This is a genomic window from Brucella sp. LJL56, from assembly GCF_054871705.1.
In genome coordinates, this window is sequence record NZ_JBTXLQ010000001.1 from 113202 (window position 1) to 343887 (window position 230686).

Consider the following 230686-nt stretch of genomic DNA (forward strand, 5'->3'; position numbering starts at 1 on the left):
TGACGCCCTTCGCAGGATTCGCGGCGGCCTTGAATATCCGGGAAGGAAGCCGAAATGTGGACCAAGCAGAAGCGTAAATCGATCCGTGGGCGTTTTGTATTGCCCATTCTGACGGCCGCGTTTCTGAGCTATTTCGGTTTTCACGCCTATCATGGCGAATTCGGTCTCTATTCCCGTATCCAGCTAGAAGAGCAAAAAAGCCTTTTGGCCAAGCAGCTCGAGCAGGTAACGGCGGATCGCACTGCACTCGAAAAGCGAGTCACGCTTTTGCGTGACGGTTCCATCGAGAAGGATATGCTTGACGAGCAGGCACGCAGGGCGCTTAATCTCTCCCATCCCGATGAAGTGACAATTATCACCTCCAGGGAAGACCGATCAAATTAACTGAAATCCGGTTAATTGTCTTTTTGTGATATGTTTTTAAGGGCTTGGCGACATAGCAGCTATGCTCTGGGCGCATATTGTATCTTGTGATATGCCCGTATAACGTCACAATAGAACGACAATTTAGGGAGCGAGATATGGCACCGAGGGCTAAAAAGTCGCCTGCAAGCAAAACGCAGGCGTCTTCTGTGACTGCACCCAAGGCACCTGCACCTGTGAACTTCGACAAGAAGCAGGAGCTGGACGCTTATCGCGAAATGCTGTTGATCCGGCGTTTCGAAGAAAAGGCCGGCCAGCTTTACGGCATGGGCTTCATCGGCGGCTTCTGCCACCTTTATATCGGCCAAGAGGCCGTAGTGGTGGGTATGCAGATGGCGCTGAAGGAAGGTGATCAGGTTATCACCGCCTATCGCGATCATGGTCATATGCTTGCAGCGGGCATGAGCGCGCGTGGCGTTATGGCTGAACTGACCGGACGTCGCAGCGGCCTTTCCAAGGGCAAGGGCGGCTCCATGCACATGTTCTCCAAAGAGAAGAACTTCTACGGCGGTCACGGTATCGTCGGTGCGCAGGTTTCGCTTGGCACAGGTCTTGCGTTCGCGAATCGTTATCGCGACAACGACAATGTAACGCTGACCTATTTCGGTGACGGTGCTTCCAATCAGGGGCAGGTCTACGAAAGCTTCAACATGGCATCGCTGTGGAAGCTGCCGGTAGTCTACATCATCGAAAACAATCGCTATGCCATGGGCACATCGGTTTCGCGCTCCTCCGCTGAAACTGATTTCTCGAAGCGCGGTCTTTCTTTCAATATTCCGGGTATTCAGGTTGACGGCATGGACGTTCGTGCGGTCAAGGCTGCTGCCGATCTGGCTGTGGAATGGACGCGTTCCGGCAAGGGACCGATCATTCTCGACATGCAGACCTATCGTTACCGCGGTCACTCGATGTCGGACCCGGCAAAGTATCGCTCGAAGGAAGAAGTGCAGAAGATGCGCTCCGAACATGATCCGATCGAGCAGGTCAAGCAGCGTCTGATCGAAAAGGGTTGGGCAACCGAGGAAGAGCTGAAGGAAATCGACAAGGACGTCCGCGACATTGTCGCTGATTCTGCTGATTTCGCTCAAAACGATCCGGAGCCGGATGCATCCGAGCTCTACACGGATATTCTGCTCTAATTCCAGGAAGGTGTTGTCATGCCCGTAGAAATTCTCATGCCCGCACTTTCCCCAACCATGGAAGAGGGCAAGCTCTCGAAGTGGCTGAAGAAAGAAGGCGACAAGGTTACGTCCGGCGATGTGATCGCTGAAATTGAAACCGACAAGGCGACGATGGAAGTCGAAGCTGTCGACGAAGGCACGATCGGCAAAATCCTTGTCGATGAAGGCACCGAAGGCGTGAAGGTTAATACGCCCATTGCTGTGCTTCTCGGTGATGGTGAAAGTGCTTCCGATATTGGTTCTGCTCCGGCTGCCAAGGCTGAAGCACCAGAAGGCGAAGCCAAGGAAGAGCCAAAAGCTGAAGAAAAGAAGGCTGATGCTGTTCCGGCTGCTCCCAAGGCTCCGGCGCTCGAAGTCGTGTCCGACCCGGACATTCCGGCTGGCACCGAAATGGTTTCCACAACCGTTCGTGAAGCGCTTCGCGATGCGATGGCCGAAGAAATGCGCCGCGATCCGAACGTTTTCGTCATGGGTGAAGAAGTTGCCGAATATCAGGGCGCTTACAAGGTAACGCAGGGACTTCTCGATGAGTTCGGTTCCAAGCGCGTTGTCGATACCCCGATCACTGAGCATGGTTTTGCCGGTGTAGGTGTTGGCGCTGCTTTTGCAGGTCTGCGCCCGATCGTTGAATTCATGACTTTCAACTTCGCCATGCAGGCAATCGACCAGATCGTGAACTCTGCCGCCAAGACGCTTTATATGTCCGGCGGACAGATGGGCGCCCCGATGGTCTTCCGCGGTCCGTCCGGTGCGGCTGCACGCGTTGCTGCCCAGCATTCGCAGTGCTACGCAGCCTGGTACAGCCATATTCCAGGTCTCAAGGTCGTGATGCCGTACACGGCAGCCGACGCTAAGGGCCTGCTGAAGGCTGCAATCCGCGATCCGAATCCGGTGATCTTCCTCGAAAACGAAATTCTCTACGGTCATCATTTCGATGTGCCCAAGCTTGATGATTTCGTTCTGCCGATCGGCAAGGCCCGCATTCACAAGCAGGGCACGGACGCGACCATCGTTTCGTTCGGTATCGGCATGACCTATGCCATCAAGGCGGCCGAAGAACTGGGCCAGCAGGGTATCGATGTTGAAATCATCGATCTGCGCACGATCCGCCCGATGGATATTCCAACGGTTGTGGAATCGGTCAAGAAGACCGGTCGTCTGGTGACGGTGGAAGAAGGTTTCCCGCAGTCGTCCGTCGGTACGGAAATTGCCACCCGCGTCATGCAGCAGGCCTTCGATTATCTCGATGCGCCGATCCTGACCATTGCCGGTAAGGATGTTCCTATGCCTTATGCGGCAAATCTGGAAAAGCTGGCGCTGCCGACGGTTGCCGAAGTGGTCGAAGCGGTGAAAGCCGTTACCTATACCGCGTAACGAAAGGGTCTGGACATGCCGATCAATATCACCATGCCAGCGCTTTCTCCGACGATGGAAGAAGGCAACCTGTCGAAATGGCTGGTCAAGGAAGGCGACAAGGTCGCACCTGGCGATGTTATTGCTGAAATCGAGACCGACAAGGCCACGATGGAAGTGGAAGCTGTGGACGAAGGCACTATCGCCAAGCTCGTGGTTCCCGCAGGCTCCGAAGGCGTCAAGGTCAATGCGTTGATCGCTATCCTTGCCGAAGAAGGCGAGGACGTGGCGGCTGCGGCCAAGGGCGCAGCGTCTGCTCCGAAGGCAGAAGCAAAGGCCGAGGCTCCGAAAGAAGAGCCGAAGCCCGCTGAAGCCAAAAAGGAAGCCGCAACACCTGCAACGGCGCCCGCACCCGTCAAAGCGGAGCAGCCTGCTGCTTCGAATAAGGGCGACCGCGTATTTGCGTCGCCGCTTGCTCGTCGTATCGCCAAGGAATCCGGTGTCGATATCGCTGCCGTGAAGGGTACCGGCCCGCATGGCCGTGTCGTTCAGCGCGATGTGGAGGCCGCTCTGGCTTCCGGTGGAGCCAAGGCTGCTGCGCCGAAGGCGGAAGTGGGCTCTGCTGCCACGCCGAAGCCGATGTCGGATGATGCCGTTCTCAAGCTCTTTGAAGAAGGCACCTACGAGATCGTTCCGCACGATGGCATGCGCAAGACGATTGCCCGCCGTCTGGTGGAATCGAAGCAGACTGTTCCGCATTTCTATCTGACGATCGATTGCGAACTGGATGCGCTTCTGGCGTTGCGTTCGCAGATCAATGCCGCCGCTCCGATGATCAAGACTGAAAAGGGCGAGGTTCCGGCCTACAAGCTTTCTGTCAACGATCTGGTGATCAAGGCTGTTGCTCTTGCGTTGCGTGATATTCCTGAAGCCAACGTCTCCTGGACTGAAGGCGGCATGATCAAGCACAAGCGTGCAGATGTCGGCGTTGCCGTGTCGATCCCAGGTGGCTTGATTACGCCAATCGTGCGTCAGTCGGAATCGAAGACGCTGTCCGCCATCTCCAACGAGATGAAGGACCTTGCCAAGCGTGCGCGTGATCGCAAGCTGAAGCCTGAAGAGTATCAGGGCGGTTCGACCTCCGTGTCCAATCTCGGCATGTTCGGCGTGAAGGACTTTGCCGCGATCATCAATCCGCCCCATGCGACCATTTTCGCAATCGGTGCAGGTGAACAGCGTGCAGTGGTCAAGAACGGTGAAATCAAGGTTGCGACCGTTATGTCCGTGACCCTTTCAACCGATCACCGTGCCGTCGATGGCGCGTTGGCTGCTGAACTTGCACAGGCCTTCAAGCGTCACATCGAAAACCCGATGGGTATGCTGGTCTGATCGATCAACTTCAAGGGCGTCGTGTTCTGCTGAACTCGACGCCTGAGGTTTTTGAATGGCTGGACAACTGAACCTACGCCGGGCTGAACGCCGTGAAGCCGCTGAGATCGCCATTCTTGTCGATATCTCGTCACACGGTTTTGCGTCATGGCTCTGGTACAGTGCGGTTCTTGACGGACAAACTGAAACGGCCATGGAACGCGGTCGGCAATATATGCGTGCCGACGGCACCGAGGGCTGGCAGAGTACGACCATAGCCGAGTGGGCTGGCGACATTGCCGGGCTTTCCATCGGCTTTACCGTGGACGAAAGCATTAACGATCAGTCGGCAAAACATCCGGTTATGGATCAGCTGATCGCGATGCAGCGCAAGGTCATTGGCAACCGCTTTATAGACAGCGTTGGCGTTTATCGGGAGTTCCGCGGCAAGGGAATTGGCCGCGCTCTTGTCACCAACGAGATTGACCTGGCTTGTCGGAATGGCAATCGGGCCATCAGCCTGATAACCGAAAGCCACAACGATGTGGCGCTTTCCCTTTACGGCGCCCATGGTTTCAAGGAAATTGAGCGGCTCGAAGCGATAGAACGCATTGGGCAGGACAAAAGACACGACTGGGTGCTGCTCACCCGAGAAGTGAACTGAGCAAAGGCAGGACAATATGGCCGACATTTACGACGTTATTGTTATCGGCTCGGGCCCGGGTGGTTATGTCACCGCAATCCGCGCTGCGCAGCTTGGCCTCAAGACGGCTATCGTCGAGCGTGAACATCTGGGCGGAATCTGCCTCAACTGGGGCTGTATTCCCACCAAAGCGTTGTTGCGTTCGGCTGAGATCCTGCATTTTGGCGAACACGCCAAGGATTACGGTCTGAAGCTGGAAGGCACAATTACACCTGATGTGACGGCTGTGGTGCAGCGATCGCGCGGTGTTTCGGCCCGTCTTAACGGTGGTGTCGGCTTCCTGATGAAGAAGAACAAGATCGACGTGATCTGGGGTGAGGCGAAGCTCGTAAAGGCTGCCTCGGGCAGCAATCCGGTTGAGATTTCGGTCGGCAAGTCGTCAAAGCAGCCGATGCAACCGCAGAACCCTATCCCGAAGGGCGTTCTGGGCGAGGGGACCTACAAGGCGAAGCACGTCATTGTCGCTACTGGTGCACGTCCACGTTCTCTGCCGGGCATTGAGCCGGATGGCAAGCTGATCTGGACCTATTTCGAAGCAATGGTTCCACCGGAACTGCCGAAGTCCATGCTTGTAATGGGGTCGGGTGCGATCGGTATCGAATTCGCTTCTTTCTACAATGACATGGGCGTTGACGTGACGGTCGTGGAACTGATGCCGCAGATCATGCCGGTTGAAGACGCAGAGATTTCGGCAGTCGCGCGCAAACAGCTTGAAAAGCGCGGTCTGAAGATCATTACCGACGCCAAAGTTACCAAGGTCGAGAAGGGCGCAAACAATGTGACTGCCCATATCGAAACCAAGGATGGCAAGACTGAGAAATTGACCGTCGACCGTATGATTTCGGCGGTTGGCGTTCAGGGCAACATCGAAAATCTCGGCCTGGAAGCGCTCGGCGTCAAGACTGATCGCGGATGCATCGTCATTGATGGTTATGGCAAGACCAATGTTGCGGGCATCTATGCTATAGGTGACGTTGCCGGGCCGCCGATGCTGGCGCACAAGGCCGAGCATGAAGGCGTTATCTGCATCGAGAAGATTGCAGGTCTTCCGAACGTTCACCCGCTCGACAAGAATATGATTCCGGGCTGCACCTATTGTAACCCGCAGGTCGCTTCCGTCGGTCTGACAGAAGCAAAAGCCAAGGAAAAGGGTTACGATATCCGCGTCGGTCGTTATTCGTTTGCCGCAAATGGCAAGGCGATTGCACTTGGAGAAGATCAGGGGCTGGTCAAGACTATCTTCGACAAGAAAACGGGACAGTTGCTCGGCGCCCATATGGTCGGCGCTGAGGTGACCGAGCTCATCCAGGGCTTCGTGATCGCCATGAATCTCGAAACGACCGAGGAAGAACTGATGCATTCGGTCTTCCCACACCCGACCCTTTCGGAAATGATGAAGGAAAGCGTTCTGGATGCGTATGGTCGCGTGCTGAATGCATAAGACGGAGAGACGCTCATTCCGCTGATCGAGAACGGAGGGCCATGGCGGCGTGCCGCCTGGCCCATCATCAAATGGTGTACCGTGGGAGGGCTGGTGCTGGGGTTTGCAGCCGGCACCTTGAGCGTTCTTGGCGGCAACACCATATCGGTCAACGGAATGGCCCTAACCGGCTGGTACGGTGTCTGGGCGCTTACATTGGCGCTCGGCACTGCGGGCTTGGTGTTTGGCTTGATATGGGCATTGGTTTTCCGGGCTCTCGGACTGGCGGCGCGGCGATGAGTAGCAAATCGCTCAAGTTGACAGGGTAGGGAGCAGGGATTAGGACCGAACCGAACTTGGAAGCATTTCATGAAAATGTTTCGGATAGGCAGGGAAAAGCATGGTTACAGTTCTCGATCTGGTGAACCAAGGCAAGCGTGAACGGCATCCAGAGAAGGCGCATCGTCCGGACAATGTTGTCCTGAAGAAGCCTGACTGGATTCGCGTCAAGGCTCCTGTCTCGCGCGGCTACAGTGAAACGCGTGATATTGTTCGCTCAAACAAGCTGGTCACGGTTTGCGAAGAAGCTGGTTGCCCGAACATTGGTGAGTGCTGGGAAAAGAAGCACGCGACCTTCATGATCATGGGCGAGATCTGTACGCGCGCTTGCGCCTTCTGCAACGTCTCGACCGGTATCCCGACTGCGCTCGATCCAAACGAACCCGAGAATGTCGCTAAGGCTGTCAAGCAGATGGGCCTGACGCATGTGGTTATCACGTCGGTTGATCGCGACGACCTTGCTGATGGCGGCGCGCAGCATTTTGCCGAGGTCATTCAGGCGATTCGTGAAGCTACTCCTGCGACCACGATTGAAATCCTGACGCCGGATTTCCTGCGCAAGGAAGGTGCTCTTGAAGTCGTGGTCAAAGCCCGTCCGGACGTGTTCAACCACAATCTGGAAACCGTGCCTTCGAAATATCTCAAGGTTCGCCCCGGCGCTCGTTATTTCCATTCGATCCGCCTGCTGCAGCGCGTCAAGGAACTGGACCCGACCATTTTCACCAAGTCCGGTATCATGGTCGGTCTCGGTGAAGAGCGGAATGAAATTCTTCAGCTGATGGACGATCTGCGTTCGGCGGATGTGGATTTCATGACCATCGGTCAGTATCTCCAGCCGACCCGCAAGCATCATCCTGTCATTCGCTTTGTGACCCCTGACGAATTCAAGTCGTTCGAAACGATTGGCCGGACAAAGGGCTTCCTGCTGGTTGCGTCCAGTCCGCTGACGCGTTCATCGCATCACGCTGGCGATGATTTCGCCAAGCTGAGGGCAGCGCGCGAGGCGCAGATTGCTGCACAGGTCTAAGACAAGAAATGCCGCAATTTACGACCGTCAGGCGGGTGCATCACCGGGCAGATCAGATGTTCGGCCTTGTTGCGGATGTTGAGAAATATCCGCAGTTTCTGCCGATGTGTGAGGCTTTGTCGGTTCGCTCCCGCAAGGAGCGTGACGACAAGGCTCTTCTCATCGCCGACATGACGGTTGGTTACAAGCTCATACGCGAGACATTCACCAGCCAGGTGCTGCTGAAGCCCGAGGAAAATGTCATCGATGTGAAGTATCTCGACGGGCCGTTTCGCTATCTCGACAATCGCTGGACCTTCAAGCCGGTGGGCGATGGAAGCGAGTGCGATGTCGAGTTCTTCATCGATTATGAGTTCAAGAGCCGTACCCTTGGCCTTCTCATGGGAACGATGTTCGACCTCGCTTTCAAGAAATTTTCAGAAGCTTTCGAGAAGCGGGCCGACCAGATTTTCGGTCTGGCCTGAAAACCGTTTTACCCTTTTCAGGATGTGCTTTTACTGCGCTGTATAGCCGCCATCGACCAGTATGGATGCTCCGGTGACGAAGGAAGCTTCGTCGCTTGCCAGAAAAAGCACGACGCTGGCTACTTCTTCGGCACGACCGAGGCGGCCTATTGGATGCAAAGCCACGAGCGCCTGTTTCTTGTCGTCCGGAATATCCTTGAGAAGCGGCGTGTCGATATAGCCGGGGCAGACTGCGTTAACCCGGATGTTCTGCGCTCCGTAATCGATGGCAAGCGTCTGCGTCAGAAGCTTTACGCCGCCCTTTGCTGCCGCATAAGCGGTGACACCTGATTTACCGACGTGACTGTGAATGGATCCGCAATTCACGATCACGCCGCCGCCCTGCGAGCGCATCTGATCAATGGCGTATTTATCGCAAAGATAGACGCCGGTGAGGTTGATATCGATGGTTTTTTGCCATGCAGCTTCATCGAGCTCGTCTATCGGGCCGTCTGCGGCAATGCCTGCATTGGCGAACATGATGTCGAGGCGGCCATAGGTTTCGACGGTTTTGGCAATCAGTGCCTGCACAGCTTTCGTGTCCGTCACATCGGTTTTGACGAATAATGCCCGCTCGGTGCCGCCTGCAAGCTTGTTGGCCAGTTGCTGGCCATGCTCGGAATAATCCGCGATGACGACATTCGCTCCTTCGCGAACGAAGGCCCGAACAGTTGCTTCACCGATGCCGCTTGCTCCACCGGTTACGATTGCCACCTTACCATCGAAACGCATCGCCATGTTCTCCTTACCTGGTCAAAGACAAGGATAGGGCACCATAGATAAAAGTATACGCTCTAATTTATCGAAGGTTTTCCAGGACGAGGTCCAGTGCGGCGAGAACTGTCGCGTGGCGAATCTCAGCTCGGGTTTTGGGACCGAAACGAAATTCGCGATGAAGGGGCGGGTAGCCTTTTCGCGCCGATGCGATGTGAACAAGCCCAACGGGCTTTTCATCGGAACCGCCACCTGGCCCCGCAATGCCGGTAACTGCCACCGTTACATCGGCACGGGAGTGAGAAAGTGCCCCTTCAGCCATGGAAAGCGCGACTTCCTTCGAGACAGCACCGACGCGATTGATCAATTCCATCGGAACGCCGATCATTTCGGCTTTCGCTTCGTTGGAATAGGTGACGAAGCCGCGATCCACGACATCGGACGATCCGGCGATGTCAGTCAGAGCTCCGGCTATAAGTCCTCCCGTGCAGGATTCTGCCGTTGCAATCATTATGCCGGCCTTGCGACAGGCATCCAACACGGCAACAGCTTTTTCTTCTGCAATCAGCGCGCTCATTCGGGCACCTCACCGGGATAGATGACGGTTGCCGTTGCAATTGCAGCGATACCCTCGCGGCGCCCGACGAAGCCGAGCTTCTCATTGGTGGTCGCTTTGACGGAAACCCGGTCTGTGGTAATTCCCAGCATGTCGCAAAGCGCTTCCGTCATTGCTGCGCGGTGTGGACCGATCTTGGGTGCTTCGCTGATAAAGGTCACGTCAACATTGGCAATACGCCCACCTGCTTCACGTACGATATTGGCGGCGTGTTCGACAAAGATGCGGGAGGCTGCACCTTTCCACTGCGGGTCGGAAGGAGGGAAATGCGTACCAATATCACCCGCTCCTCGCGTCGCAAGCAGGGCGTCGGTCAGCGCATGAAGTCCGACATCGGCGTCTGAATGACCATTGAGTTTTGCTTCATGGGGGATTTTCACGCCGCACAGCATCACATGATCGCCGGGCTCAAAGGAATGGACGTCATAACCATTCCCAGTACGAATGTCGGGAAACGAGACGTGGTCTTGCCGCAGGCGCTTGTCAGCCATTTCAATATCCTTTGCCCAGGTAAGCTTTGTATTGTCTGCCGATCCTTCGATGATGCGGACGGCGATGCTTTGCCACTCGGCGATGGCGGCATCGTCCGTGAAATCAAAGCGATTGATCGCGTAGGCCTGTTCATGCGCATCAAGGATAGGCGGGTAGGGAAATGCTTGAGGTGTCTGTGCCGCGAAAAGGCCCGCGCGAGGCACCGTCGTTTTTACTGTTCCGTCTGTGGCTGACTGCTTGAGCGTGTCGGAAACGGCCAGAGCCGGTAGAACGCCTTCATCAGGTGCGAGGTTCTCGACAATACGCTTCAGCAAATCCTGACTGATGAACGGTCTCACGCCGTCGTGGATCATGACATATTGCGGCGCATAATCTCTCAACGCAAGGAGGCCAAGACGTGTTGATTCCTGCCGGGTAGCGCCGCCATTCACGACGAGAATATTACCACAGTTTTCCGGGACGGCACGTTCGTAAAGCACATGGTCATCAGGGTGAATGACGACAACGATGCTATCAACCAGTGGGCAGTCGATAAAGGCGCGTAAAGTGCGGGTAAGTACGGCTTCGCCACCGATGCGCCGGTATTGTTTCGGCCCTTCGACGTTCTGCCCGGCTCGCTCCCCGCGGCCAGCCGCCACAATGACTGCTGCTATCTTTGAAATGGTTGTTGCCTCTGCCAAAGGTTGCATCTGTTCAAATCTGCGTTTCCAAGCCGAATAATGCCTTGCGCAGATAAATGCCAGACGACAATTGATTTATCGTGATTTTGCGCGCGCTTTTCCTTGCGTTGAAAAGTGAGGCTGATTAATGTATGTGCTAATTGCGCTATGCACATCAAATAGGCACCCATCAGTGAGTTTCCTCGATCAACCTTTGAGTATAGGCGCTGTGGCGCTTGCCAACCGTGTGTTTCTTGCGCCGATGTCGGGCGTTTCGGACCTTCCATTCCGCAGGCGCGCAGCAGCGGCTGGCGCGGGCATGGTCGTGTCTGAAATGGTCGCCAGTGCTGAACTTTGTAACCGTCACAAGGAAAGCCTTCTGCGCCTCTCAGGCGAGGGGCTTGGAACGCATGTCGTGCAGCTTGCGGGACGCGAAGCGCATTGGATGGGCGAGGCAGCCAGGATCGCCGCGGGCGAAGGTGCTGATATCATCGATATCAATATGGGTTGCCCGGCCAAGAAAGTGACAGGCGGTTATTCCGGGTCTGCGCTGATGCGCGATCTCGATCACGCAATGACCCTCGTTGAGGCCACTGTCAATGCGGTCGGCATTCCCGTTACGCTCAAGATGCGGCTGGGATGGGACGAGAAAAGCATTAACGCGCCTGAACTTGCAAGACGTGCCGAAAGTGCCGGTATCGCCATGGTGACTGTCCACGGGCGTACGCGTTGTCAGTTCTATGAAGGCAAGGCGGACTGGAATGCAATTCACGCCGTCCGCGACGCGATCAGGATTCCTCTGGTTGCCAACGGAGATGTGGCGTGTCGAGGTGATGCTGAGGAAATTATGCGCCGCTCTGGAGCTGATGCCGTGATGGTCGGGCGTGCCTCTTATGGGCAACCGTGGCTGGCTGGTGCAATTGCAGGAAGTGACTTTGCCCCACAGTCTCGAAATGAAGTTCTTGATTATATTATAAAGCATTACGAAGATATGCTCGAGCATTATGGAAGCACGACGGGCATCCGTCATTCCCGCAAGCATCTAGGTTGGTATATTGATCGCCATGCTGGTGCCGCATGTATGCCTGCCGAGAAAGCGGAAGTGATGACCCTGACCGACCGGCAAGCCGTCATCGATGCTTTGCGTCGTATATTCATGCGCGAAGCTCCAGAAGCCGCGCTCAAAGAGGTTGCCTGATGCGCGAGAGAACTGAAACGAACGGCATTCCATCGGTCGTGCTCGATGCCATCAGCCAGCCGGTTATCATGGTTAGCGCCGAGAACTATATTGCCTATGCAAATCTGGATGCGGAACAGTTCTTTCGTTCCGGCTCGTCCATTCTTGCGCGCAATCGGCTGGAGTCCTTTCTGCCCTTTGGTAGTCCGCTGTTAGCGCTGGTCGATCAGGTTCGCACCAGCCAGATGCCGGTGAACGAATATCGCGTCGATGTCTCGTCACCACGTCTTGGGGCGGAGCGTATCGTTGATATTTACGTAGCACCTGTCGCGGAGCTGCCGGGTGCTGTGGTCATCCTCTTCAAGGAAAAGACGATGGCCGAAAAGATCGATCGCCAGATGACACATCGCGGCGCGGCGCGGTCCGTGACCGGGCTTGCATCGATGCTGGCTCATGAAATCAAGAACCCTCTCTCTGGTATCCGTGGTGCGGCACAATTGCTGGAACAGGTTGTCGGCGACGAGGATCGTGCGCTTGCGCGTCTTATTACCGATGAAACGGATCGGATCGTTTCACTGGTTGACCGCATGGAGGTTTTCTCGGACGAGCGCCCCATCGAGCGCTCTGCCGTCAATATTCATGCAGTTTTGGATCATGTGAAGGCGATTGCGAGGAACGGGTTCGCACGGAAGATCCGTTTTGTGGAAGATTATGATCCTTCTCTCCCACCAGTTTTCGCCAATCGAGACCAACTCGTGCAGGTGTTCCTCAATCTGCTGAAGAATGCCTCGGAAGCCATAGGCGACCGTGAAGGCGGCGAGATTGTCTTATCCACGGCGTATCGTCCGGGCATTCGTCTGCAGGTGCCGGGCGCGCGGGACAGGGTGGCGCTGCCTCTCGAATTCTGCGTGCATGATAACGGACCGGGTGTGCCGCAGGACATGCTGCCGCATCTGTTCGATCCCTTCGTGACCACGAAGACCAATGGTTCGGGACTGGGATTGGCACTCGTTGCGAAGATCATTGGTGACCATGGCGGTATTATCGAATGCGACAGCCATCCTTCGCGAACGACTTTCCGCGTCCTGATGCCCGCATGGAAAAACACGGAACTGGCAGCTGGAAATACTGGAGATAACGCATGACCGCAGGACGTCCGACAGGAACCATATTGGTGGCGGATGACGATGCAGCTATTCGGACCGTGCTGAACCAGGCATTGTCACGGGCAGGCTACGATGTGCGTGTGACTTCTAATGCTGCCTCGCTTTGGCGCTGGGTGGCTGCAGGCGACGGTGATCTGGTCATCACTGACGTCAATATGCCGGACGAGAATGCCTTCGACCTCCTGCCACGCATCAAGAAGATGCGCCCTGACCTGCCAGTTGTGGTCATGAGCGCGCAGAACACATTCATGACGGCAATCCGGGCATCCGAGGCGGGAGCCTACGAATATCTGCCGAAGCCATTCGATTTGACGGAACTCATCAATATCGTCGGTCGGGCTCTGTCTGAACCAAAACGTAAGCCCATTGCCGCTTTATCGGATGAGCAGGCCGATAACATGCCGCTGGTCGGCCGCTCGCCTGCGATGCAGGAAATCTACCGTTTGCTGGCCCGCATGATGCAGACGGATTTGACCGTCATGGTTACAGGTGAATCCGGCACAGGCAAGGAACTGGTTGCGCGTGCCCTGCACGAATACGGGCGCCGCCGAAAAGGGCCGTTTGTAGCGATCAATATGGCCGCAATCCCGCGCGACCTGATCGAGTCCGAGCTGTTCGGGCACGAGAAGGGTGCCTTTACCGGCGCGCAGAACCGCTCGAGCGGCCGCTTCGAGCAGGCGAATGGCGGAACACTGTTTCTCGACGAGATCGGCGATATGCCGATGGAAGCACAAACCCGTCTTTTGCGTGTGCTACAGCAGGGCGAGTATATGACAGTCGGCGGACGTACGCCGATCAAGACCGACGTGCGCATCGTTGCCGCGACCAACAAGGATTTGCGGCAACTGATAGCGCAAGGTTTGTTCCGTGAGGATCTTTATTACCGGTTGAATGTCGTGCCCCTGCGCTTGCCGCCGCTTCGCGAGCGCAGCGAGGATGTGGCCGATCTTGTGCGCCATTTTTTCAAACGCGCTGCCGAAGAGGGGCTGCCGGAGAAGCGTATCAGCACTGCTGGCCTGGAAATGATGCGCCGGTATCCATGGCCAGGAAATGTGCGTGAACTGGAAAATCTCGTCCGGAGGCTTTCGGCGCTTTATCCGCAAGAGGAAATATCGCCGGAAATCATCGAAACGGAATTGAAGTCTGAACTGGCCAAGCCGGATATCATTTCCGTCAGTGGCGGCGATATGGAGAATATTTCCATATCGCAGGCCGTCGAGCAGAATATGCAGCGTTACTTTGCATCATTCGGTGCCGATCTGCCGCCGCCGGGGCTTTATCACCGGGTTCTGGCGGAACTGGAATATCCCTTGATCCTCGCATGTCTTACGGCAACACGTGGAAATCAGATCAAGGCGGCAGATCTTCTGGGATTAAATCGGAACACGCTGCGCAAGAAAATTCGCGAGCTCGGGGTCAATATCTACCGCGGAAACAAGGGAAACTGAGCGGTAATCAGGCGCTAATAACGCATTAACTACATTATTTAATGAGCAATTAAGTCTGTTCGACTACTGTTGGTTGCATGGGAAGTCAGCAATCCACACGAAGCAAGAAAACTCGGCGCATTCTCGAACCGGCTGTAAGGAGCGGCATTCTTGCCGCGCCTTTGATATTGATGCTTGCAATCGTCGTTATTCTGTCAGGAGCAGAGCCAAGGCTCTCCGCGATGATCGATCAGACCTTCACCGGTTCGATAAGCCCTATCTTAAAGTAATTACCCGTTGGCCTTGAAGAAGACGCCTGCACTCCTACTCTTTTAGAATAGCTAAAGGAGGTAATCATGCGTCTTGCTATCACGACTTTATTTTTTGGTCTGTCCGTTGCTGCTGCCTATGCCGCTCCGCCACCGGAAGGCACCAAACTGTCGGAAATAATCGCGAAAATCGAACAAAATGCAGATACGGCTTTTATCGACGAAGTCGACTGGAATGATCGTGGTTACTATGAGGTCGAATATGTCACCAAGGCTGGTGCCAAGGTTGAGGTCAAGGTCGATCCGAAAACCGGAGAAAATATTCGGTAATCTCTGGCACTTTCGAGCCTTTATGCTGGAGCGGGTAGCGGGAATCGAACCCGCGCGTTCAGCTTGGGAAGCTGACAGGCTGCCATTACATCATACCCGCAAACTGTAATGTATTTCAGCTAATTAGCGACAAGTTTGATGAGGCCGCCTTAGAAAGTTTTACAGTTGGTTTTGCCAAACTATGTTCTCTTTCTGGTCTCGTCAAACTCTTTTGTCGGCAGCTCGGCCTTGCCATTGCTTTCGCTCTCATGACCTCACGAAACACTACAGTATCGTGACAAATTTTTCATGAACCGTTCCATTGATATCCAGGATTGAGAAGCCATCTGCAGATGACGCTTCCAACCAAGCAGCCAGATTTTCTGGCTGTTGCAGATGACAGGAAATCCATGGGCAAGACCACAAAGCGCCGGGCACTGCTAATCGTAAATCCTCATGCCCGAAATGGCAGGGGATACGGCGCGGATATTCGCTCTGCGCTGGAACGCGGCGGTCTCCAGCTCATCGAGCGAAATCCGCAGGACGACGAGACGATTTCAGATGTGATCCTTCGCGAAAGAGATTGTGATCTCGTTATTGTCGGTGGTGGTGATGGCTCGCTGAACGCTGCGGCCAAAGGATTGATGGAAACGGGAATGCCACTTGCAATCCTTCCGCTTGGAACTGCAAATGATTTCGCCCGAACCATCGGCATTCCTGCCGATCCTGTTGAGGCGGCGCGTCGCCTTGTTTCCTATGAGGTGCGGCCCATCGACCTGGGTGAGGTGAATGGTCATCTTTACTTCAATGTCGCGAGCATCGGCTTCAGTGCTGAACTGGCGCAGCAACTCAGCTCTGCGGCAAAGAAGAAGTGGGGAAAGCTCGGTTATGCAATGGTTGCGGCACGTATCCTCATGCGTTCGGAGCTTTTCACAGCCTATCTGGAGCACGACGGAATGACCGAGAAAATCCGTACATTGCAGGTTTCTGTCGGGAATGGAAAATTCTACGGTGGCGGTATGGCCGTCGAGAAGGATGCCACAGTGGATGACGGTAGGCTGGATTTCTATAGTCTGGAAGTCGATCACTGGTGGAAACTTTTGCGTCTTCTTCCCAGTCTGCGCCGTGGCACCCACTCCAGATGGGATGATGTGCGGGCTTTTCCGACGACTGAAGTGATTGTGCGCACCAAGAAGCCACGTGCCGTAAACACAGATGGCGAGCTATCGACCTGGACACCAGCTCATTTCCGCCTGTTGCCCAAGGCGATCAACGTCTACATGCCTGATCCGGCAATGAGGCCGTGATATTGACGAGGCAAAAAAAGACCCGCCTTGTTGGAGCGGGCCTAATCCATGACGTTAGGTGACTGGCTCGGAGGTCACTAGAGCCGTATGAGTAACGATTGAAGGGCCTGAACGTTCCACATCTAAAAGAAAAAATACCAGATAAGCAGCACGACAACGAGTGGAACGCCCATCAGCCAAAGGATCATTGCTCTCAACATTCTTTTTCTCCTTCCTGTTGAAAATTCAACGCTTTGAATGAACGATCGTTCCACGAGACTAGAGGATACAGCTCGTCGGAGTTGAGTGGAGGTCATGCAGCGCGACTCAAAATATGCGGAATTCCAAAAGCTTTAATGATCCGTCAATGAATCGGTGACATCACTAAAATCTAAAAGGGCGCAACCAGCGTTTTCGGTTGTGTTGTTGAGTAACGGGCGTGTGGCGTATGGATTCGAAACGAGGGCTGAAACATTCGGTCAACGGCAAGGCAGTGAAGCTGCGCGACAAGCGCGGTTCCGTCGCCATGTTGTCGTTCATGGCTATTGCGGTCGCCTTGGCGGGCTGTGCCTCGGCACCTCAGCCGAAATCGAAGACAAAGCGCTCAAAGGAATATTTCGCCGAATCTAAATATGGCGTGAAAGCCAGCCCGCGCGTGGCTTTTTCGAAGGGAAAGCCTCTGCCGCGTGGCGGCGGGCGCGATCAGACCGGACAGCCCTACAAGGTCAAGGGGCGTTGGTATTATCCCAAGGAAGACAAAAAATATGTCAAGGTCGGCCACGCCTCCTGGTATGGCGAAGCTTTTCACGGCCGCCTGACGGCCAACGGTGAGGTCTATGACATGGCGCATCTGACAGCTGCGCATCCAACCATGCCGTTGCCGAGTTATGCCCGTGTGACCAATCTTGCCAATGGCAGTTCGGTCATCGTACGCGTGAATGATCGTGGTCCGTATGAATTTGACCGTGTCATCGATCTCTCCCAGAAAGCTGCCGAAATGCTTGATTACCAGCATCACGGCACGGCGAATGTGAAGGTCGAATATGTCGGCAGAGCGCCATTGGATGGCAATGACGACGCATTCCTGATGGCGTCTTACCGTCCGGCGGGTGGCGATGGGATCGGCCAGCCTGCAACTGGCGTCATGATGGCGATGAATGGGCCAACGCCGACTTCGCCGAAGTCACGCGTTCCTATGCCTGTGATGGACGCTGTTCCGGTCTCTGCGCCCATACCTGAAAACTCACCTTTTGCCGTCGATCCTGCTTATAGCGATCCGTCTGGCGGACCAGCTCCGTTGTTGCCAGCGAATGTGCCTGTGCCGTCGCAGCGCCCCGGTTCAAGCTTCGGAGTGGCGAATGCTGCCGGTGTGAGCGGTCTTGCCGGCTATGCTTCGGACCGTCTTGCTGTAACCGCTTATACCGAGGAGCGCACCTATGGCAGCATCCTGACCAAGGATGCAATTTCGAGCGCCTGGAAGCGCCGCGAGGCTGAGGAGCACGGCGAATATGTCGAGCTTGGCACATTCAAGACGCTTGAAGAGGCAAGGCAGCTTCAGGCGTCGTTGCCACGTTCAACCCGATTTACGCTTACCAAGATTCCAACTGACACCAGCGAGTCTTACGAGCTGACAGCCGTGGCAGAGAAAGGCGGAAACGACGCCCTATTGCGGGCGGCCTGGAAGGCGGGCGCAGTGAATGCGTTTGTCGTTCGTCTCGATTGATTGCTCACATTACGGTGATACACGCTGGCATATTGATTTTGGTCGGATTCGTTGCGTAAGCTCTATCTCATTGCTCACGTAACGGGATTTGCATGGGGCTGATTTCAAAAACATTGGTATTTGCGCGCGCGGCCTCTGTGGGCGTTTCGCTGGCTGCATTCGTGCCGGTTTTAAGTCAGGCGGCACCTGTTGAGGCGGCATTCGTTTCAAAGGCGCCGCAGGTGTTGCTTATCGATGACCGAAGCGGAACGGTGCTTCTTTCCAAGAATGCCAATGTTCCTATTCCGCCCGCATCTCTTGCCAAGCTGATGACGGCCGAAGTGGTTTTCGAAGCCCTTGATAAAGGCGCGACGACACTCGAAACGCCTTACATTGTCAGCGAGAATGCCTGGAGAACCGGTGGCGCCCCCTCGGGAACATCAACGATGTTCGCACGCATCAAGTCGGCGCCAACGGTCGCTGATCTGCTGCAGGGGATGATTGTTCAGTCGGCGAATGACGGCGCCATCGTACTGGCAGAAGGGCTGGCGGGTAGCGAAGAGGCTTTTGCAAAGCGCATGAATGATCGTGCGCAGGAGCTTGGTTTGACCGGCTCCAAATTTGTAAACTCGACGGGTTTGCCCGCCGAAGGGCAGGCGGTCTCGTTGCAGGATCTGGTCAGATTGGCGCGACATATCCGGACAGCCCATCCCGAGTATTATAAATATTATGCTCAACCTGCCTTCACCTGGAACAACATCATGCAACGCAACCGCAACCCCTTGTTGCGGCTTGATGTCGGAGCTGACGGCATGGGAACGGGTTTTACGGAAGCATCAGGTTTTGCGCTGGTTGGGTCGGCGGAACAGAACGGTCGCAGGCTTTATTTGGCGATGAGCGGTCTTGCCAGCATCAAGGAGCGTGAAGAAGAAGCAAAGCGTCTCCTGCAATGGGGGATGACGGCCTTTGACGATGTTCAGCTTTATCCGACGGGCGAGATTGTTGGCGAGGCGCAAGTTTTCGGCGGTGCTTTCACGCATGTACCATTGAAGGTCAAGGATCGCGTCGAGCTATTGCTGCCGAAAGATGGTCGTGACAAGCTGAAAGCCCGGATTGTCTATAAGGGGCCACTCGATGCTCCTGTCGCCGACAACCAGCAGGTCGGTGTTCTTCAGTTGGAGCTTAATGGTAGCATTCTTCGTGATATCCCTGTTTTCACGGCGCAATCTATCGATGAAGGAAGTCTCTCGAAGCGCGCCTTGGGTGCGGCGATGGAGCTTTCCACCGGCTGGCTGCGGAAGTATCTTTAGCCTGCGTTGGGTGTATTCCAGGCTCGACCTGATAGCCAAAGGCCGATAATAAATTTCACAGAAGTCCGTTCGGGCATCGATTCAAACAGTTGGAAGTTGGTTTGTCGGGATTGTTCATCACATTCGAAGGCGGCGAAGGAGCGGGCAAGTCAACACAAATCGCGTTGCTGGCCAAGCACCTGCGGGCATGCGGCTTCGATCCGGTCATCACGCGAGAACCGGGCGGCTCTCCTGGTGCGGAAGCAATTCGCCATGTCATACTGAGCGGCAATGCAGAGAACTACGGCCCAGCGATGGAAGCCCTGCTGTTCGCCGCTGCAAGGGCAGACCATGTAGACCAGCTTATCCGTCCCGCCCTGAACGAGGGGCGAGTGGTGCTTTGTGACCGTTTCATCGACTCAAGCCGTGCCTATCAGGGCGTTACCGGCAATCTCGACAGCACCTATATGGCGGCGGTGGAACGCATTGCCATAGACGGCGCCATGCCTGACATGACGATCATTCTCGACATTCCCGCGGAGAAAGGTCTGTCGCGTGCTGGAAAACGGCGTGGCAGCGAAACTGCGGACCGGTTCGAGAAAGAAGATATTGCTGTCCATGAGGCGCGACGGCAGGCCTTCCTCGCGATCGCCGAAGCGGAACCTGAGCGATGCAAGGTCATCGACGCTGACCGCCCGCAAGACGCGATTGCGGGCGATATCGCAAAAGAAGTTGATCATGTTCTGACGAAAAGGGGGCTTTTGTGATCGAGGAACTCGACGTCCCTAAAGCCCACGATTCCATTGAGGGTGTGCCAGAACCGTCGGCAAGCGATTATATCGCGGGACACCGGGAGATCAGTGATTTTCTGGCGCAAGCCTATCGCGAGGGGCGTATGCATCATGCGCTTCTCTTTGAAGGTGCGCAGGGGATCGGCAAGGCAACGCTCGCTTTTCACCTGGCAGGCCATATGCTGGCCCATGGCAATAATGGCGAGGCACCGGAGCATATTGCTGCGCCGGATTTTGCGAAACCGCTCTGGCGGCAGATTGCAGGCGGCATGCATCCCGCTGTCCTGCATATCAATCGCCCATTCGATCAGAAAACGGGAAAATTCAAAACGGGTATCCCAGTGGAAGAAATCCGCCGGGTCACGCATTTTCTGACCAGAACGGCATCGGACCACGCCTGGCGCATCGTAATTGTCGACCCTGCCGATGATATGAACCGCAATGCCGCCAATGCGCTCTTGAAAACGCTGGAAGAACCTCCTGCACGGGCTCTCTTTATCCTGATTTCTCATTCGGCGGGGCGCTTGCTTCCGACAATTCGGTCGCGCTGCCAGAGCATCGGCTTCAAGCCACTTGATGATAGTGCGCTGACAGATGCCCTCGCACATGTCGGCCCCGGTGTCGGAATGGGGGCTGATGCCGTAACGAAAACGCTGCTTCAGAGATCGGAAGGCAGCGCGCGCAAGGCACTTCTGCTGGTGGCGAATGGCGGTATCGAAATCGCTGATACGGTCGATTCCCTTCTTGAAGGACAAAATTTCGATTTGCCGAAAGCACAGGCGCTCGCCGGCATATTGAATGGTCGCGAGTCGGAAGTTCAGTATGAATTGTTCCGTGACCATCTGCTGGGGCGGGTTGCGATCGAAGCTCGCCATCGTGCGGAGGCAGGGCAACTGCGTGATGCAGACCGCTGGTCGCGATTCTGGAGCGATCTGTCACGCGAAACCGCGGATGCCGAAACCTACAATCTCGACCGCCGGCAAGCTGTGGTAATTCTTTTGGAAAAAACGCATCGCGCTTTTCGTTCCGGTCAGCCTCCGCTTGCGTGACATGGCCGCCGACATGCGTTATGTCACCGCTGATAATTTTCTCCTCGTGTGTCTGCTAATCATTCAGGCGCGCTTTCAAACTTCGAAAGACCGGGTCCATAATGAGCCGCGAAAAATATTACATCACCACCGCGATTGCTTATCCGAACGGAAAGCCGCACATCGGCCACGCGTATGAACTGATCGCGACCGATGCAATGGCGCGTTTTCAGCGCCTGAACGGCAAGGATGTTTTCTTTCTGACCGGTACGGACGAACACGGTATCAAGATGCTGCAGAGCGCGCGCAAGGAAGGCATCACGCCGCGCGAGCTTGCAGATCGCAATACGGCTGCGTTCAGGCAAATGGCGGATGTACTGAACAGTTCGAATGACGATTATATTCGCACCTCGGAAGAGCGCCATTACAAGGCCAGCCAGGCCATCTGGAAAGCGATGGCCGACAATGGCGATATCTACAAGGGTGGATATGCCGGTTGGTACTCCGTGCGTGACGAAGCCTACTATGGTGAAGAGGAAACGGAAGTCCGCGAAGATGGCGTTCGTTACGGCCCACAGGGTACGCCTGTCGAATGGGTCGAGGAGGAAAGCTATTTCTTCCGTCTCTCAGCCTATCAGGACAAGCTGCTCGATCTTTACGAGAATAATCCGGGCTTCATCATGCCTGCGGAGCGCCGCAACGAGATCGTGAGCTTCGTCAAGTCGGGCCTGAAGGATCTGTCGATTTCGCGCACGACCTTCGACTGGGGCATTCCGGTGCCGGGCGACGAGAAGCATGTCATGTATGTATGGGTCGACGCCCTGACCAATTACATTACCGCTCTCGGCTATCCCGATACTACGGACGAAAAGTGGGGTTATTGGCCAGCCGATGCGCATATCATCGGCAAGGATATCTCGCGCTTTCACGCTGTCTACTGGCCCGCATTCCTGATGTCGGCTGGTATTCCGCTGCCGAAGCGGGTTTTTGCACACGGCTTCCTGTTTAACCGCGGCGAGAAAATGTCGAAGTCCCTCGGCAATGTGATTGATCCGTTTGGCCTGGTTGAGCGTTATGGGCTCGATCAGTTGCGCTATTTCCTGATGCGTGAAGTGCCGTTCGGTCAGGACGGCAGCTATAGCCACGACGCTATCGTCAACCGCACCAACGCTGACCTGGCGAACGATCTCGGCAATCTTGCCCAGCGCTCGCTGTCGATGATCGCCAAGAACTGTGAAGGCAAGGTTCCGGTTCCGGGCGAATTCTCGGACGCGGATAAAGCCATTCTCGATCAGGCCGATGCGGCGCTCGATACCGCACGCAAGGCAATGGACGATCAGGCGCTGCACCTTGCGCTTGGGGCGATTTTCGCTGTTGTTGCCGAAGCCAACCGTTATTTTGCGGGACAGGAGCCTTGGGCTTTGCGCAAGACTGATCCAGCACGCATGGGCACTGTCCTTTATGTGACGGCCGAGGTGATCCGGCGCGTTGGCATCATGGTGCAGCCGTTTATTCCGCAGTCGGCGGAAAAGCTTCTCGACATACTGGCTATTCCTGCCAACAAGCGTCAGTTCTCCGACGTTACGGCAAGCCAGCTTGTCGGCGGGACCGATCTGCCCGCTCCGCAGCCGGTATTTCCGCGCTATGTGGAAACAGAAGAGCAGAACTGAGTTCGATGATGCTTGTCGATAGTCATTGTCACCTCGACTTTGCCGACTTTGAGCCGGAGCGCGATGACATCGTTCAGCGCGCTCTGGATGCAGGCGTCAGGCGCATGGTGACCATTTCCACACGGGTCAAGAAGTTCGACACGATCCGTGCACTCGCTGAAACCTATGATTCCGTTTATTGTTCGGTCGGAACCCATCCGAATAATGCGCATGAAGAACTGGACGTGACCGCCGATGATCTCGTGCGTCTGGCCGAACACCCGAAAGTGGTGGCTATCGGCGAGGCGGGGCTCGACTATCACTATGATTATGCGCCACCGGCAGCACAGAGGCAGGGTTTTCTCGTGCACATCGAGGCGGCACGTCGTACTCAATTGCCGCTAGTCATTCATGCCCGTAGCGCAGATGAGGATATGGCCGAGATTCTGGAGCGTGAGACGGGGAAGGGCGCTTTTCCGTTCATCCTGCACTGCTTCTCTTCCGGTCGCGCTCTGGCTGAAAAGGGCATCGCGCTCGGCGGTTATGTCTCCTTCTCGGGAATTCTGACTTTCAAAAACTCAGCCGAAATCCGCGAAGTTGCTTCCATTGTTCCGCGCGACCGTTTGCTCGTCGAGACGGATGCTCCTTATCTGGCGCCGGTTCCTTATCGTGGCAAACGCAACGAGCCTTCTTTTGTACAGCATACCGCCGCCGTACTTGCCGAGACGATTGGCGTGAGTAGGGAAGAAATTGCGCAAATTACCAGCGAAAATGTCTTCCGCCTGTTCTCCAAGATGCCGATGCCAGAAGATTTGGCCGCAAAAGGAAACTGATTGTGTCAGCGCCGCGTAACTGCCTGCGTTTTACGCTTCTGGGCTGCGGATCGTCTCCCGGCGTGCCACGCATCAACGGCGACTGGGGCAGTTGCGATCCGCAGAACCCGAAAAACAGGCGCCGTCGCGCATCGCTTCTGGTTGAGCGATTTGACAATGCCGGTAACAGCACGACGGTTGTGATCGATACGGGGCCGGATTTCCGCGCCCAGATGATCGATGCTGGAGCGCACAGCCTTGATGCGGCTGTCTATACCCATCCGCATGCAGACCATATTCACGGTATCGATGATCTTCGCACATATGTGGTTGAAAACCGTCGGCTCATGGATGTCTATGCCAATCGGCTGACGCGTAACCGGCTCTTCGACGCGTTTGGCTATTGTTTCGAAACACCTGTTGGGTCGAACTATCCACCAATCCTCAGCATGCACGACATTGCTCCTGAGACGCCGTTTTCCATATCTGGAGCGGGAGGTGCAATCCGTTTCGAGCCGTTCAGCCAGGTCCATGGCGATATTGAATCGCTGGGCTTTCGTATAGGTTCTGTCGTTTATTGCACGGACGTGAGTGCTTTTCCTGAACAAAGCCTCAAGCATTTGGATGACGCCGAGGTGCTCATCATAGATGCGCTGCAATACCGCCCACATCCAAGCCATTTTTCGCTTGGCGAAGCGCTTGAATGGATTGAGAAGCTGGCGCCCAAACGCGCCATTCTCACGCATATGCATGTCCCGCTCGATTATGAAACCGTCATGCGCGAGACACCGGACAATGTCGAGGCGGGATATGATGGGCTCCGCTTCGAGATACGGCTTAAAGTTTCGAGCTAGCGATGAAAATAGCCCGCGATGAGATCATCGCGGGCTTTTCACTTGAAGTTCTGTGCTTTAGCCAATCGCGCCCTTGGACGGGAAGGGCATGACGTTACTGCCTTCAGCGGACTTCGGCTGCTTGTCTTCGAGCTTAAGACCACCGGCGCGGAGCAGATCGGTAAAGCGTCCGCCACGGGCGGCAAGTTCATCGAAGCTACCGCTTTCAACCAGATGTCCCTTATCCATGAAAAGGACCAGATCGGCTGAGCGAACCGTCGAAAGACGGTGAGCGATAATGAAGGTCGTACGGTTGTGACTGAGATCGTCAACCGCCTGCTTCACCTTCTCTTCGGTTTCGACGTCGAGCGCACTGGTCGCTTCATCGAGAACGAGGATAGGCGAGTCCTTCAGGATTGCGCGAGCGATCGCGAGGCGTTGGCGTTCGCCGCCGGAAAGTTGTGACCCGCGTTCACCGACAACCGTATCGTAGCCATCGCTCTTGGCCAGAATGAAGTCGTGGGCTGCAGCAGCACGTGCTGCTGCGTGTACTTCCTCATGCGTGGCGCTTTCACGGCCGACACGAATATTCTCTTCGACCGAGCGATTGAACAGGCCGGCATCCTGAAAGACGGTTGCAATCGCATGGCGCAACGAACGACGGCTGACGGTACGCGTATCTGTTCCGTCGATTGTGATACGGCCTGCTGCTGGATCGAAAACGCGCTGCAACAAATTGATGAGAGTGGTTTTGCCTGCGCCTGTTGGACCGACAATAGCCACCGTCTGCCCTGGCTTGATTTCGAAGGACACGTCATAGACGCCTTGGCCGGAATTCGGAAACTCAAAGGTGACATTGTCGAAAACGATGTCGCCCTTGACGTCGGTGAGATCCGAGACGTCCTGCGGTTCCTGACGATCAGCCGTAGCGTCTTCCATCTGGAAGAATTCTTCAAGCTTGGCGCGTGCTGTAACCGTCTGGTTGATGAACGCGCTGATCTGGTCGAGACGGCCGATCATCAACTGGGCAAAGCCGATAAAGGCAATCACATCGCCCACGCGCATCTGGCCCTTGGTGACGAAGTAGGCACCCAAAACAAGAACCACCACCATCGAGAAAGTTGAGGCCATGCGGTTTAAGCCGCTGGCGAGCGCCCACCAGTTGAGGACTGGAAACTGTGCCTTCTCAAGATTTTTGGCGTAATCGCGCAAAGACTGGGTTTCCGACGCAATACGGTTATAGCTCTGTACGACCGAAACGTTGCTAATCGTATCGCTCACGTGTTCGAACAGCTTGTGGTGATGCTTCTCGACAGCCACCTGGCCGTCTTTGGTCTTGCGCATCACCAGTTGACCGATCATCACATAGATGACGCCGAGCACGATCAGCACCAGCGACATGCGCATATCCATATTCATCGCAACCGGAATGAGCGTCACCAAGGCAACGATCGTCGTCAAATGCTGGCGCATGAATTCGAGCCAGAGCGTGAACAGCGAGTCTGTTGCACGGATCAGCGTATGGAGTGCGTTGGACGTACCGCGCTTCTGGTGCCAGGAAAGTGGCATTGTGATGAGGCGTTCATAAGAATCGATCATCACGCCCAGACGACGGCGATGTGCCAGGCGGTCGGCTCCGCGTGCAACAAAAACCGCAGCAACAATGTTGAAGCCACCAAGGGCAGCCCACATCGCAAGCGGCGAGAAGATATCGCCCTTGTCGGAGATGGCCTGAATGACCCGGCCGAACAGAATAGGTTCGGCAAGTGTGACCAGGGCAACCAGGACACTCGCGACACACATGGTTATCGTCGCGGTCTTCTCGACCGCAAGGTATTCCATGGCTCGCCAGTAAATTTTGAGCAATGACACTTTCGCACTCCCGCTCGTTCTATTTCACGGGACTAAATGGTATAGCCCCGTTGTTCTATCAATATCTGATGGCGGCAAGAAGTGGCGATTGGGTGTCAAGATCGACCATAAATTAAAAACGGGTGTAACCGAGTGTGAAGATTCGGTGGTCGGAATCGAATTCTATAGAGAAAGCTGAGCTAGTTGCAGCTAATGCAGCCAAATTGCAGTTTTCAGGAATTCTGCCTAGTAATCATCGGAACTCGCGTCTATTGACAGGATTAAGTGACCAGCGCGTGTGTACGTGCGGTATTAGGAAGAGTTGATCGGGTTTCTCAATGGCAGGCGTAGAACAGAAGATTGTGGATACAAGCGAAGCGGGCATGCGGCTCGATCGCTGGTTCAAAGTCCATTATCCGGGGCTCGGTTTTGGTCACCTGCAGAAACTCTTGCGGTCGGGGCAAGTTCGTATCGACGGTTCCAGGGCTAAGGCCGATACGCGTATTCAGGCCGGGCAGACTGTTCGTATCCCGCCTCTGGGTGTCGATGAAAAAGCCGCTGGGCCGATCACGGCGCGGACAATCCGCAGCCAGCAAGACGGTGACGTGCTTTCGCAGATGCTTCTCTATGAAGATCCGAAAGTGTTTGTTTTCAACAAACCGGCCGGTCTCGCCGTCCAGGGCGGATCGGGTTTGACACGGCACGTTGATGGAATGCTGGAAGCCTGGCGCAACAAGAAGGGCGAAAAGCCGCGTCTTGTCCATCGCATTGACCGCGACACATCTGGTGTACTGGTTGTGGCGCGCACACGTGGTGCAGCGCAGGCACTGACCGCCGCTTTCCGAGAACGCGACACCAAGAAGACCTATTGGGCACTGGTAAAGGGCGTTCCGCGCAAACGTGAGGACAAGATTTCCACGTGGCTCGTCCGGGATCAGACACCGGACGGTGACAAGATGCGCGTTTGCCAGCATGGCGAACCGGATTCCGATCATGCGATCTCGTATTATCGCATCATCGACAAGGCGGGAAACAACCTGACCTGGCTCGAAATGGAACCTTATACCGGTAGAACCCACCAGTTGCGCGTGCATGCAGCCTATATCGGTCATCCAATCATCGGTGATCCCAAATATTTTGAAGCCGACCAGAATTGGGAATTTCCGGGCGGGATACAAAAACGCTTGCATCTTCATGCGCGACGCATTCGTATTCCAAACCCGTCAGGCGGCGTTATCGATGTGACAGCACCATTGCCGCCACACATGGTGCAGTCATGGAACCTGCTCGGCTTCGACGAGGAAAGTGCGGAAGATTAAAAATGTCAGGCGAAGCGGGGGGATCGTCCCAAGGACGAGTTTCGTTCGATGGGCTGGCCATCATGCTGGTCATGTTCATCATGTTCAGTTGGGGACTAAATCAGGTTGCCATCAAGATCGGCAATCGAGGATTCAATCCCATGCTGATGGCGGCAGGGCGCGCAGCACTCGGTGGTGTGTGCGTTTTTCTCTGGTGTTACTGGCGCCGTATTCCGCTTTTCAATCGTGATGGTACGCTCGCGGCCGGGATAGTCGCCGGCTTGCTGTTCGGTACTGAGTTCGTTCTGATTTTTCTCGCGATGGAGCTGACAAGCGTGGGGCGTGTCACCCTCATGATGAATGTCATGCCGTTCTGGGTTGCTATCGGAAGCCATTTTCTTCTCGGTGAGCGGATGTCAGTCCGGGCTTTCCTAGGCATGTGTATTGCCTTTCTGGGGGTGTTTCTCGTCTTCTCCGACCATGTCAGCCGACCGGGACCACTTGCAATCTATGGCGATCTGCTGGCTCTGGTGTCTGGTGTGCTGTGGGGGCTTACCACGCTGGTCATCAAGAGAACGCGGCTTGCTTATACCGCGCCGGAAAAGACACTTCTTTATCAATTGGTAGTTGCAGCGCTGGTGCCGCTGCCATTCATCTCGTTGAGCGGCCCGCTGCTTCGCAGCCCTGATATACTATCCATATCAGCCTTCCTCTTTCAGGCAATATTCGTGGTGGCCTTCACCTATCCGCTCTGGTTCTGGATGGTGCGCCGATACCCTGCATCGAAGCTTTCGAATTTTGCATTCCTCACACCAGCATTTGGCGTGTTATTGAGCGGTCTCATTCTGAACGAGCCTCTGAGCTGGAAAATATTCGCAGCTCTCGCGTTGGTCGGTTGCGGACTGATGATCATCAACAAACCGGCAAAGGTCTCCAACGCCCGATGAAACTGGTACTTTTCGATTGCGACGGAACGCTGGTAGACAGCGGTGACTTCATTCACAGATGCATGGCAACGAGTTTTGCTGATGCCGGTCTGGAACCTCCAGCAATCGAGGAAACGCATTCGATCATCGGCTTGTCACTACATCTGGCTATCGCGAAGCTTCTGAAGCGCGAACCGGATGATCAGGTGCATTGGCTGACTCAGCGCTATAAGGACAACTTCGTCATGCTGCGACAAGCTCCTGATTTCGCAGAGCCGCTCTACGATGGAATTCTGCCGCTCTTGACGGAACTTGGAGCGAGGGACGACCTTCTGCTCGGTATCGTGACCGGAAAGTCCCAGCGTGGCGTTCGTTCTGTATTCGAGCGCCATGGCATAGGGCATCATTTCGTGGTGACGCGTACTGCCGACGATTGTCCGTCGAAACCGCATCCGGCCATGGTGCTTGAATCTTGCGCGGAAATGGGCATAGAACCCTACCGAACGATTGTTATCGGTGATGCTGTTTATGATATGCAGATGGCCCGCTCGGCAGGCGCTATGGCCGCGGGCGTGTCGTGGGGTTATCATAACAGGCAAGGACTGATCGAAGCGGGCGCCCATCACATTTTGGAAGCGCCATCCGAACTTCATGCACTGCTGCATGGTATGGACGAACAGGTTCTTTAGTCACTGAACCTTCCGGCCAAGCCAGCGACAAAGAACTGGACAAATCTATGCGTGATATTTTGAACGATCTTGAATCGGGAAAGCAGCTTTCGGACGAAAATCCGATCGTACGGGCACAAAAGCTGATGCCTGCGCAGATGCCTAAACGCTTCTACGAAAAAGCGGAAGTGGCCGATGTTGAAGGCGGCTTTGCCGTCCATCTGGATGGTCGTCCGGTCAAGACACCTGCGCGCAATCTTCTGCTGCTGCCGACCGAGGCGGCTGCCCAAATCGTAGCGGCTGAATTTGCCGCTCAGGAAAAGGTAATCGATCCGGGAAAGATGCCCGCTACCCGCCTCGTCAATACGGCGATTGACGGAATTGCGCAGGATCCGCAGGCGGTATTTGAGGATATTCTGCGTTTTGCGGGGACGGACATGCTTTGCTATCGCGCCGATAGTCCGCAGGAGCTTGTTTCTCGACAGACTGAGCAATGGGATCCGCTGATCGACTGGATGGAGGGCCTCGGCGCCAGGTTTTCACTCGCCGAAGGTGTGATGCACATCGAACAGCCGCGCGAAGCGATAGCAGCACTCGGCGTGCATCTGGCTGCCTTCAAGGATCCAATCGCGCTGGCATCACTGCATACAATGACGACGCTGACGGGATCGGCGATTATTGCGTTTGCCATCGCCAAGGGCGAAGTGACCGCAGAACAAGGCTGGAATCTGGCGCATATCGACGAGGATTGGACCATCGAGCAATGGGGATCAGATGCGGAAGCCGTAGAGCGACGCAAGAACCGTAAAATCGAGATGATGATGGCTGCCCGCGTTCTCGAGGCACTTTAAGTATAAGAATTATTGTACTGATTTAATAAAGAAACCCCGGCATTGCCGGGGTTTCTTTGCGCGCGCAATCATCAAGTGTTGCACGTCGTTCCCCTCGGTAAAAACACAAGAAATTGCGCGGACGGATTGGCGCCCGCGCAGTTTTCTTAAACCGAGTAGTACATGTCGTACTCGACCGGATGCGGCGTCGTTTCGTAACGCAGCACTTCGGCCATCTTGAGTTCAATGAAGCTGTCGATCTGGTCATCTTCGAATACGCCGCCAGCCTTGAGGAACTCGCGATCCTTGTCGAGCGACTGCAGCGCTTCGCGAAGCGATCCGCAAACGGTTGGGATCTTCTTGAGTTCCTTTGCAGGCAGATCGTAGAGATCCTTGTCCATGGCCTGACCAGGGTGGATCTTGTTCTTGATACCGTCAAGACCAGCCATCAGCAGCGCTGCAAAGCAGAGATATGGGTTTGCTGCCGGATCTGGAAAGCGAACTTCAAGGCGCTTCGACTTCGGCGACGAGCCGAATGGGATACGGCAGGAAGCCGAACGGTTGCGAGCCGAGTAAGCCAGCAAAACCGGAGCTTCGTAACCGGGGACCAGACGCTTGTAGGAGTTGGTCGATGGGTTGGTGAATGCGTTCACGGCCTTGGCGTGCTTGATGACGCCGCCGATGAAGTACAGGCAGTTTTCCGACAGGCCGGCATATTCGTTACCAGCGAAGGTTGGCTTGCCGTCTTTCCAGATCGAGAAGTGAACGTGCATACCCGAACCGTTGTCGCCGAAAACCGGCTTTGGCATGAAGGTTGCAGTCTTGCCGTAGGCATTGGCAACCTGATGCACAACATACTTGTAGATCTGCATCTTGTCGGCGTTGCGAACGAGCGTGTCGAACTTCACACCCAGTTCATGCTGAGCCGAAGCCACTTCGTGGTGGTGCTTTTCAACGGTTACGCCCATTTCCGTCAAAACAGTGAGCATTTCTGAACGCATATCCTGCGCACTGTCGATCGGCGGAACCGGGAAGTAACCACCCTTGACGCGTGGACGGTGGCCGAGATTGCCGGTTTCGTAATCGGTATCGTCGTTCGATGGCAGTTCGGTCGAGTCGAGCTTGAAGCCGGTGTTGAACGGATCGACCTTGTACTTGACGTCGTCGAATACGAAGAATTCAGCTTCCGGGCCAACATAAACAGTGTCGCCGATGCCGAGCGACTTCATGTAGGCTTCGGCTTTCTTTGCAGTCGTGCGAGGATCGCGGCCATAGGCTTCACCCGAAATCGGATCAAGGATATCGCAGAGAATGACCAGCGTGGACTGAGCGAAGAATGGATCGATGTGAGCTGTTTCAGGATCCGGCATGAGAACCATATCGGATTCATTGATGGCCTTCCAGCCACCGATCGAAGAACCGTCAAACATGACGCCGTCTTCGAACATTTCTTCGTCTACGAGGCCAATATCCATCGTGACGTGATGCAGCTTGCCCTTGGGATCGGTGAAGCGCAGGTCAACAAACTTGATGTCGTTGTCTTTGATCTGTTTCAGAATGTCATTGGCAGTCGTCATTTTGGTATCCTGTTTGCACGACGATGGATTGTACGCAGCTCTTATCAGATGGCATCCACGCCGGATTCACCGGTACGGATACGAATAACTTCTTCGATATTGGAGACGAAAATCTTACCATCGCCGATGCGTCCCGTCTGGGCAGCCTTGCGGATGGCTTCAATAGCACCGTCCACGGTTTCGTCAGCGACGATGACCTCAACTTTCACCTTGGGAAGAAAGTCGACGACATATTCGGCGCCGCGGTAAAGTTCGGTATGACCTTTTTGTCGCCCAAAGCCCTTGGCTTCGATGACAGTGATCCCCTGCAAGCCGACTTCCTGAAGGGCTTCCTTCACTTCATCCAGCTTGAAGGGCTTAATGATGGCTTCGATCTTTTTCATCAGAGAATGGTCTCCGCTCTTCTTCGGAAATGAGCATTGTGCTCGTTTCACCAATAGAGAAGCATGAAGTGTGCCAGTTTGAAGTGGGTGTAAGAAATTTCTTCAGTTTCCTTCATTCCAAGGCAGAGTGGCACTATTCGTGATGCTTGCGCAAGCGCCACTATGTCGGCAAGTATGAAATAGGCCATATTGACCTGGTTTTTCTGCCTAAAATTTAGTCATTTTGCATCAAAAGAGGGCGGGCTTGCATAAAGTGAAGTGCCGCGTATTTAATCACATAGACAACCCGTGTTGAAAAGGTACGCGATGTACGAGTTGCTGACTCCGCAGGAAATGGCAGAAGCGGATCGCCAGACGATCGAGACCGGTATCAAGGATGGTTTCTCGCTGATGCTCGCGGCAGGGCGAGCGGTTGCGGATGTCGCGCAGCGGATGTTTCCCCGTAATGCGCCTGTCGCTGTTCTGTGCGGACCCGGCAACAATGGCGGCGACGGTTACGTTGCCGCACAGTTTCTACTGGAAGCGGGATTGGAGGTTGTATGCTTCGCATCAACTCCCCCTCGGAAAGGTTCTGATGCCATGCGCGCATCGCTTTTCTACAAGGGACCTGCGACCAACTTCAACGAATTTTCGACCGCGAGTTTTGGAGGTGTAGTCGATGCTCTATTCGGCGCAGGATTGGCTCGAGACATTCACGGGGCCGAAGCTGTAGCAATTGATGCGGTGAATGCCTCTGATCTGCCTGTTGTGGCAGTTGATTTGCCAAGCGGCATATCTGGTGAAGGCGGTGGCATCCTCGGAACGGCGATCCGCGCGCGCGCGACAGTCACGTTCTTTCGCAAGAAGCCCGGCCACCTGCTGCAGCCGGGAAGGGCGCATTGCGGTGTTCTCCATGTCACGGATATCGGTATTCCAGATCACATACTTGCAACAATCGAACCGCGCACTTTCGAGAATGCTCCTGAGCTTTGGGAAAGCACGTTGCCGGTTCTTGGCACTGAGGCTTACAAATATAGTCGTGGCCATGTCGCGGTGTTTTCCGGCGGGGCTCATTCGACGGGCGCGGCACGCCTGTCAGCTCTTGCGGCAGCTCGTAGTGGTGCGGGTGCGGTAACGCTTTTGTCTCCGCCCGACGCCATGGCGGTGAACGCGGCTCATCTGACCAGTATCATGGTTCGTGAAACTCGTGGTTTGAGAGATGCTCGGCAGTTCCTTTCCGAACGCAAGGTTGCTGCAGCGGTGCTCGGTCCGGGTTATGGAAATCCGACTTTTGTGCGCGAACATGCCTTGTTACTCGCAAGCAGCAGGCTGGAAGGGTTTCGTGGGCTGGTTCTGGATGCCGACGGCATCACGGCCTTTGAACGGAATCCAGATGAGCTATTCGAAAAGCGGCAGGGTGCCGAGACTGCGCTCGTGCTTACACCGCACGAAGGAGAATTCCGGCGACTGTTCCCTGATATTGCAAAGAACTCGACCTCGAAGATCGGAAAGGCGCGTGAGGCTGCAAGGCGCGCCAATGCAGTCATTGTATATAAAGGGCCTGATACCGTGATCGCTGAACCGGAGGGGCTGGCTGTAGTTAATGCCAATGGAACACCGTTGCTGGCGACGGCAGGATCAGGCGACGTGCTGACGGGTATAGTCTGTGGCCTGCTTGCACAGGGCATGCCTGCATTCGTCGCTGCCTGTGCGTCGGTATGGATGCATGCAGACGCTGCGCGTCGCTTCGGTCATGGCCTTATCGCCGACGATCTGCCTGCTCAACTTCCTAAGGTTTTGTCGGCGTTAGAGCGATCTTCCCGAAATTAACGACCGGACGTTCGGCTGTTTTTTGTGCCGACGTCAACGGTGATGCTTCCAGAGACCGAAACATCTGTATTGCCGATACGAAAGTTCTTCCAGTTGCCGTTCGGCGTCTGGTTCGGTTCAGGAGCAGGAGGCGGGGCGGACACAATAGGCTTCGGCGGCTGCACACCGGGCAGGCCCGGCGATCTTTCATTCGCAGACGCAGTTGATATGATGGCTAAGAAAATAGTGCCAAATATAAGGAAACGCTGCGCAATCATTTTTCAATCTCCCTTATACGGCGGCAGTAACCGCATCGATGAGTTGCCCAGCCATTTCGAGGGTAAACTCGTTGAAATGAGAGATAACGTGGCTTGGATCGTAATGCTGTACGGGAAGATCAGTATATCCGAAATCGACGGCAACCACTGGAATGCCAGCCGCCTTCGCAGTGTCGATATCAGTTCGGCTATCCCCAACCATGATTGCCCGTTCGCGATTGCCGCCGGCCCGCGCGATGGTCTCGGTGAGATGACGCGGATCGGGCTTGCGATAGGCGAAAGTATCAGCGCCGCAAATCGCACCAAATCGCCCGGCTTCACCCATTGAAGTCAGGAGTTTGACCGATAAAGCCTCAAACTTGTTCGTGCAAACTGCCAGTTCGTAACCGTGTGCCGAGAAGCGGTCCATCGCCTCCAGAACACCTGGGAAGAAGGTCGAGTGTCCAGGCATGTTATCTGCATAATGCTCGCGAAATTCTTCAACGAGATTATCGAGCTGTGCTTCATTGGTCTGTTTCTGCTGTGCGGCAAAGGCGCGCTCGATCATGACGCGCCCGCCCTGGCCGACAAATCTCCGCAACGATTCACGATCCGCCGTTTTCAGGCCCGATATTGCGAGGCAGTGATTAAGGCTGTCGAGAAGGTCCGGTGCTGTATCGACAAGTGTTCCGTCGAGATCAAAAACGATGATGGGCTTGGGATTGGCGGCAGACATTAGCTTCTCGTGGGTAAATGGGGAATGGGGCATTCCTATCTGATTGTCGTCTTCGGCTCAACCTTGCGATCAGATTTGCTTGGAACGCGATTCGATCAGATGAAATGAGATTGGCATTCTAACGGTTTTTTGAACGCGTATCATGTCCGAAGACAGTTTCACGCCTTTCGGGATGTGCTCAAAAGCCGAAATTCTGCGTCATAGTTCGAATAGTTGCTTTGTTGTGCAGCGCCCGCATGCTAGAGGCGAACCGGACCATAATGAGAATCCGCTGGGGACTATCGGGAATTTGGGTATGGACGAAGCTCGCAAGCTGAAAATCGCAGCCGCCGCAGAAGCACTCACGCACGTCAAAGACGGAATGCGTTTGGGGATTGGTACTGGTTCGACGGCCGAGGAATTCGTGCGGCTGCTTGCCGAGAAGGTAGGTAACGGCTTCAAGATCATTGGAGTGCCCACCTCCGAACGCACCGCGAAACTTTGCGAGGAACTCGGCGTTCCGCTTACGACGCTTGATGAAACGCCTCATCTCGATCTTACCGTAGATGGCGCTGACGAAGTCGATACTAACCTCTCGCTCATCAAGGGCGGCGGTGGAGCTCTTCTTCGCGAAAAGATCGTGGCTGCCGCGTCGGATGCCATGATCGTTATTGCTGATGGTTCGAAGGTAGTCGAGACGCTAGGGCGTTTTCCCCTACCTGTGGAAGTCAATCGTTTCGGTCTCGGCGCTACCATGCGCGCGATTGAAGAGGTAGCTGCAAAGTGCGGCCTTGCAGGCCCGCTGGCGCTGCGTTTAAAAGATGGCTCACCCTTCGTAACGGATGGTGGGCATTATATCGTGGATGCATCTTTTGGCCGCATTCCCGATCCAAAGACACTATCTGACGCTCTCTTCGCAATTCCAGGCGTTGTCGAGCACGGACTTTTCATCGGACTGGCGCGTGCGGCAGTGATTGCCGGCAACGACGGCATCCGCACCATGAACCGGTCTTGAACTGATTAAACGGAGTACTGACCATATGATCCCGGCAACTGGCTTTCGCCGTCTGATTGCACCGTTTTCCGCGCTCGTACTGATGTCGGGCATTCATGCGGCATCCGCACAGGAAATCACAGAAGCTCATTTGGAAGCTGCCCGTGCTGCAATTTCTGCAATTGATGCTACCGCGCAGTTCGACGAAATTCTGCCGAATGCAGCGCGCGCCCTGAAGGGTGAGCTGATCCAGAAGGATCCGAATCTGGAAGCGCTCATCACCAAAACAGTCGATGACAAGGCTCTTGCTCTGGCGTCCCGTCGCGCGGACCTTGAAACCGAATCCGCGCGCGCCTATGCGAAAGCGTTCTCGGAAGACGAACTGAAGGCCATTGCAGCATTCTATGCGTCGTCAGCAGGCAAGAAGCTTCTGTCGGAGGGGCCGATCGTGACGCGTGAAGTCGTGAAGGCGGCCAACATCTGGCAGAACGGCATCGCCCGTGATCTGGCGACCAGTGTAGCTGAGGTTCTGGCTGCTCAGGCTGGCGCTGCAGCAGCTCCAGCACAGCCTGCACAGTAGTAATTTGTTGCGGTAACGCGGAATTTGTAAGCCCGGTCTCTTGGCCGGGCTTTTTCTTTTGCTTACATATCGGACAACGTAATGTTTTATTGGAGAAACCCATGACCGGATTCGACTTTGATCTATTTGTTGTCGGCGGCGGTTCCGGCGGTGTTCGGGCAGCACGTCTTGCCGGGGCGATGGGGAAAAAGGTCGGTCTTGCGGAAGAATACCGCATGGGAGGGACCTGCGTTATTCGCGGTTGCGTGCCAAAAAAGCTTTTCGTCTACGCTTCGCAATTTCCCGAATATTTTGAGGATGCAGCCGGTTACGGCTGGGATGTTGGTGCATCAGCATTCGATTGGAAGAAGCTGATCAATGCTAAGGATAAGGAAATCACCCGGCTTGAGGGGCTCTATACCAAGGGACTTCAGAACTCCGAAGTTGAGATTTTTGCCAGCCGCGCCGAACTTATCGATGAACATACCATAGAGTTGAAAGCAGATGGTCGACGCGTGACGGCGGACCAGATATTGATTGCGACGGGCGGTCATCCAAGCATGCCCGAAACCATGACTGGACACGAACACTGCATCAGTTCCAATGAAGCGTTTCATCTCGCTGAACTACCGAAGGCAATCGTTATTGCAGGTGGTGGATACATTGCAGTTGAGTTCGCGAACATATTCCATGGTCTCGGTGTCGAGACCACGCTTGTCTACCGAGGCAAGGAAATTCTCTCCCGTTTTGATCTGGACCTGCGCCATCTTTTGCACGAAACGATGGAAGCAAAGGGCATCCGCATTATTTGCGGAGCCGTTTTCGAAAAGGTTGAGAAGCAGTCTGACGGTAAGCTGAAAATCTCGCTGAACAACGGCGAAACACTGTTAGCCGGCCAAGCTATGATGGCTATCGGGCGCAGGGCCAACACGACCGGTCTCGGGCTGGAAAGAGCTGGTGTGCAGGTGGACGAACTTGGTGCCATCCCCGTCGATGAATATTCGCGTACCAATATCGCGAATATCTGGGCAGTGGGTGATGTTACAAACCGGGTCCAGCTAACACCGGTGGCAATCCACGAAGCCATGTGCTTCCTCGAAACTGCTTTTAAGGATAATCCGACGAAGCCGGATCATGAATTGATCGCGACCGCCGTCTTCTCGCAGCCAGAAATTGGCACGGTTGGTTTGCCCGAAGATGAGGCCGCGAAGAAGTATCCGGAAGTTGAGGTTTACAGAGCGCTATTCCGGCCGATGAAGAACACGCTTTCCGGTCGCAATGAAAAAATGCTGATGAAGCTCATCGTCGATGCAGCAAGCCGCCGTGTTGTCGGTGCTCATATAATGGGACCCGACGCGGGTGAAATGGCTCAGCTTCTGGGTATCTCGCTCAAGTCTGGTGCGACCAAAGATGACTTTGACCGGACAATGGCCGTTCACCCAACAGCAGCCGAGGAATTGGTGACCATGTACAAGCCGACCTATCGTGTTGTGAATGGTGAAAAAGTCGACGGCTAAATCTTTCGCAGCCGGTTTGTCCGGTTAACGAATATTGCTGGCATAAAGTCTCAGGCTGCATTATATCAGCGCGGTCACGCACGCCGGGTTTCCGGGGCAGGCTGTCATCTTTGTCAGATGTCGGCTGTCCGTTAAGGAATTCCGGCATTCGTGTAAGGAGGATATAATCCGAGAGAAATCGAGCGGATAGAAGCAAACAGGTGCTCAAATGACGAAGAACTGGACCCCACATTCCTGGAGAAACAAACCGATCAAGCAAGTGCCGTTTTATCCAGACGCACAGGCTCTGAACGACGTTGAGGCCCGTCTTCGCACCTATCCGCCGCTGGTTTTTGCAGGTGAAGCACGCAAACTCAAGCAGCAACTGGCTGACGTAGCGGAAGGCAAGGCATTTCTGCTTCAGGGCGGTGATTGCGCTGAAAGTTTCGCTGAACACGGCGCGGATAATATCCGCGACTTTTTCCGCGTCTTTCTTCAGATGGCTGTCGTGCTCACATTCGGCGCTTCGAAGCCTGTCGTGAAGGTCGGACGTATTGCCGGTCAGTTCGCCAAGCCACGCTCGTCGGACATGGAAACGCTGAATGGCGTGGAGCTGCCGTCCTACCGTGGTGATATCATCAACGGTATCGAATTCGACTCCGCATCGCGCATTCCAGATCCGCAGCGTCAGGATATGGCATACCGCCAGTCGGCGGCGACTCTTAACCTGTTGCGTGCATTCGCTCAGGGCGGTTACGCAAATCTGGAGAACGTTCACCAGTGGATGCTCGGCTTTGTCGGCAAGAGCCCGCAGGCAGAACGCTACGCAGCCTTGGCACAGCGTATTTCCGAAACCATGAACTTCATGCGTGCAATCGGGATTACTGCGGATAGCAATCATTCGCTGCGTGAAACTGATTTCTACACTAGCCATGAAGCGCTGCTTCTTGGATATGAAGAAGCGCTGACCCGCGTGGACTCGACTTCCGGCGACTGGTACGGCACGTCCGGCCACATGATCTGGATCGGCGACCGCACACGTCAGGCCGATCATGCGCATATTGAATACTGTCGCGGCATCAAGAACCCGCTTGGCCTCAAGTGCGGCCCGTCTTTGCAGCCGGATGATCTTATTCGCCTGATCGATCTTCTGAACCCGGAAAATGAAGCCGGGCGCCTGACGCTGATTGCACGCTTTGGCTACGACAAGGTTGGTGATCACCTGCCGCAGCTTATCCAGGCCGTCGAGAAGGAAGGCCGCAAGGTGGTGTGGTCATGCGATCCGATGCATGGCAATACGATCACCGCAGGTGGCTACAAGACGCGTCCGTTCGACCGCATCCTCAAGGAAGTGGAGTCTTTCTTCGCGATTCATCGCGCCGAAGGTACGCATCCGGGCGGTATCCATATCGAAATGACCGGCAAGAACGTGACGGAATGCACCGGCGGCGCACGTGCGATCTCTGCCGAGGATCTGCATGACCGTTACCACACGCATTGCGATCCGCGTCTGAATGCCGATCAGGCGCTGGAACTGGCGTTCCTGCTGGCTGAGCTGCTCAAGAAAGAGCGCGATGCCGGCGCTGACAAACAGGTTGCAAGTGCCTGACCTGTTTCGCATATTGTAGAGCTTGCAGGGCGGAGGTTTCGATCTCCGCCCTGTTGCTTTTCGGCAAAACTCACCTATTGATTGCCTTAGAGCGTCGTGCGTCCGGACGGATGCACGACGCTCTAACCTATTGTATCTACGCATCGTGCTTTCCGACAATCCATTCCGATTTTGGGGCCGATCCTGTAGCCAGTTTGATTGAGGGTATGATGCAGCGCATTTTTCTGGCTTTCCTTAATTCCATGCGGGCACTGAAATATCTTGCGGGACATGAGAAGGCCGTTCAGCAGGAATTGGTGCTGTTTCTTCTATCCCTGCCGGTCGCATTTTTTCTTGCGCCGACCTGGCTTGCTTTCTTCTTCATGACGGGATCGATCCTGTTTCTTATCCTCGTGGAAGTTTTGAACACCGGTATCGAGGCGACCTGCGATGCCGTCTCGCGGGATTTTCACAAGGAAATTCAGATTGCAAAAGACTGCGGCTCTCTCGCCGTTCTGATTTCCATTGTGTTCGTCGTCGCGGTTTGGGGCTACATCCTCGTCATTACCTATCTGGCCTGACAAACAGAGTGGTTGATCGATAGCATCCGTTGCATTTGCTTGCCCAAGCGCGCTAAAGCTGGGGCATGTTAGCCTCTCACGAGAATCTTGCCATGCTCCGTATTGCTGTTGCGCAGCTTAATCCCGTCATGGGCGATATCGCCGGAAACCTGGTAAAGGCACGCACCGCGCGCGCCGAAGCTGCCAGGATGAAGGCTGATCTCATTCTGTTTACAGAATTGTTCATTTCTGGCTATCCGCCGGAGGATCTGGTTCTGAAGCCGTCCTTTCTCGCTGCATGCGAAAACGCTGTTCGCGAACTAGCCGGTGACACTGCCGATGGTGGGCCGGGGGTCATCATTGGAACACCACTTAGCCGTGAAAGCGGTTTGCATAACTCAATTGCCGTGCTTGACGGTGGTGAAATCATCGCCGAACGGTTCAAGGTTGATTTGCCGAACTATGGCGAGTTCGATGAGAAGCGGGTGTTTCAGCCTGGCCCGATGCCGGGTCCGATCAATTTCCGCGGCGTTCGTATCGGGGTTCCGATCTGCGAGGATATCTGGGGCGATCTCGGTGTGGCGGAAACGCTGGCCGAGAGCGGTGCGGAAATTCTGCTCGTTCCAAATGGCTCACCCTATCATCGCGCCAAGATGGATCGGCGGCATCAGGTTGTCCTCAAGCAGGTGATCGAAACCGAGCTGCCGATGGTTTATGCCAATCAGATTGGCGGGCAGGACGAGCTGGTTTTCGATGGCGGATCGTTCGCATTCAACGCAGACCGGTCGCTCTGTCTGCAAATGCCGCAGTTCGCCGAGCAGATTACGCTGACCGTCTGGCACAGAGAGAATGGCGATTGGCGCTGTGAGGAAGGCGAGAAGACCATTCTTCCAGAAGGACTGGAGGCTGATTATTCCGCCTGTGTGCTGGGACTGCGGGATTATGTGAACAAGAACGGTTTCAAGGACGTGGTGCTCGGGCTTTCCGGCGGCATTGACTCGGCAATCTGTGCGGCTCTGGGTGTTGATGCCTTGGGTAAGGAACGTGTGCGTTGCATCATGCTGCCTTATCGCTACACATCCGAAGACTCTCTGAAAGATGCAGCCGATTGCGCCAAAGCGCTCGGCGTTCGATACGATATTGTTCCTATCGCTGCGCCAGTTGAAGGCTTTCTGGAAGCACTGCATCCACTATTCGTGGGCACCGAGAGCGGGGTTACCGAAGAAAATCTGCAGAGCCGCGCACGTGGCACCATTCTGATGGCTGTTTCGAACAAGTTTGGTTCGATGGTCGTCACCACTGGCAATAAGTCTGAAATGTCCGTGGGATATGCGACGCTTTATGGCGATATGAACGGCGGTTTCAATCCGATCAAAGACGTCTATAAGATGCAGGTCTATGCGATGTCGGAATGGCGTAACAGTCATGTGCCAAATGGGGCGCTTGGTCCCTCGGGCGAGGTGATCCCGCATAATATCATTTCCAAGGCACCGTCTGCCGAACTGCGTGAAAATCAGACCGACCAGGATAGTTTGCCACCCTATCCGCTTCTGGACGATATTCTTGAATGCCTTGTCGAAAACGAGATGAGTAACACCGAGATCGCTGCACGTGGACATTCGCTCGAAACTGTACAACGAATCGAGCATTTGCTCTATCTGGCTGAGTATAAGCGTCGGCAATCGGCACCAGGTGTCAAAATTACCAAGAAGAATTTCGGACGCGATCGCCGTTACCCTATAACGAACCGCTTCCGCGACCGTTGAAAGATAATAAAATGACCGTAACCGTTCGTTTTGCTCCGTCGCCGACGGGCTATATTCATATTGGCAATACGCGCACAGCGCTTTCAAACTGGCTTTTCGCGCAGAAGAATGGCGGCAAATTCATTTTGCGCTATGACGACACTGATGTCGAACGATCCAAGGACGAATACGCGCAGGCAATTACTGTCGATCTTGATTGGCTCGGTGTCAAACCTGATCGTGTTGAATATCAGTCAAAACGTTTCGACGTTTATGGCGAGGCCGTGGAAAAGCTCAAACAGGCCGGTTTACTATATGCCTGTTATGAGACAGCCGAGGAACTGGAGCGCCGCCGCAAGTTGCGTCTGGCTCGTCGACTGCCGCCGGTATATGGCCGTGAAGGCCTGAAGCTCACCGAAGAAGAGAAAGCCGCCTTTGAAGCCGAAGGGCGTAAACCGCATTGGCGTTTTCTCTTGCCGAATTTCGATGCTGATCCGTTCAATACCAAGCGCACGGAGGTTCACTGGGACGATCTGGTTCGTGGCCCGCAGACCGTTGATCTGGCGTCAATGTCTGATCCGGTACTGGTGCGTGAGGACGGCACTTATCTCTACACGCTGCCATCAGTGGTCGATGATATCGATCTTGGCGTTACACATATCATTCGCGGTGACGATCACGTAACCAACACCGGTGTACAAATTTCAATCTTCGAAGCACTCGGAGCCAAGGCCCCGATTTTCGGGCACCACAATTTGCTGACCACAATTTCAGGTGAGGGGCTTTCAAAACGAACGGGGGCTCTATCTGTCGGATCGTTGCGCGAGGCTGGTTTCGAGCCCATGGCGGTCGCCTCGCTTGCCATTCTGATTGGCACATCGGAAAATGTTGCGGCTGCACCCAATATGGAAAGTCTGGCCGAACGTTTTGATCTGGCCTCGATATCGAAGTCTTCAGCAAAATTCGATCCTGCAGAACTGGATACGCTCAATCGCGCCCTTCTGCACGAGATGCCGTTTTGGGAAGCCCAGCCACGTCTTGCGATGTTGGGCATTTCCGGCGACAAAGCTGAACCCTTCTGGCTGGCGGTGCGGGCAAACCTTGATCGTTTCAAGGATGCGGCGCGTTGGTGGTCTATCGTCGAAGGTGATTTACCGGAAGCTCCAGACCTGTCCGAAGAGGATCGCGCTTTCGTGAAAGAGGCATTCGCCCTTCTGCCGCCTGCTCCCTGGGATCATCAAACATGGAAAGTCTGGACTGAAACAGTGAAGGCTGCGACAGGACGCAAAGGCAAGAATCTTTTCATGCCCTTACGGCTAGCACTTACGGGGCAGGTGCATGGGCCGGAACTGGCTGAATTGCTGGTGTTGATTGGTCCTGAAAAAACTCTGACCCGACAAGCCTGACTTTTGTGTTCGTCGTATAAGAGCGCTCCATAGGTAGCGTTGGCGTGACAGGCGCCACATAGGTTGGTGTATTCACAGTTTGCACGGTCGCGGAAGATGAGAACTCCACTTTCTCCGCTTCGACAGGATTAGGAGATGCGTAGGCGGGCAATGTGATTTTGCTGGTCAATTCGGCGCTCGGCTTGGCGATCTTCCGTTGCGGCACATGTGCAGTTTTTGCTTGTGGTTTCTTATGTAATACAACCCAGGAAACCTTGCACGATTTGACATGCCTGGACGGTGACGGACGTCCAGCCAGTGCCATGTTCAGTTCATGGAGGCGTTCGCGTAATGTTTGTGTCTCAGTTGCCAGTCGGTCCGTTCTTGTCAACAATGTTGTACACTGCGAAGATTTTACAGCGGGCGTAAACACGCCTCCCAAGCAGCGATCCTCAGTAATTGTTTTTCTCAAACGAGAAAGATCCATTTCCTTGCGATCTAGAAGCGATTGAGTAACGAGGAGCTGTTTCTTAAGCTGCTTTTGTTCGGTGGGCGTGCACATTTCTGTGGGGCGTATAGTTGTACAACCAGCTAGTACACCGGATATCATAAAAAATATTGAGTAAAATAGAGATTTATTATGGCTCGATAGAAAAATAAACATGATAACCTCGTGGTGTTGCTGGCCACATCATGTTTGAAAAATATAGTAAATTAAATACTAACGGCGAGTGTATTTAAACGCACTCGCCGCTATTTGCTTATATATTAATTATATCTAATTTATTATTTTATTTCTTCTTACGAAGGGTTTCGCCTGATTTTTGCAAAGCTTCAACGACTGCGAGCGCAGTCATATTGACGACACCACGCGAAGTGACCGACGGCGTGAGAATATGTGCGGGGCGGGCCGCGCCAAGCAGAATTGGACCTACATGCAGAGCGTCCGTAACCATCTTGACCACGTTCAGCGTGATGTTAGCAGCATCGAGGTTTGGGAAGACAAGAAGATTGGCTTCACCTTTCAGGCGGGAGTTGGGGAATACGCGATCACGCAATGCCTGCGAAAGAGCAGAATCGCCATGCATTTCACCGTCGGATTCGAGTTCCGGTGCCTTCTCGGCGAGAATTGCTGCTGCTTCCCGCATCTTTTCTGCGCTGGCCGATTCTTTCGATCCGAAATTCGAATGCGATACCAACGCTGCCTTTGGCTCAATACCAAAACGGCTGATTTCCTTTGCAGCCAGAATCGCCATCTCCGCGATTTCGTTCGCACCCGGCTCGACGTTGACATAAGTGTCTGTGAGGAAGAGGGCGCCACGCTGAGAAATCAACAGGCTCAAGGCGGAATAGTCACGAATACCGGGAACTTTGCCGATGATCTGGCGTACGACGCGAAGGTGGCGTTCGAACCTGCCCTCAAGGCCGCAGATCATGGCGTCGGCTTCATCGCGCATAACGGCCAGAGCGGCAATTGCGGTCGAGTTCGTGCGTACGATGGTACGCGCAGCTTCCGGCGTCACGCCTTGTCTGCCGGTATAGGACAGATAAAGATCGACATAGTCGCGATAGCGTGGATCGTCTTCAGGATTGATGAGTTCGAAATCTGTTCCAGGGCGGATCTTGAGGCCGTAGCGACGCAAGCGTGTTTCAATAACCTGAGGGCGTCCGACGAGAATCGGAGCAGCGATGCGTTCTTCGATCACGACTTGAGCCGCACGCAGCACGCGCTCATCTTCACCATCGGCATAAATGACGCGTTTCGGCTTTTCTTGTGCGCGGGCCGCAGCAAAGACCGGCTTCATGATGAGACCGGAGCGGAAGACGAAGCGGTTCAAGCGGTCGAGATAGGCCTCCATGTCTTCGATTGGGCGCGTCGCAACACCTGTTTCCATCGCAGCTTTCGCCACTGCCGGGGCAATACGCAGGATAAGACGCTGATCGAACGGCGAAGGAATGATATAGTCAGGCCCGAACGTGGGCGTATCGCCTGAATAAGCGCGCGCCGCGACATCCGAAGGTTCCTCACGAGCAAGCGCGGCAATGGCGCGAACGGCAGCAAGCTTCATTTCTTCGTTAATTGCAGTCGCACCGACGTCAAGCGCACCACGGAAGATATAAGGGAAGCAGAGAACGTTGTTGACCTGGTTCGGATAATCCGAGCGTCCGGTACAGATCATGGCGTCAGCGCGGGCCTCACGGGCTTCTTCCGGCATGATTTCAGGCTTGGGATTGGCAAGCGCCATGATGAGCGGCTTCTCAGCCATCTGTTTCAGAAGTTCGGGCTTCAGCACACCAGCCGCCGAAAGGCCAAGGAATACGTCGGCGCCGCCAATGACGTCAGCCAGAATTCGTGCGTCGGTTTTCTGGGCGTAAACTTCCTTCCAGCGATCCATCAGCGTGTTGCGGCCTTCGTAGACAACGCCTTCGAGATCACAGACCCAGATATTCTCGCGTTTCGCACCAAGGTTGACGAGGAGATTGAGACAAGCAAGAGCCGCAGCGCCAGCACCGGAGGTAACAATCTTTGCGTCGCTGATTTTTTTGCCGGCGAGTTCCAAACCATTCAGAACCGCCGACGCAACAATGATCGCCGTGCCGTGCTGATCGTCATGGAAAACAGGGATGTTCATTTTCGCGCGAAGCTGTTCTTCAACCTCGAAGCACTCCGGTGCCTTGATATCTTCGAGATTGATACCACCGAAAGTCGGTTCCAACGCGGCAACAACATCGACAATGCGACCGATTTCATGGGCGTCGATTTCAATGTCAAACACGTCGATGTCGGCGAATTTCTTGAAAAGGACAGCCTTGCCTTCCATGACCGGTTTGGACGCAAGCGCGCCGATATTACCGAGGCCCAGTACCGCAGTTCCGTTCGATACAACAGCAACGAGATTGCCGCGGGCCGTATATTCGGCGGCCGTTGCTGGATCTTCATGGATTGCAAGGCAGGGAGCCGCTACACCGGGCGAATAGGCCAGCGCCAGATCGCGCTGGTTGCCAAGGGGCTTTGTCGCCTGAATTTCCAGCTTTCCGGGCTTCGGATAACGGTGGAAGAACAGAGCTGCTTCATCGAAATCCGAACGGGAAGTGGAAGGTGTTTTCTTGGTCATGGTCGCATCGCTTTCCAAAAATCTTTCGTGCAGGGCAGGAGCTCGTTTGCACGTGGAGGCGCGGTATTCGCATACAGATTCTGTATGCCGCTTCCGCACACCGGGCCATTATTGTTCTTAGTCTATCGGCTCAAATCTCAGTAGGCCCGTTTTCGAGAATGAGTTTTTCCAAATTTGCAGATCTATCGTTTGATGCTGTTAAAACGCACTCTGATATGCGCCGCCATCGATAACGAGATTCTGCCCGGTAATGAACCCGGAATGTTCCGAGCAAAGAAAGGCACAGGCCTGACCGAATTCCTTCGGTTGACCAATCCGTCCGGCGGGAATCGATGATGCGCGCTTCGCCGCTTCCGCGTCTGGTGTTGTGCCGTTCTTCTGGGCGGAGAATGCAAAACCGTTACGAAGGCGATCCGTGTCGAACGCACCGGGAAGGATGTTGTTGATCGTCACATTGGATGCGGCGACCGTACGGGCGACGCCAGCAAGAAATGCCGTCAGGCCTGCGCGGGCTCCTGATGAGAGATCCAGGCCGGGAATAGGAGCGTATACTGATGTCGATGTGATGTTGACGATACGGCCAAAACGGCGCTCGACCATCCCATCGATCACAGCTTTGATAAGCTCTATGGGTGTAACCATATTTTGTGTCACACCTTGAAGGATTGCGTCACGATCAAGGAGCCGGAAATCCTTGAAGGCTGGACCGCCATTATTGTTCACGAGAATGTCCGGCGCGGAACAGGCCAAAAGCAGATCTGCCTGTCCTTCAGCGGTAGATACGTCTGCAGCGACGGCCTTAACGTTTACGCCGAATGTCTTGCGAATTTTCTCCGCTGCTTCGGTGAGGGTTTCCTCATTTCGCCCGTTGAGAACCAAATCACACCCAGCTTCGGCGAGTGCCTCTGCGCAGGCCCGTCCAAGGCCCTTGCTGGAAGCGCACACAATTGCTTTTCGACCCTTCAGGCCCAAGTCCACGGCTCGATCCTCGCATTTGTTCAAGTTTTTTAAGACATGCCACCAAGCAAGCGCTCCGATCAACCGGATTCTGGTTCACGGGTGTATATGTCCACCTTTTACAGTTATAAAGCGCTATCCTAGCGAACAATATTTGGTGAACGTCTCTATTCAAGGGGCGGGGTGAATTCCGCCCTCGGTCGGATAAGTGATCCATTATCAGCTTGTTCCAGTGCATGGGCGAGCCATCCCGCGATGCGTGCGAGCGCGAACAGAAACAGTGGCGCGTCCGGCGGGAGATCATAGATTTCTGTGATAGCTGCAAGTGCGAAATCGACATTCGGTTTTTCGCCGAGGATGTCCGCAGCGCTTTGTTCCAGGTCGCGATACGGGACAGGTAGCTCCAGATATTCCAGCAATGTCAAGGCGCGAATATCCCCAGTTTCGCGATAGAGAGGATGGCCAAAGAAGTGGAATTGTATACCTTGCCTGAGCTGGTCCTTGATTGCCGCGTCCGCCCCCATTTGTCGCGTCTGCGCAACAATAGCTGTTGCCGCGGTGGCAGCGCGTCCATGTCGTGGGCCGATCAATGTTGATAATCCGGCAAGAACTGCCGCGGAAAGCGGCGCTCCTGTCGATGCAGCAACGCGCGTGGCGAATGCCGATGCATTCAATTCATGGTCTGCGAGAAGCACCAGAACACGTCGGATCACATCGCTAGCTTGCGGCTTTTTCCAGGTTAAAGCGATGCGCTCATGCATTGGAATATTGGATGAAGGAACGCCAAGAACGGTATCGTGGAATAGCTGCAATAAACCGAAAGCTTCCCGTTGCAGGACCGCTGTGGAGCGTCCAGAACTAGGCAGATCATTCGCAGCGCGAACTCCGAAAACAGTAAAAAGCCGCTCCAGTGGCGCGTTACTGGTCTGGCAGTTGTCAAGATTCACGTTGGTGTAACCGCCGCTAATACTGTCAAAATTCATCTGCCACAGCAATGCAGCCACATCTTCCAGTGTAGCTGTTTCCGACAGTTCGGCGGCGTCACAGCCGCGATAGAGCAGGCGGCCATCGATAATGGTCGAAATGCCCGAACGCATGATCGGAAGGCCCCAACGAATGGTATCGGCGGCTACAACACTGTCTCTCTTGCGACCTGGGCGTCTACCAGCCAGACCATGGACATCCTCCGATCTGTAGAGGCTGCGTCTGGGATCATCAGGCAATGGCTTGGAACGGATGCGGCCACGACTCACATTTGCGTAAAGAGTCTGGGGTTTTGTCTGAAGAACGGCAAGAGCCTCTTCCGTTGTCAGCCAGTCCATTATTGCCCCCTACATTGATCGATTTCATCAAGATTGACGTCAACTATACTTGAATTCAATGTCGTTAGGCAAACAAGGAGAATTGTCATGAATAGCGGACTTGAAGATGTGATTGCTGCCGAAACCGTGTTGTCTGACGTCGATGGTCTTGCGGGCAGACTGGTCATACGCGGTCGGTCGCTGGACGATCTGGTTCCGCAAAGCAGCGTTGAAGACGGGATTGAGCTTTTATGGGACGGGTTTTTTAAGGATTTGCCGAGAGGTGCAGAACTTCAGAAGGCGCTTGGTGAAGCACGCGTACAGGTATTCCCTCATACGGAGGCGCTTGATGACACATTGATGGAGCTGCCGCCTATAGAAGCACTTCGTGCGTTGATGGCCCGCATTCCTGATGAAAACGATCTGGCCGCGGCCTTGCATTTGATGGCAGCGCCGGCGGTCTTCACGACAGCCATTTTACGCGCGAATAAGGGACGTCCTCCCGTTCACCCTGACCCGACGCTGCCTCATAGCGCGGACATTCTTCGCATGATGAATGCGGGAATGCCTGATGAAGCGGAAGTTGCAGGGCTAAACACTTATCTCATGACGGTTTCCGACCACGGATTGAACGCTTCGACCTTCGCTGCGCGCGTCGTGGCATCGACACAGGCCGGATTGACCTCTTCTATGCTTGCCGCGATCAGTGCGTTAAAAGGACCTTTGCATGGTGGTGCCCCTGGACCGGTGCTCGATATGCTGGATGCTATTGGCAGACCAGCTAACGCCGAACGGTGGCTTGAATCAGCCGTTGCCAATGGAGAAAGGCTGATGGGGTTCGGTCACCGGGTCTACCGCGTACGTGACCCACGCGCCGATGCTTTGAAAGGTGCTTTGAGGCGCATCGAAACCCTTGGACATGAACGAGGAGAACACCGGGTTGAGTTGGCAGAAGCGGTGGAAAAGGCTGCCATCGCGGTTCTCAAACGTCACAAGCCCGATCGTTCTCTCGAAACCAATGTTGAATTCTATACCGCACTGTTGCTTGAACAATTAGGTTTTCCCCGCGAAGCGTTCACCAGTGTTTTCGCTATGGGAAGAACCATGGGCTGGGTGGCGCACTGTCGCGAACAGATGGCGACGAACAAGCTTATTCGTCCGCAATCACGCTATGTTGGCCCAAAAGCGGAGCTCGTCGCGCAAAGTGGAGGTCAATAGAGGCGCGGACACCGCTTTCCGCGCCTTAAAGCGAACCGTCATATCTCTGTGACATGAATCGGGTTTTCTGCGCTCAGATCAGGTTGCCATTGAAGGGGACAACCAAATGAGCACCGACGCTCCGCAGTCCAGAAAACTCCGAACCCTTTTCATTTCGGATGTGCATCTCGGGTCCAAGGCCGCACAGGCCGAGCTGCTTCTGGATTTTCTCCGTTATCATGAAGCCGAGACGATCTATCTGGTGGGGGATATTGTTGACGGCTGGCGTCTACGACGCAATTGGCATTGGCCTCAGGAACATAATGATGTGGTCCAGAAGCTGCTTCGCAAGAGCCGTAAGGGTGCCAACATCATCTACATCGCCGGTAACCACGACGAGTTCCTGCGGAATTTCCAAGGGACGCATTTCGGCGGCATCGAAGTGATGAATCGTGCGATTCATGAGGCTGCGGACGGTCGCAAGTTTCTCGTTATTCACGGCGATCAGTTCGATGTAGTCGTGCGCAATGCCCGCTTCATCGCTTATCTGGGCGATTGGGCGTACGATACGGCTATCTGGATAAATACGGTTATGAGCCGTGTTCGCGCCCTTTTCGGTCTGCGCTACTGGTCATTTTCAGCCTGGGCGAAATTCCGGGTCAAGAAGGCGGTCAATTTTATTGGTCAGTTCGAGAATGTGGTTTCCGAAGAAGCGCAGCGTATCGGAGTTGACGGTGTGATCTGCGGTCATATCCATCATGCCACGATCGAGAGCATGAATGGCGTCGAGTACATCAATACCGGCGACTGGGTGGAAAGCTGCACAGCCGTGATTGAACATTTTGATGGCCGGATGGAGCTTATCGAATGGACAGAACGCCGTGATCGCCGCTCAACGACAGGGAACATCAACACCGATAGCGAAGAGCACGAGGAGGGCAGGGTGATTAAGCTGCCTCGACCAGTTCGCGAACTGGCGACCTTCCGCTGATGAAGAAAATTGTCATCGTAACCGACGCCTGGCATCCGCAAGTCAACGGTGTCGTACGCACGCTGACCAAATGCTCTGATCTGATGATTGAACGCGGGTACGAGGTCAAGATCGTATCGCCGCTCGACTATCGATCTGTACCCTGTCCGACATATCCGGAAATCCGGCTCGCCTTGACGACGCCAGGCGCGCTTAAACGGCGCCTAACGGCAATGCGGCCGGATTATGTGCATATTGCAACTGAAGGGCCGCTTGGGTTCATGGCGCGGCGCGCTTGCCTGAAAATGAGATGGTCCTTCACTACAAGCTTTCACACGCGGTTTCCAGAGTATCTGCAAGAACGATTTCCTATTCCGCCACGCTGGACCTATGCATTCCTGCGGCGTTTCCACAATGCGGCTGAGCACACACTGGTGCCGACCCAATCCATTCTGGATGATCTCAAAGTCCGTGGTTTTACCCGGCTCGATCTCTGGACGCGGGGCGTGGATCGCACACTTTTTTATCCTCGTCCGGAAGTGATTGAGGACCTGGCACGACCAGTATTCATTTGTGTGGGGCGTGTCGCCACGGAAAAAAACCTGCCAGCATTTCTGGAACTTGATCTTCCCGGCACGAAGCTGATCGTTGGAGATGGTCCTTCGCTCAATGATCTGCGAACGCGGTTTCCGGGAACGGTGTTCGTTGGGAAGCGTGAAGGTGAAGCATTGGCAAAAACTTACGCAGCAGCAGATGTGTTTGTCTTTCCGAGTCGAACAGACACGTTCGGTCTCGTTTTGCTCGAAGCGATTGCCTCCGGACTGCCGGTCGCCGCCTATCCGGTGCCGGGGTCACGGGATGTCGTTGGAGCAACCGGTGCGGGTGTTCTTTCGGAAGATCTAGGGGAGGCATGTCTGGCAGCACTGGAAATGGAACCGTTTGAACCCGCGCAAGTGCTCAGACAATTCACCTGGGATGTCTGCGCGAACATTTTCGAGGAGGCTCTCGCTCCGATCTACGGAACCGCAAACGAGAGCTATCAATGCGCGCGTCAGCCCCAGACAATCGCTTCTGGCGGATAAACCAGAGCGCCTTCGTAGCGCAATCCAGGATCGCGATCATGGGCGAGGAGCAGCGGGCCGTCGAGGTCGACTACATTGGCTTTCTGGGCAAGCAGAACAGCAGGCGCCATGCCGAGCGATGTACCGACCATACAGCCGACCATGACCTGAAGGCCGAGGTCGATTGCTTTGTCCCGCATGACCAGACCTTCGGTTAGTCCACCTGCCTTATCGAGCTTAATGTTGACTGCGTCGTAGCGTTTGGCCAGTTCTTCCAGACCGATTGATGTATGAACGCTCTCGTCGGCACAGATAATAACAGGTCGTTCAATTTCGCCAAGAAGCTGATCGCTATCTGCGGGCAAGGGTTGTTCAATAAGAACGACGCCTGCATTGGCTGCTGCACGCATGTTTTCGACAATATTGTTTGCTGTCCACCCTTCATTTGCGTCGATGATAATTCGGCTGTTCGGCGCCGCTCTTGTGACAGCGTGAATTCTTTCGATATCGTTTTCGCCGCCCATCTTGACCTTGATGAGGGGATAGTGGGCGACCTTTGCTGCCGATTCCGCCATTTCGAAAGGTGTGCCGAGCGAAACGGTAATAGCGGTTTCCAGGGGGCGGGTCGGTGTGCCGAGCATGTCGGCAACACTTTTACCGGACTGTTTGGCATCCAGATCCCACAACGCACAATCGACTGCATTCCGGGCCGCACCCGCGGGCATCAATGCCTGAATATCTTGTCGCGTGGCACCATGTTCGATGGCAGAGCAAGCGGCCTTGATCTGGGCGCTCACGCTTTCGATGCTTTCCCCATAGCGCGCATAGGGAACGCATTCTCCACGTCCCTGATGGGAACCGTTGCCGATCACACACACAACCACAGCCGCTTCCGTCTTGGAGCCTCTGGAGATTGTGAATTTTCCGGCGATGGGATAGCGTTCTACGATGATATTCAAGGTATTGTGCATAGAGATAGCCTCTGGGACGCAGTATTTCGGTCGTTCAACGACTCGTATATGAGGTAGGCCATGTTGACCGACACCGCCGACAAAGCAAGAGTTACCGATAACCCTGTGCCAAAGATTGATCTGGCGGAGGAAGACGGTGCGCGCCATATCCGGTTAAGCGGCCGCTGGGTGTCGCAGAGTGTCAATCTCGTCGATGACAAGATGCGCAGCCTTGAGAAAGCGGACGAACACAAGGCAACGATAATCGATGTTTCCGGGATATCAGGTCTTGATACTGCGGGTGCCTGGTTGATTGAACGGATGCGGCAGAGGTTGGTGGCGGGAAATGCCGACGCGCAATTGCAAGGCGTTCGCCAATCCTGGCTCCCTCTGATGGAAGAGGTTGGGGGCGCCGTCGAGCGCGCGCTTGACGTACCGCATCAGAAGAAACCGTTTTTCCTTATCGCTTTTCTTGCTGCTCTTGGCGGCGGCGTTATCTCGATGGGTAACGACTTCAAAATGGCGATGCATATCCTTGGCGCGACCATCCGTGGAGCCCAACTGAAATATGGGCGCGGCAGTGGTATCCCATTTGCGGCTATTGTCACACAGATGGATCGTATGGGCGTTGGTGCAATTCCCATCATTATTCTGATGTCGACGATCGTCGGCGCTATCATTGCCCAACAGGGCGCATTTCAGTTGCGCTATTTTGGAGCGGAAATCTTCGTTGTCGATCTGGTTGGCATCTTGGTTTTGCGCGAACTCGGAGTGCTTCTGACAGCCATTATGATTGCGGGCCGTTCAGGTAGCGCGATTACGGCTGAAATCGGCTCCATGAAAATGCGTGAAGAGACTGACGCCTTGACGGTTATAGGCCTCAATCCGGTTGGAGTTCTCGTCTTTCCCCGGCTCGTCGCGCTTGTTATAGTCTTGCCATTGCTCACGATCATTGCAGATCTCGCCGCGCTGGTCGGGGCGGGTGGCGTCGCCTGGTTCTATTCCAATATTTCACCAGAAGCCTTTATCAGTCGTTTGCATGATGCGGTCGCGTTGAATACTTATTTCGCTGGGCTCATTAAGGCTCCGTTCATGGCCATGATCATCGGAGTTCTCGCATCAGTAGAAGGCATGAAGGTCGGCGGAAGCGCAGAATCACTGGGCCGTCGTGTTACGGCTTCAGTTGTGAAGGCTATTTTTGTCGTTATTGTCGTGGATGGTATGTTCGCGATGTTCTATGCGGCTATTAATTTTTAGAAACTACTTATGTTCTTTGTTTTTAATGGGTTCTTTGAGACACAGTTGCACAGAAAATTGACCCCGGAAACGTGTTCAGCGGTTCAGTCCGAAGCCAAGCTCGGTTAAAGAATGGTTATGGAGAACGGCATCGACCACCGGTCGCAACCGCAGGACGAAGACAATCGCCAAACGGCCGTACCGATGATCTCGGTGCGCGACGTAACGGTTTCGTTCGGGCGCCAGACGGTGCTCGACAAGCTGTCGCTCGATATTTACCCCGGTGAAGTGCTCGGTTTCATCGGCCCGTCGGGTTCAGGAAAATCCGTGCTGATGCGGACCATCCTCGGACTCAACAAAAAGCAGTCGGGTGGGATTGAGATTCTCGGTCGCAACATTGATCAGCTTAATGAACTGGAAAAAATGTCCATCGATATGCGTATGGGGGTTCTGTTCCAGCATGGCGCGCTGTTTTCGGCATTGAACGTGCTTGAGAATATTCAGGTTCCGATGCGCGAATATCTCGACCTTTCGCCGAAATTGATGGATGAGCTGGCGCGACTGAAAATCGATCTTGTCGGATTGAAGCCTGATACGGCTGAAAAATTCCCGTCCGAACTCTCCGGCGGTATGATCAAACGTGCCGCGCTTGCGCGTGCGCTGGCGTTGGACCCTGACATTCTCTTTCTCGACGAACCGACATCGGGTCTTGATCCCATTGGTGCGGCAGAGTTCGACGATTTGATCGCCAATCTGCGGGATACCATGGGCTTGACCGTCTACATGGTCACGCATGATCTCGATAGCCTTTTTGCAATTTGTGACCGGATAGCTGTTCTTGGAAACAAGAAGGTGCTCGTTAGTGGCACCATTGAAGACATGCTGACGGTAGACGATCCGTGGGTTAAATCCTATTTTCGGGGCAAGCGCGCGCGCCAGATTGATCCCTCGGCGCCAACGAGACGGCGGCCTGGCAGCCGCTTGCAGACTGGATAAAATATGGAAACTAAAGCCAATTACGTACTCGTAGGCGTCTTTACGCTAATCGTAAGCCTTATGGCTTTCGGGTTCGTGTACTGGATCGCCCGTTTCGGCGAGGCACGAGATTCCATACCTCTCGACGTTCGTATTCCCGGTTCCGTGACCGGGCTGACAGTCGGTAGCCAGGTTCTGTTCAACGGCATCAAGGTCGGTGACGTACGCCGCTTGCACCTCGATGAAACCAATCCCGAGATGGTTATTGTCCAGACACGTGTGAATGCGGCGACGCCAATTACCCGTTCAACTGCGGCAACTCTTGGTTTTCAGGGTTTGACGGGGCAGGCCTATATAGAACTGAAAGGCGGCCGTCTCGACGAGCCCAATCTTTTGACCGAGGCTGCGAAGGAAGACACGGTTGCGCGTATCGATGCCGATCCGTCCGCTGTTAACAATCTTCTCGCCACTGCGCAGGATATTGCTGCGCGGGCGAATTCGGTACTCGGGCAGTTGGAAGGTTTCGTGAAGGACGCCCGTGGGCCGCTTACGGATACGATCAACAATACGAAGACTTTCACGGATGCTCTGGCAAAGAACGCCAACATTATACAGGAACTGGGCGAGAACACCGGAAACATCAACCAGATCGTCACGGATGCCAAGGACATGATGGCTCGTTTGAATGCGGCTTCTGTGCGCGTTGACACCATTCTGGCGAAAACTGACAAGCTCTTGTCGAGTGACGACAAGGATGGTGTTGTTGCACAAGCAACGGCAACACTGGAATCCATCCGTCAGACGTCTGACAATCTTGACAAGCGGCTGGGGCCGATTGCCAATAATCTCGAACGTTTTTCAGGCCAGGGCCTGCGTGAAGTGCAGGGCGTGGTTCTTGATAGCCGCCGCGCCATACAGCGCATAGAACAAGCTGTTACCGAACTTGAGCGTAATCCCCAGCGCCTTATCTTCGGCGGGCCGGGTAGTGTGCCTCAATATGATGGGAGGAAGCGTCATTGATTTCCAAAGCCGGCTCCAGTGACATGAAATCACGACGCATATTCCGTCATAAAGGTTCCATTTCGATCCTGCTCGCAGCACTTCTGGCAGGGTGTGGCACCACAACGCCGCTGGACACGTTCAATCTGTCGGCACCACAACCCGGTGTGACTTCGCCAAGCCGCAAGAACACACAGTTGCTGGTTCCAACACCAACGGCACTCAAGGCACTCGACAGCGAGAACATCGTTGTTAGTTCCGCGCCTGGCTCCATCGAATATCTCAAAGGCGCTCAATGGGGTGACCGACTGACGAATATCGTGCAGTCGCGGCTGGTGCAGGCTTATGAAAATACAGGCGTGTTTGGCGGGATTGGCCGTCCGGGAGATGGGCTGGCGATCAACTATCAGATCCTGACCGACGTCCGGATGTTCGGCATTCAGGCTTATGCCTCGCCAAAGCTCGCTGTGGTCGAACTGGCCGTCCGGCTGATGAACGACAAAAGCGGCGAGGTTCGTGCGACCCGCGTATTCCGTACAGCCATCCCGGTGAGTGGCACAACAAACGCCGCCTATGTGAAGGCGCTCAACGCGGCTTTTGAACGGACTGCCAGCGAAATCGTAAGCTGGACGGTGACGGCGCTTTAAGCCGAGGCAAACCGGAATGGTAAAAAGGTCGGTGATATTCGCCGACCTTTTTTATTTCGAGCGCCTATTTGATTCAATCAGATCGAAATGTTGCCCTAACGAAAACAGCCGCGATCTATCCCGGTTGGACAAACAAAAACGCGGCCCGAAGGCCGCGTTTCCTTTGAGTTCAGCTTTTAGCGGAGACGACCGCTTGCATGAGCAAGCATGGTGTAGACCTTGCCGGTGTCTGATGTGAGGTAGGTCCGCGTTACCATGTTGTCACGGTCGTTGCGGGCTACGTCTTCGAGCAGGCGCTGGAAATCGTCCATGTAGCGATCAACAGCGCGGCGGAATTCACCATCCGTCTGATACTTGCGCTTGATGTCGTCAAAGGTTTGCTGCCCCTTCAGCGTATAGAGACGGCGGGTAAAAACGTTCCGTTCGCCGCGGCGGTAACGGTCCCACAGTTCCACTGAGGCTTCGTGGTCGATAGCGCGTGCAATGTCCACCGAAAGCGAGTTCAGCGATTCAACGACGTGGCTTGGCGAACGAGGCGTCGCGGTCGGCTGTGCCTTCGGCTGTACGGCTTCATCTTCCTCACGGGAGGCGCGGGCAAGGAGATCAGACACCCATCCACGCGGCTTTTCTGCTGGTGCAGTTGTTGGTGCTGGTTGAGCCGTCGGCGCATCATAAGCGCGCTGGCGGATTGCAACATCTGTCTGTGCTGCCGGTGCCTGAACCGGCGCTGGACGAGGGGCTGCCGGTGTCGGACGTGAAGTCGGGCGATCTGCACGGCTTTCGCCGACATCTACCAGACGGCCGGACTTGTTGACGATTTCGGCCAGTTCCTTGAGCGCGTTGATTTGCTCGCTCACGGCCTTGCGCATCGCGGTCGTCGTTTCCTTGGCCTCGGCAGGCATGTCGAGAACACCGCGCTTCAGCTCACCACGGGTCGTGTTGAGCTCGGTGCGGATTTCGTTCGCGGTACGACGGATATCGTCGGTGGCAGCGGAGAACTTCTGCGCGGCCTGTTCAACAATCTCCGAAACGCTTTCGCGCATCTTCTCGGCCGACGAGCGGGTTTGGCCTTCTGCGCGTTGGAACGCGGAGGTCACCAGCTCTTCGAAGGACTGCATCAGCTTTTCCACGCCTTCGGACTTCTCGACCAAACCGGACGCCAGTTTGTCGAGTGCCTGGTGACGATCTTCAAGCGTGCTGACAAGGCCATTCTGGGCCGTACTGATCATGTCGGAAGCTGAAGAGAGAACCTTTCCATGTTCTTCGAAGCGATCGGCGATGTCTGCAATCTGCGACAATGTGCTGTCGGAGATGGCGCGCAGCGTACCGATATTGCCGTCGATAAGGCCGGTGGAAGCCTGGAACATCTGCGCTGCGCGGTTGGTGTTCTCAACGAAGCTCGACGTCGTGTCGACAAGGCGACCGTCGATATCGGTGAGATTGCGCGTTGCGGAATCGATCAGCTTGCCCAGTTCGCCGTTCGATGTAGCAAGGCGGTCGATCAGTTCGCTGACATTGTCGGACAGACCCGTCTTGGCCTGCTGGACGGCTGCAATCGTTTCCGCCGTGCGGCTCGCAAGTGCATTGACGAGAGCGGCATTTTCCGAACGAAGCCGGTCGGTTGCGGCGTGAGTTGCTTCTTCAAGCTGCTGAGCCAGTCCACGACCACTATCAGCAAGCCGTTGTACGAGCGGTTCAGCCGTATCGTTGAGGATTTTGGTGATTTCCTGCGAACGGGCGGCGAGGACGGCATTGAGTTCGCGAGTACGTTCTTCAAGCGTAACTGCAGTTGTGTCAGTGACCTGTGCGATACGCGCCTCGACGGAACCGAGTTCCATCGTGATACGCGAGCCGATGTCACCCAGACGGGTTGCAATGGCATCTGCACGTTCTGCGAGGCGCGCCTCGGTACCGGCGAGATTGTCGGCCACGCTGGCCGAGAAGGATTCGCTGTGACCGGCAAGCGTTTCGCTTGTCTTGGAAGCCGTATCTGCGATCCGGGCTTCAATCGTGCTGAGTTCACCAGTGAGGCGGTTCTCGATTGCTTCAAGGCCGCTTGCGATCGCGCTGGCGCGTTCGTTGAGGCGTGTTTCCGTTCCAGCCAGATTGTCGGCAACACTCGCAGCAAAGGCTTCGCTGTGACCAGCAAGCGTTTCGCTCGTTCTGCTCGCCGTATTGGCGATGCGGGCTTCAATTGAGCCAAGTTCGCCGGTGAGGCGGCTTTCGATCTCGCCAAGACGGCTGGCAATCACATCGGCGCGGTCGCCGAGGCGTGCTTCCGTACCGGACAGATTGCCGATCAGACGGGCGCTGAATTCTTCGCCGAAACCGTCCAGAGCTTCGCCAGCCTTGGCTGCTTCAGCCGAAAGCGTGCTGGCGGCTTCGCTGATCTTCTCGCGCAGCGTGCCTGCAACAATGCCAGCGCTCTGCTCGAGTGCACGGCGGACATTGTCGACGCCGATGGTAAGCGCCTTTTCCATCGTTTGCGTGCGTTCTTCAATAATGCCGGTCTGGCCTTCGAATGCGCGGCTGATGGTCGAGCTGCTGTCTGCAATTGCGTTATGCAGGTTGGTTGTGCGCTGTTCCAGAATGTCACTGTGATCCTGCAGCGTTTGGCTCAGTGATGCTGTGCTTTCACCCAATGTCGAACGAATTTCAACTGCACGGTTTTCAATTGTGCGTTCGTGACCGTCCAGGATGCCGGAAAGGGCGCTGTTGTGATCGTTCAGGATGGTATGAAGGCCATTTGTGCGCTCTTCGACCTGACGAACATGCTCACCTAAGGCGGCAACAAATGCATCACGACCAGCACCAATGGATTGATTCATGCTGCTTGCGCGTTCGTCGAGAATACGTGCGAGTGTGTCCTGATTATCGACGATAAGTGCTTGAAGTGCATTCACGCGTTCATCAAAGGTGCGAGCGAGAACTTCACGATTCTCGTTAAAATTATCGCGCATTGCGGCCGCTCGCTCATCCATCAGTTGTGCAAGCATGGCCTGATTACCGGCAATGATACCGTGAAGTGCGGTGGAGCGCTCTTCCAACGAATGGGCGTGGTCCGCAAAACTTGCATCGAGTAGCGCGGAATGACTTTCCATCGTCTGACGCAGCGCATTGGTCCGCTCTTCCAGAATTGCCTTATGATTATCGGCAACGGAGTTGAGCGCAGATGCACTGACATTAACGACATTTTCGATGTCGCTTGTGCGTGCAGCAAGCGTATCGGCATGACCACGAATGACAGAGGAAACACGCTCGGTTTCGCCTTCCAGAGATGCTGCGAGAATATCACGGCTTTCGGCAAGCTTACCAGCGAAGGCATCGGCCTTTTCGCCAAGAATACTGCCGACGCTTTCACCAATCGAAGTGAGGTCTTCGCCGATCTTGGTCTTGGTTTCGTCGATCATCGTGCTGAGAGACGTGCGACCGCTGGAGAAGGTCTCTGCGATTTCACGAGTACGGGCGATGAGATTTTCGTTGATCTGGCGTGAACGAGTTTCCAGCGCCGCATTGAGCTTTTCGGTGCTGCTGTCGAGAGCATGTGCGCGGGCTTCAAATTCGGACAGAAGCGAACGGCCACGATCAGAAAGGGTGGTTTCCAGATTGGCAAGGCGAGTGTCAAATTCGCTGACCATGGACTGCGTCGCACCACCAAGCAGATTGGCAATACCGGTCGTGCGTTCGTCCAGGGCCTCGGTTAGACGGTCGGATACAGTGCGCGACTGTTCATCGAGCGTTGCGATCCGTGTGTCGAGCAGGTTTGCGAAAGCTTCGCCGGATGTAGTGATGCGCGAACCGATGTCACCCGTGCGAGTTTCAATGGCCTCGGCAATGGCGCCGCCGCTTTCATTGATACTTCCGATAAGACGTTCGCCGGATTCGCCGAGCAGGGTGCTCAACTGCTGCGAAGCGGAAAGAACATTGTCGCGGATGATGTTGGAAGCGCTCGACAGCTCTTCCTTAAGCTGTTCGTGTGCACCGGAGATAGAGGAACGTACGCGCTCCGCGTGGCTGACAACGGCTTCGCGTTCGTTGCCCAGATCACTAACGAGCGAACGGATACGAACTTCATTGTCGCTATAGGCACGTTCAAGCTGATTGACTTCCGACTGAACGAGCGTTTCGAGCTCGACAGCTCGTGCCAACGTACGTTCGATACCTTCGTTCATGGCGGCGACTTCGCGACGCACGGCTTGCCCGAGTGTCGAAACGCGATCACCAGACACGGCTTCCGGTTGGAGCAGTCGCATGGCAGCTTCCGACATGCTGCGTGCTGCCGTATGCATTTCCTGCGCTCGCTTTACGAGCTGTGCGAAGCCCCAGAACATGGCGACCGGCAATGCTACACCCGCAACAACGCCAAGACCGGCGGGCGAAGTGAAGAAATCTTTGGTGGCCTGCAGGCTTGAGAAGACATCGGGATTGATGGCTTTGCTCAGCGCAACACCGCCAGCGGCCCAAAGCACGCTGATTGCGGTTGTTGTCCAGAAAAGTTTTGACGAGTTTTCTGTCACCCGGCGTGGCGCTGCAATAATCGCTTTCTCGCTGCGGGAATCGTCGTTTGCCGGCGTGAAGGTAGACGATACAGCGCTGGCGCCGGTCGTAACAGGTGCAGCGGAAACAGGCTTGCTGACAGGCTCAGGCGCTGGCATCGCAGCTTTCGAGGTGTTGGCGGGCTTGTGCTGAACGCTGGCAGTAGTTTGCGAAACTGGCTCGGCAGCTTTGACGACTGGAGGGACCGGTGGCGCAGCAGGCGTAGCGATCACTGAGGCGGTGGTGATGGTAGCCACTTTCGCAGCAGTTTCCACAGGGGAAACAGCAGGCGTTTCGACCGACTTGGTCTTCTGTTCGGCAACCAGTTCTTCTGCGGCGCGCGAAATCTGCTCTTCCAGATCATCGACGGAGAAGCCTTCATCGAACGCACTCAAGTCCATGTCGATATCAAGATCGTCGCCGAAATCGATATCGAGCGCCTGTTCCAGTGCCTTTTCAACCTCAAGGTCGAGCTTCTGTGCCTTGGATTTGGAAGCCATTGTTCGCCTACCTCGTACTCATTACTGCGACGGCCGGACCATAAAAAGGCCGTTACAAAACTTTTTCCGCCACTTTGCATCGTATCGGCTCGCGCCTGTTAAGGAAATAGGCGTCTTTCGCCGATACCTAAAACTTTAAATACAAGGTTAACGGAAATTAGCTCAATTCATAAAAATTCGACATTTCCGGGCTTTCCGCATTTACCAGCAAGTTGTGGAAATCGATTATGGCTGTTTCTCACGCTCGAAAAAGCTTTGCGAGTTAATTAACAAAAAAGCTCTCAATGCGTGTTTGTTGGCAATTTTGTCACCTTGTGATTGCAATATCGCCAACGCAGAATTCTATTCATTGTTCTTCGCTCTCTCCCAATTCACATCATATGATGCACTTTCCGCTAACGGCAAGGACGAGTTTTCCGTTTATCGGGACAACTGTCAGGTTTGTCAGGTATGGAAACACATCGAAAGATGCACGGCATATTGGCGCAGTTGCAGGCATGGATGCGGTCATGGTTGAAACTATTTACATAACGCCGTATCTGCCATTTCGAGTTTATTTGCGTTTTTCTGCCGAGGCGGCGACAGACGCTGAAGATAGAGATCGCGCGAAATTTGCGTGTTTCAAGGAATGAAAATGACGAAGATTGTATTCGTATCATCCGACGGTGCGACCCGGACCGAAGTTGAAGCCGACAACGGATCCAGCGTGATGGAAGCTGCCATTCGCAACGGCATTCCCGGTATCGATGCGGAATGTGGCGGTGCCTGCGCCTGCGCAACCTGTCATGTTTATGTTGATGAGGACTGGATCGACACTGTTGGCAGCCCCGACGCTATGGAAGAAGACATGCTGGACTTCGCTTATGAGGTTCGCCCTACCTCGCGCCTTTCATGTCAAATCCGGGTATCCGACGATATTGATGGTCTCGTCGTGCAGGTGCCTGAACGCCAGAACTAATCCCTTGAAGAAATGGTAGTGCGATGGGCGCCGAACCGCAGAATGATATTGTCATAGTCGGTTGCGGGCCTGTCGCACTTTTTTGCGTGTTTCAGCTTGGACTGTTTGGTTTCAAATGCCATCTCATAGACGCCCGTGATCGACCGGGTGGTCAATGTACGGCGCTCTATGCCGACAAGCCTATTTATGATGTACCCGGTTTCTCTGAAATTATGGGTGAGGAGCTGATTGAACGGCTTCTCAAACAGATCGAGCCATATAATCCGGTTTTTCATTTCAATCAGGTGGTGGATGGCATCTCTGTCGATGGCGACGGGGTCGTTGTTCTTACGCGTGGTGGTAGTAGCTTCAAAGCAGGCGTGGCTGTGATTGCGTCAGGTCTCGGTGCATTTGCCGTGGACGGGCAGGTTATTCGTCCCGACCCGCTGATCGAGCTTTCATTGCTGAAGACGGGGAATATGCTGACCGTGAATCCAGAGACCTTCAGAACTTCAAGTCCGAAGGTCTACGCGATTGGAGATTCCTGCCACTATCCAGGAAAACTGAAACTGATCCTGTCGGGGTTCCATGAAGCCGCCTTGATGACGCAGGCCATACGGCGCGAATTGCGCTAGTTTTGTTGGTGCCGCGTTATTTGGAAACCTGCTGGGCACGTTCCATGCGATACGTCAGCAAACGTGAGAAACGATTTTCGAAGTTGATTGTCTCAACTCGGTCAAACCGCTGCTGCTCCTTGTCATGCGCTTCCATGAGACGCGCAGTCACTTTATCAATGTCAGCGCGAAGCACGGCACAATCCGAGCGGGTGCGTAATCCGCGTATGTCCCGTTCCATCTGGCTTGCAAAGCTGCGCGCGATGACGATGTGGCTTTCTTCGTGACGGCGAATATCCTGTAGCAATGTATCCCAGATCAACGCCAGTTCAGGCGTTGCCTTGCGACGCTGCTTCCAGCGCGGCAGGGAAACCTTTGCATGTACATTCACATAGACATCCTGAACCTTGCATGCTTTTCCGGACTCACGACCGTAACGCACTTTTGCATCAAAACGGATTTCTGCAGCACCGGGATGATGCTGACCAGTCTTCTTAAGGAAGGGGCCATTACGGGAAAGAGCTTTGTCGAGGTCGGCTGCTGTTTTGCCGCTGACATTATAGTAGCTGAACTCCCGAAAGATCGCGGCCGCCTCCGCCTGGGGAGCGACGATGGCAAGAACTGCGCCAAGAGCCAGAACCTTCTTCCTCAAATTCATGTTCTGGACCTCTTTCTAAAACCAGTAAGAAATTCGCTTTTTGCTGCCGCGAGCATGGCATGCAATCGTCAAGAGAACTATAACGCCCTTCACGAAATGACTTCAGGCGGGGTTGGTTGCATCCTCGCCGCAATAAAATGGTACGGGGAAATGGGACAAGAACATTTCGCTATGACGAAAGAATGGCATCTTGCTCACGGACGAAGCCTTCGCCTGGGAGACAAGTCCGTTATCATGGGCATATTGAACGTCACGCCGGACTCCTTCTCCGATGGCGGCCATCATAATGAGTTTGAAAGGGCTGTCGATGTGGCGGGTCAAATGCTCGCCGACGGAGCGACGATCATCGATGTGGGTGGAGAATCGACACGCCCCGGAGCTGCTACGGTCAATTCCGAAACGGAAATCGCTCGCGTCGTTCCGATAATCGAGGCTTTGGTCGAGAAATATGGTTGCATAATCTCCGTCGACACATACCGCGCAGCAACGGCGCAAGCCGCGGTCAATGCCGGGGCGCATATCGTCAATGATGTCTGGGGTTTGCAACGCGAACCGGAAATTGCCCATGTCGCTAAAAGCAGCGGCGCGGGATTGGTCATCATGCACACCAGCAGAGATCGTCCTGTTCTCGCCGATGTCATCGAAGATCAGTTCGCATTCCTGGCTGTTTCTTTGGGTATAGCCAAAAAGGCAGGTATCGGAGATTCCCGTATCGTGCTCGATCCGGGTTTCGGCTTCGGCAAGAACAAGGATGAGGATGTTGCGCTGTTGGCCAGAGCAGGGGAACTGCAGAAATTCGGATTTCCCGTGTTGGTCGGTACGTCGCGCAAGCGTTTTATCGGCGGCATGACCGGTAGAGACAATCCGCTCGACCGCGACATAGGAACAGCAGCAACGTCAGTCGCGCTGCGTTTGGCAGGCGCCGACATCTTCCGTGTTCACAATGTCGCTTTTAATAGAGATGCACTTGCCGTTGCAGATGATATTCTGCAATGCAGGCGCAGTGAAAATAGAAAGTGAAGCCGTGTACACGATTAGAATGATGAACTGCGCATTTTTTGCGCACCACGGCGTTTTCGATGAAGAGCACAAGCTCGGTCAGCGTTTTTACGTCGATGCAATTCTGGATGTCGATCCGGGGAATGCGCTGGAGAATGACGATATTGACGGCACCGTGCATTACGGTATCGCTTTCGCGGTCATTCAGGACATCATCACGGGCCGTCAGCGCTATCTGATCGAGACGCTGGCTCTCGACGTTGCCAAAACGCTATCCGCGCGGTTTCCGCAGGTGAAGCGTGCTGAAATCACTGTTCGCAAGCCGAATGCGCCTGTTCCAGGTGTGCTGGACCATGTTGAAGTAACTGTGGTTTATCCGCAGTGATGGCCGAGAAACATTATCGGGCCTGGCTGGGACTCGGCGGAAATATCGATGATCCTGTCGCCTCGATGGGTAAGGCTTTGCGCATACTGGACGAACGAGCAGACACGGATATCATCGCAGTTTCAGCGGTCTATCGCACGCCACCGTGGGGAAAGACGGATCAGGCGTGGTTTCACAATGCCTGTGCTGAAATTGAAACCGCGTTGCAACCATTGAAACTGATTGCGACCTGTCTTGATGTGGAGCGTTCCTTGAAGCGTGTCAGGCTCGAACGATGGGGTCCGCGCATCATAGATATAGATATACTTGCAATGCAGGATGAAACCGGAGGGGCTATCGTCATGACAGATGTTGCCCTGGAGCTTCCGCATCCGCGTATGCATGAGCGAGCTTTCGTTCTCGTGCCTTTGAACGATATTGCACCGTCTCTTGAAGTGGCGGGTAGAACGGTTGCGGCCTGGAATGCCGGTATCGAACAATCCGGAATAGAAAAAGCCCGCACGAATGCGGGCTGGTGGCGCGAATAAAAAATTCGTCAGTTCTTGGCGATGCTGCCGACAGCGATGTTATCGACACGCTTCAGGTTCATGCCAATGACCGGAACCAGTTCCTTATCGACGCGAACGGAAACCGTCACATTCATCGTGTTCGGATCGGATACACGTGCCAGCATGGCGCCGTTGAGCTGCTTGCGGTTCAGACCGAAAACAACTTTATTGCCACTGACGGAACCCGATGTAACATCAAGGCCTTTGCCCGCAGCACCGTCATTGAACTTGCCGGAGTAAGCGGAGCCAACACGCGTCACGGTGGCCTTCATCGGTTGTGAAAAGACGCCAACGCGGCAGGTGCCATCAAGCGTCATGCCAACATTTTCATCTGGTGTCGATCCGGCCAGATTGCAGACGAATTTCGTGCCTTTGTATTTTCCGGCAACGATTTCGCCCGGTCCTGACCATTGGCCTTCGATCATTTGAAAGAACTGCTTGTCTTTGTCAGCGGCCAAAACCGGCGTGGCAGAAAATGACACGGGCAGCAGCGTCAGGCAGGCGGCGATGCAATTCTTCATATTCAGCTCTGTCCTGGATTCACGACCTTGATCGGACGTCATTCCTAATCATTGTTTTTCAGCATGTCACGACCAAAAGCTAGTCGCGCCTCGCAAACCGTCGAAAAATCCGACGTTGCCATAAGCCGATTGAGAGGGAAGGGCACAATTCTTGGGGGCGTACCAATACACCGCATCGTTCGATTCTGGCGCAGATTTCTATCTACTCATAATCGTCGCGAATGGTTAACGCTTCGGAAACGCGTCACTCTTTTCCAGGGCGCTTTTTGTCGGGCCGTTCGCCACTTATCCTCGCAAGGTCGCCGATAAAGTCTCCGATGCCAGGTCGCTTTTCGGCGTTGAACGGAAACGGGCGCACCACGTCCATGGCAGCAATGCCGATACGCGCTGTCATGAGACCGTTGACGACACCTTCGCCGAGCTTGGCAGAAAGCCGCGATGCCAAGCCGTGGCCGACAAGCTGTTGGATAACGCTATCTCCCATAGCTAGAGTTCCTGTCACGGCCAGATGTGCAATGACCCGGCGGGCAAGCTTCAGAAAACCAAGCGTACCGGGACGACCGCCGTAGAGTTGTGAAAGCCGGCGGATTAGCCGGGCCGATTCAAAAATGACATAACCGATATCGACCAGTGCACGCGGGCTGATTGCGGTGACGATTGAAACGCGTTTTGACGCATTCAGAATGAGCGCGCGTGCTTCTCGGTCGAGAGGTCGAAGAATTTCCGTTTCGGCAAGCTGAATCAGGTTCCGCCCGTCAATAATATCGTCGGTCAGACCATCCAGAAGTTGCCGTCCACGCGCTGTCTCGGGCAGGCTCGCTGCAATAGAGCGTAGCGCGTCCACCGCTTTTCTGGCAGCGGCCATATCGTCCCGTTCCGCCGCGTCTGCGACGTCTTTGCGAAGATGCTGCACGGAAGTGAGGCGACGCAACGCTATCAGTTCGCGAACGATGATGGCAACGAAGGCTGCAAGAGCGATTATAGCGACACCCAAAGCCGTCCAGCCCAGCCAATCCGCGCGCGAGAATAATGCTCGGATAAGGTCTTCCGTCCAGATGCCGACGGCGAATGAAACAAGAATGCCGAGCGCCCCGAAAAGTATTCTGCTGAGCGACCAGCCCTTGCGTTCAGGTGCTTCAAACGACGGATCGAGTATCTCCAGCTCTGCAGCTTCTTCCTCACTTAGTGCGAAAACATCCGGCTGTGAGACAATGACATCAAGGTCGCGCACTGCGCGGGGGCGGCGCGGCGCATCGTCCACTGTTTCTGGACGGATGGACGGTTGGCCGACTGTGAATGAAGCGGGTTTACGCGGCGTCTTCTCTGTCATGCGAGGCGATCCCCAATCAGAAACTGCAAGGCGCGATCCAGCCTGATATGAGGCAGGGAAAGAGTTACGCCTTCGGCGGTACGTTCAAGCCGCGGTGGACGAAAACGGACGAAACGGATGGTGGGGTCATCATGTGCAAAAGACTTTTCAAAGATTGCATTGGGATTTTTAGGTAAGTCACCGGGAAATATAGCGGTTTCTGTATCACCGTCGAACAGTTCGCCGTCGATCTTTTCACCCTTCAGCGGTGTACCGACGATGACTGGTAGCGTTTCCTTGCCCTGCGTCACAGTCGCCTCGCGGGTAGCACGGACCGCAGCCATCGCGAGAACATCGATATCCGCGCCTGAAAAATCGGCTCGCTCAATGGCCCGCTCCACAAGACGCCGCACGATGGCTTGCAGACGGTCGTGACTTTCATGATGAAGATGATCGGCTTTCGTTGCAGCCACAAGAATGCGACCGATACGGCGCTGAATCAATCCAGTCAGCAGGTTCGAGCGTCCCGGTCTGAAGCAGGATAGAATATCGGTAAGTGCACGCTCCAGATCAGCAACGACGGCGCCACCAGCATTCATCGCCTGCATGGCATCGATCAGCACAATTTGCCGATCGAGCCGGGCGATATGCTCCCGAAAGAATGGCTTGATGACATAGGTTTTGTAGGCTTCATAACGCCGTTCCATCATTGCGCCCAGCGAGCCGGCTTTCAGATCGTCTGGTTCGAGATCAGGCAGTGGGGAAAATGTCAGTGCCGGTGAGCCCTCAAGATCGCCAGGCATCAGAAAACGCCCTGGCGGCAGTGTCGACAACGCTCGTTCATCGGCTTTTCCTGCGCGCAAATAAGCCGTAAAGCTTTTGGCCAGCCGTTGCGCGGTCAGCTCGTCGGCCTTCTCAGAGGGGTCAATAAGAGCGGATTCGGCAATCCATACCTGAGCCAGATCCTTATGTGTCGGCTCATGGGCCAGAGCAAAAGAATCCGCACTGAATTCGGCATAGGATTTGCCAAGCAAGGGCAGGTCGAGCAGCCATTCGCCGGGATAGTCGACAATATCGACCGAGAGTTTGCCTGGCGACAGCCACCGTCCCCAGGCAGAAGCCGATTCATATTCGATTGTCAGACGCAATTGCGAGATTGCACGCGTTGAGTCCGGCCAGATACGCTCATCGATCAAAGCCGATAGATGCTCTTCATATTGAAAGCGAGGGACCGCATCGTCCGGTTGCGGTTCGAGCAACGCTCGTGAAATACGTCCGGATTTATAGGCTTCAAACATCGGCAGCCTGCCGCCATGCAGCATATTATGTACGAGAGCTGTAATGAAGACTGTCTTTCCGGCGCGAGACAAACCGGTCACGCCGAGCCGCAATGACGGAGACAAAAGCCCGGTCGCACGATCTGCCAACGTATCCAGTGCGATCTTTGCTTCGTCGCCAATACTTGTCAGCTTAGCCAATTATCCCTCGCCGAATTCAATGGTCTATCAGCGATATAGATAGGGTTGCGTCAGTAGTCTTGGCAAGGAATGTTGCGGGACATCTGAAAAAACTACTGAGGAAACAGGAAGCTTTCGAGATAACCGCCGCCAGGTTCGAGTTCATCAAGCGAAGCCGGAAAGTTGATATTCGCCAGTGCGGCCGTTGGGAAGCCTGCGCGTAGTTTCAGGAGGCTGTCCTTGTTGCCATCACCACACAAGGCTAGAGCCAGATCCTCTATGCTGGGATTGTGCCCCACGAGCGTGACTGTCGGCGCATGGCCATGTTTGCGGATGGATTGCATATAGTCGGCGGCGCCGCCGCTATAGATCGTGTCATCAATGATTGTTTCGACCTCAATTTCCAGGCGCTCAATAAGGCCGAACGCGGTTTCCCTGGTTCTGCATGAACCTGAAAGGATCACCAGATCTGGATAAAGCTCCAATGATTTCATCGTCCTTGCAAGCCGGTCGAGCGAAGCTTTTCCTTCCTGGTCCAGTGGGCGGTCGAAGTCCTTCATTCCAGGCTTTGTCCACATGGCCTTGGCATGTCTTAGGAGAAGTAAACGACTCATCTGTAACGTTCCAAACTGTGTTTTTGTGGCATTTCTTGCCATAATTGGAGCGCAAATGAGCACCCTGATTGCTCATTCTCCCGATTTTTTGATGCCTGTCAGCAATATTCACAGGTGTGGCCTGCTTAATTATTGGGCGGGATTTGCCACTTGATGTGTTGCTGGCTTTGACTGAAAAATACACTTACATTGTTGGTAATTGATTGAAGTCATTCTGGAAGTCTAGAGGGAGATTTTTCGCGTGCAGTTTTGGATTGCATAATTTTAATGCATAATCATACAAAATTGATGAACTAAAAAGTAGTGAAGTACGCTTGTTTGATGTTGTGTCCTTGTTGCTATGGAACTATATAACCGCTCGCGTCTCCTAGATGTGGGGTAATTCAGAATGAGTGAATTGATTGACCTTGACTATAGGCCCACTGAAGACGAGCCGTTCATGAATGAGCGGCAGAAGTCTTACTTCCGCACGAAACTAGTTGCGTGGAAGAATGATATTCTGCGAGAAGCGCGTGAAACGCTTGAAGCGCTACAGCAGGAAAATGCCAACCATCCCGACCTGGCGGACAGGGCATCCTCCGAAACGGATCGGGCAATTGAGCTACGAGCTCGCGACAGACAGCGCAAATTGATCTCCAAAATCGACGCAGCACTGAGCCGCATTGATGAAGGAACATATGGCTTCTGCGAGGAAACAGGAGAACCTATCAGCTTGAAGCGGCTTGATGCGCGTCCGATTGCTACGCTATCCATCGAAGCGCAGGAGCGCCATGAGCGTCGTGAAAAAGTCTATCGCGACGATTAAAGCGTATACGCTCTGGTTATTGAATCTTCGCGTCGTACGATTCCATGAATCGGTCTGATTTTTGGGTCGATACGGCAAGGTTCGAGACGGTTTGAAAAATTATAGGCTGCGGTTTCCGCAGCCTATTTTCTTTGTGTCGAGATAAATTCCAACTCAAATCTCAACTTCTGCGAATTTCATCCTTGGTCAGTTCACCGAGAAGCTTTTCCATCTCGTCCTCAATATCGTCCTTGGCCTTGTCTTCAACAGAGTCATCCGTTGCGGAAATATCAAGTGAACTCAAAAGCTCATTCTCGAAAAATTCGGTATCGAATGAGGCCGCTTCCTCGACATCATCGTCAGTCGCGCTCCGCACATTGACGTCGGCAGCGATTGCGTCGTCTAAAGCACCGCTGAGCCCCGCCAACTCATCGGCCGGCGTTTCTACTGCAGCGGTATCGGGTTCTATCGGCCCGGGCTCGGTAACCGCGATTTCAGGCTCGACGCGTTTCGGTTCTGATGGAGCGCTGAATGCCGGAGCTGCTGTCGAAGAAACTGTCGGGCCGGTTACATCAAGTGTTGAAGACTTGTCTGTAGTCGTCGTTTCACGCTCTGGGACGATGCTGCCAAGATTTGCAGAAACAACCGATGCTGCTACTGCGACGCCAGCAGCGGTGGTCGCACCCGACGAAGTCGAGCTCAAAACACCGCGAGAAACCTGGCTCAATGGGTACGCCGGATGTGCACGTGTGGATTGTGGCTGAGGTTGAGCGGGACGCGGCGGCAACACTGTACGTGGCTGCGGTGGATAGTTCGGTGCCTGACGCGGCTGCTGATGAGGAGCAACCGACTGAGTGGCAGTGGCTTCAGTCCGCACAGGCGCTCGTGGTGGGATTGGCGCGGTGGGGGCTTGCGGCGGAACGCGCGCGGACGATGCAGTGGGCTGAACCCGCTCTTCACGCACTGGGTCAGGCTTACGATAAACTGGCGTTTCGATTGCGGACGTGAGCTGGATCGCTTCATCCTTCTCTTCAGCTTGCGGCATTTGCAATGAAAGAGCAGGGCGCTCTGCCTTATCGTTGGTTAGGGTTGCTTCATGCTGTTTGAAGCGCTCGATCTGTTCGGGCTCTATGCGCGAAGCCTGCACGCGCGCATGGGCGCGTGATTCCATGACGATGTTCTGTTCGACCACGACATCGGTCGGTCCGCCAATGAGCAGCAGATGTTCCACATCGTCGCGGCGAATAAGAACGAGCTTACGCCTGCTGTCGACGGCTGCGGCATCCATTACCGAAAGGCGCGGCTGCCGCGTGCGTCCGTTGGAGACGAAGGTCCCGCTGCTGAAACGGCGAATGATACTGAGAACAACGAAAATTCCGCCAAGAATGATCGCAAATATTAGGATGAAGCCGACAATATTAGCCGCGCTCTCTCCAACGATGCCGCTGAGCCATTCCTTCATGCGGATACCCTCTTAATACAATAAACTAAAAACCTGCGATGTGTGGAGACTGCGCTTCCCCCAGCAGTCCGCATCATCACATAGTTGGTACAGTAGTTGAATTTGTAAGCCTTGGGAATGTTCCTTGGAAATGCGGGAAATATATGATCCCCAGGCAAAACGGTGCAAAAAAGTCCAATTTGCACCGTTTCAGTGCAGCAATGCTTGTACTGTGCGCCGATTAACGCATTCTGCGAATCGGATATACCCTGACATATTGGCTGCGCGTTCCCTGCGCGATAGCTGAAGCGTGCAGAAAAGTGCATTCGAGAAAATCGGATATGCGGATGATTGAAATGACGTCTTGGCTGATCGAAAACACACACGGCATCTCGATGCCCGTCGATACCCAGCCACGCAACATGAAAAGGCAGATGGCTTGATGTCGCGACAGACGGACAACGCTTACCCGAAACCGCTTGTAATGCCCAAGCGCAACCGCAGTGGAGCCCTTCGACTACTGGTCGTCGGTATTCTGATTACGATCGCCGCAATTGCCTATTTTCTGTTTCGTGACCAGCTTGGAGATGGATTTGCCCTCGTTCTCATGGGCATTTTGTCAATGGTCGGCGTATTTTACCTTTTTGGTGCAGCAACCGGTCTCATTCAATTCAGTCAGAAGAACGGTGAGCAGAATCTCGCTCATTCCTTCATGGATTCGCAGCCGGAAGGCACGGTTATTTCCGATGCGCGTGGCCAGATCGTTTATGCCAATGAGGCTTATGCCGTGATGACCGGCGTTGCCAATGCCGAGGGGGTTCGCTCGCTTGATAATGTGCTGACGGCGGAACCGGCGGCATCCGATGCCATTTACCGCCTGACAAATGCTGTTCGTGACGGTTTGTCAGCACAGGAGGAAGTGCGTCTTGCTAGTGGTCTCTCCCGCGAGGGACATGGTTCGCTGGCGCCGGTCTGGTATCGTATCAAGGCACGTCCTATCGAGGCGGGGCAAGAGTTCAAAAGTCCCCTTGTTGCCTGGCAGATTGCGGATATTTCCGATGAGCGTGCTGAGCAGGAGCGGTTCTTTCAGGAACTGCAGGAAGCCATCAATCATCTCGATCACGCGCCAGCGGGTTTCTTTTCGGCCGATCCTTCGGGCCGGATCATCTATCTCAACGCTACTCTTGCCGAATGGCTCGGTGTCGATCTGACCCAGTTCACACCGGGATCCCTGGCGCTCAATGATATTGTGGCGGGTAGCGGAATGGCGCTCATCAAAGCGGTGAAAGCCGAGCCCGGCACGAGCCGCAACACCGTCATCGATCTTGACCTGATCAAGCGTAACGGTCAGAGCCTTGCAGTCCGTTTTTATCACCGTGTTCAGGCGGCGCGCGATGGAACGCGCGGTACGAGCCGTACCATCGTTCTGGATCGTGCGGAGGGTGAAGATTCATCGATGGCGCTGCGCTCCGCTGAAGTACGCTTCACGCGCTTCTTCAATTCGGCTCCGATGGCCATCGCTGCCGTTGATTCCGGCGGACATATACTGCGTACCAATGCGCGCTTCCTCGATATTTTCGCTCCCGTCGTTGATCGCGATGCGATTGACGGCAATGCGAAGCTTGAGATCGTGGTGCACGAACGCGACCGTGAGACATTTAACAGAGCGTTAGCCGCCGCCTTTGCAGGACAGGCAAGCATTTCACCCGTCGATACCGTGTTGCCTGGCAACGAGGAGCGGCACATACGCTTTTATATGAGCCCCGTAACCGACCTTGGCGGAGAAAGGGCAGAAGAAGCGGCGATCATCTCGGCTGTTGAAACGACCGAGCAAAAGGCCCTCGAAAACCAGATGGCGCAAAGCCAGAAGATGCAGGCCGTCGGTCAGCTTGCAGGTGGCATCGCACACGACTTCAACAACGTTCTGACAGCTATCATCATGTCGTCGGATTTGCTGCTGACCAATCACCGCGCATCCGATCCGTCTTTCCCTGATATCATGAACATCAAGCAGAACGCCAACCGTGCAGCCTCGCTCGTGCGCCAATTGCTGGCATTCTCGCGTCGTCAGACACTTCGTCCAGAAGTGCTTGATCTGACAGATGTTCTCGCAGACCTGCGCATGCTGCTGGCACGCCTTGTCGGCAAGGATATCGAGTTGAAGATCGATCATGGACGCGATCTCTGGCCGGTCAAGGCCGATCTTGGACAGTTCGAGCAGGTTGCCGTCAATCTGGCGGTCAATGCCCGCGATGCCATGCCGGAGGGTGGTGAAATCACGCTGCGCACCCGCAATGTGCCGGTGCAGGAGGCCGCCAGGCTTCACTATCGCGATCTGCCAGAAGCGGATTATGTGGTCTTTGAAGTTGAAGATACCGGAACTGGCATTCCAGCAGAAGTGCTTGAAAAGATTTTCGAGCCGTTCTTTACGACGAAGGAAGTGGGCAAGGGCACCGGACTCGGGTTGTCGATGGTCTATGGCATCATCAAGCAGACTGGTGGCTTTATCTACTGTGATTCCGAAGTCGGAAAAGGAACGACGTTCAAGATATTCCTGCCGCGTCTTATCGAGGAAAAGCGCGCCGACGATGCGCCAGTCGTTGTAAAAGAAAAGAAGGTCGAGAAAGCAACCGATCTTTCCGGTTCGGCAACCGTCCTTCTGGTGGAAGATGAAGATGCAGTCCGCATGGGCGGCGTGCGTGCTCTCCAGTCGCGTGGATATACAGTCCACGAAGCGGCATCCGGCGTCGAAGCACTTGAAGTCATGGCAGAGCTTGGCGGCGAGGTCGATATCGTCGTATCTGACGTGGTCATGCCCGAAATGGACGGCCCAACGCTTCTGCGTGAACTGCGCAAGACGTATCCTGACATCAAGTTCATCTTCGTTTCGGGTTATGCGGAAGATGCATTCGCACGCAATCTTCCAGCCGATGCCAAGTTCGGATTCTTGCCAAAGCCGTTTTCGCTCAAACAGTTGGCTACCACAGTTAAGGAAATGCTGGAGAAGCAGGATTAATGCTTCGTCGAGGCTTCGACCATGATGCCTAATGGCAATATCGCCATTCTCGGAGGCGGTCCAACCGGACTGATGGCCGCCGAACGACTGTCTGCGCGGGGCTACAGCGTGACAGTTTATGAGCAGATGCCTGCGGTTGGTCGCAAGCTCCTGCTTGCTGGCAAGTCCGGTTTAAACATTACGCACTCCGAGGATTTTACAGCCTTCGCGAAGCGTTTCGGTTCAAGCAGTGACCGTATATTGCCTGCCTTGACCGCTTTTGGTTCAACCGAATTACGTGCATGGGCAAATGAATTGGGTGCCGACACCTTTGTCGGCTCTTCGGGTCGTGTTTTTCCAAGAGCGATGAAGGCGTCGCCGCTTCTGCGCGCCTGGAGGAAACGACTGGAGGATCAAGGCGTTAATATTCTCACTCGACATCGCTGGCTTGGATTCGATGGGAATAGTCTGCGTATCGAGAGCCCGGATGGCGTTCAGACGATTGCATGCGACGCTGCTCTGTTTGCATTTGGCGGTGGAAGCTGGCCGAAACTCGGTTCCAATGGTCTCTGGATCGATGAATTTCGACAGAAATCAATCGATATAGCGCCGTTTCAATCCGCCAATTGTGGCTTTGATGTTGCTTGGAGCGATTTCTTTGCTGAGCGTTTTGCCGGCGAACCGGTTAAATCTGTCGCTGCAACGTCCGGTGCAGGCACGACGCAGGGCGAATTTGTCATTACACGCGGCGGAATTGAGGGAAGCCTCGTCTATGCGCATTCCGCGGCGCTACGCGACAGCTTACAGGAATGTGGTGAAGCGTTTCTGACGCTCGATCTTGTGCCGGGTCGAACTCTCGAACGGCTGGAGAACGATATTGCGAGGCAGGATACAAAGCTGAGCTTTGGCAATCTTTTGCGCAAAGCTGCCGGTCTGACGGGTGTCAAAGCTGCTCTGGTGACGGAGTACACGCGTGACAGAAGCCCGAAAGCGCTGGCCGCTACGATCAAGGCTTTCTCCATTCCACTCCTTCGCCCACGCCCGCTTGGCGAAGCGATTTCTTCAGCAGGCGGTATTCGTTGGCACGAAATCGATGAAAACTACATGTTACCGAAGCTTCCCGGCATTTTCGTTGCTGGGGAAATGATCGATTGGGAAGCTCCGACCGGCGGTTATCTTCTTACTGCCTGTTTCGCGATGGGCTGTGCTGCGGCCGATGGAATCGGTGCATGGATCAAAGCTGGGAACACGCGCAGCGCGAAATGATCCACACCTGACTTCCACAAGTGGAAATCAGTACATTCGGATATACGGTTAGCCGACTGCAAGCTAAACTGCCGGAGAGTGGCATTGAATCCCTGCCGTTTGAGGGGAAGGTAATTCGCATGAATACAGCTTCTGCCGTCACCGCGCATCCGCTTTTGAGACAACGAGACGGGCACCACGCCCGGGTTACATTCGAAGAATTATTCTTCGATCTGGTTTATGTGTTCGCGGTTACGCAGCTTAGCCACGAGCTTTTGCATAATCTGACGCTGACCGGTATTATCGAAACGCTGATCCTGTGGTTCGCGGTATGGCTGGGCTGGCAATATACCTGTTGGGTGACCAATTGGTTCAATCCTGAAACACCACAGATACGCAGCCTTTTGTTCTGCGTCATGTTGCTGGGCCTCGTTATAGCCTCTTCAATTCCCGGAGCCTTTGCGGACAAAGGCTGGATATTCGCACTGGCATATGTGGCAATGCAGGTTGGCCGGACCACCTATGTGGTGTTTGTGCTTGGTCGAAAACATCCCCTTGGTGCCAATTATCGGCGAATGCTCGGTTGGCTCACTATTGCTGCGGTCTTCTGGATAGCCGGATGTTTCGTCCAACATGAAGCTCGTATGGTGTTTTGGCTTATTGCTGTGCTTTGCGAATATTTATCGCCGATGTTCGGTTTTGCACTGCCGGGTCTTGGACGTTCCCATACCAGTGACTGGACCATCGAGGGTGAGCATCTGGCGGAACGTTGCCAGTTGTTCGTGATCGTGGCGCTCGGCGAAACGGTTTTGGCTACCGGTGCCACGCTTGCAAATGCTGAGACCTGGAATTTGACCCTCATGTCGGCTCTGCTGGCCACATTTCTGGGCACGCTTGCGATGTGGTGGCTCTACTTTGGTACTTCCAGCAAGGATGCAACAGACACGATCACCCATTCGGCTGATCCAGGGCGCATCGGTGCTTATTTTCATTATGTCCACGCTCTTCTGGTTGCGGGGATCATTGCGACCGCAGTTGGAAATGATCTTGTAATGGCCCACCCGCACGATCCGTTGAAAACGGCATATGTTCTTGTTCTTGTGGCCGGGCCTGCGATCTATCTGATCGGTAGCGCCATCTATAAGAAGGTCGTGTACGGCGTCATTCCGGTATCACATATCTTCGGTGTTCTGGCACTACTGGCAGCAATTCCGGTCGGCTACGCGGCGGATTTACTGGAAATGGGCGTATTAACGACGGTTATCATGCTGGTCGTGAGTATATGGGAAGGGCGCAACAAGCGACTACGTAGCGTCACGATCTAGCAGACGGACTTTTAGCGATGTCGTCCAGTACATATCTACGGACACGGATCATATTTCGAAAGCTTATCGTGCATCATGTCAGATATACAGCCCGCTGATCAGCAACCAACTGACAATGTCCATGTCAAGATCGCTCGCAAGGTTGACATTGTGATCATCGGAGCAGGGCAGGCGGGGCTCTCATCAGCCTATCATTTGAGCAAGCTCGGCCTCGTCGGCGAACGGCAATTCGTGGTTCTCGACAAGGCCGCAGGACCAGGCGGAGCATGGCAATTCCGTTGGCCTTCTCTGACGCTCAGAACTGCCAACGCCATTCACGATCTCCCTGGTATGAAATTCGAGGATATTGTCGAAACGACGAATGGCGAAGTGCGCGCGTCGGTTGCCGTACCGCAATATTACCGCGCATATGAAGAGGCATTCAACCTTCCCGTGCATCGTCCTGTGACTGTGAAAGTTGTTTGCGACCGCGGTGAGCGGCTTCGTGTGGAGACGGATCACGGAGATTATTCCGCGCGCGGGATCATCAATGCGACGGGCACGTGGGAATCACCTTATATCCCACCCTGTCCGGGTGCGGAACTATTCAAGGGCCAACAGTTACACACGCGTGATTATCAGACGGCGGAAGCCTTCAGGGGCAAACGCGTTCTGGTCGTCGGTGCAGGCATTTCGGCTGTACAGCTTCTGGATGAAATATCACGCGTGACGGAAACCGTATGGGTCACGCGCAAAGAACCTGCTTTTCGGGAAGGGACGTTTTCGCCAGAGTTGGGCCGTGCCGCCGTAGCTTTGGTTGAGGAGCGAGTACGCCGGGGCTTGCCGCCGGGATCGGTTGTTTCGGTGACGGGCCTGCCGTTGACCCCTGCAATCGAAGCGGCGCGTGCTCGGGGTGTGCTCAACCGTTTACCAATGTTCAGCGAAATCACCGAAACAGGTGTTCGCTGGGACGACGGAATCGAACAATCCTTCGATGTGATTTTGTGGTGTACCGGATTTCGCAGTTCGCTCGATCATCTTGCACCGCTGCAATTGCGCAATGCGGAAGGTGGCATCCTCATAACCGGTCGTCTGGCAACACAAGTGGCGGCCAATCCTCGGATACATCTGGTTGGTTATGGCCCGTCGGCGTCAACTATTGGTGCAAACAGGGCAGGCGGGGCCGCTGCCCGGGAGTTGGCAAACTATCTTGGCTTGGTATGATCCGGCTTAGCGATTATTTGCGAGGGGCAGCATGAAGCGCATTCTGAAGTTTGTCGTTGGTATTCTGCTTGCCATCGTGCTGGGAGTAATTCTCTGGTTGGCGATCAGGCCGCCCGAACTATTGCGTGTCGGCACCGGTTATGCCGCCAAGATCGTCTGCTCGAACGTTTTCATTGCAAATCGAGACGCTGATACTGTCCTTGCAGATGATGTTCAGGCACCGGGCAATCCGCTGCTACGATTTCTGAATGTTTCCATAGACAAGAACAGCAGCAGCGTGACAGTGCGGATTTTCGGTTTCTTCGCACCAGGTACCGCGGCTTATCGGCCAGCACTCGGATGTGCGAATATTCACAGGGATGATTTGCGACCGGATCTACCGACCAGTCCACAGGTACCGGCAGAGCCGATCCAGATTGAGACCGATCCGAAAGTACAGGCTGTAATCGAGGATCAGGCTTTGGCCGGTCCGGGTATGCGGGCGATTACCGTTATCCGCGACGGCAAACTGATTGCCGAGAATTACGCTTCGGGCTTCAACGCGGATACGCCTTTGCTGGGCTGGTCCATGACCAAGTCCGTCATCGCGACGCTGATCGGCATGCGCATTGCCGAGGGGCGGATGACGATGGAGAGCACCGGGCTATTGCCGGAATGGAAGAACGATGAGCGGGTGAAGATTTCCCTCGCAAACCTGATGGCGATGAATAGCGGACTGCGATTTGATGAAGACTATGGCGCCGTGGCTGATGTCACGCGCATGCTTTATCTGGAGACCGATATGGCCAGGTTTGCTGCATCATTGCCACTGGAAACGGCGCCGGGCACGAAGTTCAATTATTCCAGTGGAACTGCCAGCATCTTGTCAAAGCTCTTCATGGATAGCTTCAACAGCCGTGAAGAGGCTCTCGCCTACCCTCGACTTGCACTTTTCGGCCCGCTAGGCATGCGTAGCACCATTCTGGAGACGGATGCGTCAGGCGTCTTTGCCGGCTCATCCTATATGTACGCGACCGCCCGCGATTGGGTGCGCCTTGGTGCATTTCTCGCTGATGGCGGGAGCCTTTATGGAACGCCCGTCCTGCCACCAGACTTCATTTCATTTATGCGCAAACCTACACCAGAATCCGAAGGGCGCTACGGCTCGGCACAAGTCTGGCTGCAGATTGCCGGTGTGAAAGCCGGTCAGGACGGCATTCCGGAAGATGCATTCTGGATGTCAGGGCATGACGGGCAAAGCGTAATGATCGTGCCATCGTTGCATCTTGCCGTAGTCCGTCTGGGCCTGACACCTTCACACACGCGCTACAATGTTCAACGCCTCAACGCCAAAGTTATTGAAGCTCTCCGACAGGCGCGCTGACCCTAAGCTTGCGAAAATCGTTGCCGCTCGGGTTCTGGAAGGTGCTGAGGCCAAATTCTGGCAAAACTGCATAAAGGTGATCGAAAATATCCGACTGGATCTGTTCGAAGGATGCCCAGACGGTTGTGTTCGTGAAACAGTAGATTTCAAGCGGCAGGCCTTCAGGCGTAGGATCCATCTGGCGCACCAGCAACGTCATGCCTTTATGCACACCGGGATGGTTGCGCAGATAATTGTCCACATAGGCACGAAACGTACCGATGTTGGTGAACTGGCGCCTGTTGACCGGATTGTTGGCGCGGTCGCCTAACTTCTGGTTCCACTCGCCGATTTCCTTGGCCTTCTTCGGCAGATAATCCGCCAGCCAATTAACCGTGCCAAGTCTGGCCCGTTCGTCATCCGACAGGAATCGAATTGTGTTCTGATCGATGTAAAGCGCGCGTTTGATCCGTCGCCCACCGGATTCCTGCATACCGCGATAGTTCTTCATCGGCTCTGTGATGAGCTTACGGATCGGAATTGTGGTGATCGTCTTGTCGAAGTTCTGGACTTTAACCGTATAGAGAGCGATCTCCGTGACATCGCCGTTGGCGTCAAGGTTCTTCATTTCGATCCAGTCGCCAACACGGACCATGTTTGACGAAGCGATCTGCATACTGGCGACCAGTGAAAGCAGCGTATCCTGAAAGACGAGGATCAGCACAGCGGCCATGGCACCGACACCCGAAAGAAGGATAACCGGTGATTTGTCCAGCAATGTCGCGATAATGAGAACTATCGCGATGATATAGACCGCCAGCTTGGTGACCTGAATATAGCCCTTTATGGGGCGGAAGCGCGCCTCCGGGCGGCGGTGATAGAGCGTATCGACAAGCCCGAACACCGAGTTAACCGCCAAGGCCAGCGTTAGAATGATGAAGGCTATCGCAACATTTCGAATGACGGTGATCGCGCCCTCTGGCAAGCCGGGCACAGCCATGATCCCGGAGGAAATGATCAAGGCCGGAACGATATTGGCAAGGCGGCTGATGACGCCGTGCTTCTTGAGCTCTTCATCCTGTCCGAATGAGGTCTTCTGAACAATACGATCAAGCAGTTTGAGCAGAATCGCCTTGATCAGAAAATTTGCAATGAAAGCTGAAAGAAATAATCCCCCGAGCGCCACAAGCGTTTCCGCCCATGGATGAGCAATAAAAAATTCCGACAATAGACTTTTCCGAGATTAACCTGATGAGAGATGAGCGCTGTGCTGCGATGCCTTTATTGTGTTCTACCAGTAATTAAGGCAGCCATATGAAGATTTCAATCATGATTGATGATTGATTGTATCAAAACCCCGGCCAAGAGGCCGGGGTGACTTACCTTATCGAATATTGAGACGATATTACTGGGCCGGCGGCGGCGATGCGGGAGCCATATCGCTGGCCGGAGCATCAGCCGCCGGGGCATTCGTCTCCTTTGCCGCAGCGGGATCGGCAACACCGTCTGCAAAAAGCTTCGAACGGTCAAATGCCGGCGCATCGGTCAGTTGCTGCTTGGTTGCCTTGATGACGAGCCATTTTTTACCATCGCTGCGCGTAGCAAGCTGTAGCTGATCCGGACTTACGGCAACGTCCTTTTCACCGATTCCCAGAAAGCCGCCCACGCCGATCACTGCGGCTTCGATTTCGCCTTCTGGGCTGGCGATGAGGTCGTTCAGCTTACCGACAGTCTTGGCGTCGGCTGCATCACTTTCATAGACGCTTTGTCCGATGAAGGAGGAGACAAGAAGCTGGCCGTCTTTCGGCTCAAGAAAACCTACCTTGTCGGTCTCGCCTGACGTGGGGTTGCCAAACATGTCCTTGGACGACACCGGCATTTCCTCTGCTGCCGCGGGTGGCTCTGCTGGAGCAGGTGCAGGCGCCGTTGTCTGAGCATAAGCTGCTCCGCCAATCAGCAATGCACACGTCGTCGTCAGAAGTGTAGTTCTGAACATAACTATCTCCTTTATACGTTCGGTTGCTTAAGCAGAACGCAGAAATATAAATTTCGTTCCGGATTTTCTTGAATTATTATGCCTCGTTAAGCAATTAGTATTTCTGCAATTACTATTCTGTATAGGCAATCCAAATGAAGAAAAGCCCGCATGATGCGGGCTTTTCTTATTTGTTTTACCGAAATTTAATCTTAGCTACAGCCGCTCGTCGCACCGCAAGTGTCGCACTTGAGGCAGGTGCCGTTGCGAACCATAGTGAAGTTCTGGCACTCGGTGCAGCTATCGCCCGTATAACCCTGCATCATCGATTTAATGCGGCGATCAGCTTCCAGCTTCTTCGCAGCATTTACGCTTTCCGCACGGGCGGAGGCAGCATCAGCAGCAGCTTTATCCGAGAAAAGTTCGGTTGCCGATGTGCTTTCCTGCTGCTGCGCCGGGGCAGGCTGCTCCTCGAACTCCCGCTTGAAGGCCGTTGCACCATCCGTCACCAGACCAATGGTTGCCGGACGGTTGCCCGCCGGTGCCGATGACTTCAAGGTTGTGATGTTGGATGCCTGTGGTGCTGAACCTGCCGATCCCTTGGCTTCGTTAGTCGGATTCGAGTTCGTCACCAGCGTAGGCTTGTAACCGCGCGTCCAGCCGGTCGAAACCAGATTGGTCTTGCCTTCCTTGATGCCCTTTCCGAGCGCCGTATTGCCGAAATCGCTTGTGTCGACATGGGCGAGGTCATTGCGACCCAGATAGGACACGGCCAGCTCACGGAAGACATAGTCGATGATCGACGTTGCTGTCTTGATGGCATCGTTGCCGATGACCATGCCAGCCGGTTCGAATTTCGTGAAAGTGAAGGCTTCCACATATTCTTCGAGCGGCACGCCATATTGCAGGCCGAGCGACACTGCGATGGCGAAGTTGTTCATCATTGCGCGGAAAGCAGCGCCTTCCTTGTGCATATCGATGAAGATTTCGCCAAGGCGTCCGTCACCGAATTCGCCGGTACGCAGATAGACCTTGTGTCCGCCTACAACCGCCTTCTGTGTATAGCCCTGACGACGGTTCGGAAGCTTATCGCGCTCATGTACGATCTTTTCGACAACCTTCTCGACGATTCGCTCGGTCACCTGAACGGCGCGAGCTGCCGCCGGTGCTTCGATCAGCGCTTCGATCGCATCGTCTTCATCCTCATCGTCGGCGATCAGGGCGGCGTTTAGCGGCTGCGATAGCTTGGAACCGTCGCGATAAAGCGCATTGGCCTTCAGAGCCAGCTTCCAGGACAGCATATAGGCGTTCTTGCAGTCCTCGACGGTGGCATCGTTCGGCATGTTGATCGTCTTGGAAATCGCACCCGAAATGAACGGCTGCGCGGCAGCCATCATGCGGATGTGGCTATCCACTGACAAATAGCGCTTGCCGATCTTGCCGCACGGATTGGCGCAATCGAACACGGCGTAATGCTCTTCCTTGAGGAAAGGTGCGCCTTCGAGGGTCATCGCGCCGCAAACATGGATGTTGGCCGCTTCGATGTCCTTCTTGGCGAAGCCCAGTGCCGGAAGCATCTCGAACGAGAAATCGTTGAGCTGTTCGTCGGTGAGCTTCAGCACGTCCTTGCAGAAATCTTCGCCCAGCGTCCACTTGTTGAAAGCGAACTTGATGTCGAAGGCGCTCTTGAGAGCGGCGTTCAGGGCCTCGATTTTATCATCGGTGAAGCCCTTGGACTTCAGGGAAGACGGATTGACGCCGGGAGCCTGATTGATGTTGCCGTGACCGACAGCATAAGCTTCAATTTCAGCGACCTGGCTTTCCGAATAGCCGAGTGTGCGGAGTGCTTCCGGCACAGCGCGGTTGATGATCTTGAAATAACCGCCACCCGCAAGCTTCTTGAACTTCACCAGCGCGAAGTCCGGTTCGATGCCGGTCGTATCGCAGTCCATGACGAGGCCGATTGTGCCGGTGGGCGCGATGACGGTGGCTTGCGCATTGCGATAGCCGTGCTTTTCACCGAGCTCCAGCGCCTTGTCCCAAGCAGCGCGAGCATGGGTGATCATATCCTGATCCGGGCAATCCTCGGCAATCAGTGCTACTGGATTGACAGCGAGACCTTCATAACCCTCTGTCTTGCCATGGGCAGCCAGACGATGATTACGAATGACGCGCAGCATGTGCCCGGCGTTCGGCTCATAACTCGGGAAGGTACCGAGCTCCTTGGCCATTTCAGCCGAAGTCGCATAGGCAACGCCAGTCATGATCGCCGTCAGCGCACCGCAGATCGCACGGCCTTCGTCGGAGTCATAAGGAATACCGGAGGTCATCAACAGACCACCAATATTGGCATAGCCGAGGCCGAGCGTACGGTACTCATAGGAGAGGCGGGCGATTTCCTTGGAAGGGAACTGCGCCATCATCACCGAGATTTCCAGAACGATGGTCCACAGGCGTGCCGTGTGCTCGTAAGCCGCAATATCGAACGAACCGTCCTTGTTGCGATAGGTGAGCAGGTTGATCGACGCCAGATTGCAGGCCGTGTCGTCAAGGAACATATATTCCGAGCACGGATTGGAAGCACGGATCGGACCAGCCGTCGGGCAGGTGTGCCAGTCGTTCATGGTTGTGTTGTAGTGCAGGCCCGGATCGGCGGATGCCCATGCGGCGTAACCGATCTTTTCCCAAAGGTCGCGTGCCTTCAGCGTCTTCATGACCTTGCCGTCCTTGCGGGCGGTCAGGTTCCAGTCGCTGTCGTTTTCCACGGCGCGCAGGAATTCGTCCTTGAGCGAGACGGAATTGTTGGAGTTCTGGCCCGAAACAGTCAGATAGGCTTCCGAATCCCAGTCCGTGTCATAGGTCTTGAACTGAATATCGGTATAACCCTGACGTACGAACTGGATCACGCGCTTGACGTAGTTTTCCGGAACCAGGTTCTTTTTGGCAGCCTTGATTTCGCGCTTCAGGGCAGGGTTCTTCGCAGGATCGAAGCAATCATCATTGTCAGCTTCGCAATTGACGCAAGCCTTCATGATGGCAGTCAGATGCTGCTTGACGATCTTGGAGCCGGTTACAAGCGAAGCGACCTTCTGCTCTTCCTTGACCTTCCAGTCGATGTATTCCTCAATATCTGGATGGTCGATGTCGACAACGACCATCTTGGCGGCGCGACGCGTCGTGCCGCCCGACTTGATAGCGCCAGCAGCACGATCACCGATCTTGAGGAAGCTCATCAGGCCCGAAGACTTGCCGCCGCCGGAAAGCTTTTCGCCTTCGCCGCGCAGATGGCTGAAGTTGGAACCTGTGCCGGAACCATATTTGAACAGGCGGGCTTCGCGAACCCACAGGTCCATAATGCCGCCTTCGTTGACCAGATCGTCGGCGACGGACTGGATGAAGCAGGCATGCGGCTGCGGATGTTCGTAGGACGACTTGGATTTGGTCAGCTTGCCGGTCTGCCAGTCGACGTAGAAATGACCCTGGCCGGGACCGTCGATACCGTAGGCCCAATGCAGACCCGTATTGAACCATTGCGGGCTGTTCGGCGCCACACGCTGGGTGGCGAGCATGTAGGCCAGCTCATCGCGGAAGGTGAGTGCATCGTCTTCAGACGCAAAATAGCCGCCTTTCCAGCCCCAGTAAGTCCAGGTGCCGGCAAGACGATCGAACACCTGGCAGGCGTCCATCTCGGAGCCATAACGCTCGTTCTGCGGCAGTGACGCCAACGCATCCTCATCAGCAACCGAGCGCCAGAGCCATGAGGGAACGTCGTTCTCCTCAACCTTCTTCAGGCGGGCGGGCACGCCAGCCTTGCGGAAATATTTCTGCGCAAGAATGTCTGCGGCAACCTGGCTGAACTGCGCGGGCACATTGATGTTCTCAAGACGGAATACGATGGATCCATCGGGATTCTTGATCTCGCTGGTCGCAGTACGGAACGCGATGTCCGCATAGGCCGACTGATTCTCTTTCGTGAAACGGCGTTCGATCTTCATCTGTCCCATCCAAACGTTCTATATATAGTAGCTCTAGTGACGGTTTTCAGCCACGGTCTGTCTGTATCGCGTCTCTGTCAAAACAGCTCTTCTGCGGGGAGGAGCGTGTTGTTGGGAAGAAAACTCCCGGAAATCCATTTCTGCCTCTTCCAAGCCCACAAGAAAACGCCTCAAGGGAGCTCAATTGCAACCTTGTTGGCACCGTCGTAGTCAAAAATCAGCAGAACGAAAAATACTTTATCTTGTACGAAGTATGAGCGCAAATACTAAATCTAGTGTTAACGCTATTTCTGCTCGATGCTGCATCTGCTTCTCCAGTGGCGTGCACACCCAAATTCTGGGCGCAAGAAAGCGCCGAGCGAAAACCGCACTTTCAAAGTGCAACGCCCATCCGATACTCAACTTGACCGAAAAAAGACCGGCAGATTACAACATCCGATCCCGCTACTTACGCAACGATAGCCTTATAAAAAACGACTCGGCTGCAAGCGTCAAGCGATGGTTTGCTGCAACGCTCCAGCATCTAGATATTGTGCGTAACCGCTTGGGGCAAATGTGGATAACGGGGAGAAGCAACACTTTTGTGAAGCAAGCCGACTATATGATTTTGGGAGATAGTGCGGCTGCATTCATTAGCAATTAACGGAATAAGCCTGGCCACATGCACTATGGAAAGAGGAAATTGCTGCGAAGGAGCATAATCCAGGGCATACCACGCAACGGACGGCGTGCAACCTGCTTACTCCGCAGCCGCAGCAATTCCCGAATCACCAAACTGATTCAATATCTGCTTCAGCTCAGTCTCTTCGACGCGATTTGCCGCTTCCTGCGGCGATACCCATTCGCAAATGCGTTGATCGCGCTCAGGCCAGTCTTTTTCCTGGCCGTTGAACTGCACGGCGAAGACTGCTGCCGTGAACTGGTTTATGCGTTCAGGTGGAAGATCTGTCTTGCAGTAACAGAAACTGCCGATCGGCGTTGGGAAGACTTCACCACGAATGCCAGCTTCTTCATATGCTTCACGAAGTGCTGTTTCCGCCAGCGTGCGCCCAACTTGTGGCCAGCCCTTGGGAATGATCCAGCGGCCCGTGCCACGGCTCGTGATGACGAGAACCTTGAGAGAACCCATATCGCGACGATAAACAAGCGCCGCAACCTGTTGCAAACGACCGGAAGGCGTCAAAATACGCTTCTCGGTTGCAATCGGTTGTTTTGCGTGCGCCTTCACCGCGAAATCCCCTTTTTTCTTTATAACATGATCCGATTCGCCAAAATAACAACTGATTAGTTGGGCAACAGACCTTTGAAATATCGGAAAAAAGCTTTTATTTTAAAGGTATTACTAAAATCTCGGGGTGAGATAGCAGTTCAGGGAAGTCGACCTGCCCCTATTAGGTGTTATTTCGATCGGCTTTCCATAAATTGCGATTGCGGCAGAAATATCACCGCAATCGCGTTCATATGTTTTCGTTTCGCAGCGTTTTGATCTGACAGATATTGAAGTCGCGAGTTTTATCGGAGATGCAATCCTGATGGATTGACCACTCCAATTCGAACGGGTTTTAGCCGCGCTTGTCACCTGCAATCGGTTCCTGGTAGGTGAAGCCCATATCCCAAGGGAAGTAGATCCAAGTGTCCTGCGATACTTCTGTTACGAAGGTATCGATCAGCGGACGACCTTTCGGTTTTGCATAGACCGTTGCAAAATGGGCCTTCGGCATCATTTCGCGCACGATGGCTGCGGTCTTGCCCGTATCAGTCAGATCGTCAACGACGATGACGCCTTCTCCGCCATTTTCCAAAAGCTTTTCGCTCACGCCCTTGAGGATCTGCATATCGCCTTGCGACGTGTAATCATGATAGGACGCGATACAAACGGTTTCGATGAGGCGGATGCCGAGTTCGCGGCAAACGATGGCTGCGGGGACCAGACCGCCACGCGTAATGGCGACAATTGCATGCCATTCGCGATTCATGCCGGCGATCCGCCAGGCGAGGGCGCGAGCATCGCGGTGAAACTGATCCCAGGAAACGGGAAAGGCTTTATCTGGCAAGGACATCGAAACGCTCCGTGGAACGATCCGGAGCTCGTTCTCCGGACCTGTAAAAACCAAAAACGCGCTATGACGGTCTGCCAAGCGCTGTAACTGTCAGGATCTGCAGCTTCTCTTCATCCGCGCCCATTTCAGGCGGGCGGCGGGAGAGGAAAAGGCTCTCCACCCGGCACAGTCAGCGCCGGGTGATGCTGATAACCGCAAAAATGGTGTTCTTGCAAGCCTATCGTGTCATCATATGCCAGTTGTTGGATCAAACCGGGTTTAACGATCGCTTCTAACGCGAGAAAAGCGTGAGAATAGGCAACTCGTTCAGCATCGAACGCGTCACTCCGCCAAAGACCAGTTCCCGCAGTCGCGAATGACTGTAAGCGCCCATCACAAGAAGATCAGAACGTTCAGCAACGATATGTTCCCGTAGCGCATCCTGGGCATAGCGTCCATTGGATGCGATTGCAGCAGGGGTCACATTAACACCATGCCGTAACAATGCCTCGGCGATGTCGTGGCTCGCCAAAGCCTGACCTTCCCCTTCAATTTCCGGCGGATCGATCCATACGATCTCCGTTCTGTCCGCATGCTTCATCAAAGGCAGGGCGTCGAAAGCCGCTCGGGCCGCTTCCCGTTTGCCGTTAAAAGCAACAACAATACGATCCAGCGAAACCATCGGCAGCACCGGCGCATAAGGAACGAGCAAAACCGGGCAACTGGAGTTGAAAACGATCGTATCGGCGGTTTCGTCGTTGGTGGCCGGGTCGTCCGGGTCGGGTTGGCCCGCGACCAGCAATTCCGCTCCAAGACATGCCGTCAGCACGCCGTCGGCGGCTGTGCCTGTTTCCGAACGCGTAATGCGATACTCGTAATTGGTGCCCTGACGACGCATCTCTTCCTCGAAGACATGTTTCAGTCTTTCGGAAAGCTCTTTATGCTGCTTGTCATGCAGCTCGAACATTCCCGGATCGATGAAGCCGTTCGGGTCGGCATAGACGATGGGTGAAGGGATGGAGTAAAGCCCGATGACGTGAATATCGGGCACCTTCTGCTTTAGAAGCCCAACGGCGGACACAACCCGTTTCAACTCGGATTCGCTGCGAGAATAGGCAACCACCGTCTTGTAGGACATGACCGAACTCCTTCCGGCTGTGTTTCTATTTTAGCATATAGTGCAACGAGTTGCGCTGGCAAAAGGTTGCAGAGGATTAAGCGGCGCCTTCTGTTTCGAGCGACGAGATCATTTTTTCGATTGCATGGATTGCCGTATCGATTTTTTCGGGATCGCTCCCGCGTACGACGAGTTCCGTACTGAAGCGCCCATTCTCGAATTTCGGATAGGAACCGATGATCGTATCGGGGTTTTCCTTCTGGATTTCCGTCAAGGGAGCGCCAATCACGCCTTCGCCAAAGGGACAAAGCACAGATCTGGACAGGAGCTTGCGACCGGTCTTCAACGTGGGTAGCACATTGTCGAGCATCGCCTGAAAGACGGACGGCACACCCGCCATCACATAGACATTGCCGATATGAAAACCCGGCGCAGCAGAGATTGGGTTGGCGATATGCTCCGAACCTTGCGGCATGCGCGCCATGCGCTTGCGTGAGTCGGTGAATTCCAGTCCGCGCTTTGCATAATTGTCGCCGAGCAGCTTCATGGCTTTTTCGTCATAGATACACGGCACGCCAAAGGCTGCGGAAACGGCATCAGCGGTAATGTCGTCATGGGTAGGACCTATCCCGCCTGACGTAAAGATATAATCAAAATGCGGTCGCAACGCATTGAGAGCCGCTACGATGGCTATTTCTTCGTCCGGAACAATCCGTACTTCCTTGAGATCAATGCCCGCCGCTGTCAGGACATCGGCAAGATGTCCGATATTCTTGTCCTTGGTGCGGCCTGAGAGAAGCTCGTCGCCAATTGCCAGCATGGCGGCTTTGACGGCTTGCTGCGGATTGTTCGTCATATCCAGACTCCATTTCTAGCATCAGTTAAGCGCCAGCAGGACATGGCTGCAACTGCTTTATTTGAGCATTTTATTCGTTTGCAAGAAGTTGCGCCTTTCCAAAGAAGACCGCTCCCCTAATTGAACCTGTCGAGGTCGGGGCCTCGCAAATCGGGATATGGAGACGTCACATGGTTAAAGTGCTGGTGCTGTATTATTCGGCCTATGGTCACATGGAGAAAATGGCCAAGGCTGCTGCGGAAGGGGCGCGGGAAGGTGGTGCGGATGTCACGGTTAAACGTGTTCCGGAACTGGTTCCGCCTGATGTCGCGAAAGCCTCGCATTATAAGGTTGACCAGGACGCACCCATTGCAACGCCGGGCGAGCTTGCGGATTATGACGCCATCATCATCGGTACTGCTACTCGTTACGGTATGATGGCGGCCCAGATGAAGAATTTTCTCGACCAGACCGGCGGACTTTGGGCGAAGGGCGCTCTCATCAATAAGGTGGGATCGGCGATGGTTTCTACAGCCACACAGCATGGTGGCGCTGAACTGGCGCTGATTTCCACACAATGGCAGATGCAGCATCATGGCATGATTATCGTCCCGCTTTCCTATGCTTATCAGGGGCAGATGGGTAATGACGTGGTGCGTGGCGGTGCTCCGTATGGCATGACCACCACTGCCGATGGTGACGGTTCACGCCAGCCATCGGAACAGGAATTGGACGGTGCCCGTTTCCAGGGTAAACGCGTTGCAGAAATCACCGCCAAGCTGCATGGTTAAGCGCATATGAGGTTAGAAAAGCCGCAGATTCAGCCTGCGGCTTTTTCATGTGATATACTAGATAATTTACTTAGTGCTTTCTATTTTATTATCTTTTTCAACAATGTGATAAGTCATTTGCGGATAGGGGATATTGATCCCGGCTTTGTCGAACTCGATCTTCACCGCTTTGATCGTATGGCGTGATACCAGCACATAATTCGCGCTGTTTACCCAATAGTTCGCGCTGAGAACGACGGCATTATCACCCAGTTGCGATACGAAGTAGGCAGGCATCGGTGTTGAAAGGACGCCCTGCTGGTCTTCAATGACTTTCTTCATAATAACGAAGGCTTGATCGATATCGTCTTCGTAGCCGATCCCCACCTTGAAATCGTGCATGCGGGTTTTCATGCGGCTGTAATTGGTAACGGGCGTATTCCAGAGTGAGGAGTTGGGTGCCAGAACGTAAAGACCATCGCCGGTTTTAAGCTCCGTCGCGAACAATCCGACGTCTTGTACTGTGCCAACAATGGTGCCTGCACTGATGTATTCACCAACGCGAAACGGCCTGAGAACCAGAAGCATAATACCTGCTGCAATGTTCTGCAGCGTACCTTGTAGGGCAAGACCAATAGCCAAACCGATTGCGCCCAGTGCCGCAAGAATGGAAGCGGTCTGGATGCCAAACTGCCCGAGAACCATGACCAGAATGATGACGAGTATCCCGTATCGGACGACAGCACCGAAAAATCCGATCAGTGTTGGGTCGAAGCCGCGAATTTTTGAAAGCGACTGTGTGGTCCATTTCTGAAGGAGCCCGGCCAATATCCAGCCGACACAAAGGATAATCAGCGCGCCGAGAGTGGAAACCGAATATCGTATGAGAAGGTCGTAAATCTGGAGAACGAACGCGTTTGTATTTGCGATAATCTGTGTGGCTTGCTCTTCCATTGTTCCGTCTGAACCTGTTTCAATTAGGGGGAGCAAAGGAGGATAGGGCAGCAAACCGCCAAGGCGAGGTTGCCCTTTACGGATAAGGGAAAAACGGAGGACAAAAGGGGACGTGGTGCGGTCGGCGGGACTTGAACCCGCAAGTCTAAAAGACGACGGATTTTAAGTCCGTTGCGTATACCAATTTCGCCACGACCGCAGCGATTACCATCGTCTATGTCATGATTTGTATCATGAATTCAAGCCACAAAGCCTGTTAATATCAACAGTTAGCATTGCCGAATATATGCTTACTCCAAATTGATGATTTAGCGGTCTGGCAAGCTTCAACCTTGTCTGCATTGTCAAACCCATGTAGCCATGAGCGAAAATCCGCAGGAAATCCAGAAAGTCGAATAATGACCGCCTTCGTCAAATCCGTATCCGAAGCCGAAAAGGCAATGCGCGCGCTGTTTCCCGAAACGCCGCTGCAGCTCAACGATTACCTGTCGCGGAAGTACGGTGCGGAAATTTGGCTCAAGCGCGAAGACCTCACTCCGGTCCGATCCTACAAGATTCGTGGCGCCTTCAATTTCATTTCCAAAGCGGTCGAAACGACTGACAAGAATGTGGTGTTCGTTTGCGCTTCTGCAGGCAATCACGCGCAGGGTTTTGCATTTGTCTGCCGCCATTTTGGCCGCAAGGGCGTGGTTTTCATGCCGGTTACGACACCGCAGCAGAAAATCGACAAGACGCGCGCTTTTGGCGCTGAGTTCATCGAAATCAAGCTGGTGGGCGATATTTTTGATGTTTGTTACGCTGCTTCACAGGAGTTTGCCGCAAGCAATAAGGGCGTGATGGTACCGCCCTTCGATCATCCCCGCATCGTCGAGGGGCAGGCAACGGTAGCGCTTGAGATCGAGCGGCAATTGCCGGAAGGAAAGCAGCCTGATTTCATTCTGCTGCCTGTCGGCGGCGGTGGGTTGTCCGGCGGCGTCACGCAATATGTTTCGGATTTGGGTTGGAAGACGAGTTTCCGCTTTGTCGAACCGCAAGGGGCGGCGAGCCTGAAGGGAAGTCTTGAGGCAGGCAAGCGCATCAAGCTCTCGCATGTCGACACTTTTGTCGACGGGGCGGCGGTGGCTGAGATCGGCAAGGAAAACTTCAAGCTTCTCAAAGAGTTTGATCCTAAAACTGTCATAACAGTGCCGGAAAATCGGCTCTGCGCGACAATCATCGAAATGCTCAATATCGAGGGCGTCGTGCTTGAGCCTGCGGGTGCACTCGGCATCGATGCACTGAAGGATTTCAAGAAGAGCGACATCAAGGGCAAGCGCATTGTCATTGTTGTTTCGGGCGGCAATTTCGATTTCGAACGTTTACCGGATGTTCGCGAACGCGCGCTTCGTTTTGAAGGCTTGAAGAAATATTTCATCTTCCGCTTCCCGCAGAGGCCGGGCGCGCTTCGCTCATTCCTCGATCTTCTGGGACCGGAAGATGATATTGCGCGTTTTGAGTATCTCAAGAAATCGGCACGCAATTTCGGCTCCGTGCTGATCGGCATTGAAACGAAGAACGCGTCGAACTTCAAGCTTCTGGAAAAGAAATTCGGAGAAGCAGGCTGGGCTTATCAGGACATTACCGACAATCAGGTGCTCGCCGATTTCATCATCTGATTTCGCGGGTTTAAGCGAAATAGGTTGCTTTTTCGACGAAAATATACCATATGCCGCGTCAGGCGCATGGGCCGACGTGTTCGTCGGCTTTCCCGGCATTGGACTTGTTGCGTCTCGCCTCTGTCTTCTGGAATGGTCTGGAAGCGGGGAGACCCGAGAAAATGTTCGGGCACGGCAGCGCAAGTCGCCAGGAGTTTACAAGCTTCGGCGTCCCGTCGTTATCCTTGAATAGATAGAGTTCGGCAAGTTGCGCTTGACCGGCATTTGGATGCGGACCATGAGATCATGGTGCCGCCGAAAGAGATTGAATTGACAAAAGAAATTACGGGCGGCTTTGCCGCTCTTGGCGTTACCGGCGTTTTGCTCAAGGGCGTCGAAGCCGCTGGCATGACCGAGCCGAAGCCGATCCAGTTGCAGGCTATCCCGCACCAGCTTGAAGGCCGTGACATCCTGGGCATCGCGCAGACTGGCTCTGGCAAGACGGCTGCTTTCAGCCTGCCAATCCTGCAGAAGATCATGGGGCTCGGTGACAAGCGCCGTCCGAAGACCGCGCGCGCACTGATCCTGGCACCGACGCGTGAACTCGCAGTGCAGATTGAACAGACGATTCGCAATGTTTCCAAACAGGCCCATATCTCGACGGCGCTTGTTCTGGGCGGTGTTTCCAAGCTGTCGCAGATCAAGCGTATCGCTCCTGGTATCGACGTTTTGATTGCCACGCCCGGTCGCCTGACCGACCTGATGCGTGACGGTCTGGTCGATCTTTCGCAGACGCGCTGGCTCGTTCTCGATGAGGCTGACCGTATGCTGGATATGGGCTTCATCAACGACGTGAAGCGCATCGCAAAGGCAACCCATTCCGACCGTCAGACCGCGCTGTTTTCGGCAACAATGCCAAAGGAAATCGCATCGCTGGCCGGAAGCCTGCTGCGTGATCCGGTGCGCGTGGAAGTCGCCCCGCAGGGAACGACGGCTGCCGAAATCACGCAGGTCGTGCATCCCGTGCATACCAAGGAAAAGCGTCGTCTTCTTTCCGCACTGCTGGGTGACAAGGCCATGCGTTCGGTCATCGTCTTCACTCGTACGAAGCATGGTGCCGATGCGGTGGTCCGGCATCTGGAACGCGATGGATATGAAGTCGCCGCCATTCACGGCAACAAGTCGCAGAACGCACGTCAGCGCGCGCTGAACGGATTTCGTGACGGATCGCTGCGGATTTTGATCGCAACCGACATTGCTGCGCGCGGCATTGATGTGCCGGGTATCAGCCATGTTGTGAACTATGATCTGCCGGATGAGCCGGAAACCTATGTGCACCGTATTGGCCGCACCGGCCGCAACGGCGCCAGCGGCGCATCGATCACGCTCTACGATCCAGCAGCAGAAGAAGCCAAGCTGCGAGCGGTCGAGCGTGTGACGCGCAGCAAGCTTCCGATCAAGGATGCACCTGTGGAGCTTGCACCGGCTCCGGCCCCGCGAGCCGCCGCTCCGGGCGAACGCCCGCAAAAGACCGGGCATCGCAAAGGCGGAACCCCTCAGAAGCCGCGCCGTGCAGCGCCGAAGTCCAGCGAACACCGCACAGGCGCTCATGCAGCAGGTGACGCCGCTCCGAAAGCGAAGCGCCCATTCCGGCGCAAGCGTCGCAATGCCAATGGCAATGGCGGGCAGCGTGCTGCTTAAGCTGACCTTAAACATTTTTCCAAAAAGCCGCCCATTTCGGGCGGCTTTTCTATTTGTAGCCATTGTCTGGGTTTTGATTTGCGCAACATACAGGAAAAATATTCCATGCTTGCTTGAAGGGCAGGGCGCTTCCTCATAACGTCCTCTGCGAAACAGGAAGGACGGAAGCCATGTTCCAATCAGTGCTAGACGCAATCGGCAATACGCCATTGATCCATTTGAAGAAGGCTTCCGAACTGACCGGCTGTGCAATTTACGGCAAGGCCGAATTCCTCAATCCCGGCCAGTCAGTGAAGGATCGGGCAGCGCTCTATATTATTCGCGAAGCCGAAAAGCGTGGACTTCTGAAACCCGGCGGTGTCATCGTTGAGGGTACGGCTGGCAATACCGGCATTGGCCTCACGATGGTCGCGAAAGCGCTTGGCTATCGCACTGTTATTGTTATTCCCGAAACGCAGAGCCAGGAAAAAAAAGACGCGTTGCGCCTGCTTGGCGCCGAACTGATCGAAGTTCCTGCCGCGCCCTATCGAAACCCGAACAATTATGTGCGCCTGTCCGGACGATTGGCCGAACAACTTGCCAAAAGTGAGCCGAACGGCGCGATATGGGCCAACCAGTTCGACAATCCGATCAACCGGCAGGCCCATATCGAAACCACAGCACAGGAAATCTGGCGCGATACCGACGGCAAGGTCGATGGATTTGTCGCCGCTGTCGGATCGGGTGGAACGCTTGTCGGCACTGCATTCGGCCTGAAAGATCACGACACCGATATCAAGATCGCACTTGCCGATCCCTATGGAGCCGCACTCCATTCCTTCTATACGACCGGTGAGCTGAAGGCCGAGGGCGACTCGATTACCGAGGGCATCGGGCAGGGACGTATCACTGCCAATCTTGAAGGGTTCAGCCCCGATTTCTCCTACCGCCTTTCCGACGCGGAAGCGCTCGATATCGTATTCGATCTCGTGGAAAATGAAGGACTTTGCCTTGGGGGCTCTTCGGGTATCAATATTGCAGGCGCAATCCGGCTTGCAAAAGATCTCGGGCCGGGCCACACAATTGTGACGGTGCTTTGCGACTATGGTAATCGTTACCAGTCCAAGCTGTTCAATCCTGCTTTCCTGCGCGGCAAGAACTTGCCTGTACCGCAGTGGCTGGAGAAAAAGACCGAGATAGACATACCGTTCGAGGGATAATCATGGCATACGAGACCGAAGCGCTTTTCCGCGAAGATTCCTATCTTTCAACGGCGGAGGGCACGGTACTTGCCATTACCGACACCGGTGGAATCATTCTCGACCAGACGAATTTCTATGCGACGTCAGGTGGCCAGCCGGGCGATATCGGTGTTTTTGAGCGCGCAGATGGTTCCCGCATCGAGATAACGGCAACCGTTACCGGCGAAAACAAGAACGAAATCATTCACGTTCCGGCAGAAGGGCAGGCTTCGCCCGCAATCGGTGAGAAGCTCGTCCTGCATGTCGACTGGCCACGCCGCTACAAGCTGATGCGCATGCACACGGCCTGCCACCTGCTTTCCGTTGTATGCCCGTTCCCCATTACCGGAGCTGCGGTGGGCGAGGATGAAAGTCGCGTTGATTTCGACCTTCCCGACGCAAGCTACACCAAGGAATTCGTGACGGAAAAGCTCATGGAGCGGGTGAACGCCAATGACTCGGTTGCCATTCGCTGGATCAGCGATGAAGAGTTCCTTGCAAATCCTGATATCGTGAAGTCGAAGAATGTGCGCCCACCGGTCGGGCTCGGTCGCATACGCCTTGTTCTCATCGGCGAAAACGGTGTGGTGGATTCGCAACCTTGCGGCGGTACGCACGTTTCCGAGACGCAGGAAGTGGGTGAAATCCACATCGGCAAGATCGAAAAGAAGGGCAAGGAAAATCGCCGGTTCCGCATTCGCTTCGGCGGTTTGCCAGAAGCATAGTTCTATCGTTTTTCGCATGTTCCTGCCTTTGGGGAGGCATGCCGCAGGAGTGACCCATGGTTGAGAAAAGCGCTTTCGTCGTTTCGCGGGATTGGTTGAAAGAACGGCTCGGCAAACCGGGCATCGCAATTGTCGATGCGTCCTGGTATCTTCCCGCCGCTGGACGCAACGGGCAGGAAGAATACAACGCCGTGCATATTCCTGGTGCTGTTTTCTTCGATCAGGACAAGATCGCCGACAAGGAGTCCGGTCTGCCACACACCCTGCCGTCGCCTGAGCTTTTCGCGCAGCATGTGGGTGCCATGGGCATCACCGCTGACGAGACTGTTGTGGTCTATGATGGACCGGGAATGTTTTCCGCGCCGCGCGTCTGGTGGATGTTCCGCGTCATGGGCGTGAAGGATGTCTATGTGCTCGATGGCGGCTTCGACGGCTGGAAAAACGCTGGTTATCCGGTTACCGATGAAACCACCAAGATTGCACCGACACTGTTCACGCCATCCTTCAACGAAGCAGCAGTCGTCAATTTTGCGCAGATGCATGATATCGTGAACGAACGGCGCTTGCAGATTGCCGATGCGCGTGCAGCCGGGCGCTTCACGGGACGCGATGCGGAGCCGCGGGCCGGTATGCGCTCGGGCCACATGCCCGGCGCACGTAACGTTCCCGTCGGAACCTTGTCCGAAAACGGTGAGCTGAAGGATCTGGCGAATCTCCGCAAGATTTTTGATGAGGCTGGTGTCGATCTTTCCAAGCCGGTCGTTACGAGTTGTGGCTCCGGCGTAACCGCCGCCGTCATCACTCTGGCTCTGACGTCACTCGGTCACAAAGACAACCGTCTTTACGATGGTTCCTGGAGTGAATGGGGCAGCAGGCAGGACACACCGGTTGTCACCGGTGAAGCCGAATAAGCATGTCTGAAAAGCTGACTGCCCGCATCACACATCTGGAGATGTCCACCCGTCAGGCCGTTGCGATGCCGGTGCCGTCAGGTATCCGCTTGGCAATCATGCGGGCAAGCGATATGCCGGTCCATTATTACCGCTATCTGTATGAACAGATCGGGCGCAAGCATCACTGGATGATGCGGCGGGTTCAGACAGATTCTGAAGTCGCAGCTATAATTCATGCAGGCACAACAGAAATCAACATCCTCTACGCGGATGGCTGCCCGGCAGGATTTGTCGAGCTAGACCTGTCGGCTTTGCCGGACGCTGCGGAAATTGTCTATTTCGGTCTCATCGATGATTTTCAGGGGCGGGGAATCGGCAAGTTTTTTCTGAGTGAAGCGATTTCCGCTGCCTGGGCGCATGGGCCGCAAAAGGTGACGATCCATACCAATACGCTCGACAGCCCGCGCGCATTGCAGCTCTATCAGAAGATGGGTTTCGTGCCGATTGGATGGTCGGAAGAGATAATCGAGCCCTGGAAATGAGGCTGGCGCTATCCGCGCGCCACTTCACGAGCACTTGCGATCGATATGACAGACGTGCTGGCAAGTCGCCCGCTTTCCTCATCGAACACCACGCAATTGCGTCCACGCTGCTTGGCCATATAGAGGCATCGATCAGCGCGACTGAGTACCTGTGAGTTCGTCTCGTTCTTTGGTGCGGAGGCGACGCCGATACTGATGGTCAACGGATAGACCTGATACTCAGTCGTATGAAAAGGCGTGTTTTCCACTTCCGCGCGTATGCGCTGCGCAACACGCATGCCGGTTTCTCCGCTTGCACCTGGCAGAAAAACGCAAAACTCTTCTCCGCCGATGCGCCCGACAAGATCACCTTTTCGGGTTACATTCTGGAGTGCGAAAGCAATCAGTTTCAAAGCGCGGTCGCCGACGCCGTGGCCGAACGTATCGTTGATTGCCTTGAAGTGGTCAGCGTCAACGACGAGCAAAGTGCCGGTCTCGATACGGGACCGGCTGATCTTCATTGCTTCAAACAGCGCCTCGCGGTTGAGGAGGCCTGTCATGTGATCGATCCGCGAACGTGCCTGCAGTTCGACATGCGCTTTTTCGAGCTGGAGATAGGCATCCCTCAGCTTGCTGTGCTGATGAAAAATATAGGCAAGGGAAGGGAAGGCCGTAGCTGCGGGAATACCCGCACTAAGGCTAAGCGCAACCACGCCGGGGCTTACGCCAGCAGAATACGCCACTATTGACGTTGCTCCCAGCGAGAACAATACGACAGACAGCGTTATCAATGCTGCTTTTAAAAGAGCAGTCTTCTTCATTCCCTCGCACTCCCAACCCTGAGTGAGGATGATCAACGACCCCGCCTGAACCCTATATGAACGGGCTTTATTTTGCGGGCCTTATAAAAGGAACGCCTGAGAGGGGAAAGATATAACCATGCGCCTCTTGCAATTTTTTGTTTATGAGTGCCATTAATGACACAATCATAGGTAGCATAGTGGTTATATATTACGAGGAAATGTAATTAAGCACAACTATGTTTAAAAGAACTGTCTCCATAAGACATAAATCGTAAGTAGCTAATATAAGCCGAGACATACCGTGAGCGTAGCACTGTAAAAAATCCCGGAACGCCCAAAAGTCGTGACGCTCCGGGATTATGGCTGTTGCTGGTTGAAATCAGAAGACCGCCAGATATTTCAGAAGTGAAATTATGCCAATGATGATCACGATAACTTGAGCGATCTGTTTGACCTTGGCGTCCAGAGGCAGCATGTTGATGAGATAAAGCACGAGGAAGATAACAAGGATTGTTATCAGAAGGCTGATGAGGATGGACATGGGCGGTCTGATCCTTCCCGGAACTTGGGGTTGCATTGCTCACACCCGACGACCGTTCCTCCACGTCGTCCGATTGAGCCGTTGTAACCGGAAGAAAGAGCAGGGCTCCTGCTGCCGGCACATCGTCTCCAATCCAAAAACGATGTGCCAGTTAACGTTCCAAGGAAAAGAAGGTTCCGCTTTATAAGCAAGAACTTAAACCAAACGAGCACCGAATGGCACCGGATAGTTCCGGTATTCAGCTCCGCATGCTGCCCGTCTCGCGACGACGCTGATGCCAGCTAAAGACTTCTTCGATCAGGTGAGGCGTATGCCCCCCGCGTGCGCACGCCCGGTCGAAGTAATCGCTGAGCTGGTCGCGGTAATCGGGGTGTGCGCAATTATCAATGATGGCACGCGCGCGCTCGCGCGGAGCAAGACCACGCAAGTCGGCGAGACCCTGTTCGGTTACCAGAATATCCACATCGTGCTCGGTGTGATCGACATGCGTAACCATGGGTACGACGGATGATATCGCGCCGCTTTTGGCTTCGGATTTGGTGACGAAGATCGAGATGAATGCGTTGCGGGCAAAATCGCCGGAACCGCCGATCCCGTTCATCATATGTGTGCCGTCGACATGCGTGGAGTTCACATTGCCATAAATGTCGAATTCCAACGCGGTGTTTATGCCGATAATGCCGAGACGGCGGATGACTTCGGGATGGTTGCTGATTTCCTGCGGGCGCAGAATGAGTTTATCGCGGTAACGGTCGATATTGTTGAAGACCCGTTCTCCGCAGGCCGGGCTGAGCGTGATCGATGATCCCGATGCAAAATCGAGTTTTCCGGCATCGAAGAGGTCGAAGGTGCTGTCCTGCAGCACTTCGCTATACATGCGCAGATTGTGGAACGGGCTATCGGCGAAACCATTCAACACGGCATTGGCAATGGTTCCGATGCCAGCCTGTAGAGGATTGAGCGTCAGGTCAAGACGCCCGGTTGCCACTTCATGCATCAGAAACTCGATCAGATGGCTCGCGATGGCAATCGTTTCGCCGTCGGCAGGCTCTACGGTCGATGCGCTGTCGTTCTCCTGCGTGATGACAATGCCTGCGATTTTTTCCGGCGGGATCGGAATATAGGGCAGGCCGACACGGCTGTCGCATGCCGTAACCGGTATGGGGTCGCGGGAAGGGCGCTTCGTTGGAATATAGATATCGTGCAAGCCTTCAAGCGCCATAGGCTGGTTGAGGTTCACTTCAACGATGACCTTGTCGGCCAGAATGGCAAAGCTTGCCGAATTGCCGATGGATGTCGTGGGAATGATCCCGCCGCTTTCGGTAATCGCCAGGGCCTCAACGACTGCATAGTCGATAGGGCCGATCTGGTTCGAACGCAATTGTTCGACAGTTTCGGAAAGATGCTGGTCGATGAACATCACCTCGCCGCGATTGATTGCGGAACGCAGGGTTCGGTCAACCTGAAATGGCATGCGTCGCGCGAGTACGTGTGCTTCGGTGAGAATTTTGTCGACGTCGTGACCGAGCGATGCGCCGGTAATCAGCGTGATCTTGAAGGGATCTGTTGCGGCACGGGCGGCCATGGCGATTGGCACAGCCTTGGCGTCACCGGCGCGGGTGAATCCGCTCATACCAACAATCATACCGTCTTTGATAAGGCTTGCGGCCTGTTCTGCGGTTATGATCTTATCGCGAAGCGAAGTGTTTCTGATACGTGCTTCCAACATCTTTAAGTCTACCTTTTTTCCCATCCGGCGTTGAGCCGGAGATGGCGCTTGCCGTCTCGAAAGCAAGATGCTGCTGCCGACCATTTGCGAATTACAGCGCCGTCCGGGTAATAGCGCATATGGACCACCAGTACACGCATGCTTTGGTCTTAGATGCCAAGACAGTTGGCTGTGATGCGGATCGTATTTCCCACGTCATGCGATTCTTCGAAATGATTGAAATCAAAGACGTGGGACGAGTTGCTGCATGTCCGATCAGCATGAAGGGCGCAACATGAGCAGCTAAGGTTCAAGGGCTTGTGTGGGTTGCATAAGATAGATTATGGAACTTTCAGATGTCGGCCACACAGGAGAACATTGGGATAGTTGTCAAACTGTCGTCGTGAACCACGCTTCTTGCGCACTCAATTGGAGTTCGGATTATCATTTACGCCGAGCGACATAGAGATGTCCTGGAACTGGCGATCCTTGTTCGCTACGCACGACAATATCGTCGCAACGTAAGCAATCCATTCCGTGGTTGTCGAGCATTGCCCGCACATAGGACTGTGCGTGGGCAAAACGCTGATAGTCGCCGACCATGAATGCACGACCCGCAAGTCTTGCATCATCGAGCGTCTCGCTGGAAAATCCGAAATGTCCGCCTGATGACAGATGCGCAGCAACGCCGGTGAAGAATTTGTCCAGTTCGCCCATATAAGGCAGAACATCGGTGGCGACGATCAGATCCCATTGTGGTTCGCCGGTGGTTTCGAGAAAACGTACGGCTTCTCCGACAAACAGCGCCTGATAGTCGCCTTTCTCGTAAGCGACTTCGATCATGTTCTCAGAAATATCGACTCCGGTTTTATGCCCGGCCATATCATCGAGTGCGTCAGCAGACAGACCGGTGCCGCAGCCCAGATCCAACATGCGTTCTGCGAAAAACTCGTCATTCATCTCGAGGAACATTTCCCGCAGTTGCAGCGGAACGTCGTAGCCAAGCTGATCGACAAGGATCGTATCGAACATTTCTGCATGCTGATCGAAAAGCGTCGACACATAGGCATCCGGAGCCTTGAGCGGAACAGCGCCGCGCCCCATGCTTGCGAGCCGCACAGTAGCGCCGCCATGATCCTCGGGATCGATCCGCAAAACATCTTCATAGGCCTTGGCAGCGGCATCGAAATCACCGGCCTTTTCCAGCGCGAGCGCGCGGTTATAGGCTTCTGCAAGAGCTTCCTGATCAAAAGCCTGGCTATCATCTTCAGCCATTGATTTCTGCCTTTCCTGTCTTGCACAGATGAACGAGCCAAGACAGCGCAACAACTGCGCAAATCTCGTTAGAACATATTTCGATCTGAGGACCAGAAACCTGCAATCGCGGGAGTTGGACCCCTGCCCGCTCTCCTACGCCGATCCAGGTGTTCTCGCAAGCGCTGCATGAGATGATTATTTCTTTCAATGCTTAAATAGATAAAGCTAATAATATTCTTATAATTGTGAATAATTGAAGTATTCAATAGAAAATAACCATAATAATGATAGCGTGATAATGATCTTCTGATTTTTATATTCGTATATTATTTGGTTGTCATGGGACTCAGATGCACGGTTTAACTTTGAAACCATTCGTATTTTTGGTGGCTGTTGCGGCTGGTGTTAGCAATGCGCGTGCCGATGCAGACCAGGAACTGGCCAAAAAGCTCGCCAATCCCATCTCCAGTCTTATCAGTGTCCCATTTCAGAGCAATTATGACTGTTGCTTGGGCCCCAAGGACTCCTACCGATACACACTCAACATTCAGCCTGTTATTCCGTTGTCGCTAAACGAGGATTGGAACCTTATTGTCCGCACGATTGTTCCAGTCGTTTATCAACAGGCTCCAGCGGCTGGCTTCGACAACCGTTTTGGACTGAGCGACGCGGAACAGAGCTTTTTCTTTTCACCTGCCCAGTCTGTAGACGGCATAACCTGGGGCCTCGGTCCGGTATTCCTGTGGCCAACTGCTACCAATAGTGAGCTTGGCACAGGGAAATGGGGCGTTGGCACTACCGGTGTCGTCCTTAAACAACATGGCGGCTGGACCTATGGCGCGTTGGCCAACCATATATGGTCCTATGCCGGACATAGCGACCGCGATGCTGTCAGCCAGAGCTTTATCCAGCCATTTCTCACCTATACGTTTCCCGATACGACAGCACTGAATTTATCATCGGAAACCTCCTATGACTGGACTTCCGAGCAATGGACCGTACCAATCAATGCGGGCATATCGAAGGTCTTCAGGTTTGGAGAACAACGGGTCAGCATTGGTGCGTCGGCGCGATATTATGCTGAAGCACCGTCAGACGGTCCCAAATGGGGAGCCCGATTCGTGACGACATTCCTGTTTCCTGAAAAATAGGGCATTGCGATTCCTGCCGAGCGCCCTACTCCGCAGCAGCGGTGATACGTTCTTCGTGGCCCTTATGATCCGCCAGTTTTCGTGCAATCACAGCACAGGCCATAAGCTGAATCTGGTGAAAAAGCATCAAGGGCAAAACGATACTGCCGACATTCGCGCCGACGAAAATAGCACTCGCCATTGGCGCACCGCTGGCAAGGCTCTTCTTTGATCCGCAGAACATGATCGTGATGCGGTCGGGACGGTTGAAACCGAGCCATTTGCTACCATACCAGGTGGCGAGCAGCACAGCGACGAGCAGAATGATGTTTACGCCGACCATCATGCCGAGATCGTTCCACGACACTGTGTGCCACAGACCTTCAACCACCGCTTCGCTGAAAGCCAGATAAACGACCATCAGGATCGAGCCTCGGTCAACGAAGCCAAGCGCTTTGCTGTGGCGCCGCATGAACTTGCCGATCAATGGCTGCAGGATCTGCCCAAGCACAAACGGAGCAAGCAATTGCAGCAGGATGGATTCCAGCGCGTCGATCGATATTCCGCCGCCGCCTTTTACTGCGAACAATAGGCCAACCAGCAGCGGAGTGAGGAACATGCCGAAGATATTCGACGCGGAAGCCGATACGATCGCCGCCGAAACATTGCCGCCTGCAATTGAGGTGAAGGCGATGGATGACTGAACCGTCGAAGGCAGGACACAGAGAAAGAGGATACCGGTGTAGAAGGCTGACTGCGACAAACCAGGAACCGTCCAGCCTGCCATCAGGCCAAGAATCGGGAAAAGGATGAATGTCGAAGACAATACTGCCAGATGCAGTCTCCAGTGCGTTATGCCCGCAACCACGGCCTCGCGCGAGAGCCTGGCACCATGCAGAAAGAACAGCAGCCCGACGGCGAATTTTGTAGCGAGCGCAAACCAGTCTGCAAAGTCACCGCGCACGGGAAGCACGGACGCAACAAGAATGGTCACGATCAGCATGCTGGTGAATTTGTCAGGCAGGAAACGCATCATATCGTCCAATCTGGCGGGCATCGCGAAGGGCGGCGCCCACTTCAGGTATAAGGCAGCCAAGCTTGTATTCGTTCATAAACCTCTCGGGAGGAGTTTCAATCCTCCCGGTGTCGAGAAATGGCTCAAAGTTTCGAGATACAACCTGGAACTGTCAGTCATTTTGACCATATCTGGTCATTCATAGCCGTTGGGGTTTTTCGATTGCCAGTGCCATATATCCTGACACATCTCGCGCAGATTCTTCTCCGCTGACCAGCCGAGGAAATTCTGGGCAAAACTAGGATCGGCATAGCACTCTGCCACGTCGCCCGGACGGCGTGGCGCAATCTCGTATTTGATCTCGCGGTTCGAAACATGCTCGAATGCCTTGACCACATCGAGAACGCTATAGCCCTGCCCCGTGCCAAGATTGACCGAGAAGCATTGCGGCTCATCAAGTTTCTTGAGTGCCTTCAGATGGCCCGCAGCCAGATCCACCACATGGATATAGTCGCGAATCCCGGTGCCATCGGGCGTTGGATAGTCGTTGCCCCAGACATTCAGTTTTTCGCGACGACCAGTGGCGACCTGAGCAATGATGGGCATCAGATTGTTCGGAATACCCTTTGGATCTTCGCCGATAAGGCCGCTCTCATGTGCGCCAACCGGATTGAAATAACGCAGGATAGCGATCTTCCAGCTATTGTCGCCATTGTAGAGATCGCGAAGCATGTCTTCGATGACGAGCTTCGTTCGACCATAGGGGTTCGTTGCCGACAGTGGCTGGTCCTCGGTGATCGGCAATTTCTGCGGATCACCGTAAACCGTGGCCGATGAGCTGAAAACCAGCGTCTTGACGCCGGTTGCTTCCATGGCTTGCAGCAGCCGCAGCGTGCCCACTACATTGCAATCATAATAGAGCATCGGCTTTTCGCTCGATTCTCCAACGGCCTTCAGACCGGCAAAGTGAATGACGGCAGTGCATTTGTGATGCCTGATCACTTGCTCCAGAAAGGCGCGATCACGGATATCACCGGATTCGCGCCGCGGCGCGCGCCCTGTAATCTGTTCGATGCGATGCAGGGCTTCCGGGTGGCTGTTGTCAAAATTGTCGACCACAACAACGTCGTGGCCTGCCTCGATGAGCTGAACACAGGTGTGCGAGCCAATATAGCCAGCGCCGCCAGTCACAAGAATTGTCATCGTTTATGTATCCACTTGTTGAACATACCGCCCCGATGTGCGATCCCCGGCTGACTATGCAAAATCAGTAACAGACTTCAAGCCATCCGGCGCGATTCTCTCGAATTGACAGTCACGGATTAGCCAAGTTTGATGGAGCGAAGATGAAACCATCGCGCAATATCGATCGCTTGCTGGAAATCATGGCAGCGCTCCGCGATCCTGAAACCGGCTGTCCATGGGATGTGGAACAAAACTTCCAATCCATCATGCCCTACACGCTTGAGGAAACATATGAAGTGCTCGACGCAATCGAGCGCAACGATATGGACGATCTGCGCGAAGAGCTTGGCGATCTTTTGTTGCAGGTGGTGTTTCATGCGCGCATGGCTGAAGAACAAGGCAGCTTTGCATTCGGTGATGTTGTCGAAGCCATCACGCACAAGATGATACGACGCCATCCGCATGTCTTCGGCGATGTTGAAGCAAGAAGCGCTGGCATGGCCAAAGGCTCGTGGAACCGCATCAAGGCCGAAGAAAAGGCCGAGCGAGCTGAACGGCGGGCAAAGCTCGGGCTTGAAGCGACTGACAAGAACGGTTTTCTGGATGATATTCCGCAAGCCTTCCCTGCTCTGCTTCGAGCCCTGAAACTCCAGCAGAAAGCTGCGAAAGTCGGCTTTGACTGGTCTGAAGCTGCACCGATCCTCGACAAGATTGCGGAGGAAACCGCAGAGCTGAAAGAAGCAATGGCCGCGCAGGAACCAGCGGATATAGAAGAGGAATATGGCGACCTGCTGTTTGCCATGGTCAATCTGGGCCGTCATCTCGAAATCGACGCGGAAACCGCGCTCGTCGCCGCCAATGAGAAGTTCAAGCGGCGTTTTCATTTCATTGAAAGGACGCTCGGTGAAACCGGAAGCGACCTGGATGCCGCGACCCTTGATGAGATGGAAGCAATCTGGGGCCAAGCCAAGAAAAAAGGGCTGTAGTTAGAGCGGTTCCCGCTTTGATAGAATAGTCAGAACCTCTCGACCTATTTTTTTAAGCATTTCCGAACGCAAATCCGTTTCACGCTTTTGCTGGAAATGCTTTATCAGCCTTTATTTCTCATCTTCCCATTTCGGCCGGAACATCTGGTAGACGCTTTCCGTTGTGCCAAAATCCATATAACCAAGCCGGCTGACAGGCCTGGCTTTCGAGATGTCGACAAGACCGTCGGTCAGCACCTGCTCGTCGATATGAACACCGACGACCTCGCCAATCACCATATAATTGTCGGTCAGCCTACTCTCTTTGTCCCGCAGCCGCTTGACTTCTACCGCAACACATTCAAGAGCGGCATAGGCTTCCTTGACCCGCGGAGCTGCAATGAGCCTGCTCGGTGCTTTCGTAAGCCCGGCATATTCGAACTCGCTGATCCCACGAGGCGCGTTGATAGATGATGCATTCATCTGCGTTTTCAAATGATCACTCACGAGATTTGCAGTGAACTCGCCGGTTTCTTCGATGAATGAAACGCTGTCCTTCTCGCCGCTTGATGAAAACATGACCATAGGCGGTGTGTCGCAGATCGCGTTGAAGAAGGAATAAGGCGCGAGATTGATTGCGCCATCCTTCGATCGAGTTCCGATCCAGCCAATGGGCCGTGGTGCGACGATTGCCTTGAACGGATTGTGGGGCAGCGGGTGCCCTTCCCTCGGTTCGTAAAACATATGTTTTTCCGTTAATTAGCAAACGTTGTTGCAGTCATCCCTAAGCTTGAACCCAAGGCCCCGAATATTCCGTCACGATATTATCCATATTGGCTCTCGGGCGTTCTGGCATCTTGTTTTCTGCCGTTCCGATATGGACAAACCCGGCTACGCGCTCATTGGGAGCCAGCCCAAGAAAGGCACGGGCGGTCGCATCGTCGGAGTACCAGTTGGTAATCCAGTTGCTGGCATATCCAAGCGCGTTGGCAGCCGTGCAAAGGTTCATCGCTACGGCTCCGGCGGAAAGGAATTGCTCCCATTCCGGGATGCGTTCATGTGTGACTGGCGATGACACAACGCCGACGACCAGCGGTGCGCGCGAAAAGCGTGTCAGCTCTTTTTCCTTGCGTCCTTCAGGCATAGGGCCTTCGATTTCTTCGGCACGCCGGGCCAGATATTCTCCGACTTTGAGTCGTGCGTCGCCGCGATAAAGGATGAAGCGCCAGGGTGTCAGGCGTCCATGGTCAGGCACACGCGCTGCAACTTTCAGTAGAGCTGCAAGTTCCTCGCCCTCAGGGGCTGGCCCGGAAATAGCTGAAATCGGGGTAGAACTGCGCTGCGCCAGAAAATCGAACACCGGATGGGTCACGGGTAACCTCGTTATTAGAGCATTTCCCATTCGCCTGAATCATTGGAAATGCTTGATTCATTTGTTTTTACGCGCTTCCTGTACTGAAAACCGTTTCACACTTTTCGGTATGCGCTCTAAAATGCTGCTTATATTGCTCCACTTTTTCGGGAGCTGCTTCTTCTCGCTTGTCGCATCCGAACTGTAAAGTCAAAACTCTGAAAACGATTAATCAACAGAAGTTGGAAAAATGCGGGCGGTCGTATCGATTTGGCCTTGAATTCGCCACCCGCATGGGATCAAAAATACAGTATGTCGGATCGCTTGAACCTGTTTTACCCAAAGAGAAAAATTGCCTTGCAAGGCGGATCGCTTTTTACGGCGATTGCGCTTTCCGTAAGTGCGATGCCGTCGGTAGCTCAGGGGCTTGATCCGCAGACGAACATTCCGCTGCTGCAAAGCACGACGACCGGCTTGCCGGACTTGCCGCAGCCGACGCTCGATCTCCCTACGCTGAACACTTATGCCTCCCCCTCCAGCCCAGAGAACAACCCGCTCGTTCAGACACGCGAACTTGATCTCAAGGCGCGACTGAATGAAAACGGCAGCGACATCCCTACAGGGCTTGTCTGGCGTGTATTCTCGCCCGATGTCGGGCCTGACGGTCAGTTGCCACTCATCGCCAGCGCAAAGGGTGGTAGTGCTATTTTCAACCTGCCCGAGGGTAGCTATCTGGTGCATGTCGCCTACGGGCGTGCGGGCGCTACCAAGCGGATCACAGTTAGCAATGCGACCCGCCATGAAGTGATGATGCTCGATGCGGGTGGAATGAAGCTGAGCGCCATTCTGCCGGATGGTGGCAAGATCAACGACGACCTCCTGCGTTTCTCTATCTATGCCGACGAAGACAATAATGACCGTTCGCTGATCGTGCCCGACGTCAAGCCGAGTACGATCATTCGCCTCAATAGTGGCACCTATCATGTTGTTTCCAACTACGGTTCAGCCAACGCCATCATTCGTGCCGATATTCGCGTGGAAGCCGGAAAGCTGACTGAGGCGACCGTTCAGCACCGCGCCGCAGAAGTGACATTGAAACTTGTGCGTGAGCGTGGCGGCGAAGCGCTTGCCGATACGTCGTGGTCTATCCTCAACGCTTCCGGCGATGTGGTGCGTGAAAGTGCTGGCGCTTATTCGTCGATGGTCCTTATCGAAGGTGATTATGTCGCCGTCGCGAAGAACAAGGACCGCATCTATCAGCGGGATTTCAAAGTTTCATCCGGCAAGAACGAGGAAGTCGAAGTCGTCGCCAATGGCGAATCCGAGTCCGTTCAAGACAGCATGGATTGAGTTTAAGCTATCTGCAAAAGCAAAAGGCCGCGCAATGCGCGGCCTTTTTATTGTTAGCCACCATTCTTGAGCCGGAGCAGATCGGGCGGGGTCGCCTCGTCCACCAGCCGTGCGATGGCTTCATCGAGCGTCATGGATTCCTGATCCCGCGAACCGAGACGGCGCATATTGACCGTATTTTCTTCGGCTTCGCGCTTTCCGCAGACGAGGATCACCGGAACTTTCTGCAACGAATGTTCACGGACCTTGTAGTTGATCTTCTCGTTGCGCAGATCGGTTGTGACCTGTAACCCGGCCGCTTTCAGCTTGGCTGCCGCCTGCGCCGCATATTCGTCGGCGTCCGAAGTGATCGTGGCAACGACAACCTGCACCGGCGCAAACCACAACGGCATGTGACCGGCGAAGTTCTCGATCAGGATGCCGAGGAAGCGTTCCATCGAGCCGCAGATCGCGCGGTGGATCATCACCGGCTGGCGCTTTTCCGAATCCTTGTCGATATAGAAGGCGCCAAAGCGTTCCGGCAGATTGAAGTCCACCTGCGTGGTGCCGCACTGCCATTCACGGCCGATGGCATCCTTCAGCGTATATTCGAATTTCGGACCGTAGAAGGCGCCCTCGCCCGGCAAAATACCGGTCTTGATGTTGTTGGACTGCTGCTGAATCTTTTCCAGCACCGACATCATCACGCTTTCGGCACGATCCCAAAGTTCATCCGAACCGACGCGCTTGTCAGGACGGGTCGATAGCTTGATGGTGATCTCTTCGAAACCGAAATCCTTGTAGACCGACAGGATCAGGTCGTTGATACGAAGGCATTCCGCAGCCATCTGCTCTTCGGTGCAGAAGATGTGCGCATCGTCCTGCGTAAAACCGCGCACGCGCATCAGACCATGCAATGCTCCGGACGGCTCATAGCGATGCACATTGCCGAATTCAGCAAGCTTGATCGGCAAATCGCGGTAGGACTTGAGGCCATGCTTGAAGATCATCACGTGGCCGGGGCAGTTCATCGGCTTCAGCGCAAACACGCGATCATCGTCGGTTTCATCACCGGCGACAGTCACCTTGAACATATTGTCGCGATACCAGCCCCAGTGCCCCGAGGTTTCCCAAAGCGACTTGTCGAGTACCTGCGGCGCGTTGACTTCCTGATAGCCGTGGCTGTCGAGGCGGCGACGCATATAGCTCACCAGATTCTGGAACATTTTCCAGCCCTTGGCGTGCCAGAAGACGACGCCCGGTCCTTCTTCCTGGAAATGGAACAGGTCCATTTCACGGCCGAGACGACGGTGATCGCGCTTTTCAGCCTCTTCAAGCATATGGAGATAGGCCTGAAGATCGTTGTCGTTGGCAAAGGCAGTGCCGTAGATGCGGGTCAGCATCGGATTGTTGGAATCACCGCGCCAATAGGCTCCGGCAACCTTCATCAGCTTGAAGGAATTACCAATCTGACCGGTTGACGCCATGTGCGGGCCGCGGCAGAGATCGAACCATTCACCCTGAGAGTAAATCTTGAGGTCCTGCCCGGCTGGAATGGCATCCACCAGCTCGACCTTGTAGGCTTCGCCCTTGTCGGCAAATACCTGCTTGGCCTTTTCGCGCGACCAGATTTCCTTGGTGAAAGGCTTGTTGCGCTGGATGATCTCGCGCATCTTCTTTTCGATCACAGGCAGATCGTCGGGCGTGAATGGTTCATTGCGCGCAAAGTCGTAGTAGAAGCCGTTTTCGATGACAGGACCAATGGTAACCTGCGTGCCCGGAAAGAGCTCCTGCACGGCTTCTGCCAGTACGTGCGCCGTATCGTGACGAATGAGTTCGAGCGCGCGCGGGTCTTCGCGGGTTAAAATCTCAATCTTGCCGGAAGCGCCGAGAGGATCGGAGAGATCGCGCACGGTGCCATCGACGGCATAGGCAACAGCTTTTTTGGCAAGAGATTTGGAAATCGATTCCGCGAGGCCCGCGCCGGTCATCGACGCATCGTATTCACGCACAGAGCCATCGGGAAATTGCATGGAAACGGTATTCGACATTCTATTCATCCTTATCCAGTCCCGCCAACGATTGCGGGTGGGTTCATGCGTATGAAAAATGAAGATTGGCTTCTAATCCCTTTTGTCCAACCAGTAAAGCGCGACAAGCTGACAGCGTCAGGTTGCCCGCCTGTCGGGAGGGAAACAATCAGTTCCGGATTGGAAGGCAGTCGATCTTCTGTTGTTTCAACTGCGTACACGCCTTCTCGGCGGATGCCGAATCCTTGAAACCGGAAAAACGCGCGCGATAAACCTTGCGGCGCTTTTCGGCAGGCGAAATTTCAGCCTTCAGTCCCGGCGCGACCTTGTCGACTGCGGGACGGTATTTGGCCAGCAGCTCCTTGGCACCGGCAAGTGTCGGAGGAGCGCCAAGCTGGATCGTCCAGGCCGATGCACCGGCGGCGGCAGAAGCAATCAGGAAGCCGCCATCGCCCTGCTCGATACGGGAATCGTCGATCAGGTCGGCGACTGCATCAGCCTTTGGCTGAGCCGGAGCGACCGGCTGCGGTTTTGCCATTGCAACGAGCTGCCCCTTGGCATCGGCACCTTCAGTACCGAAGCGCGTCAGTAGCTTCGCCATCTGGTCGTCGCGCTGCCGCGCCGATCCGGCACCCAGCACAACGCCGACGAGATGCTTGTCGTTGATGATGGCAGATGAAACGAGGTTATAACCGGATACATCCGTATAGCCCGTCTTGATGCCGTCAACGCCGCCATAGCGGTACATCAGATTGTTGTGGCCGTTGCGAACCCGGTCACGGAAGGTGAAGGAGCGTTGCGAAAACAGTGCATATTGATCCGGAAAATCCCGGCGGAGTGACATACCGAGAACCGCCATGTCACGCGCAGTCGTAAGCTGTGTTGACTTTGCCGTCAGCCCTGATGGATTGACAAAGAAAGTGCTCTTCATGCCAATCTGGCGCGCACGCTGCGTCATCAACCGGCCAAATGCCGCTTCCGATCCGGCTATATACTCGCCCATTACCGTCGCTGCGTCATTGGCTGACACGATAATCATGCCATTGATCGCATCGCGGACTGTGATCGTTTCCCCGGGCTTCAGCCAGAGCTTCATGCGAACTTTCGCAGACGCATTTTTCGACACAGGCATTGCATCGTCCCAATGCAATGTGCCTGTCTTGAGACCTTCAAAGGCGAGATAAAGCGTCATCATCTTGGCGAGCGAAGCAGGTGCACGCTGCACATTGGCATCGTCCTGTCCAAGGATTCGCCCGCTATCAGCATCGAAGACAACCCAGGACGTGTTCGCCATCGCCGCCGACGTACAAAGCACACTCGCACTGAGCGCTAAGGATGCAATGAGACGAGAAAGGCGGGACGATGATTTCAGCATAACAGCTCACAGGAATAAGGACGCCGAGGGACATGCAGGCAAATTGCGGCCCGAAAAAGACCACAGCACTGCCTTAAATTCCAATTCTCAATGAAACGTTGATATCGTTAATGAATTATAATCAGCTAACAAAAAACTGTCAGAATTTACGGCTGGGCGATGAACACCGCCAATATCGCCAGGGCAGATACCATTTGAGATCGCCGGAGAGTGTCCGAGGCACCGGATCGAAACCGTGGGTACCGAAGGGTCCGCAACGCATGACGCGGAAAAGCCCCATCCAGCCGCCGCTCCACAGTCCGTGGCGGGCAATCGCTTCATAAGTATATTCGGAACAGGTGGGCAGATGTCGGCAGGAATTGCCGATAAGGGATGACAATGTCACCTGATAGAATCGTACGAATGTCGTACCGATCAGCCTGCCCGGCGTCTTGCGCCAGGGATCGGTGAAATTGCGGCTATAGCGTTTCGGTGCGCCCTCGCCTTTTTGGTTCTCACTACAGGCACACATCAGGCAGCTTTGGCCTTTTCCTCGATCTGCCGGATGCAATCGACCACCGCGTCGAAAGTAAGCAGCGTGGAAGCATGCCGCGCCCTGTATTCGCGGACGGGCTCGAAATATTTCAGGTCGGCGAAACGCCCTTCCGGCGCCGGGCCCTCTTCCTTCAGCATCTTGTACATTTCATCGCGGACGGCTTTCAGCTCATCCGCCGAAGCGCCGATGATATTGCGCGCCATCACGGAGGAGGATGCCTGTCCGAGCGCGCAGGCTTTCACCTCATGCGTGAAATCTGTCACGATGCCATCGGTCATTTTCAGATAGACGGTAACGGTCGATCCGCACAGCTTGGAGTGCACCTTGGCGACTGCGTCGGGCTCTGGAAGGCGTCCCAGACGCTCCATGTTTCCGGCGAATTCCAGGATACGTTTGTTATAAATATCATCGATCATGGCGGCGAACCTTCCGCTCTGCCGGAGAAAAACATAATTTTGTCGCCCGGCTGCGGTTTGAAGTTGCAATTTAATGTCTATATAATAGGCAGGTAGCGTCTGCGCCATGGGTAACATTAGCACAGACCCGGGGGCAGTCGCACGAAAACCTGTCCGGTGACCTTAAGCGCCGGATCAATACATCGCCCGCTCGCAAAGCGCATCGTTGTATTGTCCGTTTAACTCGTCTCCTCCTTGAAGGAGACTACTGGAGAATACTGATGGACGCTCGCATCCTCAAAGAAGATGACGAATCCGGCCTGCCGAACAAGCAGGCAGATGTAACTCTTTTGCATGGCAAGCCGACGCAGGCCGATGCAGAAGCAGCCGTACGCACGCTTTTGCTTTGGGCCGGAGACGACCCGGAGCGTGAAGGTCTTCTGGAAACGCCGAAGCGCGTCGCCAAGGCCTATAAGGAACTGTTCGCAGGCTATACGGAAAGCCCGGAAGAAGTCCTCGGCACGGTGTTCGAGGAAGTCGGCGGCTATAATGATCTCGTCCTGGTGAAAGACATTTCGTTCCATTCGCATTGCGAGCACCATATGGTGCCGATCATTGGCAAGGCGCATGTTGCCTATCTGCCTGATCACAAAGTGGTGGGCCTTTCCAAGATTGCCCGCGTCGTGGATATTTTTGCGCGCCGCCTGCAGACGCAGGAAAGCATCACCGCGCAAATCGCCGACAGCATCCAGCGCATTTTGAAGCCACGTGGCGTCGCCGTCATGATCGAGGCCGAACATATGTGCATGGCCATGCGCGGTATTCGTAAGCAGGGTTCGACGACTATCACCACCACGTTTACCGGCGAAATGCAGGTGAATGCGGAGGAGCAGGTTCGCTTCATGACCCTGACCCGCAGATAAACGGCAGACAATGAGCTTCTTTCCGGCACAGCCTTCCGACAAGAAGGCCATTGAAGAAGGCGCGGCATTCATGCCGCGCTTCGATGCATCGGGTCTCATCACCGCCGTCGTCACTGATGCGCGTGACGGCGAATTGCTGATGGTTGCCCATATGAACGAGGAAGCGCTGCGCCTTACCCTCGAAACGGGAATTGCGCATTACTGGTCACGCTCGCGGTCCACGCTCTGGAAGAAGGGCGAGACGTCGGGCAATCTGCAAAGTGTTGTCGAGTTGCGCACGGATTGCGATCAGGATGCGCTTTGGCTGAAAGTGCGTGTCGCAGGCGATGGGCCGACCTGTCATACCGGTCGCCGCTCCTGCTTTTATCGGCAGGTATTGTCGGACGACGGAAAAACATCATTAACGATGGAAACGGCCTGCGATCACGAGCATTAACTGCGGTCAAAAGGATGTGATGGCGTGAATAAGAGTCGCGCCATCAATTTGCAGCATTTATTCTTTGGATACTATGTTTCGCTAATCTGAAGCGGTTCCTGTCAAACGGAACTGTCGGAATCGCTTTAGCTATTTGTTCTACGCATTTCCTGACGCAAACCGCTTCGCCTTTTGCAGGAAATGCTCCAAGTCGAGACGAAGAGGTTTCCATCGTGATGCTTGCATGGGGGCAGAGGCGGAAGGCTGCGAATAACGACCTCGCGCCGCCGACAGAAGAAATCATCGAAAAGCCTGAAATCAAGCGTGAGCCGCGCCGGATAGCACTGGCGCTGGGTGGTGGAGCTGCGCGCGGTTGGGCACATATCGGCGTTCTGCGTGCGCTGGACGAAGCCAATATCGATATCGAGATGATTGCCGGGACTTCGATCGGCGCGCTCGTGGGCGGCTGTTATCTGGCCGGAAAGCTCGATGAACTGGAAGAGTTCGCCCGCAGTCTCACCCGGCGACGCATGTTCAACCTTCTCGACATTACGTTTCGAGGCAGCGGGCTGTTCGGCGGCATGAAGCTCGATGGCCGCTTGCGCGAACATCTGGACGGACTGCGCATCGAGGAACTGGATCGCCCCTTCGTTGCCATCTGCACGGAATTGCGCACCGGTCATGAAATCTGGCTGTCTTCCGGCCCGCTTATCGATGCCATGCGCGCCTCCTATGCCCTGCCCGGCGTTTTCGAGCCTGTGCGCTGGCAGGAGCGTGTTCTGGTCGATGGCGCACTCGTCAATCCCGTCCCCGTATCCGTGTGCCGTGCTTATGAGCAACGCCTGGTTCTGGCCGTGAACCTGCATTACGACCAGTATGGTCGCGCTGCGGTCATCAAACATGCGCAAACGCGCCAGGAAGGGCTTGCGGACGCGATTCATGGGGAGAAAGAAGCACGCCTCGGCATTACCGGTGTGATGATGGAAGCCTTCAACATCATCCAGGACCGAATCTCGCGCGCCCGCATGGCTGGCGATCCGCCGGATGTTACGCTCATGCCGATTGTGGGACAGATCGGGCTTGCCGATTTCCATCGCGCATCCGAGGCAATCGATGCTGGTTACGCAGAAACATTGAAGCGCCTTGAGGATATCAAGCGCCTGCAAGGCATCGCCGGCTGATTTTTTTGTCGTTGGAAGCGAATCCGAATGAATCGGATTCGTCGGATTAGCGCTTTATTGCCCCTCACAGTGCTCTCTTCCCTCGCAACGCTCTCGCTCGATGACGTTTTTCGGAATTTTTTTCGATTTGTGGAAGTCTTTGAAAAAGCCCGGAAAATCGCGGTTTTGACCATGTCATCGATGATTGAGCGCCAGCTTTTTCACATTCTTTTTCAAAAAGATTGCCGGAAGATGCAGATGGGGCTTGTGCACCCCAAAGTGATTTGCTAAATGCCCACTCGCCGACGGAGTTCGGCTCCTACCACGGGCGGTCGTGGCGGAATTGGTAGACGCGCAGCGTTGAGGTCGCTGTGGGGCAACCCGTGGAAGTTCGAGTCTTCTCGACCGCACCATCTTCTCTCAAGAACAATTTAAAATGCTTTCCCCGCAAGGGGTTAAGGTTGTTTCTTGATTAGAGACTTTCACTTTTCATCGTTGCATTACAAACAAAAACGCGCCCTTCGATGAAGAGCGCGTCTGGTTGATGACACTATTCCCGATCAGTTTTTGCCGATTTCCGAACGGATCGCATTGCTATGTTCTCCAAGCTTCGGCGAACGCTTGTCGAGCTTCAGTTCGGCATCGGAGAAGCGAATAGGCGTCCGTAGGCCTGGAACCCCTTGCGGGTCGATTTTCATCGCTCTCGCCTCGAATTGCGGGTCTGCAAACACATCGGCCACCGTATTGATCGGTCCGGCGGGCACGCCGATTCTGGCAAGTTCGGCCAGAAGATCGTCACGCTTCCACGCCTTAGTCTTTTCTTCCAGAAGTGCCGTCAGGGCAGCTCGATTGGCCACGCGCGCCGAATTGCTGACGAAACGCTCGTTAGCGGCGATGTCACCAATGCCAAGCAACGAGGTTAGCTTCCCAAACTGTCCGTCATTGCCGCAGGCGATGATGAAATAGCCGTCGGAAACGGGGAGCGTCTGATATGGCGCGATATTGGGATGCGCATTGCCCATGCGCTTCGGCGATACGCCTGACGCCAGAAAATTCATGGCCTGATTGGCAAGGACCGCAGACATGCAGTCGAAAAGTGCCATATCGATGTGCTGGCCGGTGCCGGTGCGCTCGCGCATGATGAGCGCGGACTGGATCGCGATCACGCTGTAAAGCCCGGTGAAGATATCCGCAAAAGCCACGCCGATCTTCTGCGGCTCGCCTTCAGGATCGCCGGTGAGATCCATGATGCCGCCCATGCCCTGAATCATGAAATCATAGCCTGCGCGCTCCGCATATGGCCCGGTATGGCCGAAACCGGTGATCGAGCAATAGATCAGGCGTGGATTGATGGCCTTCAGGCTCTCATAGTCGAGGCCATATTTGTCGAGACCGCCCAGCTTGAAATTCTCGATGACCACATCGGCGTCAGCCACAAGCTGGCGTACCAGCTCCCGGCCCTCGTCGGTGCGAAAATCCGCCGTAATCGAGCGCTTGCCACGATTGCAGGCATGGAAATAGGCGGCGGATCGCTCACCTTCCACATCAATGAATGGCGGGCCCCATTTGCGCGTATCGTCACCTTCAGGGCTTTCCACCTTGATGACATCGGCTCCAAGATCGGAGAGCGTCTGCCCTACCCATGGCCCGGCAAGAATGCGCGCCAGTTCTACCACCTTGAGACCGTCAAGCGGCATGTTCTGCATTTTCAGCAATCCTGTATAAAAATAAAGAGGCCCGCCCGCGAACTGCGAGCGGGCCCGAATGGAAGGCTTGGCGATACAGCGATCAGAAGAAAGCCTGAATGCCGGTCTGGGCACGGCCCAGGATCAGCGCATGAACGTCATGCGTACCTTCATAGGTGTTCACCGTTTCCAGATTCTGCGCGTGGCGCATGACGTGATACTCGATCTGGATGCCGTTACCGCCGTGCATATCGCGCGCCTGACGGGCAATATCGAGCGCCTTGCCGCAATTGTTGCGCTTGACGATGGAAATCATCTCCGGTGCCATTTTGCCGTCATCGAACAGACGACCGACACGAAGCGAAGCCTGAAGCCCCAGAGCGATTTCGGTCTGCATGTCGGCGAGCTTCTTCTGGTAAAGCTGCGTACCGGCCAGCGGCTTGTCGAACTGCTTGCGGTCAAGGCCATACTGACGGGCACGGAACCAGCAATCTTCGGCAGCGCCGAGCACACCCCAGGAAATGCCGTAACGGGCGCGATTGAGGCAGCCGAACGGGCCCTTGAGGCCGGAGACGTTCGGCAGAAGTGCATCTTCCGAAACCTCGACGCCATCCATGACGATTTCGCCCGTGATCGATGCGCGCAGCGAAAGTTTGCCGCCGATCTTCGGCGCGGAAAGACCCTTCATGCCCTTTTCGAGAATGAAGCCGCGAATGGCGTTGTCGTGCGCGGCTGACTTTGCCCAGACGACGAACACATCGGCGATTGGCGAATTCGAAATCCACATCTTGGAGCCGCTGAGACGATAGCCGCCGTCGATCTTTTCGGCGCGGGTCTTCATGCCTGCCGGATCGGAGCCAGCATCGGGCTCGGTCAGGCCGAAGCAGCCGATCAATTCGCCGGAAACAAGGCCCGGAAGATATTTCTTGCGCTGTTCGTCGGAGCCATAGGCGTAGATCGGATACATCACGAGCGACGACTGCACGCTCATCATCGAACGATAACCGGAATCGACGCGCTCGACTTCACGCGCCACCAAACCGTAGGCAACATAGCCCGCATTGGCCGCGCCATATTCTTCGGGAAGCGTCACGCCCAAGAGACCGGCCTGCCCCATCAGGCGGAACAGTTCCGGATCGGTCGTCTCATCCAGATAAGCCTTTTCAACGCGTGGCAGCAGAACGTCCGTTGCAAAAGCCTTGGCCGAGTCGCGGATCATACGCTCTTCTTCGGTCAACTGTTCATCCAACAGAAACGGGTCTTCCCAGCTAAAAGCCGCACGTGACATCAGTGTATTCTCCTCAATGAAAATCCGCAGGAAATATGAACCGTGTGGATGTTTGGTGCAATCGACGTTTACTCATCGATCTATTCCATTTAGTAATGGATCATGACCTCGATATCACGTCGCCTGCTTCCCTCCACGAGCGCGCTCGCCGCCTTTGATGCGGTTGCGCGGCACGAGAGTTTTTCTGCTGCTGCCGAGGAATTATCGCTGACACAAGGCGCAGTGAGCCGGCAGATTGCAACACTTGAAGAACAGCTCGGGACCGCGCTTTTTGATCGCACCAGCCGTCACGTGGTTCTATCCGATGCGGGGCGCGTCTATCTGAAGGCTGTAGGGCCAGCGCTTGCGTCCATCCGTGCCGCTTCGCTGCAGGTCATGTCGCAGATGCGCGGCACCACGCTCAATCTGGCTTTCCTGCCGACATTCGGGACACGTTGGCTGATACCGCGCATACCGCGCTTCGTGGCGAAATACCCGGATATCATCCTCAATTTTGCGACACGCATCGGGCAATTCGATTTTGATCGCGAGGGCCTGGATGCTGCGATCCACATCGGCCAGTCGGACTGGCCCAACGCCGACAGCATTTTTCTAATGGATGAAACCGTCGCACCGGTCTGCAGCCCTGTTTTTCTTCAACAGAATCCGGTTCGCGCGCCGGTCGATCTTCTACCGCTTCCCTTGTTCAATATGGCCTCCCGTCCCGGCGCATGGGATCATTGGTTCAAAAGCCTCGACATGGCAGCGCCCGCTTCTCCAGGCATGCGCTTCGAGCAGTTTTCAAATGTCTCGCAGGCCTGCGTTGCCGGTCTCGGTGTTGCTTTGATGCCCTTGTTCCTCATCCGCGCCGAGATCGAGAGCGGCCAGCTTGTCGTCGCCTGTCCGCATACGGTCAAAAGCCCGAGCAGCTATTATTTTGTGACGCCGAAGGCTCGTTCGCACACTCCGGCGGTCTCGGCCTTCCGTGATTGGCTGCTGACTGAGATCAAATATGAAAGCGAAGGTCAACCGGCCACGAAACCAGCATAACCATCGTCCAGTGTCTTGCTCAGGATCGCCGAATAGTCGGCAAAGGATCGGTCACCGGACCGGACACGCCCGAATGATGGATCGGCAAACAGCTTCATCGGAACGAGCGCAAGCGGCGTCGCGACGGGGGTTAGATGGGCACCCTGCCCGGCCCGCAATGTCGTCAGGATGCCGAACATTTCGCCTGTGATGCTTGGGCGGGAAAGCACGGCCATGCGGTACTGGCCGGATGTATTCGTCACCAGATAGATGTGCCCCGAAAGATGTGGGACGGAAACCGCACCCTGTTGCGAGAACGAGACGTCGGAACGTTCCCGTTCGCGAAAACTGAGATGGCCGGTATCGAAATCCCAGCCAATTTCCGTGATGTAAGTGAAGATAGCTTTGTCCTCGCCAAAGGATGGGCGCAAGGTCAGGTAATTGCCTTCAAGCCATGATACCGAGGCGCGTGAATAGGCTCCCAGCCCCTCCGCTGCATGACCGTTGCCATTGTTGGTGGGATGGCCGGGCGCTTCATTCTCCTGCTCTCGCAACGCGACACCCATAGCCTGTTCGAGCCGGATGATCGTCGCCAGCGTGAACGGCCTGTGTCCCGACAGCGCCTTTTCCAAGGTTGAAAGGCTGATCCGGGCCTCATCGGCCAGAAGCTGGCGTGAAATACGTCGCCGGGCGATTTCCTCACGAACCCGTATCGCGACACGGGTATTGATCTGGTCGGGCAAATGGGAGTCCTGATCGGACATGGTTCATCCTGAATTGCGTACTTTTCTTCACAATTCCACACATATGCGTAACCGGCAAGGTGGATTGCGGAAAGTGGCGGCTGAAACTTGGCAAAGCTTACGCTGGAGTGGAAACACCGCATCCAGCGACAATGTCTCCAGTTCTTCGAGGTGAACAAGGAGCATGTCATGTCACCCGCGATAAGCCTTTCAAATCAGCGTATTAAAGGCAGGGCTCTCTCTCGCTTCTGCTCATTCGTCTGGTTCTGCAACATGGCGCTACTGCCTGCGCTGGCCGTCATCTTCTGTCTCTTGCAGATCGCTCATGCCCGTGCCGAAGTGCCCGCTTTGGTCACTCCGAACGAGGTTCAGTCCGGCAGTCTTCTTCTTGAGACAAACGATGCCGGGCGTTATGTCGAAGCACCCCGGCTTGCAACCGATGTCAATCTCGACGTGAGCGGCCCGACGGCGCGAGCCCGGCTGACGCAGGCATTCGAGAACCCGACGGACGGTTTCGTTGAAGCCTTGTATGTTTTCCCATTACCGGAAGACAGCGCTGTCTATTCGCTGAAAATGGTCATCGGTGATCGCGTGATCATCGCTGACGTCAAGGAGAAACAGGCGGCGCGCGAGATATATGAACAGGCGAAAAGCGAAGGGAAAAAGGCCACGCTGATCGAACAGCAGCGACCAAATGTGTTTACCAATGCGATCGCCAATATCGGTCCGCACGAGAAAGTCGTCATTCAGATCGAGTATCAGCAGGCCGTGCGTCTTTCCGATGGCCGTTTCTCGCTGCGTGTGCCTTTGGTCGTCGCGCCGCGTTACAATCCCGACAATGCCTCCCCCGTTGTCCAGGATGTCGAAATGAAAAACGGTTGGGGCAAGTCGAACGATACTGGCAATCCTGATACTTACAATGCGCCGCTTGTGACGCCTTTGACGCCACCGGCTGCCCTGCGAACCAATCCCGTGACCATCTCAGTCGATCTGAAGGCCGGCTTCCCTCTTGGAAAGGTTGAAAGCCTTTACCACAAGGTCAGGATTGATACGACGAACGACACGACACGAGAAATCACGCTGGATGGAACGGCGGCTGCAGATCGCGACTTCGTTCTGGAATGGAGCGCTGTCGCAACCGATACGCCGCAAGTCGGCCTGTTCCGTGAGCATATCGGTAAAGACGATTATGTGCTTGCCTATGTCACCCCGCCAACGCTTGCGACCACCCGAAATGCGAAGCGCGAGATCATTTTCGTGATCGACAATTCAGGATCAATGGGCGGCACCTCCATTGAACAGGCGAAGGCCAGTCTGGACTATGCCTTGTCACGTCTTCAGCCCGGTGATCGCTTCAACGTGATCCGCTTTGACGACACATTGACCAAGTTCTTCGAGGACACAGTCGATGCCAATCAGCAGAATATCGCGTCCGCCCGCGGTTTCGTAACGAGCCTTGAAGCACAAGGCGGAACGGAAATGCTGCCTGCCCTTCACGCTGCACTTGATGACAGCAATCAGGGCAATGGGTTGCGCCAGATCGTATTCCTGACTGATGGTGAAATCAGCAATGAGCAGCAATTGTTCGATGCCATCGCAGCCCGCCGTGGACGTTCGCGTATTTTCATGGTCGGCATCGGCTCTGCCCCGAATTCCTATCTGATGAACCGTGCAGCGGAACTCGGACGTGGAACCTTCACGCATATCGGATCGGCGGCTGAAGTGGATGAACGTATGCGGGCACTTTTCGACAAGCTTGAAAACCCGGCTGTTACCGATCTGAAGGCCAATTTCTCGGAAAAGAATGTAAGCATGACGCCTTCCCTTCTGCCCGATCTCTATCGTGGCGAACCGCTTGTCATCGCAGCGCGAATGGGCAAGGCGACTGGAAACCTTGTTATTGAAGGCCAGATTGATGGCCGTCCCTGGACAGTCAATCTGCCGCTCGAGCAGGCAATGAATGCTGAAGGCATTTCAAAATTGTGGGCACGTCGCAAGATTGACGATGCGGAAGTGGAACTTACCCTTGGCAAGATTACTCAGGACGCAGCCGATGCGCGCATTCTTCGCCTCGCACTGGAACATCATCTGGTCAGTCGGCTGACGAGCCTCGTGGCTGTTGAAAAAACACCGTCGCGACCGGCAAATGCGCCACTGACCCGCGCCGATATTCCACTGCAACTGCCTGCCGGTTGGGATTATGACGCACTTTTCGGCATTCGCGCGGATCGCAACGTGAACGATCACGCCAGCATGAAATCGGACGAGCAGAGCGATAATGTTCGCGTCCGCAAAAGCCCTGCCTCGCCGTCGTCCCCGACGCCATCCATCCCTTTGCCGCAAACGGCAACGCCAGCGACACTGCTGCTCATGCAGGGCTTGGGTTTGATGCTGGTTGGCTTGTTCGTCTTCTGGTTCTTCCGCCGCAAGGAGAATGTGTGATGTTCACCAATCCAGTTGTAACCGGGAGCGCGCTGAGGCGCTCCCTTCTTCCAGGGGTAGGCATTGCCTTGATCGTGTTCGGTCTGGCAATTGCAGGTCAGGGCATTTGGATACATGCCAAGGCGTTTGCAGCGCAAATTCTGCTTGAAAGGGCATTTGCGGAAAGTGTCGAAACTGGTGTTCCGGTCAAGCCCTGGATCTGGGCCGATACATGGCCGGTTGCCCGTATCGAGGCCCCTCGCCTCGGTGAATCGGCTGTCGCTCTGAAAGGTGTCAGCGGACAGGCACTGGCTTTTGGCCCCGGTCATCTCGAAAATACGGCGATGGCTGGCGAACGGGGAACAGCCGTATATGCCGCGCATCGCGATACGCATTTCGCATTTCTGAAAAATATCGAAAAGAACGACCAGATCGTCGTCACCCGGAGTGACGGGAAGAGCGTTTCCTATCGCGTCAGCCATATGGCTGTCGCACGTTGGGACGACGCGAGCATCGTTCCAGATAGCGAGGGCCGCCACCTCGTGCTGGCGACTTGCTACCCATTCGACGCCATTACAACGGGGCCGCTTCGCTATCTGGTCTATGCAGATATGGAGATCGGTCGGTCAGGCGACTGACTGGCCGATTGATCGACTTGCGATTTCATATGAATGTAGGCGTTTTTTGTGGTCATGGATCATGCCGGTCAGCATCAATTCATCAGCGCCAGTGCTCTCCGCAAAGGCTTTGATGCCCTTGGCCACAGTGTCAGGTCCACCAACCACACGGCATGACAGCATCTGGCGAACGAGCGCCTGAGCAGATGGGTCGAGCCGCTCCATATAGCCTTCGACAGGAGCCGGCAGCTTGCCCGGTCGACCGCTGCGAAGATTGACGAAGGCCTGCAATTGTGACGTGAAAAGATAGTTGGCCTCTTCGTCCGTATCAGCCGCAATTACGTTGAGGCCCAGCATCACATAAGGCTTCTGCATATATTCCGATGGTTCGAACCGTTCGCGATAAAGGGCGATGGCGCGTTCCATTTCCGCAGGCGCGAAATGCGAGGCAAATGCGTAGGGCAGCCCCAGCATGGCGGCAAGTTGCGCGCCGAACAGGCTGGAACCAAGAATCCAGACAGGCACATTCAACCCCTCGCCCGGCACTGCACGCACGCGCTGGCCGGGTTCCGCCGGTTTGAAATAATTCAGCAACTCGACCACATCCTGCGGAAAGGCATTGGCATCGCTGTCGAGATTGCGGCGAAGCGCATGAGCGGTAATCTGGTCGGTACCCGGAGCCCGCCCAAGACCGAGATCAATGCGGCCCGGAAACAGGGAAGCAAGCGTGCCGAACTGTTCGGCAATGACCAGAGGTGAATGATTGGGCAGCATGACGCCGCCCGCGCCGACGCGGATTGTCGAGGTTCCGTTGGCAACATAGCCGATCACCACAGATGTGGCAGCGCTGGCGATGCCTGGCATATTGTGGTGTTCGGCAAGCCAGTAACGGTGGAAGCCGAGCCGTTCGGCTAGTTGCGCAAGTTCCAGCGTGTTGTGCAGCGACTGTGCTGCATCATTACCTTCGGGAACGGGCGAAAGATCGAGAACGGATAAGGGTATCATACTGGCTCATATGGGTTGGAACGCGGCATTCGCAACGTTAGAAAGTAAAAAAGGGCGACCTATTTCTAGGCCGCCCTTTGTCATTGGTTCAACGCAAGTTTCAGTGATGTTGCGTCGAAACCGCTCCGGTCGGTTTGCTGCCCTCTTCCGGCGACGCAACATATTCGCCTTCCACATCCTTCTTGGCGATGAAGGTATAGAACATCGGCACCACGAACAGCGTGAAGATCGTGCCGATCACGATGCCGGTGAAGATCACCAGACCCATGGAATAGCGAGCCGCCGCACCGGCCCCGGTCGCGATGATCAGGGGTACGACACCAAGCGCCATCGCCGCCGTGGTCATCAAGATCGGGCGCAGGCGGGTTTCAGCCGCGACGATGATCGCGTCCCGGCGGGAAAGACCATGTAGACGGCGTTGCTGATTGGCGAATTCCACCATCAGAATACCGTGCTTGGTAATCAGCCCGACAAGGGTGATGAGGCCAACCTGTGTATAGATGTTGAGCGTGCCAAGACCGATATTCAGCGGCACAATGGCGCCAAAGATCGACAGCGGAACCGACATCATGATGATGAACGGATCGCGGAAGCTTTCGAACTGTGCCGCAAGCACGAGATAGATCACGATAACGGCGAGGCCGAAGGCGATCAGGATCGTGTTGCCTTGCTCTACTTCCAGACGCGACTGGCCGGAATAATCCAGGAAGAAGCCTTCCGGCATCTTGGATTTGGCCAGATCGACCAGAGTTTGCAGGCCCTGCCCGGTCGTAACACCCGGCAGAGGCAGAGCCGAAATCGTCGCGGAGTTTAGCTGGTTGAACTGCTCGATTGCCGCAGGCGATGCGTTCTGGTTGATCGTGATGACCGAAGATAGCGGGATCATCGAGCCGGAAACACTGCGTACATAGAAGTCACCGAGCTTTTCCGGGTTCGAACGATAGCTATCTGGCACCTGCGTGATGATGTCATAGCTGTTCGAATCGCGGTCGAACTTGGCGACAGATGCGCCGCCGGTCAGAAGACCAAGTGTCGAACCGATATCGCTGATCTGCACGCCCAGCGTCGCCGCGCGGTCGCGATCGATAGTGATCGTGATCTGCGGTGCGTTGAAGGAGAGCGAGTTCTGCACAATGATGTACTGGCCGGAAGCCTGTGCTTCGTTCTTGATTTCTTCAGCCAGTGCGAAGACCTGATCGGCCGGGCCGGTCGATTGCAGCGCAATCGAGATCGGCAGACCGCCGCCCGTGCCCGGCAGGGACGGAGGCGCGAAGATGAATGCCTGCACACCTGCGACCTTGGAAATACGCGCAGTCAGGTCTTCCTGAATCTGCTTCTGCGAGCGGCTACGCTCGTTCCAGTCCTTCAGAACCCACAGCGCGATACCCGATGTCGTGCCACCGTCCATACCGACGATCTGGAAGCGGGTCTTCAGTTCCGGAAGATCCTTGGTCAGTTCGTCGATCTGTTCGGCATAGAGATTGGTATAGGCCGAGGTTGCATATTGCGGAGCCTGGAACATCGAGAACAGCGCGCCGGAATCTTCTTCCGGTGCCAGTTCGCTCGACGTGTTCATGAACAGGAATCCCGTCAGTCCCATCAACGCTATAACGATCATCAGCGTGATGCCGCGATAGTTGAGCGAGTTGGACACGCGACGGTGATACCACTTCTCGAAACGGGAGAAGGTCCGGTCGATGAACTTCTGGAACCGCGTCTGATCGCCATGCTTGAGCATGCGCGCGCACATCATCGGCGAAACCGTCAATGCGGCAATACCAGAAATGATAACGGCACCGGCCAGCGTGAAGGCGAATTCGCGGAACAGCGCGCCCGTCAGGCCGCCTGTGAAACCGAGCGGCGCGAACACCGCCGCCAGCGTGATCGTCATGGCGATGATCGAGCCGGTGATTTCCTTCATGCCCTTGAACGCGGCATCCATGGGCTTGAGGCCCTCTTCGATATGCCGGTGAATGTTCTCCAGAACCACGATGGCGTCATCGACCACAAGGCCGATGGCGAGAACCATAGCAAGCAGCGACAACAGATTGATCGAGAATCCGAGCACATAAAGAAAGAAACACACGCCGATCAACGAGATCGGAATTGTGACAATCGGAATCAGCACCGACCGGAACGAGCCGAGGAAGACGATGATAACCAGAATGACGATGGCGACGGCTTCGCCGATGGTCGTGAAGACTTCCTTGATCGACGAGCTGATCTGCTCGGTCGCGTCGTAAACGAGAACGAGCGACATGCCTTCCGGCAACGACGCCTGGATCGACGGCAGTTCCTTGCGAACCGCAGCCGCCATATCGATGGGGTTTGCTGCCGGAGTCGGGAAGACGCCGAGGAACGTACCCGCCGAGCCGTTGAAGGAAACGATGGTGTCCGTGCTTTTCGCCGCCAGTTCTACCCGTGCGACGTCACGCAGACGAACCACGTCGTCACCCGATGCCTTGATCGGCATGGCGCCGAAGGCTTCCGGGGTCTGCAAGGTCGACTTCAGAGTGATCGAAGACGCCACATATTCGTTCTTCGTCGTGCCGGGTGCCGACAGGAAGTTGGAGGCCTTGATTGCCGCCAGAACTTCCGGCGCCGTGATCTGGCGGGCCGCGAGCTGGATCGGATCGAGCCAAACGCGCATAGAATAGACCTGACCGCCCAGAATTTCAGCCTTTGCAACACCCTGGATGGTGGACATGCGCGGCTGGATAACGCGCTCCAGATATTCGGTGATCTGTTCGCTCGTCATATTCGGGTTCTGCGCTGCCAGATACATGGTAGCGAAGTTCTGGCCCGTTCCCTTGACGATGACTGGATCGTCGGATTCGTCCGGCAAGTCGCCGCGAACCTGATTGACCTTGGCGATGACTTCCGTCAGCGCCGCATCAGGGTTTGCACCGAGTTTCATCTGTACGGTCACTGTGCTCGACGATGGACGGCTTGAGGACGTCACATAGTCGATGTTTTCGGTGGTGGCGACCGCTTCGGCGATCGGCGCGGTAATAAAGCCCTGAATGAGATCAGCGCTCGCACCTGCATAGTTCGTCGTGACTGTGATGACGGTTTCATCGACCTTCGGATATTCGCGCACCGTAAGCTGCGCGATCCCCTGAAGGCCCAACAGGATGATCATCAGGGCGACCACCGTGGCAAGCACGGGGCGCCGGATGAAAATATCGGAAAAGCTCATCGTGATCGCCTATTGCTTGTCAGCCGGCTGGCCGGCTGGAATCGGATTGACGGTGTTGTCGATTTTCACCGGTACGCCAGGCGAAAGCCGGTTCTGACCTGCCGTAATGATGATGTCGCCAGCCTTGAGGCCGCTTGTAATCTCGACGATGCCGGAATAACGGCGCCCAAGCTTGATGAAGACCTGCTGTGCGACCTGCTTCTCGCCCTCTTCCGGCTTTGCATCGGCGGCTGGGGCCTTGGCGGCATTTGCGCCTTCCTGCTTCTGTTCCGGGCGGACCGCATAGACATAATCACCATAAAGACTGGAAATGATCGTGGTCTGCGGAAGAGCGATGACGTTGTCTTCTTCCGGCAGCTCCACACGAACCTGCACAAACTGGCCCGGTGTCAGTTCGTGATCCGGGTTCTGCACTTCCGCACGTACCGAGACGAGACGGGTCGTCGGGTCGATCTTCGGGTCGATACCGATGATCGTGCCAGTGAAGTCCAGCGCTTCTGCAGTCGAGCCGACCTTCACGGTCTGTCCGAGCTTGATGGATGACAGCGACTGTTCCGGGACGGTGAAGTCGATACGCATCACATCGGTGCTCTGCAACGTGGCAATGACCGTACCCGGTGTCAGATACTGACCTATATCAACCTTGGAAATGCCAATGACGCCGGAGAATGGAGCCTTGACGGACTTCTGGGCCAGCGTTGCACGCATTTTTTCAACGCGCGCGCTTGCGGCATCGGCGACTGAAGCTGTTGTATCGACATTCGACACAGCACCAACACCGCGCGTGCGCAACGTATCGGCGCGCTTCAGGTTCTGCTGGGCAAGAACGGCTTCAGCTTCAGCGGCTGCGAGGTCCGCCTTCTGAATGCTATCTTCCATCTGAAGCAGCAGGTCGCCTTCCTTGACTTCCTGATTGGCCTTGAAGTTGATCGTCTTCACAAGGCCGTCAAGCTGCACGGTCAGGTCAACGCCATTGAGCGCATTGGCCGTGCCGATGGCTTCCACGCCGGGCTTCCAGACGCCAGGTTCCACCGTGACGGTCGAAACCGTCTGGGCGGGCTGCTGCATGTTGGCGAAAAAGTCTTTGATGGCCTGTGATCGGAACAGGTTAAAGCCAACGAGGCCTCCAACGACGATCACCAGGAATATTATTGCCAGAATAAGGCGCTTGATCATTGCGGATGCACTCCAGATGGCTCCCTGATCGATCAGGGTTGGGGGATTGGCCGCGGCGCCTTCTTTCGCAGTCACGCAAAGGTCGCGCGTATTTTACTTGAATGAAAGTGGCGAATAACTGTACCGTCTGGACGGTATTGTCAACACACGAACTGTCAGGAGACACCAGTAAGTTGCTAACAAAAAAGAAAGTCTCGTCGCGCGAACGTATTTTGCGCGCTGCTACCGAGCTTGCCCGTGAGATCGGACCTGCTCACCTCTCTCTCGATGCCGTAGCAGCCCGCGCGGGGCTTTCAAAAGGCGGGTTGCTTTATTCTTTTCCGACGAAAGCCAAACTGCTCGAAGCAGTCGTAGAAGAATATATGAAAGAGCACGAACACGCCATGGAGGTTCAGGAAACACTCCAAAAAGGCGATAAAAACCGCTTGGCGCGGGCTTTTCTCGATGTTTACCGGGTTCAGGCTGATGACGAGCCGCCCGCTTGCGGCGTGCTTGCAGCGCTGGCCGAAGATCCCGGTTTCATGGTGCCTGTTCGTCAGTATCACCGGGCATTGCTGGACCGTATGATCAAGGATACGACCGACGCGGATACGGCACTGATCGTCTATCTCGCCGTCGCCGGACTTGAATGTTCTAAACTGATGGAATGTGAAATTCTGAACGATGAAGAACAGCGTACCGTTCTCTGTCGTCTGGAAAACATGCTGACAGAAAACTGACAGTTGGAAAGAAAAGGGCGCTATGCGCCCTTTGGTTTAACAGGCTGCGAATCAGAGCGGAGCCATATCGCCCCTCGCCCATCCTTCCGAGGTTTCGGCGGCAAATTCGCCAAAACGCCCATCGGCAATCGATGCGCGAATGCCCTTCATGAGATATTGATAGTAGGCAAGGTTGTTCCAGGTCAGAAGCATCGCACCGAGCGCTTCGCCGGATTTCACCAGATGGTGCAGATAGGCGCGGCTATAGTCGCGCGATGCAGGGCAATCCGAATCCGGATCCAGCGGGCGATGATCATCCGCATGACGCGCATTGCGCAGGTTTACCTTGCCGAAACGGGTGAAGGCAAGACCGTGGCGGCCTGCTCGCGTTGGCATCACGCAATCGAACATATCGATCCCGCGCGCGACCGACTTCAAAATATCGTCCGGCGTACCGACACCCATCAGGTAGCGGGGCTTTTCCGATGGCAGGATCGGGCAGACGACTTCCAGCATGTCGAGCATGACCTGCTGCGGCTCGCCGACCGCAAGCCCGCCGACCGAATAGCCCTTGAGGTCCATTGCCTTCAGCGCTTCTGCGGATTTTTCACGCAGGCGAGCGACATCGCCGCCTTGCACGATGCCGAACATCGCCTTGCCCGGTTGATCGCCGAAAGCGATCTTGCAGCGTTCAGCCCAGCGTAGCGACAATTCCATGGCGCGCTCGGTGTTCTTTTCCGGCGAAGGTAGCGCCACGCATTCATCGAGCTGCATCTGTATATCGGAATCGAGCAGTCCCTGAATCTCGATGGACCGCTCCGGCGTCATTTCATACGCCTTGCCATCGATATGCGAGCGGAATGTCACGCCGTTTTCGTCGAGCTTGCGCAATTGCGCCAGCGACATGACCTGAAACCCACCGGAATCGGTCAGGATCGGCCCCTTCCAGCCGCCGAACTCATGCAAGCCGCCGAGCTTGGCCACGCGCTCCGCACCGGGACGCAGCATCAGGTGATAGGTGTTGCCAAGGATGATATCGGCACCCAGTTCCTTCACCTGGTCCATATACATGGCCTTGACCGTACCGGCCGTACCGACGGGCATGAAGGCAGGCGTACGCACCACGCCGCGCGGCATGGAAATCTCGCCCTGACGAGCCGCACCATCGCGTGCAAGCACCTTGAATTCGAAGTTTTCGCTTGTCTTTAAGTTTTCCAGAGTCATGCGGTGTCTTTAGCTTTGTCAGCTCGCTCTAGCAAGCTGCCGTCACCATAGGAATAAAAGCGATAGCCGTTGTTGATCGCATGATCGTAGGCAGCGTGCATCGTCTCAAAGCCGCTGAAGGCTGATACCAGCATGAACAGCGTCGAGCGTGGCAAATGGAAATTGGTCATCAGCAGGTCGACTGCCCTGAACTTGTAGCCGGGCGTGATAAAGATGTCGGTCGCGCCAGACCATGGGCGGACCATACCGTCCTCGCCCGCAGCACTTTCGATCAAGCGCAGAGATGTCGTGCCGACACAGATGATTCTGCCGCCTCGCTCGTGTACGGCATTGAGCGCATTGGCAGTCCGCTGCGAGACATAACCGATTTCCGAATGCATCTTGTGGTCGGTCGTATCGTCGGCTTTGACCGGCAAAAACGTTCCGGCTCCCACATGCAGCGTTACAAAATGCTCTTCGATGCCTTTGGCCTTGATCTTTTCAAGCAGGTCGGGTGTGAAATGCAATCCGGCAGTGGGGGCAGCAACCGCGCCTTCTTCACGTGCGTAGACCGTCTGGTAGTCCTTCCGGTCGCGTTCGTCTTCAGCCCGCTTCGATGCGATATAGGGTGGCAGCGGAATGTGTCCGACCGATGCAATCGCCTCATCCAGCATGGCGCCCGAAAGATCGAACACGAGCAGCGCTTCGCCTGCATCACCCTTTTCGGCCACGGTGGCGTCAAGCGTGCCGAGAAAGCAGCTTGAACCGGAATGGCCGAAACGGATGCGGTCGCCTTCTTTCACGCGCTTGCCCGGCCGCAAAAATGCTTTCCAGCGATCAGGGCCGGTGCGCATATGCAGCGTGGCGCTGACCTGCGAAATATTGCCTTCACGCTCACGCATGCCTTCAAGCTGCGCAGGTATCACCTTGGTATCGTTGAAAACAAGGGCGTCGCCCGGCTGCAGAATATCCGGCAGTTCGAATACTTGCCGATCTTCGAATGGCTGGCCAGGACGGACGCACAACAGCTTGGCGTGGTCACGCGGCTCCACCGGACGTAGAGCAATGCTCTCTTCCGGCAATTCGAAATCGAAAAGATCAACGCGCATTATGAACCTCTAAAGCATTCCAGCAAAAGTGCGAAGCGGTTTTGCGTTCGGAAATGCGGTAAACAAATTACGGCTCCGGCATGAACCGGAGCCGTAATTTCTCAATGGAATTGGCAGGATCAGACGTCGGCAGCGATACGGGCCGTCACGATCGTATCTGGATCGGCAACAGGCTCACCGCGCTTGATCTTGTCGACATTGTCCATGCCTTCGATAACCTGACCCCAGACGGTGTACTGGCGGTCGAGCCATGGAGCGTCGGTAAAGCAGATGAAGAACTGCGAGTTGGCCGAGTTCGGGTTGGCCGAACGTGCCATTGAAGCCGTGCCGCGCTTGTGCTGCGTGTTGGAGAATTCCGCCTTCAGGTCCGGCTTGTCCGAACCGCCCATGCCGGCGCGCGAACCATTGAAATGAGCGCCACCCGTCTTGCCGAACTTCACGTCGCCGGTCTGGGCCATGAATCCGTCGATCACGCGGTGGAACACAACACCATCATACGCACCTTCGCGAGCCAGTTCCTTGATACGCGCAACATGATCCGGCGCGAGATCCGGGTAGAGTTCCAGGACGACATTGCCCTTGGTGGTTTCAAGAACGAGCGTGTTTTCAGGGTCTTTGTAAGCCATTGGGCCTCTCCTTGTATTTTACTTCTTGTCGGCCTGAAGCGTGGCCTTGATGATTTTGTCGGGGGTTTCCACGGCGCCATTATCGGCTTCGCTTCCCTTCTTTATCTTGTCGACGATATCCATGCCGCTGACAACCTTGCCGACCACAGTGTACTGGCCGTTGAGGAATGCGCCATCCGCAAACATGATGAAGAATTGCGAATTGGCCGAATTCGGGTTCTGGCTGCGGGCCATGCCGACCGTGCCGCGCACGAAGGGTTCCTTCGAGAATTCTGCCGGAATATCCGGGTAGTCCGAACCGCCGGTACCAACGCGCGAGCCATCGAAGCCCTTGTCCATATTGCCGAACTTCACGTCGCCGGTCTGGGCCATGAAGCCCGGAATGACGCGATGGAAGGCAACACCGTTATATGCGCCTTCTCCGACCAGTTTTTCAATCTGGGCAACATGCTTCGGTGCGAGATCGGGGCGAAGCTGGATGGCAACGTCGCCGTCCTTCAGCTTGAGAACCACGGTGTTTTCGGCGTTGGCGGCAGCAGCCGTCTGAACTGCCCCTTGCGACAACGCGAAAAAGGCAACAGCGGCAAGTGCCGAACGAAAGAAAGACATGATCGAAAAACTCCCTGTGGTCAGGATTTGAACTTGGTGTTCAGAGCGGCAGCGACTGCCGCAGGAACAAAGGGCTTTATATCGCCACCCATGGAGGCAATCTGGCGAACCAATGTGGCGGTAATCGTGCGCACTGCCGGGTCTGCCGGGAGGAACACGGTCTGCAATTCCGGCGCCATGGTGCCGTTCATGCCCGCCATCTGCATTTCATAATCGAGATCAGTGCCATCACGCAAACCGCGCACCATCAATTGTGCGGCATGTTTGCGTGCCGCATCGATGACCAACCCATCGAAGGAAATGACGGAAACCCGGCCTGCATCCTTGCCCAATATAGCCCTGGAGCTTTCACCGATGAGCGCCACGCGCTCCTCGAAGGTGAAGAGAGGTTTTTTGCCCGGATGAACGCCGATTGCGACAATAACCTCGTCGGCAAGGCGCAGGGCACCTTTGAGGACATCCATATGGCCATTTGTCACCGGGTCGAAGGAGCCCGCATAAATCGCGATCGTCATTTCTTCCAGCTAGCCTTTTCTGAGGGGATTTTCAACAAGAACCACTACGATAAGAAAACAGAAACCAAGAAACCAAATGAACGCGATATGAACAGCGATTTCACGACAAGTTCACAACCGATTTACCAAAATAGGCGCAAGTTCGGTGCAACCTTTTCGCTTCTGAAGCGTATGTATGTCGAAAGGATAACACGATGATGATCTTTCTTCTGGCATTATCCATGATGGTCGCGATGGCTGCGTCGGCAATCATATTGCTTCTCGACGAGAACGAAGCCAAGCGTCAACGCGTACGTCAGGTGGCATTCGACATCAACAGCTTGCGCAACATGCGTTCGCGCTGAGTCTGAACAGTCGAGTTCACGCATCAGCGTTGGAGCTTGCTGAAAAAGAGTTTCTGTGATCGCCAATTCCTCCAGTCTTGGCATCTGAAAAAGGCCGATGGTTCCCGCCATCGGCCTTTTTCATTGTTCAGAACAAAAAGCCTCGGCTTTTTGATTATTCTTCGGTGTCAGCGGCTGTTGTTTCACCTTCGGAAGCGACATCGCCGCCATTGCCGTTTTCTTCATCGCTATCCGCTTCGGATATGCGTTCGACCGAGACGACCTTTTCACCATCCGCCGTGTTGAAGATCGTGACGCCCTTGGTGGACCGTCCAGCGATACGGATACCGTCAACCGGCACGCGAATGAGCTGTCCGCCATCGGAAACAAGCAGAATCTGATCGCTTGCCTCGACCGGGAACAGGGCAACCAGCTTACCGATTTCGTCGGTCTTCGACGTGTCGGTTGCGCGGATGCCCTTGCCGCCCCGGCCGGAAACGCGGAACTCGTAGGACGAGGAACGCTTGCCGTAACCGTACTCACTGACTGTCAGCACGGTTTCTTCGCGTGCTTTCAGTTCCTGATAGAGTTCTTCCGAGAGATCGGCGTCAACACCGACTTCTTCACCGACCACAACAATATCATCCGCATCATCCGCGCCTTGCGCCCGGCGTTCGGCAATCGAACGCTTGAGATAGGCGGAGCGCGTCGAGGCATCGGCATCGACGTGATGCAGGATTGCCATCGAGATGACCTTGTCGCCTTCTGCCAGATTGATGCCGCGCACACCGATGGAATTGCGGCCTGCAAAGACACGCACATCGGTAACCGGGAAGCGAATGCACTGGCCACCGGCACAGGTCAGAAGCACGTCATCGAATTCCGTACAGGTATCGACCGAGAGGATTTCATCGCCCTCGTCTTCGAGCTTCATCGCGATCTTGCCGTTGCGGTTGACCTGAACGAAGTCCGACAGCTTGTTACGGCGAACCGTACCGCGCGTGGTCGAGAACATGACATCGAGATTTGCCCAGGACTCTTCATCCTCCGGCAGCGGCATGATGGTGGTAATGCGTTCGCCCTGCTGCAATGGCAGCATGTTGATGAGCGCCTTGCCGCGCGATTGCGGATTACCGACCGGCAGACGCCAGACCTTCTCCTTGTAGACAATGCCACGCGAGGAGAAGAACAGAACCGGCGTATGCGTATTGGCGACGAACAGGCGGGTTACGAAATCCTCGTCCTTCGTCGCCATGCCGGAGCGACCCTTGCCGCCACGGCGCTGTGCACGATAGGTCGTCAGCGGCACACGCTTGATATAACCAGCGTGACTGACGGTAACGACCATATCTTCACGGGCGATCAGGTCTTCATCGTCCATTTCGGCGCCACCAAGACCGAACTCGGTGCGACGTGGCGTGGCAAACTCGTCACGAACAGCAATCATCTCTTCCGTGACGATTGTCATAACGCGGATGCGAGAGCCAAGAATATCCAGATAATCGCGGATTTCTTCGCCGATCTTGTTCAGCTCGTCCGCGACTTCATCGCGGCCAAGTGCCGTCAGGCGCTGTAGGCGCAGATCAAGAATAGCACGCGCCTGCTCTTCCGAGAGGTTATACGTGTTGTCTTCATTGATCGCATGACGCGGATCATCGATGAGGCGGATGAGTGGTGCCACATCGGCAGCGGGCCAACGACGTTCCATCAACTGTTCACGCGCCGTTGCCGGATCCGGCGCACGACGAATAAGAGCGATGATCTCATCGATATTCGCAACTGCAATTGCCAGACCAACCAACACATGCGCGCGGTCGCGCGCCTTGTTGAGCAGGAATTTTGTGCGGCGCGTCACCACTTCCTCACGGAAGGCGACGAATGCGCGCAGCATGTCGAGCAGATTGAGCTGTTCCGGCTTGCCACCGTTCAGCGCCACCATGTTGCAGCCGAAGGAGGTCTGCAGCGGCGTGTAACGATAGAGCTGGTTCAGCACGACATCGGCAACGGCATCGCGCTTGAGTTCCACCACGACGCGATAGCCTTCGCGGTCGGATTCGTCACGCAGATCGGAAATGCCTTCGATACGCTTGTCGCGCACCAGTTCGGCCATTTTCTCGATCATCGACGCCTTGTTCACCTGATACGGAATCTCGGTGATGATGATGGCTTCGCGATCACCGCGCATTGGCTCGATTGTAGCGCGTCCGCGCATGATCACCGAGCCGCGACCGGTCGTGTAGGCGGAATTGATGCCAGCGCGTCCGAGGATGATACCCCCTGTCGGGAAATCCGGACCCGGAATGATTTCCATGATTTCTTCCAGCTCGATGGCCGGATTTTCAATCAACGCTATGCAGCCATCAATGACTTCGCCAAGGTTGTGCGGCGGAATATTGGTCGCCATACCGACCGCAATACCGCCAGACCCATTGACGAGCAGGTTCGGGAAACGCGCAGGCATAACCACTGGTTCCTGCTCGCGGCCGTCATAATTGTCCTGAAAATTGACCGTATCCTTGTCAATGTCCGACAGGAGGGCTTCGGTGAGCTTTTCCAGACGGCATTCGGTGTAACGCATCGCCGCCGGTGGGTCGCCATCGATGGAGCCGAAATTGCCCTGCCCGTCCACGAGCGGATCGCGCATGGAAAAATCCTGCGCCATACGCACGAGAGCGTCATAAATAGATGCGTCGCCATGCGGGTGATACTTACCCATGACCTCACCGATCACACCCGCCGACTTACGGTACGGGCGATTATAGGCGAGGTTCATCTCGTTCATGGCGTGGAGAATGCGGCGATGTACGGGCTTCAGGCCGTCGCGCACATCAGGCAGCGCGCGGCTCACGATAACGCTCATCGCGTAATCGAGATAGGAGCGCTGCATCTCCTCGATAATGGAAATCGGTTCGATACCGCTAGGGCCGCCGTTTGGGCCACCATTCATATCGTCGGAACCGGGTGGAGGCGTTTGATCTGACACTATTCAGATTTCTTTCTCAACAGAATCGATAAAGTCACTTTATAACGGAAACCAGCAAAAAACGCCAATTTCACGACCGTTTCGGCAAGCTATTTCCGCCTATTAAATCAATGACTTAAAAGATATTCACATAAAGATTGAGCAAGGATGTTGCTCGTCACGGTGCTTTGCATCGACCATGTACCCCTGATCGTCTACAATTCATGTATCCGATTGAGCATAACATGCCAACAAGAAGGGCGCGTGCAGTATGGGGTTCTACGATACGGTTTTCAGCGCGTTCGTCACCCTTCTTGTCACAATCGATCCGCCCGGACTGGCGCCGTTGTTTCTGGCGCTAACGCCGGGCATGGAGCGGCACCACCGCGGACAGGTGGCGCTTCGCGCCTCCATCATCGGTTTTATCGTGATGGCGCTCTTTGCCATTGCGGGTGCGCAGATCCTCGGCATGTTCGGCATAACGATCGGCGCATTCCGCGTCGCCGGTGGCCTGCTTCTCTTCTGGATCGCTTTTGAAATGATTTTCGAGAAACGAACCGAGCGCAAGGAAAAGAGCGCCGAGGTAGCCATCACCAAGGACCATATCCGCAATATAGCTGCTTTCCCGCTCGCCATTCCGCTGATTGCCGGTCCGGGAGCGATTTCGGCCATCGTGCTGACGTCGGACTCGTTCCATGGAATTGGACCGCGAGCCGCTCTGCTTGGCGTCATCGCTGTCTGTTTGCTGATTACCTATTTCGTGCTGCTGCTTGCAGAACGCGTTGACCGGTTTCTGGGCGAAACCGGTCGTTCCATTCTGACTCGTCTGCTTGGCGTTATCCTCGCAGCGCTTGCCGTTCAGTTCGTTGCAGATGGCATCAAGACACTCATCAGTGGTTAAGCCGATTTCTGCGCCTTCTTGCCAATCATGGCGTGACGAAGTTTGGACGAGAACCAGTCGATGACGGCAACCGCGATCAGGATCATGATGATCAGGAAAGAAACGTCCTGAAGGTTCAGAACCTTGATCTGTTCTGCCAGATGCGCGCCGATGCCGCCTGCCCCGACGATGCCGATGATCGTCGCCGAACGGGTGTTTGACTCGAAGAAGTAAAGCACCTGACTGCCGATCAGTGGCAGAACCTGTGGCAGCACGCCGAAGCGATAGCCGTGCAGCCTGCCGCCACCCGATGAGACCACGCCTTCGACCGGCTTCTTGTCGGCGCCTTCAATGGCTTCCGAGAACAACTTGCCGAATGCCCCGAAATCCGAGCAGGCAATAGCAAGAATACCGGCGAATGGTCCAAGCCCCACAACCGACACCCAGATCAATGCCCAGATCAGCGTATCGACGCCGCGAATGGTATCGAGGAAGCGGCGGATGCCGAAATGCAGGAACACATTCGGGATAATGTTCTTGGCGGCCAGAAAACCGAATGGAAAGGCCAGGATCGCCGCCAGCAATGTGCCGAGATAGGCGATTGCCAGCGTTTCCATCATCGACCACAGATAGAGGCTGAAACGCCCGCCGGACGATGGTGGCATCATCATCAGCGCGAAATCGCCGAGACGACCAAGACCATTGAGAATGCGCAACAACGAGAAATCGAGCCAGTAGAAGGCGAACCAGACGGAAGCAACCAAAACTACGGCTAATATCGCCAGATTTCGCCAGGCACGCGCGTTTCCGAACAATTCGGCATGTTCTGCCCGAAGTTCCTTTTCATGCGCGTGCGCCTCACGGGAGAGACTTTGTGCAATATCGGTCATAATTCTCTCTTTTGTTTGAGCATGATCTTTTCCGAAAACCGGTTCCCACTTTTCGGGATCACGCTCCTCAACCAATACGGCCCAGAAGCGCGTGGCGAATACGCTGTGTAATGAGATCGATGGCAACAATGGTCACGATAATCAGAAGCAGAATGGCGCTGACATCGCTGTAATAGAACTGGCGGATCGAGGTGAGCAGTTCCTGCCCGATGCCGCCTGCCCCCACAAACCCCATGACTGAAGCGCCACGCACGTTGATTTCAAAGCGCAGCAGGCCATAGGACGCAAAATTAGCGGCTACTTGCGGCAGCACGGCAAAGCGGATGACCTGAAAGCCGGAACCGCCCGATGCACGAATGCCTTCCACCGGACGCATATCGATGTTCTCAACAACTTCGGAGAACAATTTGCCCAGCGCCCCCGTTGTATGAAGCATTAGAGCCAGCACACCGGCCATCGGCCCAAGACCGAAAGCGATAACGAAAAGCAGCGCGAAGACGATTTCAGGAACGGTACGCAGCAGTTCCAGCCCGCGACGAACAATGAAGCGAACTGTCGAATTGGGCGCCATATTCGATGAAGCCGCAAATGACGCGGCAAAAGCAATGATACCGCCGATCAAGGTTGCCAGATAGGCAATCAACAGCGTCTCAAACAGCATCTTGAGCCAGCCGCCAAGGTTCCAGTACCAGGCAGCGAGATCGCCCCAGAAATTGGCAATCGTCAGATCCGGCAGGATGCGGCCGAGATAGCTTGTGAAGCGAAAGAGATTTTCGACCAGTGTGCCCGGCCGAACATCGGCAACGACGGAGGCAGCAATGGCGACAACAATCAGAGCAAGGAGAAAGCCGATTCCGTAAAGGCGTCGTTTTCCGACTTCTCTCCGATAATCGGCAAGCAGGCTTTTTGCTCCGTTGCCGTCGAGTAAGGATACCGTCATGCGAGATTCCCTAACAAAAATGCCCGAAGCTTGTTGGGCTTCGGGCATTTCGATTACTTTGCGGATTAGGACTTGCGAGCCTTGTCGTTGAATTTGAGCATCTCGATGATCGGCTCATATTCCTTGGCTTCGGTCGCTACAAATTCCTGATCCTTGCCGTCGGAAAGGGCGTCAAAGCCGGCCTTGTCCTTCTTAGGCATATCGAGAAAAGCCTGCTTGATGTCGGTCTTGAGCTGGTCTGGCAGGCTGCTGAGAACCGCAAATGGGCCTTCTGGGAGGAAGTCCGACTTGAAGATGACGCGGAAATCGTCCTTCGTCATCACCTTGCCGTTTGCATCTTTCAGAACGCCGCGGCTGATCATGCGGGTCAGGTTGGAATCGTCTTCCGAGTTCCAGGAGTTTGCGGCAGCGTCTGCGGTGCCCTGTGCGAGAGCGAGAACTGCATTTTCATGGCTGCCGGCAAAGAAGTTCTTACCAAAGAACGTATCGACGCTATAGCCATCGCGGTTGAGGAAGAAGCGTGGTGCGTTGTTGCCCGATGTCGAGTTAGGATCGACAAGCGCAATCGCTTTGCCCTTGAGGTCATCCATCTTCTGGTATGGGCTGTCGGCGCGAACATAAACAACCGAGTAATAGCCGTTTACGCCAGTGTCGTGACGCTGGTTGACGAGCGGCGTAGTTTCAACGCCGGTCATGACAGCGCGGGCATAGGAAGCCGGGCCATAGAATGCGATCTGGATGTTGCCAGCGCGCTGACCTTCGATAACAGCGGCGTAGTCGTTAGCAACGCGCAGCGTAACCTTCGTGCCCAGTTCCTTGCCGAGATAGGCAGCCAGAGGCGCATAACGGTCGGAAGTGGTCGATGCGTTTTCTGCCGGGATCACGCCCAGGACGATTTCCGGGTAGTCCTTGCTCCAGTCTGCAGCCTGTGCAGTGGAAGCCAGCATTGGCATGGTCAGCGTAGCGGTGAGCGCTGCAGCCGCCAGAAAGTTTCTACGGTTAAGCATAGGTATCTCCTGTTAATCCTGAGTTTGGAGCGTAATTTTCCCGGCGTTTAGGCGGAAAGCTGGCGCAGAACGGCTTGAGCCGACTGCGGAACAGGCATCGGCATTGGCTCGGCCGCATCATCCTGATCGATGACGTCATCGGCTTCCATGCCGTAAAGGTCGCGTGATGCCATATCGGTCAGCATCGACGGTGTGCCGCGGAATACGATCTTGCCGGCAGACATGCCGACGAGGCGGTCGCAATAGCTGCGCGCAATATCGAGCGAGTGCAGATTGCAGAGAACCGTGATGCCGTATTCGCGATTGATGCGACGCAGAGCGTCCATGACGCTGCGGGTGTTGCGCGGATCAAGCGATGCAATCGGCTCGTCGGCGAGAATGATGCGCGGTTGCTGAACAAGCGCGCGGGCAATCGCCACGCGCTGCTGCTGGCCACCCGAAAGCTCGTCGGCCCGGTGCGCTGCAAGATGTGCAATATCGAACTGCTGCAGGGCGGAAAGAGCGATCAGGCGTTCTTCATCGCTCCAGATACGCAGGAGCGACTTGGGCGTCGAAACATAGTTCAGGCGCCCCATCAGAACATTGGTCAGCACATCGAGGCGGTCAACCAGATTGAAATGTTGGAAAATCATCGCGCATTGAGCGCGCCAGTCACGCAGTCCAGAGCCCTTGAGCCCGGTAACGTCGCGACCGTCCCAGTGAATTGTTCCCTCTGAAGGCTCAACAAGGCGATTGATCATACGCAGAAGCGTCGACTTTCCCGCGCCCGAGCGCCCGATAATTCCCACAAACGTGCCCGGTTCGATTTCGAGGTCCACGCCCGAAACCGCCACCTTGTCATTATAGCGGCGCGTTATGTTTTTCAGTTGAAGCATGAATTCGTCTCCATTCATGCTCACTCTGAATTGCTTCCATGACACTGCGATGAAAGCAGAATGACGTTTGTGTAAATTTACACGCCGCTATAGAGATTTTATCTAAGCGATTGTTTTAACAGCTAATTCGTTCAAGTGGCGAAGGAACACCTCTGTGGATGCATTGACATTGCCGGAATTGTCTATTGTGACAACATCCCCGGCATCGTCATCAAAGCTCACTGCGCGCGCCAGCCGCAAGGCGATTTCTTCCCGGCTTTCGCGACCGCGTGATGCAAGCCGTTCCGCGAGGACGTCCGGTCGGGCCGTTATCACGACCACAGAGCGCGACGTGTAGAGCCTGCGAATATCGCACAGAACCCGGCGCGAGACATTGGCGATTACCACCGTACCATCGGCAATTTCATCTTCGAGCGATTTCGGCAATCCATAGCTTAGACCATGCGCCTGCCAGTGCAGGGCGAAAGCACCCTCGCCTGCGGCTTTCGTAAATGCCGCTTCATCCAGACTGTCATGATCTTCCGTTTCCGGCGTTTGCGGGCGGGTGATGATGCGACGCACAAAATGAAAACGCGTGTCGCCCGCAAGAGCCACACGCGCTGCATCCATGATCGTATCCTTGCCGGCCCCACTGGGACCGACAACGGCAACGAAACAGCCTTTCGGCGTATTGGATTGCATCTGCATCAGAGCACCCGTTCGCCTTCGCGCCAGACAGTGCGCACAACCGGAATTGCACCTTTCGGGCGCACGCGAACCAGATCGGCGCGCTTTTCGATAGCGATTTCGCCGCGATCATCCATGGCCATGGCGTTGGCAGGATTCTTGGTCACAAGACGAATTGCGTCGGGTAAAGCAATCGGGCGTTCACCGGAAGCAAGGCCGAATGCCGACTGGATCAGGCTGAACGGAATATAGTCCGAAGACAGAATGTCGAGGCTGCCATTATCGACGAGATCGCGTGCAGCGATATTGCCGGAATGCGAGCCGCCGCGCACGATATTGGGCGCGCCCATCAGGATCGACAATCCGGCCTCCTTCGAAGCATTTGCTGCTTCCATAGTGGTCGGGAATTCGGCAATCCGCACACCATGATCAAGCGATTCATCGACGTGATTGCTCGTCGCATCATCATGACTCGCTAGAACGATCCCGCGATGCGCCGACAAATCAGCAATCGCACGGCGATGTTTGGCCGAATAGGCGTCCGAATCCGCCATACGCTTCTCACAATGCACCCGGAACTCCACATCCGTGAGCTTCATCTTGCGCATGTAATAAGTGCGATACGTATTAAGATCAACGAATTGACGCTGTCCCGGCGCATGATCCATCAGCGAAGCGAGTTTAACGCGGTCATCGCCTGCGAAAAGCTCGAATGTTTCCAGGCAATCGGCTGAGGAAACCTCGCAACGCAGATGCAGGAAGTGGTCTGCACGCAGGCGATTCTCGCGAACACCGCTTTCGATCGCATCCGCAAGCATCCGCATATCCTCGCCCACGAAGTCACGGTCATAGTCGGAGCCAACGCGCATGGCATCAAACACAGTTGTGATGCCCGATGCAGCAACCTGCGCGTCATGCGCCTGAACTGCAGCGTCGACATTCCAGCGGACTTTCGGGCGTGGTGCGTAATGGCTTTCGAGCTGATCGGTGTGCAGCTCGATCAGACCCGGAATGACGTAGTCACCATCCATGTCATCGCCACCATTGGTATTACCCTGATCAATGGCTGCAATTTTGCCGTCACGGATCAGGATAGAACCGGAGACAATCTCGTCAGCAAGCACGATGCGGGCATTTTTAAGAACGATTTCATTAGCCATTGGATAGCTCTTTCATGACCGCTTTTGTGTTGGCAGCCGTTTCGTATTTCGAAAGGAAAGCCTCGATATCAAGCGCACGGAAATCATCGAGTCCATTACGCAGACGTTCGTGATCCCAGTCCCACCAGGCCAGTCGATCGAGGCGATTACCGATCGCAGCGTCGAAACGTTCGCGAATGAGACGCGCCGGAACCCCGCCAACAATCGTGTAGGGCGCCACGTCCCTGCTCACGACAGCTCCGGCACCGACAACCGCACCATTGCCAACCGTCACACCCGGCAGAATGGTCGAACCATGGCCGAGCCATGTGTCGTGACCGATTTTCACGGCATTGCCGCGACGCCAATCAAAGAACTCCGTCTCATCCTTTTCGCCCGGCCAGTAATCCCCGGCGCGGTAGGTGAAATGATGCAGTGTCGGACGCCATGTTGGATGATTGGTGGCGTTGATACGCACATGGCTGGCGATATTGGAAAACTTGCCGATCTCCGCGCACCAGATTTCGCAATCGATACCGAGATAGGAATAGTCGTCCAGCACGGTCTCCGAAACACGGCTGCGCGCGCCGATCTCGGTATATCGACCGAGCTTGCTACCGTTGACTTCAGCCGTTTCGTGAACCAGTGGTTCTACCGATAGCTTGGTCATGCCGCTGCCCTCGGCGAGAAGGCGGTTACGTCGATAATGCGATCAGCAACCTGTTCCCGCACATCTTCGTCATGGAAGATGCCGAGCATTGCGACGCCTTGCGCCTTCTTGGCCTTGATGAGATCAACAACGACTGCACGGTTCTTGGCATCGAGCGAAGCGGTCGGCTCGTCAAGCAGTAACACTGGATGGTCCGTGATGAAGCCGCGCGCAATATTCACGCGCTGCTGCTCACCGCCGGAGAAGGTTGCAGGCGGCAGTGCCCAGAGCCGTTCTGGCAGGTTGAGCTGCGCAAGCAATTCAGCTCCTCGATTGCGAGCAGCATCGCGATCAACACCACGAGCCACCAATGGCTCCGCAACGACGTCGATTGCCGCCACGCGCGGCAATGTGCGCAGGAACTGGCTGACATAGCCGATCGTATCACGCCGAACGGCCAGCACTTCGCGCGGATCGGCTGTTGCCAGATCCACCATACGATCTTCGTGACGAATGAGGATCGAACCTGCATTCACCGCGTAATTGCCATAGACCATCTTGAGAATGGAGCTTTTACCGGCACCGGAAGGTCCGCCAAGCACGGCGCATTCGCCTGCTTCCAGTTTGAAGTCCACGCCACTGACGACTGGCAACTGAATGCCACCCTGCAAGTGCATCGTGAACGTCTTCGCCAGACCCGACACGGCCAGCGGAGAGGATGTTCTAACTTGTGTCATTTCTCACCTCACGCATGAAGTTTCGCTAATTTACGAACAACACGCTGCAAACATCTGTTTTAATTTACTAAACCTGCAGAATAGATGACACGAGAAGCTGCGTGTAAGGCGCTTGCGGGTCATCCAGAACGCGGTCGGTCAGGCCCTGTTCGACAATATGGCCGTCTTTCATGACCATGATGCGATGGGACAGAAGACGCGCCACTGCGAGATCGTGGGTCACGATGACAACCGAAAGGCCGAGATCGCTCACCAGACCGCGCAGCAGATCAAGAAGACGCGCCTGCACGGACACATCGAGACCGCCGGTCGGTTCATCCATGAAAACAAGACGTGGTGCCGTCACCAGATTGCGTGCAATCTGCAGACGCTGACGCATACCGCCGGAGAAAGCGCGAGGCTGGTCGTCGATGCGGTCAGCAGCGATTTCGACACGTCCAAGCCATTCGGTTGCCGTGTTGCGGATATTGCCATAGTGGCGCTCGCCAACAGCCATCAGCCGTTCACCGACATTGGCACCCGCCGAAACGGTCATGCGCAGACCATCCGAAGGGTTCTGATGCACGAAACCCCAATCGGTACGCATCAGAAAGCGGCGTTCAGCCTCTCCGATCTTGTAAAGATCACGGAACTCGCCATCACGCATCCGATATTCCACGCTGCCCGATGTCGGTTCCAGACGTGTCGCCAGACAGTTGAGCAAAGTCGTCTTGCCCGAACCGGATTCGCCGACGATGGCCAGCACTTCGCCTGGCCAGAGCGAGAAATCGATATCCGCGCAACCGCGACGGCTGCCATAAAACTTCGAGAGATTGCTGACTTTCAGCAGAGGTTCGACGCTCATTCCGCGGCCTCCTTATTCGCTGCCAGATGACCAAAGTGGCCATTCGCCTGACGATCTTCACAATAATCGGTGTCGGAGCAGACAAACATCGAGCCGCCGCGATCATCGAGTACCACTTCGTCGAGATAGACGCCGCGTGCGCCGCACAATGCGCAAGGCTCCTTGAATTTCTGCACCTCAAATGGATGGTCCTCGAAATCGAGGCTCACGACATCCGTATATGGTGGCACGGCATAGATGCGCTTTTCACGACCGGCACCAAAGAGCTGTAGAGCTGGCGACATATGCATCTTTGGATTATCGAACTTTGGCGTCGGCGACGGTGCCATGACATAGCGCCCTTCGATCATCACCGGATAATCATAGGTCTTGGCGATATGGCCGTGGCGCGCGATATCCTCGTACAGCTTCACATGCATGAGGCCATATTCGGCAAGCGCGTGCATCTTGCGCGTTTCGGTTTCACGCGGTTCCAGAAAACGCAGTGGTTCAGGAATTGGCACCTGATAGACAATCACCTGCCCTTCGCTCAGCGGATACTCCGGGATGCGGTGACGTGTCTGGATGATCGTCGCCTCACCCGTATGGGTGGTCACGGCAACATTGGCAGTTTTCTGGAAGAATGCGCGGATGGAAACGGCATTGGTCGTGTCGTCAGCACCCTGATCGATCACCTTCAGCACATCATTCTGACCGAGGATTGCGGCAGTTACCTGCACGCCGCCCGTGCCCCAGCCATAAGGCATCGGCATTTCACGGCTGGCAAACGGCACCTGATAGCCCGGAATAGCAATGGCTTTCAGGATAGCACGACGGATCATCCGCTTTGTCTGCTCATCCAGATAGGCGAAATTGTAATTGGCTAGATCGCTCATTCTGCTGCTTCCTTGCCTATGCCGATATTGGCTGCTGCTTCGGTTGCCAAAACTTCAGTCTCGTTGTTCGCTTGTTCATATTCCGCACGCATACGGCGGATGAGATCAAGCTCGGCCTGAAAGTCCACGTAATGGGGCAATTTCAGATGCTCGACGAAGCCCGTCGACTGCACATTGTCGGAATGGGAAATGACGAATTCTTCGTCCTGCGCGGGTGCTGTCACATCCGCATCGAATTCACGGACACGCAGCGCCCGGTCGCAAAGCGACATCGACATGGCTTTGCGCTCGCTTTGTCCGAACACCAGACCATAACCACGGGTGAACTGCGGTGCCTGCTTGGACGAGCCCTTGAACTGGCTCACCATCTGGCATTCGGTCAACTGAACGCGGCCAAGCGAAACGGCAAAGCCAAGCTCAGGCACGTCGAACTCGACTTCCACCTCGCCAATGCGGATTTCACCGACAAATGGATGCGTGTTGCCATAACCGCGCTGCGTGGAATAACCCAGCGCCAGCAGGAAGCCTTCATCGCCCCGCGCCAAAGCCTGCAAGCGCAGATCGCGCGGCATCGGGAAAGTCCACGGTTCGCGGGTAAGATCGCCCGGTTCATGCCCTTCCGGCATTGCACCGTCCTCTTCGATCATGCCGTTGACACCGAGAATATCGGTCACGCGTGGCGTCTCTTCAGGCTCAGCCGCACGCACTTCCGGCTCAGGAACACTCACATCGCCAGCCAATTCCGGATCAAGCAGTCGGTGCGTATAATCGAATGTCGGCCCCAATAGCTGCCCGCCGGGCAGATCTTTATAGGTGGCCGAAATGCGGCGTTCGATCAGCATATTCGCCGTTTCCAGCGGAAGCGAATAACCAAAACGCGGCAATGTCGTGCGGTAGGCACGGACCAGAAAGATTGCTTCGATCAGGTCGCCACGCGACTGGCGCACGGCAAGGGCTGCAAGTTCACGGTCATAAAGCGAGCCTTCGGCCATCACACGATCAACGGCGAGGCCAAGCTGTTCGACAATCTGATCAAGACGCAGTGCCGGAACCGAGCGGTCCCCGCGACGGCGGTCATCAAGCAGACGGTGGGCATTGCGGATGGCGGTTTCACCGCCCTTTACAGCAACATACATGGATCAGCCCTCCAAACTTGCTATACGTGTGGTGCGGGGAAGCGCTGCGACTTTGCCGTCAGCGACGAGCACCAGATCGATACCCAGCGGAAACAACGCGCCATTTTCACGCCATTGCGCGGCAAAATCCTGCGGCAAACCATCGACGTTCAGCACAGTTTCATCCTTGATACCGGGGCCTCTGAGGCAGAAACCCTGCCCGCTCGTCAGCGAAGAAACAGCCAGAACAACAGTCGTCGAACGGTCCGGAAACTCAGGGTCACCCTGAGAAAAGGAAGAAAGTGCTGGCAGCGATTGCGCATCAGTCACGAGTGCGAACTGTGCCTTCGACTGGTCATCAACAATTGGTGCACCGGTATGGAATGTCAGCCATGCCGTTGCGTCCTGATTGGCTGCAATTTCAGCATCGACCCAGACGCTGGCATCGTGATCCAGAAGCGTTGCTGCAATCAGGCCGAGCTGCGGTGTGAGCGGCTTTGATGGTGCAGCAGTACTTGGTAGCGAATGGATACGACCAGGATTGGCCATTGCGTGCATGACTGCATGAAACGCCGACTGCGCTTCATTGACTGGATCAGCCAGTCCCCCTTCAAATGCAGAAGAAGAATGGAGCATCAGTTATCTCCCCGAACCATAGTGAAGAAATCGACCTTCGTGGCAGCAGCTTCGCCGCGCCGTTTTGCATCCGCAGTATCGACACGACCACGCAATGCGTTGAGCACGTTGCTTTCGATCGCATCGCGGGTGGCTTCATCGAGCCAGAGCGCATCAAACAATGCAGCCAGCTTCGCCTTTTCCTGATCGCGCCCAAGCGCGTAGGAATGTCCAACCGAGCCATTCGCCAGACGAACAGTTGCGCGGGTGACGGTTGCCTCGCCAACATTGAATGGGGCACCGCCGCCGCCAATACGGCCGCGCATCATGACCAGTCCGGTTTCCGGACCACGCAGAACTTCAAATTCAGGCTTTTCCGCCCAGTTCTGCCAGAACGTTTTCAATTCTTCACCACTTGCGCGCGCGAGAAGCGCCATACTGGCCTGACGTGCAGCCTGCGTTGCATCCGGCGCCAAATTGCTTCCAGCAGTGGAGCTGTCTCCACTTTCACCTGTGCTGTGCCGCGTAGTTTGCCGGGGAGTATGCATGAGCTTATCCGCCCTATCTAATCTTGTTGACGTGATGGCATTAATTGTCTAGTTATATAGACAACTATACAATACCAGAATAGATATACCCTGCCAATGACAGGACGATGACAGTTGATGACAAAGAACAGGCGGATTGAGAGAAACAGCGGTGTAGCTATCTGGCGGCAGATTGCCGACGAGATACGCGGCGACATCATGGCCGGGAAACTGCAATCTGGGGCGCGTATGCCCGCTGAAATAGACTTGGCGGACCGATTTGGCGTCAATCGCCATACAGTGCGCAGCGCCATTGCAGCTCTGACACAGGAAGGTGTGTTGCGGGCAGAACAGGGGCGCGGCACCTTTGTGGCCAATGCAAAACGCCTCACCTATCAGATCGGCCGCCGCACCCGTATTTCGCAATCGCTGGCTTCGCAGGTACGCGATATGAAGGGAAGTCTACTCGCTTCCGGCACAGCCCCGGCCTCACCGGATATAGCCGAGGCCCTTGAGATTGAGCCCGGTTCGCCTGTCACGCGGCTGGAAACCTTGCACAGTGCCGATGGGCGCCCGGTGTCGCGTGCGACACTCTGGATCAGTGCCGAAAATTTTCCTGAAATTGCGACGGACTATGCGGAAAGTGGTTCAATCACCGTGGCGTTCAGAAAAGCGGGTATTGCGGATTATTTCCGTAAGTCCACAGTCATATCCGCCCGCCATGCCGATTCTGACGATCTGAAACATTTGAAACTTTCACCCGGCGCTATTGTGCTGACAGCCAAGGCTATCAATGTGAAGCTAGATGGGAAGCCGATTCAGTATTCGCTGACACGGTTTTCAGCCGACAATATGGAGTTCTCAATTGAGACCTATCCCGGCGATCCGTTGATGAACGGCGCGCTTTGATCCAAAACCGATCTGCTACTATCCCGACATTATGTCGAAGCATTGTATGAACACGGCATCGATAGGAAGCCATCGCCCAGACAGGGAAAATCTGATGACCATCGCTATTTTTCACAATCCGAAATGCGGCACCTCGCGCAATACCCTGGCGATGATCCGCGCCAGCGGCGAAGAACCCGTCATTGTCGAGTATGTGCAAAATCCGCCCACGCGGGAACGCTTGGTCGGGCTGCTTGCAGCCATGAACCTTACACCGCGTCAATTGCTGCGCGAGAAAGGTACACCCTTTGCCGAACTCGGCCTGTCCGATCCAAAATGGACCGACGATGAGCTGATCGACTTCATGATGACTCATCCGATTTTGATCAATCGGCCCATTGTTGAAACACCGAAAGGCACCAGACTGTGCCGCCCCTCCGAACTGGTTCTGGCTCTTCTGGAAAACCCTGTTGCTTCATTCACCAAAGAAGACGGTGAGCAGATTACATTCGAAGAGAAACCGCGCTGACAGGGATTGCCAGCTCGCAACCGACACTGTGTGATCAGCGATTTTAGAAGTATGTGCAATAGAAAAGGCGCTGTAAAACAGCGCCTTATCGAACTTCACTTATAAACAGGATGAGATTTATTCTCAGAACGGAATTTCGTCGTCCAGATCACGCGAAAAGCCACCGCCGCTACCGCCGCCCGAAGACGGGCCGGACGAACCGAAATCACCGCCGCCGCCGGAATAATCCGACATCTGGTTGCGATTGCCGCCGCCGCCGAACGAACGGCCCTCGCCGCCACCTTCGCCACGGCTGTCGAGCATCTGAAGTTCACCGCGGAACTTCTGCAGCACAACTTCCGTCGAATAGCGGTCGTTGCCGTTCTGATCCTGCCATTTGCGGGTCTGGAGCGCGCCTTCGATATAAACCTTGGCGCCCTTCTTCAGATATTGTTCCGCGACCTTGGCAAGGTTCTCGTTGAAAATGACAACGCTGTGCCATTCTGTACGATCCTTGCGTTCGCCGCTCTGACGGTCGCGCCAGCTTTCCGACGTCGCAATGCGCAGATTGGCGACCACATCGCCCGAATTCAGACGACGAATTTCCGGATCGGCACCAAGATTGCCGACCAGAATGACTTTGTTGACGCTACCAGCCATCGAAAAATTACTCCGGGTCTTGCATGCACGCTCTTTCCGTACGGCTTCGCACAGACAAGAGGCACGTTCCAAATGAAAGATCAGGCGCAACGATGCGCCATCACCAGAAACTCATATGTTCACCTTACAGGACTGGCTCAAAACGTGCTCAATCCGGGTCGGTGAATTTGTTAATGTCCACAGAGTTTATGTTCTTGTTTTGTTCAAAATGCAACCTTCCGACATTAAAAAGTCACACGTTCGCCACAAATTTCAGTGGGTTTTTGCACCATTTCCTATGCTGAAAATGCAGTTTGCCGTATTTCAGCGCCTAAAACTGCATCTGCCTTAATTACGAAACGGCCTCACCGATCATCCTTATGAAGTCGTAGCGTCCGCATCTCGCAAACCACATCAGCTTCCAAGGAAAAGCCCTGCCGCTCACTGTATCTTTGGCGCGCAGGGCTTGGGGTTTGAGCAATGCTCATGTGTCGACATTAATTCGTCGGCAGGTCTTTTCGGATCACAAAGGCGCACGGCCATTTGCATTCCGCGCAAATTCAAATTGTCGGCAATCACACTTTCGATCAACGACGCATCATTCCTTGCGAAAAGATGCTGCCGCAACCGAAACGGATTGTGCTTTCATCTCTGTGAAAGCTAGGCACTGTAGTCAGGTGGACTCATGCTCCTTTACCTCCCTACTGGGTCTCCCCGCCTCCTGCGGACCTCTTGCCGATGCCGTGTCATCCCACCGCGGCACCTCTCCGCTATCAGCGAGTTAGGGTAGTCTGCTCCTGTCAGGAGTGACAGTCAACGCTCTTGCGTTCACATTTCGTATCGCCTATCAGAAGGCTGGTTGTTCGATATTTGTTCTAATGATAAGAGTGCACCGATGAATGACCGGAGCCCCCTTCTTATTGGAGGGTTTCACCCCATATTAGAGACCGGCGCGACGTGTTTCACCATTCGGCGCCCGTTTATCCATGGCATCATGAGCAGGCAGGACGCGGAATGAGCGATCAGAAATTCATTTCCATACGTGGCGCGCGCGAACACAATCTAAAAAATGTCGATCTCGATCTGCCTCGCGACAAGCTGATCGTGATGACGGGGCTTTCCGGCTCGGGCAAATCCTCGCTTGCCTTCGATACGATCTATGCGGAAGGCCAGCGCCGCTACGTCGAAAGCCTTTCGGCCTATGCGCGCCAGTTCCTCGAAATGATGCAGAAGCCGGATGTCGATCAGATCGACGGCCTGTCGCCCGCCATTTCCATCGAGCAGAAGACGACGAGCCGCAATCCGCGTTCGACTGTCGGCACTGTCACCGAAATTTACGACTATATGCGCCTGCTCTTTGCGCGCGTGGGCGTGCCCTATTCGCCGGCGACCGGCCTTCCCATCGAAAGCCAGACGGTCAGCCAGATGGTTGATCGCGTCATGGCGCTGGAAGAAGGCACGCGCCTTTATATCCTCGCGCCCATCGTTCGCGGCCGCAAGGGCGAGTACAAGAAGGAGCTGGCGGAGCTTCAGAAAAAGGGCTTTCAGCGCGTCAAGGTAGACGGCACCTTCTATGAAATCGCCGACGTTCCGGCGCTGGACAAGAAGTACAAGCACGACATTGATGTGGTCGTCGACCGCGTCGTGGTGCGCCCTGACCTGTCGACCCGCCTCGCCGACAGTCTTGAAACCAGCCTCAAGCTTGCCGAAGGTCTGGCCGTTGCCGAGTTCGCGGACAAGCCGCTGCCGCCCGAAGAAACGGCGGAAGGTGGCGCAGCCAACAAATCGGCCAACGAAACGCATGAGCGCATTCTGTTTTCGGAAAAGTTTGCCTGCCCGGTTTCCGGCTTCACCATTCCCGAAATCGAACCGCGCCTGTTCTCGTTTAACAACCCGTTCGGCGCCTGCCCGACCTGCGATGGCCTCGGCACGCAGCAGGCCATCGATCCGAACCTGATCGTTCCCGACGAAACGGCAGCATTGAAGGATGGCGCGATTGCGCCATGGGCGCGATCCTCGTCGCCTTACTACAATCAGACGCTGGAAGCGCTTGGCAAAGCCTATGGCTTCAAGATTGGCGCACGATGGGCCGATCTTTCGGAAGAAGCCCAGCAGGCCATTCTTTATGGCACCAAGGGCAAGGAAATCACCTTCCAGTATGATGACGGCCTGCGCTCCTACCAGACGACGAAGCCTTTTGAAGGCGTAATCCCTAATCTGGAGCGCCGCTGGAAGGAGACCGATTCCGCCTGGTCGCGTGAAGATATCGAGCGCTTCATGGCCTCGACGCCCTGCCCTTCCTGTAATGGCTATCGCCTGAAGCCGGAAGCGCTGGCGGTCAAGATAGGCATGAAACATATCGGCGAGATCACGGAAATGTCGATCCGCAAGGCCGACGCTTGGTTCCGCGACGTCGATGGCAGCTTCAATGACAAGCAGCGCGAAATTGCCGCCCGCATTCTCAAGGAGATTCGCGAGCGCCTGCAGTTCCTCAACGATGTCGGCCTTGATTATCTGACGCTGGCGCGCAATTCCGGCACGCTGTCGGGCGGTGAAAGCCAGCGTATCCGTCTTGCCTCGCAGATCGGCTCCGGCCTGACCGGCGTGCTTTACGTGCTGGACGAACCCTCCATTGGTTTGCATCAGCGCGACAATGCCCGCCTTCTCGACACGCTGCGCCATCTGCGCGATCTCGGCAACACAGTCATCGTCGTTGAGCACGATGAAGACGCGATCCTGACTGCCGACTATGTGGTCGATATCGGCCCGGCGGCAGGTGTTCATGGCGGCAAGATCATTGCCCAGGGGTCGCCGCAGGACGTGATGTCCAATGCGAACTCGCTGACCGGCAAGTATCTGTCGGGTACGATGGAAGTTGCCGTTCCGGCGGAACGCCGCAAGATTTCAAAGTCCAAGCGCATCAAGGTGGTGGGCGCGCGCGGCAACAACCTGAAGAATGTCTCGGCAGATATTCCGCTCGGCACCTTCACCGCCGTCACCGGCGTTTCAGGCGGCGGCAAGTCCACTTTCCTGATCGAAACCCTGTACAAGGCTGCTTCGCGCCGCATCATGGGCTCGCGCGAACACCCGGCGGAACATGACCGTATCGAAGGGCTGGAATTCCTCGACAAGGTGATCGATATCGACCAGTCGCCTATTGGCCGCACCCCGCGCTCCAACCCGGCAACTTATACCGGCGCCTTCACGCCGATCCGCGACTGGTTCGCGGGCCTGCCGGAAGCCAAGGCGCGAGGTTATCAGCCGGGCCGCTTCTCGTTCAACGTGAAGGGCGGACGCTGCGAGGCCTGTCAGGGCGATGGCGTCATCAAGATCGAGATGCACTTCCTGCCTGATGTCTATGTGACTTGCGACGTATGCCACGGCAAGCGCTACAACCGCGAAACGCTGGAAGTCCTGTTCAAGGGCAAGTCCATCGCCGATGTGCTGGACATGACGGTCGAGGAAGGCGCGGAATTCTTCTCCGCTGTACCCGCCGTACGCGACAAAATGGAAACGCTCGTCAAGGTTGGCCTCGGCTATATCAAGGTTGGCCAGCAGGCAACGACGCTGTCGGGCGGTGAAGCGCAGCGCGTGAAGCTCGCCAAGGAGCTGTCGCGCCGTGCAACGGGCCGTACGCTCTATATTCTGGACGAACCGACGACCGGCCTGCACTTCCACGACGTGGCAAAACTTTTGGAAGTGCTGCACGAGTTGGTCGAACAGGGCAATACGGTCGTAGTGATCGAGCATAATCTCGAAGTCATCAAGACTGCCGACTGGGTGATCGACCTTGGACCGGAAGGTGGCGATGGCGGCGGCGAGATTGTTGCCGTGGGCCGTCCGGAAGACATCGTGCAGGAGAAGCGGTCTTATACCGGCCACTTCCTCAAGGAACTGCTGGAACGCCGTCCCAAGCGCAGTTCAGAGGCTGCTGAATAAACGGCAGGCAAAGAGAGTAATTGGAAGCCGGGCCCAGTGCCCGGCTTTTTTGCGGATACTCCTCTGTCTGAGCGGGCAAGGACCTGAGAATAAAAGCGTTAGTCGCTATAACGGCCAGCGCGGTCACATCATGCCCTGAGGCAATATACGACTTTCTAATACTCCGGGTCTGTTCCCGATCTCGAATTTATACGCCGGGACTCATAGCTTGTTCACGCCCGGCAAGACTGCGTTCTGAATGGCTTCTGCGACATATGCGAGGTTCGTTTGCGGTCGGAGGTTCGGGTAACGGAGATCCAGAACAATGGCTTATGACGAACTCAGAACCAGATTGCGCGGAGTAACAACCGCTCTTGTTACCCCATTTGAAAACGGAGAAGTGGCGCACAAGGCTTTCGCAGAATTGGTGGAGTGGCAGATTGGAGAAGGCATCCATGCTCTTTCTCCCTGTGGCACGACCGGAGAGGCCCCAACTCTCAATACGGCGGAAAAGATCAGCCTCATCAAAACCTGTGTTGACGTCTCTGCAGGACGTTTACCCGTTGTTGCAGGAACAGGCACTAACGATACTCTATCGACCATAGCTTTGACGAGCGCTGCGGCTGCCTGCGGTGCCGACGCTGCCTTGATTGTCACGCCCTACTATAACTGCCCGTCTCAGGAAGGCTTGTATCGTCATTTCGAAGCTGTGGCTCGTAATGTTCAGATACCAATGATCCTTTATAATGTTCCGAAGCGAACTGGCGTCGACCTTTCTCTGGAAACTATCGAACGGCTGAGTGAACTACCGACTGTCATTGGTATCAAGGACGCAACCGGCGAACTTGATCGCCTCAAACGTATCATTCGTCGTATTGGTGATCGGCTGTTACTGCTATCCGGCCATGATGCAACCGCCGTTCCCTTCAATCTTGAGGGCGGAGACGGAATGATTTCCGTCATATCGAATGTGCTTCCAGCAGCCACTGTCGAACTTTACGAAGCCTGTAAACGTGCCGACACCTGCACCGCCAGAACGCTCGGCTTCAAATTGAAGCCTCTTCTGACAGCCATGGAACAGGACACCAACCCCGTTCCGGTGAAGTATGCCTTGCACCATCGGCGCGGTCTTTCGCCGGATGTACGGCTGCCATTGGTTGGCGTCAGCGAAGAAACCGCCAGCTCCATTCGCCGGGCCTGTGCTGCCATTGACCATGTGGAAGAAACACCCTCGGCGCTCATAGCGCAGCATCAGCAAGCGGTACTTTCCATCACACTGGCGGCGCGCTGACACACCGCCAGCCTAGCCCCCCAGCAATTGAAACATTCGTGCAACCATCAGAAGTGAGGTTTCGATCATGTACGGAAAATTGGGCCTGTTTTTACACCTAAGCAAAGCAAAGCGTACGCATGCAGGGTCCCGGAACATCAGTTCAGCCATTACCGAGGAAGAATTGCGCCAGGACATCAGCATACTGCTCCGCTTGATGACCGTGATTGGAGCCGGCGTTCTGGTGACGTTCCTCATCATGCAACTTACACAGTGAATGCGGTTGCGTCTCTGGATGGAGCACTCGCTATGACCACAAAAAACCAGAGAAACGCCGCCGTTCCACTGCCGCGCTTTATCGTCGACAAGGAAGCCGCACGGCGCTGGGTCGTCTATGACCGGCTGGGACTTGTCGGGGGACTTTTCACAGATCGCGTATCAGCACTGCGTTTTGTGAAGTCCATTTGTGATACGCGGCCTGCTGCTACCTACAGACTTTCTCGTAAAGGCACATTGTGCACCGATATGATCTTCGGGAAGCGCACTTCCCTGCTGAAGATCGTCCGCTAGTCCATTGAGCCGCCAAATGGTGTCATTTGGCGGTGCAATCTCGCAAGATCAGCCGAGCATTCTTTCACTCATGAAAAACCCGGATATATTTTTCGACTGGCTGCTATCATTGGCAGCCGTTTTCGCACTGGCCAGAATCCTGACGGATATTTTTGGTTCTTAGAAGCCAACATCCGGTTGCAAGCACTCATTCACGCTTACTACACTTACGAAAAAAGCCCGGCAATGCCGGGCCTTCTCGACAGCCATTCGCGATCATGCCGCGATGGCTGGAAATTTAATGTCACGATCCGTTCGAAGAGCTTTCACTCTCCAGATCATGATTAGCCGTTTACGGCATCCTTCAGGCCCTTGCCAGCCGAGAACTTCGGCACGTTGCGAGCCGGAATAGCAACTTCCTTGCCGGTCGACGGGTTGCGGCCGGTCGAGGCAGCGCGATGCGAAACGGAGAAAACGCCGAAGCCAGGCAGACGGACTTCTTCACCAGCCTTCAGGGCGCCGGTAACAGCAGCGAGTACAGCATCAACAGCAGTACCGGCATCAGCCTTCGTCAAACCGCCCTTTTCCGCAACTGCGGCAACCAATTCGTTCTTGTTCATTGGCATTTCCTTTCTTTATCTACCGGAACGGATAACGTGACCGGATTGGTCGGAGTTTATTCAAATCGTTTCACAAACCAAGCCTGTCAACGTGAAAAAACCCCGGAAAACCGGGGTTAAACACAGAAATGCCGGACAAATTGCCCGGCATTTCGATTGTTGGTCCTGATAGACACCTTCCAGCGGGATGATCCGACTGAATCAGAATCGCCCGCCAGAAGTTCATTTCACTGCATTACCAGAAAGCAAACCGCTTCGCGATTTCGCTGGAAATGCTTCAATGCGCCGTCGAAACCCCTGCTTCTTCCTCGACCGAAGGCACGGTCGCCGGGGTTGTCGGCTCGGTCCATTCAATCGGCTCTGGTTCACGAACCAGAGCGTGCTTGAGGACTTCACCCACGCGAGACACCGGAACGATCTCAAGACTGTTCTTCACATTGTCCGGAATATCCGCCAGATCCTTGGCGTTTTCTTCCGGAATCAGAACCTTCTTGATGCCGCCGCGCAGAGCTGCGAGGAGCTTTTCCTTCAGGCCGCCGATTGGCAGGACACGACCGCGCAAGGTGACCTCGCCTGTCATTGCGATGTCCTTGCGAACCGGGATACCGGTCAGCACGGATACAATCGCCGTGACCATGGCGATACCGGCAGACGGACCGTCCTTCGGCGTTGCACCTTCCGGCACGTGCACGTGGATGTCGCGCTTGTCAAACAGCGGAGGCTCGATGCCGAAATCGATTGCTCTGCTGCGGACATAGGATGCAGCAGCGGAGATCGATTCCTTCATCACGTCGCGGAGGTTACCCGTGACGGTCATGCGGCCCTTGCCGGGCATCATGACGCCTTCGATGGTCAACAGCTCGCCGCCGACTTCAGTCCAGGCAAGCCCTGTCACGACGCCAACCTGATCTTCGCCGTCGATCTGACCGAAGCGGAACCGCTCGACACCCAGATAGTCGGAGAGGTTCTTGTCAGTGACCTTCACCGACTTCTTCTTCGACTTCAGGATTTCGGTCACGGCCTTACGTGCCAGAGTCATCAGTTCGCGTTCGAGGTTACGCACACCTGCTTCCCGCGTGTAAAGGCGGATAACATTGCGCAGCGCATCGTCCGTGACCGAAAACTCCTTCGGCTGCAGGGCGTGGTCCTTGATTGCCTTCGGCAGCAGGTGCCGCTTGGCGATCTCGAGCTTTTCATCCTCGGTGTAGCCCGCGATACGGATGACTTCCATACGGTCCAGCAATGGACCCGGAATGTTCAGCGTGTTGGCCGTCGTCACGAACATGACGTTCGACAGATCATATTCGACCTCAAGGTAGTGATCCATGAAGGTCGAGTTCTGTTCCGGATCCAGCACCTCGAGCATGGCCGATGACGGATCGCCGCGGAAATCCTGGCCCATCTTGTCGATTTCATCGAGCAGGAAGAGCGGATTGGACTTCTTCGCCTTCTTCATCGACTGGATGACCTTGCCGGGCATCGAGCCGATATAGGTGCGGCGGTGACCGCGGATTTCAGCCTCGTCACGCACGCCGCCAAGCGACATACGGACATATTCACGGCCGGTAGCCTTGGCAATCGAACGGGCGAGCGAGGTCTTGCCCACGCCGGGAGGTCCGACGAGGCAAAGGATCGGGCCCTTGATCTTGGTCGAGCGGGCCTGCACTGCGAGATATTCGACAATGCGTTCCTTGACTTTTTCGAGACCAAAATGATCGTCACCGAGTACGCCCTCGGCGAAGTTCAGGTCTTGCTTGATCTTCGACTTCTTGCCCCATGGAATGGATAGCAGCCAGTCGAGATAGTTGCGGACGACCGTTGCTTCGGCAGACATCGGGCTCATGCTGCGCAGCTTCTTCAGCTCTGCCTGTGCCTTTTCGCGTGCTTCCTTGGAAAGCTTGGTCTTGTTGATGCGTTCTTCGAGTTCAGCCGCTTCATCGCGACCGTCCTCGCCATCGCCAAGCTCCTTCTGGATCGCCTTCATCTGCTCGTTGAGATAGTACTCGCGCTGCGTCTTCTCCATCTGGCGCTTGACGCGGCTGCGGATACGCTTCTCGACCTGCAGGACCGAAATTTCGGCTTCCATAAAGGAAAGTGCCTTCTCAAGGCGCTCACGCACCGAGAGGATCGACAGCATTTCCTGCTTTTCGGGAATCTTGATCGCGAGGTGTGAGGCAACCGTGTCGGCAAGCTTCGAATAGTCGTCGATCTGGCTGGCGGCGCCAACCACTTCCGGCGAAATCTTCTTGTTCAGCTTGACGTAGTTTTCGAAGTCGGAAACCACCGAGCGGGACAGCGCCTCCATCTCAACGGCATCTTCCTCAGGCTCCGGTAAAGCCGCAGCATAGGCCTCGTGATAATCTTCGCGATCGGTAAACTTGGAAACCTTGGCGCGTGCCGTACCTTCGACCAGCACCTTGACGGTGCCGTCTGGCAGCTTCAAAAGCTGCAATACATTGGCAATCGTGCCGATTTCAAAAATCGCATCCGGTGCCGGATCGTCATCGGCAGCGTTTTTCTGGGTGGCGAGCAGAATCTGCTTGTCCACACCCATCACTTCCTCCAGCGCGCGAATGGACTTTTCGCGGCCAACAAAAAGCGGAACGATCATATGCGGGAAAACGACGATGTCACGCAACGGCAAAACGGCATAGAGCCCGTCTGCACCGCCCGCTTCAGAACCACCCAAAGGTGTCTTCTGTTCAATACCCGTCATAACTCAGTCCTTTCTCAGGTCTTTCAACCTGACTGCCACGTCCGCGCCCCCTTTCATTATGAGGCAGGTCGCGAATGTGCTTCGGTCCATACTTGGAGAGCCAAACCCGGCAATTCAATAGCCTGTATCGGGATGGCTTTCATAGAATCGTCATCTATCCTGCGCTGTACCGTGAATTAGTACAATATCCAGCTTAGGCTGTACCCCGATTGCTGCGCCTGCAATAGTGACAGGATCAGCCCGACGCAAGTTTGCACATGAAAAAGGCCGCTTGCGCGGCCTTTTTATGGATTAATTGTCACCGCTTAAGCGGAAACATTACCCTTTTCGTCCTGGCGCTCGGCATAGATATAGAGCGGACGGGCACTGCCATCCACTACATCGCCGGAAATGACCACTTCCTGTACGCCTTCCAGCGTCGGAAGCTCGAACATCGTGTCGAGCAGGATCTTTTCCATGATCGAACGCAGACCGCGTGCACCCGTCTTGCGCTCGACAGCCTTGTTGGCAATTGCCCGCAGGGCATCGTCGTGGAAGCTAAGCTCGACACTCTCCATGTCGAACAGGCGCTGATACTGCTTCACGAGCGCATTCTTCGGCTCGGTCAGGATTTGCACCAGAGCATCGACATCGAGGTCTTCGAGGGTCGCGATCACCGGCAGACGACCGACGAATTCCGGAATGAGACCGAATTTCAGCAAATCTTCCGGTTCCAGCTCCCTGAACACTTCACCGATACGACGATCGTCAGCCGACTTCACGTTTGCACCAAAGCCTATGGAGGTCTTCTCGCCACGTGCGGAGATGATCTTGTCGAGACCGGCAAAAGCGCCGCCGCAGATGAAGAGGATGTTCGTCGTATCCACCTGCAGGAATTCCTGCTGTGGGTGCTTGCGGCCACCCTGCGGCGGCACGGAAGCGACGGTGCCTTCCATGATCTTCAGAAGCGCCTGCTGGACGCCCTCGCCCGACACGTCGCGCGTGATGGACGGGTTATCCGACTTGCGGCTGATCTTGTCGACTTCGTCGATATAGACGATGCCGCGCTGCGCACGTTCCACGTTGTAATCGGCGGCCTGAAGCAGCTTCAGGATGATGTTCTCGACATCTTCACCGACATAGCCTGCTTCCGTCAGTGTCGTCGCATCGGCCATGGTGAACGGCACATCGATGATGCGTGCGAGCGTCTGGGCAAGATAGGTCTTGCCGCAACCCGTCGGACCGACGAGAAGAATGTTCGACTTCGCAAGCTCGATATCGCTGCTCTTGGACTGATGGGCGAGACGCTTGTAGTGATTGTGAACCGCAACCGACAGAACGCGCTTGGCATCCTTCTGGCCGATGACGTAATCGTCAAGAACGGCCATGATTTCCTGCGGCGTAGGCACGCCCTCGCGCGACTTCACCATCGAGGATTTGTTTTCCTCGCGGATGATGTCCATGCAGAGTTCGACGCACTCGTCGCAGATGAAAACGGTCGGGCCTGCAATCAGCTTGCGCACTTCATGCTGGCTTTTGCCGCAGAACGAGCAATAAAGCGTATTCTTGGAATCGCCGCCGCTGTTGCTGACTTTGCTCATCGCAGTTTCCTTTCAATTGACCGAAATGAACCTTGGGCGCTCAAATCGATCGTTTCTTCCGGTTCGGACCCAGTGCTGGAGGAGAAACGCGCCTCCCGCTGGTCATGATGGCAGCAGATACGCACTGCCTGTCATCAAGGGCCTGTAGTCTCAGGATTCCTGTCACCGTGTGGCTCCCCGACCGAAGGAGCCATTTGGCGACTTTTGCAGAAGCTGCACCGCCGAACAAATGAAAAATAAGTTCCCGGCAAAGATTCGGCATAATCTGACCAAGTTTAGCGCCCCGAACCCCAACAGATGCTTAACGCGGCGCGTTAACCATCACGTAGGAGCAAGAATTAGGCCCCTTTTGTGGCAAAGGGCGCTAAAATCAGGTGCGAGCCGGAGATTCCGGCTCTTACTTCGATTCGTCCGCGCCGACGTCGCGCGATTCAACCACCTTGTCGATAAGGCCGAATTCGAGCGCTTCCTGCGCGGTCATGAAATGGTCGCGGTCCAGCGTGCGTTCGATCGTCTCGTAATCGCGGCCTGTGTGCTTGACGTAGACCTCGTTCAGGCGGCGCTTCATCTTGATGATATCCTGCGCGTGACGTTCGATATCCGATGCCTGCCCCTGGAACCCGCCCGATGGCTGGTGAACCATGATACGGGCATTCGGCAGCGCATAACGCTGGCCGGTCGCACCGGCGGTCAGAAGCAGCGAGCCCATCGAAGCAGCCTGGCCCATGCAAAGCGTGGATACCGGCGGACGAATGAACTGCATCGTGTCATAGATCGCCATGCCGGAGGTTACGACGCCGCCGGGCGAATTGATGTACATGTTGATCTCTTTCTTCGGGTTTTCCGCTTCGAGAAAGAGAAGCTGTGCGCAGACCAGCATCGACATTCCGTCTTCAACCGGTCCGTTCACGAAGATGATGCGCTCCTTGAGAAGGCGCGAGAAAATATCATAGGCCCGTTCGCCACGGTTGGTCTGCTCAACCACCATCGGGACGAGGTTCATGACGGTTTCGATCGGATCTCTCATTATGGGCCTCTGGATATATTTATGGCGAAGTGAATAGTTTTGAATCGTGAGTGTTCCATACATAGGGCGTTGCGCCCCTGTTCCGCAAGTGGCGCAGCACTCCGCGTTTTACTCCCAGTCCGACTCCGGCTTTTCGGGCCGAATGCCGCGCTTCTCGTCCAGCGTTTTGCGGGCTACTTCGGTCAGTCGGGCCTTGATGCGCACGGAGCCGTCTTCCAGATTCTCGCGTTCGACATTGCTGCCATGCTGGTAAATCCAATCGAGAAGATGAAGCTCGAAGGGAGACAGCAACACATCGACCGAACCGAGCGAACCCGCTATTCGCGTTTCGATAAGCGAAAGCAACCTGTCAACGCCTTCACCGGTAATGGCTGAGAGAGGGATCGGACGCCCCTCCTCGCTACCGGCTGCGGCAAGGCGCAGGGCAGCTTCCCGCCCACTTTCGTCAAGGTTGTCGATCTTGTTCCAGATTTCGACGACACGCTTGCGGTCCTGTGGCTCTATACCCAGCCCCGCAAGAATGCTTTCCACGTCTTCCGCCTGCGCGGCATTGTCCGGATCGGAAATGTCGCGGACATGCAGAATCAAGTCAGCCTCGACCACTTCCTCAAGCGTAGCGCGAAATGCAGCGACGAGATGGTGCGGCAGGTTTGAGATGAAACCAACCGTATCCGACAGGATCACGGTTTCGCCATGCGGAAGGCGAATGCGGCGCAATGTCGGATCGAGCGTGGCGAAGAGCATGTCTTCGGCAAGCACTTCCGCACCGGTCATGCGATTGAAAAGCGTAGACTTTCCCGCATTGGTGTAGCCGACGAGTGCAACAATCGGATGCGGCACCTTGCGCCGCTTCTGGCGATGCAGCGTGCGGGTGCGCACGACCGTTTCAAGCTCACGCTTGATCTTCAGGATCTTGTCCTGCAACAGGCGTCGGTCGGCTTCGATCTGCGTTTCACCGGGGCCACCGAGGAATCCGCCACCACCGCGCTGGCGCTCAAGGTGGGTCCAGCTTCTGACCAGGCGGCCCTTCTGATAATTCAGATGCGCCAGTTCGACCTGCAAGGCACCTTCCTTGGTGTTCGCACGCTCGCCGAAAATTTCGAGAATGAGCCCCGTACGGTCGATGACCTTGACGTTCCATTCCTTTTCCAGATTGCGCTGCTGCACCGGCGTCAGCGCATGATCGACGATGACCAGCCCAATGGCCTTTTCGTTGACAGTTTCGGCAATGGCCTCCACTTTTCCCGCGCCAAGCAAGGTCGCAGGTCGCGGATTGGCAACAATGACGATTTCGGCATGCTCGATGTCGAGATTGATCGCCCTGGCAAGCCCTACGGCTTCCTCAAGGCGTGCCTCATTCGAACGCTGAAACTGCGAGCGCGCGCCCTCGTCAGCGGTCGCACCGGCATTGTATCGCTCCGGCAAGACGGGAACGATGACGGCAGCCCTGGTGGGTTCAGGTTCTGAAATTTCAAAACCTTTATCTGCATCGGCAGATGTCGGCTTTTTATCCTTGAATTTGGACAAGTATATGCACTCCGGGACGCGGAAACTGTGAAGGCGCATTCAATCTGAATTGATCAGATCAATGCACTATCTGACATTGCAGATAAGTCACCGCCAAAGCTGTTTCAAATGAAAGACGCCCCGGATTGTTTAAACATGACGAACCGGACAAGCCGTGCGTGTCCGGTCATCATCAAGCAGAAACAAAAAACTGGAGCGAGACGACATGAATCGTCACGCCCCAGCGAAAATCGGAAAGCGTCAGGCTTCTTCGCCTTCGAACATCTGCACAGGCTGGCTTGGCATGATCGTCGAAATCGCATGCTTGTAAACAAGCTGCGAATGACCGTCACGGCGCAGAAGCACACAGAAATTATCGAACGACGTTACAATGCCGGTCAGTTTCACGCCATTGATAAGAAAAATCGTCAGTGAGATTTTCTGCTTGCGTACAGAATTCAGAAAAAGGTCTTGTAGATTTTGCGATCGTTCAGCCATTGTTTTTATTCCTTTAATCGATCAGCAGCCAGCTCGCGATGTGTTAAACGAACACGCGCATGCACATAAATCAAGCACCGGAGCGTGCAAAACCGGTACTCGACCGCAATTGCTGTGGAAAGACAACTGCTTCGCTATTTAGCTTCGGTTAACAGGATGGGAATCTTTGCGCAACCGTCAATTTCATTAGTGTATCAGCAATTCCTGGCGGGCAAGATCGCATCAAGCTCTCAGCCTGTAATGGCAAGCTCTTCTTTTTGCTGCGATTCAAGTAAGGGTTGCACCCTATCCAATGCCCACATGTAAAAACTTCCGGGCTGGAGCGAAACAACTTCCTTGTGCTTTTTATGTATATGAAAGCCTATAAAATCAGGATGGTTGATCGGCTCCAGGCCATAGGCTGGATCATAGATGCGCGTGGCATCCTTCCCGACCCAATAGTAGAAGTTTTCCTGCGGCGCTGCATTTTTGAAAATCCCGTATTTGCGGGCTAGGCGCGAAATACCGTCATTACCAAAGACAGTGATGCCGATCGAGGCAGGCGTTACTTCCTTGCCGATCAGGCGATAGTAAATTGGACGTAATTTTCCTCTGCGCACGCCCAGCCAGTTAGGCAGGGGGTAGCTAGCCGATATGTAGGTCTCAAATTCACGAATAATCGGATGATCGTGCGGAAGATAGAGCGCGGACACGCCGACCCGAAAACGATTCTCTCGCGCGAGATATGGTTTGCTCGGATCGGGATGAAACTGCCTTAGCAGATAGACATCCGTATCCAGCCAAACGCCCTGCTGATATTTCATCAGCATGACACGGAAAATATCGCTGAACTGAACGATAGTCCGTTTGGAGCTGAAATTCGGATAGTTCGGGTCAAGCCGTTTGAATGTCGTTTCAGGTAGGATACTGCCAGCATCGTGCAGCTCGACGCCCGGTGGTACGTTCTCGATCGAAGCGTAAGCAAAGAGCTTTACCCTTTGACCGGTCATAACCATTGATGCAAGACAAACGCAATCGACCTCGCGTAAACGCGAGCCGTACCAGAACGTACAGATATCCATGTCAGCCCCTAAGCCTTAACCCCGGCTGAAGCTAACACAAAGTTGTGATCAGAAGAACTCCAGACTGACGCGGAACATCTGTTCCACATGTTTTACCGCGTCAGATGTTGCGAAAATGACGACGCGATCCCTGGGCTTGATCCGCACATCGCCATTTGGGCGGATCACCTGCCCGTCACGATAGATCGCACCGATTCGCAGGCCTTCAGGCAGGTCGAGATCACGCAACGGTGCCCCCACGAGTGAGGAGGTCTCAAGGGCTTCGGCCTCGATCAGTTCAGCCATGTCGCGATAGACGCTGTAGACCGCACGAATGCGTCCGCGACGCACATGCTGGAGGATTTTTGAGATCGTGACAGCCTTCGGATTTATATAGGCGTCGATCCCCACCATATGGGTGAAATCCTGATAGGCGACTGTATTCAGAAGAGCCATATTGGACTTGCAACCCAGGCGTTTTGCCATGATGCTTGACAGAATATTGACCTGATCCTGATTGGTCAGCGCGACCATCAGATCGGCATCCTGAATATCAGCTTCCTGTAAAATATTCTGGTCCAGCGCGCTGCCGTGCAAGACCATGGTGCGCTTTAGCTGATCTGCAATCGCGAATGCGCGGTCGTGTTCGCTTTCGATCATCTTGACGCGCGTATGCCACTTGCGATCCTCGATGGCCTTGGCCACGTAGAGACCGATATTGCCGCCACCTGCGATAACGATGCGGCTGGCTTCCGGCTTTTCATGCCCGAACAGACCCAATGTGCGACGGACCTGCTCACGCGTGGTCACGACATAGGCCAGATCTCCCGCGTTCAGCTCGTCGGAAGAACGCGGGATGAACAGGCTGTCGTTGCGCACCACACCGACGACGGTCGCTGCGAGATCGGGAAACAGATCGGTGAGCTGTTTCAGCGGCGTATTGATGACCGGGCATTCCTCAAGGCATTCGATAGCGAGACCGATGATCTTGTCATCGGCAAAGCGCAGCACGTCTGTTGCACCCTGCAACGCGATACGTCGCAGAACAACCTCGCCTACCTCCAGCTCTGGCGAGATGATGACGTCGATTGGCAGGTTTTCGCGCAGGAACAAATCCTGATATTCGGCCTTGAGATAGGACTGGGCGCGAATACGGGCAATCTTGGTCGGCACGTTGAAGACAGAATGCGCCACCTGACAGGCCACCATATTGACCTCGTCGGACAAGGTGACAGCGATGATCATATCCGCTTCATCGGCGCCTGCGGCGGCAAGCACATCAGGCTGCGAACCGTGGCCGACAAAGCCGCGCACATCGAGCGTGTCGCGCACGATTTCGATGTGGCGTGCCGATGTGTCGATGACGGAGACATCATTTTCTTCGGCGGCAAGCCGCTCGGCGATGCCGTATCCGACCTGCCCTGCTCCGCAAACGATTACCCGCATGACCGCTCCGTTTGAGACAATTAGAGCATTTCCAGCAAAAGTGCGAAGCGGTTTTGCGTAGGATAATGCGACAGAAACTAATATTTAGAGCGGCTCCAGCGTCTCCGCTTTAGCTGGAGCGCTCTAACTGCTTATACGCCCAGAGATTTCAGTTTGCGATGCAGCGCCGAACGCTCCATGCCAACGAACTCCGCCGTACGCGAAATATTGCCACCGAAGCGGTTGATCTGCGCAATCAGATATTCTTTCTCGAAACGCTCGCGCGCCTCGCGCAACGGGAGCGCCATGATGTGCTGGTCCGACTCCGTCGGCGCACGCGGCAGCGTGTCGCCGATTTCAGCCGGCAGAAGATCGGCCGTCACTGGCGCTTCGGGATCGTCGCCACGCGCCAGAATCATCAGGCGTTCGACATTGTTGCGAAGCTGGCGAAGATTGCCCGGCCAGCTATGCGCCTGCAGAACAGCCATGGCATCCGGGCCGATCTTGCGTGGCTTGATACCTGCCTGTTCGGCAATCTGCTTCATGAAGTAATCGACCAGGGATGGAATATCCTCGCGCCGGGCAGCCAGCGGCGGCACCTGCACCGGAACCACCGAAAGACGGTGGAACAGATCCTCGCGGAACGTGCCTTCCGCAATCATACCCTCTAGATTCTGCGCCGTAGAGGAGATGATGCGCACATCCACCTTCACACGCTTGGTGCCGCCGACGCGTTCGAACTGCTGGTCGACAAGTACGCGCAGAATCTTGTTCTGCGTCTCGCGCGGCATATCCGCCACTTCATCGAGATAGAGGATACCGCTATGGGCTTCTTCCAGAGCACCAACCTTGCGCTCGCCGCCGTCCATCTCCGTGCCAAAAAGCTCGATCTCCATGCGCTCCGGCGTGATGTTCGCCGCATTGACCGTCACAAACGGCCCGTCGGCACGGCTCGACTGCGCATGGATTGCACGCGCAACAAGTTCCTTGCCCGCGCCTGACGGTCCCGTGATCATGATGCGGCTGTTGGTCGGCGCGACGCGCTCGATCGTCTGGCGTAACTGGTTCATTGCCAGTGAGGCGCCGATCAGTTCAAGATGGCCGCCGGTACGCTTGCGCAGGTTCGAGACTTCGCGCTTCAACTTCGAAGTTTCGAGCGCCCGTTCCGCGACGAGAATGAGGCGGTCGGCTTTAAACGGCTTTTCGATGAAGTCGTAGGCACCGCGCCGGATCGCCGACACCGCTGTTTCGATGTTGCCATGACCGGAAATCATCACCACCGGCAGGTCTGGATGCTGCTTCTTGATTTCATCGAGCAGCGCCAAGCCGTCCAGACGACTGCCCTGCAGCCAGATGTCCAGAAAGACCAGTCGGGGAACGCGATCATTGATCGCCGCAAGAGCGCTGTCCGCGTCGAAAGCCGTGCGTGTCTCATGGCCTTCATCGCTCAGAATGCCTGCAACAAGTTCCCGGATATCCGTTTCGTCATCAACTACAAGAATATCGGCAGCCATATCAAATCACCTGTCCAGCTATGTTCTTCTCGTCATTTTCCGTGCTCACGCCCACCTCGTCGGCAGGCGCTTGCGGAAAGACCATACGTATCATCGCGCCCCGTCCCCCATGGAAGTCCGGAGGCGCATCATGCAATTCCAGATGCCCGCCATGATCCTCAACGATCTTGCGGACAATCGCGAGACCAAGACCAGTGCCTTTCTCCCGCGTCGTCATGTAAGGTTCGAGCAGCTTCTGGCGATCGTCACCCGGCAAGCCCTTGCCATTGTCGATGATATCGACAACCAGATGCCCGTCCGCCTGATAGGAACGAATGAGAATGTGTCCCTCATCGCGATCTTCTTTCGGAAGTCCGTCAATGGCTTCGCTGGCATTCTTGATGACATTGCCAAACGCCTGCCCGATCAGGCGGCTGTCAAAGGAACCAACCAGCTTTTCTGTCCCAAAATCATTCTGGAACCGGATATCGCTGCGGCTGACTTCAATCAGGAAGGAGGCTTCGCGCAATGCCTCGCGCATATCCATGAGACGCATTTCCGGCTTTGGCATGCGGGCAAAAGCCGAAAATTCATCGACCATGCGCCCGATATCGCCCACCTGGCGAATGATCGTATCCGTGCACTGGTCGAAAACTTCGCGATCCTCGGTAATCACCTTGCCGTAACGGCGACGAATGCGTTCTGCGGAAAGCTGGATTGGCGTGAGCGGATTCTTGATCTCATGCGCAATGCGGCGTGCAACATCCGCCCAGGCCGATGAGCGCTGCGCCTGCACCAGATCGGTGATGTCATCCACCGTCACCACATAGGAATGATCTTCGGATTCCGTATCTTCGACAGTCACCTGCACATTGAAGGTGCGGGCCACGCCGCCGCGGGTCATACTGACCTGTTCGCGATGCACCGCGCGTCCAGTTGAACGTGCAACCTCGAAAGCCTGCCCGATCTCAGGCGCGATACTGGTAAGGTTCTTGCCGACCGCGTCTTCCGATGTGACCCCGAACATATGCTCCGCGGAACGGTTCAGAATGGAGATACAGCCATCGGTCTCGATACTGATGACGCCTGCCGTCACTCCCGACAGCACGGCTTCGGAGAACCGGCGGCGCTCGTCGATCTGGTCCTTGGCTGAAATCAGTTCGTTACGCTGGCTCTTAAGTTCCGCGACCATGTTGTTGAAAGTACCGGACAAAGCACCAACGTCACCATCCGAAGTCCGCACAGGCACCGAGACGTCGAGATTGCCCGCCGCCACGTCATCCGACGCTCCGATCAGCAGTCGGATTGGGCGCACCAGCCGGTCAGCGACGGCAATACCGGTCCAGATCGCCGAAAGCAGGACAATCAGCGTCAGGCCGAAATAGAGCAGTGCGAACGCGATCTGTGTCGGAATGCGGTTCGCATCCATCTCCTGATAGCGCTGGGTGTTGGCTTCCATCAGACGCATGGCGTCGATAATCTGCGAATCCACAGCCCGAACAGTATAAAGATAGACATCAGGTATCTCGCGCATCTTGATGATGGCGCCGACGAAATTACTGTTTCCTGGAGGAATGATAACCGGCTTGCCGTCCAGAGCCGTTTTCAATGCATCTTCCGTCGGTGGAGGCAAATGGCCTTCAACACCGGTGTTGCTCTTTACGACCACATCACCGTTTTCGCGCACCAGAAACGCGCCAAGCAGACCGCGACCGCGTGCCTGCAGCGTCATCGTATCAATAAATCTTTGGCGATCGAGACTGTAAACAGTGCGTTGCCCGTCCAGATCCTGCAACATCGAATAGGACGTGCTTTGCAGATTGAGTGCGGTTTCGCGAATATACGCGGTCGTCAGGCTCTGCGATGAACTCACAATATCGCGTGTATTGGTATCGAACCAGCGATCCAGACCGAGATTGAGCGTTACTGAGGCCACAATGGCGACCACGATAGCGGGTACCGCCGCGATTAGAGAAAACAGCGCTACGATACGGACATGCAGGCGCGAAGCGGCTTTTCCAAGCCGCCGCGCCATGATGATGCGATAGACTTCGCGGCAGATCAGCAGAATAAGGAACAGGATCAGCGCGACATTGATGATGACCAATGTCAGCGTGACGGTCCGGTCCGGCGTGATAGGCGTGATGCCAATCAGAATGGCAAAGGAAGCCGACGCAGTAATAAGCGCTGAAACAACAGTGATAATGCCCGGAAGCGCCAGAAGCCTGCGCCCTTCGCCACCTTGCGATGATTGTGTCTCGCTGTTCATGTCCGCCGTCAGACTCGCCGTGTTCATGTTAACCATGCTACCCAATACCGTTGCATCTATGCAACGCATTGTGGCGAAAATGCAACGTTTGTTTCGAACTGAGCTGTTGATGAAGAACAACTCGCGCTCGGAGACGGTTCGGACGTCCAGTGATCAGCCTACAGGCTCCACAAACGGCTCTCACTTTCGAGAGAAATACTTCAGAAATTGAGCCTGGCCATTGCCAGTGAGTCGATAAACTCACCGGCTCTGAACGCATCTTTTTTTCGAAGACCTTCCGAAACGAAACCGAACTTCTCATAGAGCCGGATTGCGGCGGCATTATCGACATAAACGGTCAGTTCAAGTCGCTTCAGACCGAGCCAGTTGTCGGCGACATCGATCAGCTCGCTCATCAGAGCTGCGCCGATACCCTACCCGCATGATCATCAAGTATGCCCAATATGATATCTGCCGCATGGCTCCGTCGTCCTCTGTGTCGCAGCAAGCCAGCGTTTCCGACAATCTCCTCATTGACCGTCGCAACGATCACCGTTGCTTCCGGACCGAGCGACTCCAGCCATTTCTTCGTCATATCGAGGCGTTGGGACGGGGTGCGTAATGTACCGAACCGAAATCCCGGCATGTTTGGCAGACTGGTGAGCCCTTCGGCATCTGTGGCTTCAACCGCACGAATGTCGAGATTGTCTGGCCGCATTTGAACTCCCGTGCCTGTTACATTGTTCAAATAATCTCAGTTCGTCCACTGACAGATATCCAGACAGGTCGAAACCGGCTGGCGGTTCTTGTCGCAAATACAGCCGTTTGATGCCGAGTAGGATAACGCGGATATTTCCCGCCCCTCAAATAATGAAATTGCAACAAGCACGAAAACCGGAACTGTCAGACACAGTATTCGATGCATTATGACCTCCCTTGCGTTGGAAGATCAAACATTGTCCTTGCTGGCGGAGAAATTCTCAACGCCAACAATTGCCTCCTAATTATATCGACAATCTATTGCGTATGTTGTGAAGATCTTATGTTTGCTGTCGAACTATTCGTTTTTGAGATTGTGCGTCTATGCGAGCAGGCCATTTCCAACAACAACGCCGCCCAACTCAGGCGGCGCTGTAAAATTCAGGTACTCCACCGGCGTTTTCGTACCGCGCGATCAGTTTTCCGCGCCGTAAGCGTCGAAATCGAAGTATTTGTCGTTGACTTCCTTGTACTTCCCGTTCGCGCGGATTGCCTTGATGGCATTATTGAACTTTTCGACCAGTTCAGGACGGCCTTTCTTCAAGGCAACGCCGACGCCGACGCCATGGATATTGTCATCCGACGGATAAGTGCCGACCATCTTGCAGCAAGCGCCATCTGGCGTCTTCAGCCACTCGCTCAGCGTTACGCTGTCGTCGTTGACTGCATCGAGCCGGCCATTGGCCATATCGAGCCGATATTCTTCGGCAGTCGGATAAGCCTTGATCGTGCTGTCGGTGAAAGCGTGTTCAGCATAATTTGCGTGTGTCGTAGACACCTGAACACCGATCGTCTTGCCTGCGAGATCTTCCTTGGTCACACCCTTGATATCGCTATCCTTGGGGACTGCGATGCCGGGAGGTGTGTTGTAGTATTTGTTGGAGAAGTCGACCTGCTTCTTGCGCTCGTCCGTAATCGACATGGAAGAAACATAAGCGTCGAACTTTCCGGCCTGAAGTGCCGGAATGGTGCCATCCCATTCCTGTGTGATGAAAGTACACTCGGCTTTCATTTCCTCGCAGAGCGCTCTTGCGATATCGACATCAAAACCCGACAACGAGCCATCAGGATTGGTGAAATTGAACGGCGGATATGCGCCTTCTGTTCCGATTACAAGTTTCAGCGGCTCGTCGGCATTTGCAGTGCCAATTGCCAAACCGCCCGTCGTGGCCACAATCCCCACAATCGAAGCTGCCACAGCGATACGCTTTAAAACGCGCATTCCAAGTCCTCCCATTTTAGTTTGACTGGTTCCAGAATTGGTCTTCCGGTTCAGCCCTTGCAAAGGGAAGATTCACAATCGTCATTGCGAATTGCCGACTCGTTATGATTTCTCCCCCGTCATCATCAATAGATGGTTCTAAGGAGCTTGCACAATGTCTTTTCAAGAAAGGGTGAAGCTGTTCAGAATAGGCTTAAGAAAGCGCAGCGAAACGACATGCTCAACCGCCGGTGCATACGGACGGCACAGCTCGGCCAACGCCCCAGGATAGACGTCCTTGCACGATGGTCAGTGTCTGCTTGCCGTTCGAATAGATTGTTCCTTCTTCCCCCATGGCGGGCAGATCGACAGTAGCGGCCCCGTTGACGGATACCGAAGCACGGTCACCGAAAAGACGCACTGCCAGATGCGTGCCATCCTCGCATGTATATTCGCTGACAGGATAGGGGTTGCCCGCGCCGATAGAGGCGCCAGACGCTGAATGCTCGAAGCTTGCGAGCATCAGAATACTGATCGCCGCGACCGATAAATTTCTCAGCATAACGGTTCTCCAAAGGGGCACACCAACGCAGTTGAAGCAATGAAATATTTTGTCTTTCCCGGTCTTCGGTACGCTTCGAGTAATATTCGATGCAAAAGGCGTATGGCGCAGCCGGATTGGATATCTTTACCACGTCGTCAATAGCGGCTGCAACACGGGCATATGTTGCCCCAAATGAGCAGCATGGCTAACGGCGATATTGAAATAAATGGCGCACCCGACAGGCGCCATAACTGCGTCCATATTGACTTTTCTGAAATAACGAGTACACACTTTCCCTTGTTATTTCAAAGCCTTGTATGCGAGTTTCCCTAATGGACGTTTTGGATTGTCCGCTCTAGCAACCGACCAAGATTAGGAATGAAATTAGGAAAGAGAGTTCGACTCCCCATGGCGCGAAACCTGCTCACTGTCAAAGAAATAGACAATAGCGATAAAGCGAAACTGCGTGATGGAGACGGCTTATGGTTGCATCGAGCGAAGACTGGATCATCACGATCATGGGTGTTTATTTACATCAAGCATGGTCGACGACGCGAGATGGGATTAGGCGCTTATGGTCCCGTAACGCTTGCTGCCGCGCGAAAGAAAGCTGACGCGATCCGAGAAATTATTGCCAATGGCGGTGATCCGTTCAAGGAGTTGCCTGAACGCAGGGTCGTTAAGAAGCCAGTGAGTTTCGGAAAATTTGCCGATGAGTTCATTGATACGATGGTTGCGGCTCGGAAATGGAGATCCGATAAAACCGAGGCGTCGTGGCGGGCGGCTATGAAGACCCATGCGAAGGCCATCCGCATGATACCGATTGGCGACATTAGCACAGAGGACGTTTTACGCGTCGTCAAGCCGATCTGGGCGGAGAAAAACGAAACCGCGTCGAAATTTCGCGAGCGCATAAAGGTCATCCTCGACGCAGCCAAGACGGAGGGACTTCGATCTGGTGACAATCCTGCCGAGTGGGGCGATCATCTGGCGCGGGCTCTGCCGACGCCCGACAGACTACGCAAGGGCAACCACGCCTCAATGCCCTGGCAGGAATTGCCGGCATTCATGATGAAGCTGCGCGCCGTTACTGGTATGGGTTCCGCTGCTCTCCAGTTCGCGATCCTCACGGCGGCACGATCTGGTGAGGTCCGCGGCGCGGTATGGAGCGAGTTCGATCTCGATGCGGCTGTCTGGTCCCTGCCCCCGGAGAGGATGAAAATGGGCCGTCCTCATCGTGTTCCCCTTTCTGATGCGGCGCTTGCCATCGTTACGGACATGAAAAAGCAGGCGCTTAACGATCTTGTTTTCCCAGGCATGAAGAAAAACGCACCGCTGTCGGATATGACGTTGGCGAAAGCGCTTAAGTCGGCTGGCGGCAGTGACTATACAGTGCATGGCTGTCGGGCCAGCTTTAGGACGTGGTGTCAGGAGAATGTAAAGGACGATTATGTCGCCGAGGCTTGTCTTGCACACCAGTCGGGAAGCGCAGTCGAACGCGCATATGCGCGTTCTGATTTGTTTGATCGACGCCGTGAGCTATTGAACGAATGGTCAACATATTGTGCCGCACCATCTAAATAATAGCCCATGTAGATTTTATGCTTGACTTTTTCGTCCAAAACGTCTATGTTCGAAAATGTCGATTATTTCGACTCCTCGTGTTTGATGGGGTGGTGCCCATCACTAGCCGGTTGGTACCCGGCCAATCTTAAGAGTCGGGTTCGCCCGGCATCTTGCGGCAGAAGCCGCCGGCGCCTTAGCGCGCAAGCCGGTCGTTCGCGACCAACAAACAACCAGGCCAGCGGGCCGAAACACTATCTCAACTTCAATTTCACCATGAGATTTACGCGCCCGGATTCCGTCCCGCGCGGAGGAGTTTCTATGCACCATCACAACGATAACATACCAATCCTGATTTCGCTGAACGACGCCGCCAAGCTCACCAGTTTGAGCCGAACGATGATCAATCGATATCGAGCTGAAGGCCGGTTTCCGACTGCCGTGCCCATGGGAGAGCGACGTGTCGCGTTCGTCCGCGCCGAAGTGGTCGCATGGGTTCAGGACAAGATAGCCGCCCGAGCAGCCTAACCACACCACAACAAACCAAACCGCATGCGCCATCGCCCGCGCAACGGGCCGACGCGCGCCCGCTCTCCCCGATTGGAGGATTGATGCAATACGACTCGTTAAAAGACGTACCTGAAGATCAGATCGAACGCGCAATATTATTTATGGGCGCAGCGCTTCGCCTCACACACTCGCGCACTGCAGATAGAATTGCGCAGTCCATCGTCAATGAATGCCTGCTGCATGGCGAATGTCGGCTATCGCACAAGGAATTCGAAAGGCGTACGGGATCGTGCCGACGCACAGTCTCGCGCGCCCTTCAAAACCTTTTATCCGCCAAACTCATCGAGCGAATAGATTTTACGGATGATCGCCGTTCGGTCTATCGCTGCCTATGGGAGCGCGCAGACGAGCATCGGGAATGGGGGAAAGAGTTTGATCTCCGTTGGGAAGAAGCGCGCGGTGCACGGCGTCTGAAGGATTTTGAGGCACCGGCCTATCCATCGCCGGGGGCCTCTAATGGCGAAGCTTAAGCCACTTCGCCCATATGCCTATGAAAAGGCAGCGTTCCTCGAAGACGCCAACGAAGACAGCACGCTGTCCTCCGCTGCATTGCGCGTGCTTCAAAAAATCTGCGCCGCATACAATCGAAAGGCGGGATATGCGGAATGCGCGCGAACCTTCATCGTGGACCGGGTTCCAATTAGCGTCAAAACCGTTCAGCGCGTCAAAAGGGTGCTGCTACAGAGTGGCCGAATTTTCATTGTTCGCGAACCGATCGGACGCGCGTCTACTCGCTACGGGGTGAACTGGTGGTTTCGCGGGGCGGACAAGGTTCGCAAGGCCAATGACGGCTTGCCTGTTTTAGACTGTCGCGTTCCTGCGCTAGGGGGGACATCGGTGTCATCCGTAGAGGGGACATTAACGACACCTGACATAGACACCGATGTCCCCCCTACAGTCCGTAGAGGGGACATGATGTCCCCCAAACCTATTATTAGTCCGCAAAGCGGAACTAATAATCCCACCAGCGCATCGCACATGCGCGCCCTTGCGGGCGGCATGGCGCGCGCAGGCAGGGAAGTTGAAGTGAAAGACGCGCACCTTATCCGCAGTGGCGCCGACACCATCCTCGCAATTCATATCGAACATAAGGACGGCTCCGGCGACATCATCACGGTAGTCACCGAGTCCGATTGTGCAGAGCGACAATCCGACGGACAGCGCCAGTTAGAGCGGTTGTCTATCGCCACGAACATCACGATTGACCAACCATCTGACCTTATTGGGGCGCGTTTCATCATCGGATCGGACGGCAGCTTTGAAGGAGTATCGGCATGACCGAAAACGAAACCACCGAATCCGCCACCCGCATCCATCGTGGCAAGCGCATCAGCTGGTCCGAGCTGTACCGCCAACGCCCTGACCTCAAGCCAGGCAATGATAACCAAGAGACCAGCCATGCAGCTTGATGCCAACAGCCGCCGCATCCGGGCATCGCGGGCTTTGCGGTTCGCAATGTCCGACAAGTCCGTGCCATTCCGCAAGCCGTTTACTGCCCATCGCGGAGCAGTAACCGACCTTGAAGATGGTGTACTCCGAGGCAAGCGGCTTTCTTGGGATGCCTTCTATAAGCTGCTGCCGGAGGAAGAAGAGCAGCGTCGTGCGGTAATGATTGAAGTCGCGCCAAGCTGCTACGTCAATGAGCTAACCGCTCGCCGTCTCGGCGGTGCACCGGACAGCGCACCCCGCTACGAAACCAGCGAGCCACCTCGCGCCGCTATCCGCCCGCGTTCCATCACGGTTCCACACCCCGTCAATGACAACCGCCCTGCCCGCAAGACCGCCCGTAGCGTGCCATGCAGGGCCGCACAACGGCGCCAAGTCGAAGCCAGCCTCAAGGCCACCACAGACGCAATCGCTGCCCATGCCCTTCGCATGGCCGAGAGAACGGCAAGCACTGGCCAACTTTCCACACCTGACCGCATTGCGCGTGCGCTTGAGAAGCACGACCCTACGATAGGCAAGGCTTTCTATCGCCTGCGGGAATTGATGCGCCCGCCACTGATTGCCGCAAATGACAATCTGGCGGATCCAGACGTCGAGGACAGAGACCGCGCTTGGGGGCTGGAACGCAAACACAATCAGTCTTCGATGACGCCTTCCATCCCAAAAATGCTGCGTGCTTATAAACGAGGTCAGGCAATTGGCGTCCGGTATCACAATCGTCATTCGAGGGATAAGTCCTTCACTTGGGTTGGCGGACGGGTTCGTGGCAAATTCACCGGGTTGTTTATCGGCCATGGTGAAGGTGCGCCGATGTTCTATCAAAACGATGACGGTCGGCGTCAGAAGGCGAAATACCGCGATGGTATTTTGACCGAGCGGGAGCTTGACCACGATCAGGAAGCCGAGAAACAGGCGCTCCAAATGGCGGGGCTGGCCTCCTATATAGCCCTTAAACGCGGTCCCGTTCTTCGCGGGGTCTTGGAAGATAGTTATGTCATCGGCCATCGTCGTTTTCAGCGGTATTCACCGGGCGTAGCGTCATATAAACCAACCGACTATGGCCGTTTGTGCATTTCCGACATGAAGGGCGTCGGAGAAGGAAAGACGACAGCACCGGCAATGGCTGAAATGGCTGAGATATACCGCGCCAACACGGCGGCTGATTTCCTTATCGGCCTTCCCGCCACCGACAAGCTGGTGGTCGAAACCATGCTTGTGGCCGATTCATTCTCGGAAGTAGCTGCTGCCGCAGGAAAAGAGCCGACCGCGCATAACGGCAAACGACTGGTTCTGGCTGCCCTGCAAAAATATTCTGAAAAAATTGCAGCCTGACGACCGTTTCGGGCTCTTTTCAGACCCCTTGAATAGGAAGGGACGCTTCGGCGTCCCTTTTCTTTGCCTCTTAAAAAGCAACGGCGCACCGACGCCAATTCAAGGATTAAAATGAAAACCTATGGACTTACTGCGGTCGCCACCGCAGCAGGCGTCGGTGAAACGACGTTGCGCGGCTGGTTCGACCGTGGACTTTTACCAATCGGCAGCGGGGGCCGTGATGCAGACGGGCGGTCCAATCCCCGGGCAATTCCGTTTGAAACTGCACTGCAAGCCGCAATCGCAGCTTCGTTAATTAAACTTGGCTTTACCGCTGGCCGCGCGTGCAGATTGGCGCTTTCTTTCTCGGATAGCGGGAATGAAAGGCGTCTCCCAGGGCAACTATTCACCGATGATTTGACCGTACTGATGGCAACGCCAGAGCGTGAAGCTGCGCACATCGTGCCTGCTAGTTTCGTTTCCGAAGCTCTCATCGATGAGGGATCGACACTCTCCAGTTCAGCTTTTGTCAATGTGAACGAAATTTATCGCAACGTTGCCGGTCGTCTACACCATCCCATCACCCCACAAGCAATGATTTAACAGGACACTATAATGGATTTTACCGAAATTCAGACCCTTATCGAAGATCAGGGTCGAGCATTCGAGTCATTCAAAGCAGATCATAACGCAGCCCTCGACGAGCAGGCGCAGCGTATTGCTGCCCTTCAGACGGCTGGTGCGCATCGACCGGGCGCAATCGATAAGCCTAATCTTGCGCAAAGTGCAGATTTCAAGGCAATGCGTGATTTCATGCGTGGCGCGCGCGCAGAAATGACAGGTTCGAACGGCCCCGATGGCGGCTATACAGTTCCGAAAGAGGTCGATAGCACCATCCATGATCAGCTCGTCTCGATCAGCCCAATGCGTTCCATCGCGCGGGTCGTCCAGACTTCCACCAGAGATTATCATACGCTGATCGGCACACGTGGCACGACCACTGGTTGGGTTGGCGAAGAGGGTGAGCGCACCGAAACCGACACGCCGAACCTTGCAGACATTGTGCCACCTTCAGGTGAAGTTTTCGCTTATCCTTTTGCGACGAACTGGCTTCTCGATGATGCCGCATTCGAGCTCGACGCTTGGTTGCGTGACAACGTCACTACTGAAATTGCACTCCAGGAAGGGCAGGCGTTCATTTCGGGAGACGGCGTCAATAAGCCGAGGGGTTTGCTCACTTATACCGCTGCTTCGCCTCATCCGCTGGGCACCATTGGCGAAGTGGAAACCGGCGCTGCCGCTGACATCACGCCAGACGGCTTGATTGACGTGGTTTACAACTTGGCGGCCCCGTATCGCCAAGGCGCTGCGTTCCTAATGAATAGCGCGACAGCTGGCAAAGTCAGGAAAATGAAGCTGGCAGATGGCACGTACATCTGGCAGCCAAGCTTGATCGTTGGGCAGCCGGCAACGATCCTAGGTTATCCCGTCGTGATTGATGAATCCATGCCTGACGTTGCAGCCGACGCGACGCCGATCTCATTCGGCAATTTCAAGCGCGGTTACCTCATCACCGATCGAACCGGTATTAGCGTCGTGCGAGACAATGTCACCAAGCCGGGGTGGACCAAGTTCTACTTTGCCAAGCGGGTTGGCGGCTGCATTGCGGACATCAAGGCATTGCGTCTGCTGCGCGTAAAGCAATCTGGCTAAGCGATAATCTAAGAGGCTGGGAAACCAGCCTCTTTTCTTCTGTGTGTAAATCAGGAGTTTCAATGATCAAGATCACTTCGATGACAGCCCGTCGGTTAAAACCAACCAAGGCGGGAAGCATCGGTCATGCTGTCTTCAGCTTTGTTACAGACGATTTCGGATTGAATGGCTGCATCCTCGCAAGAGCAATTAACGGAGAATGGAAGGTCTGGGCACCTACCATCGATGTTAATGCGGCACGGAAACAGCGAGAGCAGACCGAACGCGTGTTTTTCCGCAGGAGCGGTACGCTGTATCCCGCGGTCGTCAACGCAGCAGTGGACGCATACACAGCCCTCTTTGGCGATCCCGAAGGTGTGGTAGATGCCAATCGGTAGAGTTATCACCTTTCTCAATGGCTACGGCTTCATCGCCGCCGAGCCGTGCAACGTGTTCTTTCATCGCTCTGTCATCGACGGCAACACGCCGAAGGTCGGCGATACCGTTCGCTATGATGCCGTGCCGGACGGCCGCAATAGCCCTCGCGCAACATCGGTGCGGATCATCGATCCCGCCGTCTTGGCCGAAGCCGAGAGGGTCTTCGGATCGACATGAGTAGAGGTGAAAGCGCAGCTTGGCAGCACCTTTATAAGCGGTCGCGATGGCTCAAGATGCGTGAGCGGCATCTGATGCAGTCGCCCTTGTGCGTTTATTGCCTTGAGGTTGGCGACGTGGAGCCTGCCACGATTTGTGATCATCGCACCCCGCATAGAGGGAGCGAGGATCTCTTCTGGGACGCTGACAATCTCATGTCCTTGTGCAAGCCCTGTCATGATCGGATCAAGCAGCGCGAAGAGCGCGGAGAGAAGGTCATCCGATTTGGCGCGGACGGCTACCCCATCGAGTGACCCACCCACCCTATGGGGGGAACCGAAGTCTGGAAGCCGCTCGCTCTAGGAGCGGGTGGGCACCACAACGCATACACGTGTTGCCCCGGTTCAAATAAATTTTTGGAGGCTGAATGCCGAAAAACCCCACCAATGCGGCACTTAAGCCGCCCAAACATTTGCAAAAATCGACGCAAACTTGGTTCAAATCGGTAACAGAGGACTTCGATCTAGAACCGCATCACGTCAAATTGCTCACCCTTGCTGCCGAGGCATGGGACCGAGCCGTTGCGGCCCGCGAAGTCATCGACGCGCAAGGGCTGACGTATCTTGATCGTTTCGACCAGCCGAAAGCCCGGCCAGAAGTCGCAATCGAGCGTGACTCCCGCATCGGTTTTGCTCGCCTCATTCGCGAGCTTGCCCTTGACGGTGTGGAATCGCCAGAAACGCCGCGCGCACCTCGCACGGCTGATTACGGGAGCCGCCGCTGATGCCAGTGCGTCGCAAAGCCGACAGAAGGCGCACTGCGTTCGTCTTCGACATTTGGGAGGAATATCTCGAGACCGGCATCGATATGTTTTCGGATCTACATCACGCCGGGATTACGGTCGACCACGAGCCGCCGCCTCGTGAGATGGCAGAACAGGCTTGGCGCGCCCTGGGCCGTCAGGTCGTCGATATTCATGGTCCCGATTGCTGGGGCGTCCGCAAGCTTGGGCTGCCCTAATGCCGGTTCGTAAACGATACAACCGGCGATCTGATCGAATGGATTTCGAGATTACGCCTGAAATTCGGGCCGCATTTGGAGCTTACATCGAAAGCGAACCGGTCGACGGCGGCGGATGGAGAGAGCATTGGCGGCTGCACGATAAACTGCATGAGGCCGGCGCTCTGAAGCTACCGTATTGTCCGCCCTGCTGTTTCCACCCACAGGATCACGGAATCCGATGGCAATACATGCCCCATGCCGTGGCCATTTATCGTCATCTTTCACAATAACCGCCCGCTCAAAGCGGGCTCTTTCTTAGGAAATCCAATGAAAAGCCAACGCATATCCGTCGAGGGTACGCGGTGTCCAACCGCGCCTGAATCGACGGCAACGAAGATAGCAGCAAGACCTTTTTCAGACGGTTCTTTCTTTTCAGACGGATCAGGTTTTTCCGACAACTTGAGAAATTCACACCCTGCCTTGGCGGGGCGTTTTGCCATGGAGCATTCGCATGACCGTTCGCACGATTGACGAGATTTACCGCGATTTCGTAACTGATGGGGTTCCCGCGTCGGGACCTTTCGAACCCTACAAGCCGGATATCCGCGACACGCTGAAGGCGCTGACAGAGGGGAGCGAAAACTTCCCTGACAATCGAGTGATTAAGCTCAATAATGCGAATGAAGGAACTCCGAACGAAATCATTGTTTCGGCTTCTGTTGCCATCCCTACGGCTGCGTATCAGGTTCTTTACATCCTGAACGTCACTCAGGAGAACACCGGGCCTGTGACTGTATCAGGCGCGATCAATCGCGATCTGGTTACCAATATCAACCAGCCGATTGTACCGGGCTATCTCATCCCTGGCATGGCGCTGCTCTGTATTGATACCGGAACTGAGCTGCGTTTGCTGTCCTATGGGAACGCTGAAGCCATTCTTGCCGCCGCTGAAGATGCTGCTGCGCGGGCCGAGGCGGCTGCGGCTGGGGTAAATTTGCCAGAGTTGACGAGTGGTGATGCGAATAAGGTTTTGACCGTTAAACCGGACGGAAGCGGATATGATGTCAAGCTGGTTTCGGAAGCTAACGTAACCAATGCACCCAACGATGCTCTACGGATCACTATTGGAAATATCGCCAATCCTGCCCGTTATGGAACATACGATCCGACAGGGGTTGCAGACAGCACAGCCGCCATTAATGCCGCTTTGTCTTCCAAGAAATATGTCGAGTTGGGAGAAGGTGATTTTCGAATATCTTCAAAAGTAGTTATCGGCTCAAGCTATCGGATGCTGAAGGGATATGCGCCCGGCATTACACGACTTCTGAGCTACAGCGCGGCTAATCCCGTCATTGAGATTGCCGCTGGCCTTGAAGGCATCAATATCGACGGCTTCACGGTCGCGCATGCAGTAACACCGACCAATGGTGGGAATGGCATAACCGCGCTAGGTGATCTTGCCATGTCGAGTATCAAGAGAATGAACGCAGTCGCGAATTATATCGGCATGACGCTGCGCTCGACGGGTTATTCAAAACTGGAAGAAATATTCCTTTCGAATAATCTCGGAGACGGTCTCATCATATTGAACACAGCCGGTCATGCCGCTTGTCAATGGTATATTGATGACGTTCTTAGCCAGGCGAACGGCGGGCGTGGTGCATTCGTACAGTCAATTCCGGGGGCTAGTGGGCTTCTATTGGGCGACTGGTCTCGCTTCCGAACCTTTGCGAACAGTGGCTTTGGCATTGCTTTGCTAGGTACCGCGAGTGAGCCGGTGCAGGCATTCAGACTACATGAAAGCTTTTTGGGGGCTGATGGAGGAGGGGAACTTTATCTCGACACTTACGGTTTCGGGCACAAAATTCATGACACATTCTTTGAACGGTCTGGGCTTGACCCGACGGGGCCGACGCTAACAACCCCTGCTTCCGGGGTGGGATGGGGTATTCAAGCCACGGCGAATAATACCGATTTCAGAGTGGATAATTCAAGTATCTCCTATTGTTCGCAAGGCGGCGTGTATTCCGAAGCTGGGAAGCTTCGCCTTACGACAGTGTTTTTTGATCATCTTACAGCCGGTGTGAACGTGGCGAATGGGAATACTTATCGGGAGGTTGGTTGCGATTTTACATCGGTAACCACGCCACGCACCATCGTAGCTAACCCTCAAGGAGCAATCATCGTGGGTTCTGACACAGGATCAGCAGGGGCTAACCCAACACGCATTCCTGGCGGGATTACAGTTGGCAATGCAACAGGTGGCGATCCAGGCGCGGGCCTGATCAATGTCGCTGGCGGTCTACTCAAGAACAACGTTGCATATAATAATCCGTAAGATAGGGGATGGATGCGGTTAGCGCATGACGATTGTAATGAGTGAGCCAGATTGCTATAGGTCTGGCTCATTTTCGTGTCATGGATTGTGTCAAGTGCTGGATCATATAACTATCTTTCTTCCTATTGCTTATCGTGGCGGTTCACTGAGGGTGACGAAAACCATCGCTAAAATGATCCGGGTTGGCAGTAACTATAATTGCGGCGTTCGGATTGCGGTGTTGGAAGGGGCGTATGATCTTCTTTCGGAGTTCAATGACGTTTATAAATTAGGTGTTGATGTTCGCGAATTTAGTTGGAGTGAAGTTTCCGCCGAAGAGGTAAACTTTTCGAATGTTATTCAAGGGCGACAGAGAAAGCTCAATCATGAAAAGTATTATATGCCAAATGATGGCGTTGATAACTTCATGAAATCTGACTTGTGGTTTATTGTTTCTGATCGTCTTACAAAGCCTATAGCTCCAGTTCGACCGTATGTAGTTTTTGCGACAGACTATATCCAGCGCTATGTACCTGGCATCTTTCCAAAAGAAGGGTGGGGCACCATCGATATGTCGTTTTTATATACTGTCAGAAACGCGGATGCTGTCGTCACAACAACCCCCCAAACGAAGAAGGATGCAGTTTCGTTTGTCGGTGTCCCTGCATCAAAAGTTCATCTGGCTCCTATGGATTTTGATCCAACGGCATTCCCGGAGGTCGATTACACTAACCTTAACCCGCAAGATCACATCATTTGGCCGACTAACCCCACGCCACATAAGAACCATGTAAGAGCGTTCGAAGCGCTTGAGAGATATTATGGTCGTTTAGGCGGCAGTTTTAAGATAAAGATAGTTGGCCCCAATACTGGATGGCTGGACCCGGAACAAGAGCTACCGGACTGGCTCAGCGGTAATAAGCACATCACAGATGCCAGAAAAGTATTAGAAACGCATAAAGACCTGTCCGAAATGGTCGAATTCTTGGGTGAAGTGTCAGACGACCAGTACGCTTCATTGGTATCAAGCGCTCAATTTATGTGGCATCCGACATTGATAGATAATGGCACTTTTGCTGTAGCAGAAGCTGCGTGGTTTAAATGTCCAGCATTATCCAGCGGATATCCTCAGATGAGATATATCGGCGAGCGCTTCTCTATCCCGATGAAGTTCTTTAACGCAAGTTCTGTCAAAGAAATGGCAGAAGCTCTGCGTGACATGGAGAAAGATGTCGAAAACTGGCGGAGTGGACTTCCATCGCAGCAGAGCCTTTCTAAGCACACGTGGGAACATTATTCAAAAGAATACTGGAATATGCTTCAAGGAATAGCAGCATGAAAAATTTGGGCATTATTCTAGGCTTTACACCCCGTGAACTCGTTCCGCACGAGGGAATTGCAAGGCTTATTGGCTTCGTTGTCAGAGGGGCCGTCAACTCCCCAGAGGTATCAGTTACGATCGCAGGACCCGCTTGGCTTCGCAAAGAAATAAAGTTTTTGCTTGAAGATGCGGGCATCGACCCTCGAAAAGTCGACATAGTTACAACGAACGGAGAACCTTTTCTAATTCGGTTCTGGAGATTGTCTCAGCGGCTCAAACGAAAGGCCAGGCCAACTGTTCGTAAAAACAGATTAATGAGATTGCTGACACGAGTACTTAGCTACATCGTGGCTTGGCTTTCAAGTGCTTCCATTTTCACTTTTTTAGCCGGTGGCATTATTTTCGCGTTACTTGCAATCGTTTTCGCGATCCCGGTCTTGATTGGAGGAACCGCGGTTGCAGCATTCTTAATTTACAGACGGCTCGCTCCCCGCATAAAAAGCAGCAAACTCTACAAGGTGCGTAAGTGGCTGTCAGCCAAGATTGGGTATGTTGTCAGCACAGTAGGGCCGCTGGATAAAGTTAGGTCGACTGAACTGGACCGTTTGGTTAAAAAGCTAAACAAGCGGCGAGATATAGATGTCTGGTATGTTCCTTCCATGTTTTGGCCGGAAGTAAGCAATTTGCAGGGCAAGGTTTTGATGGCTGCTCCGGATATTGTCTTTTATGAGCACCCGGCTCAATTTTTATCGCCTGGGGATGAAAGAATGCTCGGTCGCATGTCAAAGAGCATTGCAGCCGCCGATCACCTTATCTGCTACAGCGACTATGTGAAGCAAAATCATATCGTTAAACGCCATAGCGTACCGTCAGATCGCGTGCACGTCATACGGCACGGTTACGTTGATACTGCATCGATTGAGAAAGGCGACGGTTCAAGGGAAAGCTCTCTTGAAGTTTTGCATCAGTATATCGATGACAAGAACAATGATTTGCCCGAGTACCTGCGTGGTTTTAGGTTTGATGATGTAGATTTTCTATTTTATTCATCGCAGGTCCGGCCCCACAAAAATATAGAAAGTTTGATTGTTGTATTCGAGCGGCTTCTAAGGGAGCACTACAGGCCGGTTAAGTTGGTGCTGACCGGAAGAGTTCTCGGCAATCCGCGACTCAAACATATTATCGATAAGTACGGTTTAGGCAGAGACGTGATATCCCTACCATCTATACCGAACCATGTTCTGGCAGCGTTGTATAGGCTTGCGACCGTCTCTGTCACGCCAACTCAATTTGAAGGCGGCTTTCCATTTACGTTCTCAGAGGCGTACTCTGTCGGAACACCTTCGGTTATGAGCCGCATTCCGGTAGTAGAAGAGCTAGTAGACGATGAAAACTTGCTGGAGAAAATGACCTTTAACCCACACAATCAGCGAGAGATGTTAGATCGAATTTTGTGGGCTTTGGACAATAGAGAAGAACTTATTGCGCTGCAGAAGCCGCTATTCGATAGGTTCAGCGCCCGATCTTGGGATCTTGTCGCAAACGAGTATGTTGATTTGGCCGTCAATATCGCGTCTGGTCAGATGAACGGTACTGAAGATCAATCAAGGTAGGAGATATGCGCATAGGCTTCCCCAGATTGTCGCTGATAGTACAGGAGACGATGTAACGCGACCCGATGTACGGTCACTTGTTCGTATTCCGTGGCCGTCAGCCGGCGTCGGCACGGTCATGTTTACCCCCGCGCAACTTGGCTATTTTCCTGGAGGATATAGGTTGGCGGGGCCACAAACGACATGATGTCCAACGTCGGTGGGATGAGCAAAAACACTGGAATACATGGTGGCAGTTCCCTCGTTCAGATTCGGGCGCAGTCGGCAACAACGAACTGGTGATCAAACGGGGGAGATCTCCTTCCCTCCAACGTCGGGGCTATTACGGTTTTCCCATACTGCTTTACGGGAAGCCCATTTTCCGATTTCAGCGCTCCATTTTTGAGTTGGCCATTCAACAAACCTGTGAAGCAGCCATGCGACCGCAATTGCGGTCGCGGTCACTATGATGAGTGCAAGGGTTGATGGAACACCAATGACAATTAGCATTCTCAATAGAGCGTACCCAGCAACGCCATGCACGACATAAAGTGGGTAGCTTATGCTGGCAAAAAAATCAGTGATACGATTTGACGAAAACAACCTCGGGAATGTAAACGCAAAAAGAAACAAGAGGAATGCAAATGCATAGTTCCACATCAACGCGAATGGAACAACTGGAGGGCATAAGGCCCACATCAATGCGAAAAGGCTAACCATAATTAACGCAACTAGCACGCCTGCGCGTTCTGGAAGTTGTCCAGAGTGAATATAGAAAATAGCAGTTCCAGCAAACATGAATACTATGTACTGCGCAGAGAAAACGAGTGGGCTGAGAGAAAGATAAAGTTGAGGTCTAGTGTTTGCCCATTCTGGCATTATTCTCGCCAGAAACAGCCCACTGATAGCCAATGCTAGCGGCGCGACGAATGCCAACTTTGATCTCTTGGAGAGCAACGGAGCAATCAACGCGCATACAATATAGAATTTCATCTCAATATCGAGCGTCCAAATAATCCCGTCAATGTTCCTAGATTGAACAATATCGCGCAGGCCGGGGAAATAATGAATTGCTACTTCTGAAAAAGTGAATGGCCAAGTAATATTAAAATAGGACGTCGAAGCCCATATAGTAAGAATAGAAATGGTAAATCCGACAGCATATGTTGGTAAAATTCTTACGGATCGGCTAATACAAAAGCCAAGACGGGTACCGTTCTTCAGAGAAAAAGGAATTACGAAGCCACTTATTAAGAAGAAAAGCGCAACACCAAACGCACCCCAGTTAAAGAATTGGTGTAGTTGTAGTGGTGTAATAAAGCTTGGAATGTTGATAGTCGAAAGGTCAAGAGGTGGGGCTTTTATGAGATCGCCAACTGCAGCTTGATTGACCCAAAACACACCAAAATAATGCGAGATAACAACGCAAAGTGCCGCTAGGCCGCGTAACGTATTTGCGAATTCAATTCGTTTCGTTTTCAAAACGGCGACCTCAGCAGTTAGTTCTAAACTGCTTACATTGAAAGCGTAAGAAAATCCACCGCCGCTCGCTGAGGCGGCCTTTTCTTTGCCGAAAGAAAAAACGCGGCGGGTGATGCGGGACTATGGGTAACCGGGCAGGTGTTTACGTCCCGCTTTTTTCTCTATTCTTCTTCTTTTTATCTTCGTCGTAATGAAACTTGATGGCGAAGAACATGGCCGTGCCCAACACGAGAACCTTGAACGCTATCAAGAATACCGGAATCAGTTCCATTTTCTGAATGTTTCCATACTGCTATCGAATTTCACGAGCACTACCTCAAAACAGCAGCTTTAGCAGCTTCATTTTTGGTCGCACCACCGTCGGCCACACAGCAGCGTCGCCGCAGGGCAAGCGCCCCAATTTCTATAGGAAATTCCATGAACAAAACAACGTTCTTCGCAAAAGCCGAGACGCGCAATGCGGCGAAAGCGGACGCTGCAACGGCTCTTGCCAGCCTGACACGGCAGGAGCTTTCCGACTACAAGCTGCGCGCGGCTGAGACGTTCGCCACGAAGGCAGGCATGCAGGAGCAGACGTCCCAGATCATGCGGGCCATCGAAAGTGTGGCGCACCGCATCGACGGGCTCACAGAACGGATTGATAACATCATGGCGACGCGGACGGGGCGTTCAAGAACATAGGCGGCCTTCGGGCCGCTCCTTTTTTTGGCGTCTGGTGACCGATTTCCGTTCAGCAGTGGCGCCCACATTCCAAACGCATCGGAAAACTTTTCCGTTGCGTCAATCGAACAGAAACCGTTCGATTGAAAACTATGAGAATTTCTCGCAGTTTCTGGCTGGAATCCGTTCAGTATTCAATTGGGAGAATTTCTCCCGATTGAATAGCAAGAGATTTTCCCGCGGTTTCTGGTGGAACGGAAGCCCATTACTGTACGGAATCCGTTTAGTATTCAGCTACAAGAAATTCTCGCACCAGTCTTTTGTCCGAAATCCGGACAAAACTAATCTCGCACGATCATCCCGACAGCAGTTTCACCAAGAAATTCGATGCCGGCTTTTTCGAGGGCGGTGCGAAGCTTTGCTTCGGTAGCCTGATTGATTCCCCCACGCTCATTTTCATAACGGGTTATTGTCGCCGTCGTGACGTCGGCCAATTCGGCTAGATCTCTGACGCCGATTTTTAAAGCAGATCTAGCCATTCGGAGTTGCGCTGGCGTCATAGTTAACACCTCGTGAAAAAAAATTGTTACACGGTGTTGACACCGTTAGTTCTGCGTAATAGATAGTTATTACAGGGTAACAAATCAAACGCTTTTGCGGATTGTCCTTAACAGATTACTAATTTCCGTTCGAGGAGACCACCATGCCACGCATCAACGCGCCGGCAGCCGAGAGAGGCTTGCCAAAAGACCCCTTAGAGACCGCCAGAGAAGTTTTCTATGCGCTGGACGACGCCCTCGGACGGATGGAAAGCACCATTAGGGTAATGGACATGCTGACCGATGGCACGCCGCAAAATCATGGAGTGGCGGCTTTATTCGACAAGCACCGTGAAATCGATGCCATGGTTAGGCAAGCTTGGCCAATCGTCGTGGGCCGTCCGGGTTGTGTGGTGACAGCATGAACAACGAGCTCAACTACGAAATTGCAGAAGTTCGCGCCCTAGCCGATGCTCTGGTGCACATTGACATGTACGACGACGAATTATTCAAGCGCGCGTCGCCGTATTTGCTTTGTATGTTAAGCGACAAAGCTGCCGAACTCGATAAGAAGCATGGTAGACTTGAAGTCGAGATCATCGAACTTCGGCGCAACCAGCGCCCGTCCTAACGAGTTTTCGCGGCCTGTGTGTGTGGCCGCAGGATGGGGATTTTGATCTCCTCAGGGTTGTTCCCCATCCACCCTATTGCCCGCCTAGCCGGACCGATCTTCTAAATCGGTAACCGTAACAGGAGCTGAAAATCGCGGTTCGATTCCGCGGGCGGGCTCCACTTTCCCCGGCCTCCCCAGCCGGGACAGCAGAAACAAAATTTTGTTTCTGCTACCAAAACACGAGGAGACGAATGCCCGACCGGCGACTTGGCATGCGGGGCATGATTCACCGTTCAATATTGTGATGACTTTTCCGCCCATATTGGTCATTCAAGCAATCTAATAATATTAGGAAAAAGATTAGGATCGTTTCTTTTCACATAGTTTATTTCTTAATAAGTTCAAGTACTTATATTGAAATAAATGGCGCACCCGACAGGATTCGAACCTGTGACCTCTGCCTTCGGAGGGCAGCACTCTATCCAGCTGAGCTACGGGTGCATCGCTGGAAGGCTCGAAGCCTTTCATGCGCGTTTCTAACTGAACCGCGCATATGCATCAATGGCTTATTTTGATTAAGCGGCGCAAATTTTGCCGTTAGAGCGCACCCCGAAAAGTGTGAAACGGTTTTCGGATAAGATGCGCGCCAGAACAAGCACGTTACGAACGCAACCCCGGAGCTTCCTGCCCGGTGCGCTCCACATATTCCGTATAGCCGCCGCCATATTGATGAATGCCGTCCGGCGTCAGTTCCAGAACCCGGTTCGACAACGCACCAAGGAAATGCCGATCGTGCGACACAAACAGCATTGTGCCCTCATAGGCAGCCAGCGCCTTGATGAGCATTTCCTTCGTATCGAGATCAAGGTGATTGGTCGGCTCGTCCAGAACGAGGAAATTCGGCGGATCGAACAGCATTGCCGCCATGACAAGGCGTGCCTTTTCACCGCCCGAAAGCACACGGCACTTCTTTTCGATATCGTCGCCGGAAAATCCAAAGCAGCCAGAGAGAGCACGAAGCGGCGCTTGGCCTGCCTTTGGAAAACGCTCTTCCAGCCATTCCAGTATCGTTGCGTCGCCGTCGAGCACATCCATCGCATGCTGTGCAAAATAGCCAAGCTTGACGCTGGCGCCGATATTGACGTTGCCCTTGTCCGGCTCAGCAGCCCCTGCAACCAGTTTCAGCAGCGTCGATTTTCCCGCACCGTTGATGCCCATGATGCACCAGCGTTCGCGACGGCGAACCATGAAATCAAAACCGTCATAGATCGTGCGGCTTCCATAGGTTTTGTGCACGCCCTTGAAGCTGACGACGTCTTCACCCGAACGCGGCGCGGGTGCGAAATCGAAGGCGACCGTCTGGCGGCGGCGTGGCGGTTCCACACGGTCGATTTTCTCCAGCTTCTTTACACGGCTTTGTACCTGAGAAGCATGAGAAGCGCGCGCCTTGAAGCGCTCGATGAACTTGATTTCCTTGGCAAGCATGGCCTGCTGGCGTTCGAACTGGGCCTGCTGCTGTTTTTCATTCAGCGCCCGCTGGCCCTCATAGAAGGCATAATCGCCGGAATAGGTCGTGAGCGCGCCACCGTCGATTTCAATGATCTTGGTCACGATGCGATTCATGAACTCGCGGTCGTGCGAGGTCATCAGCAACGCGCCGTCATAGTTCTTGAGAAATGCTTCCAGCCAGATGAGGCTTTCGAGATCCAGATGGTTGCTCGGTTCGTCGAGCAGCATTACGTCCGGGCGCATCAGCAAAATACGCCCCAGCGCGACACGCATTTTCCAGCCGCCGGAGAGCTGGCCGACATCGCCATCCATCATTTCCTGCGAGAAACTGAGACCTGCCAAAACCTCACGCGCACGGCCATCCAGACCATAGCCATCAAGCTCCTCGTAGCGCGCCTGCACTTCACCGTAGCGTTCAATGATCGCGTCCATCTCGTCCATGCGGTCCGGATCGACCATCGCGGCTTCCAGCTCGCGGAGTTCTGCTGCAACCACGCTGACAGGACCCGCACCTTCCATCACCTCCGCAACGGCGGATCGACCGCCCATCTCGCCGACATTCTGGTCGAAATAGCCGACTGTCACACCCTTTTCGACGCCAACCTGTCCCTCATCCGGCTGTTCATCGCCGGTAATCATGCGAAACAGGGTCGTTTTGCCCGCACCGTTGGGACCGACAAGGCCGATCTTTTCGCCACGGTTCAACGCGGCGGAAGCCTCGATAAAGAGAATGCGGTGGCTGTTGGACTTGCTGATATTGTCGATGCGGATCATGGAACGGGAGGACTTTGCAAGATGGTGTGGAGTGTAAGGGGATCGCGTTGCGGCCTCCCTATGCCACGACGGCACAGGCAAGTCACCCCGCTTCGCGCGTGAGAGTTCGTTGCTTCAGATCATGGAATGTTGTGCAACCATTGCTCGGTCGAGAATTTTTCGACCACAAGCTTTTCCGCAGCCGCATATTCTTCCGATGTAATCTTGCTGCTCACACCGCCATTCAGCGACACAAAAGTGTCCTTCATGCGCTTGATAACTTCTTCGCGCGGCAGTCCCGTCTGGCTGCGCACCGGATCAACGCGCTTGACTGCGCTCGTCGTGCCCTTGTCGCTCAGCTTTTCGCGCCCGATGCGCAGAACCTTCACCATTTTCTCGGCATCCATGTCATAAGCCATAGTGACGTGATGGAGGACAGTTCCCCTGGAAAAGCGTTTTTGCGCTGCGCCGCCGATCTTGCCCTTGGAACTCGAAATGTCGTTGAGTGGCTTGTAGAAGGCGTCGATGCCGAGCGAATTGAGTGCTTTCAGCACCCAGTCGTCCAGGAAAGCATAAGAATCGGCAAAACTCATGTCACGCACGAGTTCACCAGGCGCATAAAGCGAATAGGTGATGGTACTGCCGGGTTCCACGAACATGGCACCGCCACCGGTCACGCGACGGACGGTTTCGACACCGAATTCCCGTGTTGCTTCCATATCGACTTCGTTGCGCAGCGACTGGAACGCGCCGATGATGATGGCCGGGCGTTCCCATTCCCAGAAGCGCAATGTCGGCGCACGACGCCCTGCAGCAACTTCCTGCGCCAGAACCTCGTCCAGCGCGAGATGCATGGCGGGTGAAACCGCAGGCATTTCAATTATCTGCCATTCGAAGTCCCGCCATGTGCGCGCAACACCCAAAGCACGCCGGACGGCAATCGCAACCGCCTCCGGGCTGAAGCCGAGCATCATCGCATCGGGGCGAAGACCTGCCCTCACCGTGTCGGCAATCTGCTCCGACGACGCATTGGCCGAAAGACCATCGATAGCGTTGCGGATATCCTCCAGAGCCTCATCAGGCTCAAGGAAGAAATCACCCGCCACCTGCACATCGCTCAGACGACCGTCACGAACCTCCAGATCGACAACGACAAGTTTTCCGCCGTGGACTTTATATTCGCCGTGCATGTGGGCAGCCTTCCGAAGAGTGAACGTGAGTGCTTCACTCTAATTTCATGAAATCTGCAGGAAAGGAAGCCGCCTTCAGCCGGGATTATATGCCGGCTTCCGCAGGAACGGTACGTTGAATGAGCGACGTATCGCGCACTTCCTTCGTTTTGTGGCCGACATAAAACCCGGCAGCAATCATAGCCACCAGAACAACGATAATCGATCTGAAACTAAAAGGCAGGCAGCGCATTTCGGTTACTCACTCCGGCCGCAAGCAAACCAGAGCAGGAAACGATTGTCGACCCCACACAAGTTTGGCTTCGTGAACATTCGCAAATTTCGATTGGATGTTGCAGTCTTGCAGCTTTTTACGGGCAACGCATTCATCCTCTGTTCAAGACATCGGAACTAAAGCATATTTCATCGATATCAGAGGGAATCATCATGATACCTGCACTCAAAACGACTGTTGCTTCACTATGTCTTGGTGGCTTTGTGGCCGCCTTCGCTCCATTTGTTACGCAGGCATCTGCAGCCCAGTTGCAGCGATGCGCAAGCGAAAACGGGGTCTGCCAACTGCCCTATCCGGCTGAAGTTGTCTATGGAACAGGCGGACAGAATACGTCGCGCTTCATCGACCGACCGCAGGTTACCTGCTCGAACAGGGTCTTCGGTGATCCGGCGCCAGGCAAAAAGAAAAGCTGCTCCTTCGTCGTACAGGATCGTTGGGACAGGCCGGATCGCCCCGGTCGCCCCGACCGGTATGATCGCGATGACGACAATGATCGCGATTGGAGTCGCTGCGCCAAGGAAGGCGGATTCTGCGATTTCTACGGTCGCAAGCGCGTCCGCTATGGCGCAAATGGCCGTTTCACGGAAGGTGTCTTCCGCAATGGCGTTCGGTGCGATAACCGCGCATTCGGCGATCCGGCACGCGGCAAGGCCAAGGCTTGCTACGTCCTCGATTGACGACTGGACGTGAGGACATAAAGGCCCGGACTGCTCGACAGTCCGGGCCTTCTATTATGGTTGAAGTGGAATCGTGTAAAATGTTACAAATATTTGTTTTTATTATAAATTGTCCCGATTTTCACTGAAAACGCTATAGCAATTTCGTCCTTTGCCTTTCGCTGCATAGAGCGCGATATCCGCATTGCGGGCCAGCGCCTCGGGCGATGAGCCGTCGCGCGGTGCGAGAACAGCGCCGACGCTTACCGAGACATCAAGATTGACGCCGTGGATGACAAAGGGCTCGCGGAAAGCTTCGACAACCTTTCCTGCAACTAACTCTATATTTTCCCGGCAGTCGTCGTCGGGAAGAATGACGGCAAATTCGTCACCGCCCACACGCACTGGAATATCGGTCTCCCTCAATGCAGAGCGCAGACGTCGTGCCGCCTCGATCAGAAGCGTGTCGCCCATCAAATGACCGTAAGTATCATTGACGGCCTTGAAGCGATCGAGATCGATCAGCAGGGCACCAATGGGTTTGCCCTGCTGCAACGCTTTTTCGATCAGCGGAACGGCGAGTTCAGTCAGCGCCCCGCGATTATAAAGCTTGGTCAACCGGTCTGTCAGTGCGAGGCGTTTGAGAGCGGTGGAATCATCGTTAAGAAATTTGTTCGTCTTCTGCAGGCGCAACAATCCACTCGCAACGCGGGCAAAGTCCTCGAGCTTGGTGCGCTCTGTATCAGAAAGCTGTCTGGGCGCGTTATCGAGAATGCATAAGGAGCCAACGATTAACCCGTTCTCTATAGATACCGGCGCACCGGCATAGAAGCGGAAACGCGGTTCGCCGGTCACATAGGGCATTGCGCAGAAGAAGTCGTTTTCGACCATGTTTTCGATGACGAAAAGTTTGCCGCTTTCCACGACAAAGGTGCACGCGGTCAGCTCGCGCGGACAGCTACTGACCTTTTCGCCAGCATTGGCAGCAACGCGCTGCCAGTCCTCGTCGACGATGTTAAGAGCAGATGTACTGACGCCAAAAACATCTTTCACAAGCGATACAAGCGTATCCAGTTCAGGCAGCCCAAGGCTCGTCACTGAAACCAGACTGCGGACGCTTTCCAGTCGTTCGACTTCATTCGCAGGAACCGAAAAAGGCTTCGTTTCTGTCATCGAACTATAGGCATCCAAACTCATCATTCTCACCGTCATCCACACCACTTTCCGGACTATAGATAGTGAAGACAACCGTGACAGCAAGCCAACCCTCCCGGAACCAGCCAAATTCGAACGGGTTTTCGTCCACCTGAAGCCACAGCGCAAGCTGGTGTTACACCATAAAAAAAACGCGACCGGTTGGTCACTGCTTCAGTCGCTGAAACATAGACTGGAGACCACCATAGTTTTACAACAATGCTTGTGCCAAAACCGGCGCTGATAGCCGATACCATCAGCAAGCACCATCAGAACAGGTGCTGGTCATGGCATGCCTTCCACCGGAAGGCGTCAATGCGTGACCCGTCAATTCAAATGCACGGGATGTTGATTCGTCATTGCAGACCTGACGAAGTCGTTTTCCTCGGTCATTCTCACGCCCAATCAAAAAAATTAGGTGGCAGGGGTAATGCTATGATCCTCTTTTCTATTGTCATAGGCGTGTTGACGTCTGCGGTAGTGATCGCCGCATGTGTCATGCTTTGGAGATATGAACGGTTCTGATCCCGCGGAATAAGAATGAACAAGAACTGCGGCGAAGACGACGCATATCGGGCGGATGAAATAAACCGCACAAATTATTTCTATGGAAAAGGGATTTAATGGTGGGCGTGACAGGGATTGAACCTGTGACCCCTCCCGTGTGAAGGGAGTGCTCTCCCGCTGAGCTACACGCCCGATGAGCCATGCTCAATCAAGGTGGTGCGGATATACTGGCCTGCGGCTGCATGAGTCAAGCGTCTCGCAAGCCTGTTCCCATAGAGATTTCAAATCATTCGAACAAAAGCCACAGATCAAACAAGAACGGCAATCACCTGATGAATGATTGCCGTTCTGCATTGATATGGAAAGGATTTCAGAGTGCTGCGAGACGCGAACCTGCAGTCTTGTCGAAAGCTTTCTGCAATCCGGAATCACGGTCGTACACATCGCCGTAATAGTGGACTTTTCCATCCGCTTCTGGCCATGCCGTGAAATAGGAAATGTAGACAGGCACCGGCTCTTTGACCTTGATGCCTCGTTCGTTCTTGCCAAAATATTTTTCAAGATCCGTCACGGATGTTCCCAGAACAGCCGCCGCCATGTCGCGTGGTCGTTCCAGACGGATGCAGCCGTGGCTCAACGCGCGCATGTCACGGCTGAAATAGGATTTGGCCGGGGTGTCATGCATGTAGATATCATGCGTGTTTGGAAACAGTATCTTGAGCTCGCCAAGAGCATTGTCGAGACTCGGTTTCTGACGGATGCCGACATGGGCTTTGCCCGCAGCAACCGCGCTCCAGTTAACGGCACTGGCCGAAACCTTCTTGCCGCCCGCATAAACTTCGTAGCCATTGCGATCGAGATAGCTCGTGTCGCGCATGACCTTGGGCAGCATTTCATTCAGGATGATCGAACGCGGCACGCCCCATGACGGATTGAAAACAACCGTCTGCACCTTGTTGTAGAAGAAGTAGGTCTGGTGGGTCGGGGAGCCGATAACCACATTCATGGCCAGCTTTTCTTTTCCGTCCTCGAAATATTCCGCGCGGTAGGCGGGCTGGTTAACCATGACGTAACGCGTGCCAAAATCATGGGGCAGCCAGCGCAGACGCTCCATGGAATAAAGGATACGGTCGCGCTTGATAGAAGCCTGCTCGCCTTGAAGAGCTGAAACCGTATTGCGACCGATGACGCCGTCAGGTGCACCACCGGAAAGCTTCTGGTAATCCTTGATCGCCGCGACGAGTTCCGGGTCGTAGACATCGCCGCTTGCATGCTTATCCAGCACTTGCTTGTGCTCTGCCAGATAACTGGCAGGCGCATGTCGTGTAATCAGGGCGACGACCTTGCTGAGCTGGTCGTTGGTATCGCCCGGCTTGATGATGCCATTCAGCGAGATGCGGATAGGTTCTGCAGACGGCGGCTCGGTATTCGCCAGTTCGCGCTTCAATGCCGTATATTGCGCATTGTTCGGCTGGAAACCATGCAGATAGGCAGCCGGATCGTTTTCCGAGGCCAGCCGTTCCAGGACAGTCTTCGGATCGACGCGGTCGCGTGGCAGATCGTGAAAACCGCTGAGGCGGTCGGCGACTACACGTCCCTCGCCCGCGTCGATGGCATAGCGCAACGCGCGGGCGGACATGCGAATTTCAAACTCGGCGAGCTTCTGCTGGCGCTCGGATTCGGCGGTAGCGTCGAAATTGTCAGCCGGGATCGTAACTGCATATTCATCGGGGTTGAGCCCGTCTTCATCGGCGCGGGCAAAGAAGGCCGCGACATTCTTGGCGCGATCAAGCACCTTGTCATCGGCGGACCAGATGAACGAGCGCTGATGTGAATAATAATCCACAATCGCCTGGGCGATTTCTTTCTCGGCTTTGACATTGACGGATTTCAGATAATCCGTCGCCGCATCGAATGCGCGCTCGCCTGGCGTTTCATCGCGCACTTGTGGACGGATCGGCGACATGCCGGATGTCAGTGAATCGGCAATGGTCGGCTCGGTTGCCGCCGTCACCTGCATATCGAGCGCGCTGAAGTCGATGTTGACCAGAGTGTCTGGTTTATAGTCGTAGATCTGCGGTCCCTTGACCGTCACGCGCTGGGCTGGCGGAAGGCTGCGCACGGCGGCACGAGGGGCAGAAACGGTGTTCGGAGCAACGGGTGCCGTAGGAGGAGCGACCTGCGGCTGGACAGGCTGCGCCTGCTGCTGCCGACGCTGCTGGAAAAGTTCCAGCAGCGAATTTGCGGCCTGAGCCTGTGTCGTCGGGAGAAACACCGAAGCTGCCAGAGCCAGCGCAGCCGCACGACGGATATTCAGTCCGCGCACAGCGATACTCTTCTCATCCATCTGCGAGTGTCTGGAAAACTGCATTTCAAACCGCCAAAGTTGATGCGTTCGCTAAAAAGCGAAACCGTCCGAATCTCGCGCACAGAGTTTATGAATCTCGTTTAGAAACTTTTAACGCTAATGTTTTCTGAAGCAATTTTCTGTTTTGCGTTTATCACAATTGTTTGAGACATCTTCCGGGGAGATCTGCCGGAAGACCCAAATGAACAAAGTGACGCAGTGGCATCCCCTCCACATCGCGCTAAAAGCCCCGCAGACTATGGCTCCGATGCTCTTCCTCGGAGCTTCGATCAACCTGTTATCGCGCAGACCGGAAACGATGACGTTGTCCGGCAGGCGCAACTGGCAAGCAAGCGAGGTACCACGATGGCAGAAGCAAGCGCCGCCGATCTTTTTCCTCTTGGTGAAGACGACACCCCCTACCGCAAGCTGACTTCCGATCATGTCTCTGTCGATAGTTTCAAGGGGCAGGAAGTCCTGACCGTCGATCCGGAAGGGCTTCGCCTGCTTTCGGAAACGGCTTTTGCTGACATCAACCACCTGCTGCGCCCCGGCCATCTGCAACAGCTTGCCCATATTCTCGAAGATCCGGAAGCGACGGACAATGACCGTTTCGTCGCTTACGACCTCCTGAAAAATGCCAATATCGCCGCTGGCGGCGTGCTGCCCATGTGTCAGGATACCGGCACGGCGATCATCATGGGTAAGAAGGGGCGTCGCGTCTGGACCGAAGGCGGCGATGCCGATGCTCTGGGTGCTGGCGTTCTCGATGCCTATAACAAGAAGAACCTGCGTTATTCGCAGCTTGCGCCTCTTTCGATGTTCGAGGAGAAGAACACCAAGAACAATCTGCCCGCCCAGATCGATATCTACGAAGAAGGCGAAGACGCCTACAAATTCCTTTTCGTTGCCAAGGGCGGCGGCTCGGCGAACAAGACGTTTCTCTATCAGGGAACGCCATCGCTTCTGACGCACGACCGCATGATCGACTTCCTCAAGGACAAGATCCTGAGCCTCGGCACGGCCGCCTGCCCGCCATATCATCTGGCAATCGTCATCGGCGGCACTTCGGCTGAAATGAACCTGAAGACGGTCAAGCTCGCCTCGACGCGCTATCTGGATAGCCTCCCGACCAAGGGTTCCGAAACCGGACATGCTTTCCGCGACCTCGAAATGGAAGCCGAAATCCACAAGCTGACGCAGTCTCTGGGTGTCGGCGCGCAGTTCGGTGGCAAATATTTTTGCCATGACGTCCGCGTCATTCGCCTGCCTCGCCACGGCGCTTCGCTGCCGATCGGCATCGGCGTTTCCTGCTCTGCGGATCGCCAGGCCAAGGGCAAGATCACCAAGGACGGTATCTTTCTTGAAAAGCTGGAAACCAATCCGGCCAAATACATGCCGGATATCGACGAAGAAAAGCTGTCGTCGCACGTGGTCAAGATCGACCTCAACCAGCCGATGCAGGACATTCTCAAGGAACTGTCGAAGCATCCGGTCAAGACGCGTCTGTCGCTCTCCGGTCCGATCATCGTGGCGCGCGATCTGGCACATGCCAAGATTCGCGAGCGCCTTGAAAACGGCGAAGCCATGCCGGATTACTTCAAGAACCACCCGATCTATTATGCCGGTCCAGCCAAGACGCCTGCAGGTTATGCCTCCGGCTCTTTCGGACCGACCACGGCGGGCCGCATGGATTCCTATGTGGACCAGTTCCAGTCATTTGGCGGTTCGATGGTCATGCTCGCAAAGGGCAACCGTTCGCGTCAGGTGCGCGAAGCCTGCGGTCAGCATGGCGGTTTCTATCTGGGTTCCATCGGTGGACCGGCAGCCCGTCTGGCACAGGATTGCATCAGACGAGTCGAGGTCGTCGAATATCCGGAACTCGGCATGGAAGCGATCTGGCGTATCGAAGTGGAAGATTTCCCGGCCTTCATCGTCATCGACGGCAAGGGCAATGATTTCTTCAAGGAGCTCAATCTGGGTTAAAAAACAAAGGGCGGCGCGAGCCGCCCTTCTTGTTTCAGGCGTTTGTGCCGCCATCAATGGTGAGCGAAGCTCCCGATACGAAGCGCCCCTCGGCGCTGGCAAGCCAGGCAACCAGGCTTGCGATATCGTCAGGTGAACCGAAGCTGCCGGTAGCGATAAGTTCACGTTGCTGTTCGGCATGCTCGCCAGTCGCCGGGTTCATGTCCGTATCGGTGGAGCCAGGCTGAACGACGTTGACCGTGACGCCTTTCGGACCGAGATCGCGCGCCAGACCCTTCGTCAAACCGATCAGAGCCGCCTTGCTTGCCGCATAAAGGCTGATACCTGGCCATGGCACGCTTTCGGCGAGATTAGAGCCGATGGTGATAACGCGCCCGCCAGCGCCGAGATGCGGAGCGGCTGCGGAAACGGCAGCAAAGACAGCGCGGAAGTTCACAGCCATTACATCATCGAAGTCGGCAAGCGTGACCTCTTCCAGCGGGGCCGCATGCCAGATGCCGGCGCTGTTGACCAGTATATCAAGACGACCGAAATCCTTGACTGTTTTCTCGATCGCAGCGGCGATCTGATCGGCATCGCGATTGTCGGCCTTCAGTGCCAGCGACTTGCCGCCGTTTGCTACAATTTCGGAAACCACCGCGTCGGCTTTTTCCTTGCTGTTCACATAGGTGACGACAACTGCTGCGCCATCTTTTGCGAGCCGGTGCGCAATTGCTGCGCCAATGCCGCGACTTCCGCCTGTAACGAAGGCAACCTTTCCCTTCAGAGATTCAGATGGCATGCCATTTCCTTTCTGTATCGATTGATACATAATTGCTGACAGGCTTGTGTAGAACCGTCAAGCGATTTATTTAATGATCGATACAGAAAGGTTCAGACGTGGCAGAAAAAGGACGTCCCCGCAGCTTCGACCGTGAAACAGCGCTTCGTGCTGCAATGTTCATATTCTGGGAAAAAGGTTTCGATGGATCGTCTCTGGCCGATCTGACGACCGCGATGGGCATCAATGCGCCAAGCCTCTATGCAGCATTCGGAAGCAAGGAAGGGCTCTATCTGGAGGCCCTTGCCCTCTATGCCGGTGAAGTCGGCAATGAAATCTGGTCGGCACTGGATGAAACGCCGGATGTCCGTGAAGCTTTCGAGAAGTTCCTGTTCGCGACGATAGACTCCTACTGTCAGGACTCCGTGCCGCGCGGCTGCATGATCGCGCTGGATGCGCTGCATCGAACGCATTCGAGCGAAAACGTCTGCGCGGTGCTGCGCAATCGCCGCCAGTCCAATATCGACGTCCTGAAAAAGCGGCTTGAACGCGGCATTCGAGAGGGCGACATTGCCGCATCCGTTAATTGTGAGGCGGTCGCAACCTTTTACGCAACGGTTCAGAACGGCATGTCCATTCTCGCGCGCGACGGCGGAACGCGAGACGACCTCACCGCAACGGCATTGGGCGCCATGGCTGCCTGGGAGAAACTGGTTTGCCCGCAAGGAAAGTCAGGCAACCAGTCTTAATCTCGGGCTGTCATCAAGATAAGTCGCCACGAGCGATGCCACTTCGGCGCTCGCGATGATGCGGCGATGCCCGAGGCCGTCAGCCCAATGCACCCGGACGTGAGCACCGGCCTTGCCCGCCATTTCTGCAGAGATTGCAGGAACTTCCTTGTCGTCATGAGCGTGAACGACGAGCGTCGGGATCGTCATGCGGCGTAAATGCACGTCGGTGTCGAAGTCAGTGATCGGGCGTGCCGCGATATAACGCACCTGTTCCTTCATTGCATTGCGCACATCCCGACCCAACCCAAGCACTTTTCCGAAACCGTCGAACACACCCGCCATCGAATGCGGCGAAGCAATCGTCACCAGTTTTGCCGGACGGTGCGACCGATAACAGCCAAGAGAGCCCGCGGCCGCATTGACGATGACCGCGCCGCCGAAGGAATGACCGATCATTGCATCGAAGGGACCATACTGGCGCCAGGCTACATCGACGGCAGCGATTGCCTGCATCATGTTGAGAGTGCACCCAGCAGATGCGCCATGCCCCGGCAGATCGATGGAAACAACCCGTTCGCCACGCGCGACAAGCTCGCGAATGATCGTCATCATATCCGCTGTGCGCGACCCCCAGCCATGGACCACGAGCGATGTTCTTCCCACATAAGTATCGGGCTCGAACAGATAAGTCGCGACAAGCCCGCGATCGATAATCAGATCGAGCCGTTTTGCTTGATTCAGATATTGGCTCGCCCGTTGAAGCCGCACTGCATAAGCCTTGGTCTTCGGTTTGCGGCTTGGCGTTCGGCAGAAAATCCTGAATGCGGCCCGGCCTGCCTTATCGGCATCAATGCGCCCAAGCACGCCCAGGCCGAATCGCGTAACCTGCAAAGAAAACGATGTCATGATAGGGCCTCAATTATGTTCAAACATGAACAAATAATTGTACAAGAATGAACAAAATGCAAGACAAGACTTCGAAGCTGCCGTGGGACAACCCGCGTTTCAAGAACTGGATCGCCGTTGCGCGTGCCGGCAAGGCGGTGGAACGCGCCCTCGCCCAGGGTCTGTCGGCCTTCGATCTCAAGATCGCCGACCTCGATGTGCTGATGAATATTTATCGCCATCCGGGCGAGTCCCAACACGATCTTGCACGGCGCATTCTCGTCGGGCGCTCGAACATCACAATGTTGCTGCCAAAGCTAGAAAAGCGCGGCTTGCTGATGCGCGAGGGGGATCCGACAGACAAGCGCGTGATGCGACTGACATTGACCCCCAAGGGCGAGAAGCTTTTGGGACATGCACTGACGGTCTATACAGAACTGATTGATCGCGTCATGGCGCAATCGACAACCGCGCAATGCAATTCGATGGGCGATGTAATGAGGCGCATATCCGAAATGCTGGAAAAAGAATAGGCTGGAAGCCGGATCAGCGGTCCCGCTTCAGACCCTTCTGGGCAAGCTCATCGAGATAGGTTTGCCACAGCGCATCCTTTTCGGTGCCGAGCTTGTGGAGGTAGGTCCACGAGAACAGGCCGGTGTCGTGCATATCATCGAAAGTGATGCGGACGGCGTAGTTGCCAACAGGCTCGACCTTTATGATTTCGACATTGCGTTTGCCACCAACTGTCACACGCTGTTCCGGCGAATGCCCCTGCACTTCCGCCGAAGGCGACAAGACTCGCAGCAATTCTGCGGTCAGTTCGAATTTCTGACCATCGTCGAACGCCACAGTCAGCAGTTTACGGTCATGTGAAACACGCAATTCAGTCGGCCAGACCTCACTCATCACCATTCTCCAGCTTGGTTCTTTGCCAGCTTTTGATAGGCCCCGCGCTAAAATATCGCAATAGTTACCGCCATTATTGAAAGAGCTTCACGCGCGCGAAACTGGACAATGGAGCCCGCAGATCCTATTTCTAGGTAGACGACGCGGATATCCCTCCGCATCATGTGGAAACGACGGCTTAATGATGCACACAAACCAAGCCCGGCCACTTGTTTCCCCGACTGGACCCATGATCGATCCTTTCGGGCGTGCCATTACCTATCTTCGCGTTTCAGTGACGGATCGCTGCGATTTCCGTTGCACCTATTGCATGGCGGAACATATGACGTTCCTGCCCAAGAAGGATTTGCTGACGCTTGAGGAACTGGATCGGCTCTGCACCGCCTTTATCGAAAAGGGTGTCAGGAAGCTGCGCCTGACCGGTGGCGAGCCTTTGGTGCGCAAAAATATCATGCACCTGATCCGGCAGTTGTCGCGCCATCTGAAATCGGGCGCGCTCGATGAATTGACTCTGACCACGAATGGATCGCAACTTTCACGCTTTGCCGACGAACTGGCAGAGTGCGGTGTGCGGCGCATCAATGTCTCGCTGGACACGCTCGATCCCCAAAAATTCCATGAGATTACTCGCTGGGGCGATCTCCCTCGCGTTCTCGAGGGCATAGAAGCAGCTCAGCGCGCCGGTATCCACGTCAAGATCAATGCAGTCGCGTTGAAGGATTTCAATGACCGCGAAATTCCCGAGCTGATACGCTGGGCCCATGGTCGCGGCATGGACATGACGCTCATCGAGACAATGCCGATGGGCGAGATCGAATTCGACCGTACCGACCAGTATCTGCCACTTTCACAGCTACGCGAGAATCTGTCGCAGCAGTTCACGCTTTGCGATATCCCTTACCGCACGGGCGGTCCTGCCCGCTATGTGACGATTGCCGAAACAGGCGGGCGGCTCGGTTTCATCACTCCGATGACCCATAATTTCTGCGAAAGCTGCAATCGCGTTCGGCTTACCTGCACCGGCATGCTCTATATGTGCCTCGGTCAGAATGACGATGCTGACCTGCGCAAAGCCTTGCGGGAAAGTGAAAACGATCTGCTGCTCAGTCAGGCTATTGACGAAGCCATTTCGCGCAAGCCCAAAGGTCATGACTTCATCATCGACCGCGATCACAATCGCCCTGCGGTGGCACGCCATATGAGTCTTACCGGCGGCTGATCGGCTTATACTTTAAAAAGTCGACGAGCTGAAATAATTGTCGCGAGATTGACTTTAAAACGGTATGGAATCCTAAACTGGATTCTGTATCGTGCCGCAGTCAGCAAATTTTCGTGCAAGTATTTTCATGCTTCTCGCCATGGGCACCTTCACCATCGGCGATACGATCACAAAATACCTCCTGACCGAGATGAACAGCGGACAGTATATGCTGATCCGGGGTATATTCGCGACAGTGCTCATCGGCTTTCTGGCCTGGCGACATGGTGCACTGCGCGGCCTGTCGCTTGAAAAGATGACAATCCTGCGTGTGGCGAGCGAAGTCGTGGCTACCGTCACTTACATTTACTCCCTCGGTCATCTCTCCCAGGCGTTCTGTTCAGCAGTTTTTCAGGCAACGCCGCTCGTCGTGACAATGGGCGCTGCACTCTTCCTGAAAGAGAGAGTGGGCTGGCGCCGCTGGTCATGCATATTGGTCGGCTTCATCGGGGTCCTTATCATCATCCGGCCCGGAACGGACGGAGCTGCGAGCTTTGCCGCCATCGCCGTGCTTCTTGCCAGTGTATGTTTTGCCGCCACACGTGATATCGCCACGCGCCGCGTTCCCGCACACGTGCCGACCCTTTATTTATCCACACTGACGGCGGGCGCGATAATGCTGACAGGCGGCGCGCTGACAGTTCCTATGGGCGGATGGCAGCCTGTCGGTACTGTTACAATCGGCGCCATCGCCATTGCTGCCATTCTGCTTCTCGTGGGGTATCACTTCATCATTCTGGCGATGCGCGAAGGTGAAGTATCCTTTGTTTCGCCCTTCCGCTATTCCAGCCTTCTTTGGGCAATAGGTCTCAGCACTTTGATTTTCGGCGAAGCGCCCGACATGTATACGATTGCTGGATCGGTTCTGGTGGTCGGGAGTGGTGTCTACATGGTCTATCGCGAGAACGTATTGAAGAAGAGGAAGCGCAACAAAAGTACGCTTGCAACAATTCCGACCGGCGTGGAGCCTTCATGATTGCCGGGGCCATCATCGCTGGTGGACTTTCCAGCCGTATGCAGGAAGGTGGCGTCGCTGGTGACAAATTCCTTCAGCCGCTTGGAAACACCGGCACAATCATTTCCCATGTCGTCAGGCGGATCAAACCGCAGGTCGAAAGCCTTGTGATCAATGCGAATGGCGATGATTCCCGTTTGGCAAATCTCGGTATACCGGTAATTGCGGACCTCCCCACAAGGCACGGCGGTCCTCTGGTCGGCATTCTGACTGCGCTGACGCAGGTGCGGGAAACTTCACTCCTGCTGACGACAGCGGCCGATACCCCATTCCTGCCCCACGATATTGCTGAGCGCCTTCTCTCGCGTCGGAACGAAACCGGGGCACGGGTTGTTCTCGCCAGCTCCCTTGGGCGCGTCCATCCGATTTTCGGGCTATGGGAAAACGGGCTGAAGGACGAACTTTCCGTCTGGCTCGCAAACACAAACAGGGCCAGTGTCTTCGCATTTGCTGAACATATCGGGTTCGAGACACTCGATTTTCCGCTTGCCTTCGCTGGCGATAGTCCGGAAACATATGACCCGTTCTTCAACATCAATCGGCCCGACGATCTGGTCGCTGCCCGAAAACTGGCTGAGGCAATGGAATGAACCAAAAGCTTTTCGGCATTACCGGCTGGAAAAACTCCGGCAAGACGACAATGACCGAACGCCTTGTCGCATGCCTTACAACACGCGGATACCGTATCGCCACGATCAAGCATGCCCATCATAATTTCGATATCGATCATGAAGGCACCGATTCCTGGCGTCATCGAAAAGCAGGTGCAGCGGAAGTCGCTATCGTCTCGTCTCAGCGTTACGCGATCATGCATGAGGGCCTTGGCGAAGAAGAGCCTTCGCTATGGGAAATCGCGGCGAAACTGGCACCCTGCGATCTGGTTCTGGTCGAAGGATACAAACGCGAGACGCACAAGAAAATCGAGTTGCGCCGCGAAGGAGGGCATGAAGGACCGGCTCTCTCTGTCGACGACCCGACAATCGTTGCGATTGCCAGTGATCAGCTCCAGCCCAGCGAAAAAGTGCCCGTGTTTGGCATCAATGATATTGATAAGATAGCTGATTTCATCGAACGTGAGATGGCTATCTAAGAAATCCTCTAAAATATTACATCTAAACGATATAGTTCACCATATTGCAGCGGAATATTGCAGAAAACACCGAGAATTTCCCGTTATAGACACACAATTTAATTACGTTGACCATCTTGCCAATCATCTCGAAATGGTGGGAATATCGTCGCTGGAACGGATGGCGAAAACCTGAGTGCGAAAAAATATTGCGCATGATCGGCTCAACCATCTATTGGTAGCGGCGGGGGAATCCGCTACCAAACGTGCAATTTAAAGTTTCACGGTCGCGACTACCCCTTAAGCGGCTGAACCAGAAGAAATAATCAGGGAACCAGCCAGAACAAACGAGAGGACTAAAAATGCGCGTATTGAAGCGTATAGCCGCTGCAGCATCAGTTGCGGCACTGGCGATCACGATTGGCAGCATGACTGCTGGCGTTGCAAATGCGGAAGAACCACTCAAGCTCAAGATCGGCACCGAAGGCGCCTATCCTCCCTTCAATTTCATCAAGCCGGACGGCACCCTCTCAGGCTTTGACGTCGATATCGCCAAGGCACTCTGCGATGAAATGAAGGCACAGTGCGAATTCGTCACCCAGGAATGGGACGGCGCTATTCCTGCACTTCAGGCAGGCAAGTTCGATGCTTTCATCGCCTCCATGTCCATCACGGATGAGCGCAAGAAGCAGGTCGACTTCTCCAACAAGTATTACAACACACCTCCCGGCATCGCCGCTCCGAAGGACACCGACATCAAGGGCGTGACCAAGGAAGATCTCGCTGGCAAGACCATCGGCGTTCAGGTTTCCACCACGCACGCCAACTACTCGGAAAAGACCTTTACCGACAGCACGATCAAGGCTTATCCGACCGCCGAAGAATACCGTCTCGATCTCGCCAACGGTCGTCTCGACGCCGTCAACGACGACAGCGTGACGCTGGCCGAATGGCTGAAGACGCCGGATGGCGCCTGCTGCAAGATGGTCGGCACTTTCCCACCGGTTATCGAAATCCATGGCCCCGGCGCTGGCGTTGCTTTCAAGAAGGGCCGTCCGGAACTGGTTGAAAAGTTCAACGCAGCCATCAAGGCGATCCGCGCGAACGGCAAGTACAAGGAAGTCAACGACAAGTACTTTGACTTCGATGCCTATGGTGCCGAAAATTAATCAGCGCTGACACATATGCGCCGGTTTGCTTTCCGCAAATCGGCGCAAAACATTTTGTACGGGCTGCCGCACACACCTCGCTGCGCAAGACCTTGCAGGCGATAAGAACTGGGCGAATGCCTTTAGGAAAAAAAGAATAGGCGCATGGAACATTACGCCACTTTGTTGAGTTTCGGTCCCGATGGTTGGGGCGCAAGTATTGCTTGGGGGCTTCTGGTAACTGTCTCGCTGGCTCTGGCGACGCTTCCAGTCGGTCTTGCTTTGGGGTTTCTGGTAGCCATCGGCAAACAATCCAGCGAACCATCGATACGGCTGGCATCAAACATCTACACCACAATCTTTCGCGGACTGCCTGAGCTTCTCACGCTCTTCCTTGTTTATTTCGGTGCCTCGCTTGGTCTGCAGCGGCTTTTGAGCATGTTCGGCATCGAGGCCAATGTCGAAATCAATGCGTTCGGCGCTGGCATGGTAGCACTGGGCTTCGTCTTCTCGTCCTATTCGAGCGAAGTCTTCCTTTCGGCGTTCCGGGCGATCCCGCGCGGGCAATATGAAGGCGGTTATGCAGTTGGACTGTCGCATTGGCAGACCATGCGCAAGGTGATCCTGCCGCAGCTCATCCGCATCGCGTTGCCCGGCCTTGCCAATCTATGGCTGGTGCTGCTCAAGGACACATCGCTGGTTTCAGTTATCACCCTGTCCGATATCCTGCGGCAGACCTCCATTGCGGCACGCGTGACCAAAGAACCGTTTCTGTTCTTCGGCATAGCTTGCCTGCTCTATCTGGTTCTCGCAATCATCTCCTCCTACTTCATCGACCGCATTGCCCGATGGGCCGATGCAGGCTCCAATCGTTCGCGAGGTGCATGATATGAGCCAAACTGTTTCCAACACTGCAGGAGACGTAATGGCTCCGCCACCGGTGGTGAAGCAATGGACGGGCATGCGCATTGCCGGCCACATCATCGTCGCACTCTGGTTTCTTCTCTTCGCAGGCCTTGCGATCTATCTTTACAATGCGTGGCGTATCGATCTGTTCGAAACCTATGGCCCACGCTACTGGTCCGGGCTTCTGATAACGCTGAAACTGGTCGCTGTATCGATCGTCATAGGTGCCCTGCTCTCACTGCCGATTACGGCCGCACGCATGTCCAGCAACCGGTGGCTGCGCGGACTTGCCTTCGGTTACGTCTATTTCTTCCGTGGCACACCGCTGCTGGCGCAGACATTCCTTATTTATTACGGTTTCGGAACATTCCGTCCTTTCCTTGAAAGCATCGGGCTCTGGGTCTTTTTCCGTGATGCATGGAATTGTGCCATTCTGGCCTTTTCGCTCAACACGGCAGCTTATCAGGCTGAAATTCTGCGCGGCGCTATTCAGAGCGTGGCACTGGGCCAGTGGGAGGGTGCTGCGGCGCTTGGCATTTCGAAGCGCGTGACATTCTGGAAGGTCATTCTTCCGCAGGCGCTTATCGTGGCATTGCGGCCTTACGGCAATGAAATCATCCTGATGATCAAGGGCTCGGCCATCGTCGCTATCATCACAGTGCTTGATTTGATGGGTGAAACACGCCGCGCCTATTCACGGACATTCGATTTCCAGACTTATCTTTGGGCAGCGGTCATCTATCTGCTGATCGTCGAATGTTTGAGACACATTTGGGATTTCCTCGAACGACGCCTTACCCGGCATCTCGTTCGCTAGACATTGCCAGATTGACATAAACCGAAATATCGCCCCCGGCAGCCTTGCGGCTGCCGGGGGCGATCTGCTTAGAATACATTTTCCAACTGCAATGCAACAGGTTGAGTCATGCTGAAAATCTGGGGTCGTATCAATTCCACGAATGTGAAGAAAGCGCTCTGGACAGCGCGGGAACTTAATCTCGAATACGAACAGATAAACATCGGTGGCCAGTTCGGTGGGTTGAAAGATCCGGTTTACCTTGCCCGCAATCCGAACGGACTAATCCCATTGCTGGAAGACGGTGACACCGTGCTTTGGGAATCCAACACCATCACGCGCTATCTCGCCGCGGCTTACGGTAAAGGCACGCTGTGGATAGAAGACCCAGCCAAACGCGCTCAGGCCGAAAAGTGGATGGATTGGGCCTCTGCGTCCTTCTACGTCAATTTTAGCGACGTCATGAAGCACTTGATCCGACTGCCGGAAGCAGAACGGGATCCAGCCATTTTGGAACGAGGCCTGAATGGCCTTGCGCAGTCGATGCAGATCGCCAATGAGGGTCTCAAGGATTCACCCTGGTTCTCGGGCGACAATTTCGGTATCGGCGACATTCCCGTCGGCTGTTATGCTTATGCATGGTTCGAGTTTCCAATCGCGCGCTCCTCTCTTCCTCATCTTGAAGACTGGTATGACCGTCTCAAGCAGCGCCCGGCCTATAAAGCAGCCGTTATGACGCCCCTCACCTGATTCATTACAGCTATTCAGAGGAATAAACGAATGACGACACCCGCTAAAGTCGCCTTTCTGGGCTTAGGCGTCATGGGTTACCCCATGGCAGGTCACCTCAAGAACAAAGGTGGGCACGACGTTACGGTTTATAACCGTACAACCGCAAAAGCCGAGAAGTGGGCCAAGGAGTTCGGCGGCAGCTTCGCGGCGACACCCGCCGAAGCTGTACGCGATGCGGATTTTGTTTTCGCCTGTGTCGGCAATGATGACGATCTTCGCTCCGTGACCATCGGCCATGACGGCGCCTTCTCAACCATGAAGAAGGATGCAATTTTCATCGACAATACGACGGCGTCCGCCGAGGTGGCCCGTGAACTGGACGCCGAAGCGCAAAAGCGCGGTTTTCATTTCATCGATGCGCCAGTCTCCGGTGGACAGGCAGGGGCCGAGAACGGGGTGCTAACCGTCATGGTCGGTGCATCTGAAGCCATTTTTGAGCGCGCCCAACCGGTTATCGATGCTTATGCGCGCATGGTTGGTCTTATGGGACCAGTCGGCTCCGGTCAGCTTGCGAAGATGGTCAATCAGATCTGCATCGCAGGTCTTGTTCAAGGGCTGGCGGAAGGCATCCATTTCGGCAAGAAAGCCGGTCTCGATATCGAAAAGCTGATCTCGGTGATCTCGAAGGGTGCCGCCGGTTCCTGGCAGATGGAAAACCGGACCGGAACCATGAACCAGGGCAAATATGATTTCGGCTTTGCCGTTGACTGGATGCGCAAGGATCTTGGCATCTGCCTGGAGGAAGCTGACCGTAATGGCGCGCTTCTGCCTGTCACGGCGCTCGTGGATCAGTTCTACAAGGAAGTGCAGAAGATCGGTGGCAACCGCTGGGACACGTCTTCATTGCTTGCGCGACTTGAACAGTCCTGAGACAAGCAGTTTCCGACAAAAAAGCCCGGCAGTGCCGGGCTTTTTCATGTCCCATGCATCAAGCTTAGAACTTAACTTTTGCCGTGAGCGACAGACCCCCAACAAAGTCGTTACCGAATTCGCCCTTGGAACCGGTCAGGCTCGGCTTACCGCCGACAACGGTATCATCGAGTTCACCGGAGGACAGCCAACCAGCCGCACCTGCCAGACGAACTTCAAACTGTTCGTTTGGCTTATAGTTGGTGCCTAGACCAAACAGCCAAACATCGGTCTGCGACGTCAGGCCCGTGCTGGTGCCGCGATCCCACGTTACAGTACCTGCTACCGACCATTGTTCGTTGAGCTTGTGGCCGACGCCGCCGCTAACCGTCCAGCCATCCTGATAATACAGATTCAAACTGGTGATCGTCCTGCCCTTAGGAGCAACATTGCTGTCAGATGCGTTGAAATCCACGTGAGTTATGGATGACCAATCAGTCCACTTGACCGAGCCGAAAGCAAGCCAATCGGGAGCGATACCAGTCTGGAACTTGAATTCAACCGACTGTGGTGTCGCGACATCGCTTTCAACATTGATCGGGACTGCACGTCCGCCGATAATCGCCAGATTATCAATGGTGCCTTCAAGATTGTACTTAACCTTGGACTGATAAACGAGCGTCGCGCGCATCGCATATTCAGGGATTTCGTAGGCAGCCCCGAGACGCCAGCCCACAGCCTCGTCCTCTACATCCATCGATGCGATGCGAAACTGGCCGGGGAACGGGAAATTCGTCGGATTGTTTCTTGGGTCGATGCCCGGAATCATGCGGGTCTGTTCGCCCCGGAGTTCCTGATAGCTGACACCGCCAAGAATGCGGAAGTAGCTTTTTTCGCCAGCCGCAAAACGGTACGAGCAATTCACGCCGTAATCCTGCGAGGAAATCTTCTGTTCGATTGCCGTAAACATGCGAACCGTATCGACACCGACGTCGGTATGAATACCCCAAGGCTGCCGATACTGCGCCGCACAGGCAAAATCATCGGTCAAATCGAATTTTGCAGATGCTTTCGGGACCCAATAGCTCTTGGCTTCATCAACCTCAGTCTCGTATGGCTTTCGGGTGATGGGGTTTATTCCACCTGACATCGCACCAATAGGCGAACCATGAATATTCTTCAGCTTACGCTGGGGGGCTACATAAGTGCCGGTCGTATCAACAACGTTGCCTTTTTCGAAAAGAATATCGAAATCCTGCGAGCTACGCTCGAAGCCACCTGCATTGGCGGCAACCGCGCTCCCGAGGAGAGCTGCGATCATTCCTGCCATTTTCACGCGCTGTACACTCATAAATGTCCTCCCACAGAGCATCAGTATTAACGTTGACGAAAACGTAAATCAGGAAGGATTCGGGCTGCAAGACCCACTAACTTGGATTAGCACTGTCAGATTTTCGACGCATTCGTCGAAAATGGCTAAAACATCAAGCACCTCACCATTTAATGAGAAGAATTCAACCAAGCGCATGACGAAACATGCCTAATTTGGCCTATTTTCAGCCCATTTTTCGCCTTGTTGCGAAAGCGCAACATTGCAGAAAAACAATCGAAATTGGAGTTCGATCAAGCGTTCCAGCCGTTGAAGCACTCCGAAGTTCTATCATTGTGTATAAAAAACACCCGGCCGTGAAATGCACATGGCCGGGTGTTTGATTCGGAGGTAGGATGCTTTTTGACGTTAGGTCAAATCAGCCTGCATCACGTATGCGTGACTCGGCAGTTGCGACACGCTGCGCCGCTTCTTTCAGCTCGATCAGTCGTTCACGCTCTGCTTCAACGACGTCTTCACGCGCATTTGCAACGAATTTCTCGTTGGAAAGCTTCTTCTCGATACGATCCATTTCAGCGGCAATCTTGCCTGCTTCCTTGGCGAGGCGTGCGGATTCAGCCTTAAGGTCAATCAGATTGCCAAGCGGAATGCAGATCGTCGCCTCACCGAGCAGCATCTGCGCCGAGCCTTTAGGAGCCTGCGCTTCGAACGAGACGCTTTCCACGCGGGCAAGGCGCTTGATGGCTGCGTCATGTCGGGCAAACCGCTCAACGCTTGTCGCATTGGCGTCCAGAACAACGACCGGGGCAATAGCGCCGGCTGGAACGTTCATTTCTGCGCGCACCGAACGAATGCCGGTCACGAGATCAACGAGCCAGTTGATGTCGGCTGCGGCTTCCTCGTCCTCGAAGGACAATTCCGGCCAGGCAGCAAGTGCCAGCACCGTGTCGCGCTTCTGCCCCTCGGCTGCTGTCAAAGTCCAGAGCTCTTCCGTCATAAAAGGCATGAAAGGATGCAGGAGCTTGTAGATCTGATCCAGACAATAGGCTGCGGTGGCCTGAGCCTCTGTTTTAGCGGCTTCATCGTCACCCATGAAGATCGGCTTCAGCAGTTCCAGATACCAATCGCAGAACTGGTTCCATACAAAGCGATAGGCAGCACCTGCGGCTTCATTGAAGCGGTAGGTGTCGATACCTTCCGTCACGGCGCGCGTTGCCTTTGTCAGCTCAGTCAGAATCCAGCGATTGACGGCAAGTTTGGCATTTTCAGGCTGGAATCCGGCATCCAGCTTCACGCCGTTCATCTGGGCAAAACGCGTGGCATTCCAAAGCTTGGTGCCAAAATTACGATAGCCAGCAATGCGTGCCGGATCGAGCTTAACGTCACGGCCCTGAGCGGCCATGATGGCAAGGGTGAACCGCAATGCGTCGGCGCCATACTCATCCATCAGCTCCAGCGGATCGATGACATTGCCTTTCGACTTCGACATCTTGGCGCCGTGCTTGTCGCGAACCAGAGCATGCAGATAGACCGTATGGAACGGGATTTCCTCCATGAAATGGAGGCCCATCATCATCATGCGGGCGACCCAGAAGAACAGAATATCGAAACCCGTAACCAGAACGCTGGTTGGATAATAGGTGGCGAGTTCCGGCGTCTTGTCCGGCCAGCCGAGAGTCGAGAACGGCCACAGTGCCGACGAGAACCATGTATCGAGAACGTCGGTGTCGCGTTCAAGCGTGACATCTTCACCATAGTGAGCGCGTGCGACGGCTTTCGCTTCTTCTTCGCTTTTTTCGACAAAATACTGGCCGTCCGGACCGTACCAGGCCGGTATCTGGTGCCCCCACCAGAGCTGGCGTGAAACCGCCCATGGCTGAATGTTTTCCATCCAGTCGAAATAGGTCTTTTCCCAGTTTGCCGGGACGATTTTCGTCTTGCCTTCGCGTACTGCCGCCATTGCCGGTTTGGCCAGTTCGCCAGCATTCACATACCATTGATCTGTCAGATATGGTTCAATCGGAACGCCGCCACGGTCGCCATGGGGGACCGCGTGCGCGTGATCCTCGATCTTTTCCAGATAGCCGCGTTCGTCCATCAGTTCGACGATGCGCTTGCGCGCTGCGAAGCGGTCTTGTCCTTCGAGTTCGTGGATAAGCGCCTTCAATTCCGGCGTCAGTTGCAGCCCTTCGAGGAAATCGACGTTGTCTTTGATCGTTATCGATGCGTTAGTCGTCAGAATGTTGATAGCGCGTAGCTCATTCCGCTTTCCGACCTCGAAATCGTTGAAGTCGTGCGCAGGCGTGATCTTGACGGCGCCGGATCCGGCTTCCGGGTCAGCATAATCGTCGGCAACGATTGGAATGTGGCGACCGACAAGCGGCAGCACGACATCGTTGCCAACCAGAGCATGATAGCGCTCATCCTTCGGATTGACTGCTACACCGGTATCGCCCAGCATGGTTTCCGGACGCGTCGTCGCAACGACGATATAGGTATGCGGGTTTTCCGGATCGAAAGGAACGTTCTCAAGCGGATAACGGAAATGCCAGAGATGGCCTTTCGTTTCACGCGATTCGACTTCGATGTCCGATATCGCCGTCAGCAGCTTTGGATCCCAGTTGACCAGACGCTTGTCGCGATAAATGAGTCCCTGCTTGTAGAGCGAGACAAACACTTCCAGAACCGCGCGCGACAGCCCCTCGTCCATAGTGAATCGCTCACGCGACCAGTCGCACGAAGCACCAAGACGGCGCAACTGGTTGGAAATCATGCCGCCGGATTCGGCCTTCCACTGCCAGACCCGTTCGATGAACTTCTCACGGCCCATGGCATGACGGTTCGGCTCCTGCCGTTCCATCAACTGGCGTTCGACAACCATCTGCGTAGCAATGCCCGCATGGTCCATGCCCGGCTGCCACAGCACGTTCTTGCCACGCATGCGCTCGAAGCGAACCATGATGTCCTGAATCGTGTTGTTGAGGGCGTGGCCCATATGCAGCGATCCGGTAACGTTCGGCGGTGGAATAACCACTGCGAACGGATCGGCCCCCGGCTTAGCGCCCGCACCCGCCTTGAATGCGCCCGCTTCTTCCCAGCGTTCAGCAATTTTCGGCTCTATCGCCGCGGCGTCATAGGTCTTCTCAAGCATGGAATTATCCGGTCTTTATGCGCGATGAATGGATTGAAGGCTCAATAGCAACTAACAGGCGACAAATCACTTTAAAAGTGACAGCGCCACCATTGGTCATTTTAAAAGTGAAAACCCGCCTGCTGAACAGACGGGTAAAATTTCAATAAAACACCTGATGCGGGTTATCGGTCGCCACGCACGACGCGCTCGATCTCTTCCCGAACAAGCCGCTCGACGAGCGTTGGCAGATTATTATCCAGCCAGTCCTGCAGCATCGGGCGTAACAATTCCGCAGCGATATCGTCGAACGAGCGACGCGGTTCGGCTCGAACGGCGTGGTTCAAGTCCTGAAATGCCGAAGCCACCTGACGTTCGGCGACCTGCGACAGCATGTGGGCAATAGGCTGTGTCCTTGCTAAGGATTCTGCGACCGGCGCTGCAACCTCTGACTGAACCGGAATCTCCTGCTCGGCAAGGGCGGATTTCTGCTCTATTTCCGCATCACGTTCAGGTGCGAGCGAGGCATCGATAGCCTCGGCAATTTCATCTTCAACCGCCAGATCGTCTTCTTCCAGAGATATATCGATATCGGCGGGTTGCTCCAACGACGACGTAGCCGCGGATTGGGAGCGATCATCGTTTTGAGCGTTGAGGACAATTTCGTCCTCGTCGTCGGCTTCGCCTTCAAGTTCGGGCTCTGCCTGCGACGGTTCGACAATCGGACCGCGCAATGTCGGCTCGTCCTGAAACACATTGCGCATCATTGCGGGTTTTTCCGGCTGCACGACAGGTTGTTCCGGAACCGGGCGACGGAACTCCGCAACCTCTCCACGAACTGGAGATGCCGCCGCCGGAGGCGCAGGCTGGCGGGTGACATCGCTATCTTCAATGATCCTGCGGATGGACGCGAGAATTTCTTCCATCGACGGTTCACGTGTTGCGCTGGATGTCTGTGCCATGGCTACTATCCGCTTTCCTGTATTGCGACATTGTCTGCAAAAGACAGAGAATCAATGGATTAAGGGTAGCGGACGATCCCCCATTTGAGAATCCCCGGCCAAGGCACGATGGCTCAAACTCACAGCTTTATGGATTTATTAAGAATTGACAGGTCTGCGAAGTTCCGAATCGACGGCAAAATAAAAGGCACCCGAAGGTGCCTTTTTAATTACCGTTTAGCTTTCAGAAGATCAGCGACCGTCCGGCGTGCGCAGACCGAACCACTTGTCCTTGACAGCCTTATAGTGTTCTTCCGGCTTGTACTCGGCAACCTGCAAGCCCATCTGGCTGGCGGTCATACGGCCAGTCGCATTCAGAAGAGCATAGCTGGCAACAATCACATTACGCTCGGATTCGACCAGAGCGATCTGTGCGGTAATCAGATCGTTCTGCGCATTCAAAACGTCGAGTGTCGTGCGCTGACCGACTTTGCGCTCTTCGATGACGCCATCGAGAGCAAGCTGCGCGGCGGAGATGCCGTCACGGTTTGCCTTGACCGACGCGCGAGCCGCTTCAAGCTGCGACCACGCCGAGCCGATAGCCTGACGAACCTGATCGCGAACAACATCGACTTCGATGCGCGCCTGGCCGAGTTGTTCCTTGGACTGGCGAACCTGAGCCGAATTACGACCACCGGTATAGATCGGAATGCTGACACCAACGCCGATCGACGCCGAGTTACCATCGGTCTGCGAACCACCTTCACCGGAATAAGTATCGAGACGGCTGGCACTTGCCGTAAGGCCAACGGACGGAAGCAAAGCACCTTCTCTGGCCTTCACGTTATATCCAGCAGCGTTGACAGCATATTGCGTCGCGAGAATGCCAGGGTGCCCAGCCGTCGCAATGTTGAAGGCCTGATTTGGCGAGCTTGGCAGGTTCTTGGCAGCAGCAGCCGTTGCAAGCTTGTCCGGCTGAACGCCGACAACCTGCACATAAGTTGCTTCCGCAGATTTGACGTCTGCACGGGCTGAATTCAGCGCAGCCACAGCGGTCGAACGGCTTGCATCTGCCTGCGCAACGTCTGTGCGCGTACCTTCACCAACATCAAGGCGAGCGCGAGCAGCACGAACCTGTTCGTTCAGGGCTGCAAGGTTACGTTCACGCAGGACCGCAATCTGGCGAAACTGATAAACATCCATGTAAGCGGTCACCGCCTCATAGAGTCTGTTTTGCTCTTCGTTGCGGAGATTTTCGCGCTGGGCGAAGACCTGTGTTTCTGCTGCAGCGACATTGTTCTTGGTTTGAAACCCATCGAACAGCATCTGGTTCAGCTCAATGCCGAACGTGCCTGTCGTACGATATCCCCGACTTGAAGGTGTCTTGCCATGCCCTACGTTATAAGAACCGGTAATCTGCGGGCGATAACCGGACTTGGCGATTGCAACACCTTCGTCCGTAACACGGACCCCTGCGCGGGAATAATTCAGGTTAGCATTGTTCTTGTAGGCTTTCACGAGAGCGCCGGTTAACGTCTCCGAGAACGCCGCCTGCCCCGTTAAGATGGTGCCAGACAACAATGCTGCGGCCGCTACCAGTCCTTTGCACGTTTTGAACACCGGGTACCTCATTTTAAGAACAAACGAATCCAACTATCGAACCGATCGGTTCGGGCAAAAACCTAATAACCTCTAAATTCGGTTATTTCTATTGCCCCCGCCAGAGCTTGCACAAACAAATTCCGCAGCGTTGCAGAATTGTATCATCCGCTAAAATTAAAACTCGAACTGTGGAATGCGCTCGAATCCCGGTAGCGGACGAACAGCAGTGTTGAACACACCGCGTCCCGATGCAACACCATTTTCCTTAACGTAGATCCGCGCAACTCCGGCGTTCCCGCGACCTTCAACGACGACGAGGCGTCCGCCGTCCTTAAGCTGGCTGAGAAGTGCGTCCGGAACGAAATCGACAGCGCCTTCGATGACGATCACATCGTAAGGGGCTTCTGATGGATAACCTGCCTGCAGTTCACCCGAAACGATCACAACATTGTCATAGCCCAATTCGGCGAGACGGGCGGTGGCAGCGGCGGACAATACGGAATCATTTTCCAGACCGATAACCGAGCCGGACAGCTTGGAGAGAATAGCAGCAGAATATCCAGTGCCACAGCCGACATCGAGAACCACGTCGGTCTCCTTGATCCGGGCGAGCTGCACGAGCTTCGCGAAAGGCGACGGCTCCATAAGATAACGAGGCTGCTTGCCTTCGCTTTCAAGAAGCTGGTCTTCATCGATATAGGCAAGAACCTGACGGGCGGCGGGAACGAAAGCCTCGCGCGGGACGGTCAGGAAAGCATCGATAACCGCCAGATCGGTTACGTCCGTCGTACGGATCTGATTGTCGACCATCTTCGTGCGAAGTTCCTGGAAATCGGCTGCCATAGCCCTAAACCCTTCCTTGTCGCGGAATGCGATGTTTCATGCCATCAGCGCCTGTCAGCTAAGATTGATCCGCGTCTTCCTGATGAGCGGTTCAAATCCGTTTCTCGCTGCCAGAGCACCATAAACGAGATTTGCCGTTGATGTGGCAAAAATCGCGGGTCCAGTCAATGAAACACAGCGTTTGCGGCATTTATGCTCACTGATACCCGCATTGATAACCGGTTCGGGATACAAGAAAGCCGGAAAGCCCACGGCTTCCCGGCATCTTGACGCGTATTCAAAAAAACGCATCCCGAAACCGCTTCACACTTTCGGGATGCGCTCTAGCTTTTGTGGCACATTGATACAAGCGTCTCTGAAATCACATTTGCGAAATCAGATTACTGGGCGTTCGTTGCCGGATATCCGGCTGCAGCCAATGCGGAAAGCACAGCGTCCTGTGGAACAGTGCCCCCGAACTCCACCTCTTTCCTGTCGAGATCGATTTCGATTGGTGCCGTTGCATCGAGTTTACGCAGCGCGACGGTAATGTTATCGGCACAACCACCGCATTTCATCTTGGGAACGGAAAACTTCATCAATTTGGTCACTCCTTTTGGGTGTGGCGCTAAGATGGAGCTTCCCATCGTGGTAAGGTCAAGGACTATTTTTCAATCGCCTCCTAGGGCGCTTCACACGTCTCCGGCACACTCTTTTCCAGTTCCAGCGGCGACTTGGTCAAAGACCCCGTCATGATCTGCATCGGCTTGAACGGTGGTTCTTCCTGCATGCCCGGATTTGTGAGATGAATCGTGTAGCAGCCTGTAAAGACGACTTTCTTTCCATCCGTCGTCTCAGCTTCGATAGCCAGGGGCTGACTCCAGTAGATCTGGCCTGCCCCCGGATCGGGATCGGTCTTCCGCAGCGCGACCTTCACGCTCTTGGTAGTCTCATAGCCCTTTACGAAGGTCTTGAAATCCGGTTCTCGTCCCTCCTCGGAATAATAGCCGTAGGCCCTGGTATATTCCTTGCGATTGATCGCATTGTAATACGACTCAATCAGCGCCTGCGGTGTGGAACGATCATCGCGATAGTCCGGGACCGTCACACCTCCGGCGGCATCCTGGGTCTGCTCGGAAGGCTTGGTTTCTTCTACAGGCTCGGAAGCATTATCATGCTTCTCCTGAACGTTTCTGGGAGTCTCTTCGGGCGCAGCCTTCTGTGGGTTTTGCGCCATGGCACTTCCGACTGAAAGGCCCGCCACCCCCGTGCTCAGAAGGCCGATTACAGCAGCCAGCATGAGAGGTTTCATCCGGTCATTCGACATTCGCTTCTCCTCTTCCTAGCAAACTTTTTGCGGAGCGCGTCACGCGCGTTCCCAATTTGGTGTATTGCAGTAATGATGTTACAACACTAACTATAGTGAAAACGTGGCAATCGCAGAGGAAACTCAGCCTGTTGCGACAAGAATGGACGATTCTCCGTCCATATGCCAGCACGATACCGGAAGAGAAAAATGGGCCGTTTCGCAGTCATGACGCTAACTGATAAAGCAGCTGATCGCGTTCGCGAGATTATCGCATCGCGGGATGGCGCTCTTGGTATCCGGGTGGGTGTGAAAAAAGGCGGCTGTGCCGGAATGGAATATACCATTGATCTCGTCACAGAGGCCAAAGCCGGTGACGATGTGATCGAGAAGGACGGTGCCCATGTTTTCATCGCACCGGAAGCGGTTCTTTTCCTGCTTGGAACCCAGATGGATTTCGAAGTGACGACGCTACGGACGGGTTTTGTCTTTAACAATCCCAACCAGACATCGGCTTGCGGTTGTGGCGAATCCGTCGAAATCCAGGCTGCCTCTCCTGAAAGCCTTCGCGATATGCAAGGCGCAGCCTAGAGCATCTCCTGTTTTACGCGCATCTTGTTCGGAAAACCGTTTCACATTTCGGGATGCGCCCCAGAAAAGGTTCTTCGCCAATGGATGACGAATCTCTTCGTGATCTCTTGCAGGACTTTGGCCCTATCAGTATCCGGCGCATGTTCGGCGGTAAGGGTATTTATCACCAAGGTCTGATTTTTGCGCTCGTCGTCCGTGACGAACTGCTTTTCAAGGCTGACGAAATAACCATTCCGGAATTTCTCGACGCTGGTGCAAACCAATGGACCTATGAAGGTCGCAAAGGTGGGGATCCAATCGCCATGCCTTATTGGAGCGTGCCGAGCGAGGCTTTCGATGACCCGGAAGTGATGACGCGCTGGGCACGGCTTGCCTACGATGCCGCTTTGCGCAGCGAGAAAACCGGGTCCAAAAAGAAATCGGCTGTAAAGCGCTAGCCTGCAGCCGACGGTTCATTTCAGTACTTCTTCCGTTAGACCCCGGTCGGAATCAGCATAAAGGCCGGAATATCGTTACCGAAGCCAACAGGTGTCGGACCGTCATCGTCACGATCACGACGGCGCTTCTGTTCGTGCTGAGGCCTGCCGCGGCGCTCGTCATTCGAAGCGCGGATCGAATCACGGCGATCACTGGCTTCGATCACCGGCTGCGGCTGTTCGGCAGGATCGATAGTTTCGACAGGCTTGGCATGAGCCTTGTCTTTCGACTTTTCCTTGCCCTTGGCATCCTTGCCTTTGCCACGAGCATTTCTGCCCTTGCGCGGCTCATCCGCCTCGTCGGAGGCTGGCAGCGTCGACAGATCGCCGTCCTGCCATTCAATCTTTTCGCCAATCATGCTTTCGATAGCAGCCAGATATTTTGCATCCGAAGGCGTTACGATGGTGAAAGCCTTGCCGGAGCGTCCCGCGCGACCGGTACGGCCGATGCGGTGAACGTAGTCTTCCGAATGGATCGGAACATCAAAATTGAAAACGTGACTCACATCTGGAATGTCGAGACCGCGTGCAGCGACATCGGATGCCACAAGCAAGCGCAGTTTGCCGTCCTTGAAGTTCGCAAGCATAGTCATGCGAGCACGCTGATCCATATCGCCATGCAAAGCGCCAGCGTCGAACTCATGACGGGTCAGCGAGCGAAACAGTTCGGACACATCCTTCTTGCGATTGCAGAAGATGATCGCGTTCTTGAGCGTATCGCCTTCCGCGCGAATGAGATCGCGCAGAACCGCACGCTTGTCCCAGTCCTTCTTGCTGGATTTGACCAGACGCTGGGTCACGGTTTTGGCTGTGGACGACGCTTTCGCAACTTCGATGCGCGTTGGCGAATGCAGGAACTGCTCGGTCAGCTTGGTGATTTCCGGCGGCATGGTGGCCGAGAAAAACAGGGTCTGACGTGTAAACGGAATGAGCTTGCAGATGCGTTCGATATCCGGGATGAAACCCATGTCGAGCATACGGTCTGCCTCGTCGATGACGAGAATTTCAACACCGGTGAGGAGCAGCTTTCCGCGTTCGAAATGATCGAGCATACGACCAGGCGTCGCGATGAGGACATCGGCGCCGCGTTCCAGCTTGCGTTCCTGTTCGTCAAACGAAACGCCGCCAATCAGAAGCGCCACGTTCAGCCGATGATTGACACCGTACTTGGTGAAATTTTCCTCGACCTGCGCTGCGAGTTCGCGGGTCGGTTCCAGGATGAGCGTACGTGGCATGCGCGCCCGCGCCCGGCCCTTTTCCAGAAGCGTGAGCATCGGAAGCACGAAAGACGCGGTCTTTCCGGTGCCCGTCTGCGCGATACCGAGAACGTCCTTGCGTTCAAGTGCCGGAGGAATAGCTCCCGCCTGAATGGGGGTGGGCGCAGTATATCCCGCCGCTTCTACAGCAGCGAGCACTTTCGGGGAAAGACCGAGTTCGGCAAATGTCGTCAATGGAGGCGCAGCTCTCTGGTTTGGAAATGATTTCCACCCATCCTGTCATTGCAGCCGCGTCATCGGGCGCAGGAACCAAGGCAGAATAAGGCGTCTGCAACGCAATATGCGTTTTCTTGCAGCATCGCGTACGTCCACAGCGTGCAAAAGTCAACTAAAATACCATCGAAAGATATCAAATTGCTTCGATTGTGCTGCAACAATCGAAATCAATGCGGAACTTGAACAAATTTACTCAAATTATCAAAAGCTAAAGAGCATTTGCCTGGCTGAATTTACCCGCCACTTATACGCTGAAACTAATGCCTGAACTGTTCTGTCAGGATGCGCTCGTCCCAGGAATGATTTCGGTCGAAGAGGATGGCGACTTGGCTGTTCGGCGCTTCCCGTACGGTTACAGACTTGACCGATTTAACCTCGTTATTGTCAGCGACCGCATTGACCGGACGTTTTTCAGTTTCCAGCAAATCCATGCGAACAGTCACATGCTTCGGCAGAAGCGCCCCACCCCAGCGACGTGGACGGAAGGGGCTTACCGGGGTCAGCGCCAGAAGCGGCGCTTCAAGCGGCAGAATGGGGCCTTGCGCCGAAAGATTATAAGCGGTGGAACCTGCAGGCGTTGCGACCATAACGCCATCGCAAACGAGTTCGTTCAACCGCACCTTGCCGTCAATCGTTATTCTGATCTTGGCGGCCTGATAGGACTGGCGGAAAAGGGAAACTTCGTTGATCGCCAAAGCCTCGAAAGATTGTCCCGATTCAGTTTCTGCGACCATCACAAGCGGGCGAATGGTTTCCATTTGCGCAGCCAGAATACGTTCCGGCAGATCGTCCACGCTGAACTCGTTCATCAGGAAGCCAACGGACCCCCGATTCATGCCATAGATCGGCGTACCGCTGTTCATGAAGTCGCGAAGTGCCTGAAGCATGGTTCCATCGCCGCCAAGCGCCACGATGATATCGGCGTCTTCGGCAGCCACATGGCCATAACGGGCCACGAGCTCCTTTTGAGCCAAAAGTGATTCTTCGGTTCCTGATGACAGAAAATGAAGCGCGAGCGATTTATCTTCCATATTTACAGTCCCGAATCCGGCCCAACTCTGACAAGTTTGCCACTGTTTCCCCAACCCGCTATTGGCTATCACATGAAAAACCCGGTTGCCATGACCTGCTTGCGATGAATTTTCGTTTTACAGCCGCCGCATTTGTGCTAATCGGGCGCAAGTGCCCTTATAGCTCAGTTGGTAGAGCACCTGATTTGTAATCAGGGGGTCGGGAGTTCGAGTCTCTCTGGGGGCACCACTTTTCTTATTCTGCATGTCTCATGACACTGCCAGAACCTCGCAAATGCGGGTTTTTGCCCTATAGTCTTGTCTCTGTGAAAGTTGCCGAAGAAATCTGGCGCTCGGGACATATCCAAATATTCCAGCGAGCAGAGCGGTCGGACTTCATTTTGCTCGACCTGAAGCAGAGAATCAAAAATGCGGCCCAAAGAGCCGCATTGTTTTGATTTCAATCTAATTTCAGTACCAGCCGACGGCAACCTGAGCCTCTTCCGACATACGGTCCGGGGTCCACGGCGGGTCAAACGTCATCGTAACTTCCACCATAGAAACGCCTTCGACGGCTCCGACGGCATTTTCAACCCAGCCCGGCATCTCACCGGCGACCGGGCAACCTGGCGCTGTCAGCGTCATTTCGATCTTTACGCTGCGGTCGTCTTCGATGTCGATCTTGTAGATAAGACCAAGCTCGTAGATATCGGCTGGGATCTCGGGATCATAAACCGTCTTCAAGGCCGCAATGATGTCGTCCGTCATGCGCAGGAGGTCTTCCTGCGGAATGGCCGAAGCAGAAAACACCGAATTGCGTTCGGCCTTTTCTCCGTCCTCGACAGACGCGGTCTCGGCTTTGTCCTGAACTTTCTGTTCCATATCGGTCATCCGAAAAACTTCCTTGCCTTTTCCAAGGCTTCCGCCAATGCATCCACTTCAGCACGGGTATTGTACAGGGCGAAGGATGCACGGCATGTAGAGGTAACGCCGAAACGTTTCAAGAGCGGCTGTGCGCAATGCGTACCCGCACGCACGGCCACCCCGGCCCTGTCGATCACCATCGACACGTCATGCGCATGAATTCCCTCAAGCGCAAAGGAGATGATCGCCCCCTTGTCCGGCGCATTGCCAAAAATGCGCAATGAGTTGATCCGCCCGAGCTGATCATGAGCGTAGTCACGCAAATCTTCCTCATGGGCGAGGATCGCATGGCGGCCGATCTTTTCCATATATTCGAGTGCTGCACCAAGACCAATCGCCTGAACGATCGGCGGCGTGCCTGCTTCGAAACGATGCGGCGGATGATTGTAAGTGACGTTCTCTTCCGTCACTTCCTCGATCATTTCGCCGCCGCCCTGAAAGGGACGCATCTTTTCCAGCATCTCTGCACGTCCGTAAAGAACGCCGATACCGGACGGACCATAGACCTTATGGCCGGTGAAAACATACCAGTCGCAGCCGAGTTCCTGCACATCAACCGGCAGATGCACCGCGCCCTGACTGCCATCGACCAGCACCGGAATGCCACGTGCGTGGGCAAGCGCGACGATCTTCTTGATCGGCGTTACCGTTCCAAGCGCATTCGACATATGCGTGATGGCGACCAGCTTGGTGCGCTCCGTCAGACGCTTCTCGAATTCCTCGATATGGAAAATGCCTTCGTCGTCCACCGGAGCGAAGACCAGCTTTGCACCCTGACGCTCGCGAATGAAATGCCACGGCACGATGTTGGAGTGATGCTCCATGATAGAGACGAGAATTTCGTCACCTTCGCCGATATGCGGCATGCCATAGCCATAGGCGACCGTATTGATGGCTTCAGTGGCATTCTTGGTGAAGACGATTTCATCGACAGAATCGGCGTTCAGAAAACGACGGACGGTCTCGCGCGACTTCTCATAGGCATCGGTTGCAGCATTCGACAGGAAATGCAGGCCGCGATGCACATTCGCATATTCATTGGAATAGGCGTGCGTCACCGCATCGATGACGCTTTGCGGTTTCTGCGCCGAAGCGCCATTATCGAGATAGACGAGCGGTTTGCCGTGTACTTCGCGCGACAGGATAGGGAAATCCCGGCGGATGGCTTCCACGTCATAGGCCGCAACGAGCGGATTCTTCTGGTCCATGATCGTACCTTTTGCCGTTCGGCAGGAAAGGACAGCGCGCCCATCTGCGCGCGCTGTCTCATTCAACCGGGCCCGATTTACTCAGGCCCGACTTCATCAGGCATGAATGGCGAGCCAGTCGGACAGCACTGCTTCCAGTGCTTCAACCAGCGTTTCGTCTTCCAGCTCTTCGATGATCTCGGCGATGAACGCCTTGATCAGCAGGCCACGTGCGTCATTTTCCGAAATACCACGGGCCATCAAATAGAACAGATAGTCCTTGGACAGCTCGGCAACCGTTGCGCCGTGACCGCAGGCCACGTCATCCGCAAAGATTTCGAGTTCCGGCTTGGCATCGAACTCGCCTTCGTCGGAAAGCAAGAGCGTGTTGCAGGCCATGCGGGCATCGGTCTTCTGAGCGATCTGCGCGACGCGGATCATGCCCTGGAAAACGCCGCGCGCGCGGTCTTTGACCACATTGCGGATAATCTGGGTCGAACGTGTGTTCTCGACCAGATGGCCAACCGTCATGGTAATGTCGGTGTGGGTGTCGTCGGCCAGCAGATTGAGGCCACGAAGCTCGAAGTCGGAATCTTCACCCGTCACATTGACGTGCACTTCCTGACGAACCAGCTTGCCGCCTGCATTGACGATGTAGAGCGTGAGCTTGGAACCCTTGCCAATCGTCGCATTGAACTGCGAAAGCTGTGTCGCCTGGCCGAAATCGCGCAGGATGACCCAGAGGACTTCTGCGCCGTCACCAACCGAAACATGGCTCACCGACGTCGAGAAAGCATCGCCCTCGCCGCCGTTCTGGCGTTCGATGATCGTTGCCTTGACATCCGAGCCGATGCGAACCGGGAAACGCGTGTGGCCCTGCCCGGTCTTCTGGATGTTCTGGATTTCCAGAGGCGCTTCCAGCTCGGTACCGTCGGCGATCGAAATCATCCAGCCATCGCTGACGTAAGCAGCGTTGATCTGGCCAATTGTGTCGTCGGCGCCACGTGTCTTGAGCTGGAGAGCCAGCGAGCCGTCGGCCAGCGCTTCACGCACTGGTGTCAGCGAAACGCCTTCAGGCGCCTTGACGTCAAGCGCAACGCCGTTGCTGGCGGCCAGAATGGTGGAACCGGCGAGCAAAGCCGAAAGCGGCTGCGTACCCGCAGAGCTGTCGAATGCCGCAACGCCCTTCAAAAGCGTGCGAAAATCTGTGTAATGCCAGCTTTCGACGCGACGGGATGGAAGCCCGTTGGTCTTGAGCAGTTCAAGCGCCGTATCGCGTGCAACAACGACATCGCCGTTGCCGGACAAATTGCCGATAAGATCGCCAAAGTTGTCGATCAGCGCGCTTTCAGCGGGCGTCCTCGGCTTTGCGGTCTGAGCGGTCTGGATATTCATAATCCAATCCTCCTCAGGCTGCTTCGCCGATTACTTCGGCATAACCGTTTTCTTCCAGATGCAGTGCGAGGCTCTTGTCGCCAGACTTGATGACCTGGCCTTTGTAAAGCACGTGCACGCTATCGGGAACGATGTATTCCAGCAGACGCTGATAGTGCGTGATGACGATCACGGCACGGTCCGGAGAACGCAGCGCGTTCACGCCTTCCGAAACGATCTTCAGCGCGTCGATGTCGAGGCCGGAGTCGGTTTCGTCGAGGACGCAGAGACTCGGCTCCAGAAGCTGCATCTGAAGAATTTCAGCGCGCTTCTTTTCGCCGCCCGAGAAACCGACATTGAGCGGGCGCTTGAGCATGTTCATGTCGATGTTGAGGCCGCCGGCAACGTCCTTCACGCGCTTGATGAATTCCGGAATCTTGAGTTCCGGCTCGCCGCGCGCCTTGCGCTGGCTGTTCATCGCGACCTTCAGGAATTCCATCGTGGCAACACCCGGAATTTCCATCGGATATTGGAAAGCGAGGAAAATGCCCTTGGCGGCGCGTTCTGCCGGGTCGAGTTCGAGGATCGACTCGCCATTATAGAGAATGTCGCCTTCGGTCACTTCGTAGTCGTCGCGACCGGCGAGGATGTAGGACAGCGTGGACTTGCCCGAACCGTTCGGACCCATGATCGCAGCCACTTCACCCTTGTTCACGGTGAGGTTCAGGCCACGGATGATCTCGGTATCCGTGTCGGCGATCTTTGCATGGAGGTTCTTGATCTCAAGCATGAATGTAAACCTTGTTCTAATGCCAGGAAAAGGCTGGCCAGAAAATCACTGGGAAAGAGGCGCGTGGGTTAGCCCACACTACCTTCAAGCGAGATGCCGATAAGCTTCTGGGCTTCGACGGCGAACTCCATCGGCAGTTCCTGAATGACTTCCTTCACGAAGCCATTGACGATGAGAGCGATTGCCTCCTCTTCCGGAATGCCGCGCTGCATCACGTAGAACAACTGGTCTTCGGAAATCTTGGAGGTGGTTGCCTCGTGCTCGAACTGCGCCGTAGCGTTCTTTGCTTCAATGTACGGCACCGTATGCGCGCCGCAATCGTTGCCGATCAGAAGCGAGTCGCACTGGGTGAAGTTGCGGGCGTTTTCAGCCTTGCGATGGGCCGAAACCTGTCCGCGATAGGTGTTGTTCGACTTGCCGGCCGAAATACCCTTGGAGATGATGCGGCTCGACGTGTTCTTGCCGAGATGGATCATCTTGGTACCCGAGTCGATCTGCTGATGACCGTTCGACACGGCAATCGAGTAGAACTCGCCGCGTGAATTGTCGCCGCGCAGAATGCAGGACGGGTATTTCCAGGTGATGGCGGAGCCGGTTTCAACCTGGGTCCAGGAGATCTTGGAATTGTCACCACGGCAGTCGCCGCGCTTGGTAACGAAGTTGTAGATGCCGCCCTTGCCGTCCTTGTCGCCGGGGAACCAGTTCTGGACCGTCGAATACTTGATTTCGGCGTTCTCCATCGCAACCAGTTCAACCACAGCGGCGTGAAGCTGATTTTCATCACGCTGCGGCGCGGTGCAACCTTCCAGATAGGAAACATACGCGCCTTCTTCAGCGATGATGAGCGTACGTTCGAACTGGCCGGTGTTCTTCTCGTTGATACGGAAATAGGTCGAAAGCTCCATCGGGCAGCGAACGCCCTTCGGAACATAAACGAATGAACCATCCGTGAAGACGGCGGAATTCAGCGTGGCATAATAGTTGTCCGACACTGGAACCACCGATGCCAGATATTTCTGCACTAGTTCGGGATGTTCGCGGATCGCTTCCGAAATCGAGCAGAAGATCACACCCGCCTTGGCGAGTTCTTCTTTAAAGGTCGTAACCACCGACACGCTGTCGAACACGGCATCGACGGCCACGCGGCCTGATGCATAGACGTTGTCGGAGGGATTGTCGTCGATTTCGCTCGGATCGCCCTGCTTGCGGACACCAGCAAGAATCTCCTGCTCACGCAGCGGAATGCCAAGCTTTTCATAGGTCCTGAGAAGTTCCGGATCGACTTCATCGAGCGACTTCGGGCCGCTCTGGTTCTTCGGAGCCGCATAGTAGTAGGCATCCTGGAAATCGATCTTCGGATAATCGACGCGCGCCCAGCTTGGCTCTTCCATGGTGAGCCAGCGTTCGTAAGCCTTCAGACGCCATTCCAGCATCCATTCCGGCTCGTTCTTCTTGGCGGAAATGAAGCGAATGATATCTTCGTTCAGGCCCTTGGGAGCCTTTTCTGCTTCGATCGTCGTCTCGAAGCCATACTTGTACTGGTCCACGTCAAGGCCGCGGACCTGATCAATGGTCTCCTGCACTGCAGGCATTGGCGTTCTCCATCCTCGTCGGGGTCAAGGCCCGAC

Annotated in this window: 212 protein-coding genes, 6 tRNA genes and 2 pseudogenes; 112 read left to right on the forward strand and 108 right to left on the reverse strand. The window is 54.8% G+C overall.

All coding sequences use genetic code 11. From position 1 onward, the window contains the following. The first annotated feature begins 54 nt into the window (after nucleotides 1-54). The 9 genes from ACYSN1_RS00600 (at nucleotide 55) to ACYSN1_RS00640 (ending at nucleotide 8278) form a co-directional block, all read left to right on the forward strand. A complete protein-coding gene (locus ACYSN1_RS00600) occupies nucleotides 55-384 on the forward strand; it encodes an FtsB family cell division protein (RefSeq protein WP_061346222.1) in 330 nt (109 codons plus the stop codon). A 137-nt stretch (nucleotides 385-521) separates the two neighbouring features. After that, nucleotides 522-1562, forward strand: a complete 1041-nt coding sequence (gene pdhA, locus ACYSN1_RS00605; RefSeq protein ID WP_109987788.1) for a pyruvate dehydrogenase (acetyl-transferring) E1 component subunit alpha — start codon at nucleotides 522-524, stop codon at nucleotides 1560-1562. Between the two features lie 18 nt (nucleotides 1563-1580). Next, complete coding sequence (locus ACYSN1_RS00610) at nucleotides 1581-2978, forward strand: pyruvate dehydrogenase complex E1 component subunit beta (RefSeq protein ID WP_461723978.1); 1398 nt, start codon at nucleotides 1581-1583, stop codon at nucleotides 2976-2978. Between the two features lie 33 nt (nucleotides 2979-3011). Further along, a complete protein-coding gene (locus ACYSN1_RS00615) occupies nucleotides 3012-4346 on the forward strand; it encodes a pyruvate dehydrogenase complex dihydrolipoamide acetyltransferase (RefSeq protein ID WP_461725234.1) in 1335 nt (444 codons plus the stop codon). A 55-nt stretch (nucleotides 4347-4401) separates the two neighbouring features. After that, nucleotides 4402-4989 carry a GNAT family N-acetyltransferase gene (locus ACYSN1_RS00620; RefSeq protein WP_461723979.1) on the forward strand — a complete coding sequence of 196 codons (588 nt, stop codon included), beginning with the start codon at nucleotides 4402-4404 and terminating at the stop codon, nucleotides 4987-4989. Nucleotides 4990-5005: 16 nt separating this feature from the next. Then, nucleotides 5006-6469, forward strand: coding sequence for a dihydrolipoyl dehydrogenase (gene lpdA / locus ACYSN1_RS00625; protein WP_461723980.1), 1464 nt, complete (start codon nucleotides 5006-5008; stop codon nucleotides 6467-6469). A gap of 81 nt (nucleotides 6470-6550) precedes the next feature. After that, nucleotides 6551-6748, forward strand: a complete 198-nt coding sequence (locus ACYSN1_RS00630) for a hypothetical protein (RefSeq protein ID WP_104756332.1) — start codon at nucleotides 6551-6553, stop codon at nucleotides 6746-6748. A 100-nt stretch (nucleotides 6749-6848) separates the two neighbouring features. Then, the gene (gene lipA / locus ACYSN1_RS00635; protein WP_461723981.1) at nucleotides 6849-7814 is read left to right on the forward strand and encodes a lipoyl synthase; all 966 of its coding nucleotides are present in this window, start codon (nucleotides 6849-6851) and stop codon (nucleotides 7812-7814) included. A gap of 8 nt (nucleotides 7815-7822) precedes the next feature. Further along, complete coding sequence (locus ACYSN1_RS00640) at nucleotides 7823-8278, forward strand: type II toxin-antitoxin system RatA family toxin (RefSeq protein WP_461723982.1); 456 nt, start codon at nucleotides 7823-7825, stop codon at nucleotides 8276-8278. A gap of 30 nt (nucleotides 8279-8308) precedes the next feature. Here the strand turns inward: ACYSN1_RS00640 and ACYSN1_RS00645 are convergent, their stop codons facing one another. The 3 genes from ACYSN1_RS00645 to ACYSN1_RS00655 all read right to left on the reverse strand — a co-directional run bounded on the left by ACYSN1_RS00645 (nucleotide 8309) and on the right by ACYSN1_RS00655 (nucleotide 10828). Further along, nucleotides 8309-9049 (reverse strand): SDR family NAD(P)-dependent oxidoreductase, encoded by a 741-nt coding sequence (locus tag ACYSN1_RS00645; RefSeq protein WP_461723983.1) that lies wholly within the window; start codon nucleotides 9047-9049, stop codon nucleotides 8309-8311. 67 nt (nucleotides 9050-9116) lie between these two features. Further along, nucleotides 9117-9608: a CinA family protein gene (locus ACYSN1_RS00650; RefSeq protein WP_461723984.1), complete on the reverse strand. Its 492-nt coding sequence runs from the start codon at nucleotides 9606-9608 to the stop codon at nucleotides 9117-9119. After that, nucleotides 9605-10828: a bifunctional 2-C-methyl-D-erythritol 4-phosphate cytidylyltransferase/2-C-methyl-D-erythritol 2,4-cyclodiphosphate synthase gene (locus ACYSN1_RS00655; protein ID WP_461723985.1), complete on the reverse strand. Its 1224-nt coding sequence runs from the start codon at nucleotides 10826-10828 to the stop codon at nucleotides 9605-9607. Before ACYSN1_RS00655 ends, ACYSN1_RS00650 begins: the two co-directional genes overlap by 4 nt. Nucleotides 10829-10991: 163 nt before the next feature. Between ACYSN1_RS00655 and dusB the strand changes: the two genes are divergently transcribed. From dusB to ACYSN1_RS00675, 4 genes are all read left to right on the forward strand, one after another. Beyond that, nucleotides 10992-11996, forward strand: a complete 1005-nt coding sequence (gene dusB / locus ACYSN1_RS00660) for a tRNA dihydrouridine synthase DusB (RefSeq protein WP_461723986.1) — start codon at nucleotides 10992-10994, stop codon at nucleotides 11994-11996. Further along, nucleotides 11996-13120, forward strand: a complete 1125-nt coding sequence (locus ACYSN1_RS00665; RefSeq protein WP_461723987.1) for a two-component system sensor histidine kinase NtrB — start codon at nucleotides 11996-11998, stop codon at nucleotides 13118-13120. The genes dusB and ACYSN1_RS00665 overlap by 1 nt, the downstream gene beginning before the upstream one ends. After that, entirely contained in the window at nucleotides 13117-14589 is a 1473-nt protein-coding gene (ntrC, locus tag ACYSN1_RS00670; protein WP_461723988.1) for a nitrogen regulation protein NR(I), read from the forward strand. Before ACYSN1_RS00665 ends, ntrC begins: the two co-directional genes overlap by 4 nt. Before the next feature lie 335 nt (nucleotides 14590-14924). Then, complete coding sequence (locus ACYSN1_RS00675; protein WP_461723989.1) at nucleotides 14925-15167, forward strand: PepSY domain-containing protein; 243 nt, start codon at nucleotides 14925-14927, stop codon at nucleotides 15165-15167. Nucleotides 15168-15193: 26 nt separating this feature from the next. On the opposite strand, the gene ACYSN1_RS00680 is transcribed toward ACYSN1_RS00675, so the two are convergent. Further along, nucleotides 15194-15267 (reverse strand) — tRNA-Gly (locus ACYSN1_RS00680). 289 nt (nucleotides 15268-15556) lie between these two features. On the opposite strand from ACYSN1_RS00680, the gene ACYSN1_RS00685 reads away from it, so the two are divergent. The 8 genes from ACYSN1_RS00685 to ACYSN1_RS00720 all read left to right on the forward strand — a co-directional run bounded on the left by ACYSN1_RS00685 (nucleotide 15557) and on the right by ACYSN1_RS00720 (nucleotide 24557). Then, entirely contained in the window at nucleotides 15557-16453 is an 897-nt protein-coding gene (locus tag ACYSN1_RS00685; protein ID WP_461725235.1) for a lipid kinase, read from the forward strand. Between the two features lie 427 nt (nucleotides 16454-16880). Further along, on the forward strand, nucleotides 16881-18155 hold the full coding sequence (locus ACYSN1_RS00690; protein WP_461723990.1) for a septal ring lytic transglycosylase RlpA family protein: 1275 nt from the start codon (nucleotides 16881-16883) through the stop codon (nucleotides 18153-18155). Between the two features lie 92 nt (nucleotides 18156-18247). Beyond that, a complete protein-coding gene (locus tag ACYSN1_RS00695; protein ID WP_461723991.1) occupies nucleotides 18248-19444 on the forward strand; it encodes a D-alanyl-D-alanine carboxypeptidase family protein in 1197 nt (398 codons plus the stop codon). A gap of 101 nt (nucleotides 19445-19545) precedes the next feature. After that, on the forward strand, nucleotides 19546-20190 hold the full coding sequence (gene tmk, locus ACYSN1_RS00700; protein ID WP_109987804.1) for a dTMP kinase: 645 nt from the start codon (nucleotides 19546-19548) through the stop codon (nucleotides 20188-20190). Beyond that, the gene (locus ACYSN1_RS00705) at nucleotides 20187-21263 is read left to right on the forward strand and encodes a DNA polymerase III subunit delta' (RefSeq protein ID WP_461723992.1); all 1077 of its coding nucleotides are present in this window, start codon (nucleotides 20187-20189) and stop codon (nucleotides 21261-21263) included. Before tmk ends, ACYSN1_RS00705 begins: the two co-directional genes overlap by 4 nt. Nucleotides 21264-21364: 101 nt before the next feature. After that, nucleotides 21365-22912 carry a methionine--tRNA ligase gene (metG, locus tag ACYSN1_RS00710; protein ID WP_461723993.1) on the forward strand — a complete coding sequence of 516 codons (1548 nt, stop codon included), beginning with the start codon at nucleotides 21365-21367 and terminating at the stop codon, nucleotides 22910-22912. 8 nt (nucleotides 22913-22920) lie between these two features. Next, nucleotides 22921-23724 carry a TatD family hydrolase gene (locus ACYSN1_RS00715; RefSeq protein ID WP_461725236.1) on the forward strand — a complete coding sequence of 268 codons (804 nt, stop codon included), beginning with the start codon at nucleotides 22921-22923 and terminating at the stop codon, nucleotides 23722-23724. Between the two features lie 2 nt (nucleotides 23725-23726). Then, on the forward strand, nucleotides 23727-24557 hold the full coding sequence (locus tag ACYSN1_RS00720) for an MBL fold metallo-hydrolase (RefSeq protein WP_461723994.1): 831 nt from the start codon (nucleotides 23727-23729) through the stop codon (nucleotides 24555-24557). Nucleotides 24558-24614: 57 nt separating this feature from the next. Here ACYSN1_RS00720 and ACYSN1_RS00725 read toward each other — a convergent pair whose 3' ends face one another. Then, the gene (locus tag ACYSN1_RS00725) at nucleotides 24615-26408 is read right to left on the reverse strand and encodes a glucan ABC transporter ATP-binding protein/ permease (RefSeq protein WP_461723995.1); all 1794 of its coding nucleotides are present in this window, start codon (nucleotides 26406-26408) and stop codon (nucleotides 24615-24617) included. A 317-nt stretch (nucleotides 26409-26725) separates the two neighbouring features. Between ACYSN1_RS00725 and ACYSN1_RS00730 the strand changes: the two genes are divergently transcribed. Genes ACYSN1_RS00730 through ACYSN1_RS00745 form a run of 4 tightly spaced genes read left to right on the forward strand, consistent with a single transcriptional unit; the run spans nucleotide 26726 to nucleotide 30130 of the window. Next, the gene (locus tag ACYSN1_RS00730; RefSeq protein WP_461723996.1) at nucleotides 26726-27706 is read left to right on the forward strand and encodes an RluA family pseudouridine synthase; all 981 of its coding nucleotides are present in this window, start codon (nucleotides 26726-26728) and stop codon (nucleotides 27704-27706) included. A gap of 2 nt (nucleotides 27707-27708) precedes the next feature. Beyond that, a complete protein-coding gene (locus ACYSN1_RS00735) occupies nucleotides 27709-28632 on the forward strand; it encodes a DMT family transporter (protein WP_461723997.1) in 924 nt (307 codons plus the stop codon). Further along, a complete protein-coding gene (locus tag ACYSN1_RS00740) occupies nucleotides 28629-29300 on the forward strand; it encodes an HAD-IA family hydrolase (protein ID WP_461723998.1) in 672 nt (223 codons plus the stop codon). The genes ACYSN1_RS00735 and ACYSN1_RS00740 overlap by 4 nt, the downstream gene beginning before the upstream one ends. 47 nt (nucleotides 29301-29347) lie before the next feature. Then, nucleotides 29348-30130 carry an ATP12 family chaperone protein gene (locus tag ACYSN1_RS00745; protein ID WP_461723999.1) on the forward strand — a complete coding sequence of 261 codons (783 nt, stop codon included), beginning with the start codon at nucleotides 29348-29350 and terminating at the stop codon, nucleotides 30128-30130. Between the two features lie 146 nt (nucleotides 30131-30276). Here ACYSN1_RS00745 and glnA read toward each other — a convergent pair whose 3' ends face one another. Further along, complete coding sequence (glnA, locus tag ACYSN1_RS00750) at nucleotides 30277-31686, reverse strand: type I glutamate--ammonia ligase (protein ID WP_461724000.1); 1410 nt, start codon at nucleotides 31684-31686, stop codon at nucleotides 30277-30279. 44 nt (nucleotides 31687-31730) lie between these two features. Continuing rightward, nucleotides 31731-32069, reverse strand: coding sequence for a P-II family nitrogen regulator (locus ACYSN1_RS00755; protein ID WP_007874909.1), 339 nt, complete (start codon nucleotides 32067-32069; stop codon nucleotides 31731-31733). Nucleotides 32070-32375: 306 nt separating this feature from the next. Here ACYSN1_RS00755 and ACYSN1_RS00760 point away from each other — a divergent pair, with 306 nt between their 5' ends. Beyond that, the gene (locus tag ACYSN1_RS00760) at nucleotides 32376-33878 is read left to right on the forward strand and encodes an NAD(P)H-hydrate dehydratase (RefSeq protein ID WP_461724001.1); all 1503 of its coding nucleotides are present in this window, start codon (nucleotides 32376-32378) and stop codon (nucleotides 33876-33878) included. Here ACYSN1_RS00760 and ACYSN1_RS00765 read toward each other — a convergent pair. Both ACYSN1_RS00765 and ACYSN1_RS00770 read right to left on the reverse strand, forming a co-directional pair. Next, complete coding sequence (locus ACYSN1_RS00765; RefSeq protein WP_461724002.1) at nucleotides 33875-34135, reverse strand: hypothetical protein; 261 nt, start codon at nucleotides 34133-34135, stop codon at nucleotides 33875-33877. The genes ACYSN1_RS00760 and ACYSN1_RS00765 overlap by 4 nt on opposite strands. A 13-nt stretch (nucleotides 34136-34148) precedes the next feature. Next, a complete protein-coding gene (locus ACYSN1_RS00770) occupies nucleotides 34149-34850 on the reverse strand; it encodes an HAD family hydrolase (protein ID WP_461724003.1) in 702 nt (233 codons plus the stop codon). A 295-nt stretch (nucleotides 34851-35145) separates the two neighbouring features. Here ACYSN1_RS00770 and rpiA point away from each other — a divergent pair, with 295 nt between their 5' ends. The 7 genes from rpiA (at nucleotide 35146) to gltX (ending at nucleotide 43177) form a co-directional block, all read left to right on the forward strand. Then, the gene (rpiA, locus tag ACYSN1_RS00775; protein WP_140021346.1) at nucleotides 35146-35844 is read left to right on the forward strand and encodes a ribose-5-phosphate isomerase RpiA; all 699 of its coding nucleotides are present in this window, start codon (nucleotides 35146-35148) and stop codon (nucleotides 35842-35844) included. A 25-nt stretch (nucleotides 35845-35869) separates the two neighbouring features. Further along, a complete protein-coding gene (locus ACYSN1_RS00780) occupies nucleotides 35870-36403 on the forward strand; it encodes a DUF2059 domain-containing protein (RefSeq protein WP_461724004.1) in 534 nt (177 codons plus the stop codon). 101 nt (nucleotides 36404-36504) lie between these two features. Further along, complete coding sequence (gene gor, locus ACYSN1_RS00785) at nucleotides 36505-37899, forward strand: glutathione-disulfide reductase (RefSeq protein ID WP_461724005.1); 1395 nt, start codon at nucleotides 36505-36507, stop codon at nucleotides 37897-37899. A 208-nt stretch (nucleotides 37900-38107) separates the two neighbouring features. Next, nucleotides 38108-39487 carry a class II 3-deoxy-7-phosphoheptulonate synthase gene (locus ACYSN1_RS00790; protein WP_461724006.1) on the forward strand — a complete coding sequence of 460 codons (1380 nt, stop codon included), beginning with the start codon at nucleotides 38108-38110 and terminating at the stop codon, nucleotides 39485-39487. A 209-nt stretch (nucleotides 39488-39696) separates the two neighbouring features. Further along, nucleotides 39697-40047: a diacylglycerol kinase gene (locus ACYSN1_RS00795; RefSeq protein WP_461725237.1), complete on the forward strand. Its 351-nt coding sequence runs from the start codon at nucleotides 39697-39699 to the stop codon at nucleotides 40045-40047. A 65-nt stretch (nucleotides 40048-40112) separates the two neighbouring features. After that, on the forward strand, nucleotides 40113-41792 hold the full coding sequence (locus tag ACYSN1_RS00800; RefSeq protein ID WP_461724007.1) for an NAD+ synthase: 1680 nt from the start codon (nucleotides 40113-40115) through the stop codon (nucleotides 41790-41792). A gap of 11 nt (nucleotides 41793-41803) precedes the next feature. Beyond that, the gene (gene gltX, locus ACYSN1_RS00805) at nucleotides 41804-43177 is read left to right on the forward strand and encodes a glutamate--tRNA ligase (protein WP_461724008.1); all 1374 of its coding nucleotides are present in this window, start codon (nucleotides 41804-41806) and stop codon (nucleotides 43175-43177) included. Here gltX and ACYSN1_RS00810 read toward each other — a convergent pair. From ACYSN1_RS00810 to ACYSN1_RS00825, 4 genes are all read right to left on the reverse strand, one after another. Further along, nucleotides 43095-43820: a hypothetical protein gene (locus tag ACYSN1_RS00810; RefSeq protein WP_461724009.1), complete on the reverse strand. Its 726-nt coding sequence runs from the start codon at nucleotides 43818-43820 to the stop codon at nucleotides 43095-43097. The genes gltX and ACYSN1_RS00810 overlap by 83 nt on opposite strands. A 127-nt stretch (nucleotides 43821-43947) precedes the next feature. Beyond that, on the reverse strand, nucleotides 43948-46272 hold the full coding sequence (locus ACYSN1_RS00815) for an NADP-dependent malic enzyme (RefSeq protein ID WP_461724010.1): 2325 nt from the start codon (nucleotides 46270-46272) through the stop codon (nucleotides 43948-43950). Nucleotides 46273-46470: 198 nt separating this feature from the next. Beyond that, nucleotides 46471-47250, reverse strand: a complete 780-nt coding sequence (locus ACYSN1_RS00820; protein ID WP_461724011.1) for an SDR family oxidoreductase — start codon at nucleotides 47248-47250, stop codon at nucleotides 46471-46473. 146 nt (nucleotides 47251-47396) lie between these two features. Next, nucleotides 47397-48551: a citrate synthase gene (locus ACYSN1_RS00825; protein WP_461724012.1), complete on the reverse strand. Its 1155-nt coding sequence runs from the start codon at nucleotides 48549-48551 to the stop codon at nucleotides 47397-47399. Between the two features lie 87 nt (nucleotides 48552-48638). On the opposite strand from ACYSN1_RS00825, the gene ACYSN1_RS00830 reads away from it, so the two are divergent. The 3 genes from ACYSN1_RS00830 to ACYSN1_RS00840 all read left to right on the forward strand — a co-directional run bounded on the left by ACYSN1_RS00830 (nucleotide 48639) and on the right by ACYSN1_RS00840 (nucleotide 51779). Continuing rightward, the gene (locus ACYSN1_RS00830) at nucleotides 48639-49748 is read left to right on the forward strand and encodes a citrate synthase/methylcitrate synthase (protein WP_461724013.1); all 1110 of its coding nucleotides are present in this window, start codon (nucleotides 48639-48641) and stop codon (nucleotides 49746-49748) included. A 106-nt stretch (nucleotides 49749-49854) separates the two neighbouring features. Continuing rightward, nucleotides 49855-50718 (forward strand): UDP-2,3-diacylglucosamine diphosphatase, encoded by an 864-nt coding sequence (locus tag ACYSN1_RS00835; RefSeq protein WP_461724014.1) that lies wholly within the window; start codon nucleotides 49855-49857, stop codon nucleotides 50716-50718. Continuing rightward, nucleotides 50718-51779 carry a glycosyltransferase family 4 protein gene (locus tag ACYSN1_RS00840; protein ID WP_461724015.1) on the forward strand — a complete coding sequence of 354 codons (1062 nt, stop codon included), beginning with the start codon at nucleotides 50718-50720 and terminating at the stop codon, nucleotides 51777-51779. The genes ACYSN1_RS00835 and ACYSN1_RS00840 overlap by 1 nt, the downstream gene beginning before the upstream one ends. Here the strand turns inward: ACYSN1_RS00840 and dgcA are convergent. Then, nucleotides 51749-52729, reverse strand: a complete 981-nt coding sequence (gene dgcA, locus ACYSN1_RS00845; protein ID WP_461724016.1) for an N-acetyl-D-Glu racemase DgcA — start codon at nucleotides 52727-52729, stop codon at nucleotides 51749-51751. The two genes, ACYSN1_RS00840 and dgcA, sit on opposite strands and share 31 nt — an antisense overlap. Nucleotides 52730-52789: 60 nt before the next feature. On the opposite strand from dgcA, the gene ACYSN1_RS00850 reads away from it, so the two are divergent. The 4 genes from ACYSN1_RS00850 to ACYSN1_RS00865 all read left to right on the forward strand — a co-directional run bounded on the left by ACYSN1_RS00850 (nucleotide 52790) and on the right by ACYSN1_RS00865 (nucleotide 56565). Further along, complete coding sequence (locus ACYSN1_RS00850) at nucleotides 52790-53965, forward strand: MlaE family ABC transporter permease (protein WP_461724017.1); 1176 nt, start codon at nucleotides 52790-52792, stop codon at nucleotides 53963-53965. 111 nt (nucleotides 53966-54076) lie between these two features. Then, on the forward strand, nucleotides 54077-54940 hold the full coding sequence (locus ACYSN1_RS00855; RefSeq protein WP_461724018.1) for an ABC transporter ATP-binding protein: 864 nt from the start codon (nucleotides 54077-54079) through the stop codon (nucleotides 54938-54940). A 3-nt stretch (nucleotides 54941-54943) separates the two neighbouring features. After that, nucleotides 54944-55939 (forward strand): MlaD family protein, encoded by a 996-nt coding sequence (locus ACYSN1_RS00860; protein ID WP_461724019.1) that lies wholly within the window; start codon nucleotides 54944-54946, stop codon nucleotides 55937-55939. Between the two features lie 23 nt (nucleotides 55940-55962). Beyond that, nucleotides 55963-56565: an ABC-type transport auxiliary lipoprotein family protein gene (locus ACYSN1_RS00865; protein WP_461725238.1), complete on the forward strand. Its 603-nt coding sequence runs from the start codon at nucleotides 55963-55965 to the stop codon at nucleotides 56563-56565. A gap of 176 nt (nucleotides 56566-56741) precedes the next feature. Here the strand turns inward: ACYSN1_RS00865 and ACYSN1_RS00870 are convergent, their stop codons facing one another. Beyond that, nucleotides 56742-61601 carry an apolipoprotein A-IV repeat region-like domain-containing protein gene (locus ACYSN1_RS00870; RefSeq protein WP_461724020.1) on the reverse strand — a complete coding sequence of 1620 codons (4860 nt, stop codon included), beginning with the start codon at nucleotides 61599-61601 and terminating at the stop codon, nucleotides 56742-56744. Nucleotides 61602-62235: 634 nt separating this feature from the next. Here ACYSN1_RS00870 and ACYSN1_RS00875 point away from each other — a divergent pair. Next, nucleotides 62236-62559: a 2Fe-2S iron-sulfur cluster-binding protein gene (locus ACYSN1_RS00875; protein WP_461724021.1), complete on the forward strand. Its 324-nt coding sequence runs from the start codon at nucleotides 62236-62238 to the stop codon at nucleotides 62557-62559. A gap of 23 nt (nucleotides 62560-62582) precedes the next feature. Continuing rightward, entirely contained in the window at nucleotides 62583-63173 is a 591-nt protein-coding gene (locus tag ACYSN1_RS00880; protein ID WP_461724022.1) for an NAD(P)/FAD-dependent oxidoreductase, read from the forward strand. 16 nt (nucleotides 63174-63189) lie between these two features. Here the strand turns inward: ACYSN1_RS00880 and ACYSN1_RS00885 are convergent, their stop codons facing one another. After that, nucleotides 63190-63810 carry a DUF922 domain-containing Zn-dependent protease gene (locus tag ACYSN1_RS00885; protein WP_461724023.1) on the reverse strand — a complete coding sequence of 207 codons (621 nt, stop codon included), beginning with the start codon at nucleotides 63808-63810 and terminating at the stop codon, nucleotides 63190-63192. Between the two features lie 171 nt (nucleotides 63811-63981). Here ACYSN1_RS00885 and folP point away from each other — a divergent pair, with 171 nt between their 5' ends. The 3 genes from folP to folK are packed head-to-tail and all read left to right on the forward strand — an operon-like array spanning nucleotide 63982 to nucleotide 65721. Further along, entirely contained in the window at nucleotides 63982-64830 is an 849-nt protein-coding gene (folP, locus tag ACYSN1_RS00890; protein ID WP_461724024.1) for a dihydropteroate synthase, read from the forward strand. 4 nt (nucleotides 64831-64834) lie between these two features. Then, the gene (gene folB, locus ACYSN1_RS00895; RefSeq protein ID WP_461724025.1) at nucleotides 64835-65194 is read left to right on the forward strand and encodes a dihydroneopterin aldolase; all 360 of its coding nucleotides are present in this window, start codon (nucleotides 64835-64837) and stop codon (nucleotides 65192-65194) included. Then, a complete protein-coding gene (gene folK / locus ACYSN1_RS00900) occupies nucleotides 65194-65721 on the forward strand; it encodes a 2-amino-4-hydroxy-6-hydroxymethyldihydropteridine diphosphokinase (RefSeq protein WP_461724026.1) in 528 nt (175 codons plus the stop codon). The genes folB and folK overlap by 1 nt, the downstream gene beginning before the upstream one ends. An 8-nt stretch (nucleotides 65722-65729) precedes the next feature. Here the strand turns inward: folK and ACYSN1_RS00905 are convergent, their stop codons facing one another. From ACYSN1_RS00905 to ACYSN1_RS00920, 4 genes are all read right to left on the reverse strand, one after another. Continuing rightward, nucleotides 65730-66263 carry a hypothetical protein gene (locus ACYSN1_RS00905; RefSeq protein WP_461724027.1) on the reverse strand — a complete coding sequence of 178 codons (534 nt, stop codon included), beginning with the start codon at nucleotides 66261-66263 and terminating at the stop codon, nucleotides 65730-65732. A 244-nt stretch (nucleotides 66264-66507) separates the two neighbouring features. Then, entirely contained in the window at nucleotides 66508-67593 is a 1086-nt protein-coding gene (locus ACYSN1_RS00910) for a YcjF family protein (RefSeq protein ID WP_461724028.1), read from the reverse strand. After that, nucleotides 67590-69050: a YcjX family GTP-binding protein gene (locus ACYSN1_RS00915; protein WP_461724029.1), complete on the reverse strand. Its 1461-nt coding sequence runs from the start codon at nucleotides 69048-69050 to the stop codon at nucleotides 67590-67592. Before ACYSN1_RS00915 ends, ACYSN1_RS00910 begins: the two co-directional genes overlap by 4 nt. 92 nt (nucleotides 69051-69142) lie before the next feature. Then, complete coding sequence (locus tag ACYSN1_RS00920; protein ID WP_461725239.1) at nucleotides 69143-69643, reverse strand: SixA phosphatase family protein; 501 nt, start codon at nucleotides 69641-69643, stop codon at nucleotides 69143-69145. 388 nt (nucleotides 69644-70031) lie between these two features. On the opposite strand from ACYSN1_RS00920, the gene dksA reads away from it, so the two are divergent. Next, nucleotides 70032-70448 carry an RNA polymerase-binding protein DksA gene (gene dksA, locus ACYSN1_RS00925; RefSeq protein WP_104756279.1) on the forward strand — a complete coding sequence of 139 codons (417 nt, stop codon included), beginning with the start codon at nucleotides 70032-70034 and terminating at the stop codon, nucleotides 70446-70448. 160 nt (nucleotides 70449-70608) lie between these two features. Here the strand turns inward: dksA and ACYSN1_RS00930 are convergent, their stop codons facing one another. Further along, nucleotides 70609-71889, reverse strand: a complete 1281-nt coding sequence (locus tag ACYSN1_RS00930; RefSeq protein ID WP_461724030.1) for a flagellar biosynthetic protein FliO — start codon at nucleotides 71887-71889, stop codon at nucleotides 70609-70611. A gap of 421 nt (nucleotides 71890-72310) precedes the next feature. Between ACYSN1_RS00930 and cckA the strand changes: the two genes are divergently transcribed. From cckA to ACYSN1_RS00955, 5 genes are all read left to right on the forward strand, one after another. Further along, nucleotides 72311-74884, forward strand: a complete 2574-nt coding sequence (gene cckA, locus ACYSN1_RS00935; protein ID WP_461724031.1) for a cell cycle histidine kinase CckA — start codon at nucleotides 72311-72313, stop codon at nucleotides 74882-74884. Nucleotides 74885-74908: 24 nt separating this feature from the next. Continuing rightward, a complete protein-coding gene (locus tag ACYSN1_RS00940) occupies nucleotides 74909-76129 on the forward strand; it encodes a TIGR03862 family flavoprotein (protein ID WP_461725240.1) in 1221 nt (406 codons plus the stop codon). Between the two features lie 119 nt (nucleotides 76130-76248). Then, nucleotides 76249-77433, forward strand: a complete 1185-nt coding sequence (locus ACYSN1_RS00945) for a low temperature requirement protein A (protein WP_461724032.1) — start codon at nucleotides 76249-76251, stop codon at nucleotides 77431-77433. A gap of 75 nt (nucleotides 77434-77508) precedes the next feature. Next, a complete protein-coding gene (locus ACYSN1_RS00950) occupies nucleotides 77509-78636 on the forward strand; it encodes an NAD(P)-binding domain-containing protein (RefSeq protein WP_461724033.1) in 1128 nt (375 codons plus the stop codon). Nucleotides 78637-78667: 31 nt separating this feature from the next. Beyond that, on the forward strand, nucleotides 78668-79999 hold the full coding sequence (locus ACYSN1_RS00955) for a serine hydrolase domain-containing protein (RefSeq protein WP_461724034.1): 1332 nt from the start codon (nucleotides 78668-78670) through the stop codon (nucleotides 79997-79999). On the opposite strand, the gene ACYSN1_RS00960 is transcribed toward ACYSN1_RS00955, so the two are convergent. The 7 genes from ACYSN1_RS00960 to ACYSN1_RS00990 form a co-directional block, all read right to left on the reverse strand. Then, nucleotides 79971-81206, reverse strand: a complete 1236-nt coding sequence (locus tag ACYSN1_RS00960; protein ID WP_461724035.1) for a mechanosensitive ion channel family protein — start codon at nucleotides 81204-81206, stop codon at nucleotides 79971-79973. The genes ACYSN1_RS00955 and ACYSN1_RS00960 overlap by 29 nt on opposite strands. A gap of 177 nt (nucleotides 81207-81383) precedes the next feature. Continuing rightward, on the reverse strand, nucleotides 81384-81974 hold the full coding sequence (locus tag ACYSN1_RS00965; protein ID WP_461724036.1) for a PRC-barrel domain-containing protein: 591 nt from the start codon (nucleotides 81972-81974) through the stop codon (nucleotides 81384-81386). Between the two features lie 191 nt (nucleotides 81975-82165). Further along, entirely contained in the window at nucleotides 82166-85948 is a 3783-nt protein-coding gene (locus ACYSN1_RS00970; RefSeq protein WP_461724037.1) for a vitamin B12-dependent ribonucleotide reductase, read from the reverse strand. A 739-nt stretch (nucleotides 85949-86687) separates the two neighbouring features. Further along, complete coding sequence (locus ACYSN1_RS00975; protein ID WP_461724038.1) at nucleotides 86688-87176, reverse strand: NUDIX hydrolase; 489 nt, start codon at nucleotides 87174-87176, stop codon at nucleotides 86688-86690. Nucleotides 87177-87510: 334 nt separating this feature from the next. Continuing rightward, complete coding sequence (gene gpt, locus ACYSN1_RS00980; RefSeq protein ID WP_461724039.1) at nucleotides 87511-88008, reverse strand: xanthine phosphoribosyltransferase; 498 nt, start codon at nucleotides 88006-88008, stop codon at nucleotides 87511-87513. 271 nt (nucleotides 88009-88279) lie between these two features. Beyond that, a complete protein-coding gene (locus ACYSN1_RS00985) occupies nucleotides 88280-89125 on the reverse strand; it encodes a universal stress protein (RefSeq protein ID WP_461724040.1) in 846 nt (281 codons plus the stop codon). A gap of 76 nt (nucleotides 89126-89201) precedes the next feature. Continuing rightward, nucleotides 89202-89960: a competence/damage-inducible protein A gene (locus ACYSN1_RS00990; RefSeq protein ID WP_461724041.1), complete on the reverse strand. Its 759-nt coding sequence runs from the start codon at nucleotides 89958-89960 to the stop codon at nucleotides 89202-89204. Between the two features lie 170 nt (nucleotides 89961-90130). On the opposite strand from ACYSN1_RS00990, the gene wrbA reads away from it, so the two are divergent. Continuing rightward, nucleotides 90131-90730, forward strand: a complete 600-nt coding sequence (wrbA, locus tag ACYSN1_RS00995; RefSeq protein WP_461724042.1) for an NAD(P)H:quinone oxidoreductase type IV — start codon at nucleotides 90131-90133, stop codon at nucleotides 90728-90730. Between the two features lie 66 nt (nucleotides 90731-90796). On the opposite strand, the gene ACYSN1_RS01000 is transcribed toward wrbA, so the two are convergent. Together ACYSN1_RS01000 and ACYSN1_RS01005 are read right to left on the reverse strand one after the other, a co-directional pair. Beyond that, nucleotides 90797-91663 carry a mechanosensitive ion channel family protein gene (locus tag ACYSN1_RS01000; protein WP_461725241.1) on the reverse strand — a complete coding sequence of 289 codons (867 nt, stop codon included), beginning with the start codon at nucleotides 91661-91663 and terminating at the stop codon, nucleotides 90797-90799. A gap of 113 nt (nucleotides 91664-91776) precedes the next feature. Next, a tRNA-Leu gene (locus tag ACYSN1_RS01005) sits at nucleotides 91777-91862 on the reverse strand. 196 nt (nucleotides 91863-92058) lie between these two features. Between ACYSN1_RS01005 and ilvA the strand changes: the two genes are divergently transcribed. From ilvA to ACYSN1_RS01035, 6 genes are all read left to right on the forward strand, one after another. Beyond that, a complete protein-coding gene (gene ilvA / locus ACYSN1_RS01010) occupies nucleotides 92059-93318 on the forward strand; it encodes a threonine ammonia-lyase IlvA (protein ID WP_461725242.1) in 1260 nt (419 codons plus the stop codon). Between the two features lie 285 nt (nucleotides 93319-93603). Further along, the gene (locus ACYSN1_RS01015; protein WP_461724043.1) at nucleotides 93604-94998 is read left to right on the forward strand and encodes a DEAD/DEAH box helicase; all 1395 of its coding nucleotides are present in this window, start codon (nucleotides 93604-93606) and stop codon (nucleotides 94996-94998) included. A gap of 170 nt (nucleotides 94999-95168) precedes the next feature. Further along, nucleotides 95169-96197, forward strand: coding sequence for a cysteine synthase A (locus tag ACYSN1_RS01020; protein WP_461724044.1), 1029 nt, complete (start codon nucleotides 95169-95171; stop codon nucleotides 96195-96197). 2 nt (nucleotides 96198-96199) lie between these two features. Then, complete coding sequence (locus ACYSN1_RS01025; RefSeq protein WP_461724045.1) at nucleotides 96200-96943, forward strand: alanyl-tRNA editing protein; 744 nt, start codon at nucleotides 96200-96202, stop codon at nucleotides 96941-96943. A gap of 56 nt (nucleotides 96944-96999) precedes the next feature. After that, a complete protein-coding gene (gene sseA / locus ACYSN1_RS01030) occupies nucleotides 97000-97854 on the forward strand; it encodes a 3-mercaptopyruvate sulfurtransferase (protein WP_461724046.1) in 855 nt (284 codons plus the stop codon). 2 nt (nucleotides 97855-97856) lie between these two features. Continuing rightward, nucleotides 97857-98378 (forward strand): GNAT family N-acetyltransferase, encoded by a 522-nt coding sequence (locus ACYSN1_RS01035; RefSeq protein WP_461724047.1) that lies wholly within the window; start codon nucleotides 97857-97859, stop codon nucleotides 98376-98378. Between the two features lie 8 nt (nucleotides 98379-98386). Here ACYSN1_RS01035 and ACYSN1_RS01040 read toward each other — a convergent pair whose 3' ends face one another. From ACYSN1_RS01040 to ACYSN1_RS01055, 4 genes are all read right to left on the reverse strand, one after another. Further along, a complete protein-coding gene (locus tag ACYSN1_RS01040) occupies nucleotides 98387-99178 on the reverse strand; it encodes a GGDEF domain-containing protein (RefSeq protein ID WP_461724048.1) in 792 nt (263 codons plus the stop codon). Nucleotides 99179-99539: 361 nt separating this feature from the next. Beyond that, nucleotides 99540-99701: a Thivi_2564 family membrane protein gene (locus ACYSN1_RS01045; protein ID WP_010660091.1), complete on the reverse strand. Its 162-nt coding sequence runs from the start codon at nucleotides 99699-99701 to the stop codon at nucleotides 99540-99542. A 238-nt stretch (nucleotides 99702-99939) separates the two neighbouring features. Beyond that, nucleotides 99940-101430, reverse strand: coding sequence for an acetyl-CoA hydrolase/transferase family protein (locus tag ACYSN1_RS01050; RefSeq protein ID WP_461724049.1), 1491 nt, complete (start codon nucleotides 101428-101430; stop codon nucleotides 99940-99942). A gap of 423 nt (nucleotides 101431-101853) precedes the next feature. Beyond that, nucleotides 101854-102684, reverse strand: a complete 831-nt coding sequence (locus tag ACYSN1_RS01055) for a methyltransferase (protein ID WP_461724050.1) — start codon at nucleotides 102682-102684, stop codon at nucleotides 101854-101856. A 332-nt stretch (nucleotides 102685-103016) separates the two neighbouring features. Between ACYSN1_RS01055 and ACYSN1_RS01060 the strand changes: the two genes are divergently transcribed. Beyond that, entirely contained in the window at nucleotides 103017-103817 is an 801-nt protein-coding gene (locus ACYSN1_RS01060; RefSeq protein ID WP_461724051.1) for a hypothetical protein, read from the forward strand. Nucleotides 103818-103842: 25 nt separating this feature from the next. Here ACYSN1_RS01060 and ACYSN1_RS01065 read toward each other — a convergent pair whose 3' ends face one another. Beyond that, a complete protein-coding gene (locus ACYSN1_RS01065; protein ID WP_461725243.1) occupies nucleotides 103843-104829 on the reverse strand; it encodes a bile acid:sodium symporter family protein in 987 nt (328 codons plus the stop codon). A 177-nt stretch (nucleotides 104830-105006) separates the two neighbouring features. Then, nucleotides 105007-106014 carry a UDP-glucose 4-epimerase GalE gene (galE, locus tag ACYSN1_RS01070; RefSeq protein ID WP_140021273.1) on the reverse strand — a complete coding sequence of 336 codons (1008 nt, stop codon included), beginning with the start codon at nucleotides 106012-106014 and terminating at the stop codon, nucleotides 105007-105009. A 143-nt stretch (nucleotides 106015-106157) separates the two neighbouring features. Between galE and mazG the strand changes: the two genes are divergently transcribed. Then, nucleotides 106158-106982, forward strand: coding sequence for a nucleoside triphosphate pyrophosphohydrolase (gene mazG, locus ACYSN1_RS01075; RefSeq protein ID WP_461724052.1), 825 nt, complete (start codon nucleotides 106158-106160; stop codon nucleotides 106980-106982). A 111-nt stretch (nucleotides 106983-107093) separates the two neighbouring features. Here mazG and ACYSN1_RS01080 read toward each other — a convergent pair whose 3' ends face one another. Continuing rightward, a complete protein-coding gene (locus tag ACYSN1_RS01080) occupies nucleotides 107094-107705 on the reverse strand; it encodes a flavin reductase family protein (RefSeq protein WP_461724053.1) in 612 nt (203 codons plus the stop codon). A gap of 40 nt (nucleotides 107706-107745) precedes the next feature. Continuing rightward, a complete protein-coding gene (locus tag ACYSN1_RS01085; RefSeq protein WP_461724054.1) occupies nucleotides 107746-108333 on the reverse strand; it encodes a nitroreductase family protein in 588 nt (195 codons plus the stop codon). Nucleotides 108334-108717: 384 nt separating this feature from the next. Here ACYSN1_RS01085 and ACYSN1_RS01090 point away from each other — a divergent pair, with 384 nt between their 5' ends. Continuing rightward, a complete protein-coding gene (locus ACYSN1_RS01090; protein WP_461725244.1) occupies nucleotides 108718-109662 on the forward strand; it encodes a hypothetical protein in 945 nt (314 codons plus the stop codon). A 53-nt stretch (nucleotides 109663-109715) separates the two neighbouring features. Here ACYSN1_RS01090 and thrS read toward each other — a convergent pair whose 3' ends face one another. From thrS to ACYSN1_RS01110, 4 genes are all read right to left on the reverse strand, one after another. After that, a complete protein-coding gene (gene thrS / locus ACYSN1_RS01095; protein ID WP_461724055.1) occupies nucleotides 109716-111692 on the reverse strand; it encodes a threonine--tRNA ligase in 1977 nt (658 codons plus the stop codon). Nucleotides 111693-111840: 148 nt separating this feature from the next. After that, nucleotides 111841-113046 carry a serine hydrolase gene (locus tag ACYSN1_RS01100; RefSeq protein WP_461724056.1) on the reverse strand — a complete coding sequence of 402 codons (1206 nt, stop codon included), beginning with the start codon at nucleotides 113044-113046 and terminating at the stop codon, nucleotides 111841-111843. Between the two features lie 139 nt (nucleotides 113047-113185). Further along, nucleotides 113186-113557, reverse strand: a complete 372-nt coding sequence (yidD, locus tag ACYSN1_RS01105) for a membrane protein insertion efficiency factor YidD (RefSeq protein ID WP_461724057.1) — start codon at nucleotides 113555-113557, stop codon at nucleotides 113186-113188. Next, on the reverse strand, nucleotides 113557-113997 hold the full coding sequence (locus ACYSN1_RS01110) for an iron-sulfur cluster assembly scaffold protein (protein WP_461724058.1): 441 nt from the start codon (nucleotides 113995-113997) through the stop codon (nucleotides 113557-113559). Before ACYSN1_RS01110 ends, yidD begins: the two co-directional genes overlap by 1 nt. 260 nt (nucleotides 113998-114257) lie before the next feature. On the opposite strand from ACYSN1_RS01110, the gene folE reads away from it, so the two are divergent. The 5 genes from folE (at nucleotide 114258) to ACYSN1_RS01135 (ending at nucleotide 116887) form a co-directional block, all read left to right on the forward strand. Further along, nucleotides 114258-114899, forward strand: coding sequence for a GTP cyclohydrolase I FolE (folE, locus tag ACYSN1_RS01115; RefSeq protein ID WP_006466810.1), 642 nt, complete (start codon nucleotides 114258-114260; stop codon nucleotides 114897-114899). Nucleotides 114900-114909: 10 nt separating this feature from the next. Further along, a complete protein-coding gene (gene hisI / locus ACYSN1_RS01120; RefSeq protein ID WP_461724059.1) occupies nucleotides 114910-115335 on the forward strand; it encodes a phosphoribosyl-AMP cyclohydrolase in 426 nt (141 codons plus the stop codon). 212 nt (nucleotides 115336-115547) lie between these two features. Then, nucleotides 115548-116495: a patatin-like phospholipase family protein gene (locus tag ACYSN1_RS01125; protein WP_461724060.1), complete on the forward strand. Its 948-nt coding sequence runs from the start codon at nucleotides 115548-115550 to the stop codon at nucleotides 116493-116495. 27 nt (nucleotides 116496-116522) lie between these two features. Further along, nucleotides 116523-116765 (forward strand): hypothetical protein, encoded by a 243-nt coding sequence (locus ACYSN1_RS01130; protein ID WP_461724061.1) that lies wholly within the window; start codon nucleotides 116523-116525, stop codon nucleotides 116763-116765. 37 nt (nucleotides 116766-116802) lie between these two features. Continuing rightward, nucleotides 116803-116887 (forward strand) — tRNA-Leu (locus tag ACYSN1_RS01135). A gap of 147 nt (nucleotides 116888-117034) precedes the next feature. Here the strand turns inward: ACYSN1_RS01135 and ACYSN1_RS01140 are convergent. Together ACYSN1_RS01140 and ACYSN1_RS01145 are read right to left on the reverse strand one after the other, a co-directional pair. Further along, nucleotides 117035-118180, reverse strand: a complete 1146-nt coding sequence (locus ACYSN1_RS01140; RefSeq protein WP_461724062.1) for a CaiB/BaiF CoA transferase family protein — start codon at nucleotides 118178-118180, stop codon at nucleotides 117035-117037. Nucleotides 118181-118262: 82 nt separating this feature from the next. Beyond that, nucleotides 118263-119447 (reverse strand): acyl-CoA dehydrogenase, encoded by a 1185-nt coding sequence (locus ACYSN1_RS01145; RefSeq protein ID WP_461724063.1) that lies wholly within the window; start codon nucleotides 119445-119447, stop codon nucleotides 118263-118265. Nucleotides 119448-119549: 102 nt separating this feature from the next. On the opposite strand from ACYSN1_RS01145, the gene ACYSN1_RS01150 reads away from it, so the two are divergent. After that, nucleotides 119550-120476: a LysR family transcriptional regulator gene (locus ACYSN1_RS01150; protein ID WP_461724064.1), complete on the forward strand. Its 927-nt coding sequence runs from the start codon at nucleotides 119550-119552 to the stop codon at nucleotides 120474-120476. Here ACYSN1_RS01150 and ACYSN1_RS01155 read toward each other — a convergent pair. Then, nucleotides 120452-121219 (reverse strand): helix-turn-helix domain-containing protein, encoded by a 768-nt coding sequence (locus tag ACYSN1_RS01155; RefSeq protein ID WP_461724065.1) that lies wholly within the window; start codon nucleotides 121217-121219, stop codon nucleotides 120452-120454. The genes ACYSN1_RS01150 and ACYSN1_RS01155 overlap by 25 nt on opposite strands. 168 nt (nucleotides 121220-121387) lie before the next feature. Between ACYSN1_RS01155 and ACYSN1_RS01160 the strand changes: the two genes are divergently transcribed. Beyond that, nucleotides 121388-123640, forward strand: a complete 2253-nt coding sequence (locus ACYSN1_RS01160; RefSeq protein ID WP_461724066.1) for a marine proteobacterial sortase target protein — start codon at nucleotides 121388-121390, stop codon at nucleotides 123638-123640. Then, entirely contained in the window at nucleotides 123640-124257 is a 618-nt protein-coding gene (locus tag ACYSN1_RS01165) for a class GN sortase (protein ID WP_461724067.1), read from the forward strand. The genes ACYSN1_RS01160 and ACYSN1_RS01165 overlap by 1 nt, the downstream gene beginning before the upstream one ends. Here the strand turns inward: ACYSN1_RS01165 and ACYSN1_RS01170 are convergent. From ACYSN1_RS01170 to ACYSN1_RS01180, 3 genes are all read right to left on the reverse strand, one after another. Beyond that, nucleotides 124246-125241 carry an LLM class flavin-dependent oxidoreductase gene (locus ACYSN1_RS01170; protein ID WP_461724068.1) on the reverse strand — a complete coding sequence of 332 codons (996 nt, stop codon included), beginning with the start codon at nucleotides 125239-125241 and terminating at the stop codon, nucleotides 124246-124248. The genes ACYSN1_RS01165 and ACYSN1_RS01170 overlap by 12 nt on opposite strands. Nucleotides 125242-125341: 100 nt before the next feature. Beyond that, nucleotides 125342-128440, reverse strand: a complete 3099-nt coding sequence (locus ACYSN1_RS01175; RefSeq protein WP_461724069.1) for an efflux RND transporter permease subunit — start codon at nucleotides 128438-128440, stop codon at nucleotides 125342-125344. 9 nt (nucleotides 128441-128449) lie between these two features. Beyond that, nucleotides 128450-129616 (reverse strand): efflux RND transporter periplasmic adaptor subunit, encoded by a 1167-nt coding sequence (locus tag ACYSN1_RS01180; protein WP_461725245.1) that lies wholly within the window; start codon nucleotides 129614-129616, stop codon nucleotides 128450-128452. Nucleotides 129617-129717: 101 nt separating this feature from the next. Between ACYSN1_RS01180 and ACYSN1_RS01185 the strand changes: the two genes are divergently transcribed. Continuing rightward, entirely contained in the window at nucleotides 129718-130335 is a 618-nt protein-coding gene (locus tag ACYSN1_RS01185; RefSeq protein WP_461724070.1) for a TetR/AcrR family transcriptional regulator, read from the forward strand. Between the two features lie 51 nt (nucleotides 130336-130386). Here ACYSN1_RS01185 and tgt read toward each other — a convergent pair whose 3' ends face one another. From tgt to coaD, 5 genes are all read right to left on the reverse strand, one after another. Next, the gene (gene tgt / locus ACYSN1_RS01190; RefSeq protein ID WP_461724071.1) at nucleotides 130387-131538 is read right to left on the reverse strand and encodes a tRNA guanosine(34) transglycosylase Tgt; all 1152 of its coding nucleotides are present in this window, start codon (nucleotides 131536-131538) and stop codon (nucleotides 130387-130389) included. Continuing rightward, nucleotides 131535-132626 carry a tRNA preQ1(34) S-adenosylmethionine ribosyltransferase-isomerase QueA gene (gene queA, locus ACYSN1_RS01195; RefSeq protein WP_461724072.1) on the reverse strand — a complete coding sequence of 364 codons (1092 nt, stop codon included), beginning with the start codon at nucleotides 132624-132626 and terminating at the stop codon, nucleotides 131535-131537. The genes tgt and queA overlap by 4 nt, the downstream gene beginning before the upstream one ends. Before the next feature lie 119 nt (nucleotides 132627-132745). Next, complete coding sequence (locus ACYSN1_RS01200; RefSeq protein WP_140019477.1) at nucleotides 132746-133252, reverse strand: peptidylprolyl isomerase; 507 nt, start codon at nucleotides 133250-133252, stop codon at nucleotides 132746-132748. A gap of 18 nt (nucleotides 133253-133270) precedes the next feature. Beyond that, entirely contained in the window at nucleotides 133271-133861 is a 591-nt protein-coding gene (locus ACYSN1_RS01205; RefSeq protein ID WP_461724073.1) for a peptidylprolyl isomerase, read from the reverse strand. Between the two features lie 20 nt (nucleotides 133862-133881). After that, nucleotides 133882-134376, reverse strand: a complete 495-nt coding sequence (gene coaD, locus ACYSN1_RS01210; RefSeq protein ID WP_461724074.1) for a pantetheine-phosphate adenylyltransferase — start codon at nucleotides 134374-134376, stop codon at nucleotides 133882-133884. Between the two features lie 194 nt (nucleotides 134377-134570). Between coaD and ACYSN1_RS01215 the strand changes: the two genes are divergently transcribed. Beyond that, nucleotides 134571-134720, forward strand: a complete 150-nt coding sequence (locus tag ACYSN1_RS01215) for a hypothetical protein (RefSeq protein ID WP_168436506.1) — start codon at nucleotides 134571-134573, stop codon at nucleotides 134718-134720. A 154-nt stretch (nucleotides 134721-134874) separates the two neighbouring features. Here the strand turns inward: ACYSN1_RS01215 and gyrA are convergent, their stop codons facing one another. Further along, the gene (gene gyrA / locus ACYSN1_RS01220; RefSeq protein WP_461725246.1) at nucleotides 134875-137646 is read right to left on the reverse strand and encodes a DNA gyrase subunit A; all 2772 of its coding nucleotides are present in this window, start codon (nucleotides 137644-137646) and stop codon (nucleotides 134875-134877) included. 286 nt (nucleotides 137647-137932) lie between these two features. On the opposite strand from gyrA, the gene ACYSN1_RS01225 reads away from it, so the two are divergent. Next, nucleotides 137933-138562 carry a MarC family protein gene (locus ACYSN1_RS01225; RefSeq protein ID WP_140019481.1) on the forward strand — a complete coding sequence of 210 codons (630 nt, stop codon included), beginning with the start codon at nucleotides 137933-137935 and terminating at the stop codon, nucleotides 138560-138562. Here the strand turns inward: ACYSN1_RS01225 and phnE (ACYSN1_RS01230) are convergent. The 13 genes from phnE (ACYSN1_RS01230) to phnG all read right to left on the reverse strand — a co-directional run bounded on the left by phnE (ACYSN1_RS01230) (nucleotide 138559) and on the right by phnG (nucleotide 149330). Further along, nucleotides 138559-139431 carry a phosphonate ABC transporter, permease protein PhnE gene (phnE, locus tag ACYSN1_RS01230; protein ID WP_461724075.1) on the reverse strand — a complete coding sequence of 291 codons (873 nt, stop codon included), beginning with the start codon at nucleotides 139429-139431 and terminating at the stop codon, nucleotides 138559-138561. The genes ACYSN1_RS01225 and phnE (ACYSN1_RS01230) overlap by 4 nt on opposite strands. Nucleotides 139432-139498: 67 nt before the next feature. Next, on the reverse strand, nucleotides 139499-140371 hold the full coding sequence (phnE, locus tag ACYSN1_RS01235) for a phosphonate ABC transporter, permease protein PhnE (protein WP_461724076.1): 873 nt from the start codon (nucleotides 140369-140371) through the stop codon (nucleotides 139499-139501). Between the two features lie 65 nt (nucleotides 140372-140436). Next, on the reverse strand, nucleotides 140437-141378 hold the full coding sequence (gene phnD, locus ACYSN1_RS01240) for a phosphonate ABC transporter substrate-binding protein (protein ID WP_461724077.1): 942 nt from the start codon (nucleotides 141376-141378) through the stop codon (nucleotides 140437-140439). A gap of 47 nt (nucleotides 141379-141425) precedes the next feature. After that, nucleotides 141426-142253 (reverse strand): phosphonate ABC transporter ATP-binding protein, encoded by an 828-nt coding sequence (gene phnC / locus ACYSN1_RS01245; protein ID WP_461724078.1) that lies wholly within the window; start codon nucleotides 142251-142253, stop codon nucleotides 141426-141428. 102 nt (nucleotides 142254-142355) lie between these two features. Further along, complete coding sequence (phnN, locus tag ACYSN1_RS01250; protein ID WP_461725247.1) at nucleotides 142356-142934, reverse strand: phosphonate metabolism protein/1,5-bisphosphokinase (PRPP-forming) PhnN; 579 nt, start codon at nucleotides 142932-142934, stop codon at nucleotides 142356-142358. Between the two features lie 5 nt (nucleotides 142935-142939). Then, a complete protein-coding gene (locus ACYSN1_RS01255; protein WP_461724079.1) occupies nucleotides 142940-144079 on the reverse strand; it encodes an alpha-D-ribose 1-methylphosphonate 5-triphosphate diphosphatase in 1140 nt (379 codons plus the stop codon). Continuing rightward, entirely contained in the window at nucleotides 144072-144728 is a 657-nt protein-coding gene (locus ACYSN1_RS01260) for a DapH/DapD/GlmU-related protein (RefSeq protein WP_461724080.1), read from the reverse strand. Before ACYSN1_RS01260 ends, ACYSN1_RS01255 begins: the two co-directional genes overlap by 8 nt. Next, a complete protein-coding gene (gene phnL, locus ACYSN1_RS01265) occupies nucleotides 144725-145444 on the reverse strand; it encodes a phosphonate C-P lyase system protein PhnL (protein WP_461724081.1) in 720 nt (239 codons plus the stop codon). The genes ACYSN1_RS01260 and phnL overlap by 4 nt, the downstream gene beginning before the upstream one ends. Nucleotides 145445-145511: 67 nt before the next feature. Continuing rightward, nucleotides 145512-146288: a phosphonate C-P lyase system protein PhnK gene (gene phnK, locus ACYSN1_RS01270; RefSeq protein WP_007875095.1), complete on the reverse strand. Its 777-nt coding sequence runs from the start codon at nucleotides 146286-146288 to the stop codon at nucleotides 145512-145514. After that, the gene (locus ACYSN1_RS01275) at nucleotides 146285-147163 is read right to left on the reverse strand and encodes an alpha-D-ribose 1-methylphosphonate 5-phosphate C-P-lyase PhnJ (protein WP_461724082.1); all 879 of its coding nucleotides are present in this window, start codon (nucleotides 147161-147163) and stop codon (nucleotides 146285-146287) included. Before ACYSN1_RS01275 ends, phnK begins: the two co-directional genes overlap by 4 nt. Next, the gene (locus ACYSN1_RS01280) at nucleotides 147160-148299 is read right to left on the reverse strand and encodes a carbon-phosphorus lyase complex subunit (protein WP_461724083.1); all 1140 of its coding nucleotides are present in this window, start codon (nucleotides 148297-148299) and stop codon (nucleotides 147160-147162) included. Before ACYSN1_RS01280 ends, ACYSN1_RS01275 begins: the two co-directional genes overlap by 4 nt. A 3-nt stretch (nucleotides 148300-148302) precedes the next feature. After that, nucleotides 148303-148914, reverse strand: coding sequence for a phosphonate C-P lyase system protein PhnH (gene phnH, locus ACYSN1_RS01285; RefSeq protein ID WP_461724084.1), 612 nt, complete (start codon nucleotides 148912-148914; stop codon nucleotides 148303-148305). After that, a complete protein-coding gene (gene phnG / locus ACYSN1_RS01290; protein WP_461725248.1) occupies nucleotides 148914-149330 on the reverse strand; it encodes a phosphonate C-P lyase system protein PhnG in 417 nt (138 codons plus the stop codon). The genes phnH and phnG overlap by 1 nt, the downstream gene beginning before the upstream one ends. 225 nt (nucleotides 149331-149555) lie before the next feature. On the opposite strand from phnG, the gene phnF reads away from it, so the two are divergent. Together phnF and arsC are read left to right on the forward strand one after the other, a co-directional pair. Then, entirely contained in the window at nucleotides 149556-150329 is a 774-nt protein-coding gene (phnF, locus tag ACYSN1_RS01295; protein WP_461724085.1) for a phosphonate metabolism transcriptional regulator PhnF, read from the forward strand. 94 nt (nucleotides 150330-150423) lie between these two features. Next, nucleotides 150424-150837, forward strand: coding sequence for an arsenate reductase (glutaredoxin) (gene arsC, locus ACYSN1_RS01300; protein WP_461724086.1), 414 nt, complete (start codon nucleotides 150424-150426; stop codon nucleotides 150835-150837). A gap of 123 nt (nucleotides 150838-150960) precedes the next feature. Here the strand turns inward: arsC and ssb are convergent, their stop codons facing one another. Further along, nucleotides 150961-151476 (reverse strand): single-stranded DNA-binding protein, encoded by a 516-nt coding sequence (ssb, locus tag ACYSN1_RS01305; protein WP_140019496.1) that lies wholly within the window; start codon nucleotides 151474-151476, stop codon nucleotides 150961-150963. A gap of 993 nt (nucleotides 151477-152469) precedes the next feature. Between ssb and uvrA the strand changes: the two genes are divergently transcribed. From uvrA to ACYSN1_RS01320, 3 genes are all read left to right on the forward strand, one after another. Further along, nucleotides 152470-155394: an excinuclease ABC subunit UvrA gene (uvrA, locus tag ACYSN1_RS01310; RefSeq protein WP_461724087.1), complete on the forward strand. Its 2925-nt coding sequence runs from the start codon at nucleotides 152470-152472 to the stop codon at nucleotides 155392-155394. A gap of 304 nt (nucleotides 155395-155698) precedes the next feature. Continuing rightward, a complete protein-coding gene (gene dapA / locus ACYSN1_RS01315) occupies nucleotides 155699-156664 on the forward strand; it encodes a 4-hydroxy-tetrahydrodipicolinate synthase (protein WP_461724088.1) in 966 nt (321 codons plus the stop codon). A 288-nt stretch (nucleotides 156665-156952) separates the two neighbouring features. Beyond that, entirely contained in the window at nucleotides 156953-157213 is a 261-nt protein-coding gene (locus ACYSN1_RS01320) for a hypothetical protein (RefSeq protein WP_010660141.1), read from the forward strand. A gap of 323 nt (nucleotides 157214-157536) precedes the next feature. On the opposite strand, the gene ACYSN1_RS01325 is transcribed toward ACYSN1_RS01320, so the two are convergent. The 14 genes and pseudogenes from ACYSN1_RS01325 to ACYSN1_RS01390 form a co-directional block, all read right to left on the reverse strand. Next, complete coding sequence (locus ACYSN1_RS01325; protein WP_006470422.1) at nucleotides 157537-157812, reverse strand: HU family DNA-binding protein; 276 nt, start codon at nucleotides 157810-157812, stop codon at nucleotides 157537-157539. A gap of 277 nt (nucleotides 157813-158089) precedes the next feature. Beyond that, on the reverse strand, nucleotides 158090-160528 hold the full coding sequence (gene lon / locus ACYSN1_RS01330; RefSeq protein ID WP_461724089.1) for an endopeptidase La: 2439 nt from the start codon (nucleotides 160526-160528) through the stop codon (nucleotides 158090-158092). Between the two features lie 305 nt (nucleotides 160529-160833). Next, nucleotides 160834-162108: an ATP-dependent Clp protease ATP-binding subunit ClpX gene (gene clpX / locus ACYSN1_RS01335; RefSeq protein ID WP_105541868.1), complete on the reverse strand. Its 1275-nt coding sequence runs from the start codon at nucleotides 162106-162108 to the stop codon at nucleotides 160834-160836. A 397-nt stretch (nucleotides 162109-162505) separates the two neighbouring features. Continuing rightward, nucleotides 162506-163135, reverse strand: a complete 630-nt coding sequence (clpP, locus tag ACYSN1_RS01340) for an ATP-dependent Clp endopeptidase proteolytic subunit ClpP (RefSeq protein ID WP_104757392.1) — start codon at nucleotides 163133-163135, stop codon at nucleotides 162506-162508. 108 nt (nucleotides 163136-163243) lie between these two features. Beyond that, the gene (hflX, locus tag ACYSN1_RS01345; protein ID WP_461724090.1) at nucleotides 163244-164662 is read right to left on the reverse strand and encodes a GTPase HflX; all 1419 of its coding nucleotides are present in this window, start codon (nucleotides 164660-164662) and stop codon (nucleotides 163244-163246) included. Between the two features lie 240 nt (nucleotides 164663-164902). Then, nucleotides 164903-165139, reverse strand: coding sequence for an RNA chaperone Hfq (gene hfq, locus ACYSN1_RS01350; RefSeq protein WP_002964239.1), 237 nt, complete (start codon nucleotides 165137-165139; stop codon nucleotides 164903-164905). A gap of 5 nt (nucleotides 165140-165144) precedes the next feature. Next, nucleotides 165145-165327, reverse strand: a pseudogene (locus tag ACYSN1_RS01355) (hypothetical protein); the annotation flags it as partial. 42 nt (nucleotides 165328-165369) lie between these two features. Then, entirely contained in the window at nucleotides 165370-166200 is an 831-nt protein-coding gene (locus tag ACYSN1_RS01360; protein WP_461724091.1) for a glycosyltransferase family 32 protein, read from the reverse strand. 48 nt (nucleotides 166201-166248) lie between these two features. Beyond that, nucleotides 166249-167625 (reverse strand): Trk system potassium transporter TrkA, encoded by a 1377-nt coding sequence (gene trkA, locus ACYSN1_RS01365; protein ID WP_461724092.1) that lies wholly within the window; start codon nucleotides 167623-167625, stop codon nucleotides 166249-166251. A gap of 131 nt (nucleotides 167626-167756) precedes the next feature. Beyond that, entirely contained in the window at nucleotides 167757-169118 is a 1362-nt protein-coding gene (ntrX, locus tag ACYSN1_RS01370) for a nitrogen assimilation response regulator NtrX (protein ID WP_461724093.1), read from the reverse strand. Between the two features lies 1 nt (nucleotide 169119). Then, nucleotides 169120-171435 (reverse strand): sensor histidine kinase NtrY-like, encoded by a 2316-nt coding sequence (locus ACYSN1_RS01375; RefSeq protein WP_461724094.1) that lies wholly within the window; start codon nucleotides 171433-171435, stop codon nucleotides 169120-169122. Between the two features lie 131 nt (nucleotides 171436-171566). Beyond that, nucleotides 171567-172063, reverse strand: a pseudogene (locus ACYSN1_RS01380) (GNAT family N-acetyltransferase). 456 nt (nucleotides 172064-172519) lie between these two features. Beyond that, nucleotides 172520-173326 carry an ABC transporter substrate-binding protein gene (locus ACYSN1_RS01385; protein WP_235894828.1) on the reverse strand — a complete coding sequence of 269 codons (807 nt, stop codon included), beginning with the start codon at nucleotides 173324-173326 and terminating at the stop codon, nucleotides 172520-172522. Between the two features lie 220 nt (nucleotides 173327-173546). Then, on the reverse strand, nucleotides 173547-173867 hold the full coding sequence (locus ACYSN1_RS01390) for a hypothetical protein (protein ID WP_461724095.1): 321 nt from the start codon (nucleotides 173865-173867) through the stop codon (nucleotides 173547-173549). A 390-nt stretch (nucleotides 173868-174257) separates the two neighbouring features. Between ACYSN1_RS01390 and ACYSN1_RS01395 the strand changes: the two genes are divergently transcribed. The 13 genes from ACYSN1_RS01395 (at nucleotide 174258) to ACYSN1_RS01455 (ending at nucleotide 182045) form a co-directional block, all read left to right on the forward strand. Beyond that, nucleotides 174258-175433, forward strand: a complete 1176-nt coding sequence (locus tag ACYSN1_RS01395; RefSeq protein ID WP_461724096.1) for a tyrosine-type recombinase/integrase — start codon at nucleotides 174258-174260, stop codon at nucleotides 175431-175433. Between the two features lie 300 nt (nucleotides 175434-175733). Continuing rightward, a complete protein-coding gene (locus ACYSN1_RS01400) occupies nucleotides 175734-175940 on the forward strand; it encodes a helix-turn-helix transcriptional regulator (RefSeq protein ID WP_461724097.1) in 207 nt (68 codons plus the stop codon). An 83-nt stretch (nucleotides 175941-176023) separates the two neighbouring features. Continuing rightward, nucleotides 176024-176452 carry a MarR family transcriptional regulator gene (locus ACYSN1_RS01405; RefSeq protein ID WP_461724098.1) on the forward strand — a complete coding sequence of 143 codons (429 nt, stop codon included), beginning with the start codon at nucleotides 176024-176026 and terminating at the stop codon, nucleotides 176450-176452. Continuing rightward, a complete protein-coding gene (locus tag ACYSN1_RS01410) occupies nucleotides 176439-177260 on the forward strand; it encodes a hypothetical protein (protein ID WP_461724099.1) in 822 nt (273 codons plus the stop codon). The genes ACYSN1_RS01405 and ACYSN1_RS01410 overlap by 14 nt, the downstream gene beginning before the upstream one ends. Then, nucleotides 177257-177391 (forward strand): hypothetical protein, encoded by a 135-nt coding sequence (locus ACYSN1_RS01415; protein WP_461724100.1) that lies wholly within the window; start codon nucleotides 177257-177259, stop codon nucleotides 177389-177391. Before ACYSN1_RS01410 ends, ACYSN1_RS01415 begins: the two co-directional genes overlap by 4 nt. Continuing rightward, nucleotides 177381-178760 (forward strand): hypothetical protein, encoded by a 1380-nt coding sequence (locus ACYSN1_RS01420; RefSeq protein WP_461724101.1) that lies wholly within the window; start codon nucleotides 177381-177383, stop codon nucleotides 178758-178760. Before ACYSN1_RS01415 ends, ACYSN1_RS01420 begins: the two co-directional genes overlap by 11 nt. A gap of 111 nt (nucleotides 178761-178871) precedes the next feature. After that, nucleotides 178872-179342 carry a hypothetical protein gene (locus tag ACYSN1_RS01425; RefSeq protein WP_461724102.1) on the forward strand — a complete coding sequence of 157 codons (471 nt, stop codon included), beginning with the start codon at nucleotides 178872-178874 and terminating at the stop codon, nucleotides 179340-179342. A gap of 12 nt (nucleotides 179343-179354) precedes the next feature. Next, the gene (locus ACYSN1_RS01430; protein WP_461724103.1) at nucleotides 179355-180452 is read left to right on the forward strand and encodes a phage major capsid protein; all 1098 of its coding nucleotides are present in this window, start codon (nucleotides 179355-179357) and stop codon (nucleotides 180450-180452) included. A 62-nt stretch (nucleotides 180453-180514) separates the two neighbouring features. Next, nucleotides 180515-180829, forward strand: coding sequence for a hypothetical protein (locus ACYSN1_RS01435; RefSeq protein ID WP_461724104.1), 315 nt, complete (start codon nucleotides 180515-180517; stop codon nucleotides 180827-180829). Next, complete coding sequence (locus tag ACYSN1_RS01440; RefSeq protein WP_461724105.1) at nucleotides 180816-181046, forward strand: cold-shock protein; 231 nt, start codon at nucleotides 180816-180818, stop codon at nucleotides 181044-181046. Before ACYSN1_RS01435 ends, ACYSN1_RS01440 begins: the two co-directional genes overlap by 14 nt. 56 nt (nucleotides 181047-181102) lie before the next feature. Beyond that, nucleotides 181103-181339: an HNH endonuclease signature motif containing protein gene (locus tag ACYSN1_RS01445; protein WP_461724106.1), complete on the forward strand. Its 237-nt coding sequence runs from the start codon at nucleotides 181103-181105 to the stop codon at nucleotides 181337-181339. 113 nt (nucleotides 181340-181452) lie between these two features. Then, nucleotides 181453-181809, forward strand: coding sequence for a P27 family phage terminase small subunit (locus ACYSN1_RS01450; protein WP_461724107.1), 357 nt, complete (start codon nucleotides 181453-181455; stop codon nucleotides 181807-181809). Continuing rightward, nucleotides 181809-182045 (forward strand): hypothetical protein, encoded by a 237-nt coding sequence (locus ACYSN1_RS01455; RefSeq protein ID WP_461724108.1) that lies wholly within the window; start codon nucleotides 181809-181811, stop codon nucleotides 182043-182045. The genes ACYSN1_RS01450 and ACYSN1_RS01455 overlap by 1 nt, the downstream gene beginning before the upstream one ends. A 263-nt stretch (nucleotides 182046-182308) precedes the next feature. Here ACYSN1_RS01455 and ACYSN1_RS01460 read toward each other — a convergent pair whose 3' ends face one another. Continuing rightward, the gene (locus ACYSN1_RS01460) at nucleotides 182309-182527 is read right to left on the reverse strand and encodes a hypothetical protein (protein WP_461724109.1); all 219 of its coding nucleotides are present in this window, start codon (nucleotides 182525-182527) and stop codon (nucleotides 182309-182311) included. A gap of 11 nt (nucleotides 182528-182538) precedes the next feature. On the opposite strand from ACYSN1_RS01460, the gene ACYSN1_RS01465 reads away from it, so the two are divergent. From ACYSN1_RS01465 to ACYSN1_RS01475, 3 genes are all read left to right on the forward strand, one after another. Continuing rightward, complete coding sequence (locus ACYSN1_RS01465) at nucleotides 182539-184365, forward strand: hypothetical protein (RefSeq protein ID WP_461724110.1); 1827 nt, start codon at nucleotides 182539-182541, stop codon at nucleotides 184363-184365. Nucleotides 184366-184459: 94 nt separating this feature from the next. Then, nucleotides 184460-185683, forward strand: coding sequence for a glycosyltransferase family protein (locus ACYSN1_RS01470; protein WP_461724111.1), 1224 nt, complete (start codon nucleotides 184460-184462; stop codon nucleotides 185681-185683). Beyond that, complete coding sequence (locus ACYSN1_RS01475) at nucleotides 185680-187278, forward strand: glycosyltransferase (protein WP_461724112.1); 1599 nt, start codon at nucleotides 185680-185682, stop codon at nucleotides 187276-187278. The genes ACYSN1_RS01470 and ACYSN1_RS01475 overlap by 4 nt, the downstream gene beginning before the upstream one ends. Nucleotides 187279-187560: 282 nt before the next feature. On the opposite strand, the gene ACYSN1_RS01480 is transcribed toward ACYSN1_RS01475, so the two are convergent. Continuing rightward, on the reverse strand, nucleotides 187561-188739 hold the full coding sequence (locus tag ACYSN1_RS01480) for an acyltransferase family protein (protein ID WP_461724113.1): 1179 nt from the start codon (nucleotides 188737-188739) through the stop codon (nucleotides 187561-187563). Nucleotides 188740-189156: 417 nt separating this feature from the next. Here ACYSN1_RS01480 and ACYSN1_RS01485 point away from each other — a divergent pair, with 417 nt between their 5' ends. Further along, nucleotides 189157-189420 carry a hypothetical protein gene (locus ACYSN1_RS01485; RefSeq protein ID WP_461724114.1) on the forward strand — a complete coding sequence of 88 codons (264 nt, stop codon included), beginning with the start codon at nucleotides 189157-189159 and terminating at the stop codon, nucleotides 189418-189420. Nucleotides 189421-189740: 320 nt separating this feature from the next. On the opposite strand, the gene ACYSN1_RS01490 is transcribed toward ACYSN1_RS01485, so the two are convergent. Beyond that, nucleotides 189741-189938 (reverse strand): helix-turn-helix domain-containing protein, encoded by a 198-nt coding sequence (locus tag ACYSN1_RS01490; RefSeq protein ID WP_461724115.1) that lies wholly within the window; start codon nucleotides 189936-189938, stop codon nucleotides 189741-189743. Nucleotides 189939-190102: 164 nt separating this feature from the next. On the opposite strand from ACYSN1_RS01490, the gene ACYSN1_RS01495 reads away from it, so the two are divergent. Together ACYSN1_RS01495 and ACYSN1_RS01500 are read left to right on the forward strand one after the other, a co-directional pair. After that, nucleotides 190103-190363: a hypothetical protein gene (locus ACYSN1_RS01495; protein WP_461724116.1), complete on the forward strand. Its 261-nt coding sequence runs from the start codon at nucleotides 190103-190105 to the stop codon at nucleotides 190361-190363. Further along, the gene (locus tag ACYSN1_RS01500) at nucleotides 190360-190569 is read left to right on the forward strand and encodes a hypothetical protein (protein WP_461724117.1); all 210 of its coding nucleotides are present in this window, start codon (nucleotides 190360-190362) and stop codon (nucleotides 190567-190569) included. The genes ACYSN1_RS01495 and ACYSN1_RS01500 overlap by 4 nt, the downstream gene beginning before the upstream one ends. A 406-nt stretch (nucleotides 190570-190975) precedes the next feature. Here the strand turns inward: ACYSN1_RS01500 and ACYSN1_RS01505 are convergent. From ACYSN1_RS01505 to ACYSN1_RS01515, 3 genes are all read right to left on the reverse strand, one after another. Continuing rightward, a tRNA-Arg gene (locus tag ACYSN1_RS01505) sits at nucleotides 190976-191052 on the reverse strand. Nucleotides 191053-191211: 159 nt separating this feature from the next. Then, nucleotides 191212-192834 (reverse strand): ABC-F family ATP-binding cassette domain-containing protein, encoded by a 1623-nt coding sequence (locus ACYSN1_RS01510; RefSeq protein ID WP_461724118.1) that lies wholly within the window; start codon nucleotides 192832-192834, stop codon nucleotides 191212-191214. A 119-nt stretch (nucleotides 192835-192953) separates the two neighbouring features. Continuing rightward, nucleotides 192954-194003 (reverse strand): lipoate--protein ligase family protein, encoded by a 1050-nt coding sequence (locus ACYSN1_RS01515; RefSeq protein ID WP_461724119.1) that lies wholly within the window; start codon nucleotides 194001-194003, stop codon nucleotides 192954-192956. Between the two features lie 426 nt (nucleotides 194004-194429). On the opposite strand from ACYSN1_RS01515, the gene ACYSN1_RS01520 reads away from it, so the two are divergent. Beyond that, nucleotides 194430-194954, forward strand: a complete 525-nt coding sequence (locus ACYSN1_RS01520) for a hypothetical protein (RefSeq protein ID WP_461724120.1) — start codon at nucleotides 194430-194432, stop codon at nucleotides 194952-194954. 102 nt (nucleotides 194955-195056) lie between these two features. Here the strand turns inward: ACYSN1_RS01520 and ACYSN1_RS01525 are convergent, their stop codons facing one another. The 3 genes from ACYSN1_RS01525 to ACYSN1_RS01535 form a co-directional block, all read right to left on the reverse strand. Next, nucleotides 195057-196106, reverse strand: coding sequence for a GAF domain-containing protein (locus tag ACYSN1_RS01525; RefSeq protein WP_461724121.1), 1050 nt, complete (start codon nucleotides 196104-196106; stop codon nucleotides 195057-195059). Nucleotides 196107-196751: 645 nt separating this feature from the next. Further along, nucleotides 196752-196826: transfer RNA gene (locus ACYSN1_RS01530), tRNA-Val, on the reverse strand. 178 nt (nucleotides 196827-197004) lie between these two features. Further along, nucleotides 197005-198981 carry a L,D-transpeptidase family protein gene (locus tag ACYSN1_RS01535; RefSeq protein ID WP_461725249.1) on the reverse strand — a complete coding sequence of 659 codons (1977 nt, stop codon included), beginning with the start codon at nucleotides 198979-198981 and terminating at the stop codon, nucleotides 197005-197007. Between the two features lie 366 nt (nucleotides 198982-199347). Here ACYSN1_RS01535 and ACYSN1_RS01540 point away from each other — a divergent pair, with 366 nt between their 5' ends. Beyond that, nucleotides 199348-200967, forward strand: a complete 1620-nt coding sequence (locus tag ACYSN1_RS01540) for a fumarate hydratase (RefSeq protein WP_461724122.1) — start codon at nucleotides 199348-199350, stop codon at nucleotides 200965-200967. Nucleotides 200968-201001: 34 nt separating this feature from the next. Here the strand turns inward: ACYSN1_RS01540 and ACYSN1_RS01545 are convergent, their stop codons facing one another. Then, nucleotides 201002-201748 carry a 3-oxoacyl-ACP reductase family protein gene (locus ACYSN1_RS01545; RefSeq protein ID WP_461724123.1) on the reverse strand — a complete coding sequence of 249 codons (747 nt, stop codon included), beginning with the start codon at nucleotides 201746-201748 and terminating at the stop codon, nucleotides 201002-201004. 98 nt (nucleotides 201749-201846) lie between these two features. Here ACYSN1_RS01545 and ACYSN1_RS01550 point away from each other — a divergent pair, with 98 nt between their 5' ends. Further along, the gene (locus ACYSN1_RS01550; RefSeq protein WP_461724124.1) at nucleotides 201847-202476 is read left to right on the forward strand and encodes a TetR/AcrR family transcriptional regulator; all 630 of its coding nucleotides are present in this window, start codon (nucleotides 201847-201849) and stop codon (nucleotides 202474-202476) included. Here ACYSN1_RS01550 and ACYSN1_RS01555 read toward each other — a convergent pair. Next, entirely contained in the window at nucleotides 202459-203364 is a 906-nt protein-coding gene (locus ACYSN1_RS01555; RefSeq protein WP_461724125.1) for an alpha/beta fold hydrolase, read from the reverse strand. The two genes, ACYSN1_RS01550 and ACYSN1_RS01555, sit on opposite strands and share 18 nt — an antisense overlap. 47 nt (nucleotides 203365-203411) lie before the next feature. Here ACYSN1_RS01555 and ACYSN1_RS01560 point away from each other — a divergent pair, with 47 nt between their 5' ends. Continuing rightward, the gene (locus ACYSN1_RS01560) at nucleotides 203412-203876 is read left to right on the forward strand and encodes a MarR family winged helix-turn-helix transcriptional regulator (RefSeq protein WP_461724126.1); all 465 of its coding nucleotides are present in this window, start codon (nucleotides 203412-203414) and stop codon (nucleotides 203874-203876) included. Nucleotides 203877-203889: 13 nt separating this feature from the next. On the opposite strand, the gene ACYSN1_RS01565 is transcribed toward ACYSN1_RS01560, so the two are convergent. Continuing rightward, nucleotides 203890-204249, reverse strand: coding sequence for a gamma-butyrobetaine hydroxylase family protein (locus ACYSN1_RS01565; protein WP_461724127.1), 360 nt, complete (start codon nucleotides 204247-204249; stop codon nucleotides 203890-203892). 184 nt (nucleotides 204250-204433) lie between these two features. Here ACYSN1_RS01565 and moaA point away from each other — a divergent pair, with 184 nt between their 5' ends. The 9 genes from moaA (at nucleotide 204434) to ACYSN1_RS01610 (ending at nucleotide 212103) form a co-directional block, all read left to right on the forward strand. Further along, nucleotides 204434-205468 (forward strand): GTP 3',8-cyclase MoaA, encoded by a 1035-nt coding sequence (gene moaA, locus ACYSN1_RS01570; protein ID WP_461725250.1) that lies wholly within the window; start codon nucleotides 204434-204436, stop codon nucleotides 205466-205468. A 127-nt stretch (nucleotides 205469-205595) separates the two neighbouring features. Continuing rightward, complete coding sequence (locus tag ACYSN1_RS01575) at nucleotides 205596-206483, forward strand: DMT family transporter (RefSeq protein WP_461725251.1); 888 nt, start codon at nucleotides 205596-205598, stop codon at nucleotides 206481-206483. Then, the gene (gene mobA, locus ACYSN1_RS01580) at nucleotides 206480-207112 is read left to right on the forward strand and encodes a molybdenum cofactor guanylyltransferase (RefSeq protein WP_461724128.1); all 633 of its coding nucleotides are present in this window, start codon (nucleotides 206480-206482) and stop codon (nucleotides 207110-207112) included. The genes ACYSN1_RS01575 and mobA overlap by 4 nt, the downstream gene beginning before the upstream one ends. Beyond that, nucleotides 207109-207612: a molybdopterin-guanine dinucleotide biosynthesis protein B gene (gene mobB, locus ACYSN1_RS01585; protein WP_461724129.1), complete on the forward strand. Its 504-nt coding sequence runs from the start codon at nucleotides 207109-207111 to the stop codon at nucleotides 207610-207612. The genes mobA and mobB overlap by 4 nt, the downstream gene beginning before the upstream one ends. A 341-nt stretch (nucleotides 207613-207953) precedes the next feature. Further along, entirely contained in the window at nucleotides 207954-208760 is an 807-nt protein-coding gene (locus ACYSN1_RS01590; RefSeq protein ID WP_061346369.1) for an ABC transporter substrate-binding protein, read from the forward strand. Nucleotides 208761-208904: 144 nt separating this feature from the next. Next, nucleotides 208905-209627: an ABC transporter permease gene (locus ACYSN1_RS01595; RefSeq protein WP_140019520.1), complete on the forward strand. Its 723-nt coding sequence runs from the start codon at nucleotides 208905-208907 to the stop codon at nucleotides 209625-209627. A gap of 1 nt (nucleotide 209628) precedes the next feature. After that, nucleotides 209629-210462, forward strand: coding sequence for an ABC transporter permease (locus ACYSN1_RS01600; protein ID WP_461724130.1), 834 nt, complete (start codon nucleotides 209629-209631; stop codon nucleotides 210460-210462). A gap of 108 nt (nucleotides 210463-210570) precedes the next feature. Next, the gene (locus ACYSN1_RS01605; RefSeq protein ID WP_461724131.1) at nucleotides 210571-211191 is read left to right on the forward strand and encodes a glutathione S-transferase family protein; all 621 of its coding nucleotides are present in this window, start codon (nucleotides 210571-210573) and stop codon (nucleotides 211189-211191) included. Nucleotides 211192-211221: 30 nt separating this feature from the next. After that, nucleotides 211222-212103 carry an NAD(P)-dependent oxidoreductase gene (locus ACYSN1_RS01610; RefSeq protein ID WP_461724132.1) on the forward strand — a complete coding sequence of 294 codons (882 nt, stop codon included), beginning with the start codon at nucleotides 211222-211224 and terminating at the stop codon, nucleotides 212101-212103. 64 nt (nucleotides 212104-212167) lie between these two features. Here the strand turns inward: ACYSN1_RS01610 and ACYSN1_RS01615 are convergent, their stop codons facing one another. The 7 genes from ACYSN1_RS01615 to ACYSN1_RS01645 form a co-directional block, all read right to left on the reverse strand. Then, the gene (locus ACYSN1_RS01615) at nucleotides 212168-213454 is read right to left on the reverse strand and encodes an OmpP1/FadL family transporter (protein WP_461724133.1); all 1287 of its coding nucleotides are present in this window, start codon (nucleotides 213452-213454) and stop codon (nucleotides 212168-212170) included. A 376-nt stretch (nucleotides 213455-213830) separates the two neighbouring features. After that, nucleotides 213831-216563: a valine--tRNA ligase gene (locus ACYSN1_RS01620; RefSeq protein WP_461724134.1), complete on the reverse strand. Its 2733-nt coding sequence runs from the start codon at nucleotides 216561-216563 to the stop codon at nucleotides 213831-213833. Between the two features lie 164 nt (nucleotides 216564-216727). Beyond that, nucleotides 216728-217504 carry a PopZ family protein gene (locus ACYSN1_RS01625; protein WP_461724135.1) on the reverse strand — a complete coding sequence of 259 codons (777 nt, stop codon included), beginning with the start codon at nucleotides 217502-217504 and terminating at the stop codon, nucleotides 216728-216730. A gap of 231 nt (nucleotides 217505-217735) precedes the next feature. Further along, nucleotides 217736-219115, reverse strand: coding sequence for a TolC family outer membrane protein (locus ACYSN1_RS01630; RefSeq protein ID WP_461724136.1), 1380 nt, complete (start codon nucleotides 219113-219115; stop codon nucleotides 217736-217738). Nucleotides 219116-219259: 144 nt separating this feature from the next. Further along, on the reverse strand, nucleotides 219260-219928 hold the full coding sequence (locus ACYSN1_RS01635) for a protein-L-isoaspartate O-methyltransferase family protein (protein WP_461724137.1): 669 nt from the start codon (nucleotides 219926-219928) through the stop codon (nucleotides 219260-219262). 380 nt (nucleotides 219929-220308) lie between these two features. Beyond that, nucleotides 220309-220509 (reverse strand): heavy-metal-associated domain-containing protein, encoded by a 201-nt coding sequence (locus tag ACYSN1_RS01640; protein ID WP_140019528.1) that lies wholly within the window; start codon nucleotides 220507-220509, stop codon nucleotides 220309-220311. 80 nt (nucleotides 220510-220589) lie between these two features. Then, nucleotides 220590-221234 carry a Cif family virulence factor gene (locus tag ACYSN1_RS01645; protein WP_461724138.1) on the reverse strand — a complete coding sequence of 215 codons (645 nt, stop codon included), beginning with the start codon at nucleotides 221232-221234 and terminating at the stop codon, nucleotides 220590-220592. 189 nt (nucleotides 221235-221423) lie between these two features. On the opposite strand from ACYSN1_RS01645, the gene sufA reads away from it, so the two are divergent. Together sufA and ACYSN1_RS01655 are read left to right on the forward strand one after the other, a co-directional pair. Further along, complete coding sequence (sufA, locus tag ACYSN1_RS01650; protein ID WP_461724139.1) at nucleotides 221424-221804, forward strand: Fe-S cluster assembly scaffold SufA; 381 nt, start codon at nucleotides 221424-221426, stop codon at nucleotides 221802-221804. Between the two features lie 80 nt (nucleotides 221805-221884). Continuing rightward, complete coding sequence (locus ACYSN1_RS01655; protein WP_461724140.1) at nucleotides 221885-222241, forward strand: TfoX/Sxy family protein; 357 nt, start codon at nucleotides 221885-221887, stop codon at nucleotides 222239-222241. Nucleotides 222242-222276: 35 nt separating this feature from the next. Here the strand turns inward: ACYSN1_RS01655 and ACYSN1_RS01660 are convergent, their stop codons facing one another. Together ACYSN1_RS01660 and ACYSN1_RS01665 are read right to left on the reverse strand one after the other, a co-directional pair. Next, nucleotides 222277-223731 carry a DEAD/DEAH box helicase gene (locus tag ACYSN1_RS01660; RefSeq protein WP_461724141.1) on the reverse strand — a complete coding sequence of 485 codons (1455 nt, stop codon included), beginning with the start codon at nucleotides 223729-223731 and terminating at the stop codon, nucleotides 222277-222279. A gap of 299 nt (nucleotides 223732-224030) precedes the next feature. Next, nucleotides 224031-224804, reverse strand: a complete 774-nt coding sequence (locus ACYSN1_RS01665) for an NAD kinase (protein ID WP_140019533.1) — start codon at nucleotides 224802-224804, stop codon at nucleotides 224031-224033. Nucleotides 224805-224957: 153 nt separating this feature from the next. Here ACYSN1_RS01665 and ACYSN1_RS01670 point away from each other — a divergent pair. Beyond that, a tRNA-Thr gene (locus ACYSN1_RS01670) sits at nucleotides 224958-225033 on the forward strand. 221 nt (nucleotides 225034-225254) lie between these two features. Here ACYSN1_RS01670 and ACYSN1_RS01675 read toward each other — a convergent pair. The 5 genes from ACYSN1_RS01675 to sufB all read right to left on the reverse strand — a co-directional run bounded on the left by ACYSN1_RS01675 (nucleotide 225255) and on the right by sufB (nucleotide 230650). Further along, complete coding sequence (locus ACYSN1_RS01675; RefSeq protein WP_461724142.1) at nucleotides 225255-225674, reverse strand: SUF system Fe-S cluster assembly protein; 420 nt, start codon at nucleotides 225672-225674, stop codon at nucleotides 225255-225257. After that, nucleotides 225671-226915 carry a cysteine desulfurase gene (locus ACYSN1_RS01680; protein WP_461724143.1) on the reverse strand — a complete coding sequence of 415 codons (1245 nt, stop codon included), beginning with the start codon at nucleotides 226913-226915 and terminating at the stop codon, nucleotides 225671-225673. Before ACYSN1_RS01680 ends, ACYSN1_RS01675 begins: the two co-directional genes overlap by 4 nt. Before the next feature lie 96 nt (nucleotides 226916-227011). Next, nucleotides 227012-228289: a Fe-S cluster assembly protein SufD gene (gene sufD / locus ACYSN1_RS01685; protein ID WP_461724144.1), complete on the reverse strand. Its 1278-nt coding sequence runs from the start codon at nucleotides 228287-228289 to the stop codon at nucleotides 227012-227014. A gap of 13 nt (nucleotides 228290-228302) precedes the next feature. Then, nucleotides 228303-229058, reverse strand: coding sequence for a Fe-S cluster assembly ATPase SufC (gene sufC / locus ACYSN1_RS01690; protein WP_078338532.1), 756 nt, complete (start codon nucleotides 229056-229058; stop codon nucleotides 228303-228305). A gap of 68 nt (nucleotides 229059-229126) precedes the next feature. Further along, nucleotides 229127-230650, reverse strand: a complete 1524-nt coding sequence (gene sufB / locus ACYSN1_RS01695) for a Fe-S cluster assembly protein SufB (RefSeq protein WP_461724145.1) — start codon at nucleotides 230648-230650, stop codon at nucleotides 229127-229129. Nucleotides 230651-230686: the final 36 nt, after the last annotated feature.

Coding starts and splice junctions, on each gene's coding strand:
- ACYSN1_RS01100 (WP_461724056.1), bottom strand. CDS start 113,046: ATGCTGAAATCATCGTCCCGCCTTTCTCGTCTCATTGCATCCTTAGCG.
- ACYSN1_RS01280 (WP_461724083.1), bottom strand. CDS start 148,299: ATGTATGTTGCTGTAAAGGGCGGTGAAACCGCCATCCGCAATGCCCAC.
- glnA (WP_461724000.1), bottom strand. CDS start 31,686: ATGACGACTGCCAATGACATTCTGAAACAGATCAAAGACAACGACATC.
- ACYSN1_RS01255 (WP_461724079.1), bottom strand. CDS start 144,079: ATGGCTAATGAAATCGTTCTTAAAAATGCCCGCATCGTGCTTGCTGAC.
- phnD (WP_461724077.1), bottom strand. CDS start 141,378: ATGCTTAACCGTAGAAACTTTCTGGCGGCTGCAGCGCTCACCGCTACG.
- ACYSN1_RS01655 (WP_461724140.1), top strand. CDS start 221,885: ATGGATGACGAATCTCTTCGTGATCTCTTGCAGGACTTTGGCCCTATC.
- phnN (WP_461725247.1), bottom strand. CDS start 142,934: ATGCAATCCAATACGCCGAAAGGCTGTTTCGTTGCCGTTGTCGGTCCC.
- ACYSN1_RS00855 (WP_461724018.1), top strand. CDS start 54,077: ATGGTTATGGAGAACGGCATCGACCACCGGTCGCAACCGCAGGACGAA.
- ACYSN1_RS01415 (WP_461724100.1), top strand. CDS start 177,257: ATGACCGAAAACGAAACCACCGAATCCGCCACCCGCATCCATCGTGGC.
- hisI (WP_461724059.1), top strand. CDS start 114,910: ATGAGCTTCTTTCCGGCACAGCCTTCCGACAAGAAGGCCATTGAAGAA.
- ACYSN1_RS00825 (WP_461724012.1), bottom strand. CDS start 48,551: ATGGACTGGCTGACAACGGAAGAGGCTCTTGCCGTTCTTCAGACAAAA.
- ACYSN1_RS00675 (WP_461723989.1), top strand. CDS start 14,925: ATGCGTCTTGCTATCACGACTTTATTTTTTGGTCTGTCCGTTGCTGCT.
- sufD (WP_461724144.1), bottom strand. CDS start 228,289: ATGAATATCCAGACCGCTCAGACCGCAAAGCCGAGGACGCCCGCTGAA.
- ACYSN1_RS01440 (WP_461724105.1), top strand. CDS start 180,816: ATGCCAATCGGTAGAGTTATCACCTTTCTCAATGGCTACGGCTTCATC.
- gyrA (WP_461725246.1), bottom strand. CDS start 137,646: ATGAATGGTGGCCCAAACGGCGGCCCTAGCGGTATCGAACCGATTTCC.
- clpP (WP_104757392.1), bottom strand. CDS start 163,135: ATGAGAGATCCGATCGAAACCGTCATGAACCTCGTCCCGATGGTGGTT.
- lon (WP_461724089.1), bottom strand. CDS start 160,528: ATGACGGGTATTGAACAGAAGACACCTTTGGGTGGTTCTGAAGCGGGC.
- ACYSN1_RS01185 (WP_461724070.1), top strand. CDS start 129,718: ATGAAAGTGGCGAATAACTGTACCGTCTGGACGGTATTGTCAACACAC.
- ACYSN1_RS01430 (WP_461724103.1), top strand. CDS start 179,355: ATGGATTTTACCGAAATTCAGACCCTTATCGAAGATCAGGGTCGAGCA.
- ACYSN1_RS01500 (WP_461724117.1), top strand. CDS start 190,360: ATGAACAACGAGCTCAACTACGAAATTGCAGAAGTTCGCGCCCTAGCC.
- mazG (WP_461724052.1), top strand. CDS start 106,158: ATGAAACCATCGCGCAATATCGATCGCTTGCTGGAAATCATGGCAGCG.
- hfq (WP_002964239.1), bottom strand. CDS start 165,139: ATGGCTGAACGATCGCAAAATCTACAAGACCTTTTTCTGAATTCTGTA.
- dgcA (WP_461724016.1), bottom strand. CDS start 52,729: ATGCACAATACCTTGAATATCATCGTAGAACGCTATCCCATCGCCGGA.
- ACYSN1_RS01400 (WP_461724097.1), top strand. CDS start 175,734: ATGCACCATCACAACGATAACATACCAATCCTGATTTCGCTGAACGAC.
- ACYSN1_RS01525 (WP_461724121.1), bottom strand. CDS start 196,106: ATGACAGAAACGAAGCCTTTTTCGGTTCCTGCGAATGAAGTCGAACGA.
- folP (WP_461724024.1), top strand. CDS start 63,982: ATGACGAAAGAATGGCATCTTGCTCACGGACGAAGCCTTCGCCTGGGA.
- dapA (WP_461724088.1), top strand. CDS start 155,699: ATGGCTTATGACGAACTCAGAACCAGATTGCGCGGAGTAACAACCGCT.
- ACYSN1_RS00910 (WP_461724028.1), bottom strand. CDS start 67,593: ATGACAGAGAAGACGCCGCGTAAACCCGCTTCATTCACAGTCGGCCAA.
- phnL (WP_461724081.1), bottom strand. CDS start 145,444: ATGACACAAGTTAGAACATCCTCTCCGCTGGCCGTGTCGGGTCTGGCG.
- ACYSN1_RS01590 (WP_061346369.1), top strand. CDS start 207,954: ATGCGCGTATTGAAGCGTATAGCCGCTGCAGCATCAGTTGCGGCACTG.
- ACYSN1_RS00800 (WP_461724007.1), top strand. CDS start 40,113: ATGTTAGCCTCTCACGAGAATCTTGCCATGCTCCGTATTGCTGTTGCG.
- ACYSN1_RS01060 (WP_461724051.1), top strand. CDS start 103,017: ATGCACGGTTTAACTTTGAAACCATTCGTATTTTTGGTGGCTGTTGCG.
- rpiA (WP_140021346.1), top strand. CDS start 35,146: ATGGACGAAGCTCGCAAGCTGAAAATCGCAGCCGCCGCAGAAGCACTC.
- uvrA (WP_461724087.1), top strand. CDS start 152,470: ATGAGCGATCAGAAATTCATTTCCATACGTGGCGCGCGCGAACACAAT.
- ACYSN1_RS01610 (WP_461724132.1), top strand. CDS start 211,222: ATGACGACACCCGCTAAAGTCGCCTTTCTGGGCTTAGGCGTCATGGGT.
- ACYSN1_RS01605 (WP_461724131.1), top strand. CDS start 210,571: ATGCTGAAAATCTGGGGTCGTATCAATTCCACGAATGTGAAGAAAGCG.
- ACYSN1_RS01625 (WP_461724135.1), bottom strand. CDS start 217,504: ATGGCACAGACATCCAGCGCAACACGTGAACCGTCGATGGAAGAAATT.
- ACYSN1_RS00615 (WP_461725234.1), top strand. CDS start 3,012: ATGCCAGCGCTTTCTCCGACGATGGAAGAAGGCAACCTGTCGAAATGG.
- ACYSN1_RS01510 (WP_461724118.1), bottom strand. CDS start 192,834: ATGATCCGCATCGACAATATCAGCAAGTCCAACAGCCACCGCATTCTC.
- ACYSN1_RS01385 (WP_235894828.1), bottom strand. CDS start 173,326: ATGCGCGTTTTAAAGCGTATCGCTGTGGCAGCTTCGATTGTGGGGATT.
- ACYSN1_RS01035 (WP_461724047.1), top strand. CDS start 97,857: ATGTCTGAAAAGCTGACTGCCCGCATCACACATCTGGAGATGTCCACC.
- ACYSN1_RS00620 (WP_461723979.1), top strand. CDS start 4,402: ATGGCTGGACAACTGAACCTACGCCGGGCTGAACGCCGTGAAGCCGCT.
- ACYSN1_RS01460 (WP_461724109.1), bottom strand. CDS start 182,527: ATGGCAAAACGCCCCGCCAAGGCAGGGTGTGAATTTCTCAAGTTGTCG.
- ACYSN1_RS01620 (WP_461724134.1), bottom strand. CDS start 216,563: ATGCTTGAGAAGACCTATGACGCCGCGGCGATAGAGCCGAAAATTGCT.
- ACYSN1_RS01275 (WP_461724082.1), bottom strand. CDS start 147,163: ATGAGCGATCTAGCCAATTACAATTTCGCCTATCTGGATGAGCAGACA.
- ACYSN1_RS00645 (WP_461723983.1), bottom strand. CDS start 9,049: ATGCGTTTCGATGGTAAGGTGGCAATCGTAACCGGTGGAGCAAGCGGC.
- ACYSN1_RS01050 (WP_461724049.1), bottom strand. CDS start 101,430: ATGTTGGAAGCACGTATCAGAAACACTTCGCTTCGCGATAAGATCATA.
- ACYSN1_RS01535 (WP_461725249.1), bottom strand. CDS start 198,981: ATGGATGAGAAGAGTATCGCTGTGCGCGGACTGAATATCCGTCGTGCG.
- ACYSN1_RS01405 (WP_461724098.1), top strand. CDS start 176,024: ATGCAATACGACTCGTTAAAAGACGTACCTGAAGATCAGATCGAACGC.
- ACYSN1_RS01455 (WP_461724108.1), top strand. CDS start 181,809: ATGCCAGTGCGTCGCAAAGCCGACAGAAGGCGCACTGCGTTCGTCTTC.
- ACYSN1_RS01020 (WP_461724044.1), top strand. CDS start 95,169: ATGTTCCAATCAGTGCTAGACGCAATCGGCAATACGCCATTGATCCAT.
- mobB (WP_461724129.1), top strand. CDS start 207,109: ATGAACCAAAAGCTTTTCGGCATTACCGGCTGGAAAAACTCCGGCAAG.
- ACYSN1_RS01090 (WP_461725244.1), top strand. CDS start 108,718: ATGCCGTCGGTAGCTCAGGGGCTTGATCCGCAGACGAACATTCCGCTG.
- ACYSN1_RS01360 (WP_461724091.1), bottom strand. CDS start 166,200: ATGGATATCTGTACGTTCTGGTACGGCTCGCGTTTACGCGAGGTCGAT.
- ACYSN1_RS00665 (WP_461723987.1), top strand. CDS start 11,996: ATGCGCGAGAGAACTGAAACGAACGGCATTCCATCGGTCGTGCTCGAT.
- ACYSN1_RS01665 (WP_140019533.1), bottom strand. CDS start 224,804: ATGGAAGATAAATCGCTCGCGCTTCATTTTCTGTCATCAGGAACCGAA.
- ACYSN1_RS01080 (WP_461724053.1), bottom strand. CDS start 107,705: ATGTTTTACGAACCGAGGGAAGGGCACCCGCTGCCCCACAATCCGTTC.
- clpX (WP_105541868.1), bottom strand. CDS start 162,108: ATGAGCAAAGTCAGCAACAGCGGCGGCGATTCCAAGAATACGCTTTAT.
- ACYSN1_RS01395 (WP_461724096.1), top strand. CDS start 174,258: ATGGCGCGAAACCTGCTCACTGTCAAAGAAATAGACAATAGCGATAAA.
- ACYSN1_RS01545 (WP_461724123.1), bottom strand. CDS start 201,748: ATGCCATCTGAATCTCTGAAGGGAAAGGTTGCCTTCGTTACAGGCGGA.
- ACYSN1_RS00740 (WP_461723998.1), top strand. CDS start 28,629: ATGAAACTGGTACTTTTCGATTGCGACGGAACGCTGGTAGACAGCGGT.
- ACYSN1_RS01635 (WP_461724137.1), bottom strand. CDS start 219,928: ATGGCAGCCGATTTCCAGGAACTTCGCACGAAGATGGTCGACAATCAG.
- ACYSN1_RS01025 (WP_461724045.1), top strand. CDS start 96,200: ATGGCATACGAGACCGAAGCGCTTTTCCGCGAAGATTCCTATCTTTCA.
- ACYSN1_RS00735 (WP_461723997.1), top strand. CDS start 27,709: ATGTCAGGCGAAGCGGGGGGATCGTCCCAAGGACGAGTTTCGTTCGAT.
- ACYSN1_RS00640 (WP_461723982.1), top strand. CDS start 7,823: ATGCCGCAATTTACGACCGTCAGGCGGGTGCATCACCGGGCAGATCAG.
- ACYSN1_RS01205 (WP_461724073.1), bottom strand. CDS start 133,861: ATGTCTTTCTTTCGTTCGGCACTTGCCGCTGTTGCCTTTTTCGCGTTG.
- ACYSN1_RS01435 (WP_461724104.1), top strand. CDS start 180,515: ATGATCAAGATCACTTCGATGACAGCCCGTCGGTTAAAACCAACCAAG.
- tgt (WP_461724071.1), bottom strand. CDS start 131,538: ATGACTCTGGAAAACTTAAAGACAAGCGAAAACTTCGAATTCAAGGTG.
- ACYSN1_RS01445 (WP_461724106.1), top strand. CDS start 181,103: ATGCGTGAGCGGCATCTGATGCAGTCGCCCTTGTGCGTTTATTGCCTT.
- ACYSN1_RS00970 (WP_461724037.1), bottom strand. CDS start 85,948: ATGAAGATCGAACGCCGTTTCACGAAAGAGAATCAGTCGGCCTATGCG.
- galE (WP_140021273.1), bottom strand. CDS start 106,014: ATGACAATTCTTGTGACTGGCGGCGCTGGCTATATTGGCTCGCACACC.
- phnG (WP_461725248.1), bottom strand. CDS start 149,330: ATGGCGCTTCTCGCGCGCGCAAGTGGTGAAGAATTGAAAACGTTCTGG.
- mobA (WP_461724128.1), top strand. CDS start 206,480: ATGATTGCCGGGGCCATCATCGCTGGTGGACTTTCCAGCCGTATGCAG.
- ACYSN1_RS00945 (WP_461724032.1), top strand. CDS start 76,249: ATGAATACAGCTTCTGCCGTCACCGCGCATCCGCTTTTGAGACAACGA.
- ACYSN1_RS00905 (WP_461724027.1), bottom strand. CDS start 66,263: ATGAAGAATTGCATCGCCGCCTGCCTGACGCTGCTGCCCGTGTCATTT.
- phnH (WP_461724084.1), bottom strand. CDS start 148,914: ATGCTCCATTCTTCTTCTGCATTTGAAGGGGGACTGGCTGATCCAGTC.
- ACYSN1_RS01225 (WP_140019481.1), top strand. CDS start 137,933: ATGGGGTTCTACGATACGGTTTTCAGCGCGTTCGTCACCCTTCTTGTC.
- ACYSN1_RS00610 (WP_461723978.1), top strand. CDS start 1,581: ATGCCCGTAGAAATTCTCATGCCCGCACTTTCCCCAACCATGGAAGAG.
- ACYSN1_RS00690 (WP_461723990.1), top strand. CDS start 16,881: ATGGATTCGAAACGAGGGCTGAAACATTCGGTCAACGGCAAGGCAGTG.
- dksA (WP_104756279.1), top strand. CDS start 70,032: ATGAGTGAATTGATTGACCTTGACTATAGGCCCACTGAAGACGAGCCG.
- ACYSN1_RS01615 (WP_461724133.1), bottom strand. CDS start 213,454: ATGCTCTGTGGGAGGACATTTATGAGTGTACAGCGCGTGAAAATGGCA.
- ACYSN1_RS00815 (WP_461724010.1), bottom strand. CDS start 46,272: ATGACCAAGAAAACACCTTCCACTTCCCGTTCGGATTTCGATGAAGCA.
- thrS (WP_461724055.1), bottom strand. CDS start 111,692: ATGTCGAATACCGTTTCCATGCAATTTCCCGATGGCTCTGTGCGTGAA.
- ACYSN1_RS01520 (WP_461724120.1), top strand. CDS start 194,430: ATGATACCTGCACTCAAAACGACTGTTGCTTCACTATGTCTTGGTGGC.
- ACYSN1_RS01495 (WP_461724116.1), top strand. CDS start 190,103: ATGCCACGCATCAACGCGCCGGCAGCCGAGAGAGGCTTGCCAAAAGAC.
- metG (WP_461723993.1), top strand. CDS start 21,365: ATGAGCCGCGAAAAATATTACATCACCACCGCGATTGCTTATCCGAAC.
- ACYSN1_RS01000 (WP_461725241.1), bottom strand. CDS start 91,663: ATGGAAGAGCAAGCCACACAGATTATCGCAAATACAAACGCGTTCGTT.
- ACYSN1_RS01560 (WP_461724126.1), top strand. CDS start 203,412: ATGAACAAAATGCAAGACAAGACTTCGAAGCTGCCGTGGGACAACCCG.
- ACYSN1_RS00985 (WP_461724040.1), bottom strand. CDS start 89,125: ATGTCCTACAAGACGGTGGTTGCCTATTCTCGCAGCGAATCCGAGTTG.
- ACYSN1_RS00765 (WP_461724002.1), bottom strand. CDS start 34,135: ATGATTGCGCAGCGTTTCCTTATATTTGGCACTATTTTCTTAGCCATC.
- ACYSN1_RS00695 (WP_461723991.1), top strand. CDS start 18,248: ATGGGGCTGATTTCAAAAACATTGGTATTTGCGCGCGCGGCCTCTGTG.
- ACYSN1_RS01600 (WP_461724130.1), top strand. CDS start 209,629: ATGAGCCAAACTGTTTCCAACACTGCAGGAGACGTAATGGCTCCGCCA.
- folK (WP_461724026.1), top strand. CDS start 65,194: ATGGCCGAGAAACATTATCGGGCCTGGCTGGGACTCGGCGGAAATATC.
- ACYSN1_RS00840 (WP_461724015.1), top strand. CDS start 50,718: ATGAAGAAAATTGTCATCGTAACCGACGCCTGGCATCCGCAAGTCAAC.
- ACYSN1_RS00810 (WP_461724009.1), bottom strand. CDS start 43,820: ATGTTTATTTTTCTATCGAGCCATAATAAATCTCTATTTTACTCAATA.
- ACYSN1_RS00685 (WP_461725235.1), top strand. CDS start 15,557: ATGGGCAAGACCACAAAGCGCCGGGCACTGCTAATCGTAAATCCTCAT.
- ACYSN1_RS00965 (WP_461724036.1), bottom strand. CDS start 81,974: ATGTTCAGAACTACACTTCTGACGACGACGTGTGCATTGCTGATTGGC.
- wrbA (WP_461724042.1), top strand. CDS start 90,131: ATGGTTAAAGTGCTGGTGCTGTATTATTCGGCCTATGGTCACATGGAG.
- ACYSN1_RS01390 (WP_461724095.1), bottom strand. CDS start 173,867: ATGCTGAGAAATTTATCGGTCGCGGCGATCAGTATTCTGATGCTCGCA.
- sufA (WP_461724139.1), top strand. CDS start 221,424: ATGGGCCGTTTCGCAGTCATGACGCTAACTGATAAAGCAGCTGATCGC.
- ACYSN1_RS01175 (WP_461724069.1), bottom strand. CDS start 128,440: ATGAGCTTTTCCGATATTTTCATCCGGCGCCCCGTGCTTGCCACGGTG.
- ACYSN1_RS00885 (WP_461724023.1), bottom strand. CDS start 63,810: ATGAATTTGAGGAAGAAGGTTCTGGCTCTTGGCGCAGTTCTTGCCATC.
- ACYSN1_RS01680 (WP_461724143.1), bottom strand. CDS start 226,915: ATGGACCAGAAGAATCCGCTCGTTGCGGCCTATGACGTGGAAGCCATC.
- ACYSN1_RS01165 (WP_461724067.1), top strand. CDS start 123,640: ATGTTCACCAATCCAGTTGTAACCGGGAGCGCGCTGAGGCGCTCCCTT.
- phnE (WP_461724076.1), bottom strand. CDS start 140,371: ATGACGGTATCCTTACTCGACGGCAACGGAGCAAAAAGCCTGCTTGCC.
- ntrX (WP_461724093.1), bottom strand. CDS start 169,118: ATGGCTGCCGATATTCTTGTAGTTGATGACGAAACGGATATCCGGGAA.
- ACYSN1_RS01200 (WP_140019477.1), bottom strand. CDS start 133,252: ATGGCTTACAAAGACCCTGAAAACACGCTCGTTCTTGAAACCACCAAG.
- ACYSN1_RS01045 (WP_010660091.1), bottom strand. CDS start 99,701: ATGTCCATCCTCATCAGCCTTCTGATAACAATCCTTGTTATCTTCCTC.
- ACYSN1_RS01140 (WP_461724062.1), bottom strand. CDS start 118,180: ATGCAGAACATGCCGCTTGACGGTCTCAAGGTGGTAGAACTGGCGCGC.
- queA (WP_461724072.1), bottom strand. CDS start 132,626: ATGCGCGTTGATCTTTTCGATTTCGAATTGCCGGAAGAGAGCATTGCT.
- gltX (WP_461724008.1), top strand. CDS start 41,804: ATGACCGTAACCGTTCGTTTTGCTCCGTCGCCGACGGGCTATATTCAT.
- ACYSN1_RS00950 (WP_461724033.1), top strand. CDS start 77,509: ATGTCAGATATACAGCCCGCTGATCAGCAACCAACTGACAATGTCCAT.
- ssb (WP_140019496.1), bottom strand. CDS start 151,476: ATGGCTGGTAGCGTCAACAAAGTCATTCTGGTCGGCAATCTTGGTGCC.
- pdhA (WP_109987788.1), top strand. CDS start 522: ATGGCACCGAGGGCTAAAAAGTCGCCTGCAAGCAAAACGCAGGCGTCT.
- ACYSN1_RS00830 (WP_461724013.1), top strand. CDS start 48,639: ATGAATAGCGGACTTGAAGATGTGATTGCTGCCGAAACCGTGTTGTCT.
- ACYSN1_RS01425 (WP_461724102.1), top strand. CDS start 178,872: ATGAAAACCTATGGACTTACTGCGGTCGCCACCGCAGCAGGCGTCGGT.
- ACYSN1_RS01555 (WP_461724125.1), bottom strand. CDS start 203,364: ATGACATCGTTTTCTTTGCAGGTTACGCGATTCGGCCTGGGCGTGCTT.
- arsC (WP_461724086.1), top strand. CDS start 150,424: ATGACCATCGCTATTTTTCACAATCCGAAATGCGGCACCTCGCGCAAT.
- ACYSN1_RS01630 (WP_461724136.1), bottom strand. CDS start 219,115: ATGAGGTACCCGGTGTTCAAAACGTGCAAAGGACTGGTAGCGGCCGCA.
- ACYSN1_RS01065 (WP_461725243.1), bottom strand. CDS start 104,829: ATGCGTTTCCTGCCTGACAAATTCACCAGCATGCTGATCGTGACCATT.
- ACYSN1_RS00780 (WP_461724004.1), top strand. CDS start 35,870: ATGATCCCGGCAACTGGCTTTCGCCGTCTGATTGCACCGTTTTCCGCG.
- phnK (WP_007875095.1), bottom strand. CDS start 146,288: ATGAGCGTCGAACCTCTGCTGAAAGTCAGCAATCTCTCGAAGTTTTAT.
- ACYSN1_RS00730 (WP_461723996.1), top strand. CDS start 26,726: ATGGCAGGCGTAGAACAGAAGATTGTGGATACAAGCGAAGCGGGCATG.
- ACYSN1_RS01575 (WP_461725251.1), top strand. CDS start 205,596: ATGCTTCTCGCCATGGGCACCTTCACCATCGGCGATACGATCACAAAA.
- phnE (WP_461724075.1), bottom strand. CDS start 139,431: ATGACCGATATTGCACAAAGTCTCTCCCGTGAGGCGCACGCGCATGAA.
- ACYSN1_RS01320 (WP_010660141.1), top strand. CDS start 156,953: ATGACCACAAAAAACCAGAGAAACGCCGCCGTTCCACTGCCGCGCTTT.
- ACYSN1_RS01160 (WP_461724066.1), top strand. CDS start 121,388: ATGTCACCCGCGATAAGCCTTTCAAATCAGCGTATTAAAGGCAGGGCT.
- ACYSN1_RS00850 (WP_461724017.1), top strand. CDS start 52,790: ATGTTGACCGACACCGCCGACAAAGCAAGAGTTACCGATAACCCTGTG.
- folE (WP_006466810.1), top strand. CDS start 114,258: ATGGACGCTCGCATCCTCAAAGAAGATGACGAATCCGGCCTGCCGAAC.
- lpdA (WP_461723980.1), top strand. CDS start 5,006: ATGGCCGACATTTACGACGTTATTGTTATCGGCTCGGGCCCGGGTGGT.
- ACYSN1_RS01420 (WP_461724101.1), top strand. CDS start 177,381: ATGCAGCTTGATGCCAACAGCCGCCGCATCCGGGCATCGCGGGCTTTG.
- gor (WP_461724005.1), top strand. CDS start 36,505: ATGACCGGATTCGACTTTGATCTATTTGTTGTCGGCGGCGGTTCCGGC.
- sufC (WP_078338532.1), bottom strand. CDS start 229,058: ATGCTTGAGATCAAGAACCTCCATGCAAAGATCGCCGACACGGATACC.
- ACYSN1_RS01170 (WP_461724068.1), bottom strand. CDS start 125,241: ATGATACCCTTATCCGTTCTCGATCTTTCGCCCGTTCCCGAAGGTAAT.
- ntrC (WP_461723988.1), top strand. CDS start 13,117: ATGACCGCAGGACGTCCGACAGGAACCATATTGGTGGCGGATGACGAT.
- ACYSN1_RS01055 (WP_461724050.1), bottom strand. CDS start 102,684: ATGGCTGAAGATGATAGCCAGGCTTTTGATCAGGAAGCTCTTGCAGAA.
- ACYSN1_RS01375 (WP_461724094.1), bottom strand. CDS start 171,435: ATGCGTTGCATAGATGCAACGGTATTGGGTAGCATGGTTAACATGAAC.
- ACYSN1_RS01110 (WP_461724058.1), bottom strand. CDS start 113,997: ATGATCGATGATATTTATAACAAACGTATCCTGGAATTCGCCGGAAAC.
- ACYSN1_RS00940 (WP_461725240.1), top strand. CDS start 74,909: ATGCCTAATGGCAATATCGCCATTCTCGGAGGCGGTCCAACCGGACTG.
- ACYSN1_RS01675 (WP_461724142.1), bottom strand. CDS start 225,674: ATGACCGATATGGAACAGAAAGTTCAGGACAAAGCCGAGACCGCGTCT.
- ACYSN1_RS00930 (WP_461724030.1), bottom strand. CDS start 71,889: ATGAAGGAATGGCTCAGCGGCATCGTTGGAGAGAGCGCGGCTAATATT.
- trkA (WP_461724092.1), bottom strand. CDS start 167,625: ATGCGGGTAATCGTTTGCGGAGCAGGGCAGGTCGGATACGGCATCGCC.
- ACYSN1_RS01565 (WP_461724127.1), bottom strand. CDS start 204,249: ATGAGTGAGGTCTGGCCGACTGAATTGCGTGTTTCACATGACCGTAAA.
- ACYSN1_RS01145 (WP_461724063.1), bottom strand. CDS start 119,447: ATGTCACGTGCGGCTTTTAGCTGGGAAGACCCGTTTCTGTTGGATGAA.
- sseA (WP_461724046.1), top strand. CDS start 97,000: ATGGTTGAGAAAAGCGCTTTCGTCGTTTCGCGGGATTGGTTGAAAGAA.
- ACYSN1_RS00870 (WP_461724020.1), bottom strand. CDS start 61,601: ATGGCTTCCAAATCCAAGGCACAGAAGCTCGACCTTGAGGTTGAAAAG.
- phnC (WP_461724078.1), bottom strand. CDS start 142,253: ATGCTTCAACTGAAAAACATAACGCGCCGCTATAATGACAAGGTGGCG.
- coaD (WP_461724074.1), bottom strand. CDS start 134,376: ATGACGATCGCGATTTATGCGGGCTCCTTCGACCCGGTGACAAATGGC.
- ACYSN1_RS01595 (WP_140019520.1), top strand. CDS start 208,905: ATGGAACATTACGCCACTTTGTTGAGTTTCGGTCCCGATGGTTGGGGC.
- ACYSN1_RS01410 (WP_461724099.1), top strand. CDS start 176,439: ATGGCGAAGCTTAAGCCACTTCGCCCATATGCCTATGAAAAGGCAGCG.
- ACYSN1_RS01015 (WP_461724043.1), top strand. CDS start 93,604: ATGGTGCCGCCGAAAGAGATTGAATTGACAAAAGAAATTACGGGCGGC.
- ACYSN1_RS01150 (WP_461724064.1), top strand. CDS start 119,550: ATGACCTCGATATCACGTCGCCTGCTTCCCTCCACGAGCGCGCTCGCC.
- ACYSN1_RS01540 (WP_461724122.1), top strand. CDS start 199,348: ATGGCAGAAGCAAGCGCCGCCGATCTTTTTCCTCTTGGTGAAGACGAC.
- ACYSN1_RS01490 (WP_461724115.1), bottom strand. CDS start 189,938: ATGGCTAGATCTGCTTTAAAAATCGGCGTCAGAGATCTAGCCGAATTG.
- ACYSN1_RS01325 (WP_006470422.1), bottom strand. CDS start 157,812: ATGAACAAGAACGAATTGGTTGCCGCAGTTGCGGAAAAGGGCGGTTTG.
- sufB (WP_461724145.1), bottom strand. CDS start 230,650: ATGCCTGCAGTGCAGGAGACCATTGATCAGGTCCGCGGCCTTGACGTG.
- ACYSN1_RS00865 (WP_461725238.1), top strand. CDS start 55,963: ATGAAATCACGACGCATATTCCGTCATAAAGGTTCCATTTCGATCCTG.
- ACYSN1_RS00790 (WP_461724006.1), top strand. CDS start 38,108: ATGACGAAGAACTGGACCCCACATTCCTGGAGAAACAAACCGATCAAG.
- ACYSN1_RS01450 (WP_461724107.1), top strand. CDS start 181,453: ATGCCGAAAAACCCCACCAATGCGGCACTTAAGCCGCCCAAACATTTG.
- ACYSN1_RS01040 (WP_461724048.1), bottom strand. CDS start 99,178: ATGAAGAAGACTGCTCTTTTAAAAGCAGCATTGATAACGCTGTCTGTC.
- ACYSN1_RS01475 (WP_461724112.1), top strand. CDS start 185,680: ATGAAAAATTTGGGCATTATTCTAGGCTTTACACCCCGTGAACTCGTT.
- ACYSN1_RS00715 (WP_461725236.1), top strand. CDS start 22,921: ATGCTTGTCGATAGTCATTGTCACCTCGACTTTGCCGACTTTGAGCCG.
- ACYSN1_RS00600 (WP_061346222.1), top strand. CDS start 55: ATGTGGACCAAGCAGAAGCGTAAATCGATCCGTGGGCGTTTTGTATTG.
- ACYSN1_RS00755 (WP_007874909.1), bottom strand. CDS start 32,069: ATGAAAAAGATCGAAGCCATCATTAAGCCCTTCAAGCTGGATGAAGTG.
- ACYSN1_RS01180 (WP_461725245.1), bottom strand. CDS start 129,616: ATGATCAAGCGCCTTATTCTGGCAATAATATTCCTGGTGATCGTCGTT.
- moaA (WP_461725250.1), top strand. CDS start 204,434: ATGCACACAAACCAAGCCCGGCCACTTGTTTCCCCGACTGGACCCATG.
- ACYSN1_RS00760 (WP_461724001.1), top strand. CDS start 32,376: ATGTACGAGTTGCTGACTCCGCAGGAAATGGCAGAAGCGGATCGCCAG.
- ACYSN1_RS01155 (WP_461724065.1), bottom strand. CDS start 121,219: ATGTCCGATCAGGACTCCCATTTGCCCGACCAGATCAATACCCGTGTC.
- ACYSN1_RS01260 (WP_461724080.1), bottom strand. CDS start 144,728: ATGACCAAGCTATCGGTAGAACCACTGGTTCACGAAACGGCTGAAGTC.
- ACYSN1_RS00880 (WP_461724022.1), top strand. CDS start 62,583: ATGGGCGCCGAACCGCAGAATGATATTGTCATAGTCGGTTGCGGGCCT.
- ACYSN1_RS01485 (WP_461724114.1), top strand. CDS start 189,157: ATGAACAAAACAACGTTCTTCGCAAAAGCCGAGACGCGCAATGCGGCG.
- ACYSN1_RS01465 (WP_461724110.1), top strand. CDS start 182,539: ATGACCGTTCGCACGATTGACGAGATTTACCGCGATTTCGTAACTGAT.
- ACYSN1_RS00860 (WP_461724019.1), top strand. CDS start 54,944: ATGGAAACTAAAGCCAATTACGTACTCGTAGGCGTCTTTACGCTAATC.
- lipA (WP_461723981.1), top strand. CDS start 6,849: ATGGTTACAGTTCTCGATCTGGTGAACCAAGGCAAGCGTGAACGGCAT.
- ACYSN1_RS01645 (WP_461724138.1), bottom strand. CDS start 221,234: ATGTCGAATGACCGGATGAAACCTCTCATGCTGGCTGCTGTAATCGGC.
- ACYSN1_RS00990 (WP_461724041.1), bottom strand. CDS start 89,960: ATGACGAACAATCCGCAGCAAGCCGTCAAAGCCGCCATGCTGGCAATT.
- ACYSN1_RS00745 (WP_461723999.1), top strand. CDS start 29,348: ATGCGTGATATTTTGAACGATCTTGAATCGGGAAAGCAGCTTTCGGAC.
- ACYSN1_RS00795 (WP_461725237.1), top strand. CDS start 39,697: ATGCAGCGCATTTTTCTGGCTTTCCTTAATTCCATGCGGGCACTGAAA.
- ACYSN1_RS00770 (WP_461724003.1), bottom strand. CDS start 34,850: ATGTCTGCCGCCAATCCCAAGCCCATCATCGTTTTTGATCTCGACGGA.
- ACYSN1_RS00650 (WP_461723984.1), bottom strand. CDS start 9,608: ATGAGCGCGCTGATTGCAGAAGAAAAAGCTGTTGCCGTGTTGGATGCC.
- ACYSN1_RS00875 (WP_461724021.1), top strand. CDS start 62,236: ATGACGAAGATTGTATTCGTATCATCCGACGGTGCGACCCGGACCGAA.
- ACYSN1_RS01515 (WP_461724119.1), bottom strand. CDS start 194,003: ATGCACGGCGAATATAAAGTCCACGGCGGAAAACTTGTCGTTGTCGAT.
- ACYSN1_RS00655 (WP_461723985.1), bottom strand. CDS start 10,828: ATGCAACCTTTGGCAGAGGCAACAACCATTTCAAAGATAGCAGCAGTC.
- ACYSN1_RS01130 (WP_461724061.1), top strand. CDS start 116,523: ATGAATCGGATTCGTCGGATTAGCGCTTTATTGCCCCTCACAGTGCTC.
- cckA (WP_461724031.1), top strand. CDS start 72,311: ATGTCGCGACAGACGGACAACGCTTACCCGAAACCGCTTGTAATGCCC.
- ACYSN1_RS00955 (WP_461724034.1), top strand. CDS start 78,668: ATGAAGCGCATTCTGAAGTTTGTCGTTGGTATTCTGCTTGCCATCGTG.
- yidD (WP_461724057.1), bottom strand. CDS start 113,557: ATGTGTGCCTGTAGTGAGAACCAAAAAGGCGAGGGCGCACCGAAACGC.
- ACYSN1_RS00920 (WP_461725239.1), bottom strand. CDS start 69,643: ATGAGTCGTTTACTTCTCCTAAGACATGCCAAGGCCATGTGGACAAAG.
- gpt (WP_461724039.1), bottom strand. CDS start 88,008: ATGTCCTTGCCAGATAAAGCCTTTCCCGTTTCCTGGGATCAGTTTCAC.
- ACYSN1_RS01215 (WP_168436506.1), top strand. CDS start 134,571: ATGATGATCTTTCTTCTGGCATTATCCATGATGGTCGCGATGGCTGCG.
- ACYSN1_RS00835 (WP_461724014.1), top strand. CDS start 49,855: ATGAGCACCGACGCTCCGCAGTCCAGAAAACTCCGAACCCTTTTCATT.